General features: G+C 62.0%; 184 protein-coding genes and 1 pseudogene (2 of these 185 only partly in view). 108 read left to right on the forward strand and 77 right to left on the reverse strand.

Going from position 1 to position 230,686, the window contains the following annotated elements; translation table 11 throughout:
• The 3 genes in view from M0D65_RS08820 to imuA are tightly spaced (at most 6 nt apart) and all read right to left on the reverse strand, a layout consistent with a single transcriptional unit that may run on beyond the window.
• Positions 1 to 2,209 carry the 5' portion of an error-prone DNA polymerase gene (locus M0D65_RS08820; protein ID WP_266252310.1) on the reverse strand. The gene continues 941 nt to the left of window position 1, outside the view, so only the first 2,209 of its 3,150 coding nucleotides appear in the window; the start codon lies at positions 2,207 to 2,209; its stop codon lies beyond the left edge, outside the window.
• Between the two features lie 6 nt (positions 2,210 to 2,215).
• Entirely contained in the window at positions 2,216 to 3,691 is a 1,476-nt protein-coding gene (locus M0D65_RS08825) for a DNA polymerase Y family protein (protein ID WP_266252311.1), read from the reverse strand.
• A complete protein-coding gene (gene imuA / locus M0D65_RS08830) occupies positions 3,621 to 4,361 on the reverse strand; it encodes a translesion DNA synthesis-associated protein ImuA (RefSeq protein WP_266252312.1) in 741 nt (246 codons plus the stop codon). The genes M0D65_RS08825 and imuA overlap by 71 nt, the downstream gene beginning before the upstream one ends.
• 131 nt (positions 4,362 to 4,492) lie before the next feature.
• On the opposite strand from imuA, the gene M0D65_RS08835 reads away from it, so the two are divergent.
• Both M0D65_RS08835 and M0D65_RS08840 read left to right on the forward strand, forming a co-directional pair.
• Complete coding sequence (locus M0D65_RS08835) at positions 4,493 to 4,813, forward strand: hypothetical protein (protein ID WP_266252313.1); 321 nt, start codon at positions 4,493 to 4,495, stop codon at positions 4,811 to 4,813.
• A 10-nt stretch (positions 4,814 to 4,823) separates the two neighbouring features.
• Positions 4,824 to 5,207 carry a hypothetical protein gene (locus tag M0D65_RS08840; protein WP_266252314.1) on the forward strand — a complete coding sequence of 128 codons (384 nt, stop codon included), beginning with the start codon at positions 4,824 to 4,826 and terminating at the stop codon, positions 5,205 to 5,207.
• Positions 5,208 to 5,244: 37 nt separating this feature from the next.
• Here the strand turns inward: M0D65_RS08840 and M0D65_RS08845 are convergent, their stop codons facing one another.
• The 3 genes from M0D65_RS08845 to M0D65_RS08855 form a co-directional block, all read right to left on the reverse strand.
• On the reverse strand, positions 5,245 to 6,594 hold the full coding sequence (locus M0D65_RS08845; protein ID WP_266252315.1) for a carotenoid oxygenase family protein: 1,350 nt from the start codon (positions 6,592 to 6,594) through the stop codon (positions 5,245 to 5,247).
• A gap of 200 nt (positions 6,595 to 6,794) precedes the next feature.
• On the reverse strand, positions 6,795 to 7,460 hold the full coding sequence (locus M0D65_RS08850; RefSeq protein ID WP_266252316.1) for a glutathione S-transferase family protein: 666 nt from the start codon (positions 7,458 to 7,460) through the stop codon (positions 6,795 to 6,797).
• 288 nt (positions 7,461 to 7,748) lie between these two features.
• On the reverse strand, positions 7,749 to 8,261 hold the full coding sequence (locus M0D65_RS08855; protein ID WP_266252317.1) for an Lrp/AsnC family transcriptional regulator: 513 nt from the start codon (positions 8,259 to 8,261) through the stop codon (positions 7,749 to 7,751).
• 120 nt (positions 8,262 to 8,381) lie between these two features.
• Here M0D65_RS08855 and M0D65_RS08860 point away from each other — a divergent pair, with 120 nt between their 5' ends.
• The 3 genes from M0D65_RS08860 to M0D65_RS08870 all read left to right on the forward strand — a co-directional run bounded on the left by M0D65_RS08860 (position 8,382) and on the right by M0D65_RS08870 (position 11,856).
• Positions 8,382 to 9,416, forward strand: coding sequence for a histone deacetylase family protein (locus M0D65_RS08860; protein ID WP_266252318.1), 1,035 nt, complete (start codon positions 8,382 to 8,384; stop codon positions 9,414 to 9,416).
• Positions 9,417 to 9,486: 70 nt separating this feature from the next.
• The gene (locus M0D65_RS08865; RefSeq protein ID WP_301718254.1) at positions 9,487 to 10,653 is read left to right on the forward strand and encodes an ornithine cyclodeaminase; all 1,167 of its coding nucleotides are present in this window, start codon (positions 9,487 to 9,489) and stop codon (positions 10,651 to 10,653) included.
• Between the two features lie 57 nt (positions 10,654 to 10,710).
• A complete protein-coding gene (locus M0D65_RS08870) occupies positions 10,711 to 11,856 on the forward strand; it encodes a branched-chain amino acid ABC transporter substrate-binding protein (RefSeq protein WP_266252319.1) in 1,146 nt (381 codons plus the stop codon).
• Positions 11,857 to 11,949: 93 nt separating this feature from the next.
• Here M0D65_RS08870 and M0D65_RS08875 read toward each other — a convergent pair whose 3' ends face one another.
• The 6 genes from M0D65_RS08875 to M0D65_RS08900 all read right to left on the reverse strand — a co-directional run bounded on the left by M0D65_RS08875 (position 11,950) and on the right by M0D65_RS08900 (position 17,655).
• Entirely contained in the window at positions 11,950 to 12,360 is a 411-nt protein-coding gene (locus M0D65_RS08875) for a DUF4440 domain-containing protein (protein WP_266252320.1), read from the reverse strand.
• A 166-nt stretch (positions 12,361 to 12,526) separates the two neighbouring features.
• The gene (gene cysS / locus M0D65_RS08880; protein WP_266252321.1) at positions 12,527 to 13,900 is read right to left on the reverse strand and encodes a cysteine--tRNA ligase; all 1,374 of its coding nucleotides are present in this window, start codon (positions 13,898 to 13,900) and stop codon (positions 12,527 to 12,529) included.
• A 258-nt stretch (positions 13,901 to 14,158) separates the two neighbouring features.
• On the reverse strand, positions 14,159 to 16,270 hold the full coding sequence (locus M0D65_RS08885) for a phosphocholine-specific phospholipase C (RefSeq protein ID WP_266252322.1): 2,112 nt from the start codon (positions 16,268 to 16,270) through the stop codon (positions 14,159 to 14,161).
• Between the two features lie 40 nt (positions 16,271 to 16,310).
• The gene (locus M0D65_RS08890; protein WP_170275731.1) at positions 16,311 to 16,481 is read right to left on the reverse strand and encodes a hypothetical protein; all 171 of its coding nucleotides are present in this window, start codon (positions 16,479 to 16,481) and stop codon (positions 16,311 to 16,313) included.
• A 153-nt stretch (positions 16,482 to 16,634) separates the two neighbouring features.
• A complete protein-coding gene (locus M0D65_RS08895) occupies positions 16,635 to 17,117 on the reverse strand; it encodes an ASCH domain-containing protein (RefSeq protein WP_266252323.1) in 483 nt (160 codons plus the stop codon).
• Between the two features lie 127 nt (positions 17,118 to 17,244).
• Positions 17,245 to 17,655, reverse strand: a complete 411-nt coding sequence (locus tag M0D65_RS08900; RefSeq protein WP_266252324.1) for a cupin domain-containing protein — start codon at positions 17,653 to 17,655, stop codon at positions 17,245 to 17,247.
• 386 nt (positions 17,656 to 18,041) lie between these two features.
• On the opposite strand from M0D65_RS08900, the gene M0D65_RS08905 reads away from it, so the two are divergent.
• Positions 18,042 to 19,067 carry a sulfonate ABC transporter substrate-binding protein gene (locus M0D65_RS08905; protein WP_266252325.1) on the forward strand — a complete coding sequence of 342 codons (1,026 nt, stop codon included), beginning with the start codon at positions 18,042 to 18,044 and terminating at the stop codon, positions 19,065 to 19,067.
• 57 nt (positions 19,068 to 19,124) lie between these two features.
• On the opposite strand, the gene M0D65_RS08910 is transcribed toward M0D65_RS08905, so the two are convergent.
• The 4 genes from M0D65_RS08910 to M0D65_RS08925 are packed head-to-tail and all read right to left on the reverse strand — an operon-like array spanning position 19,125 to position 22,921.
• On the reverse strand, positions 19,125 to 19,985 hold the full coding sequence (locus M0D65_RS08910) for an ABC transporter ATP-binding protein (RefSeq protein WP_266252326.1): 861 nt from the start codon (positions 19,983 to 19,985) through the stop codon (positions 19,125 to 19,127).
• Between the two features lie 42 nt (positions 19,986 to 20,027).
• A complete protein-coding gene (locus tag M0D65_RS08915; RefSeq protein WP_266252327.1) occupies positions 20,028 to 20,927 on the reverse strand; it encodes an ABC transporter permease in 900 nt (299 codons plus the stop codon).
• A gap of 35 nt (positions 20,928 to 20,962) precedes the next feature.
• Entirely contained in the window at positions 20,963 to 21,817 is an 855-nt protein-coding gene (locus M0D65_RS08920; protein ID WP_266252328.1) for an ABC transporter permease, read from the reverse strand.
• Between the two features lie 36 nt (positions 21,818 to 21,853).
• Positions 21,854 to 22,921, reverse strand: coding sequence for an ABC transporter substrate-binding protein (locus M0D65_RS08925; protein WP_266252329.1), 1,068 nt, complete (start codon positions 22,919 to 22,921; stop codon positions 21,854 to 21,856).
• A 359-nt stretch (positions 22,922 to 23,280) separates the two neighbouring features.
• On the opposite strand from M0D65_RS08925, the gene M0D65_RS08930 reads away from it, so the two are divergent.
• Complete coding sequence (locus tag M0D65_RS08930; RefSeq protein WP_266252330.1) at positions 23,281 to 23,955, forward strand: sensor histidine kinase; 675 nt, start codon at positions 23,281 to 23,283, stop codon at positions 23,953 to 23,955.
• Here M0D65_RS08930 and M0D65_RS08935 read toward each other — a convergent pair.
• Positions 23,952 to 24,995 (reverse strand): aromatic ring-hydroxylating dioxygenase subunit alpha, encoded by a 1,044-nt coding sequence (locus M0D65_RS08935; RefSeq protein WP_266252331.1) that lies wholly within the window; start codon positions 24,993 to 24,995, stop codon positions 23,952 to 23,954. The genes M0D65_RS08930 and M0D65_RS08935 overlap by 4 nt on opposite strands.
• A 135-nt stretch (positions 24,996 to 25,130) precedes the next feature.
• Between M0D65_RS08935 and M0D65_RS08940 the strand changes: the two genes are divergently transcribed.
• Positions 25,131 to 26,108 carry a LysR family transcriptional regulator gene (locus tag M0D65_RS08940; RefSeq protein WP_266252332.1) on the forward strand — a complete coding sequence of 326 codons (978 nt, stop codon included), beginning with the start codon at positions 25,131 to 25,133 and terminating at the stop codon, positions 26,106 to 26,108.
• On the opposite strand, the gene M0D65_RS08945 is transcribed toward M0D65_RS08940, so the two are convergent.
• Genes M0D65_RS08945 through pyk form a run of 3 tightly spaced genes read right to left on the reverse strand, consistent with a single transcriptional unit; the run spans position 26,092 to position 29,192 of the window.
• On the reverse strand, positions 26,092 to 27,054 hold the full coding sequence (locus M0D65_RS08945) for an AEC family transporter (RefSeq protein ID WP_266252333.1): 963 nt from the start codon (positions 27,052 to 27,054) through the stop codon (positions 26,092 to 26,094). The two genes, M0D65_RS08940 and M0D65_RS08945, sit on opposite strands and share 17 nt — an antisense overlap.
• Positions 27,020 to 27,754, reverse strand: coding sequence for a TSUP family transporter (locus tag M0D65_RS08950; protein WP_266252334.1), 735 nt, complete (start codon positions 27,752 to 27,754; stop codon positions 27,020 to 27,022). Before M0D65_RS08950 ends, M0D65_RS08945 begins: the two co-directional genes overlap by 35 nt.
• Position 27,755: 1 nt before the next feature.
• Positions 27,756 to 29,192, reverse strand: coding sequence for a pyruvate kinase (pyk, locus tag M0D65_RS08955; protein WP_266252335.1), 1,437 nt, complete (start codon positions 29,190 to 29,192; stop codon positions 27,756 to 27,758).
• Between the two features lie 272 nt (positions 29,193 to 29,464).
• Here pyk and M0D65_RS08960 point away from each other — a divergent pair, with 272 nt between their 5' ends.
• A complete protein-coding gene (locus tag M0D65_RS08960) occupies positions 29,465 to 30,760 on the forward strand; it encodes a sugar efflux transporter (protein WP_266252336.1) in 1,296 nt (431 codons plus the stop codon).
• Positions 30,761 to 30,779: 19 nt separating this feature from the next.
• Here M0D65_RS08960 and M0D65_RS08965 read toward each other — a convergent pair whose 3' ends face one another.
• Positions 30,780 to 31,679, reverse strand: coding sequence for a LysR substrate-binding domain-containing protein (locus M0D65_RS08965; RefSeq protein WP_266252337.1), 900 nt, complete (start codon positions 31,677 to 31,679; stop codon positions 30,780 to 30,782).
• A gap of 152 nt (positions 31,680 to 31,831) precedes the next feature.
• On the opposite strand from M0D65_RS08965, the gene argH reads away from it, so the two are divergent.
• The 8 genes from argH (at position 31,832) to M0D65_RS09005 (ending at position 40,081) form a co-directional block, all read left to right on the forward strand.
• Positions 31,832 to 33,259, forward strand: a complete 1,428-nt coding sequence (gene argH / locus M0D65_RS08970) for an argininosuccinate lyase (protein WP_266252338.1) — start codon at positions 31,832 to 31,834, stop codon at positions 33,257 to 33,259.
• Positions 33,226 to 34,167 carry an amino acid ABC transporter permease gene (locus tag M0D65_RS08975; protein ID WP_266252339.1) on the forward strand — a complete coding sequence of 314 codons (942 nt, stop codon included), beginning with the start codon at positions 33,226 to 33,228 and terminating at the stop codon, positions 34,165 to 34,167. The genes argH and M0D65_RS08975 overlap by 34 nt, the downstream gene beginning before the upstream one ends.
• Positions 34,168 to 34,219: 52 nt before the next feature.
• Entirely contained in the window at positions 34,220 to 34,984 is a 765-nt protein-coding gene (locus tag M0D65_RS08980; protein WP_266252340.1) for an amino acid ABC transporter ATP-binding protein, read from the forward strand.
• Between the two features lie 75 nt (positions 34,985 to 35,059).
• On the forward strand, positions 35,060 to 35,914 hold the full coding sequence (locus M0D65_RS08985; RefSeq protein ID WP_266252341.1) for an ABC transporter substrate-binding protein: 855 nt from the start codon (positions 35,060 to 35,062) through the stop codon (positions 35,912 to 35,914).
• A complete protein-coding gene (locus M0D65_RS08990; protein ID WP_266252342.1) occupies positions 35,901 to 36,851 on the forward strand; it encodes a polysaccharide deacetylase in 951 nt (316 codons plus the stop codon). Before M0D65_RS08985 ends, M0D65_RS08990 begins: the two co-directional genes overlap by 14 nt.
• Positions 36,848 to 37,777, forward strand: a complete 930-nt coding sequence (locus M0D65_RS08995) for a polysaccharide deacetylase (protein ID WP_266252343.1) — start codon at positions 36,848 to 36,850, stop codon at positions 37,775 to 37,777. Before M0D65_RS08990 ends, M0D65_RS08995 begins: the two co-directional genes overlap by 4 nt.
• The gene (locus M0D65_RS09000) at positions 37,774 to 39,177 is read left to right on the forward strand and encodes an MmgE/PrpD family protein (RefSeq protein WP_266252344.1); all 1,404 of its coding nucleotides are present in this window, start codon (positions 37,774 to 37,776) and stop codon (positions 39,175 to 39,177) included. The genes M0D65_RS08995 and M0D65_RS09000 overlap by 4 nt, the downstream gene beginning before the upstream one ends.
• A gap of 49 nt (positions 39,178 to 39,226) precedes the next feature.
• Entirely contained in the window at positions 39,227 to 40,081 is an 855-nt protein-coding gene (locus M0D65_RS09005; RefSeq protein WP_266252345.1) for an ABC transporter substrate-binding protein, read from the forward strand.
• A 21-nt stretch (positions 40,082 to 40,102) separates the two neighbouring features.
• Here M0D65_RS09005 and M0D65_RS09010 read toward each other — a convergent pair whose 3' ends face one another.
• Positions 40,103 to 41,170 carry an LLM class flavin-dependent oxidoreductase gene (locus tag M0D65_RS09010; protein WP_266252346.1) on the reverse strand — a complete coding sequence of 356 codons (1,068 nt, stop codon included), beginning with the start codon at positions 41,168 to 41,170 and terminating at the stop codon, positions 40,103 to 40,105.
• A gap of 186 nt (positions 41,171 to 41,356) precedes the next feature.
• On the opposite strand from M0D65_RS09010, the gene M0D65_RS09015 reads away from it, so the two are divergent.
• Positions 41,357 to 42,313 (forward strand): aliphatic sulfonate ABC transporter substrate-binding protein, encoded by a 957-nt coding sequence (locus tag M0D65_RS09015; RefSeq protein ID WP_266252347.1) that lies wholly within the window; start codon positions 41,357 to 41,359, stop codon positions 42,311 to 42,313.
• Between the two features lie 55 nt (positions 42,314 to 42,368).
• Here M0D65_RS09015 and M0D65_RS09020 read toward each other — a convergent pair whose 3' ends face one another.
• Positions 42,369 to 43,310 (reverse strand): AraC family transcriptional regulator, encoded by a 942-nt coding sequence (locus tag M0D65_RS09020; protein WP_266252348.1) that lies wholly within the window; start codon positions 43,308 to 43,310, stop codon positions 42,369 to 42,371.
• A gap of 126 nt (positions 43,311 to 43,436) precedes the next feature.
• Here M0D65_RS09020 and M0D65_RS09025 point away from each other — a divergent pair, with 126 nt between their 5' ends.
• Entirely contained in the window at positions 43,437 to 44,318 is an 882-nt protein-coding gene (locus M0D65_RS09025) for an SDR family oxidoreductase (RefSeq protein WP_266252349.1), read from the forward strand.
• A 27-nt stretch (positions 44,319 to 44,345) separates the two neighbouring features.
• Here the strand turns inward: M0D65_RS09025 and M0D65_RS33095 are convergent, their stop codons facing one another.
• Positions 44,346 to 44,702, reverse strand: a complete 357-nt coding sequence (locus M0D65_RS33095; RefSeq protein ID WP_367619326.1) for a MerR family transcriptional regulator — start codon at positions 44,700 to 44,702, stop codon at positions 44,346 to 44,348.
• A gap of 67 nt (positions 44,703 to 44,769) precedes the next feature.
• Between M0D65_RS33095 and M0D65_RS09030 the strand changes: the two genes are divergently transcribed.
• Complete coding sequence (locus tag M0D65_RS09030) at positions 44,770 to 45,465, forward strand: alpha/beta fold hydrolase (RefSeq protein ID WP_266252350.1); 696 nt, start codon at positions 44,770 to 44,772, stop codon at positions 45,463 to 45,465.
• Between the two features lie 65 nt (positions 45,466 to 45,530).
• On the opposite strand, the gene M0D65_RS09035 is transcribed toward M0D65_RS09030, so the two are convergent.
• Positions 45,531 to 46,424 (reverse strand): AraC family transcriptional regulator, encoded by an 894-nt coding sequence (locus M0D65_RS09035; RefSeq protein WP_266252351.1) that lies wholly within the window; start codon positions 46,422 to 46,424, stop codon positions 45,531 to 45,533.
• Between the two features lie 180 nt (positions 46,425 to 46,604).
• Here M0D65_RS09035 and M0D65_RS09040 point away from each other — a divergent pair, with 180 nt between their 5' ends.
• Both M0D65_RS09040 and M0D65_RS09045 read left to right on the forward strand, forming a co-directional pair.
• Positions 46,605 to 47,504 carry an SDR family NAD(P)-dependent oxidoreductase gene (locus M0D65_RS09040; RefSeq protein ID WP_266252352.1) on the forward strand — a complete coding sequence of 300 codons (900 nt, stop codon included), beginning with the start codon at positions 46,605 to 46,607 and terminating at the stop codon, positions 47,502 to 47,504.
• Positions 47,501 to 48,184: a hypothetical protein gene (locus M0D65_RS09045; protein ID WP_266252353.1), complete on the forward strand. Its 684-nt coding sequence runs from the start codon at positions 47,501 to 47,503 to the stop codon at positions 48,182 to 48,184. Before M0D65_RS09040 ends, M0D65_RS09045 begins: the two co-directional genes overlap by 4 nt.
• Positions 48,185 to 48,203: 19 nt before the next feature.
• Here M0D65_RS09045 and groL read toward each other — a convergent pair whose 3' ends face one another.
• Both groL and M0D65_RS09055 read right to left on the reverse strand, forming a co-directional pair.
• Positions 48,204 to 49,844 carry a chaperonin GroEL gene (groL, locus tag M0D65_RS09050; protein ID WP_266252354.1) on the reverse strand — a complete coding sequence of 547 codons (1,641 nt, stop codon included), beginning with the start codon at positions 49,842 to 49,844 and terminating at the stop codon, positions 48,204 to 48,206.
• Positions 49,845 to 49,876: 32 nt separating this feature from the next.
• Positions 49,877 to 50,170 carry a co-chaperone GroES gene (locus tag M0D65_RS09055; RefSeq protein WP_091006676.1) on the reverse strand — a complete coding sequence of 98 codons (294 nt, stop codon included), beginning with the start codon at positions 50,168 to 50,170 and terminating at the stop codon, positions 49,877 to 49,879.
• 282 nt (positions 50,171 to 50,452) lie between these two features.
• Between M0D65_RS09055 and M0D65_RS09060 the strand changes: the two genes are divergently transcribed.
• The 6 genes from M0D65_RS09060 (at position 50,453) to M0D65_RS09085 (ending at position 57,192) form a co-directional block, all read left to right on the forward strand.
• On the forward strand, positions 50,453 to 51,781 hold the full coding sequence (locus M0D65_RS09060; protein WP_266252355.1) for an LLM class flavin-dependent oxidoreductase: 1,329 nt from the start codon (positions 50,453 to 50,455) through the stop codon (positions 51,779 to 51,781).
• A 128-nt stretch (positions 51,782 to 51,909) separates the two neighbouring features.
• Entirely contained in the window at positions 51,910 to 52,884 is a 975-nt protein-coding gene (locus tag M0D65_RS09065) for a TauD/TfdA family dioxygenase (RefSeq protein ID WP_266252356.1), read from the forward strand.
• Between the two features lie 14 nt (positions 52,885 to 52,898).
• Positions 52,899 to 53,735, forward strand: coding sequence for a VOC family protein (locus tag M0D65_RS09070; protein WP_266252357.1), 837 nt, complete (start codon positions 52,899 to 52,901; stop codon positions 53,733 to 53,735).
• A gap of 142 nt (positions 53,736 to 53,877) precedes the next feature.
• Positions 53,878 to 55,170 (forward strand): acyl-CoA dehydrogenase family protein, encoded by a 1,293-nt coding sequence (locus M0D65_RS09075; protein WP_266252517.1) that lies wholly within the window; start codon positions 53,878 to 53,880, stop codon positions 55,168 to 55,170.
• A gap of 55 nt (positions 55,171 to 55,225) precedes the next feature.
• Positions 55,226 to 56,863, forward strand: coding sequence for an FAD-binding protein (locus M0D65_RS09080; RefSeq protein ID WP_266252358.1), 1,638 nt, complete (start codon positions 55,226 to 55,228; stop codon positions 56,861 to 56,863).
• Positions 56,860 to 57,192, forward strand: a complete 333-nt coding sequence (locus M0D65_RS09085; RefSeq protein ID WP_091006665.1) for a 4Fe-4S binding protein — start codon at positions 56,860 to 56,862, stop codon at positions 57,190 to 57,192. Before M0D65_RS09080 ends, M0D65_RS09085 begins: the two co-directional genes overlap by 4 nt.
• Before the next feature lie 49 nt (positions 57,193 to 57,241).
• On the opposite strand, the gene M0D65_RS09090 is transcribed toward M0D65_RS09085, so the two are convergent.
• From M0D65_RS09090 to M0D65_RS09105, 4 genes are read right to left on the reverse strand one after another with little or no spacing between them, the layout of a single operon-like run.
• A complete protein-coding gene (locus tag M0D65_RS09090) occupies positions 57,242 to 57,829 on the reverse strand; it encodes a peroxidase-related enzyme (RefSeq protein ID WP_266252359.1) in 588 nt (195 codons plus the stop codon).
• On the reverse strand, positions 57,826 to 58,365 hold the full coding sequence (locus M0D65_RS09095; RefSeq protein WP_266252360.1) for a CMD domain-containing protein: 540 nt from the start codon (positions 58,363 to 58,365) through the stop codon (positions 57,826 to 57,828). The genes M0D65_RS09090 and M0D65_RS09095 overlap by 4 nt, the downstream gene beginning before the upstream one ends.
• Positions 58,366 to 58,396: 31 nt before the next feature.
• Complete coding sequence (locus M0D65_RS09100; RefSeq protein WP_266252361.1) at positions 58,397 to 59,875, reverse strand: NAD(P)-binding domain-containing protein; 1,479 nt, start codon at positions 59,873 to 59,875, stop codon at positions 58,397 to 58,399.
• Positions 59,872 to 60,903, reverse strand: a complete 1,032-nt coding sequence (locus M0D65_RS09105) for a LysR family transcriptional regulator (RefSeq protein WP_266252362.1) — start codon at positions 60,901 to 60,903, stop codon at positions 59,872 to 59,874. The genes M0D65_RS09100 and M0D65_RS09105 overlap by 4 nt, the downstream gene beginning before the upstream one ends.
• 349 nt (positions 60,904 to 61,252) lie before the next feature.
• Here M0D65_RS09105 and M0D65_RS09110 point away from each other — a divergent pair, with 349 nt between their 5' ends.
• From M0D65_RS09110 to M0D65_RS09125, 4 genes are read left to right on the forward strand one after another with little or no spacing between them, the layout of a single operon-like run.
• Positions 61,253 to 62,470 (forward strand): ABC transporter substrate-binding protein, encoded by a 1,218-nt coding sequence (locus tag M0D65_RS09110; protein ID WP_266252363.1) that lies wholly within the window; start codon positions 61,253 to 61,255, stop codon positions 62,468 to 62,470.
• Between the two features lie 30 nt (positions 62,471 to 62,500).
• Complete coding sequence (locus M0D65_RS09115; protein WP_266252364.1) at positions 62,501 to 64,312, forward strand: ABC transporter permease; 1,812 nt, start codon at positions 62,501 to 62,503, stop codon at positions 64,310 to 64,312.
• Positions 64,309 to 65,169 carry an ABC transporter ATP-binding protein gene (locus M0D65_RS09120; protein WP_266252365.1) on the forward strand — a complete coding sequence of 287 codons (861 nt, stop codon included), beginning with the start codon at positions 64,309 to 64,311 and terminating at the stop codon, positions 65,167 to 65,169. The genes M0D65_RS09115 and M0D65_RS09120 overlap by 4 nt, the downstream gene beginning before the upstream one ends.
• Before the next feature lie 49 nt (positions 65,170 to 65,218).
• Positions 65,219 to 65,953: an ABC transporter ATP-binding protein gene (locus M0D65_RS09125; RefSeq protein ID WP_091006653.1), complete on the forward strand. Its 735-nt coding sequence runs from the start codon at positions 65,219 to 65,221 to the stop codon at positions 65,951 to 65,953.
• A 30-nt stretch (positions 65,954 to 65,983) separates the two neighbouring features.
• Here the strand turns inward: M0D65_RS09125 and M0D65_RS09130 are convergent, their stop codons facing one another.
• Genes M0D65_RS09130 through M0D65_RS09140 form a run of 3 tightly spaced genes read right to left on the reverse strand, consistent with a single transcriptional unit; the run spans position 65,984 to position 68,290 of the window.
• The gene (locus M0D65_RS09130; protein ID WP_266252366.1) at positions 65,984 to 66,778 is read right to left on the reverse strand and encodes an amino acid ABC transporter permease; all 795 of its coding nucleotides are present in this window, start codon (positions 66,776 to 66,778) and stop codon (positions 65,984 to 65,986) included.
• Positions 66,768 to 67,517 (reverse strand): amino acid ABC transporter permease, encoded by a 750-nt coding sequence (locus M0D65_RS09135; RefSeq protein ID WP_266252367.1) that lies wholly within the window; start codon positions 67,515 to 67,517, stop codon positions 66,768 to 66,770. The genes M0D65_RS09130 and M0D65_RS09135 overlap by 11 nt, the downstream gene beginning before the upstream one ends.
• Positions 67,514 to 68,290 carry a transporter substrate-binding domain-containing protein gene (locus M0D65_RS09140; RefSeq protein WP_266252368.1) on the reverse strand — a complete coding sequence of 259 codons (777 nt, stop codon included), beginning with the start codon at positions 68,288 to 68,290 and terminating at the stop codon, positions 67,514 to 67,516. The genes M0D65_RS09135 and M0D65_RS09140 overlap by 4 nt, the downstream gene beginning before the upstream one ends.
• Before the next feature lie 441 nt (positions 68,291 to 68,731).
• Here M0D65_RS09140 and M0D65_RS09145 point away from each other — a divergent pair, with 441 nt between their 5' ends.
• Genes M0D65_RS09145 through M0D65_RS09160 form a run of 4 tightly spaced genes read left to right on the forward strand, consistent with a single transcriptional unit; the run spans position 68,732 to position 73,342 of the window.
• Entirely contained in the window at positions 68,732 to 69,643 is a 912-nt protein-coding gene (locus tag M0D65_RS09145; protein ID WP_266252369.1) for an amino acid ABC transporter ATP-binding protein, read from the forward strand.
• Between the two features lie 41 nt (positions 69,644 to 69,684).
• Positions 69,685 to 70,317 (forward strand): cysteine dioxygenase family protein, encoded by a 633-nt coding sequence (locus M0D65_RS09150; RefSeq protein WP_266252370.1) that lies wholly within the window; start codon positions 69,685 to 69,687, stop codon positions 70,315 to 70,317.
• Complete coding sequence (gene metC / locus M0D65_RS09155; protein ID WP_266252371.1) at positions 70,317 to 71,501, forward strand: cystathionine beta-lyase; 1,185 nt, start codon at positions 70,317 to 70,319, stop codon at positions 71,499 to 71,501. The genes M0D65_RS09150 and metC overlap by 1 nt, the downstream gene beginning before the upstream one ends.
• 56 nt (positions 71,502 to 71,557) lie before the next feature.
• Positions 71,558 to 73,342, forward strand: a complete 1,785-nt coding sequence (locus tag M0D65_RS09160) for a rhodanese-like domain-containing protein (protein ID WP_266252372.1) — start codon at positions 71,558 to 71,560, stop codon at positions 73,340 to 73,342.
• Between the two features lie 205 nt (positions 73,343 to 73,547).
• Here the strand turns inward: M0D65_RS09160 and M0D65_RS09165 are convergent, their stop codons facing one another.
• A complete protein-coding gene (locus M0D65_RS09165; RefSeq protein WP_266252373.1) occupies positions 73,548 to 74,177 on the reverse strand; it encodes a hypothetical protein in 630 nt (209 codons plus the stop codon).
• A gap of 109 nt (positions 74,178 to 74,286) precedes the next feature.
• Complete coding sequence (locus M0D65_RS09170) at positions 74,287 to 74,862, reverse strand: hypothetical protein (RefSeq protein ID WP_266252374.1); 576 nt, start codon at positions 74,860 to 74,862, stop codon at positions 74,287 to 74,289.
• Between the two features lie 146 nt (positions 74,863 to 75,008).
• Between M0D65_RS09170 and M0D65_RS09175 the strand changes: the two are divergent.
• A pseudogene (locus M0D65_RS09175) lies at positions 75,009 to 75,155 on the forward strand (shikimate kinase); the annotation flags it as partial.
• Here M0D65_RS09175 and M0D65_RS09180 read toward each other — a convergent pair.
• Positions 75,118 to 75,726: a LysE family translocator gene (locus M0D65_RS09180; protein WP_266252375.1), complete on the reverse strand. Its 609-nt coding sequence runs from the start codon at positions 75,724 to 75,726 to the stop codon at positions 75,118 to 75,120. The pseudogene M0D65_RS09175 and the gene M0D65_RS09180 overlap by 38 nt on opposite strands.
• A gap of 134 nt (positions 75,727 to 75,860) precedes the next feature.
• Here M0D65_RS09180 and M0D65_RS09185 point away from each other — a divergent pair, with 134 nt between their 5' ends.
• Entirely contained in the window at positions 75,861 to 76,763 is a 903-nt protein-coding gene (locus M0D65_RS09185; RefSeq protein WP_266252376.1) for a transcriptional regulator GcvA, read from the forward strand.
• Position 76,764: 1 nt separating this feature from the next.
• Here M0D65_RS09185 and M0D65_RS09190 read toward each other — a convergent pair whose 3' ends face one another.
• A complete protein-coding gene (locus M0D65_RS09190) occupies positions 76,765 to 77,262 on the reverse strand; it encodes a VOC family protein (protein WP_266252377.1) in 498 nt (165 codons plus the stop codon).
• 678 nt (positions 77,263 to 77,940) lie between these two features.
• On the opposite strand from M0D65_RS09190, the gene M0D65_RS09195 reads away from it, so the two are divergent.
• Positions 77,941 to 80,118 carry a M1 family metallopeptidase gene (locus M0D65_RS09195; RefSeq protein ID WP_266252378.1) on the forward strand — a complete coding sequence of 726 codons (2,178 nt, stop codon included), beginning with the start codon at positions 77,941 to 77,943 and terminating at the stop codon, positions 80,116 to 80,118.
• A 97-nt stretch (positions 80,119 to 80,215) separates the two neighbouring features.
• Here M0D65_RS09195 and M0D65_RS09200 read toward each other — a convergent pair whose 3' ends face one another.
• On the reverse strand, positions 80,216 to 80,725 hold the full coding sequence (locus M0D65_RS09200; RefSeq protein WP_266252379.1) for an Lrp/AsnC family transcriptional regulator: 510 nt from the start codon (positions 80,723 to 80,725) through the stop codon (positions 80,216 to 80,218).
• 188 nt (positions 80,726 to 80,913) lie between these two features.
• Between M0D65_RS09200 and M0D65_RS09205 the strand changes: the two genes are divergently transcribed.
• A complete protein-coding gene (locus tag M0D65_RS09205; RefSeq protein ID WP_266252380.1) occupies positions 80,914 to 81,930 on the forward strand; it encodes a 1-aminocyclopropane-1-carboxylate deaminase in 1,017 nt (338 codons plus the stop codon).
• 84 nt (positions 81,931 to 82,014) lie between these two features.
• Here the strand turns inward: M0D65_RS09205 and M0D65_RS09210 are convergent, their stop codons facing one another.
• Genes M0D65_RS09210 through M0D65_RS09220 form a run of 3 tightly spaced genes read right to left on the reverse strand, consistent with a single transcriptional unit; the run spans position 82,015 to position 84,555 of the window.
• A complete protein-coding gene (locus M0D65_RS09210; RefSeq protein WP_266252381.1) occupies positions 82,015 to 82,452 on the reverse strand; it encodes a hypothetical protein in 438 nt (145 codons plus the stop codon).
• Complete coding sequence (locus tag M0D65_RS09215; RefSeq protein WP_266252382.1) at positions 82,449 to 83,042, reverse strand: DUF4166 domain-containing protein; 594 nt, start codon at positions 83,040 to 83,042, stop codon at positions 82,449 to 82,451. The genes M0D65_RS09210 and M0D65_RS09215 overlap by 4 nt, the downstream gene beginning before the upstream one ends.
• A complete protein-coding gene (locus M0D65_RS09220) occupies positions 83,029 to 84,555 on the reverse strand; it encodes a TIGR01777 family oxidoreductase (protein ID WP_266252383.1) in 1,527 nt (508 codons plus the stop codon). Before M0D65_RS09220 ends, M0D65_RS09215 begins: the two co-directional genes overlap by 14 nt.
• Positions 84,556 to 84,782: 227 nt before the next feature.
• On the opposite strand from M0D65_RS09220, the gene M0D65_RS09225 reads away from it, so the two are divergent.
• From M0D65_RS09225 to M0D65_RS09235, 3 genes are all read left to right on the forward strand, one after another.
• Positions 84,783 to 85,037, forward strand: a complete 255-nt coding sequence (locus tag M0D65_RS09225; protein ID WP_266252384.1) for a helix-turn-helix domain-containing protein — start codon at positions 84,783 to 84,785, stop codon at positions 85,035 to 85,037.
• Between the two features lie 2 nt (positions 85,038 to 85,039).
• Positions 85,040 to 86,374 carry a type II toxin-antitoxin system HipA family toxin gene (locus M0D65_RS09230; protein ID WP_266252385.1) on the forward strand — a complete coding sequence of 445 codons (1,335 nt, stop codon included), beginning with the start codon at positions 85,040 to 85,042 and terminating at the stop codon, positions 86,372 to 86,374.
• Between the two features lie 129 nt (positions 86,375 to 86,503).
• Positions 86,504 to 87,235 carry a ProQ/FinO family protein gene (locus tag M0D65_RS09235; protein ID WP_266252386.1) on the forward strand — a complete coding sequence of 244 codons (732 nt, stop codon included), beginning with the start codon at positions 86,504 to 86,506 and terminating at the stop codon, positions 87,233 to 87,235.
• A gap of 132 nt (positions 87,236 to 87,367) precedes the next feature.
• Here the strand turns inward: M0D65_RS09235 and M0D65_RS09240 are convergent, their stop codons facing one another.
• The 8 genes from M0D65_RS09240 to M0D65_RS09275 all read right to left on the reverse strand — a co-directional run bounded on the left by M0D65_RS09240 (position 87,368) and on the right by M0D65_RS09275 (position 96,285).
• Positions 87,368 to 88,105 carry an SDR family oxidoreductase gene (locus tag M0D65_RS09240; protein ID WP_266252387.1) on the reverse strand — a complete coding sequence of 246 codons (738 nt, stop codon included), beginning with the start codon at positions 88,103 to 88,105 and terminating at the stop codon, positions 87,368 to 87,370.
• A complete protein-coding gene (locus tag M0D65_RS09245) occupies positions 88,102 to 88,518 on the reverse strand; it encodes a VOC family protein (RefSeq protein WP_266252388.1) in 417 nt (138 codons plus the stop codon). The genes M0D65_RS09240 and M0D65_RS09245 overlap by 4 nt, the downstream gene beginning before the upstream one ends.
• Before the next feature lie 296 nt (positions 88,519 to 88,814).
• Positions 88,815 to 89,471: a TetR/AcrR family transcriptional regulator gene (locus M0D65_RS09250; RefSeq protein WP_266252389.1), complete on the reverse strand. Its 657-nt coding sequence runs from the start codon at positions 89,469 to 89,471 to the stop codon at positions 88,815 to 88,817.
• Positions 89,472 to 89,613: 142 nt separating this feature from the next.
• On the reverse strand, positions 89,614 to 90,624 hold the full coding sequence (locus M0D65_RS09255; protein WP_266252390.1) for an AraC family transcriptional regulator: 1,011 nt from the start codon (positions 90,622 to 90,624) through the stop codon (positions 89,614 to 89,616).
• Positions 90,625 to 90,739: 115 nt separating this feature from the next.
• Complete coding sequence (locus M0D65_RS09260; RefSeq protein ID WP_266252391.1) at positions 90,740 to 91,924, reverse strand: porin; 1,185 nt, start codon at positions 91,922 to 91,924, stop codon at positions 90,740 to 90,742.
• A gap of 510 nt (positions 91,925 to 92,434) precedes the next feature.
• Entirely contained in the window at positions 92,435 to 93,625 is a 1,191-nt protein-coding gene (locus M0D65_RS09265) for an MFS transporter (RefSeq protein WP_266252392.1), read from the reverse strand.
• Positions 93,626 to 93,689: 64 nt separating this feature from the next.
• Positions 93,690 to 95,021, reverse strand: coding sequence for a D-arabinono-1,4-lactone oxidase (locus M0D65_RS09270; protein WP_266252393.1), 1,332 nt, complete (start codon positions 95,019 to 95,021; stop codon positions 93,690 to 93,692).
• A gap of 37 nt (positions 95,022 to 95,058) precedes the next feature.
• Positions 95,059 to 96,285 carry an amino acid deaminase/aldolase gene (locus M0D65_RS09275; RefSeq protein WP_266252394.1) on the reverse strand — a complete coding sequence of 409 codons (1,227 nt, stop codon included), beginning with the start codon at positions 96,283 to 96,285 and terminating at the stop codon, positions 95,059 to 95,061.
• A gap of 443 nt (positions 96,286 to 96,728) precedes the next feature.
• On the opposite strand from M0D65_RS09275, the gene M0D65_RS09280 reads away from it, so the two are divergent.
• The 9 genes from M0D65_RS09280 (at position 96,729) to M0D65_RS09320 (ending at position 120,584) form a co-directional block, all read left to right on the forward strand.
• Positions 96,729 to 97,847, forward strand: coding sequence for an iron-containing redox enzyme family protein (locus M0D65_RS09280; RefSeq protein WP_266252395.1), 1,119 nt, complete (start codon positions 96,729 to 96,731; stop codon positions 97,845 to 97,847).
• 402 nt (positions 97,848 to 98,249) lie between these two features.
• Positions 98,250 to 98,888, forward strand: a complete 639-nt coding sequence (locus tag M0D65_RS09285) for a TetR/AcrR family transcriptional regulator (RefSeq protein WP_266252396.1) — start codon at positions 98,250 to 98,252, stop codon at positions 98,886 to 98,888.
• 180 nt (positions 98,889 to 99,068) lie between these two features.
• Positions 99,069 to 99,305, forward strand: a complete 237-nt coding sequence (locus tag M0D65_RS09290; RefSeq protein ID WP_091006601.1) for a hypothetical protein — start codon at positions 99,069 to 99,071, stop codon at positions 99,303 to 99,305.
• A gap of 12 nt (positions 99,306 to 99,317) precedes the next feature.
• Positions 99,318 to 99,752 carry a type II secretion system minor pseudopilin GspI gene (gspI, locus tag M0D65_RS09295; RefSeq protein ID WP_266252397.1) on the forward strand — a complete coding sequence of 145 codons (435 nt, stop codon included), beginning with the start codon at positions 99,318 to 99,320 and terminating at the stop codon, positions 99,750 to 99,752.
• A complete protein-coding gene (locus tag M0D65_RS09300) occupies positions 99,736 to 100,398 on the forward strand; it encodes a type II secretion system protein J (RefSeq protein WP_266252398.1) in 663 nt (220 codons plus the stop codon). The genes gspI and M0D65_RS09300 overlap by 17 nt, the downstream gene beginning before the upstream one ends.
• Positions 100,399 to 100,630: 232 nt before the next feature.
• Positions 100,631 to 102,853 carry a tetratricopeptide repeat protein gene (locus M0D65_RS09305; RefSeq protein WP_266252399.1) on the forward strand — a complete coding sequence of 741 codons (2,223 nt, stop codon included), beginning with the start codon at positions 100,631 to 100,633 and terminating at the stop codon, positions 102,851 to 102,853.
• 54 nt (positions 102,854 to 102,907) lie between these two features.
• Complete coding sequence (locus tag M0D65_RS09310) at positions 102,908 to 105,160, forward strand: tetratricopeptide repeat protein (RefSeq protein ID WP_266252400.1); 2,253 nt, start codon at positions 102,908 to 102,910, stop codon at positions 105,158 to 105,160.
• The gene (locus tag M0D65_RS09315) at positions 105,157 to 107,445 is read left to right on the forward strand and encodes a tetratricopeptide repeat protein (protein ID WP_308076645.1); all 2,289 of its coding nucleotides are present in this window, start codon (positions 105,157 to 105,159) and stop codon (positions 107,443 to 107,445) included. Before M0D65_RS09310 ends, M0D65_RS09315 begins: the two co-directional genes overlap by 4 nt.
• 347 nt (positions 107,446 to 107,792) lie before the next feature.
• Positions 107,793 to 120,584, forward strand: a complete 12,792-nt coding sequence (locus tag M0D65_RS09320; RefSeq protein ID WP_266252519.1) for a filamentous haemagglutinin family protein — start codon at positions 107,793 to 107,795, stop codon at positions 120,582 to 120,584.
• A gap of 69 nt (positions 120,585 to 120,653) precedes the next feature.
• Here the strand turns inward: M0D65_RS09320 and M0D65_RS09325 are convergent, their stop codons facing one another.
• Positions 120,654 to 121,112 (reverse strand): hypothetical protein, encoded by a 459-nt coding sequence (locus M0D65_RS09325; protein WP_266252401.1) that lies wholly within the window; start codon positions 121,110 to 121,112, stop codon positions 120,654 to 120,656.
• 39 nt (positions 121,113 to 121,151) lie between these two features.
• Between M0D65_RS09325 and M0D65_RS09330 the strand changes: the two genes are divergently transcribed.
• Positions 121,152 to 121,316, forward strand: coding sequence for a hypothetical protein (locus M0D65_RS09330; RefSeq protein ID WP_266252402.1), 165 nt, complete (start codon positions 121,152 to 121,154; stop codon positions 121,314 to 121,316).
• 125 nt (positions 121,317 to 121,441) lie between these two features.
• Here M0D65_RS09330 and M0D65_RS09335 read toward each other — a convergent pair whose 3' ends face one another.
• Together M0D65_RS09335 and M0D65_RS09340 are read right to left on the reverse strand one after the other, a co-directional pair.
• Positions 121,442 to 122,785, reverse strand: a complete 1,344-nt coding sequence (locus M0D65_RS09335) for a substrate-binding domain-containing protein (protein ID WP_266252403.1) — start codon at positions 122,783 to 122,785, stop codon at positions 121,442 to 121,444.
• Between the two features lie 634 nt (positions 122,786 to 123,419).
• Positions 123,420 to 124,751, reverse strand: a complete 1,332-nt coding sequence (locus tag M0D65_RS09340) for a substrate-binding domain-containing protein (protein WP_266252404.1) — start codon at positions 124,749 to 124,751, stop codon at positions 123,420 to 123,422.
• 609 nt (positions 124,752 to 125,360) lie between these two features.
• Here M0D65_RS09340 and gspF point away from each other — a divergent pair.
• The 6 genes from gspF to M0D65_RS09370 all read left to right on the forward strand — a co-directional run bounded on the left by gspF (position 125,361) and on the right by M0D65_RS09370 (position 130,231).
• Positions 125,361 to 126,578, forward strand: a complete 1,218-nt coding sequence (gene gspF / locus M0D65_RS09345) for a type II secretion system inner membrane protein GspF (RefSeq protein ID WP_266252405.1) — start codon at positions 125,361 to 125,363, stop codon at positions 126,576 to 126,578.
• Positions 126,578 to 127,075, forward strand: a complete 498-nt coding sequence (gene gspH / locus M0D65_RS09350) for a type II secretion system minor pseudopilin GspH (RefSeq protein WP_266252406.1) — start codon at positions 126,578 to 126,580, stop codon at positions 127,073 to 127,075. Before gspF ends, gspH begins: the two co-directional genes overlap by 1 nt.
• 179 nt (positions 127,076 to 127,254) lie before the next feature.
• The gene (locus tag M0D65_RS09355) at positions 127,255 to 127,989 is read left to right on the forward strand and encodes a secretin and TonB N-terminal domain-containing protein (protein WP_266252407.1); all 735 of its coding nucleotides are present in this window, start codon (positions 127,255 to 127,257) and stop codon (positions 127,987 to 127,989) included.
• Between the two features lie 6 nt (positions 127,990 to 127,995).
• The gene (locus M0D65_RS09360) at positions 127,996 to 128,544 is read left to right on the forward strand and encodes an RNA polymerase sigma factor (RefSeq protein ID WP_096723982.1); all 549 of its coding nucleotides are present in this window, start codon (positions 127,996 to 127,998) and stop codon (positions 128,542 to 128,544) included.
• A gap of 7 nt (positions 128,545 to 128,551) precedes the next feature.
• Positions 128,552 to 129,559 (forward strand): FecR domain-containing protein, encoded by a 1,008-nt coding sequence (locus tag M0D65_RS09365; RefSeq protein WP_266252408.1) that lies wholly within the window; start codon positions 128,552 to 128,554, stop codon positions 129,557 to 129,559.
• A gap of 309 nt (positions 129,560 to 129,868) precedes the next feature.
• Positions 129,869 to 130,231 (forward strand): DUF4880 domain-containing protein, encoded by a 363-nt coding sequence (locus M0D65_RS09370; protein WP_266252409.1) that lies wholly within the window; start codon positions 129,869 to 129,871, stop codon positions 130,229 to 130,231.
• Between the two features lie 185 nt (positions 130,232 to 130,416).
• On the opposite strand, the gene M0D65_RS09375 is transcribed toward M0D65_RS09370, so the two are convergent.
• Positions 130,417 to 131,241 (reverse strand): hypothetical protein, encoded by an 825-nt coding sequence (locus M0D65_RS09375; RefSeq protein ID WP_266252410.1) that lies wholly within the window; start codon positions 131,239 to 131,241, stop codon positions 130,417 to 130,419.
• A 1,325-nt stretch (positions 131,242 to 132,566) separates the two neighbouring features.
• Here M0D65_RS09375 and M0D65_RS33100 point away from each other — a divergent pair.
• The gene (locus M0D65_RS33100) at positions 132,567 to 132,635 is read left to right on the forward strand and encodes a hypothetical protein (RefSeq protein WP_367619327.1); all 69 of its coding nucleotides are present in this window, start codon (positions 132,567 to 132,569) and stop codon (positions 132,633 to 132,635) included.
• 479 nt (positions 132,636 to 133,114) lie between these two features.
• Here M0D65_RS33100 and gspK read toward each other — a convergent pair whose 3' ends face one another.
• Entirely contained in the window at positions 133,115 to 134,131 is a 1,017-nt protein-coding gene (gene gspK / locus M0D65_RS09385) for a type II secretion system minor pseudopilin GspK (RefSeq protein ID WP_266252412.1), read from the reverse strand.
• Positions 134,132 to 134,164: 33 nt separating this feature from the next.
• Complete coding sequence (locus M0D65_RS09390; protein WP_266252413.1) at positions 134,165 to 134,737, reverse strand: hypothetical protein; 573 nt, start codon at positions 134,735 to 134,737, stop codon at positions 134,165 to 134,167.
• Between the two features lie 718 nt (positions 134,738 to 135,455).
• Between M0D65_RS09390 and M0D65_RS09395 the strand changes: the two genes are divergently transcribed.
• From M0D65_RS09395 to M0D65_RS09460, 14 genes are all read left to right on the forward strand, one after another.
• Entirely contained in the window at positions 135,456 to 137,117 is a 1,662-nt protein-coding gene (locus tag M0D65_RS09395) for a ShlB/FhaC/HecB family hemolysin secretion/activation protein (protein ID WP_266252414.1), read from the forward strand.
• 89 nt (positions 137,118 to 137,206) lie between these two features.
• On the forward strand, positions 137,207 to 139,021 hold the full coding sequence (locus M0D65_RS09400) for a DUF2341 domain-containing protein (protein WP_266252415.1): 1,815 nt from the start codon (positions 137,207 to 137,209) through the stop codon (positions 139,019 to 139,021).
• 19 nt (positions 139,022 to 139,040) lie between these two features.
• Positions 139,041 to 139,463: a biopolymer transporter ExbD gene (locus M0D65_RS09405; RefSeq protein WP_096723962.1), complete on the forward strand. Its 423-nt coding sequence runs from the start codon at positions 139,041 to 139,043 to the stop codon at positions 139,461 to 139,463.
• Between the two features lie 16 nt (positions 139,464 to 139,479).
• Positions 139,480 to 140,175 (forward strand): energy transducer TonB, encoded by a 696-nt coding sequence (locus M0D65_RS09410; protein WP_266252416.1) that lies wholly within the window; start codon positions 139,480 to 139,482, stop codon positions 140,173 to 140,175.
• Between the two features lie 117 nt (positions 140,176 to 140,292).
• A complete protein-coding gene (locus M0D65_RS09415) occupies positions 140,293 to 142,104 on the forward strand; it encodes a putative porin (protein ID WP_266252417.1) in 1,812 nt (603 codons plus the stop codon).
• A gap of 11 nt (positions 142,105 to 142,115) precedes the next feature.
• Entirely contained in the window at positions 142,116 to 142,802 is a 687-nt protein-coding gene (locus M0D65_RS09420; protein ID WP_266252418.1) for a hypothetical protein, read from the forward strand.
• A gap of 35 nt (positions 142,803 to 142,837) precedes the next feature.
• The gene (locus M0D65_RS09425; RefSeq protein ID WP_266252419.1) at positions 142,838 to 143,422 is read left to right on the forward strand and encodes a YbjN domain-containing protein; all 585 of its coding nucleotides are present in this window, start codon (positions 142,838 to 142,840) and stop codon (positions 143,420 to 143,422) included.
• A gap of 97 nt (positions 143,423 to 143,519) precedes the next feature.
• Entirely contained in the window at positions 143,520 to 144,398 is an 879-nt protein-coding gene (locus tag M0D65_RS09430; protein WP_266252420.1) for a peptidylprolyl isomerase, read from the forward strand.
• A 17-nt stretch (positions 144,399 to 144,415) separates the two neighbouring features.
• The gene (locus tag M0D65_RS09435) at positions 144,416 to 145,219 is read left to right on the forward strand and encodes a hypothetical protein (protein ID WP_266252421.1); all 804 of its coding nucleotides are present in this window, start codon (positions 144,416 to 144,418) and stop codon (positions 145,217 to 145,219) included.
• Positions 145,220 to 145,281: 62 nt separating this feature from the next.
• A complete protein-coding gene (locus tag M0D65_RS09440) occupies positions 145,282 to 145,674 on the forward strand; it encodes a hypothetical protein (protein ID WP_266252422.1) in 393 nt (130 codons plus the stop codon).
• A gap of 84 nt (positions 145,675 to 145,758) precedes the next feature.
• Positions 145,759 to 147,186: a Do family serine endopeptidase gene (locus tag M0D65_RS09445; RefSeq protein WP_266252423.1), complete on the forward strand. Its 1,428-nt coding sequence runs from the start codon at positions 145,759 to 145,761 to the stop codon at positions 147,184 to 147,186.
• 81 nt (positions 147,187 to 147,267) lie between these two features.
• On the forward strand, positions 147,268 to 147,762 hold the full coding sequence (locus tag M0D65_RS09450; RefSeq protein WP_308076648.1) for a YbaB/EbfC family DNA-binding protein: 495 nt from the start codon (positions 147,268 to 147,270) through the stop codon (positions 147,760 to 147,762).
• A gap of 62 nt (positions 147,763 to 147,824) precedes the next feature.
• Positions 147,825 to 148,151, forward strand: coding sequence for a hypothetical protein (locus M0D65_RS09455; RefSeq protein ID WP_266252424.1), 327 nt, complete (start codon positions 147,825 to 147,827; stop codon positions 148,149 to 148,151).
• A 289-nt stretch (positions 148,152 to 148,440) separates the two neighbouring features.
• On the forward strand, positions 148,441 to 149,022 hold the full coding sequence (locus M0D65_RS09460; RefSeq protein ID WP_308076649.1) for a hypothetical protein: 582 nt from the start codon (positions 148,441 to 148,443) through the stop codon (positions 149,020 to 149,022).
• Between the two features lie 147 nt (positions 149,023 to 149,169).
• Here M0D65_RS09460 and M0D65_RS09465 read toward each other — a convergent pair whose 3' ends face one another.
• Positions 149,170 to 150,123 carry a LysR substrate-binding domain-containing protein gene (locus M0D65_RS09465; protein ID WP_091006550.1) on the reverse strand — a complete coding sequence of 318 codons (954 nt, stop codon included), beginning with the start codon at positions 150,121 to 150,123 and terminating at the stop codon, positions 149,170 to 149,172.
• 427 nt (positions 150,124 to 150,550) lie between these two features.
• Between M0D65_RS09465 and ansP the strand changes: the two genes are divergently transcribed.
• The 10 genes from ansP (at position 150,551) to M0D65_RS09515 (ending at position 162,705) form a co-directional block, all read left to right on the forward strand.
• On the forward strand, positions 150,551 to 152,008 hold the full coding sequence (gene ansP, locus M0D65_RS09470; RefSeq protein WP_091006549.1) for an L-asparagine permease: 1,458 nt from the start codon (positions 150,551 to 150,553) through the stop codon (positions 152,006 to 152,008).
• 56 nt (positions 152,009 to 152,064) lie between these two features.
• Positions 152,065 to 153,483, forward strand: coding sequence for a circularly permuted type 2 ATP-grasp protein (locus tag M0D65_RS09475; RefSeq protein ID WP_266252425.1), 1,419 nt, complete (start codon positions 152,065 to 152,067; stop codon positions 153,481 to 153,483).
• A 91-nt stretch (positions 153,484 to 153,574) separates the two neighbouring features.
• Positions 153,575 to 154,516: an alpha-E domain-containing protein gene (locus M0D65_RS09480; protein ID WP_266252426.1), complete on the forward strand. Its 942-nt coding sequence runs from the start codon at positions 153,575 to 153,577 to the stop codon at positions 154,514 to 154,516.
• A gap of 8 nt (positions 154,517 to 154,524) precedes the next feature.
• Positions 154,525 to 155,355, forward strand: a complete 831-nt coding sequence (locus M0D65_RS09485) for a transglutaminase family protein (RefSeq protein ID WP_266252427.1) — start codon at positions 154,525 to 154,527, stop codon at positions 155,353 to 155,355.
• Between the two features lie 146 nt (positions 155,356 to 155,501).
• Positions 155,502 to 155,744 carry a hypothetical protein gene (locus M0D65_RS09490; RefSeq protein ID WP_091006542.1) on the forward strand — a complete coding sequence of 81 codons (243 nt, stop codon included), beginning with the start codon at positions 155,502 to 155,504 and terminating at the stop codon, positions 155,742 to 155,744.
• Positions 155,745 to 156,409: 665 nt separating this feature from the next.
• A complete protein-coding gene (locus tag M0D65_RS09495) occupies positions 156,410 to 158,239 on the forward strand; it encodes a peptidase S10 (RefSeq protein WP_266252428.1) in 1,830 nt (609 codons plus the stop codon).
• Positions 158,240 to 158,301: 62 nt separating this feature from the next.
• Positions 158,302 to 158,706 carry a 2-oxoglutarate dehydrogenase gene (locus M0D65_RS09500; RefSeq protein ID WP_245811293.1) on the forward strand — a complete coding sequence of 135 codons (405 nt, stop codon included), beginning with the start codon at positions 158,302 to 158,304 and terminating at the stop codon, positions 158,704 to 158,706.
• Between the two features lie 816 nt (positions 158,707 to 159,522).
• Positions 159,523 to 161,337 carry a peptidase S10 gene (locus M0D65_RS09505; RefSeq protein ID WP_266252429.1) on the forward strand — a complete coding sequence of 605 codons (1,815 nt, stop codon included), beginning with the start codon at positions 159,523 to 159,525 and terminating at the stop codon, positions 161,335 to 161,337.
• A gap of 45 nt (positions 161,338 to 161,382) precedes the next feature.
• Positions 161,383 to 161,787, forward strand: a complete 405-nt coding sequence (locus M0D65_RS09510) for a 2-oxoglutarate dehydrogenase (protein WP_266252430.1) — start codon at positions 161,383 to 161,385, stop codon at positions 161,785 to 161,787.
• A 153-nt stretch (positions 161,788 to 161,940) separates the two neighbouring features.
• Positions 161,941 to 162,705, forward strand: coding sequence for an IclR family transcriptional regulator (locus M0D65_RS09515; protein ID WP_091008701.1), 765 nt, complete (start codon positions 161,941 to 161,943; stop codon positions 162,703 to 162,705).
• Here M0D65_RS09515 and M0D65_RS09520 read toward each other — a convergent pair.
• The 4 genes from M0D65_RS09520 to M0D65_RS09535 all read right to left on the reverse strand — a co-directional run bounded on the left by M0D65_RS09520 (position 162,693) and on the right by M0D65_RS09535 (position 167,005).
• Complete coding sequence (locus M0D65_RS09520) at positions 162,693 to 163,517, reverse strand: citryl-CoA lyase (RefSeq protein ID WP_266252431.1); 825 nt, start codon at positions 163,515 to 163,517, stop codon at positions 162,693 to 162,695. The two genes, M0D65_RS09515 and M0D65_RS09520, sit on opposite strands and share 13 nt — an antisense overlap.
• A gap of 2 nt (positions 163,518 to 163,519) precedes the next feature.
• On the reverse strand, positions 163,520 to 164,719 hold the full coding sequence (locus M0D65_RS09525) for a CaiB/BaiF CoA-transferase family protein (RefSeq protein WP_266252432.1): 1,200 nt from the start codon (positions 164,717 to 164,719) through the stop codon (positions 163,520 to 163,522).
• Between the two features lie 46 nt (positions 164,720 to 164,765).
• Complete coding sequence (locus tag M0D65_RS09530; protein ID WP_266252433.1) at positions 164,766 to 166,199, reverse strand: MFS transporter; 1,434 nt, start codon at positions 166,197 to 166,199, stop codon at positions 164,766 to 164,768.
• 119 nt (positions 166,200 to 166,318) lie between these two features.
• On the reverse strand, positions 166,319 to 167,005 hold the full coding sequence (locus M0D65_RS09535; protein WP_266252434.1) for a response regulator transcription factor: 687 nt from the start codon (positions 167,003 to 167,005) through the stop codon (positions 166,319 to 166,321).
• A 365-nt stretch (positions 167,006 to 167,370) separates the two neighbouring features.
• Here M0D65_RS09535 and M0D65_RS09540 point away from each other — a divergent pair, with 365 nt between their 5' ends.
• Positions 167,371 to 167,676: a hypothetical protein gene (locus M0D65_RS09540; protein WP_266252435.1), complete on the forward strand. Its 306-nt coding sequence runs from the start codon at positions 167,371 to 167,373 to the stop codon at positions 167,674 to 167,676.
• A gap of 43 nt (positions 167,677 to 167,719) precedes the next feature.
• On the opposite strand, the gene M0D65_RS09545 is transcribed toward M0D65_RS09540, so the two are convergent.
• The 7 genes from M0D65_RS09545 to M0D65_RS09575 all read right to left on the reverse strand — a co-directional run bounded on the left by M0D65_RS09545 (position 167,720) and on the right by M0D65_RS09575 (position 176,921).
• The gene (locus tag M0D65_RS09545; protein ID WP_266252436.1) at positions 167,720 to 168,919 is read right to left on the reverse strand and encodes an HlyD family efflux transporter periplasmic adaptor subunit; all 1,200 of its coding nucleotides are present in this window, start codon (positions 168,917 to 168,919) and stop codon (positions 167,720 to 167,722) included.
• On the reverse strand, positions 168,912 to 170,420 hold the full coding sequence (locus M0D65_RS09550) for an efflux transporter outer membrane subunit (RefSeq protein WP_266252437.1): 1,509 nt from the start codon (positions 170,418 to 170,420) through the stop codon (positions 168,912 to 168,914). Before M0D65_RS09550 ends, M0D65_RS09545 begins: the two co-directional genes overlap by 8 nt.
• Positions 170,417 to 171,466, reverse strand: coding sequence for a glycosyltransferase family 2 protein (locus M0D65_RS09555; protein WP_266252438.1), 1,050 nt, complete (start codon positions 171,464 to 171,466; stop codon positions 170,417 to 170,419). Before M0D65_RS09555 ends, M0D65_RS09550 begins: the two co-directional genes overlap by 4 nt.
• 4 nt (positions 171,467 to 171,470) lie before the next feature.
• Entirely contained in the window at positions 171,471 to 173,063 is a 1,593-nt protein-coding gene (locus tag M0D65_RS09560; protein ID WP_266252439.1) for a DHA2 family efflux MFS transporter permease subunit, read from the reverse strand.
• Entirely contained in the window at positions 173,060 to 174,337 is a 1,278-nt protein-coding gene (locus M0D65_RS09565) for a glycosyltransferase (RefSeq protein ID WP_266252440.1), read from the reverse strand. Before M0D65_RS09565 ends, M0D65_RS09560 begins: the two co-directional genes overlap by 4 nt.
• Positions 174,338 to 174,470: 133 nt before the next feature.
• Positions 174,471 to 175,385, reverse strand: coding sequence for an alpha/beta fold hydrolase (locus M0D65_RS09570; protein ID WP_091008692.1), 915 nt, complete (start codon positions 175,383 to 175,385; stop codon positions 174,471 to 174,473).
• A gap of 1,005 nt (positions 175,386 to 176,390) precedes the next feature.
• The gene (locus M0D65_RS09575) at positions 176,391 to 176,921 is read right to left on the reverse strand and encodes a hypothetical protein (RefSeq protein WP_266252441.1); all 531 of its coding nucleotides are present in this window, start codon (positions 176,919 to 176,921) and stop codon (positions 176,391 to 176,393) included.
• 286 nt (positions 176,922 to 177,207) lie between these two features.
• Between M0D65_RS09575 and M0D65_RS09580 the strand changes: the two genes are divergently transcribed.
• From M0D65_RS09580 to M0D65_RS09595, 4 genes are read left to right on the forward strand one after another with little or no spacing between them, the layout of a single operon-like run.
• Positions 177,208 to 178,617: a glutamine synthetase family protein gene (locus tag M0D65_RS09580; RefSeq protein WP_266252442.1), complete on the forward strand. Its 1,410-nt coding sequence runs from the start codon at positions 177,208 to 177,210 to the stop codon at positions 178,615 to 178,617.
• A 13-nt stretch (positions 178,618 to 178,630) separates the two neighbouring features.
• The gene (locus tag M0D65_RS09585) at positions 178,631 to 180,022 is read left to right on the forward strand and encodes an aldehyde dehydrogenase family protein (protein ID WP_266252443.1); all 1,392 of its coding nucleotides are present in this window, start codon (positions 178,631 to 178,633) and stop codon (positions 180,020 to 180,022) included.
• Positions 180,023 to 180,055: 33 nt separating this feature from the next.
• Positions 180,056 to 181,219, forward strand: coding sequence for an iron-containing alcohol dehydrogenase (locus M0D65_RS09590; protein ID WP_266252444.1), 1,164 nt, complete (start codon positions 180,056 to 180,058; stop codon positions 181,217 to 181,219).
• Between the two features lie 27 nt (positions 181,220 to 181,246).
• Complete coding sequence (locus M0D65_RS09595) at positions 181,247 to 182,740, forward strand: M81 family metallopeptidase (protein ID WP_266252445.1); 1,494 nt, start codon at positions 181,247 to 181,249, stop codon at positions 182,738 to 182,740.
• Between the two features lie 3 nt (positions 182,741 to 182,743).
• Here the strand turns inward: M0D65_RS09595 and M0D65_RS09600 are convergent, their stop codons facing one another.
• Positions 182,744 to 183,118 (reverse strand): nuclear transport factor 2 family protein, encoded by a 375-nt coding sequence (locus M0D65_RS09600; protein ID WP_266252446.1) that lies wholly within the window; start codon positions 183,116 to 183,118, stop codon positions 182,744 to 182,746.
• An 87-nt stretch (positions 183,119 to 183,205) separates the two neighbouring features.
• Here M0D65_RS09600 and M0D65_RS09605 point away from each other — a divergent pair, with 87 nt between their 5' ends.
• Positions 183,206 to 183,913, forward strand: a complete 708-nt coding sequence (locus tag M0D65_RS09605) for a helix-turn-helix transcriptional regulator (protein ID WP_266252447.1) — start codon at positions 183,206 to 183,208, stop codon at positions 183,911 to 183,913.
• A gap of 37 nt (positions 183,914 to 183,950) precedes the next feature.
• Here M0D65_RS09605 and M0D65_RS09610 read toward each other — a convergent pair whose 3' ends face one another.
• Positions 183,951 to 185,285, reverse strand: coding sequence for a diguanylate cyclase (locus M0D65_RS09610; RefSeq protein ID WP_266252448.1), 1,335 nt, complete (start codon positions 185,283 to 185,285; stop codon positions 183,951 to 183,953).
• A 279-nt stretch (positions 185,286 to 185,564) separates the two neighbouring features.
• The gene (locus M0D65_RS09615; protein ID WP_266252449.1) at positions 185,565 to 186,536 is read right to left on the reverse strand and encodes a LysR family transcriptional regulator; all 972 of its coding nucleotides are present in this window, start codon (positions 186,534 to 186,536) and stop codon (positions 185,565 to 185,567) included.
• A 341-nt stretch (positions 186,537 to 186,877) separates the two neighbouring features.
• Between M0D65_RS09615 and M0D65_RS09620 the strand changes: the two genes are divergently transcribed.
• The 10 genes from M0D65_RS09620 (at position 186,878) to M0D65_RS09665 (ending at position 198,588) form a co-directional block, all read left to right on the forward strand.
• Complete coding sequence (locus M0D65_RS09620; protein WP_266252450.1) at positions 186,878 to 187,765, forward strand: oxaloacetate decarboxylase; 888 nt, start codon at positions 186,878 to 186,880, stop codon at positions 187,763 to 187,765.
• A gap of 78 nt (positions 187,766 to 187,843) precedes the next feature.
• Positions 187,844 to 188,746 (forward strand): amidohydrolase, encoded by a 903-nt coding sequence (locus M0D65_RS09625; RefSeq protein WP_266252451.1) that lies wholly within the window; start codon positions 187,844 to 187,846, stop codon positions 188,744 to 188,746.
• A gap of 324 nt (positions 188,747 to 189,070) precedes the next feature.
• Positions 189,071 to 189,616 (forward strand): spore coat U domain-containing protein, encoded by a 546-nt coding sequence (locus tag M0D65_RS09630; protein WP_266252452.1) that lies wholly within the window; start codon positions 189,071 to 189,073, stop codon positions 189,614 to 189,616.
• Positions 189,617 to 189,668: 52 nt separating this feature from the next.
• Positions 189,669 to 190,232: a spore coat protein U domain-containing protein gene (locus M0D65_RS09635; protein ID WP_266252453.1), complete on the forward strand. Its 564-nt coding sequence runs from the start codon at positions 189,669 to 189,671 to the stop codon at positions 190,230 to 190,232.
• A gap of 76 nt (positions 190,233 to 190,308) precedes the next feature.
• Positions 190,309 to 190,800: a spore coat U domain-containing protein gene (locus M0D65_RS09640; RefSeq protein WP_308076654.1), complete on the forward strand. Its 492-nt coding sequence runs from the start codon at positions 190,309 to 190,311 to the stop codon at positions 190,798 to 190,800.
• A gap of 99 nt (positions 190,801 to 190,899) precedes the next feature.
• Complete coding sequence (locus tag M0D65_RS09645; protein WP_266252522.1) at positions 190,900 to 191,661, forward strand: molecular chaperone; 762 nt, start codon at positions 190,900 to 190,902, stop codon at positions 191,659 to 191,661.
• Positions 191,662 to 191,704: 43 nt separating this feature from the next.
• Complete coding sequence (locus M0D65_RS09650; protein ID WP_308076653.1) at positions 191,705 to 194,110, forward strand: fimbria/pilus outer membrane usher protein; 2,406 nt, start codon at positions 191,705 to 191,707, stop codon at positions 194,108 to 194,110.
• A gap of 11 nt (positions 194,111 to 194,121) precedes the next feature.
• Positions 194,122 to 195,114 carry a spore coat U domain-containing protein gene (locus M0D65_RS09655; protein ID WP_266252455.1) on the forward strand — a complete coding sequence of 331 codons (993 nt, stop codon included), beginning with the start codon at positions 194,122 to 194,124 and terminating at the stop codon, positions 195,112 to 195,114.
• 180 nt (positions 195,115 to 195,294) lie between these two features.
• Positions 195,295 to 197,253 (forward strand): SPFH domain-containing protein, encoded by a 1,959-nt coding sequence (locus M0D65_RS09660; protein ID WP_266252456.1) that lies wholly within the window; start codon positions 195,295 to 195,297, stop codon positions 197,251 to 197,253.
• A gap of 48 nt (positions 197,254 to 197,301) precedes the next feature.
• The gene (locus M0D65_RS09665; RefSeq protein WP_266252457.1) at positions 197,302 to 198,588 is read left to right on the forward strand and encodes a tetratricopeptide repeat protein; all 1,287 of its coding nucleotides are present in this window, start codon (positions 197,302 to 197,304) and stop codon (positions 198,586 to 198,588) included.
• Positions 198,589 to 198,642: 54 nt separating this feature from the next.
• Here M0D65_RS09665 and M0D65_RS09670 read toward each other — a convergent pair whose 3' ends face one another.
• Positions 198,643 to 199,893, reverse strand: a complete 1,251-nt coding sequence (locus tag M0D65_RS09670) for an MFS transporter (RefSeq protein ID WP_266252458.1) — start codon at positions 199,891 to 199,893, stop codon at positions 198,643 to 198,645.
• Positions 199,894 to 200,473: 580 nt separating this feature from the next.
• On the opposite strand from M0D65_RS09670, the gene M0D65_RS09675 reads away from it, so the two are divergent.
• The 6 genes from M0D65_RS09675 (at position 200,474) to M0D65_RS09700 (ending at position 223,016) form a co-directional block, all read left to right on the forward strand.
• The gene (locus M0D65_RS09675; RefSeq protein ID WP_266252459.1) at positions 200,474 to 201,046 is read left to right on the forward strand and encodes a VOC family protein; all 573 of its coding nucleotides are present in this window, start codon (positions 200,474 to 200,476) and stop codon (positions 201,044 to 201,046) included.
• A 101-nt stretch (positions 201,047 to 201,147) separates the two neighbouring features.
• Positions 201,148 to 202,443, forward strand: a complete 1,296-nt coding sequence (locus M0D65_RS09680) for a PLP-dependent aminotransferase family protein (protein WP_266252460.1) — start codon at positions 201,148 to 201,150, stop codon at positions 202,441 to 202,443.
• Positions 202,444 to 202,529: 86 nt separating this feature from the next.
• Complete coding sequence (locus M0D65_RS09685; RefSeq protein WP_266252461.1) at positions 202,530 to 203,126, forward strand: aminodeoxychorismate/anthranilate synthase component II; 597 nt, start codon at positions 202,530 to 202,532, stop codon at positions 203,124 to 203,126.
• 43 nt (positions 203,127 to 203,169) lie between these two features.
• Complete coding sequence (gene pabB, locus M0D65_RS09690) at positions 203,170 to 204,735, forward strand: aminodeoxychorismate synthase component I (RefSeq protein ID WP_266252462.1); 1,566 nt, start codon at positions 203,170 to 203,172, stop codon at positions 204,733 to 204,735.
• Between the two features lie 103 nt (positions 204,736 to 204,838).
• Positions 204,839 to 221,815 (forward strand): non-ribosomal peptide synthetase, encoded by a 16,977-nt coding sequence (locus M0D65_RS09695; protein ID WP_266252463.1) that lies wholly within the window; start codon positions 204,839 to 204,841, stop codon positions 221,813 to 221,815.
• Positions 221,808 to 223,016: a cupin-like domain-containing protein gene (locus M0D65_RS09700; protein ID WP_266252464.1), complete on the forward strand. Its 1,209-nt coding sequence runs from the start codon at positions 221,808 to 221,810 to the stop codon at positions 223,014 to 223,016. Before M0D65_RS09695 ends, M0D65_RS09700 begins: the two co-directional genes overlap by 8 nt.
• Positions 223,017 to 223,023: 7 nt before the next feature.
• On the opposite strand, the gene M0D65_RS09705 is transcribed toward M0D65_RS09700, so the two are convergent.
• Together M0D65_RS09705 and M0D65_RS09710 are read right to left on the reverse strand one after the other, a co-directional pair.
• Positions 223,024 to 223,323, reverse strand: coding sequence for a VF_A0006 family four-cysteine protein (locus M0D65_RS09705; RefSeq protein WP_266252465.1), 300 nt, complete (start codon positions 223,321 to 223,323; stop codon positions 223,024 to 223,026).
• A 71-nt stretch (positions 223,324 to 223,394) separates the two neighbouring features.
• A complete protein-coding gene (locus M0D65_RS09710) occupies positions 223,395 to 224,858 on the reverse strand; it encodes an alpha/beta fold hydrolase (RefSeq protein ID WP_266252466.1) in 1,464 nt (487 codons plus the stop codon).
• Between the two features lie 105 nt (positions 224,859 to 224,963).
• Here M0D65_RS09710 and M0D65_RS09715 point away from each other — a divergent pair, with 105 nt between their 5' ends.
• The gene (locus M0D65_RS09715; RefSeq protein ID WP_266252467.1) at positions 224,964 to 225,920 is read left to right on the forward strand and encodes a LysR family transcriptional regulator; all 957 of its coding nucleotides are present in this window, start codon (positions 224,964 to 224,966) and stop codon (positions 225,918 to 225,920) included.
• Here the strand turns inward: M0D65_RS09715 and M0D65_RS09720 are convergent.
• Positions 225,892 to 226,884, reverse strand: coding sequence for a hypothetical protein (locus M0D65_RS09720; protein ID WP_266252468.1), 993 nt, complete (start codon positions 226,882 to 226,884; stop codon positions 225,892 to 225,894). The two genes, M0D65_RS09715 and M0D65_RS09720, sit on opposite strands and share 29 nt — an antisense overlap.
• A gap of 83 nt (positions 226,885 to 226,967) precedes the next feature.
• The gene (locus tag M0D65_RS09725) at positions 226,968 to 227,186 is read right to left on the reverse strand and encodes a hypothetical protein (protein ID WP_091006474.1); all 219 of its coding nucleotides are present in this window, start codon (positions 227,184 to 227,186) and stop codon (positions 226,968 to 226,970) included.
• A gap of 489 nt (positions 227,187 to 227,675) precedes the next feature.
• On the opposite strand from M0D65_RS09725, the gene M0D65_RS09730 reads away from it, so the two are divergent.
• Positions 227,676 to 229,496, forward strand: coding sequence for a protease pro-enzyme activation domain-containing protein (locus M0D65_RS09730; protein WP_266252469.1), 1,821 nt, complete (start codon positions 227,676 to 227,678; stop codon positions 229,494 to 229,496).
• Positions 229,497 to 229,597: 101 nt separating this feature from the next.
• Here M0D65_RS09730 and M0D65_RS09735 read toward each other — a convergent pair whose 3' ends face one another.
• On the reverse strand, positions 229,598 to 230,686 hold the 3' portion of the coding sequence (locus M0D65_RS09735) for an efflux transporter outer membrane subunit (RefSeq protein WP_091008687.1). It continues 381 nt past the right edge of the window; the window shows 1,089 of its 1,470 coding nt (coding positions 382-1,470); its start codon lies off the right edge, out of view — the gene reads right to left on this strand; it ends in the stop codon at positions 229,598 to 229,600.

Below are 230,686 nucleotides of genomic sequence, written 5' to 3' on the forward strand. Positions count from 1 at the left end.
CGTATTCGCCGAAGCCCTTGATCTGCTCGAAAATCGCATCGGCGAACGTCCGTTCGTAGCCGCGCGCGAGCATGCCGGTGACGATGCGGTCGTAATACTTCTGCAAATTGCCCTTGCGTTTCCACGCGGCCATCGCGCGACGTAGTTCGTCGGCTTCGCCTGGCGTGAAGCCTGCGGCGATGACCGCGACCTGCATCACCTGTTCCTGGAAGATCGGTATGCCCAGCGTGCGTTCCAGTGCGACCTTCAGGGCCTCGCTCGGGTAGTTGACCGTGTCGATCTTCTGGCGCCGTCGCAGATATGGATGCACCGCACCGCCCTGGATCGGCCCAGGCCGCACGATCGCCACTTCGATCACGAGGTCGTAGTACGTGCGCGGCTTCAGTCGCGGCAGCATCGACATCTGCGCGCGCGATTCGATCTGGAACACACCCATCGTGTCGGCCTTGCAGATCATGTCGAAGGTCGGATCGTCGCCGTCGGGGATGTCGCGCATCTGGACGCGTTCGCCGCGCTGCTCGGAGACGAAATCGAGCGCGCGCCGGATCACCGACAGCATGCCGAGCGCCAGCACGTCGACTTTCAGCAAGCCCAGTGCTTCGAGATCGTCCTTGTCCCACTGGATCACGCTGCGCTCGGCCATCGCGGCGTTCTCGACCGGTACGAGCCGCGTGAGCTTGCCGCGGCTGATCACGAAGCCGCCCGAATGCTGCGACAGATGGCGCGGAAACCCCACCAGTTGGGCAGCAAGCGAGGCCCACGACTGAATGATCGGCGCGCTTGGATCGAGCCCGGACTCTTCGAAGCGCTTCAGCAGCTCGGTGCCGCTATCGAACCAGTGATGCGTCTTCGCGACCGCATCGACGATCTGCGGATCGACGCCAAGCGCCTTGCCGGTTTCGCGCAGCGCACCCCGCGGACGGTAGGTCGACACGGCCGCCGCGATGGCCGCGCGGTCGCGGCCGTATTTGTTGTAGATGTACTGGATGACTTCTTCGCGCCGCTGGTGCTCGAAGTCGACGTCGATGTCGGGCGGCTCGCCGCGCTCCTTGCTGATGAAACGCTCGAACAGCATGCTGCTGCGGTTCGGATCGACCTCGGTGATGCCAAGGCAGAAGCAGACCAGCGAGTTCGCCGCGGAGCCGCGCCCTTGGCACAAGATGTTCTGGCTGCGCGCATACAGGACGATGTCGTACACGGTGATGAAGAACGGTTCGTACTCGAGACTGGCGATCAGTTCGAGTTCGTATTCGAGCTTCTCCTGCACGTCGTAGGGGATGCCCGACGGGAAGCGCGCGTGCGCGCCGACATAGGTTTCTTGCCTTAGCCATGAGGTCGGCGTGAAACCGTCGGGGATCAGTTCGTCCGGATATTCGTAGCGCACCTCGCGGAGCGAGAACGTACAGTGCGCCATGACGGCAAGCGTCTGTTCGAGTGCGGCCTCGGGGTACAGCAGCGCGAGGCGCAGACGCGCGCGCAGATGCTGTTCGGCATTCGGCGCGAGATCGTAGCCGCATTCGTGCACCGGGCGCCCCACGCGGATCGCCGTCATGGTGTCCTGCAACGGCTTGCGCGAACGCACGTGCATCACGACATGACCGAGTGCCACGACCGGCACGCCATGCTGTTGCGAAACATATTCGAGCGCGCCGCGATGGATGTCGTCCATGGCGCGCTGATGCAGGATCAGTCCGCACCAGGCACGACCCGGGAACGTCTCGTCGAGCCACTCGATCTGTGCATCCAGCCGCTCTTCCTGCGCCGGAAATTCCGGTACGAGGATGGCGAGGCAATCGGGCATGCCGCGCAGGTGACCGTACTGCGGGTCAGGGCGCGACAGGTCTTGTGGCGTCAGCCGGTATTGGCCCTTCGGTGCGCGGGTGCGCGCGAGCGTGATCAGCTCGGACAGGTTGCCGTAGCCCTCGCGGTTCTGCGCGAGCAGGATCAGCCCGAATGCCGGCGAACCGTCGGCATGAACGAGCCGGAAATACGAACCGATGACGAGCGGCAACTTCGCGGTTTCTGCGGCGACGTGTGCGCGCACGGCACCGGCCAGCGAGCATTCGTCGGTGATGGCGAGTCCTGCGTAGCCGAGTTGCACGGCGCGTGCCACGAGTTCATCGGCATGCGATGCGCCGTGCAGGAACGAGAAATTCGACAGGCAGAACAGCTCGGCATAGGCCGGCAGGGGGCGGACAACTGGATTCATCGCATGTCATCCGAAGAGTCCGTGCAGGAACCAGTGCGGATCGTTTTCGTCGCGGCTGCTGATGAGTTCGCGATAGATCCAGTAGCACGACTGGTCGTCGGCCTGGGCGACGAAGTAGTCGCGCTTGACGAGTTGCTCGTCGAACCAGCCGGCCTCGATGCGCTCGCCGGTCGAGGCCATTTTCAGCGGCGAGCCGTAGAACGGCCGATTGTTGCGCATCAGCAGTTGCACTGGCGTTTCGAGCAGCCATGTGGGGCGGGGTAGCCCGGCGGGTAACGGCATGGGCTGACCTGCTTGACCCGACTGGCCAAGCGGCACCCAGCGGTTGGCGACTTCCGGCCGATGATCGGCACCCGGCATGGGGCGCAGCACGTTCTCGTTGCCGAGGCGCGCCGCCAGCAGCTCGACGAGCCGCGCATGATCTTCCGCCGAACCACCCGGTTCCTGGAAGAGCGTGCCCGAAGGCGGTTCGGCGGCCTGGACCTGGGCAGCGTCGAGCCGCAACGCGATGACCGGCGCCTCGAGTGTGAGGCGCGCGAGCCGTTCGCGGAGCAGACGGAGCAGATGGTCTTCGCGCCATGCCGGCTCGCCGAGCGCGATTTCGATGACAGTAGGGGCAATGGCGAGCCGGCCGCGCTCGTGTTCCAGCAGCAACTGCACGCCGGTCACCGCCAGTTGCTTCGCGCACAGCCAGCCGCATAGCTGCACGACCAGCCGATGCGCGGCAAAGAGCGCGCCTTCGGTATGTTCGAGACGATCCGGCAATTCGATGCGGGCAGAAAAGGTGGGCGGCAAGTCGAGCCAGTCGAACAGTTCGGGGGCGGTACCGAATGCGCGATCGAGCGAATCGAGCAGGTGCTCGCCGCAGCGGCGTTGCAGGCCCGCGCGCGGCAGCCGCCGCACGTCGGCAATCGTTTCGCAGCCAAGGCCGGCAAACCAGTCGACGAACGGTCGCACTTCGATGACCGACCATAGCGGCACGGTGGCGAGGTGCCGTTCGAGCGAGCGCATTTTCAGCAGGCGGCGGTTGCCGCGCTTCGCGAGCAGCCACGCACCCTGGCCGGTCGGCGCGAGACTCACGCGCGCGCTGAAGCCGAGCGTGGTCAGCAACGCCTTCGCTGCGCGGCACAGATTCAACACGCCGCCAAAGAGCCGCAGGCTGGCGCTGATATCGACGATGACCGTGGCTTCTTCGACCAGCGCGACCTCCGGCGAGAACTGCATCAGCGTGACCGCGACGGCGCGCTGCGCGTCGAGTTCGCGCGCCACGTCGCGCTCGAACATCTCGACGCCGGGCGCGAGCGTGAGCACGCCGCCGCGCTTCATGCCGGGACGGATACCGGCCGCGCGGGCCGTGCGGCTGGCGACCAGTACCCGGTCCTGCTCCAGTACCGCGCAGCCGTGCGCCGGCTCAGGCAGCCACTTCGGCCTGAAGACCTCGAGCTGCAACCGGGGCAAGTGGACGGCGAGCAGTACGCGCATGGCGGGAAAACAGTACCGGTGTGGGTTGAAGGGGAAGCGACAGAGGTTCGGTGCGCAACGGACCTCGTCGCTTGACGATGTCGACGCTCAGGCCGTCGCCGCAAGCGCGCAGGGCCAGTCGCAGCAACGCGGGCGAAGCGTCTTTCGCGGCCGCCAGCGGCCGGATCATCACGAAGAGCGTGTCCGACGACTGCGCAGCGAGATGCAGCCGCCGTAACGACGACGTCTGCACGTGCTGCCCCCAGAACAGCAGCGCGCCGCAACTGCCGGCGCGCAGGATCTGTTCGGCGGCCCAGAGCGCGTCGACGGTTTTCGCCGCTTTGACCAGCATCAGCCGGCTGAGCGGCACGCCGATATAGTCGAGCCCGGGGCCGTTCGGAACGTGCGGCGGCCGGACCAGCGCGATGGGGCGTTTGTTGCCGATGCCGCTGATGCCGCCGGTCGCACCGAGCGCCGGCGCCAGCAACCGCATTTCGCCGACGCCCGCCTGCTGGACCAGCAGGTCGATGAGTGCGCCGACCGGCCAGCCGCCGCCGGGTAGTTCCGCGGAGAGCGCGGCGTAGCCGGTGTCGAGCGTGCGCGCATGGTGGCGCGCGAGCTGCGACGCCCGCCAGAGCGACGGATGCAGGTCTTCCGGATGAGACGCGAACGCGGAGGGAGAAGAAGGCATCGGCTGATTGCAAAAATCACTGTATATATGTACAGTATCCTACACCGAAAACCGGAACGGCAAACTGCTACTTTCCGGCACTCATCCAGGTCAGCAGGAATTGAACGACACAAGGTAATGGAGAGCGAATCATGTATGTCCGCACTATTGCGCTGACCACGCTACTCTTCGGCGCGGCCTCGGTCGTCCATGCGGAGACCTACATCGAAATCTGGAATCCGCCGGAGGCGCGTGCGCATCCGCCTGTGCCGCGTGTTTCTCGCAGTACGCGGTCGCATGCCGGTGTGTCGGTGCCGCGTCTGGCCAAACGGGTGACCGAGCCCACGCTGCCCGGCGAGTCCGCGCCGACGTCCGCGCAGGCGTTGGCGCAGTCGCCGAAGAAGCGCGGTGTGCCTGCCATCCCCATGCTGCCCCGCAAGATCGGCCCGGACGGCCGTGTCCTGCAGGTCTGAGCGAGTGCCCGTGACTCCGGATGCAAATGAACCCGGCAAGCTACCGTCTGCCGCTGAACTCAGCGCCCATTCCACAGCAGCCTTGCTGTGCTATCTGGCCGTGAGCGAACTGGCGGCAGTCGTACTTCACGACACACCATCAACGGATGCGCAACTGGTCGAATCCGCGCGCATCTGGCTCGCGCGCCACGCGCTCGATGCGGGCTGGCTCGAACGGGTGACGTTTGCCCGCAAGGCACGTCGCATCGCGAAGCGCTTCGTCGTCGGGCAGACATGGTCCGCCGCACAGTTGCAGCCGTCGAACCTGTTCCTCGATGCGACCACCATGAATCCGGCAGACCCGGTCGTGGCGCAGGTCTGGCGCGCATGCACCGACGCCGATGCTGTGAACTGACTGTGCTTCGTCACTACCGAAGGACGGCGAAATTCGTTCAACTGGGTGCAGCGACCTGGTAATCATTGGGTAACCAGGCCCCATGAAATCCAGCGGGAATTCGCCTGGGCAGATGTACCGTTGCGATCGGAGCGTTGTCTATATTCTTGCCGTCGAGAATGACCAGATCACTGGTATCCGTTGCCTGGCGATAGACACATACGAGCAGCCAGCCATCGTCTTCGACAGAGGCGCCGGGGCGCGCCACGAAGACCGGTTCGCTGTTCTGGTCACCTTCGGGAACGCTATATCGCTGTAGTGAACCGGACTCGAGATCATAGCGAACGACACCGCGAAATTCGGTATTGGTCGGTTGTTCCGCGGCATAGAAAAATCGATAGGGACGGCCGGTTCGTCCTTCGTTGATGCGAGGCAGTTCGATATGGATATCCGCGATTTGTCTTTCCGCCACGGTTCCGTTGTCGAGGTCGATGACGTAGCGCCACGGAATGCCCAATGGAGCGGTCTCGAATGTTGACCCTCCATCAGCGAGACGAAAATATCGGGGATATCGAATCGCATCCAGCACAACGGTCGCCTCGTCGGCGTCGTACGCATTCAGCACGTGCTGGATAAAGCACGGCGCTATGTCAAACCAGCGCAGCTCGCCGCCATGGCGAGGCATGATCCCGAGCCTCGCCTGATGGTCGTCGCGCCAACGCAATGGCATTCGATATCCTCTCGACAGCATCGAGAAGTCGTACCCGACATTAAGATCAAGAAAGATACTGCGGGTAGCAGTGATTGCCATGTCGTGCATCATCGAGGGCGACGACATCTCAATCTCGATGTCGACACCCGGCATACCGCTCGCGTCCGTCACGGCATAGCGCAAAAACGGCTTCTTCCAGTCAGCGCGAAAGCTCATCAGTTCACCCGTTTCCGGGTCGATTTTCGGATGGGCCGTCATGCCGTTTGCCAGCCCAGGATGACAACGGGTTGCGCCGAATGTTTCGAGTTCGGCTGTCATGGCAAGTGGAGGGCCGCCCTCAGACAATGCCAGTATTTCGCCCGCGTGGAAGAGCACATTCACGTTCGGATTCGTATCGAGCAGGGTCGGTGAGGCATCGGGGTTATATACGTCAGCCCACCGTTTTGTACGAGCCCAGCGATTCCTGTAACCCGTTGCGTGGCCGTCGTGCAACGAGATGGCATGCAGCATGGCATCTTCGGGCCACCAGTCCAGCACGTCGTTTCCCTTGAAGCGGCCACGCAGAGGGTTGGGTCCGTTGCGTAGCAGTACACCGTTGAGATCCTGCGGAATCGCTCCTGTGACGGGAAGATCGATAAGGTCGACTTCATCGGGCACGGCCGCTCCGGCGCCGGAATTCAAGTCGAGTGTGGTCATGTTGGTAGTCCTTCTATCCGGGCGTCGTAGGGCACACATCGTCACCAGCGCCAAAAGCGGGCGCGATTGCGTGATCGCACATGTCCTCGGGCCAGGCAGCGATGAGTTAATTTATACCCGGGTGAAAACATTGTCAATTAAATCCGGGTATAAATATGGGCGACCACCACGAATCCGGCAGATTGTGCAGAGCCGCTACATCAGCCGGTCGGCAGCTGGGCGTTGAAAACCGCCAGTTGAGCGGCGAAAGCGCGCTGGTACGCGGGGCGCGCCTCGCCGCGGGCGACATAGGCGGAGAGTGTCGGAAATTCGTCCAGCAGGCCCGATGGTTTCAACCGGAGTAGCACAGCGATCATCATCAGGTCGCCCACGCTGAACGCGCCATCGAGCCAGTCGGTATTACCAAGGCGATCGGACAGCTCGCCTAGCCGGCCGCGGATGCGATCGATGACCATCGCCAGGCGCTCCCCTTGCCACGGCTTGTCGCGTTCCAGGAACTTGACGGTCTGGAGATCGAGGATCGGCGGCTCAACCGTGTTGAGCGCTGCAAACATCCATGTGATCGCGCGGGCCCGGGCATGGGCGTCGTCGGGTAGCAGACCGGTATGAGACTGCGCGATATGGAACACGATCGCGCCCGACTCGAACAGCGCAAGCTCGCCTTCCTCATAGGTCGGGATTTGCCCAAAGGGATGAATCGCTCGATGCGCGGGTTCCTTCATTGCGCTGAAGGACACCAGACGAACCTCGTAAGACTGGCCCGCTTCTTCAAGCGCCCAGCGAACCCGCATGTCACGCGCGAGTCCCTTGCCGCGATCGGGCGACCGTTCAAAGGCGGTGATAACGGGGAGCAGTGGCGGGGGCATGCTGACTTCTCCTTTGTTTGATGTCTCGTCAGGTGCCGGATATACAACCCGGCGCATACCTGGTCGACGTTCGAGATCGGGCTAAATCGACATCTCTTGGCTACTTTTTATCGAGGAGCGGTTTCTAATCAAACTAGATCGCCTCATTGGCAGCGCTTCAGCGGATCGTCGATGTAAATCAACGTTTTCAGATGGGTCCAACTCAATTCTCTCCGCACTGCGGAGAGAATCTGTCGTCAAAAACCTGTCACTTTCTTCATTGGTGGCACCTGGATCGGCACCCGCTCCCTACCGTCGCCTCTCCACCTGCTCCAGATCCTCCGGCACCGGAATATGACTCGTCAACTTCACCTCGCGCAGCGCGAGACTCGACTGGATCGACGCCACACCAGGTTGCTTGCGCAACACACGCTCGATGAAATCGCCGTAGCTATCGAGATCGCTGGCCAGCACCTGCAGCAGATAATCGGCGTCGCCGGTGACCTTGTGGCACGACAGCACCTCCGGCAGTTTCGCGACCGCTTTCTCGAAGCGGTCCGGTGCATTGTCGCCATGCGACAGAAAGCGCACGAACACGAACGCGAGCACGTCGAACCCGAGCTGGCGCCGATCCAGATTCGCCTGGTAGTCGCGAATCACGCCTTCGTCTTCGAGACGCTTTCGTCTTCTCCAGCACGGCGTCACGCTCAACGCGAGACGCTCGCTCAACGCGGTGTTCGACAGCCCGCCGTCCTCCTGCAATAAACGCAGCATTGCGCGGTCGGTTGCGTCGAGTTCGGGTTTAGGGCGATTCGTTCTCATATATTCAATTTGATAGTTTGTTTGTGCGGGAAGTGTAGGTTTCAGTAGATCGAAAAGCAAATTAAATGCCCCGCGAGGCCGATACACTGTTCGCTGAACTCTGTATGGACCCAACCCGTCATGCTTACTGTATTCAGCGAGTCTCATCGTTTGCACTACGGCATCGAGCTGAAAGATGGCCTGATCGCCCGATCCTTCGAAAACCCGCAGCGCGCCGACACCGTGGTCGCACGCGTGCGCGTAGCCGGACTCGGCGAGGTGATCGGCGAGACGCACTACGACCGCTCGCACTACGTCGGCGCGCACAGCGACCGCTACGTGCATTTTCTCGAAACGGCGTGGGCCGAATGGTCCGCAACGGGCCGCAAGCACGATGCGCTGCCACTCGTATGGCCGGTGCGTACGTTGCGCGACGATATCGAGCCTTCGTTTATCGACGGCAAGCTCGGTTACTACGCCATGGACGCCGGTTCGCCTATCGGCGCGCATACATGGGAAGCCGTGTGCAGTAGCGCAAACGTCGCGCTGACCGGCGCCGATGTCGTACTGGCCGGCGCACGCGCGGCGTTTGCATTGTGCAGGCCACCAGGACATCACGCGGCGCGCGAATACATGGGAGGCTACTGCTACCTGAACAACGCAGCGATCGCGGCGCAACGCTGCCTCGCCCACGGCGCGCGACGGGTCGCCGTACTCGACGTCGATTTTCATCACGGCAACGGCACGCAGGACATTTTCTACGAACGCGCCGATGCGCTGTTCGTCTCGCTACACGGCGATCCGCGTGTGTCGTTTCCGTATTTCTCGGGTTTCGCCGATGAAGAAGGTCGCGGCGCCGGGCTCGGTTTCAACGCCAACTATCCGCTGCCCGAAGGGACCGACTGGCCGCGCTACAGCCATGCACTCGGCGATGCGGGCAAGCGCTTGACGGCCTATGCGCCGGACGTGCTGGTCGTGTCGCTCGGCGTCGATACGTTCGAAGGCGATCCGATCAGCCACTTCGCGCTGACAAGCAGCGACTTCATTCGCCTTGGCGAAGCGATCGCGCGTCTCGGCCTGCCGACGCTGTTCGTGATGGAAGGCGGCTATATGGTCGACGAGATCGGCACGAATGCCGTGAACGTGCTGCTGGGATTCGAAGGCCGCGCCGCGTGACGGTGCGTTCATCGTTGCGCTCGACTGCAGAGCGCGACCGTTTTTATCAAATCAATAGAGGAACGTGATCATGACTCGATATATCGATGTCAACCATGTCGCCCAACTCGTGAATGAAGTGGGTGTCGGCAAAGTCATCGCATCGATGGCGTCTTACATCGAACAGGACTACCGGCGCTGGGACACGTTTGAAAAAACGGCGCGCATTGCGAGCCATTCGCCGGACGGCGTCATCGAATTGATGCCGACCGCCGATGCGAAGCTGTACGCGTTCAAGTACGTCAACGGTCATCCGAAGAACACGCGTGTCGATATGCTCACCGTGATGGCGTTCGGTGTGCTCGCGGATGTTGACAACGGTTATCCGCTGCTGTTCAGCGAGATGACGCTTACCACTGCGATCCGTACGGCGGCGACTTCCGCGCTGGTCGCGCGGCATCTGGCGCGCAGCGAGGCACGCTCAATGGCGTTGATCGGCAATGGCGCGCAAAGCGAATTCCAGGCGATCGCGTTTCACACGATGCTCGGTATCGATGAGATCCGCGCCTACGATACCGACCCCGCGGCCACCGACAAGCTGATCCGCAATCTCGCGCCGTTTCGCGGCTTGCGCGTGGTACGTGCGCAAACCGCCGCCGAGGCGGTGCGCGGTGCCGATATCGTGACGACCGTCACCGCCGACAAGACCAACGCAACCATCCTGACGCCCGACATGATCGAGCCCGGTATGCACATCAATGCGGTGGGCGGCGACTGCCCGGGCAAGACGGAGTTGCATCCCGATGTGCTGCGTGCGGCGCGCGTGATCGTCGAGTTCGAACCGCAGACACGCATCGAGGGCGACATCCAGCAACTGCCGCACGACCACCCGGTCATCGAGTTTCATCGTGTGCTGTCGCATGCGGAGAAAGGGCGCGAATTCGATGGGCAAGTCACGGTGTTCGACTCGGTCGGCTTTGCGCTGGAGGACTTCTCGGCACTGCGTTATCTGAACGACGTCACGCAGGAACGCAGCATCGGCGCATTGCTCGATCTGATTCCGGAGCCGGCGGATCCGAAGGATCTGTTTCGCGTGCTCGCGTCGGGCGCGGTGCAAACCGAAGCACAAACGCAGGCACGCTTGCCGCAGTCGTTGCGTGAATCTACTGGCGAACTAAAAGGCGAACTAAAGAGCGACCCAAGGCTCGCACTGCAAAGCGATTCGACGCATGCACGCGCGGCAATGTCAGCGCTCTGATCCAGCGTCAATACAAACGCGCCGCCCATCGGCGCTCAAGATATGGAGGAGACAACCATGAAGGGCAGTTCCAGCCACCGCACATTGGCACTGACGATCGTCGCCGTAGCCTGCACGCAGGCAGTCGCAGCGCACGCCGATCAGGTCGTAAAGATCGGCCACTCCGCACCGTTGACCGGCGCGATCGCGCATCTCGGCAAGGACAGCGAGAACGGCGCGCGGCTCGCGGTCGAGGAGATCAACGCGAAAGGCCTCGTGATCGGCGGTCAGCGCGTCACGTTACAACTGGATTCACAGGACGACGCGGGAGACCCACGCGCCGCGACGCAGGCCGCGCAGAAGCTCGTCGACGACAAGGTAGTCGGCGTGGTCGGTCATCTGAATTCGGGCACGTCGATCCCCGCGTCGCGCATCTACAGGGACGCGGGCATCGTGCAGATTTCCCAGGCCGCGACCAATCCCGCGTACACGCAGCAGGGCTTCAGGACCACCTACCGTGTAGTCGCCACCGACGCGCAGCAAGGCCCCGCGCTCGCCACTTACGCGGCGCAGTCGCTACATGTGAAGACGGTCGCGATCGTCGACGACGCGACCGCCTACGGCCAGGGCCTCGCCAACGAATTCGAGAAGACCGCGAAATCGCTCGGCATCCGGGTCGTCTCGCACGACGCGACCAACGACAAAGCCATCGATTTCCGCGCCATCGTCACGAGGATCAAGGGCGAAAACCCCGACGCGATCATGTACGGCGGCATGGATGCGACCGGCGGCCCGTTCGCGAAGCAGGCGCGGCAACTCGGTGTGCGCGCCCGGGTGCTGGCCGGCGACGGCGTGTGTTCCGGCGATCTGCCGAATCTCGCCGGCACGGCGGCGGACAACGTGGTGTGCTCGGAAGCGGGCATGGCGCTCGACAGAATGCCGGGCGGCACGGCGTTCGCAGCCCGCTACCAGAACCGTTTTCATCAGCCGTTGCAGGTGTATGCGCCGTTTGCGTACGACGCGGTGTTCATCATCGTCGACGCGATGCAGCGCGCGCAGTCCACCGATCCGGCGAAAACGCTCGCGGCCATGCCTGCAACCCACTATCGCGGGGTGATCGGCGAGACGAGCTTCGATGCGAAGGGCGATCTGCAGCATGGCGCAATTTCGCTGTACACGTACAAGGACGGCAAGAAGCAACTGCTCGACGTCGTCAAGTTGTGAGCGATCAGTACGCAACCTCAGCCGGAACACGATACCCGTGCGGCGCTCGTCGGGTCGGGGTACCTGTCGTGCTTCCTTAGGCCGTGCGGGACCTTAGGTGCGAGGACCGAGCGGATCGGCGTGGCGATGAACGAGTTTCCACGCGCCGTCTTCCAGACGAAAGAGTTCGGTCACGCGCAGATTCATATCCATCGGCGTTGCCAGATTGCCTATCGTCACGCGGGCCTTCTGAATGCCCACCCAGTAGGCGGAAGTACTGTCGACGTGAACCTGGAGCGTTTCGAGTTCGCTATCGCCACGCCTGAAAGGTGCAGCCTGCTTGCGAAAGACTTCGGCGATGGCCCCGGCCTGCTGTTCGACCGTGCCGGTAGGGCCGAAGAATGTCACCGGTACGCGAGTCGCAATCAACTGCGTGACCGGTCCCGCATTACCGTTTACGAAAGACTGGCCCGCGGCTTCTCGGTCCTTGAAGAACTGCTGGAAATCGGTGTTAGCGTTTGCCATTCGTTGCTCCATGAAGTGATGGGAATGCATTCCCGGACGATCGGCGCGCATCCATGCGGGCGTTCTGTCTCACTCATTAGACGTGGCGGCCCCTGCTGTTGTGACAGACCATCGACCGGTGCTTCAACACCGGATCGTTTTGCGGTTGGGAGGCTTGATGACGGCTTCAGCGCGGACTGAGTTGCTGCCCATCCGCACTGTCCTGGATCTGCCAGCCCATCGCCTGCAACACGTCGCGCAAGCGGTCGGCCTCCGCCCAGTTCCGCTCGGCGCGGGCGTTCTCGCGTTGGATGACAAGCTCCGCGACGTCTGCGGGAATATCGAAACTGCCTGCCCGCCATGCGGCGAGCTTCAACCCAAGTACCGTATCGAAACGATCGACTGTTGCGCGACGCGTTTCGACCGGTAGTTCGCTCCTGACCAGTTCCCACAGCACCGCCAGCGCGCGCGGCAGATTCAGATCCTGGTTGACCTCGGCGTCGAAGCGAGCGACGAAGTCTTCGTCCGCGGTGCCACCCGAGGGCCAGCTCGCATAGGCTTTGCGTAACCGATCGAGCGCGGCCTGTGCGCCCTCGAGCGCCTCCTGCGTGAACCGCAGCGTGCTCCGATAGTGTGCTGTCAGGCACAGATAACGGTAGGCCAGTGGATCGAAACCGCGCTCGACCAGCGTCTCGATGCGCAGAAAGTCGCCGCTCGACTTCGACATCTTCGCGGCGTCCAGCATCAGAAAGTGACCATGCATCCAGAAGTTCGCGAGCCGCGTGCCGTGGCACGCCTGTGTCTGCGCGATCTCGTTGCTGTGATGCACGGCGATATGATCTTCGCCGCCGCAATGAATATCGAACCACGGGCCGAGATACTTCGCCGACATCGCCGAGCATTCGATATGCCAGCCAGGAAAGCCGCGCCCCCATGGGCTGTCCCATTCCATTTGCCGGGTGGAATCGGCGGGACTGAATTTCCATAGCGCGAAGTCGGTGATGCTGCGCTTTTCGCCGAGTGCGACGCGCTTGCCCGCTTGCAGACCGTCACGGTCGAGGCGCGCCAGAAAGCCGTAGTCGTCCTGCTTGCTGGTGTCGAAGTAGATGCCGTCGGTGGTGCGATACGTGTAGCCGTTCGCTTCGAGTGTGGCAATGAAGGCGATCTGCTCGGCGATATGGTCGGTCGCGCGGCACCACAGGGTCGGCTCCAGCAGGTTGAGCGCGTGCCAGTCGGCGATAAAGGCCGCGGTATAGCGCTCCGCGATGTCCCATGCCGATTGTCCGGTGCGACGACTGCCTTTTTCCATCTTGTCTTCGCCTTCGTCCGCATCCGAAGTGAGATGTCCGACGTCGGTGATATTGACGACGTGCCGCGCGTTATAGCCGTTCAGCGCCAAGGTACGACGCAGCACGTCCTCGAACACATACGTGCGCAGATTGCCGATATGCGCGTGGTCGTAGACCGTGGGTCCGCAGCAGTACAGGCCGACATGATCGGGCTGTAGCGGCGTAAAAGGGCGCACGGTGCGCGACCAGGTGTCGTATAGGGCAAGAGGCATCGAGATGCTCCGTATGGCAAGGCGGCTTTAAAAACACAAAGGCCACCGGTTTTTCAACGGGTGGCCTTGGGGAAGCGGATGTGATGCGAAGCGACGCGCTAGACGCGAACTCCCCCAGGCAGGCAGCAACAGCATGCGAGTGCATGGGTGGGGCTGGAATGGGAGAGGGCGCGGGTAAGCATGGGAAGCATGCTAACGCGCGCTTTTCGCCAGGTCAACGAAAGCGGGCCCACGAAGCGGGCCCAAAAAGCATCGGACTTAAATCGCCGTCGTCACCGGCGCAGTCGCAGCCGGATCGGTGATGCTGACCTTGCCCGTTTCGACGTGCCCCGCGATACGGCGCAACCAGTTCGCGTTTCCTGCGACCGTCAGTTGCAGGTCGTACCACTGGTTGCTGCACGACAGGTCCCAGTGCGCCTCGATGCTCTTGCCGGCCGGTACGTTCAGCGTGCGCGGCGGCTGGCCGTAGGCGAGATCGGTGGCGGTGATGGTCAACGCGGTGGCCCCGGCGTTGGCGAGCGTCAGATAGACGTGGCCATTCGCGACGTCGTAGCAGGTCACGACATCGGGCTTTGCCGCTGCATCCGCACTGGCGGAACCCGCGAAGCGCCGGAAATAACCGTTCGGACCGTAGACGTTCACGAGGTAGTTGCCCTTCGCATCGAGGGCCCAAGCATCGCTCAACTGCTTGCCCGCTTCCACCGTGTAGCGACGCGGCATTGCAGTCGGGTCGCCGGTGTACACCCAGAAATGCGCACCTTGCTTACCGGTGTTGGCAAACGTCAATGTGTATCCCTGCGCCTGCAACTGGCCATTCACATGCAGTTCGTAGGGCAGCGCGCGTGCGGGTCGCGTGCCGGGTTCCTGTGCCGTCACGACCTGCTGCGCCGTGCTGGCGGGCGCGGCCTGCGCGGTGGGACGCGCGCACTGCTGGTCGGACTGGGCGATATACGACTGGGTACTCGGCAGCGTCGGTACGGCGGGGTCCGATTTCGAGAAATCGAGCGCCGAGGTCAGATCGCCGCAGATCGCGCGGCGCCACGGCGAGATGTTGGTTTCCGTCACGCCGAAACGCTTCTCGATGAATTGCAGCACCGACGTGTGATCGAACACCTGCGAGCAGACGAAGCCGCCCTTCGACCACGGCGACACCACCGTCATCGGTACGCGAGGACCTAAACCGTAGGGCAGGTTATCGGCGGTGTAGGTAGTTTGTGTTGCGGTGACGACGTCGTGGCGTTCGAGCGAAATATCGACGGTGCTCAAGCCCGAGCCCGGCAGCGTCGGCGCCTGCGGCGGCACCATATGATCGAACAGGCCGTCGTTCTCGTCGTACATGATGAACAGAACAGTCTTGCTCCACACATCGGGGTTCGACGTCAGCGCATCGAGAATCGTCGAGATGTAGTTGGCGCCGTAAAGTGGCGTGAACTTCGGATGTTCCGAATAGGCCGCCGGCGGCAGCAGCCACGACACCTGCGGCAGAGCATTGGCTTCGACGTCGGCCTTCAGTTGCGTGAGCGTGCGTGTGCTCATGCCGCGGTTTTGCAGCGACGAACCGGCCGGCGCGTTCACGAAATTCTGGAAACAGGCCAGCATGTTCGTGCCGTAGTTGCCTGTGAAATTATCGAAGCCCGTGCCTTGCTGGTAGATCTGCCACGAGATACCGGCCGTTTCCAGCCGCTCGGGGTAGGTGGTCCAGCTGAAGGGTGCCAGCTTGATGCTGTCGAACTGGTTGTCGATGTAGTCGGTGTTGTCGAGCAGCGGGCCGCCACCGGTTGCCTTCGGATCGACCATACCGGTCATCAGGTACATACGGTTCGGGTGAGTATTGCCCGGGATCGAACAGAAATAGTGATCGCAAACCGTGAACGCATCGGCGAGCGCGTAGTGGAACGGAATGTCCGCACGCACGTGGTAGCCCATCGTCATGTTCGTTTTCTGCACGGCCCATTTGTCGCCGCGACCGCCGTCTATCGCACCGTGGGTCGTGCTCCATGTATGAGGCAACCCGCCGATACATTGCGCGTTGACGCCCGGATTCGTCGTGTCGTAGCGAAACGGCGCGATCACTTTGGTCTGGTCTTCCTGGCGCGGCTGGAACCATACGGGCTGGCCGTTCGGCAGCGTGACGGGGAAGCGGTCGTTATAGCCGCGCACGCCGCTCAGGTGACCGAGATAGTGGTCGAACGAGCGGTTCTCCTGCATGAAGACGACGATGTGCTCGACGTCCTGAATCGTGCCCGTGACCGAATTCGGCTCGATGGCGAGCGCCTTGCGGATCGACTCGGGAAACAGTGCGGAGGCGACGGTCGCGCCGGCTACGCCGGCTGACAGCTTCAAAAAATCGCGACGGGATTTGGGGTTCATGCGGAAGTTCATGCGCGGGGTTCCAGGCTGGATTCGATCGTCAGGATGCGGGCGGGACAAAGCCCGGCGGACAGCTCATCTTGGTATTGGCGAGTGTGGTGTTGCCACATGCTGCCTTGGGCGGGTCGATGTCCGCACCGCACGCACCGATGAGCGTCGTCGCGCCCAACAGGCCGATCAGTGCCAAAAGCCGAAATACCGGCATCTGCATGAATTGCTCCGGGAAAGATCAGGAGATAACGGAAATAGGGGGACGCTCAAGCATCCGCTGAAGCCGCGCCGGGGCGCAAGCTAGCCGCGAAGATAGTTTCAATTTATTACAGGAAGGTGTCTTGAAAGCTAACCGTCACCGGAATCAAGGCAATCAGGGCACATCGGCGATTACCGGCGGCCAGACGATCTCGAAGCGTTCGAACACCGTATCGATCTGATCGTGCATGTCGAAGCCGTCCTCGGCGGCCTGGGCGCCGAAGAATGCGCGGTGCGCGTCGAGCCAGAAGGCGCGGCTGCGGTCGCCTTCGCCTTCGTCCCATGCGAAGCGGTCGTCGACGGTGATGAGCGGCTTCACGGTGACCTCGGTGGTGCGCCAGATCGCGCGAGGCACACCGTCGCCGTCGACGAGCACCACGTAGTCGCCAGGCTTCGGCAGTGTGTCGGGGGCCTGCGCGTAGTAGCGTGCGAGCGATGCGGTCGCCCGCTTGGTCCCGGCGACAACGAGTTCGGCCAGCTCGTTTGCCATCTCCGGGCTGTCGCCGAAACCGACCACTTCATAGTTAGCCGGGCCGATTCCGGCGTGCGATGCATAGGCACGCCAGAATGCGTCGGATTGCGGCGTTTTGCTGGCCATTGGCGTTCACCTTTGGTGGCGGTTGAAGAACCTGTATGTGCTTCATCAGCGACGCCCCCCAGAGAGGGGGCGCACAAAAGCATACACACAACCGCATGCATCGGCCTCCATGCGCCAAAGTCCCGCCTTATTCCGGTACCGACTGCACCAACGGCTTGTCCTTCTCGACAATGAAGGTCGCAACAATCGTCGATTTCTCAGGGCCGTTTTGTACGCTATGTGGCGTAAGCGGCGGAGTCTGATAGCCGTCACCGGCTTTCACAACGAGGTCCGGCTCGCCCTGTATCGACAGTGTGATGCTGCCCGTGGCGATATAGCTGGATTCAACGCCCGAATGCATATGCCGCGCGACGCGCTGTCCTGGCGAGAGATCTTCCGAAACAAGGATGCAGGCGTACTTGTCGCCGGGGTACTCCGTTTTCGCGAGAAACCTGAGGGGGTATTTCGGCGCATCCTGCGCATCGGCGTTGCCTTGAAACAAAGCTAGACCCACCGCGGCGCCAAGCGCGCCGGATACGAAACCGCGTCTATTCAGCATGGTTGTGCTCCTTCAGTCTGGATAACAGGCATGACGATGACGATCACATGCCATGAGTAAAGCGGTGCACTGCCTGATCCAAACCTTAGGCGCGTTCGAAGTCGCTGCGAGGGGATTCTTGTCGGGCTGTGTATCCCTCAGGAAGATAGATACATGCCGATACAAATTTCCGTATGCGAGCCGTCAGCGATTCCGCGATGCCACGCATTGCCGCGTGCGCAAATTCCCGCAGACGGAATCGATAGCACAAAAAACTCGAAGCAGCGCATTGACCCGCGCGGATCGGTCCACGCATGATGCATAGCCGCTGTGCGGAAAGCGCATCGGCATATCGATGCATTGACGCATCGGCAGACACGCAGACGGACACGAAGAGACTCACGCATATGACATCGAAGAAAGACATCAACGCCGCCACGCACGACGGCGCACGTCGCACACTGTTGAAAGCCGCAGGCGCGGCTACGCTGGCCGCCGCGCGTGGCACGACGCTGTTGGGCGGCGCCGCGGCATTTGCGGCGAGCGAGGCGGCCCACGCGCAAGGCAATGGCAAGACGCTGCGCATCGGCTATCAGAAGTACGGCAACTTCATCGTGCTGAAGGCGCGCGGCACGCTCGAAAAGCGTCTCGCTGCCCAGGGCGTCGCGGTGCAGTGGCTGGAATTCCCGGGCGGACCGCAACTGCTCGAAGGTTTGAACGCGGGCGCGGTCGATGTCGGCACAGTCGGCGAGACACCGCCGATCTTCGCCCAGGCCGGTGGCGTCGACCTCGTCTACGTGGGCAGCGAGCCGCCGGCGCCGAAGGGCGAAGCGATCATCGTGCCGGCCGACTCGCCGATCAAGACGGTCGCCGATCTGCGCGGCAAGAAGGTTGCGCTGAACCGCGGTTCGAATGTTCACTATCTGCTGGTCAAGGCGCTGCAGAGCGCCCAGGTCGACTACAAGGAAATCGTACCGGCCTATCTCGCGCCCGCCGATGCACGCGCGGCATTCGTGCAGCGCGGCGTCGATGCATGGGTGATCTGGGACCCGTATTACGCGGCGGCCCAGCGTCAGACAGGTGCGCGCGTGATCGTGGACGGCGAGGGTCTCGTGCGCAACACGCAGTATTACGTCGCGAGCCGCAAGTTTGCCGCTGCGCAACCGCAACTGGTCCACGCGCTACTCGATGAAACCGCGAAGGTCGACGAGTGGGCACGCGATCATATTCCGGAGGTTGCCGCGCAGTTGTCGCCGCTTACCGGTCTCGATACCGCGACGCTCGAAGTCGCGCTTAAACGCGCGGGTTACGGCGTACAGCCGATCGACAGTGCGACGCTTGCGTATCAACAGCAGATAGCAGATGCGTTCACGAACCTGAAGCTGATTCCGCGCAAGATCGAGGTTGTTGATGCTCGGTGGCAGACGGCGTGAGGGTGGTGTTGCCGATGTGACCGTGTAGTGTTGGCGACGTGTCGGCTGCGAACAGCATTACCGGGCAAGCCGCCATGCGGTGACCGGCTGTTGCGCCGGCCGCGTCGGCAGTCCACCGTGCGGCGGCTCGCTATGCTCTGCCGGAGCGACACCAGGTTCCACAAAATCCGCCAGCACCGCATCGCGCAAACGAATGAAGCGCGGATCGCTGCGCTCGCGCGGGCGCGGCAGTGCGACGTCGACGATACGTTCGATGCGACCCGGGCGCGGCGCCATCGTGACGACGCGATCGCCCAGATAGAGCGCTTCATCGACGTCGTGCGTAACGAGAATCATCGTGATGCGTTCGTGTTCCCAGATGCGCTGCAGCTCGTTCTGCAGGCGTCCGCGAGTAAGCGCATCGAGCGCGCCGAATGGTTCGTCGAGCAACAGCACGCGAGGCCGGTTCACGAGTCCCCGGGCAATCGCGACGCGCTGCGCCATGCCGCCCGACAGCTCATGCGGATACGCGTTCTCAAAACCGTTCAATCCGACGAGCGCGATGTGCTCAGCGACGGCATCGCGCCTTTCTTTCGCCGACAGCGGTGCGTTGCGCAACGCTGCGTGAATGTTCTGCGACGCCGTGAGCCATGGAAACAACCGATGGTCCTGAAACACGATCCCGCGCTCTAACGACGTGTCGCGCACCGGCTCGCCGGCCACGCGAATCGCGCCGCGATAGTCGGCATCGAGCCCCGCGATAAGACGCAGCAGCGTCGACTTGCCGCAGCCGCTCGCACCGACCACGCTGACGAATTCGCCAGGCTGCACGTGCAGCGTAATGTCGTCGAGCACGGCGAGCGGCGCACCGCGCTGCGCGTAGTGTTTGCTGACGTGAACGATGTCGATGCCGTCGGAGGAGATAGCTGCGGTAGTCATGAACGGTCCTGTGCGAGTGAAGTGGTCTTCAGGCAAAACAACTCAGGCGGATACCGCATTGGGCCGGCGCGCAAACACCGCCCGCTCGATTGCACGAGCAAGCGCATTCAGCGCCCAGCCCGTCAAACCGACGACGATGATCCCGAACAGCACCAGGTCCATCCGGAACTGCTCGCTGCCGTCGATCAGCGTATTACCGATGCCGCGGCCCGCCACCAGTAGATATTCGGCGCCCAGCGTCGCGAGCCAGGAGTAAATCAACGCGAGATAGATGCCGGTGAAAATCGACGGCAGTGCGGCGGGCAGGATCACATGGCGGATCAGTTGCAGGCGCGAATAGCGGAACGCGCGCGCGACTTCGATATACGCGCGCGGCACGGAGTGAATGCCGTCACAGGTATGCGCAGCAACCGGCAGCAGCGCGGCGAGCGACAGAAACACGACCTTCGCGGCATCGCCGAGACCGAACCAGACGGAGATCAACGGAATCCACGCGAACAGCGAGATCTGCTTGAACGTGTCGAAGCTCGGCGCGATTAACCGCGTCGCGATACGCGACAGTCCAAGCGCACTGCCCAGCAACAACCCGGCAATGCTGCCGATCGCAAACCCGCTAGCCTCGCGTGCGAGCGATGCCGACAACGCGCGCACCAGCGCTCCGCTGACGATCTGCTCCCATGCGGTATGCGCTACATCGGTGGGACTGACCAGCAGGCCGCTCTTCACCAGATGCGCCGCGCTCACCGCCCACCACAGCGCAAAGACCACGAGCGGCAAGACGAGGCCCCGCCAGTCGATGCGGCGCGATAGCGCCTTGCCAGGTTTTCCGTCGGCGGCTGACAGCGCGTCCTGCTCGACGGCGTCGCAGCCGCAAGGCGGCGGCCCCTTGCGCCGGTTATGACGGCCCAGGCGAAGTTGCGCGGGAATTCGGTTCGACGCCATCGTGTGCTCCTTCTACGCAGGCGGTTATACGAGTGTTATTCGCGAAACGCGGACGGTTGCCCACGTCGTAGACGCGCTTCGAGCGCATCGAGCAGCCGGTTCATGGCGAGGCCGATAGCGCCGACCACGACGACCGATGCCATCACGAGATCGAGTTGAAACAGCTGCCGGCCGTAGACGATCAGATAGCCGAGCCCCTCGGACGAAGCGACGAGCTCGACCACGACGAGCGCGAGCCACGCCTTGGTAAACGCAAGCCGGATGCCGGTAGCGAGCGTCGGCACGGCCGCGGGCAGCACCAGATAAACGATGCGTTGCCAGCGGTTGTATTTGAAGACTCGCGCGACCTCGTCGAGCGTGGCAGGTGTTTGCCGGAAACCTTGCAGCGTACTGAGCGTGACCGGCACCAGTGCGGCGTGCGCGATCAGGATGTACTTGAGCGGCTCGCCGACGCCGACGAGCAACAGCAGAAACGGCAACCAGCCCAGCACCGGAATCTGCACGATCGCATTGAAGGAGGGCAGCACGTACGCTTCGAGCGTGCGCGACAGTCCGAGCGCGGCGCCGATCGCGAAGCCCACCAGCGTGCCCGCGCCGAAGCCGAGCAACACACGTTGCAGGCTGATCAACGTATTGCTGACGAGGTCGCCGCTGCGTGCGAGTTCGATAAAGGTGTCGTAGACGCGTTCGGGCGGCGGCAGGATCTGCGGGGCGATCCAGCCGCGCTCGCAACCGATGCTCCACAGCGCGAACAACGCCGCCGGCAGCAACCACGGCGCGAGATGCCATGCCAGTGTGCGCAGCACGTGGCGCGCGCGGCGACCCGACGAAGCGGCGCTGACAACGGTATCGCCAGGGGCTGCGTGCAGCGGAATTGCGGTATCGCTCATCGTCGCGCTCCGTCGGATGGGGACGAGGGTGGTCGCTCAGGCGAGCGGTTTGCCCGCTGCGTCGTAGGGCGTCCAGTAATGCTCGAGTTTCAGCGTGCGCAGCGCGTTATCGAGGTAACGCGGCTCGAACCAGCTGTCGACTTCGACCGGTTGACGAATCAGCTTGAGCTGCAACGCCGCTTGCGCGACGGCCTTGTAGCGCCCGACGATAAACGGATCGATCAACGGCGAGTTGCGCTCCTTCAAGGTCCGGTTCGCGAACTCCGCTTTCCACGACGCAACGCCTACGCCGCTCTTCGCCCACTGCTGGAATAGCGCCTCGCGATTCGCCTCGTCCGACGACCATTGCGCGCCTTTGACAAACGCATTCACCACGCGCTGGACGATCTCCGGATGTGCATGCTCGAAGTCTTCGGTGACGAGCAGATGCGATTGCCGCGTGAACTGCGGGCCATCGGTCTGCGATTCGTAGATGATCTTCGCGAGCCCCTGGTCGCGCAGCTTGTACAGGTGGTAGTCGTTGACCGACGCATCGATACCCTTCGAAGCCAGCGCCGCGAGCGAGCTGGCCGTGTCGAGATTGAGCACGCGCAGATCGCGTTCGTCGAGATGGTTCGCGGCCAGTACATTGTCGGCGACGAGCTGCAGGTTGGTGCCGCGAAAGATCGATACGCGGCGGCCTTTGAGGTCCTTGATCGAATGGATGTCGGAGTCGGGCGGCACGGCGATCTTGATGCCGACGCGCACGCCCGATTCGAGCAGGATGCGCGTCTTCAAACCGTTGGCACGCGCGAGTACCGCGGGCAGATCGCCTTGAAAGGCGAAGTCGAGCGATTTATTGGCGATTGCTTCGTTGACGGCGGGACCGGCGCCCTTGAAGAACAGCCATTCGACCTTGATGCCGTCGGCGGCGAATTCCTTTTCCAGTAGTTGCTGCTGTTGTACGGTCGCCGCGGGCGAACCGCCGAAGGTCGGTGGATCGCCGGTGCCTTGATCGGCGACGCCGATGCGGATCGTCGCCGGCTTGTCGGCGTGGGCGTTGACCGCGGCGATGGACAGCGTCGACAGCACGAGCAGCAGTTTCAGGAAGCGGGGATAGCGCATGAGGTTCGAGTGAAAGTGCAGGGCAAGAGATAGGGGCACGCACAAGCCCCGTATAACCGAGGTAGCGTGAGACTTGCTGCGCGAAGGACTTGCGTCGAACGGGAACAAACATTCTTGTCGACGGTACGGGGCAGGACAAGAAAGTATTTGAGCTATGCATATCGTCGGTGGCGTATTCGCTTGTCGTCGTGGCGAAGAGGGGAGTTGCGTTCCGTTGTGGTGACGGAATCGATGTGCGGACAGCAGTGTGCCTCTCATCGATCAGGTACAGAAGTACCAGACGATCTAGTCCTGGGCGATCTGGCTGGGGTTGTCGCGCGGCGCTACATTGCACTCACTCCAGTTGCCCCGACACTGCCATGAAACAAAGTCCATCCACAGACGAAAACATCCCGGCTCACGCGGGCGCCGAATCCACTGCGCCGAACGACGACGCCACACTGCACGTACTGCAGATGCGCGAAGTGCATCATCGGGTGCGCAACAGCCTGAACCTGATCTCGTGCACGTTGCAATTGCAGGCACGGCAATCGGACAGCGAGGAAGTGCGCCGCGCACTGTCGATCGCGGTCGAGCGGATCGACAGCCTCGCGCGTATTCACGGGCATCTATATGGGCACGACCAGCAACGTACCCGCGACGCCTTCCCATACCTGGAAAATCTCGTGCGCGATCTGCACGACGCACTGCTGTCGCCACTCGACGCCCGCCGTATCGAACTGCTACCGAGCGAGCGTTTCACGGTAAGCGACGACGAGATGATGTCGCTCGGATCGATCGTCACCGAACTCGTGACGAACGCGATCAAGTACGGCACCGGCGATATTGCGGTTGGTGTGCAGCGGACGCCGGCATACGTGAGCATCGTCGTCGAGAACGAAGGCCGCGGTTTTCCATCCACCTTCAATCGCGCGACCGATGCCGGCTTCGGGCTGCGACTCGTGAACCATCTGTGCACGCGTTCGGGCGGCGAGATGGCGATCGAGCCGTCGCCGACGTCGGGCCGGGTCGTGGCGCGGATTGGGGTGCGTTAAACAGTGCTTTGAGCATGGTTCTCACGCTCCGCGTCGAGATACCGTTCGACGATGCGGCGAAACTGCACGAGTGCCGAGTCCATGGCGAAGGCCATCATCGTGAACGAGGGATCGCGTGCGAGATTGCGCTGCTGCGCAGTGATGATCGCGCGGTCCTCATCGAATGCTTCGACGATCGACTCGTGAATCGCGCGTGTCACTTCGGGTCGATCGATCGCGAAGTTATGCGGATGCCCGAAGAAGTAGTGCGTCGACGTAGCGGTTTCCGGTGTCAGCGCCTGGCAGCCGCGAAACTCGGCGGCGTCGATCCGCCGGCCGTCGAGTGCTCCTGTGCCGACCGGGGCCATGCCCGAGTCCATCCGCAGGATGCCCGGAATGGTGAAATCGTAGATATTCCAGCGGTCGACCTTGCCCGACCATGCCTTCACCGCAGCGGCGAATGGCGGCACATCGGTGTCCATGGTCCAGCGCGTCACGCGTACACCGTTGTCGAGCCGCTCGACCGACGGCCGGATCTTCGCGTAGCTTTCCGGACCGCCGAGCGTGGTCGGATGCACGAACGGCAGATGCGAGAAATCGAGCAGGTTGTCGCAGATCAGCAGGTAGTTCACGTCGTAGTGAATGTAGCCGGGCAGGCTGCGCCAGTCGGGGTCGTCGAGCCAGTGCGTGTCGGGAATCGCGTCTGGGTCGGCGAGCGCCGCGTCGCCCATCCAGATCCATATCCATCGATGCCGCTCGACCACCGCGAAGCTGCGCACCCGCGCTTGAGCCGGCACGCGGTCCTGGGCCGGCGCCTCGATGCAAGCACCGCTGCAGTCGAATTTCAGACCGTGGTACAGGCAGCGCACGTCGTCGCCTTCGCGCCGGCCGAGCGACAGCGGGGCGCCGCGGTGACAACAGCGGTCCTCAAGCGCGACCACCGTGCTGTCGGCGCTGCGATACATCAGGACCGGAATGCCGGTAATCGTGCGCGCGAAGAAACCGTCCGCGTCGATCTCGTGTGACCACGCGGCCACGTACCACGTGTTTTGAATAAACATCGTGCTGTCTCCAGTCATGTTGTCGATTGCATTGCCACATTGCCGCCGCGCCCGACTGCGGGGGCGCTTGACCGCACGATAGGTTCGCCACCATCATGCGTCAACACAATGGCCGTAATGACTGGAATGCACGCCATGCATATTCGTGATCTCGATCTGAACCTGCTGCTGGTGTTCGATGCGCTGCTGCGAGAGCGCAGCGTGACGCGGGCGGCGGTGGAGGTCGGTTTGTCGCAGGGAGCGATGAGCCATGCGCTGAACCGGCTGCGCGCGTTCTTCGAAGACCCGTTATTCGTCAAGACGCCCACGGGCATGACGCCGACGCCGAAGGCGGCGCTGCTCGGCCCGTCGATCGTCGGCATGATGACGACGCTGCGCGAGGATGTCGTGTCGCAGGCGCAGTTTCATCCGGCCACTGCGAGGCGCAGTTTCACGTTATGCATGACGGACATGGGCGAACTGGTGTTCCTGCCGCCGCTGATCCGTCAGTTGCGCCGGGAGGCGCCTGACTGCACGCTGCGCAGCCTTCAGGTCCCGTTCGGACAGATCGCCGGTACGCTCGCGACCGGCGAGGCCGATCTCGCGCTCGGTTCGTTCCGCGCGGCGCCCGACGAACTGTTCCAGCAGCAACTCTTCATGCATTCGTTCGTGACGATGGTGAGCGTGCGCAACACGGCGGTCGGCAAAACGATCACGCGCGAGCAGTTCGAAACGATGCGCCATATCGTCGTGATGCTCGAAGGTCCGGCCGGCGCGGCCTACGACAATGCCTTCGACGAATACGGCATTCGCCGCAACGTCTACCTGTCGACGCCACACTTTCTCGTCGTCCCGCTCTTGATCGACCAGCATCCCGATCTGATCGCCACGGTGCCGCTCGAACTCGGCAATGTGTTCGCGAAGCTCGGCACGGTGCGCATCCTGCCGACGCCGGTTGTGTTGCCGCCGTTCGGCTTGCGGCAGCACTGGCATCCGCGGTTTCATGATGACGGGGCGAACATCTGGTTGCGGCAGATGATCAAGCGGACCTTCGAGCATTACCCGGATTTGCCGGACGAGAATCCGCCCGAATCGCCCCCACGCCGGCGAACGCGGCTTACCGGTGTGAAATGAACAGCACAAGCGGCATGGTGATTGCCGCCAGCGCGGTCTGGACAGTAATGATCCCGGCAGACAAACGATGGTCCCCGCCCAACAGCTTCGCCATGATGTAGGCCGACGGAGTGCATGGCAGCGAGTTGAACAAGACGATTGTCGTCAACGCTGGACCTTGAATTCCGAGCGCCAGACCGATCCAGAGCGTGAGCAGCGGGACGAGCAATAGCTTGATGAACGACGACTGCAAAACAGGCCCCCGTGCCTCTTTTGCCGCTTTCATATCGAGTCCAGCACCTACGGCAAGGAGCCCCAGCGGCAATGACGCCGCTCCGAGAATCGCAAGCAGATTGGAAAGCGTACCCGGCAGTGAAAGACCGCTCACATTGAAAAGCGCGCCGAGCAGCACGGCCATGATGACGGGGTTCTTCAGCAAGGCGCTCACGATTTGCCGACTGGTTGGGGTACCGCCACTCCCGTAATGCATCAGGATGATGATCGATGCGACGTTAAGCAAAGGGATGGCGACTGCGATGCTGATCGACGTCAACGTTAGACCGACACTGCCATACATCGCCGCGGCCGCGGCGACGCCGACGTAAGTGTTCGGCCGCAGGGCACCTTGAATGACCGACGAAAAAACCGCGCCCGATTGCCTGCTCCAGATACGCCATGCGTACAGCACCAGCGCACCGGTTCCGACTGCGCCAAGAATCGCGATGGCAATCGGACGAACGGGAAACTGGGCCAGGTTCGCTTTGGCTACCTGAACGAACATCAACGCCGGGAACATGTAGTAGTAGTTCAGCGTTTCGCATGGCAGCCAGAACTCGTCGGCTAGCATGCGGCGCTGGCGAAGCACGAAGCCCATCAATATCAGGGCAAATATCGGAACGAGCGCTGTAAAGACACTTTGCATGGGCGCTCCGTTAGATGAATGTCCTGGCCAGCACCACCGCGCCATAGGCACCGATGAACGTCGTCATGGCACGTTCGTACAACGAGGCGCCGGCACGCTTGAATAGCAGATTGCCAACCGAGAAATAGGCGACTAGCGCAATCGGTGCGATTGCGAAACCCTCCCAACTCAATGCGGACCGGCGCAGGGCCGCGAGCGTGCACAACTGGATTGCGCCAAACAGCAAGTAGTAGCGAGCGATGGCTACACGTACCTGGCCTTTCTCGCTGTACCCACTCGACGCATAGACGGCAAGCAGGGCGCCGCCCATGTTGGTTAGCCCGTGTATGACTCCCATCACACCGACGTACGCGCGACCTTGTCTCTGTACGAACGCTTGCAACCGCGTTTGCAGGGTAGGGGAGTACCGGATGATTGCGGCGCTCAACATCGTGAGGCCAATCAGAATGTCGACCCGCGCCTTGAGATTCGTATACATCAGTATCGCCAGAGACACGATGACGACAAGCGCACAGATCTTCATATTGACCCTTTCGCGGGCCGGTAGCGGCAGATCACGTCCCGACCACACCTGAACCGAGGAAATGGCCATCGACGACGGAAGCAGAAGACCTAGCACTGCCGTGAAGTCGAATCCGAGCAGTAGCAGCGTTGGCGTGCCGAACACGAGGATGCCCATTCCAAAGATGGATTGAACGACGGCCAGCAAGACGACGATTAGCGAAAGCAGATAGACGTCGTGCATGCTACGCAGCCTCCAGGCTCTCGGCCAGCGGCCAGGCCTGCTGTTCGGCAAGCTGGCCCACCCGCACGGTCTGAAGAAAACTGAGCGAGGCGTCGGCGTCGTTGTTGGTTGCCAGTACCACGAGCACAACGTCGTCTGGCGTGACATGAGCAGACGCCCACAATGCTTCGAGTGCCAGGGTGCCTGCGCTGTCGGAAGCAATATCCACCTGCGGCAAGTAAACACCGACCGTACCGGGCAACAGGTTCCACGCGCGCACGAGCGCCGCGTCGTTGCCAACGGCGATGATGGGCTGCTGAATCTGTGCCATGGAGACGAGCCGCGCGGCGTAGCCGGTTCGCGACAGCACCACGATCTTCGAAATCGGGAGGGTCCGCGCCAGTGCCTGTGTCGCGGCTCGCAGGTCGTTATGAGCAGCGGCTGCATTCGCGAGTGCCGGGGCCGAGGCATGTCTATGGATCTCGGCGAGCGTAACGATGCTACGCAGACGCGCCACGGCTTCCACTGGAAATCTGCCGACGGCCGTCTCCCCGGAGAGCATCACTGCGGATGCACCGTCGATCACCGAATTCGTCACGTCGCTGATCTCTGCCTTGGTCGGCAACGGGCTTTCGATCATGCTGTGGAGCAGTTCCGTCGCGACGATTACCGGTTTTCCATACTGCTGGGCAGCGGCAATGATCCGTTTTTGATAGATCGATACATGGTCGATGCTGGTTTCAACCGAAAGATCGCCACGGTCGATCATGATGACGTCGGTTGCCCTCGCAATCTCGTCGAGATGATCGAGTCCGCCCTGGTTTTCGACTTTGGCGACGATTTGAGGTGTGGCAGCACCAATGAGGCTCCGAATCGCTTCCACGTGCTGCGCTGACTCGACAAAACTGATGCCGACAAAATCCACGCCGGCTTGCCTTGCGAAGGCGATCATTTCCCGATCGCGTGGCGTTACCAGTTCCTGGCCCAGGTCAATTTCCGGAACGTTGATTCCCTTGCGGCTCTTGAGTGTTCCTGCCGTCTCGGCGACAACCCGAACGTCTTTACCGCTCACGTTCTCGACCACAAACGACAGCGTGCCATCGTCTGCATAGATGCGTACGCCCGCACGGAGTCTCGAGTGGAACTGGTCATAGTTCACCGGTACCTTCTCGCTGCCGTCATGAGACAGGTCGGTCGTGAGGATCAAATGATCGCCCACGTTGAATGAAGGTTCCTCGCGCAGTTGAATCGTCCGGATCTTGCGTCCGGGTATATCCAGAAGAATCGGGAGTCCGGGAAGCGTGTCGCGGATAAGGGCGATGGTCGCCTTGTGCCAGTCCAGGTTGTTATGCGATCCGTTTAACCGCGCGACAGTCATGCCGGCAGCGTGTAGCGCCAAAAGGGTTGAAGCGTTGTCAGAGGCCGGCCCGATGGTCGCCACGATAGTTGTTTTAGCCATTTTTCTTCTGTCGATAGTTGGTCTTCCGGAAATGTGACAGAAATATGTCATTACCAGAAATAATAAAAACTCCGTTGTTAAGATTGAGAATGAATAAAGCGCAGATAAGAGGCGCGATCTGCAGCAATGTCAGATCGCGCCTGAGCGCGTGTCGGCGTAACGCGAGCCGCCCCGAATCGCCCCCATCCTCCCGACGAAAGGCTTAACATCTGCGGTTTGGCCGCGCCGCGCTCCGTTGCGCGGCGTGCGCACGGTTCTCACATCCGCCCCCGATGAACTCCCGATTCGCCGATCTCACGCGCATCCCGTCTTTTGTGCCGCTCGCGGGCGCCACCCTGATGCTCGGGGTCGCGATGTCCTTCACCGCACCGTACCTGTCGCTGTTCAGCGTCGAGCACGCCGGCATGACGCCGCTGCGGCTCGGCCTCTTCATGACGCTGATTGCGGCGAGCGGCGTTGCGGCAAGTGCGTGGGCGGGCAAATGGTCGGACCGCCACGGGCACCACCGCGCGTTGCTGCTCGCCGCACTGATCGCGGCGGCGCTCGGTTTCCTCTCGCTGTGCTTCGTGCGCGACTACCGCGCGCTGCTCGTGATCGGCGTGGCGTTTCTCGGCGCGGGCGGCTCGGCGATGTCGATGGTGTTTTCGTTTGGCCGGGCGGCGCTGCAGGTCCGCGACGAGGCCGAGCGCACGTTCGCGACGGCGACGCTGCGCACGGTGCTGTCGGTGGCGTGGGTGTTCGGGCCGTCGGTGGGCGCACTGGTGCTGGCCGCCGCGGATTTTTACGGACTCTTTCTATTCGCGGCAGCGTGCTTTGCCGGCTGCGCGGTAATCGTCTGGCGCATGCCCGAGGCATCCGGCGGCGCGTTGCACAGCACGCCGGCACACGTAGCCGGCGATCCGGCGACGTTGCTCGAGGTGACCACCGTCACCGAGCCGGAGCCGCCGGTCAAACCCGACTTCGTCCACCCAGTCGCGTCGTCGCGGGTGATCTGGCGCACGGTGATCGCGCTGACGCTGATCGGGCTTGCAGCCAACGCGACGATGATCGTGTTGCCGCTGTATGTCGTCCACGGCCTCGCCGGCGCGCGCATCGACGTATCGATCATGCTCGGTCTCGGTGCATTCCTTGAAATCCCGATGATGCTTGCGCTCGGCGCGCGCGGCGCCACGCTGAACAAGCTGCGCTGGCTCGCCGCTTGTGCGGCGGTGCATGTCGTGTACTTCATCGCGCTGGCAGCGGCGGGCTCGATTCCGATCCTGATCCCGATGCAGGCGTTGAACGCGTTCGTCGTCGCGGTTACCTCGTGCCTTGGGATGACCTACGTGCAGGACCTGATGCCGCGCTCGCCAGGCCAGGCGACTGCGCTTTTCTTCAACTCGTCGCGGGTCGGTTCGATCTTGTCAGGGGTGCTGTCGGGATTGCTGGTGGCCGGGCTTGGCTATCGCGGGACGTTCCTCGTCTGCGGTTTGCTGGCCGCGGGAGCGTTCATCCTGTTCGCCGATCCGCCGTGGCGGCGCATGTGGCAGGCCGTGCAGGACTGGCTGCGTTCCCGCGAGCTGTATTGACTCGACCGACCGGCCCGCGTCAATCGTGCGTCTGCGCCTGCAGCCACACCAAAAGCGGCTTGAGCTTCTCGCGATACTCATTGCGCGGCGGATGCACGAGGTAATAGCCCGCGCCCGTTTCCAGCACACGCTGGAACGGCCTGACGAGCGCACCGCTCGCAAGACTCTCCTGCAGCAGATTCAGGTCGCCGAGTGCGACACCTAACCCACGCACTGCCGCGTTGAACGCGAGGTCGAGTGTGTCGAACACCTGCTCGCGGTAAGTGTGCGCGGCCAGTTCGCCGCTTTCCTTTTGCAGCCATAACATCCAGCCACGCCGGCCGAAGCTCGAATGCAGCAGCGTGTGCTGTTTCAGATCCGCCGGCTCGGCGAGCGGCGGCATACCTGACGTGCCCTCGGCCATCTGCGGCGAGCACACGGGCGTAAGACGCTCGCGCATCAGCGGTGTGGCTTCGAGCCCGTCCCAGCGGCCGGTGCCGAACAGGATCGCGGCGTCGAGCGTGCCTTCGCCGAAGTTGGTCGGCAGGAACCATGCGGTGTCGATATTGAGCTGGGTGCCCGGCGCTTCTGCATAGAAGTCGGGCAGGCGCGGCAGCAGCCAGCGTGCGGCCAGCGTCGGCGTAACGCGCAGCGTCACGGTCTGGCCGCCCATGCTCGGGATGTGCATCGAGCGGCGCGCGGTAGCGAGCAGTTCTTCGACGATCGGCACGAGCCGCTGGCATTCGACCGTCGGCACCACCATCCGCGTATGGCGCACGAACAGCGCGCAGCCGAAATACTCCTCGATCTGCTGGATATGCCGGCTCACGGCGCTCTGGCTCAGAAACAGTTGCTGCGCGGCAGCCGTGAAGTTGCCGCACCGAGCGACGACCAGCAGCGTCTGCAGCACATTGAACGGCGGGTAGCGTTCGATCTTCATTTATGCAAGTTGTGCATGGGAACCATGAGATTTTACCGTTTGTCCCGTAAAAATTGGCGTTCATAAAATCGCCTCAACCTTGCCCGGCGGCGCTTCAAGTCTGCTCAGGTACCCGCTCAGGCATCCGCTCAATCCATCCACGGAGTTTTCGCATGACCCAGCACACCGACCGGCTATGGGGCGGACGTTTCAAGACCGGCCCGGCGCCTGCGCTGACCGCGCTGTCGCGCTCGGACCCGAGCTTCTTCCGTCTCGCGCCATACGATCTCGCTGGTTCACGCGCCCATGCGCAAGAGCTGCGACGAGCGGAAATCCTGAGCGCCGCCGAGCTGCAGCAGCTACTCGACGAAATGGACCGGCTCGACGCGCAGTTCCGCGCCGGCGAGATCGGCCCATCGCTGCAGGACGAGGACGTGCATACGTTTCTCGAGCGTGAACTGACGCAGCGGCTCGGCGCAACCGGCGGCAAACTGCGCGCCGGGCGCTCGCGCAACGACCAGGCGGCGAACGATCTGCGGCTCTTTCTGCGCGACAAGGCGCGTACGCTGACGCAGGCTGTCATCGATCTGCAGAATGCATTAATCGAGCAGGCGAATGCGCACATCGGCAGCGTGTCCGCGGGCTTTACGCACTTGCAGCCGGCGCAGCCGGTCGTGTTTGCGCACCATCTGCTGGCGCATGCGCAGTCGATCTATCGCGACATCGATCGTCTGCTCGACTGGGATCGCCGCAGCGCGCGTTCGCCGCTCGGCGCCGCCGCGCTGGCGGGATCGGCGATTTGCCGGCGGCCGGAGCTGTCGGCGGTGGAACTCGGTTATGACGGTCCGTGCGAGAACTCGATCGATGCCGTGGCGTCGCGCGATCACGTCGCCGAATTCGTGTTCGTGACGAGCATGCTGGCAGTGAACCTGTCGCGGCTTTCCGAAGAAGTGATTCTGTGGACCTCGCGGCAGTTCGGCTGGGTCGTGCTCGACGACGGCTACGCGACCGGCAGCTCGATCATGCCGCAGAAGAAAAACTCCGACATCGCGGAATTGACGCGCGGCAAGGCCGGCCGGCTGATCGGCAATCTGAGCGGCCTGCTGGCGACGCTCAAGTCGCTGCCGCTCGCGTACAACCGCGATCTCGCCGAAGACAAGATTGCCGCGTTCGATTGCATCGACACACTCGAACTCGTGCTGCCCGCGATGGCCGGCATGATCCGCACGATGCGCGTGAACGTCGACGAAATGCGTCGTCAGGCGCCGCTCGGCTTCACGCTCGCCACTGAAGTCGCGGACTGGCTCGCGCTGCGTGGCGTGCCGTTCAGCGAAGCGCATGAGATCACCGGTGCGCTGGTGCGCGTGTGCGAAGAGCAGGGGATCGAGTTGTCGGAGGTGTCGGTGGCGACGCTTGCGCAAGTCGACGCGCGGCTCGAACCGGCCGTGCTTGAGCATGTCACGCTCGATGCCGCGGTGGCGGCGCGCAGCGGTTACGGCGGCACCGCGCCCGCGCGCGTTCGCGAACAGATCGAGCGTTTGCAAGGCTCGCTGGCCGCGCAGCTTGCGTGGGCCACTTCGTATGGGGGACCGGCATGTTGAGTGCATCGAGAGACGGGCAACCGGGTCTGCTCGCCACCGGCGGTGCCTCAGATGAAGCAAACGCCGCGCACGAGTTCACCGACATCTCGCAACTGGTCCACGTGCGTCGGCGGCACTGGGGGCGTTATCTGTCGTCGGTGATCATCGTTGCAATCATCGGCTACGTGGTCGTTGCGTTCGCGCATGGACAGATCGAGTGGAGCTACGTCGCGCGCTTTCTCACTGCGCGCTCGATCCTGACCGGCCTCGCGAACACCGTCGTGATGACGATCCTCGCGATGGCGCTTGGCATTGTGCTCGGTGTGATTACCGCGGTCATGCGGCTGTCCGCCAATCCGGTCGTGCAAACGGTCGCGCGTGGTTATGTGTGGCTGTTTCGCGGCACGCCGGTGATCCTGCAACTGCTGCTGTGGTTCAACCTCGCGCTGGTGTTTCCGACGCTCGGCATTCCGGGGCTGTTCGAGTTTCGCACTGTCGATGTGATGACGCCGTTTCTCGCCGCGTTGCTCGGCCTCGGTATCAACCAGGGTGCGTATACGTCGGAGGTGGTACGCGCGGGCATGCTGTCCGTCGACACCGGCCAGTACGAGGCCGCGAAGTCGATCGGCATGCCGCGGCTGCAGGCGTTGCGCCGCGTGATCCTGCCGCAGGCGATGCGCGTGATCGTACCGCCGATCGGCAACGAACTGGTCGGCATGGTCAAGCTGACATCGCTCGCGAGCGTGATCCAGTACGCGGAAATGTTGCACAACGCGCAGAACATCTACTACGCGAATGCGCGCGTGATGGAGCTGCTGATCGTTGCGGCCATCTGGTATCTGGCCGTCGTGACGGTGCTGTCGTTGCTACAGACGCAGGTGGAGCGGCGTTATGCGCGCGGCGCAGGCCGCAAGTCGGGGCGCCAGTGAATCGCTCAATCATGCCGGCGAAATACGCGGACCCCGCGGGGAGCAAGACAACATGAATCCAATCGTTCGCGCTGTCGACGTACGCAAGTCCTACGGCGACTTCAAGGCGCTGCAAGGCATCACGCTCGATGTAGCGAAAGGCGAGGTGCTGTGCGTGATCGGGCCGTCGGGCTCGGGCAAGAGCACGTTCCTGCGCTGCATCAACCAGCTCGAAGCGATCAACGACGGCGCGCTGTGGGTCAACGGCGAACTGGTCGGCTACCGGCGCGTCGGCGACCGGCTTTATCCATTGTCGGAAAAGCAGATGGCGCGGCAACGGCTCGCGACCGGCATGGTGTTTCAGCGCTTCAATCTGTTTCCGCACAAGACGGCGCTGGAAAACGTGATCGAAGGGCCGGTGCAGGTGCTCAAGCGACGTCGCGCGGAAGCTGTCGAAGAAGCGCGTGCGCTACTCGAGCGCGTGGGACTCGGCCACAAATGCGATGCGTTTCCGGTCGAACTGTCGGGCGGCCAGCAGCAGCGCGTGGCGATTGCGCGTGCGCTGGCGATGCATCCGCAGTTGATGCTGTTCGACGAACCGACGTCCGCGCTCGATCCGGAACTGGTCGGCGAAGTGCTCGCCGTGATGCGCGATCTCGCGCAAAGCGGCATGACGATGATCGTCGTCACGCACGAACTCGGTTTTGCACGCGAAGTGGCGAGTCGCGTGGCGTTTATGGACCAGGGGCAGGTGGTCGAAAGCGGTCCGCCGGACCAGGTGCTGTCGCATCCGCAACACCGCCGTACGCAGGACTTCGTGTCGGCCGTGCTGTCCTGAGTACTGACTGTCGAACCACATAACCAATCTCACGCCGTGCCGCGCACGGCCAACCCTTACTTCAAGCGAGTGTTCATGAACGCATTCTTTCGTTTGCGCGGGCGGGTCACGCTCGCTGTTGCGCTCGTAGCCGCAGCAACGACGTTGTGCGCGCTGCCGGCAGCGCAGGCCGGAACCGTACCGTCGATCGGCAAGAGCACGCTGATCGCGGCCATCGTCCCCAACTATCCGCCGTTCGAATACAAGGACCCGGCCACCGACAAACTGATGGGCTTCGACGTCGATCTCGGCGAAGCGCTTGCGGCGAAGCTCGGTGTGACGTTGCAATGGCAGGAGACCGGTTTCGAACAGATGATGAGCGCGCTCACGACGCATCGCGTCGACATCATCCTGTCGGGCATGACCGATCTGCCGGCGCGCCGTAGCGCTGTCGATTTCCTCGACTACATCACAACGGGCCCGCAGTTTTATACGCTCAAGACACGCGCCGGTGAGTTTCCGGACATGAGCGCGCTGTGCGGCAAGACGGTCGGCTCGAGCCGTCGCACATCGTTCCCCAGCGACACGGCGAACTGGAGCAACGCGAACTGCGTGAAAGCCGGTAAAAAGCCGATCAACGTGGTCGGCACCGATGGATCGTCCGATGCGCGCATGCAGTTGCGCCAGGCGCGACTCGACGCGGCAGTGCAGGGCGGCGAAACGCTGCCGTACCAGAACTCGGTCGAACAGAACGCGTATGCGCCGATCGGTAAGCCGTTCCTGTCGCAGTACACGGGCATCGGCATTGCGAAGAGCAACGCGGCGATTACCGCAGGCCTGACGGCGGCTCTGAACCAGCTGATCGCGGACGGCACCTATCAGAAGCTGCTCGCGAAGTGGAGTCTGCAGGATCATGCGGTGCAGAAGGCGGTGCTCAATGCCGATAACTGACCGGCCGCTGCGCGCACGCACCGGCGCGCGCACGGAAACCGCTAACGACACACGTACTGCGCCGCGCTGGCCGCACGGACACCGCTCGTGTGTCGCGCTTGCCTTCGATCTCGACGGTCCGACCGGCGATGCGATGCTCGACGGTTCGATCTGGCGTAACCCGTCTTACTTCACGCTCGGCAGTTATGGACCGTGGCGCGCGTTGCGGCGCCTGCTCGATATGCTGCGAGAACGTGCCGTGCCTGCGACCTTCTTCGTTCCCGCCTGGGTCGTCGAGAACTGGCCGCAGCAATGTGCGGCGATCGTCGAAGGTGGTCACGAGATTGCGTATCACGGCTATCGGCATGAAGCGTTCTGGACGCTCGATAGCGATGGCCAGCGCGCGGTGATGCAGCGTTCAGCGGAAGTGTTCGAACGGCATCTGGGCATTCGCCCGGTAGGTTTTCGCACGCCTTCCGGCGACTGGGGACCGGACACGATCCGCGTGCTCGCCGAAGCCGGCGTGCGCTATTCGAGTTCGATGCGTGGCGACGACCGGCCGTACCTGATGCACGCGGAAGGTATCGCCGAGCCGATGGTCGAGATTCCGGGCCGCTGGGAACTGGACGATTACGCGTCGCTCGCGTATCACCGCAACCCCGATTTCCCCGCGAGCCTCGACCGCATCGCGAGTTACGACACGACGTTCGATAACTGGCGGCGCGAGTTCGACGGTTCGCATCGCGACGGGCTGTGTTTGACGACGCTGTTTCATCCGAAGGTGTCGGGCAAGCCTGGGCGCATCCCGTTGCTCGAACGGTTGATCGATCATATGCGCGAGCAGGACGGGGTGTGGTTCGCCGCGTGCCGCGATGTCGCGCAATGGTGGCGCGATACGTATGTGGCCAACCCGGTGATCAACCCGGTGGCGACCCAGACGCAGGAATTTCGTCGATGAACAACCCGAATGGAAGCAAAACGATCTGGCCGCAGCGCGCACGCTGCGCGGTCGTCGTCACGGTCGATTTCAACGACGATCTCGGCATCCTGACGCAGGAGCCGCGCATCGCGGGTCGCGAGAAATCGCTGTCGGTGTGGCGCTACGGAGCGAAGCGCGGCGTAGACCGCGTGCTCGACGCACTTGACGAAGCCGGCGTGCGTTCGAGCTGGTTCGTGCCCGGGCAAGTCGTGAAGACGCATGCCGGGCTCGTCAGCGAGATCGCTGCATGCGGTCACGAACTGAGTACCTCCGGCGATCGTTGCGAAAACTTCGATACGCTGACACTCAACGAGCAGCGGCGTGTTTTTTTCGCGGGACAGGATGCGCTTGCGACGCTAACCGGCCGGCGTGCGCAAGGGTTCCGCTCGTTCTACGGCAACTGGGCACCCGGTTTCGCGGACTTCATCCGCGACGAGGGTGTGACGTGGTCGTCGTCGTGGCGCGGCGACGATCTGCCGTATTTCCATCCGACAGAACTCCCCGCACAGACTGACACACCGCGTACCGCAGCACCGCTCGTCGAACTACCGTTGCACTATGAACTCGAAGACGAGCCGTACTTCGCGTACAACCTGTCGCCGGCAGTGCCGGTCGGACAGCCGCGCATCCCGTCGTACCGCGAGGTGCTGTCCAACTTGAAGCAGGATTTCACTGCATTCCATCGCTTTGGCTTGTGTTTCGTGTTGCGCTTGCATCCGGAGATCATCGGTACTGCGGGGCGCATCGACGTGCTGCGTGAACTGCTCGCCGAGATGCGTACGCACAGCGACGTGTGGTTTGCCACCGGCGCCGAAGTCGCGGAGTGGTGGCGCGCGACGGTTGCACGCAACGAGCCTGGACATCCCGTCGACGTGTTCGAGCAATACCGGCAGGCGGTCGCATGAGCGCGCGCGACCGGTCCTTGTCGGAACAACTGGCGGGCTTCGTCGCTGGCTTGCCCGATGATGCGATTCCCGAGCCCGTCGTCGGGCGTGCGAAGCGGCATATTCTCGATACGCTCGGTGCGGCGCTGGCGGGTTCGGCCGCGCTCGAAGCACGCAGCGCCCGCGCGATCATGCAACCGATGCAAGCAACTGGTTCCGGTGCCGCGGGCGCGTGGGGCACCGAACTCGCGTTCGGTCCTCGCGATGCGGCGTTCGTCAACGGCGTTGCTGCGCATGCGCTCGAACTCGACGATTCGGGCGGCTGCGATCACTCAGGGGCAGTGGTGCTGCCCGCCGCGTTTGCCGCGCTTGCGTGTAGCGAGCGGCCCGTGTCGGGACGCGCGTTTATCGCCGCGGTCGTGCTCGGCTACGACGTCGGGCGCCGCGTGCTCGAAGCGTGCGGAGGCTACTCGCCGCACAACGGCCGCGGCTGGCATTCGACGATGACCTGCGGCGTGTTCGGTGCGGCCGCCGCGTCCGCACGCCTGCTGGGACTCGACGCCGCGCAGACGGCCGCGGCGCTCGGTCACGCGGGCAGTTTCGCAGGCGGCCTGTGGGGCTTCATTCACGACGCGTCGCAGACCAAGCGGATGCATACGGGGCGCGCAGCCGAGGGCGGTCTGCTGGCCGCACTGCTGGCACGCGAGGGCGTGAGTGGACCTAGCCAGGTCTTCGCGGACGTCTGGGGCGGCTTCTTCAACGCATTCGCAGCCGAAACGCAAGAGCCGGCTGCGCTGCTCGCCGATCTCGGCACGCACTGGAAGCTGATGCGCTGCTCGATCAAGCCGCATGCGTCGTGCCGCAGCGCGCACGCAGCAGTCGATGCAATGCTCGAACTACTGGGCCACCGCGCGTGCGATCTCGACCGGCTGGAAGGCGTGCATGTGCGGCTCAGCGCGTTCGTCGAGCGGATGTGCGGCGGCCGCGATCTGCATCCGCTTGCGTCCGCGCAGATGAGCCTGCCATATGCGCTTGCCGCCGCGCTGGTGTACGGTCACGCGGGGCTCGATGCGTATGCCGACGCGCAGCGTCGCGACCCGCGCATTGGCGTTGCGATGTCGCGCATCGTGCTCGAAGTCGATCCAGCGATGTCCGATCTCGACGAACCGTTCGTCACACTGTCGATGCGCGATGCCGAGCCGCGCTCACTGCAAGTACCGGTGCCGCTCGGCGATCCACGCAATCCGCTAGCGGATGACGCGTTGCTCGCAAAGTACCGCTCGCTTGCCGGTGTCGTGCTCGACGAAGCACCGCTTGCCGCACTGGCCGATGCGGTGCTCGGTCTTGAACGGATCGCAGACGTACGTACGTTATTGCGCTGGCTTGCGGGTCACGCCGACGCGCGCACAGCGTTGCAGTGAAATGTACAAACACGCCTCACAGACTCTTCAAAACAAAAGGACGTCATCGATGAATCTCACTCCGCTACGCGCTGCCTCCGGCTTGCTGGTGCTTTTCCTGTCGACGCTGTGCAGCGTCAGTGCCTTGCACGCGCAGACGCTGCCCGATGCGATCGCGAAATCGAAAACGATCAAGGTCGCGGTCAATTCGATTTATCCACCGATGGAATACAAGGACCCGGACAGCGGCGAGCTGACCGGTTTCGACATCGATCTCGGCAACGCGATCGCTAAGGAACTGGGTGTGAAGCTCGAATGGCAGGAATCGGCATTCGAGCAGTTGCTGCCGTCGCTGACAACCGGGCGCGTCGACATGATTCTGAGCGGCATGAGCGATCTGCCGAAGCGCCGTGACAGCGTCGATTTTCTCGACTACGTGAATTCGGGCGCGCAGTTCTACATCCTGGCATCGCGCGCGGGCGAGATCCGCAGCGCCACCGATCTATGCGGCAAGTCGGTCGGTACGAGCCGCAGCACATCGTTCCCCGCCGATACCGCCGACTGGAGCGCGCAACACTGCGTCGCCGCCGGCAAACCGGCGATCACCGTGGTCGGCACCGAAGACACATCGTCGGCGCGCATGCAGCTCAAGCAGACACGGATCGCGGCGGGTGTGCAGGGCAGCGAAACGTTGCCGTACGCGATGAAGCTCGAACCGAACACCTACAAGCCGATCGGCGAGCCGTTCGCGACGTCGCCCGAAGGCATTGCGTTTGCGAAGTCGAATCCGAAGCTGCGTGATGCGGTGCTCGCCGCGTTGAACCGGCTGGTCGCGAACGGCACGTATCGCACGATCGTTGCGAAGTGGGGGCTGCAGTCGAGCGCCGTGGCGAAGATCGGCGTGAATGGGGTAACGCCGCAGTAGGTACGCGCGCAGCGTCGTGAGTTAAATCGTCGCGTGTTCAAGTGCCCGCACGCGTGGGATCACTTCTTCGGCAAAGCGCTGCATGTCGGCTTCGAACGGCTGGAACTGCAGCATGAAGAGTTCAATGCCCGCGCGACGAAACACTACGATCCGTTCGGCGACCGTATCGTAGCTGCCGACCAGTCCAGCCGCGGTGCCGCCGTTCGAACCGACTCGCGGCGTTTGCGCGAAGGTCTGGAACATCACGGCCTTCGGGTCGATGTTCTGCTTTTGCTGCGCGCGCAGTGGGGCATCTTTTGCCGCGAGGGCGAACAGATGCGCGAGATGATCGGCAGCAAGCGCGTCCGATTCGCGTGCGATTGCGAATGCCGACAGCCCGAAGCGTAACGGCGGTGCACCTTCAGGACGCGGCCGGCGCGACACGTCGGCAATCAAGGCGGTAACGTCGTCGAGTGGCTGACCGTTGATAAACCACACGTCGCCGGCATCGGCGACGAGCGCGCGTGCCGGCTCCGATTCACCGCCCACATAGATGCGTGGCCGGGCGCGAAACGGATCGGCGGGGCGTAGCTGGTAATCGTCGATATGAAAGTGTTCGCCGGCAAACGACGTACGTTCGCCGCGCAGCAGCTTATCGACCACCGTGATCCATTCGCGTCCATATGCATAGCGCGCATCGTGCTCGGCGAAACCGATGCCCGCGCGCTCCAGTTCCGGGCGATTCCACGCGTTGACGAGATTCAGCGCAAAGCGCCCACCGCTGATATGTTCGATCTGCTGCGCCATCTTCGCGAGCACGACCGGGTGGTACAGGTACGGCTTGATCGCTGCGATGATCTCGATGCGCGACGTCAGCGCAGCGAGTGCCGCCGATGCGGTCCACGCTTCGAGTTGATCGAGATTCGGGTCGTGCGGATTGATGGTGTGCTGTGCGACGAGCACCGAGTCGTAGCCGAGGCGTTCCGCATCGAGTACCAGCGCACGATTGCGTGCCCACGATGCGTCATACGGTTCGTCGGGGTCTTGCAGCGCCGCGCGGCTGCCGTGTACGAGCGCCCAGATGCCGAAGCGGGCGGGGAAGGTCGACATGAAAGAAAACGCTCCACATAAAGCCGGCAAACATGATGCCTGTCCTGGCGTGCGAACGTTCCAACTTCTGCCGCTATCGATCGATTAAATCGGCATTTGATGCATCGGACATTCTTTATATAGTGGTCGGTTCTTTCGTCAACCGGAACTCGACCGATGCGCGCTTTTTTCACCCGACTTCCTCGCTTGCTAACTGCCACGGTTACGCTGCTTGTCACCGGCGTACTGGCGAGCGCGCTATGCCTACCCAGCGCAGCGAGTGCGCGCGAAACCGTGTCGATCAGTTACCAGCGTTCGTCGACGCTGTTCATTCTGCTCAAACGCACCGGCGAACTTGAGAAGAAACTTGGCGCGCTGGGCTACGACGTGAGCTGGCATGAGTTTTCGACGGGGCTGCTGCAATCGCTGAATGCGGGCAGCGTCGATCTGCATGCGGACGTCGCCGATGCGTTCGCGTTGTTCACACAGGCGGCGAACGCGCCGCTGACGTATTACGCCGAGGAAACATCGGCACCATCCGCGCAGGCGATCATCGTGCCGCCCGATTCGGCAATCCGTACGGTTTCCGATCTGAAAGGAAAGCGCGTCGCGGTATCGAAGGGTTCGGGCTGCAATTTCCTGCTGCTGGCCGCGCTCGCGAAGGCGGGGCTGACGATCAACGACATCCAGGTCCGATACCTCGAAGCGCCCGATGCGCTTGCCGCGTTTCGCGGCGGCAATGTCGATGCGTGGGTGATCTGGGACCCGTTCCTCGCGGCACAGCAGCGTGAAGCGCATGTGCGTGTGGTCGCGGACGGTTCCGATGGGCTCGCGCAATACAACCGCTTCTACACGGCGACGACTTCGTTTGCGGAACGACATCCTGATGTGCTGCGTGCGGTGTTCGATGAACTGAAGGAGAAGGGGCAGTGGGTCAAGGCGCATCCACAGGAAGCGGCGCAGATTCTCGCGCCGCTGTGGGGCAATCTGCCCGCGCCGACCGTCGAGCTGGCGAACAGCCGGCGCAGCTATGCAATCGTGCCGGTGCAGCGCGATCAGCTTGGAGAACAGCAGCGAATCGCGGATACGTATCGTGCAGCGGGGTTGATTCCGGCGACGTTGAAGGCGACTGATATTCGAATCTGGACGCCGCCGGGACGGTGATGGTTATCGTGACATTCCGGGCAGTCAGGATTCGCGTTCAACTCACCATTCTGTTTTATGCGGCACGCCGATCCGGCGGCGTGTCGGCGGTCACGCTTTGCCGACTGTGCTGCCTCGGTGAACAGCCTATGACGCGTTTGAAAGCCTTGCCGAACGCGCTTTCGGACTCGTAGCCCAGCGATGTGGCAATACGGGGAATCGAGTCGCCTGAATTTTTCAGCCGATCGCATGCCAACAGCATTCGCCAACGCGTCAGGTACTCCATCGGGGATGATCCAACCGTCTCCTTGAAGCGCATTGCAAAGGTCGAGCGTGACATGCCTATGCGCACGGCCAGCGCCTGTAACGTCCACGGATGCCCTGGGTCATCGTGCATGCAGGCGAGGGCTGCGCCCAGATGTTTATCCGCCAGTGCGAAGAGCCAACCAACGCCTGCGTTCGCCCTGTCGTTCAGGTGCAGGCGCAATGCTTGAACCAGCATCATGAAGGCGAGTTGCTGTGCGATCAAAGATCCGCCCGGCTGCGGATCGCGTATCTCCTGGGCCATGCGCTCCAGCGACCAACGCATCGCCGCTTTGTCTGAGTCTTTGCGGATATGCACGATGGGGGGCAGTGAGCCCAACAGCATCTTGGCGTGGTCACCGCTGAGCAGAAAATAGCCGCCGACGAGATAACAACCTTCTTCTTCGCTGCTGGAGACGCTGGTACCCGATCCCTCTGCTACCAGTGGCAGACTGAAGTCGACAGGTTTTATCGACAGGTCGGTGGCAAGACAGAAAGGCGGCCCAGGTGGCAACAAGTAGCAGTCGCCCGCGGTGAGAAGCACCGGATCGCTAACGCCATTCACTGATAACCAGCACTGACCCGAGACCACGGCATAGCATTTGATGCCGTCATGTTGCTGCCACTGAATCGCCGAGTTGCGGTTGATTCCAAGGCCGCCCGATACAACGCTCCTGGGTTTCAGCAAAGACAACAAGTCTGAGAGTGGATCCATACAGTTCCTGGACGATTGATCCAAAAATACGGACTATACGACATTGTTCGTATCGCGAGCACCGCCTAAATTAGGTATCGCTGGACTGCGACTGCAGCCCTGAATCTACTTAAAGGCGAATTCATCATGCGTATTTTTGTAACGGGCGCCACGGGTTTTATTGGTGCAACCATTGTTCACGAGCTTATCAACGCCGGCCATCAGGTGCTTGGACTGACGCGGTCAGAGGCGGGTGTCCAGTCACTTACCTCCGTTGGAGCGGAAGTGCACCGCGGCGATATTGTCGACCTCGACAGCCTGCGCCGCGGGGCAAGTTCGGCTGACGGTGTCATCCACACGGCCTTCAATCACGACTTTTCGAAGATGCTGGCGAACTGTGAAGCAGACCGGCAGGCCGTCGAGGCAATGGGGTCCGCGCTGCACGGATCGGACCGCCCGTTGATCATTACCTCTGTTGCCGCACTGGGCACGTCCGCGTACGGCAAGCCCGCGACTGAAGACAACTTCAATCCCGATCAACCGAATCCCCGCAAGGTGTCGGAATCGACCGTTGATGCACTAGCACAGCAAGGCGTCAGGGTATCGGTCGTGCGTCTTCCGCAAGTCCACAATCCCGTCAAGCTGGGGCTCATCAGCTACCTGATTAAACTGGCGGGAGAAAAAGGCGTGTCCGCCTATGTCGACGACGGGCTTAACCGCTGGGCTGCTGTGCATCTCTCGGACGCGGCGCGTCTATACCTTCTGGCGTTAGAGAAACGCGCGACGGGCATCCGATACCATGCCGTTGCCGAAGAAGGCGTACCACTGCGGACGATTGCCGAAGTCATCGGTCGCAATCTGAATGTTCCGGTAACGAGCATTGCCGCCCCGGATGCACCCGCACACTTCGGCTGGCTCAGTGCATTCGTCGGCGCCGACATGTCCGCTTCCAGCACGCTTACGCAGGAACGACTGGCATGGCAACCAACAGGGCCAGGACTGATCGCCGATCTTGAACAGGTGCGCTAGGTAATAGATGCCTGGGACCGTGTCCGCTTACGCTACCGGTGAGTAGGTTCGTAACTCCGTGGCCAGCGCCGTGAGCTCGGTTCTTTGATTCTCTATCTGAGCCGCTTGCGCTTCCAGGGCACGAAGCTTCGATTCGACGATCGACAACAGTCTGGCCTTTCGACCTTCGTCGTGCGGGGACGAGAGATGCGACTCCACCTCGGCTAGCGAAAAACCAAGACGGCGAGCCCGGTCGATGAACAGCAAGATCTCCATCGCCCGCGCGTCATATTCTCGATATCCGTTCAACGACCGCCCGGGCGGTGGAAGCAGTCCGCGAGCCTCGTAAAAGCGAATTCGAGTCGCGCTGATCCTGGTTTGCGATGCAAGTAGCCCGATGCGCATGAGCTTGACCTTCAAGTAGGTGGAAGGTGCAGCATCCTTATTCTTCGACTCAGGATGCACCGATCCAATGGAAACACTTTTGATGATACCGGGCCTCTGCAGCGATGCCGCCGTCTGGCGTCGAACAATTGCTGCGCTGGACGGGAAGATCGACTGTCTGGTTGGCGATACGCTCAGCGACGTAACGCTTGAGGGCATGGCGCGTCGCGTTCTAGCCCAGGCTCCGGATCGCTTTGCTCTGGCGGGTTTGTCGATGGGGGGGATGGTGGCGCTGGAGATCATGAGAATCGCCGCCCGACGCGTTACACACCTGGCGTTGATCGACACCAGCGCACGGCCTGACAGTTTTGGGCGAGGGGTCTATCGTCGTCTCGCCAACCTGTACGTCGGCATGAGCAACGACTTTCAGCGTACGGCCGAGCGTAGCCTCAGATCGCTCGTGCATCCGTCAACCCCCGAAGACGTGCGCGACGAACTGGTTGGAATGAGTGTCCGGGTTGGCCCGCAAGCTTACGTACGGCAAAATCTGGCCGTTATTGCCCGCTCCGATTTGCGGCCGGTCCTGTCAACGATCGACATTCCGACCATCGTGGTGGTTGGCCAGGAAGACCGGGTCACGCCGGTCCATCTGTCCCATGAGATTCAGAGTCTCGTGCCGGAATCGAAACTGCATGTCATTCCTGATTGCGGGCATCTGCCGCCAATCGAGAAACCACACGAAGTGGCTGCCTTGCTATCGGCGTTCATTGCGCCAGGACACTAGGAAACCGCTTCAGAAAACGGATTGAGTACGTTGCAAGTTGCGCCAGCACGTTCCCGCGACATCTGCTACGCCAGGGCCGCCTGTAAATCGGCGATGTCGCGTTTTGGCGGAGTTCCGAACATCCGCGCGTACTCGCGACTGAACTGGGAAACGCTCTCATACCCCACTCGATAAGCGGAGCCCGTTACGCTGGCTCCGTCCTCCACCATCAGGCGGCGTGCCTCGAGCAGACGCAACTGCTTTTGATACTGGATTGGAGTCAAGGACGTGAGTAGCTTGAAGTGTTGGTAAAAAGACGAGGGACTCATCCGAACCGTACTGGCAAGTTGCTCGATGCGGACAGGACGGGCGATGTCGCTGCGCAGAAGCCCGATCGCTTCGGCAATGCGTTGCATGCGGCCGTTAGGGGAGACGAGCTTGCATATTTCATCGGCACTGTCGCCGGTCAGCAGCCAATAGGAGACTTCCCGCATGATCGCAGGGAACAGGATCGGTGCAGCCTGGGGTCTCCCAAGCATCTGGATCATCCGGCCAATGCAGTCCGCCAGTGGCCCGTCGACATTCATCGAGAAGACGCCCATGCGGGCATTTTCATTCGGTTTGGGAGGCGGGGAGAGTTGTGCGATTACCTCCCGCAATATGCCGAGATCAAGCTGCAGGACGATGCCCAGATAGGGCTCGCGCACGCTCGCGCGCGTCACTCTACCGATGCCAGGTAGTTCCATGCTGACTACGAGCGCTTGCATCTCGCCGTAGTCGAACAGTTTGTCGCCGAACAATACCTGTTTCGCCCCCTGCACAGTGATGCAGAGCGCGGGCTTGTACATCACATGGTATGGCAGCCTCTCGCACGTCGAACGCATCAGAAACAATCCTTCGATCGGAGTGACGAGAACGCCGTCGTCCCCGCCGTTGCCGTCCATGTATTGATTCAGAGCAGCTATCAGGGTCGGTGACATGCGAGGCCTCCAGGGCGGAGTTCATGGTGGTCTGTAGCGCGAGGGCAATCTTAGCGCTAAATCTCAAAGCAGAAATTGAGTTTGGAGGATTGGGCAAAATATTTGCGGATTCCGGCATGCGAGCCTCAGTCACTTCAGCCCATACTTTCTGGCATGGACAACGCACTTACAAGGCAACCATTGAAGACCATCGTGATGACCGGCGGTACGTCGGGTCTGGGCAAAGTGGCCGCGCGACAGATCGCCGGGACCCCGGGCACGCATCTTGTGCTTGGAGCCCGTCGTGGGAGCCAATCGACAATCGAGACGCTACCGCTAGACCTCACCCGCCTCGCCAGTGTCCGCGAGTTTGCTCAGAGTGTCATTCAGGCGCTTGGGGATAGATCGATCAACGGGCTGGTGCTGAATGCAGGGACTCAGTTTCCGAATATCGACCAGCGGACGGAGGATGGCTTTGAGACCACGTTCGCCGTCAACCATCTGGCGCATTACCTGTTACTCCAGTTGCTCGTGCCCAGGCTCGCTCAAGGTGCCATAGTCGTTATTACCACCAGCGATACACACGATCCGAAGATGAATCCAATGGCACCGAAGGAACTCGATCCGGAGTTGCTGGCCTATCCTCAAGCTCAGCGCCGTTCGACGGGATTCTCGGCGGGATTTCGCGCCTACGCGGCATCGAAGCTCTGCGATCTGCTCATGGCTCGCGGGTTAGCTATATCCGACGAGGCGCAGGCGAAGCGCTTCACTGTTGTTGCCTATAACCCAGGTCTTACCGTCGGGACATCGCTATTTCGGGCGTGGCCTCTCTGGGCCCGAGTGGCAATGGGTACCGTTGGTCTGATCCGGCCGATGGCGCGTCTTGCAACCGTGGACCAGGCCGGTCAAAACCTTGCAGACCTGGCACTCGGGCGGATAACGCCGCCCGCTGGACGCCTGTATGCCTCGCTTGTCAAACGCCAGCTCACGTGGCCTGATCCATCGGAGCTTGCGCGCCAGGATGACGTGATGAACGGCCTTTGGCACGACAGCGCACGCATGGTTGGTCTATCAAGTGCGGCCAGACCGGCCTTCAAATGAGTGGCAACCTGGCAGGATATTTCTTGATCGCAGCGCTGACCGGTCTCGTGATCGGACTGGCGGGCTGCAGTTCAGCCGCAGTTGGCAGCAATCCTTCGCTTACGACAGCACAACGTGATCAGGCACAGCGGGAAGCTTCGCGCCCACTTGTTGGGTCGGGCAAGTCTTACGAGACCGTGATCGTCGACTTCGATCTTCCCGTCCCGTTTGACCAATTCTCCAGATGGTTTGCGGAGAACGGTGCCTCGAGAATATCCGTGTTCATGATGGGTACTTCGTCTCTTTTTCCCCTTCCTTCTCTTCGTTCTTCATCCTCGCCGGAGCCTGGAGCGGTGTACAGCGATGCGCTGATCGGCACGTGGAAAAGCGTTGGCGACCGTCGACGGGTCGTTTTCGCTGACGGTAGTAGCGCCCTCGAGGAAATTACAGTCGATCAGTTGCCACAGCGTTTCCAGTTTGAGGTGTGGAATATCACGAACGACACCGGTCGATACATCACATACGCGCTTTCGGAGTTTCGTTTCTCAGGAAGCGACCGCGGCACGCACATTCGTTGGGAATATTCGTTCAGTCCGAAGGGGTTGCCCGACGGCTGGTTCATTTCACGATTCGTTCACGAGGACTTTCGGCAGTTCATGAAAGCGACGTTGACCGGGCTAGCACCAGAGCGACGGCACTAGCCCGGTTCTTTGCTTCAGTCTAGTAGTCGAAGCCCGGACCCCCCGCACCAGGACCACCCGGCGCCGCCGCAGCCGCGCTATCTTTCGGCGCCTCATACACAGTGGCATCGGTTGTCAGCAACAGGCTCGCAATCGATGCCGCGTTTTGCAACGCCGTGCGCGTGACCTTGGTCGGATCGAGCACACCCGATTCCACCAGATCGCCGTACTCGCCGGTTGCCGCGTTGTAGCCGAAATTACCGCTGCCTTCCGCGACCTTCGCGACGACGACGCTCGCTTCCTCGCCCGCATTCGTGACGATCTGCCGCAGCGGTTCTTCGAGCGCACGACGCACGATGTTGATACCCGCATCCTGGTCCCGGTTCGCGCCAGTCAACCCCGCGATTGCCTGCTTGACGCGAATCAAGGCAACACCGCCGCCCGCCACGATGCCTTCCTCGACAGCCGCACGTGTCGCATGCAACGCATCGTCGACGCGATCCTTCTTTTCTTTCACTTCGATTTCGGTGGCGCCGCCCACCTTGATCACAGCGACACCGCCGGCCAGTTTCGCGACACGTTCCTGCAGTTTCTCGCGGTCGTAGTCGGAGGTCGCTTCGTTGATCTGCACGCGGATCTGCTTCACGCGCGCTTCGATGCTCGCTTTGTCGCCGGCACCGTCGATCACGATCGTGTTTTCCTTGGCGACTTCGATGCGCTTCGCCTGACCCAGTTCGGCCAGCGTCGCCTTTTCGAGCGTGAGGCCGGTTTCTTCGGCGATCACCTGGCCGCCGGTCAGGATCGCGATGTCTTCGAGCAGCGCTTTACGACGGTCGCCGAAACCCGGTGCTTTCACGGCGACCGTCTTCAGGATGCCGCGAATATTGTTCACGACGAGCGTTGCGAGCGCTTCGCCTTCGACGTCTTCCGCGATGATCAGGAGCGGCCGTCCCGCTTTCGCGACCTGTTCGAGCACCGGCAGCAGGTCGCGGATGTTCGAAATCTTCTTGTCGTGCAGCAGGATGTACGGTGTGTCGAGCACCGCGACCTGGCGGTCCTGGTTGTTGATGAAATACGGCGACAGGTAGCCGCGATCGAACTGCAACCCTTCGACCACATCGAGTTCGTCGGCGAGCGTCTTGCCGTCTTCGACGGTGATCACGCCTTCCTTGCCGACGCGGTCGATCGCTTCGGCGATGCGCTGGCCGATCGATTCCTCGCCGTTCGCCGAGATCGTCGCGACCTGGGCGATTTCCTTGCTGGTGGTGGTCGGCTTGCTGATCTTCTTCAGCTCTTCGATGCCCGCGGCGACGGCCTTGTCGATGCCGCGCTTCAGATCGAGTGGATTCAGCCCGGCCGCGACGTACTTCTGGCCTTCACGGACGATCGCCTGCGCGAGCACCGTTGCCGTCGTCGTGCCGTCGCCGGCGGTGTCGCTGGTCTTCGACGCAACTTCCTTCACCAGTTGCGCGCCGATGTTCTGCAGGCGGTCCGCCAGCTCGATCTCCTTCGCTACCGATACACCGTCCTTCGTCACGACCGGCGCACCGAAGCTGCGTTCGATCACGACGTTGCGACCCTTCGGCCCGAGCGTGACTTTCACTGCATTCGCGAGCAGATTCACACCTTCGACGAGCTTGGTGCGCGCGTTGTCGCTGAAAACGATTTCCTTGGCTGCCATGTTCCGATTCCTTTGTGTATGAGGCGAAGCGATCAGCGCGCGTTCACGACGGCAACGATGTCGTCTTCGCGCAGCACCAGCAGTTCGTTGCCGTCGACCTTGACGGCCTGGCCCGCGTACTTGCCGAACAGCACGCGCTCGCCGACTTTCAGATCGGGCTCGATGCGTTTGCCGTCGTTGTCGCGCTTGCCCGGGCCGACTGCGAGGACTTCGCCCTGGTCGGGTTTTTCTGCGGCGCTGTCGGGAATCACGATGCCCGACGCGGTTTTGGTTTCCTGATCGAGGCGCTTGACGATCACGCGATCGTGTAACGGACGTAGGCTCATCTGCTTTCCTGTATCGATGAATTGGCACTCTTCACTGGCGAGTGCTGACCGAAGCCCGAGTATAGAAACGTGCCGTCGTGTACTCCAATAACGGATTCGCACAACCTTATCGGTGTACGGCATTTGCACGCGGTTCTGTCATGGCGGACGGCGGCATGCCTTGGCTGCGTCGTGTAAAAACCCTTCTGCCATGCGGGTCCTGCCAGTTTTTTGCGTCTGGCGTATGGTGAGCGTTCCGTTTGATCGCCGAATCGAACTTGTCCAACATCGTGATCCCACATCATGACCCGCTCCCGTCAATTGCATCTCGGCGCGTTCATGCGCCCCGTCAGTCTTCATACCGGCGCATGGCGCTTTCCGGGCGCCGCGCCCGATGCGAACTTCAACTTCGCGCTGATCAAACGTTTCGCGCAGCGGCTCGAAGCCGCGCGCTTCGACGCGTTCTTCATGGCCGATCACCTCGCGGTGCTCAACATGCCGATCGATACGTTAAAGCGCAGTCATACGGTTACGTCGTTCGAGCCGATGACGCTGCTGTCCGCGCTCGCCGCAGTCACCGAGCGCCTCGGCCTGATCGCGACGTCGTCAACGACGTTCGACGAGCCGTATCACGTGGCGCGGCGTTTCGCGTCGCTCGATCATCTGAGTGGCGGCCGTGCCGGCTGGAATCTCGTGACGACGTCGAACCCGGAGGCCGCGCGTAACTTCGGTCTCGACGAACACGTCGAGCACGGTGAGCGCTACCACCGGGCGCGCGAGTTCTACGACGTCGTGACCGGCCTGTGGGACAGTTGGGCCGACAATGCTTTTGTGCGCGACGTCGAGCGCGGTGTCTATTTCGAGCCGGAGAAACTGCACGTGCTCGATCACAAGGGCGAGCATCTGTCGGTGCGCGGCCCGCTGAACATTGCGCGGCCGGTGCAGGGCTGGCCGGTCGTCGTGCAGGCGGGGTCGTCGGAGGCAGGGAGGCAACTGGCCGCCGAAACCGCCGACGCAGTTTTCACCGCGCAACCGAATCTCGCCGAGGGCAAGCGCTTCTATGCCGATGTGAAGGCGCGCCTCGAACCACTCGGCCGTGCGCGCGACCATCTGAAGATCCTGCCGGGCGCGTTCGTGGTGGTCGGTTCGTCGCTCGACGAAGCACAGCACAAGCGCGCCGAGCTCGACCGCTATGTGCACTACGACAGCGGCATTGCGTCGCTGTCGATCGCGCTCGGTCACGACGTATCGCATCTCGACCCGGACGGTCCGTTGCCTGAGATTCCAGAGAGCAACGCGAGCCGCAGTGCGCGCCAGCGCGTGGTCGACTGGGCACGCGAAGAAGGACTGACGGTGCGCCAGCTCGCGCAACGGATCGGCGGTTATTCGGGGCTGGAGATGATCGGTACGCCGGTATCGATTGCGGATCAGATGGAGCAGTGGCTGGTGGAAGAGGGCTCGGATGGCTTCAATGTGATGTTTCCGTTCCTGCCTGGCGGTCTCGACGATTTCGTCGATCAGGTGGTGCCCGAACTACAGCGGCGCGGCATTTTCCGTCGCGAGTATGAAGGCTCGACGTTGCGCGAACATCTCGGGCTGCCGCGACCGGCGAACCGCTTTTTCGCGGCGTAACGTCATGCGTCGGCGCGGAATCGATAGCAGAAAAAACTCGAAGCCGGACGTTGACCGGTGCGTTCGGTGCCACGCATGATGCAACACCCGCCGTACGCGTGAAACACCCCATTCTTCAGGAGCATCCGATGAACGCCGTGGTCTCTCCGCCGTCTTCCGCATCTGAATCTACCTTGCAATCGCAGTCGATCGAGGTCTCGCCACTGTCCGCGCATATCGGCGCGGAAATTCACGGCGTCGACCTGACGAAACCGCTGTCCCCGCAGCAGATCGCGGAGATCCGCGCTGCACTGCTCGCGTGGCGCGTCGTGTTCTTTCGCGAGCAGTTTCTGACTCACGAGCAGCACGTTGCGTTCTCCGCGCAATTCGGCGAGCTGACGGTGGGCCACCCGGTGTTCGGGCACGTCGAAGGACATCCGGCCATTTACTCGATCTCGAAGTTCCGCAAGGCGACGCGTTTCGAAGGTCCGGCGCTGCAGCGTCCGTGGACAGGCTGGCATACCGACGTCACCGCCGCGATCAACCCACCATATGCGTCGATCCTGCGCGGCGTGACGATTCCGCCGTATGGCGGCGATACGCAATGGACCAACCTCGTCGCTGCTTACAGCAAGCTGTCGGCGCCGTTGCGCGCGTTTGTGGACGGGTTGCGCGGCGTGCATCGCTTCGCGCCGCCCAGCGGTGCGCAAGGCACGGACGCGTTCAATGCCGCGGTCGAACAGAACACACTCGTCACCGAGCATCCGCTCGTGCGCGTGCACCCCGAAACCGGCGAGCGTGCGCTATACGTGAGCCCGGGTTTTCTGAAGCAGATCGTCGGCCTTACGCCGCGCGAAAACCAGGCGTTGCTCGAACTGCTGTGGGAACACGTCACGCGCCCTGAATTTACGGTGCGCTTCAAATGGGAAGCGGGTAGCGTCGCGTTCTGGGACAACCGCACCACGGCGCATCTGGCGCCGACCGATATCTTCGACCTCGAGTTCGATCGCCAGCTGTACCGCACGACGCTGGTCGGCGACGTGCCGGTCGGTCCGGACGGATCGCGTTCGGTCGCATTGCAGGGCACGCCGGTCGGCGCAGCCGCTGCTGTCGCGTTGAATTAAACGGAGCCCGCAGGATGACGCAATCTGCATTAACGGTGGACCATCTGGTGATTCGCGTTCGCGACCTCGACGCAACCGTCGACGATCTGGGCGCACTCGGCTTCACCGTACAGCGCGGGGGTACGCACGCCGACGGCGTCACGCACAACGCGCTGATCGGTTTCGCGGACGGCAGCTATATCGAACTGATCGCCTTCCTGCGGCCCGCGCCGCAACGGCGCTGGTGGACGATCGGCGAACAGCACGGCGACGGCTTCGTCGATTTCGCGCTCTTGCCTGGGCCTGGCAGCGTCGCCGCGGCAATCGAAGGGGCGCGCGTGCGCGGACTGTCCTACGACGGCCCGCAGGACGGCGGCCGCATGCGGCCCGATGGCGAGCGGCTTGCATGGCAGACCGGCCGGCCCTCTACCGCCGATCTGCCGTTCCTGTGCGGCGATATCACGCCGCGCCGGTTGCGCGTGCCGGAAGGCGAGGTACGGCATCACGCGAATGGCGTACGCGGTATCGCGAGTCTCGCGGTCGCGGTGCGCGATCTCGATGTGAGCACGCGGCGCTACGCCGCGCTGCTTGGTATCGACACCCCCGTGTTATCCGCCCCACTGGCGGGCTTTGGCGCACGGGCCACGACGTTCCGTGTCGGCGCGACTGCGCTCGTGCTGTTCGAGGCGGCCGCGAGCGCGTCGTCGGACAGCGCGCTGCGGCGCCAGCTCGATACGCGCGGCGAAGGGCTCTTCGGTATTGCACTCGATGTCGGCCACGACGGCGACGCACGCGTGTTCGATGCGAACCGTACCCACGGTGCGCATATCGAAACCATCCGCACGTTCAAGTCGGGTGGAGGTCGCGCCTAGAGGGACATCATCGCGCGACGGCGCTGGGCTCCGCATGCCGGCCGTCGCGCACATTCACACATATCGTTATCGGCTTTTCTTGGTTGCGTGCGACGGTAGGCGAAATCTATTCTGGCTCGTTGCAGACCTACCGGAGCACATGATGACGACGATCCCCGCCCCGTTTCCGGGCACAGAAAGGGACCCGCAAGCCGCACCCAACGACGCAGAACTCGACGCCCGCTTTGCGCCGGTCTTCGCGCGTATCGCCGAGGGCAACATCGAACGCGAACAGCGCCGCGAACTGGCCTACGAGCCTGTGCGCTGGCTCAAGGAAGCGGGCTTCACCGCGCTGCGCGTGCCGCACCGCTACGGCGGTTTCGGTGCGACGCTGCCGCAGTTTTTCCGGTTACTGACCCGGCTCGGCGAAGCGGATTCGAACCTGCCGCAAATCCTGCGCGTGCATTTCGGCTTTATCGAAGGTCGCCTTGAAAGCGAGGACGAAACGCTGCGCGAGCGCTGGTTCAAGTCGATCGTTGCGGGCGAAACGATCGGTGCGGCGATTTCCGAGCGCACCGGCGCGACGCACAACTCGGTCACGCTCGCGCGCAACGCGAACGGCGACGGTTGGACGCTGAACGGCGAGAAGTACTACAGCACCGGTACGCTGTACGCGGACTGGATCGATGTGGCGTCGCACGATGGTGATGACGACGTGCGCGTGCTGGTGCGCGGCGACGCGCCGGGCGTGACGCGCATCGACGATTGGGACGGTTTCGGTCAGCGGCTGACGGCCAGCGGCACGACGCGCTTCGAGAACGTTCATGTGAGCGACGAGCAGATTCTCGTGCGCTACCGTGGCTCGGAGCCGCGCCGCAATACGTCGCTCACTGCGTTCTATCAGACCGTGCATCTCGCGACGCTCGCGGGTATCGCGCGCGCGGTACTGCGCGACGGCGTTGAATTCGTGCGTGGCCGCACGCGGACCTTTGGTGTGCCGGGCCGTTCGAGCCCGCGCGACAACCCGCTCGTGCATCGCGTGGTGGGTCGGCTGGCGAGCCTCGTGTATTCCGCGGAAAGTCTGGTCGGCTCGGTGTCGGGCGCGCTCGAAAAAGCGTGGCAGGAACGACTGGCCGGCCGCGCGACCACCGACACCTACATCGCACTCGATATCGAAGCGTACCAGGCGCAGCAGATCGTGATCGAGCAAGTGCTCGAAGCGGCGACGCTGGTGTTCGAAGTGGGCGGCGCGTCGGCGACGAGCGAGGCACGGCGGCTCGATCGTCACTGGCGCAATGCGCGCGTGATCGCGTCGCACAATCCGGCGATCCAGCGCGAAAGCGCAGTGGGCAATTTCCATCTGAACGGCACGCCGCCGGGCGAGCGTTTCAGTCTGGCGCATACGTCGGCGGAGCTAACCGGTACGCCGGAGCCTGTTGCCGCGGCACTCGATTGATCGACGGTGTAGCACGCGACCAACCCTTCACCTCGCACCAGGACAGGAGCGCCGCATGAGCGGACAGACAGCGTACGCAAATACCGCCAGGAACGTCACGTCGACGACGCACGATGTCGATGTGCTGGTGCTCGGTGGCGGCCCAGCCGGCACGTGGGCGGCGGTCGGTGCGGCGGCGCGCGGCGCAACCGTGCTGCTGGCGGACAAGGGGTTTTGCGGTACCTCGGGTGCTACGGCGCCCGCCGGTACCGCGGTCTGGTACGTGCCGCCGGACGGCGAGGCACGCGAGCGCGCGAAGGCGAGTCGTTTCGCACTCGGTGGCGAGCTGGCGGATCAGACCTGGATGGATCGCGTGCTCGAGCAGACGTGGCGCAATTCGCAGCAGCTTGCCGAGTGGGGCTACCCGTTTCCCGCCGATGCCGATGGCGAACCGCGTCTCACATCGCTACAAGGCCCGGAATACATGCGCCTGATGCGGCGTCGTGTGAAAGAGGCGGGCGCTCGCATAATCGATCACAGTCCCGCGCTCGAACTGCTCGTCGACGAACGCGGTGCAGTGTCCGGTGCCGCGGGCGTGAACCGCCAGACCGGCGATGCATGGATTGCGCGTGCCCAGGCGGTAGTGATTGCGACCGGCGGCTGCGCGTTTCTCAGCAAGGCGCTCGGCTGCAACGTGCTGACCGGTGACGGCCAACTGATGGCCGCCGAAGCGGGCGCGCAACTCTCGGGCATGGAGTTTTCGAATGCCTATGGGCTTGGCCCGGCGTTTTCGTCGGTGACGAAGTCGTTGTTCTATACGTGGGCGACGTTCTACTACGAGGACGGCACGCCGATCAAAGGCGCGGGCTCGGCACGCGGCCGCGGAGTGATTGCGAAGACGCTACAGACCCAGCCCGTGTACGCATGTCTCGATCGCGCCGATGCGCAGATTCGCGCGTGGATGCGCACCGCGCAACCGAATTTCTTCGTGCCGTTCGACCGGCTCGGTATCGACCCGTTCACGCAGCGCTTTCCGGTGACGCTGCGGCTCGAAGGGACGGTGCGTGGCACCGGCGGGTTGCATCTGGTCGACGAGACGTGTGCGACTTCGGTGGAAGGATTGTATGCGGCCGGCGATGCGGCGACGCGCGAGCTGATCTGCGGTGGGTTCACGGGAGGGGGTAGTCACAACGCCGCGTGGGCGATGTCATCGGGACTTTGGGCAGGTGCGGGTGCTGCCGGTTACGCGCGCGATGCGGGCCCCGCGGCGCGACATCGTACGCTGCGGCATGCAGGCGGCGTAGGGCTGCACGATGGCGGCGACGTCACGCCGGTGGATAGCGCCGACCTGATCCAGGCCGTGCAGGCCGAAGTGTTTCCCTACGAGCGCAACTGGGCGCGGCGCGGCGATCTGCTCGACGATTCGCTGGGGCGGCTCGATGCGTTGTGGCAGCGTGTGCGTCGCGCGGCCCCGGCAAAGAACGCAAGCGATGCGGTCCGCACACGCGAGGCCACAGCGATGCTCGCGACCGCGCGCTGGATGTATCGCAGCGCGCAACGGCGTACCGAAACGCGCGGCATGCATCGACGCCAGGAACATGCGGCGCTCGATCCGCAACAGCATCACCGGTTGCTGAGCGGCGGGCTCGACGAAGTATGGGTCGAACGGCTTGCGCTGCCACCGTCTGTCGCGCACGCAGGAGTCGCCGCATGATCGAGATCGTCGACGAAGCACGCTGCACGGGCTGCAATATCTGCGTGCGCGCGTGTCCGACCAATGTGTTCGAAGCGGTGGCGGGTGGCGTGCCGCGCATTGCGCGACAGGACGACTGCCAGACCTGCTTCATGTGCGAGCTGTATTGCCCCGAAGACGCGCTGTTCGTCGCGCCGCAGGCCGAAGGGCTGGCGGCATCCGATGTGCTCGATGCACAAGCCACCCGTGCGCTGATGGGCGGCTATCGTCGCTCGATCGGTTGGGGGCGTGGTCGCGAATCGACCGCGGCACTCGACGCCACGTTCGAACTGCTCGTGCGGGCGCATTGAGCGGGGTGTTTTCTGTAAAACCCAACGCGCCCGATATCATCCTGTCCGCTCAAGTCTCCAGCGGAAACACCGGCTCGCCAAGCGTCAGCATCAACCGGTTCGCCCACGCGAAGATCGCGATCGAATGCGTGAGGTCGAGCACTTCCTCGTGTGTCAGCCCGACCGCTTCGAGTGTCGCGATCGAAGCGGCATCGATCGATTCGGGGCGCTCGGTGAGCTCGATCGCATAACGCACGATTGCTTGTTCGCGTGGCGATGTGCCTGCGGTGGCGGGATCGTCGAATACCTGCTCGATTGCATCGGTACGCTTCGCGAGCTGGCTAAAGCGTTGTGCATGCACCGACGCGCAATACACACAACCGTTGACGCGCGACACGACCGTGCTCGCCAGTTCGCGCTCGGCGCGCGGCAGGCCACCGGGGCCGTACATGATCGCGTTGAACACGCCCGAGCGCTGGCGAAGGATCTCCGGTTGCTGGACGAGCAGCAGGTAGTAGTCGGAGGTCTTCGCCTGCGGATGGCTTTCTTCGAGTACGGCGAGCTGTTCCGGTGTCGCGCTGTCGAGCTTCACTGTGTCGAGCCATGCACGCCAGCCGAGCGTCGCGAACGTGAACGATGGTTGCGTTTGCGCGCTCATGCGACCCCCCTGTCGGTGCGAGCCTGCAACGCACGGGTTGCTGCGACGACGCGCAATTGATACGAAACGAAGGCGACCAGTTGCGATAGTGCGACGATGGCGGGCGTCGTCAGACCGGCTTCCTGAAGCGTGCGCAAACCGCTCGCGTGTGCTGTGACGGGCGCGAGTGTTAGCAACCGTGCGTGATCGAGAATCGCGGCGAGGCGGCGCGACAGTGTGCCGTGCGTGCCGGCTGTGACGGCAGCAAGTTCGTTCGAAGGTGCGTCAGTCTCGACGAGGCGTTGCCGGTAAGTTTCCGCAACCGTGTGCGCATTCGCGAGATGCGCCGAGTACCACGCGGCGTACAGCCGCTCGTGCAGCGTTAGCGCAGTCAACGATGGATCGAACAGCGCGGCTTCGCTCAGTTGCGTGTGTAACGCGACCTTGGCGCGCGCATGGCGCAGCGCAGCGACCGCGCTTCCAGCGGCGAGACCGGCCAGCCGGTCGATGGTGTCTTGCGGCGATGCAGGTGAGGCGGTATCGATAGGGGCGCTCATGCGGGCTCCAGGGAAAAAGACTGCGTGCGGATCAGACTGCACCAGCGGATTCGTTGCGCGGCGCGGCGGCATCGTGCCACTCGTCGCCCTGCAGTTCCGCGGTGGAGAAGGCGAGCATCGCGTCGTAGTGGCGGTCACGGTCGTCGTCGAACAGCCGGCTCGCGATGCCGCGTGCGAGACGCTGCGCACCGTCGCTGATCGCGGGGATGTCGCCGGACAGCTTGCCGTGACTGAGGCTCGCCGCGTGGTTGAAGCAGTGAATGCGCGCGAGCGCGGGGCATGCGCCCGGCTCGCGCTCCTGGAACACGAACGCGGGGCCGAGGTCGGGCGACTCGGCTAACTCTGCGATATAGGCGTCCGGTGGCAGGTCAAAACGGTCCTTCCAGCGCCGCACGTGTTTTGCAAACGACGCGAATTCGGGCCGCGCGGACAGGTCCGAATGAAAGCCCGTCGCGAAGATCAGGAAGTCGATCGTATGACTACCGCGCGGCGTGACCACGTGTACGCCGTCCGCGTGTTCGGCAAGCGAGACGAGCGGGCTGCCCGAGTGAAAGCGCGCGGTGTCGTGGCGCGATACGCGCAACACGCTATCGCGCGGCGGCGGTGTTTGCGACGTGAGCGCGTAGTGCATGAAGCGCCACTTCGTCGCGTCGTCGAGATCGGCGAAACCGTGCACGAGCCCTGGACTACCGATGCCGGTCAGCTTGTTGATGCGCGGAATGTCCGCGCGGCGAATGAACATGTCGACGCTCGCGGCACCTGCTTCGAGCGCGGTGCCCGCATTGTCGAATGCGGACGCACCCGCGCCGACTACGCCGACGCGCAAGCCGCGCAGCGCCGCGAAATCGATAGCTGCGGACGAATGCGCCCAGCGGTGCTGCGGAATCTGCTGGGCAATCTCCGGCACGAACGGGCCACCGAGTCCATCGCGACCGGTGGCGAGCACCACGTGTCGCGCGATGAGCGTTTCGTAGGTCGCGTGTGGGTCGGCTGCATCGCCACTGCGCAACTCCAGCGCAAGCAAACCGTCGTCGCGCGGACGCAGCGCGACCACCGCGGTCTCGTTGCGCACGGGCAGATCGAGCACCTGCCGGTACCAGCGCAGATACTCCATCCATTGCGGGCGCGGAATCTTGTACAACGCGTCCCATGCAGCGCGACCGAACTGCGCTTCGTACCATGCGCGAAACGTCAACGCGGGCAGACGCAACGCCGGCCCGGTGAGCTGCTTCGGCGAGCGCAGCGTTTCCATTCGCGCATAGGTGACCCACGGCCCTTCCTGGCCGGCCGGCGCGCGGTCGATCACGAGATGGTTGTGCATGCCGAGCCAGCGCAGTTCCGCCGAGGCCGCGAGCCCGGCCATACCACCGCCGATAATCGCGACGTCGAGCACGCGTGTGCCGTCCGCGAACCGCGGCGGCACCCAGGCGGGCGGCGGCAGTTCGAGCCAGGCGAGGTCTTCGCGTAGACGCGCTTCGAGTGCGGCAAGCGGTGTGGCAAGCGCGCTCATGTGGCGGCCCCGCGGGACGTGGGATGTTTGCGACGGTCGCGGCTGCGAGGGTTGTCATGCGTGCTACGCGTACCCGAGGCCATGTGCCGCTCCGGTTGCAGCAGCGCATCGTGTGCGGATGCATCGTGCAGCACCACGCCATCGAGCAGTTCGCGAGTGCTTGTCGCGAGCGCGGCGAGCAACGCGTCGACGGGCGGCCGGCGCAGTTTGCCGGCCGGTGTCACAACGCCGAAGCAGAACGGAATCGTCGCATCGAGTGGCCGTGCGACCACCCCGTCGAGCGCGAGCGCAAGACCGCTCGCCGGATCGACGATCGCGACGCCCACACCCGCACGAGCCGCTGCCACTGCGTTCAGCGATGCGTTGGTTTCGAGGAATATGTTGGCGGTGATTTTCTCGGCGGCGAAAGCGGCATCGATCCGGTGACGCAACCGGTGCCGGTTCGCGACCGTGACGATGCGTCGGTCCGCGAGATCGCGCAACGCCACAGACGGCTGCGCGGCGAGCGGATCGCCGTTGCGCAATACCACGACGCACGGCGCCTCAGCGATCCAGTGGACATCGAGGCCCGCATGCGCCATCGGCAGTGTGACGAGGCCGATGTCGGCGGTACGCATCAGCACTTCGCTGACAACATGCTCGGCAGACTGGCTGCGCAACTGGAATTGCGGCGCCTGCGCGAGCGGCGGCACCGCGGCGATCGCGTGCGGCACGATGGCCGCGGCGAGCGCCGGCGTGGCCGCGATGCGCACCGGGTCCGCGGCATCCGCGCCGATTGCGCGGGCCCGCTCTTCGATCGCCTTCAGTCCGACCAGCGAACGCTCGACCTCGTCGTACAGCAGAAACGCACGATGCGTCGGCGTGACACGCGGCCCGTTGCGGTCGAACAGCGCATAGCCGAGATCGGCCTCCAGTTCCTGGATCTGCCGCGTGACCGCCGGTTGCGAACGCGCGAGCAGACGGCCGGCGCCGGTGATGCTGCCGGCGGACATGACGGCCGAAAACGCCTCGAGGTGATGCAGCTCCATAACCCGTCCTGGTTATTCGATTTTCGAATTGTAGGTTGCCATGAATAGCAGATTCATATAATGATTTTCGATATCGACAGCGGAAATCATGCAAAGTGGATGGGACGGGAAGCGGTTTGGAGCGTATCGGGAAGCTGCGGGATGCTCCGTATGGAAGTGGAGATTGTATGTAAATCAACAGGTTACGGTGACTTCGCGCGGAGCTGGGGACGGATCGGGCGATACCAGGCCAGCACGGTGTCAGGCGACTGCGGCAGCGAGCTATATGGATATATGCAAATGTTCGTTGGCCGGTCCGTTTTCACCGTGATTTGATGGCCTCACTTTTTTGAGCATGGGCGAGGACAGCATGAACAGACGGACAGGCGAACCTACATCCACGCTGCGCGGCGCATGGCGGCGGCTAGTGCGTGCGGCACCTGTCGCGCTCACCGCATGGAGTCTCGCGATCGCTGCGACACCGGCGCCGGCAGCCGCGGCAGGCGTTTCTGGCGATCCTTATCTGGTCGGCGTGAGCGGTCCGCTGACCGGCCAGGACGCGCAATACGGCGAGCAATGGAAGCGCGGCTTCGACCTCGCGCTCGAACAGATCAACGGTAGCGGCGGCATCAAGGGCCGGCCGCTCGCCTACGACTTCGAAGACAGCCGCAGCGACCCGCGCCAGGCCGTGGCGATCGCGCAGAAGTTCGTCGGCGATCCGCGCATCCTTCTGGAACTCGGCGACTTTTCGAGCGCGACATCGATGGCCGCTTCGCCGATCTATCAGCGCGGTCAGCTCGTCCAGTTCGGTTTCACGAACTCGCATCCCGACTTCACGAAGGGCGGCGACTATATGTGGAGCACGGCATTGAGCCAGGCGGAAGAGCAACCGATCCTTGCTCGCTACGCAGCGAAGGAACTCGGCTTCAAGCGCATTGCGGTGCTGTACCTGAACACCGACTGGGGCCGCACGAGCAAGGACATCTTCGCGAAAGCCGCGACCGCGGATGGCGCGCAGGTCGTCGCCGCCGAAGGCTATCAGCCGACCGACAAGGACTTCCGCGCAACGCTCGTGCGCATCGGCGCGTCGAAGCCGGATTCGCTGGTGCTGATCTCGTACTACGCGGACGGCGCGCAGATCGTGCGTCAGGCGCGCGCTTCGGGACTCACGCAACCCATCGCGGCGGTGGGCTCGGTGTATTCGCCGAAGTTCATCGAACTCGGCGGTCAGGCGGTGGACGGCGTCTTCACCGAATCGAACTTTTTCCCAGGCGACACACACCCGGAGGTGCAAGCCTTCGTGCAGCACTATCGCGCGAAGTATCACGCCGAGCCCGACACGTTTGCCGCGCGCTCCTACGACGCGATGATTCTCGCCGCCGAAACGCTGCGCCGCTACGGCACGACGCGCGAGGCGGTGCACGGCGGCTTCGCGCAGATCCACGACGTGCCAAGCGTGATTTTCGGCACCATGCGCTTCGATTCGCAAACGCGTCGCGTGGCCGGTGCACGCTCTGTTTACCTGGTCGTGAAGAACGGTCAGTTCGCGCTGTGGGACGGTGCGAAGCCCCAGCTCGCCGCGCGCTGAACGCGGTCCCGACACAACGGATGAATGGCGATGGCAGCATGGCTTGAATACACGATCAACGGGCTGATTGTCGGCAACATCTATGCGTTGCTCGCGGTCGGACTCGCGCTGATTTTCGGCGTCTCGCATCTGATCAATTTCGCGCATGGCTCGGTGTATATGGTCGGCGGTTTTATCGGCTGGCTGTGTCTCACGCGGCTTGGACTGCCGTTGCCGCTGGCGTTGGCCGCGGTGATCGCGGGTTGTGCGCTGCTCGGCATCGCTATCGAGCGCATCGGTCTGCGCCCGCTGCAAGGGGCCGCGCGCATTGCACCGCTGCTGGCGACGATCGGTATCAGCTTCGTGCTCGACCAGTGTGCGCAACTGATCTTCGGCGCCGACCCGCGCCCGGTGCCGGCGCCGCTACCGGACTGGCATCTGCATATGGGCGGTGCGACGCTTGGCGCGCTCGATCTGTTGATCGCCGGCATCGGTCTCGCCGCGGCTGCCGTACTGTACGTGTTCCTGCGCTTCACGCGGCTTGGTTGGGCCGTACGCGCAACCGCTCAGGACCGCGATGCCGCACAGCAGATGGGCGTCAACGTGAACGGCGTGAATCAGGCAGTGTTTGCGATTGCGTGTGCGCTGGGTGGCGTGAGCGGCTTGCTCGTCGGCATGTACTACAACAGCATTGATCCGTCGATGGGTTTTCAGGCGACGCTAAAGGGCGTCGTCGCGCTTCTGATCGGCGGCCTTGGGAACGTGCCAGGCGCGATTGCGGGCAGCCTGCTGCTGGGGCTTGTCGAGAGTTACGGCGTGGCAATCTTCGGCACCAGTTATCGCGATCTGTTTGCGTTCGTGCTGCTGCTCGTGTTTCTTGCCTGGCGACCGAACGGACTTTTCAGCAACAGCCGCCGCATGCCGTCGGAACCGATGACCGGTACGTTCCTGGCGGCGGCACGTGCGGTGCGTGTGCCGCCGCTGGCAGTCGCGGCGCTCGTTGCTGTTGCGGCCGTGTTGCCGTTCGTCGCGGCGTCGTCCTATCTGTTGCAGACGCTGACCAATGCGTGGCTCTACGCGATGCTTGCGCTGAGTCTCACGCTGGTGGCGGGTACCGTCGGGCAGATTTCGCTGGGACATGCTGCGCTGCTCGTGATCGGCGCGTATGCGTCGGCGTTGCTCTCGACGGACTTCGGCTGGTCGCCGGCCGTGACGATTCCATGCGCCGGGTTGATCACGGCCGCGCTCGGCACGTTGCTCGTCTTTCCGGCGTTCCGGTTGCGCGGACACTACGTATCGATTGCGACGCTCGGCATCGGCGAAGTGGTGAGCCTCGTGATCCTGAACTGGGAGAGCCTGACGCGCGGGCCACTTGGCATCACCGGTATCGGGCCGCTGCCGATCGTGACGAGCGCACGTGCCATCTACTGGTTCACGCTTGCGGTGCTGGTTGTCCTCGGCCTGCTACAGGTGCGGCTGTTGCGCTCGCACCTGGGCCGCACGTTGCGTGCGATCCGCGAGGACGAAGTGGCGGCGCGGGCGCACGGCATCCGGCCGAACCGCTATAAGGCGATGGCGTTTGCGTTTGGCGGTGTCGCGGCGGGGATCAGCGGTGGCATCTCGGCGCATTTGTACAGCTATATCAACCATCAGACGTTCGATTCGCAGGTGTCGATCCTCGCCCTGACGATGGTGATACTCGGTGGCCTTGGCAACGTGCTTGGCGGTGTGGTCGGTGCGCTTGCACTGATCGGCTTGCCCGAGCTGTTCCGCTGGGCGGCCGATTACCGGATGTTGATCTACGGGCTCGTGCTGTTGCTGCTGGTGCGTTTCAGGCCACAGGGCCTGCTTGGAACCGTATGACGACGACTGCGATGACCTCCATGCTTCTCGAAGTGCGTGACATCACGCGTCGTTTTGGCGGGCTCACCGCGGTCGACGCCGTGAGTCTCGCGATTGCGCCCGGCGAACTGGTCAGCGTGATTGGACCGAACGGCGCAGGCAAGTCGACGCTGTTCAATCTGATCACGGGCCTCGATACGCCGGACGCAGGGCACGTGACGTTCGACGGACGCGACATTACCGGCACGCGTCCCGAGCGGCTTGCCGCGCTCGGAGTCGCACGAACGTTTCAGCACGGGCGCGTATTCGGCAACCTGAGCGTGCTCGACAACGTGCTGGTCGGCGCGCATGCGCGACTGCACGCGACGCGGCCCGGCTGGCCCGTGTTCGGCGCAGTGCGCGAAGTGCTGTCCGCACTCGTGGGGTCTCCTGCGTTGCGTCGTGAGGACACAGCGCTGCGGGCCGAGGCGCGCGAGATCATCGCCGGTTTCGGTGAGCGGTTGTTGCCGCGCATCGATCATCCGACGCACAGCCTGTCGTATGCGAACCGCCGACGTGTAGAGATTGCCCGTGCACTGGCATTGCACCCACGCATCCTGTTGCTCGACGAACCGACCGCCGGCATGAACGAAACCGAGACCGCCGAAATGCTGGTGCTGATCCAGCAGCTAAAAGCGCGCGGACTGACGATCCTGCTGATCGAACACAAGCTCGACCTCGTGATGCGCCTGTCGGATCGCGTGATCGTGCTCGACAACGGCACGAAGATCGCCGAGGGATTGCCGCGCGACGTGCGCAATCATCCGCGCGTGATTGAAGCCTATCTTGGTCATCGTAACGTTGGCGGGGCGCAGGCCGTTGCTGCGACGGCGGCGTGAGTGTCGTCGTTTTGTCTCTAGTCACTCGCCGTATATTTGCACGTACATCATGAGCGATCCGCTGCTGAAACTGGAACACATCGAGACGTTCTACGGTCCGGTTCAGGTCCATTTCGACGTGAATGTCGAGGTCGGTCGCGGGCAGATTGTTAGCCTGCTCGGCGGCAATGCGAGCGGCAAATCGACGACGATGAAGATCATCCTTGGGCTGCATCGTCCGCGTAAGGGCGACGTGTGGTTCGAAGGGGAACGCGTGACCGCGCTGCCGACGCCGCAGCTCGTGCGTCGTGGCATCGGCTCGGTGCCCGAGGCGCGGCGGCTGTTCGGCGACATGACGGTGCGTGAGAACGTGTTGATGGGTGCGTACACGCGACGCGACCGTGCGGCTATCGCGGATGACTACGAACGCGTGCTCGATCTGTTTCCTCGCGTGCGAGAGCGGCTCGCGCAGCAGGCGGGCACGTTATCGGGTGGGGAGCAGCAGATGCTCGCCATGGCGCGCGCGCTGATGGGGCGCCCGAAGCTGATCTGCATGGATGAGCCGACCATGGGCCTGTCGCCGCTCTATGTCGAGAAGGTGCTCGAGCTGATTCAGACGATCAACCGCGATGGGGTGACGTTTTTTATGGTCGAACAGAACGCTAGTCTTGCGCTTGAGATCGCGCATTACGGCTATGTGTTGCAGACCGGACGTGTGGTACTCGAAGGAGCCGCCGACGTGCTGCTCGGCGACGAGCGGATTCGCGATGCGTATCTGGGTGGTGAGCCGGCGGCGTTGTCTTGAATGACACGCAAGGTGCAACGCGCCTTGCTCTTACACAACGAACCGCCGCTCCAGCCACCGCGTCGCCCGCGAAACCGGATAACACCACGCAAAAAATATCGCGAGCGTTGCGACATAAGTGAGCACCGTGAAACTCGACCGCGCAACGGTACTGCTCGCAATCTGTGCCGTATCGAGCAGATCATGAATACCGACCAGCGATGAAAGCGCCGTACCCATCGTGATGATCGCGTAGACGTTCATCCACGGTGGCAGCATGCGGCGCACGCATTGCGGTACGACGACGAGCCGCAAAATCTGCGCACGCGACAGCGCAAGCGATTCCGCCGCATCCCATTGCGTCGTCGGAATCGACGCAACCGCACCGCGGAAAACTTCGGCGACGTTCGCGCTTGCCGGCAATGCGAGCGCCAGCGTCACCTTGAGCCAGTCGGGAAACGGCACCGTATGGCCGAACAATGAGAATTCGAACGGAAACACATAGGTCGTGAAGTAGATCAGCACGAGCCACGGTGCGTTGCGAAACGCCTGCACCCATAAGCGCGCAAGCCGGCCCGTCAACCCGCGCGTCAGCGCGAGCGCGCCGACTGCAAAGCCAACCACCGAACCGATCGCGATCGCCCCAAGACTGATCGCGACGTTCATCGCGAAGCCGCGCGCGAGCGCGGGCGCCCATTCGACCAGATGCACCAGCGTCTCATTGCGCCAGCCACCGTGTGCCAGTTCGATTTCCAGCGCGATGCCCAGTGCCGCCAGCACAGCGAACACGATGGGGGCTACCCCATAGCGTCCTGGCGCACCGATGAGAGGCGTTCTAGTTGCCATAGCCAGGCACCCACAAGCGGCGTTCGAGCCAGCGTCCCGCGCGGCTTACGAGCCACGTCAGCGCGCCGAAGAACAACAAGATCACGATCATCAACGCAAGCACGTTGTCGCGCTGTGTCCAGATCATGATCGATTGATACGTGATGTCGCCGACCGCGATAGCGGAAGCGAGTGACGATGCCTTGACGAGTTCCACCATGTTGTTGACGAGTGCGGGCAACGCGGTACGGATGGCGAGCGGAAGCTCGACGCGACGCAGTCTCACCCAGCGGCTCAATCCCAACGATTCGGCGCCTTCTAGCGTCTGCGCAGGTACCGCATCGAAACCGGCACGCAGCGCTTCCGCATGAAACGCGCCCTTGTGCAGCGACAGCACGAAAACGACCCAGAAAAACGGCTTGAACGGATTGTCGAGATGCTGTTGATGCAGCCATTGCGACAGCAACATGTTCAGCACGAGGAACGCGCAGTAAAGCTGCACGATGGTCGGCGTATTGCGTGCGAGTTCGACGAATGCGCGTGTCGTGCCGGCTACCGCGCTATTACGTGCCCGCAGCAGGAGCAACAACGCGAACCCGGCAACGACACTGCCCGCGAGTGTCGACACGACGATCTCAAGGCTCGTCAGCATGCCGGTCAGGAACGGCGTGCGATCGTAGGCGTCGAGCAGGAAGCGATAGTCGAGACCGACTCGTGCGAGCGCATCGAGCGCGGTGCTGATCGCGTTCGTCGAGCTCATTGGACAGTCGGTAACTGCCGGTGCCATTCGGCAAGCGCAGGCGAGGGCGGAGTCAGACCGTTCTTCGCCTCGTCCTCGATCAGCCAGCCGCTGCGATGCCAGTCCTTCACGATCGCATCGAGCTTCGCGACCGTATCCTTTTCACCCTTGCGTACCCAGATCACCGAAGGCGCGGGTTCGAGTTCGGGTTGCAGCGTCCGGTAATCGCGCCATTCGGGATCGCGCTGTTGCAACGGATAAAGCAGCGGTGCGGCGTCGTGCACGGCAGCGACGCAACTACCGCCGCGCAGTGCGAGCAGCGATTGCGATGAGCCCTGGAACGCGCGCGGGACGGCGCCGTAGCGCTCGACGAGCGGCCGGATATAGCTGCTGCCCTGGGAGATGCAAACGGGCTTGCCGCGCAGATCTTCCCAACGTTCGATACCGCTCGTCTTCAAGGTGATGGCAGTGCCACCGACGCGGTAGTAGGGCGTCGGCACGTAGTCGAGCAGTTCGCCGCGCTGCGCGTTGTATTCCATGTTCGCGATCAGGATATCGACCTTGCCTTGCTGCAGGAACTGCACTCGGGTGGATGGCTGCACGGAAACCAGTGTGACCTTCACACCGAGCCGGCGACCGATATCGTTGGCGAGATCGACGTTGACGCCGCGCGGCTGCTGCGTCTGCGGATCGAGCGAACCGAACGGACTACCGCCGATCAGTACGCCAACGGCGATCTCGTGGCGCGAGGCGATCCGGTCGAGCGTCGCATCGGCGTGTGCGACACCGGACATAAAGAGCGCGGCCGACGCGAATATTGCGGCGCGGTACAGAAGACGGAGAACGTTGGTGCAACGGGAGAGCGGATGAGTCATGGCAAATGTTGTATCGATTGATGCGCAGTCTCGCACTTTAGGCAAAGCGCGCAGCACCGCAAACCAAGCGAATCTGCTAAGCAAAGCAGCGCGACGAAGGAGCGTCGCGATCCGCTGCTGCAATGCACGGTCCGACGCGCGGATAGCAGATCGTTGCATAACGTTCCGACGATTCGTTGGTTACGTTGCGACGTGTGGGTTTCTAGAATGGGCTGTTCGCTTGATTCGTCGCGGCTTACGTTCGAGCGGTACTCATTCACGTAGTCAGCCATTCTGGAACACACGTCTGATGAAACTGCTTTTTTCTCCGCGCGACACACGGTCGTTTCGCTTGCTGTGCTTCCTGCTACGGGTGAGCGCATGAGTCGCGCGGCGCTCGATGTATCGAACGTGCTCGGTGTAGATGGGCTCATTGCGCGCGAAGCGCTGGGTACTGCGCGTCATAACGTGCATGAGTTTCAGGCTGCAACCGCGCCCATTCCGGACGTAGCACCTTCGAACGCGCTCCTCTTGCTGCGCAATGTGCATCTCTCGTACGGCGAAACGCCGGTGCTGAACGGCATCGATCTGTCGGTGCGGCGCGGTCACGCGGTGTCGATCATCGGGCCGTCGGGATCGGGTAAATCGACGATCCTGCGTTGTATCAATGGGCTGTTGACGCCGCAGTACGGCGACATCTACGTCGACGGTATCGACGTTCGCGCGCAAACCACCGACGCGCAGAAGATCGCGCTACGCAAGCGGATCGGCTTCGTGTTCCAGCAATACAACCTGTTTCCACACCTGAACGTACTCGACAACCTGACGCTGGCACCGACCAGTGTGCTCGGTCGTAGTCGCGCCGAGGCCGAGCACGATGCCCATGAGTTGCTCGCGAAAGTGCGGCTCGCCGACAAGGCGCGTGCCTATCCCGGCGCGCTGTCCGGCGGCCAGCAGCAGCGTGTCGCGATTGCGCGCGCGCTGGCCATGCGGCCCGACCTGATCCTGTTTGACGAAGTGACCTCGGCGCTCGATCCGGAGACGGTCGGCGAAGTGCTCAACGTGATCGGCGAACTGGCGGACGAAGGGCAGACCTGCGTACTCGTCACGCACGAAATGCGCTTTGCCGAAGACGTCAGCGACGAAGTGTTTTTCACGGAAGGCGGTGTGATCCTCGAACACGGGCCCGCACGCGAGGTGTTCAGCGATCCCGCGAACGAACGCACGCGGCTCTTCCTGCAACGCGCGCGCGGCGAAGACCGGCATAGCGTGCGGCGTCGCGCGGCGGGTTGAAGTTCCGGCCGCTATTCGACTACTCACTCATTTGAATTCCCATGTCCACCACCGATACCTCCACCTCCACCGATATCGCCGAAGCCCGCCGTGACGCAGTGACCGAACTGCTCGCGCAAGCGCGCCGCATTGTCGACGGACTCGGCGTGACGCGAGCCGCGCTCGATGCGATCAGCGACCGTCTGCTCGAACTCGCGACGCGCGCCGATCTGTTTCCCGCCGCCGATTTCCCGCCTCCCGCTGGCGACAGTGGCAATACCTCGACGCGCTATCGTCTGAATCCCGGCGAGGACGGTTTTGCGCTGTATCTGAACTCGCTGCTGCCAGGCAAAACGACGATTCCGCACAACCACGATACGTGGGCCGTGATCGCGGCAATCGACGGCGCCGAGCTGAATCGTCTCTATCGTCGCACCGACGACCGCACCGACCCCGAACGCGCGACGCTCGAACTCGATCGCGAACTGGTCGTGCGTCCCGGTGTGCCGGTGGCATTTCTGCCCGACGACATTCACAGCATCCACGTCGAAGGCACGACACCGACGCTGCATTTCCACCTGTACGGCCGGCCGCTCGAAACATTGACGGGGCGTCTCGGATTCGAACCGGACACGGGCCGTGTGGTGCGTTACAACGCGACGCATATGCAGCGTTCGACGCAGGCGGTCGGCTGATGACAGCACAACCGGACCGCATCGAAACACGGCTGTTGCATGCGGGTTCACCGCCGTTCGAGAACGGTCTCGCACCGGTGAACGTGCCGGTGGTTAGAACCAGTACGGTACGTTTCGAGCGTCACGCAGATCGCGAAGGTGCTGCCCAGCGTCGCCGCGATGGCGAGCCCGTTGCCACGTACGGTCGTCACGGCATGTCGACGCATCGCGCGCTCGAAGCGGCGCTCGCGGAACTGGAACAGGCAAACGAAGTGCTGCTCGCACCGTCCGGTCTCGCAGCGATCTCGCTTGTGTTTCTTGCGCTGCTGTCGCCCGGTGACCACGTGCTGGTGCAGGACAGCGTATACGGGCCGGTACGCGAGAAGATCGAACCGCTGCTGTCGCGTCTGCAGGTGTCGTTCGATTACTTCGATGCATCGCAGGGGCCGCCGCTCGCGCAACTGCGCGACAACACGCGGCTCATCTATGTGGAGTCGCCGGGATCGTATCTCTACCAGGTCGTCGATCTGCCGGCGCTCGCGCGTTTCGCGCACGAACGCGGCGTGCTGCTCGCAGCCGACAACACCTGGAGCGCGGGACTGCTGCATCGACCGCTGACGCTCGGTGCCGATGTGTCGATCCAGGCAACGACGAAATACGCAGGCGGTCATTCCGATCTGATGCAGGGCGCCGTGGCGACACACGACGCTGCGCTTGCGCGGCGACTGCGCGATACGCACGATGCCCTTGGTTTAAGCGTCAGTGCCGACGATGCATACCTCGCGCTGCGCGGCATCCGCACGCTGTCGGTGCGTCTTGCGCAGCATGCGCGCAATGCGCTTGCGGTGGCCGGCTATCTGGCCGCAGAGCCGGCCGTCGCGCGCGTGTTTCATCCAGCATGGTCCGGCGACCCTGGGCACGCGTTATGGCAGCGCGATTTCAGTGGCTCGAACGGCCTTGTGTCGTTTGCGCTGCGCGGCGACCGGGCGCAGGCCGTCGCATTCGTCGACGCGCTGCGGCTGTTCTCGATCGGCGCATCGTGGGGCGGCTACGAAAGCCTCGCGCTGATCGCCCAGGTGTCGCGTTTGCGCGAACAGCACTACTGGCGCGGTGTGGAACCGGTTGTTCGACTGCACATCGGCCTCGAATCGTCCGACGATCTGATCGCCGACCTCGCTCAGGCATTCCGTCGCGCGCTGCGCTAATGCGGCACGACGTCTCTTCTTTCGATCCTGTTTGATCCTCCCTTTCAACGCACGACATGACCACCGAAATCTCTACCGCAACGACTGGCGTTGACTTCAGAACCATTTCCGCGGGGACGGCACGTGCGTGGCTGAACGACACGGCCGAAGTTGCGTTCTTCGATGTGCGCGAAGCCGGACAGTTCGGCGAAGCGCATCCGTTCTTCGCGGTGCCGCTGCCGTATAGCCGGCTTGAGCTCGATGCGCCGCGTCTCGCGCCGCGGCGCACGGTGCGTGTGGTGCTGATTGACGGTGGTGAGCCTGACGCGCTCGCTGAGCGCGCCGCGCGACGACTCGTGGCGCTCGGCTATACGAATGTGTCGGTGGTCGAGGGCGGTACCGCCGGCTGGCAAGCTGCGGGCTATACGCTGTTCAAAGGCATCAACGTGCCTTCGAAAACCTTCGGCGAACTGGTCGAGCATGCGTATGCGACGCCGCATCTGTCGGCGGATGAGCTCGCGCGCTGGCAGCGCGAAGGGCGAGCGTTCGCGTTGCTCGACGGCCGCACGCTCGAAGAGCATACGAAGATGACGATCCCTGGTGCGCTCAGTTGCCCGAACGGCGAACTGCCGCTGCGCATCGATGCCTTCGTGAACGATGTGACAACGCCGATCGTGATTCATTGCGCGGGGCGCACACGCAGCATCATCGGTGCAGAGGTGCTGCGCAGTTTCGGCGTGACGAATCCGGTCATCGCACTCGAAAACGGTACCCAGGGCTGGGCGCTGGCAGGCCATGCGCTGGAGCACGGCAGCGTGCGACACGAGGTCGTGACGAACCCGGTGCACGCATCGGCGGTGGCACGTGAACGCGCCGCTGCGTTGGCGCGGCGCTTTGCGATTCCCGCGCTCGACGTGCGCACGGCGCAGGCATGGCTCGACGATCCGACGCGCACGACCTACGCAATCGATGTACGTACCGCGAAGGAGTTCGCGCATGACGGTCTGCGCGGTACGGTCCATGCACCAGGTGGTCAGCTCCTGCAAGCTACCGATCAGACCATCGGCGTACGCGGCGCACGCGTGCTGCTGATCGAACACGACGGCGTACGCGCCCAGGTGATCGCGACATGGTTGTGGCAACTCGGTATCGATGCCGCGTTGATCGATTCGCGCGATGCCGCCGTGCTGAACTTCGGCGCTGAGGACGGCGCGCACGTTGCGTCGGTGCCGAAACTCGAATCGCTGGACGGTGACGCTTTGCGCCGCCTCGTTGCAGACGATGGAAAACCGCCGCTCTATCTGCTGGATTTACGCAGCAGCGCTGCGTATCGTCGCGAGCACGCGGCGGGCGCGCACTGGACCATTCGGCCGCGGCTGCCGCAAATGCTCGCCTCGATCGGTGCAAATGCACACGATACGCTCCTGTTGTTCGCCGACACACCCGCAGTGGCGGAACTCGCCGCGCTAGACCTGAGAGAAGCGGGGTACACGGTGCTTGCCGTGGCGGCGGATGGCATCGATGCGTGGCGCGATGCGGGGCTGCCGCTCGAAGCGTCGCCGGATCGTCCGGCCGACGACGCGCGGATCGACTATCTGTTCTTCGTGCACGATCGGCACGAGGGCAATCTCGATGCGGCGCGTGCGTATCTCGCGTGGGAAACCGGCCTGATTGCGCAGTGTGCGCCGGATGAACTCGCGGCGTTCCGGATCGACCCGCGCGCGGGCGAGAAGACAAGTGCACCGAACCCATCGAACGTGGCGCGCCCGTCGTGGCCGGGCGGTGGAGCAGGGACACGCGATTCGCGCGTCGGCGATTCCGCTACGCGGCCGGTTTTGCGTGAGCGTTTGCGGATTCCGTGATTCGCGTCGCGGTATACGACACGACCCCACCGTTTTCCCCATTCATTAGATACCGACATCATGACGGGGTCCGCTGCTTTCAATCCTGCATCTGATCCCGGCGCCGCCGCGCGCGACACGCTGCGTTTGCTGGACGCCGCGCCGGACGACCGGGTGTCGGCTCGTGCGGGTGCGGACCACAGCCCGCAAGAGTGCAAGCCCGCTACTAAAGATCCGGATTCTGTTGCGTCGCACACGCCCGCAACGACGCCGCAATAGCAGGCTGTTTGATCTTGTCGAAGGTATCGGCCATCTGCGCCTGCGCAACCGGATCGCCTTCGCGAGCAGCGCGCCAGCGCAACGACTCGATCATATTGAGCGTGCCGTCGCTGGGTGTTTCGCCATCGTAGCCCGACGTGGCCTGCAGTATGTCGGCGAGCTTGTTGTATCCAGCCGGCACATGATGCACGAGCAGCCACGCGACAATCGGCGCCGCGCCTTCCCAGTTTTCATCCTCGAGCGAGTTGTTCACGAGTCGCGCCGCCGCCCGCCAGTAACCGAGCGAGGCTGCTTTCGCGTAGGCCTTATCCGCATCGGGGCCGCGAGTCCCGGGCGCGGCGTTAAACGCGGCAACCGCGGCTGGGGAAGGTGGAGGAATTTGCAGCCTGGTGCAGCTAAATGCTTTCGGCGCATTTTCCGGCAGGTTGGCCCAGTGTTCCTGGTCCTTTAACGCACGATCGAGCGTTGGTTTGACGTCGCTCTCTTTCAACGTCGCAAATACCCAGTCGGTGCGGATGTGCTGGTTCTTCTGCCAGTCGCTTTCGTCGGCACGGGCGTTCTGCGTAGCTACAAACATCGGTACCACAGCGAAGCAGCAGATCAGGCAACTAATCCATGATCTGGTCGCGGGTGTTTTCGTGGACATTTTTCGATCACCGATGTGAGTGGTTAGAGATATGGAAGGACTAAAGACATGGTTCTCCCTCAAACTGCGGAAAAACCTGCCCCTCTTCGTTGTGCGTGGCCACCGCGTATGCGGTGAAACGTTCCTTGCTGTCGAGCATCATCGCAAGAATGGTTTTTTGCTTTGTCACGTTGGAATCGCCGAAAACTTCGATGCCACACTGAATGGCGCGAACGACCTCCGAAGTGGCTTTTCGGGCACCGTCTACTGTGCCGCCATTGACTAATAGTGCCCCGTACGCGGCGGCGAATTGAATCATTGCGGCATGCTGCCGAGGTTCTGGATAGGTCTTGTCGATATATTCGTCGATGTCGTCGCGAACAGAATTTTTGTTTGAATCCGGCCCGATCAACTGAGTCGAATTGCTGTCGGGAGAGGTACTTACTCTGAGATATCCGGACTTGTTCGATGTATGCGCAGGCTGAAAGTTGTTGGCGATCTGTGTTGCGAACTGGTTTTCGTTTTTCTTAGACCAGTGTGAATCATGGCTAGCCGAAACCACGCCGGTAAGGTAAATGGCAGCTCCGATTGATACGATCCCGATGCTGCACGCAACCCGAATGGTCTTTATCTGCACATCGCACCCCGGTGATTTTTATTTTTGTCTATTGATCGACGCAATTCTTCCGAGGAAATGTAGTTCACTGGAAAGTAGAGTGTCAAGTCTGTTTTGGAAGGGTGATTGCGGATAATCGATCTGGCTGAAACGCCAGAAAAGCGACTGTCGGAGCCATTCTTGCAAGCCGGTTGAACTGGCGTTTTGTCGATATGGACCCGTGCTTTTTATCATCGCTGGGAAACATCGCCGATTTCATCGAGCGCAGTTCCAGCTTCACCCAAACGCGACATACCCCGCGACCAGAATCATAGAAACACCAAACACCCACCCCTGAATCTGCAGCGCACGCGCCGATCTGAACCGGCGAAGAATCAACTGACCGCCGTATATCCACGGAAAGTGGCACACAACACACACCAAAAGAAACGCCACTGTAAATTGACCGACCTGCGTCAGAAGCGATTTCGCGGGATCCAGAAATTGCGAAAACATGACAAGAATCATCGAATGAATCTTGGGATTGAGCATGACGGATAGAAAGCCGTCCTTGGTGTGCAAGCGCGAACTGTCCGTATCGTCACCGTCGTCAGATTTAACGGTAGAACGAAAAAATCCCCACGCGAGATACAGCAGATAAGCGGTGCCAGCCCACTTTAGCGCTACCTGTATCTCCGGGTGACCATGCAACGCATTACCCAGCCCCATTCCATAAACCACACACAGCACGACATTTGCGATCTCGAAGCCAACCCAGAACGGCAACGAGCCGGCCACACCGTAGCGGCCACCGGTAGTCGCAAGAACGGTGTTACCAGGGCCCGGACTCACGACCATCGGCACGGTATAACCAAGAAACAGAATCCAGATGCTCCATGCAATCATCGATCGGCCTCGTATCAGTCAGCACCCGGAAAATGCGGCTCCGCCCGGTGAATGCACGATTAGAGGCGCCTTTCGCGTTGATCACAAACGGGTTATCTTCATGCTCTCGATAAGCCAAAGTAATCGACCGATCCATGCGACGCCTGCCGCCACTCGGTGCGCTGCGCGCCTTCGAGGCGGCGGCCAAGCACCTGAGCTTCACCCGTGCCGCTGCCGAACTGTGCGTGACGCAGGCGGCTATCAGTCATCAAATCCGTCAACTGGAGGACTGGTTGGGCGTCCCTCTGTTCGAGCGTCGAGGGCATGCGTTGAAGCTCACGACAAAGGGCGAGGCCTATCTTCCGGAACTGGCCGGCGCGCTCGATCGCATCGCGGCGGCCACGCTGCGTGTCATGGAGCCGGACAGGCGACCGTTACACATCACGGTGCTGCCGTCGTTTGCTTCGCGATGGCTGGTCCCGCGTCTCGAAGGATTTCGCGCGTTACACCCGGATATCGACGTGCGCGTCGATAGCTCGGCGGATGTCTGGGCGTTTGCCAGCGAGCGCTTCGATCTCGGCATTCGTTCGGGACTCGGGAAATGGACGGGCCTGAAGGCCGACCTGATCGCCCACGAAACACTGAGCCCGGTTTGCTCGCCAACGCTTGCCGATGGGCCGCCACCCATTCGCGTTCCCGCCGATCTGCGTCACGCGCGTTTGCTGCACGACACACCGCGACAAGGATGGCGACGCTGGTGTGAAGCAGCAGCGATAGAGGGACTGGATGTGAGTACCGGCCCGTCGTTCAACGATGCGAGTCTCTCGTTGCAAGCGGCAGCGGACGGCCAGGGCGTCGCGCTAGGCCGCCTCGTGCTGGCGGCCGACGATCTGCGCAAAGGCCGGCTCGTACAACCATTCGACATCGCGATCCCCAACGACTATAGCTACTGGCTCGTCTATCAGGCCGCGGCGCTAGATCGCCCTGGCGTCGCGGCTTTCCGGACCTGGTTGCTGTCGGAAGCAAAGCGGCTGAACGAGCCGGCATCGATCGGTTAGCTCATCGCCCAACCGGCTCAACCACCGCGTGATTCAAGGCCGCGTTGATATCGTGTTCCCATTCGGAACGCGGATGCTCATAGACCAGTTCGATCTCGTTGCCGTCCCAATCGTGCAAATGCGCGCTATGCGTCGCGCCGCGCACCACGTGGCGAAACGGAACAACGCCGCGGCTAACAAGGAATTCAATCTGTCGCTTCCACGATTCGCGCGAGGGGTATGTGATCGCGAAGTGATGCAGAACCTGCGGGCGAAGCGGAACGTCGGGCAGTGAGGGCGCCTCGATCAAACCGACGTCGTGATGGCGTAGCTTGCCTTCCGACACACCGCTGTAAAACCGCATGCGACCAGAAGGCTTGCCGTCAGGTGCGGTTTTTTGCCACGAGCCGGTGCAGCAAAAGCCGAGGTAGTTGGTCCAGAAGTCGTGAGCACGATCGAGATCGCGAACGTTCAGGACGAGGTGATTGAGGCCACTGGGGGTTTCAGGCCGAAGCGTCATAAACATCTCCACGTAGGGAGCGCTTTGGCTGCGGCATGGATGCCATCCAACGTCGAGCCAAAGCGCAAGGCGCGAAGGCCGGGACACGATGACCGGGCATTCGCTGTTGCGCGTTGATTGACGTTGAACGCTTACGGTTACCGTCGAACGGTAACAGCTTCGTTTATATCACGGCTGTTCGATTGTCGCCAGGTCCGGTTTTTTGCCATGCCTCGTGAAAATAGCCGGCGTTAATCCGGTTAATCGACATGGCGACGATTAATTGCTGTGGCAAGACATGTCAAGCTACTAATTCTCAACAATTCTTTTCAACTTCCTTCCGCAGTGGAAATTTCTTGAAAGCAAGTTGACAACGTATCGTTTGCCAAATTAATCTTGCTCCCATCGCCGACCGTTCAACCTTTCTGGATTCCGCTCCTGGAGCGGGCTCCGACCGTTCGAACCGGCCGCGATCGTCACGAAGGCCAGGCCACGATAAAACGGCTCCCTTCAATATGAATTTCTAACCAGGAAATGCACATGCGAGAAATCAGCTAATTGCGCTGAGGGTAACGCACGTCTGTTTGTCGAGAACTACAGGTTACTCGCGTGGGAGACTATTTGCTGTGCCAAAAGTGAATAAATAAATACCAGTTAATAACCGCACATTTTCCAGTCATTTGTCGGTCGAGGATCAAGATGCGTATAAATTTCCGATTGCAGATACAGTGCCTGGCGGTAGCCGGGATACTGGCGTTGAACGGCTGCGGTGGTTCAGACACCTCCCCGTCGCTCTCGAACAAGGCGCAAGCCGGTGTGCCCGGGCCCGCGTCCGGCGCTGCCGCCGTGCCGCCGGCCGCGCCGGCCGTGGCCAATCCGTCCATCAGCAAGACCGTGTCGCCGGTCGAGTTGCCGGACACCGTGACGCCGCTCAACTACAAGCTGTGGTTCCGCCCGAACCCGGCGCTGTCTTCGTTCGACGGCCGCGCGGATGTCGAGATCAAGGTGCTCAAGCCGGTCAATGCGATCGTGATCGCGGGGCACCGCATCAAGTTCGTCAACGGCAAGATCACGCTGCAACCGGGCAACGTGGATCTGATCGCGACGCCGCAGGACGATGGCGACCACTACCAGTTGCGACCGGTCAGTGGACAGATCGCGGCCGGTACGTACTCGCTGCATATGGAGTGGTCCGGGATCATCAACTTCAAAACCTACGACGACCCGGTGAAGAAGACCGGCGGTAGTTGCGGCGACGATCACTATCCAGGTTGCTCGGCGGCCGAAGGCGTGTTCCGCGTCGATCTGAAATCGACCGACGGCACCACGAGCGGCGCAATACTCACGCAAGGCGAAACCGACCTCGCGCGGCAATGGTTCCCCGGCTGGGACGAACCTGCGTTCCGTCCGACCTACGAGGTCAGCGCGGAAGTGCCGCAGAACTGGCGCGTGGTATCGAACGCGGCGGAACTGCCGGCGGTGAACGTCGACAGCGGTTACAAGCTCGTGTCGTTCGAGAAGACCCCGCCGATGCCGTCGTACCTGCTGTTCTTCGGCGGCGGCCAGTTCGACGTGCTCGAGGATGATTTCACGAGCCCGCTGCCCGACGGCAAGGGTCTGCATCTGCGCTTCTTCACGCCGCCCGGCATGAAGGACTGGGCGAAACCCGCGATGACGGAAACCAAGCAGGCGCTCGACTACTACTATCGCTACACGGGCATTCCGCTGCCGCTCAAGAAGTTCGACACGATCGCTGCGAACGATGCGTTCAAGGCGCAGAAGGATCTGAACTTCGGCGGTATGGAGAACTGGGGGGCGATTCTCGAGTTCGCCGACGACATTCTTCCGCCGCCGGGCACGCCGATGTCCGGCTACGGCCTGGTTGTGTTGACGCATGAAGCATCGCATCAGTGGTTCGGCGATCTCGTCACGCTCGACTGGTGGGATGACGTGTGGCTCAACGAGTCGTTTGCGACGTTCTTCGAAACCAAGACGAAGATCCGCTTCTTCCCGGACCGCTTCAACTGGGTCAGCGAAGTGCAGGACAAGTACGACGTGATCTCCGCGGATCTGAGTTCGTCGGCGTTCCCGGTGCAACCGAACTTCAATGCGTGGGCATCGAACGACTTCGTGTTGAATGCGAGTACGTTCACGTATAGCAAGGGCGGTCATGTACTGAAGATGCTCGAGAACTACCTCGGCGAAGATGTGCTGCGAAAGGGGCTGCAACAGTACCTGGCGGATTATCAACTGGGTAACGGTACGCCGAAGCGCCTGTGGGACGAGCTGTCGGGTGCAAGCGGTCAGCAGATGGGTCCGATCGGCGACAGTTTCGTGCGGCAAACCGGTGTCCCGCTGGTGTCGCTCGACACGCAATGCGACCTGACGAAGAACCAGACCGTCGTGACGTTGAAGCAGTCGCCGTATCCGAACCAGAATCAGTATCCGGGTACGCAGTGGACCGTTCCGCTGACGCTCGCTTACGGCAACGGCCTCACGAACCGCAAGACGATCGCGCTGAAGGACACGCAGATGCAGGTGCGGCTCGACGGTTGTTCCGCAGTGCTGGCCGATCCGAGCGGGCTCGACTACTACGTGACGAACTACGGCGACAACGCATGGAGCCAGTTGATGACCCAGGGCAGCGCATTGCAGGACCCGGTGTTGTTGACCAACCTGCAGATGGAAGCCGCGCTGCTCGTGAAGTCGGGTCTTGCCGCACCGTCGCGGGCGACGAGTATCGGCTCAATCAATCCGGCGGCGCTTGCCGTGATGCGTCAGCAGTTCAAGCCGGTGCAGCACGTAGAAGTGCCGTCGCAACAACGTCCGATGATCCGCTTCCAGGGGCAGTTCAAGCTGCGTCAGAAGACGGAATGAACGCTACGCCCGCATGACGCGATGCGGGCTGCGAGTTGAACGCGGGGCCGGGACCGGTGCGATGCACTGGCTTCGGTCCCGCTTCGTTTTGTGCGGATTAGAGCGGAATTTCCGTCGTCGACAGAATTTCCTTCAACACCATGAAGCTGCGGATCTGCCGCACGCCAGGCAGATATAGCAGTTGTTCCGCGTGCAACCGGTTGAAGCTGTCGCTGTCACGCGTGCGCACCAGCATGAAGTAATCGAATTCGCCGGTTACGACGTGGCACTCCATGCACCCCACGACCTTGCGCGCCGCTTTCTCGAACGCGGCAAACGACTCCGGCGTCGAGCGGTCGAGCACGAAGCCGATCACGACCAGCATTCCCGCACCGAGTCCCTCCGGATCGAGCAGCGCGACGACCCGCCGTATCAAGCCAGCTTCCTTCAGCCGTTCGACGCGCCGCAGGCATGCGGGCGCGCTCAGCTTGACGCGCGCGGCGAGGTTCACGTTCGAGATCGATGCGTCCTGCTGCAACTGCTTGAGGATGGCACGGTCGATGCGGTCGAGCGCCGGCTGGGCTTGAGCTGCGCGTTCGGGAAGGCGACGAAATTTTGTTGCGCACATGATGGCCTTTGAAAAATTTTAGAAACTATCCCGACTGATGAGTACCGAAAAAATCGGTATGGCACATTAAATTCGCAAGCTCATTTTGCCAGCAATTTCCTACCATGTATCGATCGCGGCGACACCTGCGCCACACGCGTGCGCTTGATCATCCCGTCCCGCGCCCATCGACGACCCCGAGGCTTCCCATGAACCTGAAACGCTTCTCCCGCTATCCGCTGACTTTCGGTCCGACGCCGATCCAGCCGCTGCACCGGCTATCCGAACATCTGGGCGGCAAAGTACAGCTCTATGCGAAGCGCGAGGATTGCAACAGCGGCCTCGCGTTCGGCGGCAACAAGACGCGCAAGCTCGAATACCTGATTCCTGAAGCATTGGCGCAGGGATGCGACACGCTGGTGTCGATAGGCGGCATTCAGTCGAACCAGACCCGTCAGGTCGCGGCAGTCGCTGCGCATCTCGGCATGAAATGCGTGCTCGTGCAGGAGAACTGGGTCAACTATTCGGACGCGGTGTACGACCGGGTCGGCAATATCCAGATGTCGCGCATCATGGGTGCCGACGTGCGGCTCGTGCCGGACGGCTTCGACATCGGGTTTCGCAAGAGCTGGGAAGAGGCGCTGCAGAGCGTGCGCGATGCGGGCGGCAAGCCGTATGCGATTCCCGCCGGTTGCTCGGATCATCCGCTGGGCGGTCTCGGCTTCGTCGGTTTTGCCGAAGAGGTGCGGCAGCAGGAGGCGGAACTGGGGTTCCGTTTCGACTATATCGTCGTGTGCTCGGTGACGGGCAGCACGCAGGCCGGCATGGTGGTCGGCTTTGCCGCGGATGGACGCGCGGACCGCGTGATCGGTATCGACGCCTCCGCGAAACCCGAGCAGACGCGCGAGCAGATTCTGCGTATCGCGCGCAACACCGCGGAACAGGTCGATCTGGGTCGCGACATCGTGGCGCAGGATGTGGTGCTTGACGTTCGTTACGGCGGCCCTGAGTACGGTTTGCCAAATGAAGGGACGCTCGAGGCGATCCGGCTTTGCGCACGCTTCGAAGGCGTATTGACCGATCCCGTCTACGAAGGAAAGTCGATGCACGGAATGATCGACAAGGTGCGCCGAGGCGAATTTCCGGAGGGATCGAAGGTGCTGTATGCGCATCTTGGCGGCGTGCCGGCATTGAGCGCGTATAGCTTTATTTTCCGCGACGGTTAAGGTTAAGCAGCGCTAGCCGGTTGCGGATTGAACGCTTCGGTTCATCACACGATGGCCGAAGCGCAGCGGCTTCGGCTGCCAGTATCACGTTGCTACTGGTTGTGCGTTCGTCCACTTGTCGCGATGCTTCAGCGCGAACAGCGTCATCGCCCAGAATGGAACCCACCACGCGAGGTCGCTGAATGCCACGAACCAGCCGCTTCTCCATTCGAACACGCCCGTCAGTGCGCCATAGAAGAACCCCGCGGGGCCCAGCGTCTTGCCGACGAGGCCCACGACGACCAGCGGCCAGTAACGCAACAGATCCTGCGCGGCGATCCAGTAAGCGAGCGCATAGACACCAACCATCATGCCGATGCAGCGGACGATTGCGTCCGGAGTGGCCGGCATCGCGAGCCAGTTGAAGATCTGTGCGGGCCATAGGCTGAGCGCGACTGCATAGGCGAGGTTGTAGAGCGCGGCGAGCCGCAGCGCTACGGTCATCCATGCTGGAGCCGTGTAACGGCGTAGCGGATCGTTCACGATGAATACTCCGGAGAAAGATCGCGTTCGTCGATCGCGAGTATGCCGTCGTAACGCAGCAGATAGCCGAGGTGGGCAACCCGGATGCGGACATCGCAGCGAAAGCGTTCGCCGTCGATGGCGCGTTCGGTGGCGAAAACACGCAAGCCCGGCAACGGCATGCCGGCCAGCGTAACGCGACGACTGACCTGACGTATCCGCCCAGACGCATCGAGTGAGGTTTCCAGATGCAGTACCAGCAGCCCCATGCGCTCTATCACGAGCGAGGTGCGGGCGTTGCCCAGCCGGCTGACAAGCCGCTTGCCACCGATGTTGCGCTGCCAGCGCTCGCTGCCAGCTTGCGGCGTAATCGCGACTTCGCAGGGCGCCGCGTCCGAACGGCGTGGCAGCACCGAAAAGCGCAATAACGTACGCAGCCAGGGCGACGCACTCCAGCGAACCCGCAGCGTTCCCTTCAGACGAACACCGGACGCGCAATGCACGCGTTGCAAAACCGGCGGCATGCGGGCGAAGGCGGGCCCCAGGATCGCCTCGTACAGGCCGGACGAATCGTGGGTTTGTTGGGCGAGCGCGAGGTTAGTGGCGTTCATGATGTCCCTTCGGTTGACCAAGCAGATCTTCGAGTGCGAGTTGCAGCGTCGGAAAACGGAAGACGTAGCCTTCCTTCTGCAAGCGGGCCGGTACTGCGCGCAGGCCGTCGAGCAGCAGCGTCGCCTGTTCGCCGAGCATGACGCGCAACGGCCAGGCGGGTGTCGGCAACCACGTGGGCCGACGCAGGAGGCGTGCGGCGGCGCGCACCAGGCTGACCTGAGTTGGTGTTTCCGGCGCCACCAGGTTGTAGATTGCAACCGGCTCGGCAGTTTCCGCTTCGGCGTTCCTGCACAGCCACGCGATAACACCGAGGACATCGTCGAGATGAATCCAGCTTTGTGCCTGGCGGCCGCTGCCCATCGGACCGCCGATGCCGAGCCGCACCGGAATCAGCATCGAAGGCAAGGCGCCGCGATAGCCGTACACCACGCCGAGACGCAGGATCGCGAGCGGAATGCCGAGTGCCTTGACCGCTTGCGCTTCGCGTTCCCACTCGCAGCACAGTTGCGAGGTGAACACTGGTTGCGGAAGGCTCGTTTCAGTGCGCGCACTCAGGTCGTCGTCGGACTGCGTGCCGTAGTACCCGACAGCAGAACCGTTGATCAGCAAGCGCGGCCGATGCGTAGCCAGCGCGAGCCATGCCGTCAGCGCGCGGGTGGTACCGGTGCGGCTCTCCATCAGGCCGCGCTTGCGTGCCGCGCTCCAGCGCGGCCCGAGGATGGGAGCGCCTGCCAGGTTGATCACGACGTCGAAGCGGGTGGCCGCGTCGAGTTCGGCGAGCGAGCCGACGCAGGCCACCCGGCCGTCGAATTGCAGCGCTGCGTGACGCGGTTTGCGCGCCCAGATCGTGACGCGATGTCCATCTGCGAGTAGTGCGCGGACCAGCGCCTCGCCGATGAAGCCGGTTGCGCCGGTCAGCAGGAACGATTGAGCGCGGCGGTCCGCTGGCGTGCCGGCGAAATCGAAGTGCGGCGTGGCGTCGGCGCGCGCATGACGAGCCGCAAGCGCACGGCTTGCCAGCGCATCGCGAAGCGCGGAGATCCACACGCCGACAGCGAGCACACTGAGCGCCCAGCTGCGCCATCCGTGCACGTCGGGGTGCAAGCCCGAAGGTAGATGCCACCAGATCTGCGAGTGCCAGGCCAGCAGACCGAAGATCACCCCGCCGTTAATGGCGAGCAGCGTATGTGTGACGCGCTCGCTGGCGGGCAGGCTGCGGGTTTCGTCTTCGACGACAAAGTCGCGCAGCGTCAGCAGTATTTCGATCGCGACGAGGCTCCAGAGCGCAATCAGCCACAGACCACCCCAGACAAACCAGGCAAGGCCGATGAACAGCACACCGTAGAGGGCGGCGCGAATTGCATGCAGGCGCAATTCCGGCGCCGCACCGCGCTGCTGCGGTAATGCGCAGCGCAATTCGTGGTGCCAGACGGTGTCGAATGCGCCCATCAAACCCTGCACGACGAGCAGGGTGAGCACGAGGCTATGAAGGGGGCTGCCGGTTGGACTCATCGCGCGCATCCTTGTTGTTTGTTCACAATTGGTATTTTATTTATTCAGATATTTCTGTCAAGACAGAAATATCTGAATACAGCTATGGCAATTGCAAACCGCGTTGCATACTGAACCCGGAGAAAATATTCCTCAAACGAATATTCGCGAATTATTCTCCAAACGAATATTTGTATTTTATTCCTGTTAAGAATATAGTGCGAATATTCGTTAGCGGAATATCGACCATGAAACTCATTGTCAGCACGCCGGCGCAACTGGGCGAAATTCTTTCGTCAGCAAGAAAGACGCTAGGGCTTACCCAGGCCGAAGCGGCGTCGCGGGTCGGCATCGGGCAACCGCGGCTCTCGCTGCTCGAAACGACCAGTACGGCCACGATTACGCTGAACCAGATGCTCGCGTTGACGGCACTCTACGACCTCGAGCTGTGCGTGCAATCGAAAGACGAGGGCAGCGCCGGTAGCGCCCAGGCGCAGTGGTGATCATGGGTCGCAAATCCCGCTCACGAGCACTATCGATCTGGGCCAACGGCCAGCATGTCGGCACGTGGCGTATCCCGACGCGTGGCGACATGGAACTGCACTACGAAGCCGCGTGGAAGGTTTCCGCCGAGGGGCGGCCGCTTTCGCTGTCGTTGCCGTTCGGTCTCGGCGACACGCCGCTCAAGGGCGACCGCGTGCGCAACTATTTCGACAATCTGTTGCCCGACAGCCAGGCGATCCGCCGCCGGCTCGCCGCACGTTTCAAAACCGAAACCGTCGAGGCCTTCGACCTGTTGCAGGCAATCGGTCGCGATTGCGTCGGGGCGGTGCAATTGCTGGACGAAGACCAGGCACCGGAGAATGTCGAGCGCATCGAAGGCACACCGCTGTCGGACGCGGACATCGCTCGCCTGCTCGATGAAACGACCGGCCCGGCCATCGGTGCGGGGGACGACGACGATTTTCGCATCTCGATCGCCGGCGCCCAGGAAAAGACCGCGCTCCTGTTTCACAAGGGGCGGTGGATGCGCCCGCATGGCGCGACACCCACGACGCATATCCTCAAGCTGCCACTCGGTCTGGTTGGCAACAAGCGGGCCGATCTGAGTACGTCGGTTGAAAACGAGTGGTTGTGTCTGGCAATTTTGCGCGCTTACGGACTGCCTGTGCCGGACAGCGAGATTCTGCGGTTCGGTGCGCACAAGGTGCTGTCGGTGACACGCTTCGACCGCATCCTGCATCCGCGCAGGCAGCGTCTGCTGCGGCTGCCGCAGGAGGATTTCTGTCAGGTGCTCGGTATCGCACCGCACCTGAAGTACGAAGCGGACGGCGGCCCCGGTATGCGTGACATCGCCGCCATCTTGCGCCAGTCGACTGAAGCACGCACCGACATCGAGACCTTGCTCGCCGCGCAGATTCTGTTCTGGATGCTCGCGGCGCCGGACGGTCACGCGAAGAATTTCAGCCTGCATCTGCTGCCCGGCGGCCGCTTCCGGATGACGCCGCTCTACGATGTGATGTCGATCTGGCCCGTGGAAGGCAGCGGCGCGAACCAGTGGTCCTGGCATAAGGCGAAGCTCGCGATGGCTGTCGCGGGCAAGAACCGGCATTACCTGATGCGCAACGTGATGCGCCGCCATTTCAACGCAATGGCGCCGCTTTGCTACTACGGCCCGAACGCGGAGCCGGTCATCGAGCGTTTGCTCGAAGCGACGCCGGCGGTGATTGAAAGCGTCGCGTCAGCGCTGCCTGAAAGCTTTCCGCGGAGAGTAGCGGACCGTATTCTCGGTGGTCTGCAGGAGTCGGCTAAACGGCTCGCCGGGATGCCCGAAGTTTGAGCGGATCATGCGTGTCGGCGGGTGGCGTATCGATGCCGGTGCGTACCGGTTCCCACCGCCTATTGCGTATCGCACGGAGTAGCCGGCGTCGCGAGTACAATTGAGGCTTTTATAGATTGGCAGGGCGTTATGGGCTTTGAACAACTGGCCGCGCTGAAGGCGCAACTGACGAAACAGGCGGCGCAAAAGTCGGCAGAAAAGTCAGCGCAGAAGGCGGCACAACGGTCGGCGAAGCCGTCGTCCAAGCCGTCCGACAAACGGGCAACTGAGCGGGCAGCCGAACGGACAGCCGAACGAACAACTGAGCAGTCAACCCGGCCGTCGGCTAAACCGTCTTCCGAACCGTCAACCCGGCCGTCGGCGAAACCGCCGCGCGCACCGCGCCCGGCGCCGGCTGCGAAGTCCAAACCGGTCGATCCGGTGGTACTGACGTTCGCCCGTTTGCAGAAGCGTTTCCCGCTCGCGTTCCCGAAGAACCCCGCGCCGAAGGTGCCGCTGAAGGTCGGTATTTTCGAGGATCTGCTGGCGCACGCGCAGGAGTTGTCGGTCGACGAAACAGGTCTGCGCGACGCACTCCGGACGTGGTGCCGCGGCAGCCGCTACTGGGCATGCATGGTCGAAGGCACGATGCGGGTGGATCTCGAAGGCAAGGAAGCCGGGCAGGTCACGCGCTCCGATGCAGTGCGCGCGCTGGCCCTGAAGAACGGGCGCGCCGCGAGACCGGCGCGCAAGGATCCTAAAGACGCAGCCGATAGTAAAGAAGCCGCTCAAGACGTCAATCAAGAGGCCGCTAAAGAAACTGAAGCGGCCAGCGGCAAGTCCGAAACTGCCGAAACCAGCGAATCGCAAACGGGCACCTGACCACGCCTGCTGGACCACGATAGTGCATATTCTTTTTGCATCGGCCGGTGACCATCATTCCAGTTTTGTCGAGAACGGATGTTGGGCCGGCCGCTTCGTGCAATACCCGCTCATCGCAGCCGGCCTTCGCATCTAGTTGCGCCCGCCATTCGCCTTCACGACCTGCCCATTGACCCAACCGCTCCCTGCGCTCGCCAGGAACGAGACGATCTGGGCGATATCGTCGGGCTGGCCCAGACGGCCGAGCGGAATATCCGCAATCGCGCGCCGGATCACTTCTTCGGTTCGACCGGTTAGAAACAGCTCTGTCGCGACCGGCCCCGGTGCGACTGCATTCACGGTGACGCCGCGGGCGCCGAGTTCTTTGGCGAGCACGTGGGTCATTGCTTCCACGGCGGCCTTGGTCGCCGCATAAACGGCCACATTGGGCAGGTACGCACCGATGATGCTCGTCGACATATTGACGATGCGGCCACCGTTGCGCACGCGTTTTGCGCCTTCGCGCATGCCGTTGAAACTCCCCGTGAGATTGACCGCAATCTGATGCTGGAAGTCTTCGTCGCTGACTTCGGCTAGCGGCGAGACCTTGCTGATGCCGGCGTTGTTGACGAGCACGTCCACGGGCCCGAACTCGTTTTCCGCCACGTCGAAGAGGGTGCGCATCGCCGCGGCATCGGATACGTCGGCGTGGACTGCGATCGCTGCTCCACCGGCCGACCGGATCGACGCGACGACCTCGTCAGCCTCCGCCGAACTTGTTGCGTAGTTGACGATGGTCGCAAAGCCATCCGCGGCGAGCCGCCTCGCGATCGCGGCACCGATGCCTCTGGATGCACCCGTCACGATAGCGGTGCGAATAGCCTGATTCATTGTGTTTCTTCCTGAAAGAGCTTCTGCCACTTGTCCTGCTGCATGTCTTCACGCGTGTTGATCTCGATCAGCACGCCACCCGGTGCGCGACAAAAAAATCGCGAGCCGCGTGTGTTGTTGAAGACCGCCGTTTCCATCTGCACCCCGTCCTCGAGGAATTCCTGATAGAGCGTCTGGACGTTTTCCAGTGTGTCGACTTCGAGGCCGAAGTGGAAGTTGTGCGGCCAGACCGGTGCTTCCTTGTCTTCGACCTGTTCGAGCACGATGTCGAAGCCGTTACGCTTGAGCAGGCAGTGCTGACCGGCCGCGACGATCTCGCAGCCGAGGTATTGTTCGAAGAACGCAGCGGTTTCGGCTGCATTTGCGGTGGGAAAACTCAGGTGATTGAGTCTCGCCTGTTGACGAAGATTCATGGTGGACCTCACAAGATGTCGGTTACTGTGCAGGCGTGCTCGCCGGTTCTTTTCTATCCGGGGATGCTTTCCAGGCGCTGCACCATGACGTGAATTCTGCGAGTAATTGCTCGATTTTTAAACTCGCTTTAGGCGTGTCGATTCGATCGGCGCGAGAGCCAATGCTGGTGCCGGTTTGCGGGGAGCGTTCGGTGCGAAAACGAATACTTACTCGCTTTTTTAGATCGCGAGAAAGTGGTGCGGCATTGAGGTTCCGTACCGCGCGAGTTGAAATCGAACGATGTGAGACCAAACGGCTAGCGGGATCGCTTGGGCCGCGCCCGCGAGGATTCAACCGGCGGCGCATCGACGATACCGAGGTAGCCAGACAGAGCGCGGCCCACACGATGTTCCAGCGGGCCACGACGCACCTCGCCGCGCTCTCCCGCCGCATCGGTGAGGGCGCGCAGTATGGCGAGCACATCGTCCGTTGCGATCTCAAGGTTGTCTTGCGGCGGCATATCGCTACGGGAAAGAATCTCCCGCATCAGCTCATGAAAAGCCGCCTGGGAAGCCGCCAGTTCTTTCGCAATGGCAGGACGACCTTCCTCGAAATCGAGCGCGCGGGCGAGTGCCGGACGACGTAGCTGCTGGCGCACCGATACGGATATCAGGTATTCCAGTGCCGTTTGTCCCGTCGGCTGATCGAGCGCATCTTCGGCCTCGGCGAAGAACGCTGTCTGCGCCTGCTGACTGAGCGCGACGATCAGCGCATCCTTGTTCGGGAAGTATTGATAGAGCGTGCCGACGCTCACGCCCGCGCGTTGCGCGACCAGATTGGTATTGAGCCCCTCCATGCCGCGAATTTCCAGAATACTGGCCGCGGCCTCCAGAATCGCGTTGACGGTGTTTTCCGCACGCGATTGCTGCGGTACCTTGCGCGGTTTCAGCGAGGGGCGTCTTTTCGTCGTCAAGGCTTCGTCCGTTTAAAAGCGAGCAATAGCTCTGATTCTACAAGCTTTGGGACGATGGAATTGGCCGGCCGACAATAACCGGGATAACGGCGCAATGCAGTGAGGCCGGTTCGTCTGCCACGCGCGAACCGCCGTTAGCTGCTTAACGCGATTCCCGCGGACCGTGACCGGTCCATCGCTTGAACGCACGCCGGAAGTTGTGCGAATCGCTAAAGCCGACCTCGTAGGCGATTTCCTCGATCGACAGCCGCGGCGTACTCAACAACGCCAGCGCACGCGCATGACGAATGTTGTCCAGCACGGCCTGATACGACACGCCGCTCTCGGCCAGCCGGCGCCGTAACGTGCGATCGCTCATGCACAGTTGCGCCGCGACCTGGCCAAGTGTTGGCGGATTGCGCAGATCGCGCCGCACGATGCGTTCGATCGATTCGATAAATTCAGCGCCGGTGTCTTCCTGCGATACCGTCATCTGCAGCACTTCGAGTGCCTGGCGGTTGCTGAGCGGATCGTAGGTTGCAAGCGGCCGTGCGAGCCACGATACATCGCAGACCACGGCGTTGCGCTTTTGCCCGAACAGTACCGGGCATTTGAAAAACTGCTCGTACTTCTCCGCATAAGCGGGCCGCGGATAGCTCAACTCGACCGAATTGAACCGGAAGTCCTCGCCGACCAGCGCTTGAGCAACCTTGGGGAAACTACCGAACGCCTCTTCGACCAGAAACATTTCGATGTCGGGTTCGTGGAAGCGGCTGATGGCGTAGAGCGTGAGGCTGTTTTCATTCTGTTCGACATCGAAATCGAGCAGTGCCCCCGTGTAGTTCTGCATCTTCATGCCGAGCATGATGGCATCGCCGAACGTCGGGGAGGTGAGCATCGCATAGCCGACCAGCCCGATCGATGCGATGGTTTCAGCGGTGCCGATGCGCAGCCCGAGGCCCTGTTCTGGAGACAGCTCGATTGCGCGGCGGATCATTGCGCTTGCCTGCCGGAACGACAGGCGACAGTCCGGGTTAGACAGGTCCGCGACTTCGAACCCGAGCCCCATGCACAGGCGCGTCGGGTCGATGCCGAGATCCTCGCTCATACCCGCGATGAACCGCAACATGTAGACCTGCAGGTTGGCAATCGTATATTGGCCGGTCGCGTCCATCGTCGCTTTATACCTTCTTTTTTCCCGCTGCGCGACACCTGCGGTCTTGTGCGTCCGGCGGCACTGCCGTTCCTGCGGTGAGCCAGAATTCATGTTGCGGCGCCCGCAGGCCGGATCAGAAGTAATGACGCAAGCCAGCCATCACGCCAAGCTGTGTGCTGCTGACCGTCGGCGACTGGCCGTTCACCCCGACAAACTGCGCACCGATCATGCCGCCGCGATACATCGAGTAATCGGCTTCCGCGTACAGCATGGTGCGCTTGGACAGCGTGTAGCCCCCCACGACCTGGTACTGATGCGCCCAACCGTTGTAGTCGGAGGTGTAGCCAGTCTGCTTGGTCCACCAGCCGTTCACCGCGACGGTCACCGCCGGTGTGAAGCGGTAGGTGAGGCCCGCAAGAATCATCTTGCGCTTGTCGAAGCCGCCCGGGATGTTGGGATCGACGACCTGCGCCGGCGAAATGATCCCGAGGGCGGCCAGGTCGATCGAGTTAAACGGGCCGTTGCCGAAATTCGTGAAGGCGTTGTCGCGCGCGTTCTCGATGTAGCCCGCGTTGACGGTGAAATTGCCGAGGGTGTACGAACCGCCGCCGGTATAGATATCGAACTTGGCGTTTGTGATGTCGTCGCGGCTACGCAGGAAAGAGGCGGAGGCCTTGAACGGACCTTTTTCCGGTGCGTACGCGATCGAGGCGCCGAGCTGACTGCCCTGGCCACCGCCGCCCGCCTGGCCACCGGGCGCATATTGCGCGAGGAAGATCACGCTGCCGAGCTGCGCGCCGTACTGGATCATGTTGCTCGTGCGGCCGGCGGCGAGCATCGTCTGCTCAGGTTTGAACAGATTGGAGTAGGGATCCTGAGGGCCTAACCACAGGTTCGAACCGTAAGCGATCGTCGTGCCTTCAAACGCCACGTTGTATTGCCGACCGAGCGAAAGCTGACCGAGTGTGGGCGACAGCAGCGCCACATACGAAATCTGGAAGAAGTTCACCGAACCTGCCGGCGTGATGCCGCCGCTGCTCGGATCGAAATGGCTTTCCAGATCGAATGACGCCTGCATGCCGCCGCCGAGATCCTCCTGGCCTTTCAAGCCCCAGTAGCTTTCCGTGAGGCCGCCGCCGGTGGTCGTCGAAAACTGCTTGCCGGTCGAAACGGGTGCACCGTCCGGGCCGTAAGTGACACCGTGGGTCTGGTAGCGCAGCCCGGCGTCGACAACGCCATAGAGTGTGATACTGCTTTGCGCCCAGGCTGCACTACAGCACAGCGGAAGAGCCATACACAACAAGGTCTGCTTTTTCATTTGACGATCGTCTCCCTGGTTATTGACTACATGGCGGACCGGCTGGTCGTGCCACCTGCAAGGGCACGTCGACGCGACCAGGGCACTGCGTTTTCCGCGTATTTCGTGGAGCTTCTTTTCTAGCGACTGTTTCTGCGACCTGCTGCGCGCGATTCTTATGCGCAGCGCATTAATCACGGCAACGCGCAGTGTCGAATCAGGCCATATCGATCTTGTTCGAGTGGCCACACACTCAACGGCGCCATTCTCCTCAACCAGAATTTAAGGAGTCAAATTTCAATGCGCCGGGGCTAAAGCGGCCATTCGCATGGTTCATTCCGGCCATCGTGTGTCCGCGAACCCGAAACCGTCACACATCGTGCAGCGTCAATGTGTTGCATTAGATTGCACCACGGCCGCTAGCGGTGTGAGTGTGGTTTTCACGCACATCGCTTGCATTTAAGCGCCTTCGATGATTAGCGAAGGCGCACCGTGCCGAAGATCGCGCAAAGCGAACTGCCAGTTGCGCGATCAGGAGAGCTGATGTCCGCCGGTTTGCAGGTTGTGCGCAGTTGCACCGCGCAACGCAAGCCAGACGAACGGCACCGCGGCCGCCACGCCGATGCACAACACATACGCGAAGTGCATGCCGCCGTACTGCGTGAACAGGTCGCCCGCCACCGCAGTACCGACGCCGCCGCCGATAAACGTGACCACGACGGTCCGCGCAACCAGCGAACCATCCGGGTCGACTTCGGACAGCAACCCGGTCAGGAACGGAATGATCGCGAAGAACGCGCAGTTCAATGCCAGCTGGCTCAGGAAGTAGGACTTGTTGCCGGTCGAACCGAAGAACCAGATCAGCGAGCCGATCATCACTATCTGCGCCACGAAGATGATGACCAGCCGATGTTTGCGGCTTGATCGTTGCGACGGGATCACCGCACCGGCGAAACCGAGCAGCGACGACAGCGAGAGCAGGATGCCGACAGTCCATGTCGACAGACCCGCATGCGAACCGACGATTCCGGCAACCGCCCATTGCGACGCCTGCACGCCATAGATCAGCACCGTGACGGCCCAGATGGTCAGCACGAGTTTGAGCGGCAACTTGTTGCGCGAACGCGCTTGCGTCACATGCCGCGCAAATTCACCGATACCGTGAATGGCGGGCGCCATCACGATGCACACGCCGACCAGCAGCATGAACACGCCTTGCCCGAGCCACTCGGAAGGCAGGTACGAAATCACGACGAGAATGCCGCCGTTGATGATCCCCGCGATGACGTTTATCTGCCCCCACAGCCGGTCCGCCGAGGCGCGCTGCGAGATGCCCGACGCGACGACGACGAACAGCACGCCTTCGAAGATGCCGGTCACACCGCGCACGATACCGATCAGCAGCACGGTCGGTGCGACGATGCTGAGCGCCTGTCCCACGATCGTGCCGAGCACGCCCGCGATCGTGAAGAACCCCGCGGCACGCGAAATCCAGCGCGGCAGCAAGGCGCAACTCAGTGCTACGCCGAGAATCTCGACGCCCGCTACCTGGGTTGCAATGCCTTCCGAGAGATGAAACCGCAGCATGACCGCTGCCACGAGAAACGGTGTGAGGATCATCCCGTTCGTGGCGATCGCGTAGGCGAGCGACAGGCGGGTCACCGAGCTTTTAGGCAACTCGGCACGGAGTGCCGGGGGAGCAATGGAGACTGTCGAGTTCATCGAGTCATCCTTGTTGTCGAAGTCAAAGGGTCGCGTGGGCGACGACAGGTTTTATTTCAAGGCATCAATTCCGATAGCTTTCCGCAAGCTGCTGCGGCACGCTCACGCGTGACAGACCGAACAGGTCGCGCAAATATGGCGTGAGAAACCGTCCCTGCGGATCCATGCGTTCACGCAACGCGAGAAAGTCATCCCAGCGGGGATAAAGCTTCGAAAAATTCTGTGCAGTCAGCGCGTGCACCTTGCCCCAATGCGGCCGTCCGCCATGATTCATGCAGATCGCCTGTACACCCGCAAAATACGCTTCATAGGGCATGCCGACATACTGGTGTACGGAGATGCGCACGCTGTCGCGACCGTAGTCGGGGCTTAGCCAGATATCGTCGCCGCGCACCCAGCGGTACTCGAGCGGAAACATCAACGGGAACGATTTGCGTGCGATGAACGCTTTAATCTCGCGCAATGCATCGGCGCCGCGATGCGCGGGTACCGACCATTCCATTTCGTTAAAGCGTATGCGCCGCACGGTGGACAAAGACGAATGGCTCGGGTCGACCTGCTGCCCCGGTGAGATCAGCGATGCGCACAAGCGGCTGATCGACGGACACAGCGAGGGTACCGTCTTGCCCAGTCCGCACAGCAGACCGAACGCAGTGTTCTCGAGCAGTTCCTCGTTGATGTAGCGCTTCCAGTGCATCTGATCGACGGGTTCGTCCGTGACGTTCCACGCTTTCGTCATCACCGTGTCGGTGTGCGGCAACCAGTAGAGTTCGAACGAACGGTTATTCGCGATCAGTGAGTCGGTTTGCGCGAGACATTCCTCGAGGTCCATCTTCGCGCGCTGCAATTTGAGCTTGAACGACGGCACCAGATTCAGATCGATCTCGGTGAGCACACCGAGCACACCGAGTCCGATCCGGCCACCTTCGAACAGGTCCGCGTTTTCCTCGGGCGACGCGACGACTTCGTCGCCGTCAGGGGTCGTGAAGCGAAGCGCTGCGATCTGCGTCGAGAGATTGCCGAGCGTGATGCCGGTGCCATGTGTTCCGGTGCTCGTTGCGCCGGCGATCGACTGCACATTGATGTCGCCGAGATTCTCCATCGCGAAGCCATGCTCCGCGAGCGCCGCGCCGAGCGTGTAGAGCCGCGTGCCGGCATGCACACGCGCGACGCGGCGCGTTGCGTCGACGTGAATCAGACCCTGCAGATTGTCGAGCGACAGGATCACACCATCGGTCTGCGCCAGCGGCGAAAACGAATGTCCGGCTCCGACCACGCGTACCGGTGCCTGCGAACCGGCCGCACCGCGCAGCACGTCGACCAGTTCGTCCCGCGATCCAGGTGTCTTGACCGTTGCCTTCGGGCTGCTTACGTACCCCGACCAGTTACGCCACATAATCCCCCGCCTCCTTTTATTGCGTCCGGAATTCCGCTCAGAAAAAACATTTGCCGTCGCCGCGATACGTCGTGACCTGGTCGACGACGCGCCCGCCGGTGATCAGCAGAAGCTCGTTAAAGCGTTCGCATAGTTCGCCGGCTTTGGCGTGACGGAACAGCATCGGCTCGCCGATCTTCAGCGCAACCGAAGCGGGATGCCGCAACGGTGTCTGGACCTCGCCGGCGCCTTCGTTGTCGATCAGCGTGCAACCGGCGGGCAACCACGGTTGCGGCAGACGGTTCTTGCCGATCGGACCGGACGCGATATAGCCGCCGCCTGAGCAGGTGAAGATGCCGTCTTTGGGCAGGCGCGTGACGGGCAGCGCGAAACCTGCCGACGGCAACGCCTGGAACGACGCGTAGTGATCGAATAACGCTGGGGTGTAGAGTCCCGAGCCCGCGGCGACCTCGGTGACCGACGGATCGCTTTTGGTGCTTTCGACGCTGCCGGTGCCACCGCCGTTGACGAAGCGCAGCGGATGCCCCGCGGCTGCGAGCGCCTGCACGACGTTGCGGCGCCGCGTATTGGTTTCGTCGATCGAGCGCCGCTTGAGCGAGCGCACGATCGCGTTCTTGAGTCCCTGTCCCGGCACCACGTCCATCAACCCGGCGATCTGCCCTTCGTAGCCCATCAGCCCTTCGAGCCGCACGCCGGGACAGGCCGCGATGCCGTTTGCGAGAGCGACCGCGGTGGCGACGTCGTGGACCGGCGATCGATAGACACCGAAGTAGATGCCCGGAAACGTGGACGACATGTCGAGATCGATCGATAGCGGGATGACGACGCCTTCGGCACGCGCCAGCGCATCGATCTGCTCGACCTGCGCCATGCTGTCGACCATCAATGTGATCGAGCGCCCGTTGCGCAACTGCGCGGCGACGGCGCGCAGATCCTCGCGCTCCACCGACGGGTACGCGACGACGAGGTCGTCGAGCCCCTGGCTCGCGAGCCACGCCGCTTCCGCCGGCGAGTAGCACAGCAGACCGCGGATGAAATTGCCGGTAGCGAGCGCCAGGCGAATCATCGCTACTGAACGAACGGACTTGGTGACGAGACGGATCGGCATGCCGGCCGCGCGGACCCGCAGCCGTTCGAGGTTGATCCGGAAGTGATCGAGGTCGATGAATGCGGCCGGCAACCGCTGTCCCGCGAGCGCGTCGCGGTAGTACGGGTAGTCGTGCTCCGGAAGTTCGGCAGGGCGGGAAACGGCAGCGCCGGTCATGGAAGGTCTCGGTAGTTTTGGGTTGCGTCGGTTGTGCAGGGAGACCGGTCGCGCGCGCATGGCAGTCGCGAATACGGTCTGCTACTGGGAGACGAGAATAGCGGCGGCCCTGTGCGCGACCAAGGGTGAACGCGGCCGTTAGATGGGTCTGATCCGGCCATGAAACGGCAGGGTTGACCCTAGGTAGCACCGCCCACATGGCCGCAAATGCCGCCCGGAAATCGCCCGTAACCGACGTGTCGGGGCGTGCGCGGCCAATATATTATTGGCGGGTTTTCAGGTCGGAGAAGATGTCGGTGGCGCTGTCGTGCACGCTGCCGTTCACACAATAAACCGGGCGAACGGCTGGCCACATCAGCACGTTCCGACATGCAGACGAAATGCACCATCCATACAATCTGCGCGCACGGCTGCAGACAATACATCTAGAAACGGGGTACCCGATGAGCAGTATTCAAACCTGGGCGGAGCATGCGACCGAGTCGCCGCGCCGCGATCTGTCGCATCCGTCTACCGCCGCCGGCCAGCGTGCGGATAGACCCGCCGCGGGGGCGGTAACCACCATGCTGGGTGTGCTGATCGACGATCGCGAACTCGAGGCGCGCTTCGATGCATGCGCATGGGAATTCGATGCGTTGTCGCAACAACTCGACGAAGCACTCGATGCCGCGTTCACGCGAGGCGAACACGCGGCACGCGCCGATGTGCACGCGGTGCTCTTCGCCTTGTATGAACTGCACGTTGCGCCCGCGGCGAGCGAGCGCTGCGCGAATCAGTTCAACCCGTATCTGATCCGGCTGCGCAACGCGATCGAACGACGCTGGTTCGCGAGCGAACTGCAACGCACGGCGCCGCTCGATGCGGCCGCGCGTTCGCCGGAAGGGCTCGTCGAGGCGATTCGCGCGGTGTCGGCGGGGCATCGCGCGTCGCATCATCCGTTGTTCGATTTTCTCGAGCACGATGCGACGCGTGCGCAAATCGCGGCATTTTTTCGCAGCGACAGCGCGCTCAATGTCCGCTTCTTCGATCTGATCGTGCTGGCGCTGCTCGGTTCGGACCCATCGGTGCGCGGCGAACTGGCGCAGAACTTCTGGGACGAAGCGGGCAAGGGCGACACGCGACGCAGTCACGTCACGCTGTTTCGCAATCTGCTGCTCACAGCAGGCATCGAGCATGCCGCCGACGACCACGCGTCGTCGCTCGAATGGCAGGGGCTGGCCGGTTACAACGTGTTCATGATGACGGGCCTGAACCGCAGCCACGGTTTCCGTTCGCTTGGCGTGATGGCCGTTACGGAACTGCTCGACCCGTCGCAGTATGAAAAGCTCACGCGAGGTTGCCGACGCATCGGTCTCGGCACCGATGGCGAACTAGACTACTACGACGAACACGTAAGCATCGATGTGGTGCATGCGGAAGGTTGGCTGGCGAATGTGATCGTGCCGCTTGCGCGCAGCTTTCCGGCGAAGATGGACGACATCTATATGGGCGCGCAGTGGCGGCTGAACACCTGTGCCGACTACTACGACCGGCTACACGCGAAGCTTTTGAAAATGGTTTGAAAGCTTTCTTTGGCTGCAGTGAAAAGGCCGCCCGAACCATGCGTCGCGCGCTATTTCGGGCAGTTTTTCCGACTACAGCAGAGGTTGGTTGTAGCCGTAAGCGTTCCGTAAATCATTGTCAAAAATAATTCAATGAAATACTGCGTGGACCCCATCGCGTACGTAAATCCTTCTGTATAGAATGCGCCGACACCTGGGGTTCGGGTCGTGCAAACGGCCAGTGCGCCTGTGTGGCGACCGTTGCGGGGTCAACGGTGAGTAAGATGTTGAATCAGGCACCCCGCGTGCCGGATATCGTTCAGGCGGCGGTGCGAGCATGGGTGAGAGGTGCATTCGCCGCGCGATGAAATCGATACCAGTCCACGGGCTTGCAATATTGCGTCTTCCTAGTCTCGAATCACAATGCCAATTACGCAGAAAACCGAAGCCGATAAACGGCACAAGCGGCACAAACGGCAAGTACTCATCGATACAGCCACATCGCTGTTTTCGCAGAACGGCTATCGCGCGGTCGGCATCGACCGGATCATCGCGGAGTCGGGCGTCGCGAAGATGACGCTCTATAACCACTTCCCGTCGAAATCCGAACTTGTACTCGAGGTGCTGCGGCAGCGCGAGGAAAGCGCAGCCGTATCGCTGCGCGAATTCGTCGATCGCTATGTCGTGCCGCTCGAACGTCTGAAGGCGATTTTTCTGTGGCATGAGGCGTGGTTCAGCGAGCAGACCTTCTGCGGCTGCATGTTCATCAACGCTGCTTCCGAGTTTCCCGATCGGACCGATGCAATCCATTGCGCGTCCGCCTCGCAGAAGCGGCAGGTTACGGCGCTGCTCGGCACACTGCTCGGCGAGATGTTCGCTCACGACGTGGCAGCCCGGCTTGCGGAGCAGTTTCTGATCTTGATCGACGGTGCGACTGTAACGGCGCAGATCTCGGGGCGGCCGGACTCGGCGATGCTGGCTTGGGATATCGCGCGGCAACTGATTGCGGGCGCGACAGCACAGGCACCAGTGGACACACCGACGGGCGACGCCACCGCGTAAGTGCGAACGCGGATTGCCGCTAGCGTTACTTATGGCTTCCTGAACGATTGCCGCAGACGGGCGCTGCCACGACTCGCCAGCGCTGCCACCGGACAAATGTTCCGTACCATCCGACATGTGGCTGCAACAGGCGCCGGGTAGTCTCGCCCGACATCCACCGGTTTCTGTGCGGAAGACCAGATGAACATTCAGTCAACTGAGCCGACCGTGACAGTAACGGTCGAAGAACTGGAGCGCGATCCAGAAGGCGTCCTGGGGCAGGCTGCACAGACCGTGGTAGCCATTTGCACGCAAGGCGAACCGGTTGCCGTGCTCGTGTCGTTCGACGTATGGAACATGTATGTCCGGCAACTGGAGATGCATGGCATCGATCTGCAGGATGGCAGACGGGTCGTGAAACGCGCGCTGCCCCATTGAGCGGTGCGCACAATGCACGTTCAACAGCGGGGTGCCCCGACCCTGCAGACCGGTTTCGGACGGCGGCTTACGCGTCGTGCGTCACGCGGTTTCACCTTGATCGAAGTACTGATCGCGCTCGCGATCGTTGCCATCGCGCTGGGCGCCGTGCTGCGCGCGATCGGCTCACTTGCCTCGGATACCGAAAGTGCGCGTGCGCGGTTACTCGCGCTCTGGAGCGCCGACAATGCGCTCAGCGATGTGCGCATTTCTTCCGGCTGGCCGCCGGTCGGGCGCAGCATGTTCGCTTGCCCACAGGGGCAATACCAGTTTGTTTGCCGACAGATCGTCACGGCGCTCGGCAGTCCGCTCGTGCGTCAGGTGGCGGTGAGCGTTTATCCGTCGGCCTCCAGCAGTACGGTGCTCGCCGAAGTCGTCACGGTGGTGCAGGATGAAGCACGGCACTGAACCGCGCCGGCCGGAGCGCACGCGCGGCTTTACGCTGATCGAGATGCTGGTCGCGATCGCGCTGCTTGCCGTGATCGCGTTGCTGTCCTGGCGTGGGCTCGATGCGACCATTCGCGGTCGTGACGACATCGTGACAGCGCTCGGTCAGACGCGGCTGATCGGTCGGTGTTTTTCTCAACTGCAGTACGACCTGCTGAATCTGGTGACGGCCGACGAGGTTTTCGGGCCGCCGCTGCGTATGCGGCCCAACGAACTGGTGCTGGTCAGACACCTGGGCGTGGGCGGCGGGCCGACGGAGGTGCAGGTCGTGCGCTATCAGCTCAAAGGGCGCCAGCTTGTGCGTAGCGCTTCGCAGCCGCTCGGCTCGCTTGCCGAACTCGAGGATGCGCTGCGTCACATGGACCAGTTCGCGAGCGTGGTGGTGAGTAATAGCGCGCGTTCGATGCAGCTGGCAGTGTGGATTTCGCCCGGCGGCTGGACTTCGAATCAGTCCGAAGTCGAAGCCACTTATGCCGGCTTTCTCGCACAGCACGGGGTAAGCAGTATCACTTCGCTCGGGATGCCACTGCCGCGCGGGGTCCGCTTTGCCGTCACGATGGGAACCCCACCCGCCGAATTCGTCCGCACGATTCCGATCGGGCAGTAGTCGCCGGCGCGCCTGTTTGGCACACGCCGCGACGCGCGAATCGACGTAATCGCGACGTAAGCACAGCGTAATCTACATGCGGACTGCATATTCAAAATAAATGGTCCGTAACTTCCGTCACACGCCTGTTATCGCTCGTTCGCTACTCTGACCCCCGGGAGCAGACCGTTGCACGACATCGGTTCAGGCGATCCGATGGTGCCCGGTGCCGCAATACGACGAGGGAGCGAACATGGAGGTCGAGTACCCGCAGGACGCCAGCGCAGGGGCGACTGTTACCGCTGCGGCGGTCAGGCAGCGGTCGGCGGCGAAGCTCTCGCGTGCAAGGGACTGGCATGGAGCAGGGCGTTTCGACGATGCCGCGCGCGAATACGAGGCGGTGCTGGCCGATGAGCCGGAGCACGCGCAGGCCTTGCATCTTTATGGGGTGCTGCAGTATCAGCGCGGCGCGACGACCGAAGCGGAATCGTTTCTGCGCAGGTCGATTTCAGTCGAACCCCATCCGCGCGCGCATTCGGATCTCGGCGCGATCCTTGCCGACAGCGGCCGGACCGATGAGGCGCTGATGCAGTTCAACGCCGCGTTGCGCATCGATTCGCGTGACGTGCAGACGCTGGTTCGGCAGGGCAATACGTTGCTGGGTTTGCGTCGCTATGGGCCGGCGCTTGAAGTGTTCGACCGGGCGCTCGCCGTGTCGCCGCTGGTTCTCGATGCGCTCTGCAATCGCGGTAGCGCGTTACGTGCGCTCGGCCGGCTTCAGGAAGCGGTCGATACCTACGAGCGCGCACTGATGGTCGATCCGCGCTCGTTCGAATCGTGGTTCAACCGCGGGCTGGTTCTGCGCGATTTGCAACGGCCGCTCGAAGCACTGCAATGTTTCGAACGGGCCATCGAGATCAAACCTGGCATTGCGGCGATGCTGTCGGCGCGCGGTCAAACACTGGTCGACCTTGGGCGGCTTGGCGAAGCGCTCACTGCATTCAACGAGACGATCGCGATTCAGCCTGACATGGTTGAAGCGATCTATAACAGCGCCGTGGCGCTGGAACGGCTGGGTCGCGTGGAAGAAGCGATTGGGCGCTGCGAGCGGGTGCTTGCGCTGGAACCGCAGCATGCGCTGGCGCTTGCTTGCCGGGGTAACGCGTTGTTGCAGTTGAAGCGTTATGAAGCGGCGTTGTCGAGCTATGAGCTTGCGCTTGCAATCAAACCCGATGCATCCGAATTCCTCTGCAATCAAGGCACCGCACTGCGCTATCTGAGACGCTATGAACAAGCGCTCGCCAGCTACGACGCAGCGCTTGCACAAAATCCCCGCTTTGCGGAAGCGTGGACCAACCGCAGCAGCGTATTGCAGGACCTGCATCGCTACGACGAAGCGATGACGTCGCTGGACCGCGCGATGGAAATCAGACCAGAACACGCGACGAACTGGTTCAACCGCGGCAACGTGTACTACGAACTGGGTCGCACGGACGCGGCGCTTGCCGCCTACGATCGCGCGACCGAACTCGATGCCGATTACGCGGATGTTCATTTCGCACGCGGGTCCCTGTACCTGCTGCAGGGCGATTTCGCGAAGGGATGGGCGGAATACGAATGGCGTTTGCGCGACCCGTCGCTGGCACGGCACTACCGCCCGTTTGTGCAACCGTTGTGGCGCGGTAGCGAGTCGCTCGATGGCAAAACGATCCTGATTCATGCGGAGCAGGGCTTCGGCGACACGTTGCAGTTCTGTCGTTACGCGCCGCAGCTTGCCGCGCTGGGCGCACAGGTGGTGCTCGAAGTGCCGCCGTCGCTGCGTACGTTGATGGCGTCGCTGCGGGGGCCGACGCAGGTACTCGCGAGAGGCGAACCGTTACCTGCATTCGACTACCAATGCCCGTTGCTCAGCCTGCCGTTTGCGCTGCATACGGAGCTGGCCAGCATTCCGCAGCAGACGCCTTATCTCCACGCAGATCCGCAACGTGTCCGGGAATGGGCCGAACGGCTCGGCGACAAGCGACGTCCGCGTGTCGGGATCGCGTGGTCCGGCAATCCCGAACATCGCAACGATCACAACCGGTCGATCGATCCCACATTGCTCGCACCGCTGCTTGAGCTCGGTATCGAGTGGATCAGTTTGCAGAAGGTGGTGCGGGAGCAGGACGAAGCGTTCCTTGGCGATGCACGTATCCATCGTTTCGACGATGAACTCGGTGACTTCGCGGACACGGCTGCGCTGATGCAGTCGCTCGATCTGGTGATTGCAGTCGATACGGCGGTCGCGCATCTGGCCGGTGCGCTCGGCCGCCCCGTGTGGGTCCTGCTGCCGAATCCGCCCGAATGGCGCTGGCTGCTCGAGCGGGACGACAGCCCGTGGTATCCCGGCGCGCGGCTGTTCCGCCAGTCTGTGCAGGGAGATTGGACTAGCGTCGTCGAAGCGGTACGGGCGGATCTTGGCCTGCTCGGCCGTTAGGTCGTTAGAGGCCATCAGGTTGGATATCGTCGTCGAACAACAGAGGGCTACAGAATGACTTTTAACGGGGAAGAGGCGACGCTCGCGAAACAGCCGGTTGCAACGCGGCCGCCTGGTGTCCCGAAGCCCGATCCCGCGCAGCTCGATCGGTTGTTGTTGAGGGCGCGTAATGCGCATCAGGAAGGTGCGCTTGGGAAAGCGGAGCAGGCGTATGGCGAATTGCTTGCGCTAGATCCTGAACATGCCGACGCGTTGCATCTGCTTGGGGCGATCCGTTTTCAGCAAGGTCGGCTCGAGGACGCGGAAGCGTTGATGCGTCGGTCGATCGAGCGACGTCCTGCTGCGCTTGCGCTTGCGAATCATGCGGCGGTGCTCGCGAGTCTTGGGCGTCTTGATGAAGCGCTCGGGCGCCTTGATGAAGCGCTCGCGATTAATCCGACGCATCTGCGTGCGCTTTTTCAGCGTGGCGGCTTGCTCGCGCAGTTCGGACGTCACGATGAGGCGCTGGCTTCGTATGACCGGGTGCTTGAGATCAATCCTGGTGCCGTCGAGGCGCTTCTGAAACGCAGCGAGACGTTGCGTGCACTTTCGCGCTTCGATGAAGCGCTGGTTTGTTGCAACCGTTTGCTTGCACTGACTGGACGCACGTTCGAAGGATCGAAGGAACGTGGGCTGGTGTTGCGCGCACTCGAACGCTATCGCGAAGCCGCGGACAGTTACAGCCATGCGCTGACCGCTGTGCCCGGCAGCGTCGAAGTGATGTTTCTGCGTGGTGTGACGTTTCTCGATCTCGGCGAGCCGGAACCTGCGCTTGCCGATTTCAACATGGCGATTGCTGCGAGTCCTGGTTTCATCGATGCGATCTATAACAGTTCGATCGCGCTTGAACAGCTTGAGCGGCACGAGGAAGCGATTGGGCGTTGCGATCGGGTGCTTGCGATTGAGCCGAAGCATGCGAAGGCGCTGGCGAACCGTGGGAATGCGTCGCGTAATCTCGGTCGCAATGGCGATGCGGCGATGAGCTATGCGAGCTCGCTGGAGGTGGAGCCGGACAGCACGGGCGTGCTCTGCAATTACGCCAGCGCGTTGATGTACATCAAGCGCTACGGCGATTCACAGCAGGCCTGCGAGCGTGCCATCGCGCTCGATCCCGATTTCCTGCCCGCATGGTTTGCGCGCGGTCGACTGTTTCTCGAGACGCATCGCTACGACGAGTCGCTTGAGGATTTCGCGAAGGTGATAGCCACCACACCGCGCGACAAGCTCGCACATTTTCATCGCGGCAACTCGCTGCGTGCGCTGCGCCGTCACGAGGAAGCGAACGACGCGTACGCACAGGCTATCGAGATCGATCCCGATTACGCGGAAGCGCACTGCATGCGTTCGTTCCTGTGCCTGTCGCTCGGTGACTTCGAGGCGGGATGGAGTGAGTACGAATGGCGCTGGCGCGACAAACAACTCGATCCGAGCCGGCGCGAATTTGCGCAGCCGCGGTGGACGCATGGTATGTCGCTGGAAGGCAAGACGCTGCTGTTGTATGCAGAGCAGGGGCTTGGTGACACGCTGCAGTTCTGTCGCTATGCGCCGCTTGCGAAGGCACTCGGTGCGAAAGTGATACTCGAAGTGCCGAGCGATCTGATGGGGTTGCTTGCGACACTCGACGGTGTCGATGCGCTCGTCGTGCGCGGTGGCCCGCTGCCGCCGTTCGATCTGCATTGCCCGCTGCTGAGCCTGCCGCTCGAATTCCGTACCGACTTCGCGACGATCCCCTCGAATGTGCCGTATGTGCGGGCTGACGCTGCGACTGTCGAGCGCTGGCGCGAACGGCTCGGGCCTTCACAGCGGCCGCGTGTCGGGCTCGTGTGGTCGGGCAACGCGCTGCATCTGAACGACCGCAACCGGTCGATGGCGTTGACCGAACTGTTGCCGCTGCTCGACGACGCGTTCGAATGGGTGAGTCTGCAGAAAGTGGTGCGCGACGAGGATCAGTCTGCGCTTGCGGCAAGTTCGATTCGCGACATCAGCGCACAGATTGGCGACTTCGCCGACACAGCCGCGCTTATCGAACTGATGGATTACGTGGTGAGCGTCGATACGTCGGTTGCCCACTTGGCCGGCGCGTTGGGTCGGCCGCTTGCTGTGTTGTTGCCGCATACACCCGATTTTCGCTGGTTGCTCGAGCGTGACGATAGCCCGTGGTATCCGAACGCTCGGCTGTTTCGGCAGAACGAGGCTGGCAAGTGGGCGCCGGTCATTGAGCGGCTGAAGGCGGAGATGCCGGTGCTCGTAAACGGAGAAGCGCAATGAGCGATCCGCTGGTACGCACCCAGGCCAACGCGCAATCCCAATCGCAACCGACCGCGTTCCCCTTCGCACCTGGCCCGAGCGGCGGCGCGATGCGAGCGGCCGTCGACGATGCGCTGCGCAATGCCCGCACACGGCTCGAACAGAACGACCTCGTGAGCGCACGGCGTCTCTACGAAGGCGTGCTCACGATGGCGCCCGACAACATTGAAGCGCTGCATCTGTGTGGGCTCGTTTGCCTGCGCCAGGGCGATGCAGTGCGCGCGGAACCGCTGATCGCGCGCTCGATGCATCTCGGGCTACGTCAGCCATGGAATTTCGCGAACCACGCGGCGGCACTCGTTGGCGTGGGCCGGCATCATGACGCGCTTGCAGTGACCGACGCAGCGCTAAAGCTCGACGCCGTGCATCCCGCGGTCAACGCCGCGCGCGGCGACGCGCTGCTTGGGCTTGAACGGTTCGACGAGGCAATCGCCGCATACGACGCCGCGTTACAACGTGCGCCTGGTCAACCGGCAGCGTGGAGCCACCGCGGCGCTGCACTGCGCTCGCTTGGCCGTCCCGCCGATGCATTGATCAGCCTCGACCGCGCACTGAAGATCGACTCGAACGATCCCGCTACCCACATCGAACGCGGTCACACACTGCGTGCGCTCGAGCGGCGTGACGAGGCATTGCATCACTACCAGCTCGCTACCGTCGTATGCGGAAAGACGCCAGCATTGCTGCACGATTCAGGCGTCGTGTTGACTGAAATGGGCCGCGCCACCGAAGCGCTCGCCGTGCTCGACGAAGGTCTCAAACTCGCGCCTCACGACAAAAAACTGCTCTACGCAAGCTGCGTAGCACTCGATCAACTTCATCTGCGCGAAGAACTGCTGCAACGCGCCGACCGGTTGCTCGCACTCGATCGCAATAGCACAGCCGCATGGGTCGCGCGAGGCAATGCATTGCTCGGACTGGATCGCCACGCGGAAGCGGCGCAAGCCTACAGCGAAGCGCTGACGCACACCCCCGAGCACGTCGATGCTTCGCGCAACTGCGCGGCCGCATTGCGCTCGCTCGGCCGCTTCGAAGAGGCGCTCGAACATTACGAGCACGCACTTTCAGTTGCAGGTGTGAATCCCGAGTTGCTGTACAACCGCGCGGTTACGCTTCAGCAACTCGGACGCTATGACGAGGCGTTAGCGAGTCACGCCGAAGCTGCGCGCTCGCCGGCAGAAACCGCGCACGGCATCTACACACGCGCGGTCGCGCTGCAGCAACTGGGCGAGCACGAGGCCGCGTTGGTCGACTACGAGCGTGCTTGCGAGCGCGATCCACATCATGGCGCGGCACGTCGCTCGGAAGCGTACTGCCGGCTGTTGATGGGCGACTTCGAGAAGGGCTGGAAGCAGCACGAAGCGCGCTGGAACGCCACCGATGTACTGCTGAATCGCCGTCACGCCGATCGCCCGTTGTGGCTCGGCGCAGAGCCCGTAGCCGGCAAGACCGTGCTGCTCCACGCAGAGCAGGGTTACGGCGACACGCTGCAGTTTTGCCGCTACGCGAGCCTAGTGCAAGCGCAAGGTGCGACAGTGATTCTCGAAGTACCCGCGGGGCTTGCGCCACTGCTCGGTTCGTTGCATGGCGTGAGCCGGATCGTCAGCGAAGCGGATTCGACGCCAGCTTTCGATCTGCAATGTCCGTTGATGAGCCTGCCGCTTGCCTTTCGTACGACGCTCGACACGGTGCCGGCGGAAACGCCGTATCTACTTGCGGATGCAGAGCGGCGCGAAATATGGGTGCAGCGTGTAGAAGCTATTGCAGAGCCGCGACGGCTGAAAGTCGGGCTCGCATGGTCGGGCAATCCGCGGCACAACAACGACGAGAACCGCTCGCTGCCGTTTGCCGCGCTGGCGCCGTTGCTCGCACTTGATGCGACGTTTGTGTGTCTGCAGCCGCAGGTGCGGGAGCGCGATCGGGAGGCGCTAGCTGCGAGCGGGGTGGTGAGCTTCGGCGACGCGCTCGCCGATTTCGCGGACACCGCCGCGCTCGTCGAGACGCTCGATCTGGTGATTTCGGTGGACACGTCAGTGGTGCATCTAGCCGGCGCGACCGGCCGGCCAGTGTGGGTGCTGCTACCGCGTGCGCCGGACTGGCGCTGGCTGCTCGAGCGTGAAGACAGCCCGTGGTATCCCGGTGCGCGATTGTTCCGGCAGACACGACCGGGCGACTGGCCGGACGTGATCGGGCGAGTGCGAGACGCGTTGATCGACACGGCGCAGACGCACGGGTATCCCGCATGAACCAGTGGATTCTGTCAAAAAAGATACGGACCTTTTCGGGCGGCGGGAATGGTCCGTAGCACCCGCCATCGCACTGCCATCGGCGGTGCGTATTTTCTTCTGATTCAGATAGGCCGTCACAGATCGCACCGGCGGCCGGTAATCGGGAATCAGGGAAATCGCGGGTAAGCAGTATTCGCGGCTCCGCGTGAGCGCCATGTCAGGCGCGAACGGCGGGGCCGCCAACTTCTAAGGCTTCGGGGTGGAGAATGGCAGCACGCGCGCGCGCAGTACGACAACAAGATCCCCATGGTTCGCAGTCTGTCCTGAGATCGGACCTGCGGCCGTTGTGCCGCGCGGTTGCCTGGATACTCGCGGTGGGGTTTACGGCACAGGCGCACGCGGCCGGGATCGTGAATCTCGGGCAGGCTACGGCGCGTAGCATTTCGGGCGGCGCAGGTGGTGCCGGCGTTGGTGTGCCGAACCTCGGTGTTTCGCCGCAGCAGGCGCTGCAGGCTAGTCAGCCGTCGATTCGTAATCTGGGTACTGCGGCGCAGGCGATTGCCTCGCAGATTGCCGCGCAACAGAGTGCTGCGGCCGCAGCTGCGGCGACGGCGTCAAATGTGCCGAACGGGTTAACGCCGGGTGGGTTGCAGGTGGCACCGGGGATTACGTTTGAGAATCAGGGCGGTAACCTGGTGAGTCAGAACACAGACCCTACCAAGCCGCTGCTGTGGATCAACGCATATGGGCCTACGCAGACCGTCGCGAGCAACGGCCATGTCAATGTGAACGTTCAACAGACCGCCCAGAACGCGGTGCTGACATGGCAGACGATGAACGTCGGCCGGCAGACGACGCTCAACTTCGACCAGTCGGCCGGTACGCAAACCAACGGTGCGAATAACTGGGCCGTGCTCAACCGCATCAACGATCCGAGCGGCAGGCCCAGCCAGATTCTCGGCAACATGACGGCGCAAGGCGCAGTCTATGTGATCAACCGCAACGGGATTCTGTTCGGCGCGGGCTCGCAGATCAACGTGCATTCGCTGGTGGCGTCGTCGCTCAGTCTGCTGGATATGAATAACGAGCCGGGACCGCAGAGCGCAGCCGGTATTGCTACCAGCAACCAGTTGTTTTTGAATGTGCTGCCAGGGGCGTCGGGGGGGCTCGCTAATCCAGAGGCGGGGAGTTCGAACAACATACCGTCGGCGCCTAATGTGCCGAATGAGATCCTGGGTCTCGGTGCCCAAGCCAAACCACTAGGTCCGTATCAGGCACCCGGCGATATCACGATCCAACCGGGCGCGTCGATTACCACTCACACGAACGGTAACGCCAGCGACGGTGGCTTTGTGATGGTCGCGGCACCCAACGTGACCAACGGCGGCAGCATTACTGCCACGGCCGGTCAGGTTGTGCTGGCTGCGGGTGTCGGCGTGAGTGTCACACCGAATAAAGGTGCGACGAACAATCCGCAGGTGCTGTTGCCCGAACTGAGCGGACAGGTTATCAGCGTACAGAATGGTTCGAACGTCGACATTACCCCTGCGGGTACGCTGACCAATACCGGTATTGTCCAGGCCGCACGCGGCACGGTGAACCTGTTGGGCAGTCGCGTGGAGCAGAACGGCGTGGTGGGCGTGACGACGAGCGTCAATGCGCCGGGCACCATCAATATCTCGACTGTCGACGAGTACGACTCGAATAATCCGCTGCAGCAGACCTACCCAGGTTTCACGACCGTGGTAGGGAACGGACCAGGTGTTGCGATCAATGCGCACCGTGCCGGTCTCCTGACCTTCGGACCCGGCTCCGTGACCGCCGTGATGCCCGACGACGACGGCCAGACGGCGACTTCGACACCGGGAACGGTTTTCACACCCGGTGGCATCACGATGACGGCGGCCTCCGTCTGGTTCCAGGGCGGGTCGCTTATCGAGGCGCCGGGCTCGACTGTGTCCGTTAACGCGTTGACACAGTCGTTGGCCGGCTATACGACCCCCGTAGGACAGACTGCGGTGCCCGGGCGCATCTACGTGGACGATGGGGCGATCATCGATGTGTCCGGCATCGCGAACACCGAACTGCCTATCGCGCAAACGCTGGTTACGATTCCGCTCATCGGTCAGAACGAGCTTGCCGATTCGCCGCTGCTGCGCAGCGGCTTTTTATTCGGCCTGAAGAACGTCGTGGTCGACAGTACGCTCACCGGTACGAACAGCAACGGTTTGCAGTGGGTCGGCAGCCCGATCCTGAACCTGTCGGGATACGTGAGCCTGATTCCGCGCACGGTCGACCAGCTACTGGTCAATGGCGGCACGATCATACTGTCTGGCAACGAGGTGATGACCGCTAGCGGTTCGACGATGAACCTCAATGGCGGATACGTCCATTACGACGGCGGGATGGTCAACACGACGCGTCTCGTCGATGCGAATGGCGCGATCGTGCCGATCGGTCAGGCGAGCCCATACGACACGTATGTCGGGGTTGCGGGCGAGTTCGTAGAGAACCATCCGCGCTGGCAAGTCACGAAGACCTGGTACAACCCACTCACGACAGGCGGTGTTTACGAGCCGGATTACATCGTTGGCGGCAACGCGGGGACGCTGGATCTGTACGCGACGCAGTCGCTGGTGCTCGACGGCACCATTACGGCCGAGGCGTTTGGTGGTTCGAAGCAGACGCAGGGCAATAGTCTGCCGACGGGCGGGACCTTCAACCTGGGTTCCGATCCGAAGCTGGCAGCCGGGACGCTGATCAACCTGACACAAAATAGCCCTGCCGGTGCGCCATCGGGCGAATTCAATCTGGTGGTCCTGCAGGACACCGCGCCGCAACTAGACGATCTGGCGCCGGGCTTTTCGATCGACACCTCACTCAATACGACCGCGCTGAATGCGCTACCGGCGACCGATCCGGACAACATACTCGCCACGATGGTGGTGCCGGTCGATACGCTTAACTCGGGTGGCTTCGCGACGCTCAACGTCACCGGCGACAAATCGCTCAGCAAGGGTTTCGTCGTCGCGGAGGGCACGAAGCTGAACTTGCAACCTGGCGGCTCCGTGACGCTTTCTGCTGCTTTTGGCAATAGCAGCACGACGATTGCCGGCGAACTGGCGATTCCGTCGGGCAAGGTGACGATTTCGAGCGGTAGCAACATCACTGTCACGCCGACCGGGCAGATCAATGTTGCCGGCCAGTGGGTGAATAACGACGTGGACGCCGCACCGGGCACGACACCGGGCAACAGCCAGTACGTCAACGGCGGCAGTATCAGCCTGGCCGCTGGCGGGCACCTGGATCTGCAGACAGGTAGCGTGCTCGACGTGTCGAGCGGTGGCGAAATGCAGCCGAACGGTCAGTTGCTGATGAGTAACGGCATCCCCGTCGGCAAGGGCGGTAGCGTGTCGCTCCTGACGTCCGACAACTACCTTCGCCAACTGCCATCCGATCCGTTTCTGTCGATGAATGGCACGATCAGGAGTTTCGGCTTCTCGGGAGGTGGCACGCTGACGCTGGGTGCGGCGGGGTTCCAGATCGGTGGGGACGCGGTTTCGGCGCCTGTGTGGGACGTGGTGCTACCGGCTGATTTTTTTGCGCAGCAGGGCTTCGGCAACTATGTGCTCAACGCACTATATGACTCCACTGTCGCGCCCGGTACAACCGTCTCGCTCACGCAGCAGAACCTGATCCCGAATGCGGTTTCGTTGCAACAGGCGGCGAGCGGTGCAGACTTGACAACAGCCGGCCTGACCAGTGTCGGCACGTTGGATGCATATCACCGGCAGCCCACCGGACTGGCGATGACGGGGGGCGGGTATCTGAACATTGTTAACACCTTCAATGACGCGGGCGTATCACCACCGACGAGCATAGCGACACCGCCGAACGACGGCGCCGTCGGAACAGTCAGCGTCGGGCAGGGAGCGTCGATTGTGGCGGACGCAGGCGCGAGCATCGGCCTCGGTTCACCGGTACAGGTGACGGTACTGGGCTCGCTCATTGCGCCGGGCGGCTCGATCATGCTGAGCGCGGAGGGGGCAACCGGTGCCCGCTACACCGTCCCAGGCCAGGTCACGATTAACGCCGGCTATACCAGTTCGAGCAAGTCCGTATGGCTCGGTCCGAATGCGGTGCTCGATGTTTCCGGTATCGCACTGACCAATCCGCTCGCCGCACCGGTCAAAAGCGGATCGACAACTTTTATACCCGATACCGGTAAGGTGCTGCGGGGCGGATCGGTGACAATCGCCGACGACGCCGGGTATATCGTTGCCCAGGCGGGTTCGAAGATCAACGTGTCTGGTGCGTCGACAAGCTTCGATCAGGCACAGGCCAACGGTACGTATGCGTCGCAGCCCGTATGGAGCGACGCGGGCTCCATTACGCTGGCTGCCTCTAGTGGATTGTTCTTCGACGGCACCCTGAGCGCCCAGCCCGGGGCAAGTGGTGCGCAAGGAGGCACGCTGACCCTGCTTCCGGTGAGCGGCGCGACGTCGCCATTCCTGCCTGATGGAACGCAGCTTCCTTATTCTTTACCGGGCGCAACGTCGATCGTACTGCAGCAGAGTGGAAACTTCGTGCCGGCGGGACTTGCTCCTGGGCAGAGCATTCTGGCGGCGGCTGGGGTATATAACACCGTTCCCAAGATATCCCAAGACGTCCTCCAACCGACCGGCGTGCTCCAGTTTGCGGCGGACCGCCTGACCGGTTCCGGTATCGGAACGCTGGTGCTGGGCGACAGTACATCGCTTACGCCTGTGCCGGTCGCCTTTGCGGGCGACGTCAACGTCGTGGTGTCGAAGGCAGTGCAGATCTACGCAAACCAGATCGTCGCACTCAGCAGCGGTGAGCTTCAGTCGTTGACGAAAGGCGAAGGCAGCAAGGGCAATTACTCGATTCCGACAATCAGCACACTGATGAGCCGTGAAGCGCCGTCGCAGACTAGCGGGCAGTCTGCTCCGCCGCCCATTACGATCGGCTCGACGGTAACCATCGATGCACCGTATGTGGCAGTCGTCGCACCCACGCAGACCGATGTGGCAAAGCTTGGCACCGTTGCCGCGGCGTCGGACGCGACACTGAACGTGAACGCATCGTTCATCGACCTCGAGAACCAGATCCAGATAAACAACTTCGAGCAAACGAATTTCACGAGTAGCGGCGATATCCGCCTGAGTTCAACCAGTCCCGGCAGCAGCGCCATCGCGCTGCAGTCCGGCGAGCTTTACACGCCAGGCAACCTGACGTTCCGGGCCGCAGACCTGTATCCGTCGACTGGCAGCACGTTCATCCTCTCCGCAGTTGGTCCGACAGACCCGACCACGGGAAATCCGACGCCGACCACGATCACGTTCGCTTCGAACGGGACATCCGGCGTGCCGCTGTCGGCGGGCGGGACGCTGCTCGTCGATGCATCGACTATCACGCAAGGCGGTACGGTGCGTGCACCGTCGGGCACACTGGTGTTCGGTGTCGGTGATCCAGGCAATGCCGCTACGCAGACACAGTTCAATGGGCTACCGCTCGTCGCGACCAGTTCGGTAACGTTCGCTGACGGCAGCGTCACGTCGGTATCGAACGGCAATACCATCATTCCGTATGGCACGACGGTCGACGGTGTCGAGTGGCAGTTCAACCCGGTGGCGGGTACTACGCTTCCCGACGTAACCGCGCCGCCGTCGAAGTACATCGGCGTGAACGGCAGCAGCGTTGCACTCAACAAGGGCGCGACGATCGACCTGTCCGGAGGCGGCGATCTGCAGGCGGCCGAGTGGGTACCGGGCACCGGGGGCACGCGCGATGTGCTGTCGCAGTACAACGTGAGCTACGCAAGCAATGCGGCAGGTGTGGCGGTACCGGTGAACGTGGGTGCGACGAACGTCTATGCGATCCTGCCGGGCGCGCAGTCGCCGGTCGCGGCGTACGACCCGATGTTTGCGCAGACGCTGCAACCGTCGAACAGCGCGAACGCCACGGTCGGTACGCAGACCACGAGTCTCGGCATCGGCCAGGCTGGCACCGGCGGTGCGATTGGGCAGTCGGTGTATCTGTCGGGCGTGCCGGGGCTGGCTGCAGGCTACTACACGCTGCTGCCTGGGAAGTACGCAACATTGCCCGACGCATATCGCGTGACGGTATCGGGCACGACGGGCACCACGGCTCCGGGCGCGACTCAGGTGCTAGCCGACGGTACGGTAGTGACTTCGGGCTACTTTGCGAATGCGCTCACGGGTAGCCGCAGTGCGACACCAACACTGTTCAACGTGCAGTCGTCGAAAGTCTGGCAACAGTATTCGACCTACACGCTGACCAGTGCCAACAGCTTCTTCCCGGCACTCGCAGCGACTAGCGGCAACGTGGCGCCACCATTACCGGTAGACGGCGGGCAACTCGTGCTCGCGGCGACGAAGGCACTGACGCTCGGCGCAACGCTGAACACGACGGCAGGCGCAGGCGGCGCACCGGCCGAGGTCGATATCGCGTCGCAGGACATCCAGATTACCGGTAACGGCAGCGCGGCGCTGCCTGGTTATCTGCAGATTGGTGCGAGCGATCTCGATTCGCTGAACGCAGGCAGCTTGTTGATCGGTGGCACACGCACGGCAACGACTAGCGGCATCACGATTGCCCCGATTGCCGACAGCGTGGTGGTATCCAACAACGCGAGCAGCGCACTGACCGGACCTGAAATCCTGCTGGTGACGAAAACGGTTCAGGGCAACACAGACCCGAACGCGACCAACGGCCTGCAAGTCGATTCTGGCGCAACGATCACGGCAAGCGGCAGCTACCCGGCGGCAAAGGACGAGCCTATCGCGATAGCGGGAGACGGCGCACTGTTGCGCGTATCGAACGGCGCGATGATGACAGTGACTCGTACCGGCACAAGCGGTACCGGGTTGCTTACTGTGGGTGCCGGCGCAACGCTGACAGGCGGCCAGGCGTTGACGCTCGATTCGTCGGGCAACCTGACGGTGGACCCGACGGCGGTGCTGTCTGCGAAGGCCATTACGGTGGATGGCTCAGCGATCACCTTCACTGGCGACACGGGCGCGGCGGCAGTGAATCTGCCGGGTTTCGTGCTCGATGCCGCGGGGGTTGCGCAACTGGCGAGCGCGCAACAGGTCATCCTGCGCAGCGCGGGCGCGATCAACTTTATCGGCAATGTAAATGCGACGTTCGGTAACAGCGTCGATCTGAGCGCGGGCACATTTGCAAGTAGCGGCGGCACTGCGGTGCTCAACGCGCAACAGATCGCGTTCACGAACGAGACCGGTGCGACGTCAGCAACCACAACGCCTGGCACAGGCACGTTGACGGTCAATGGCAAGGAAATCGACTTTGGCACAGGCAACAAGAATCTGAGCGGGTTCGGCTCGGTGACGATGAATGCGACGGGTGGCATCGTCGGGCAGAACACCGGCACGTTCGACTTCGGTGCGCTGCCGGTTACGCTCAACGCACCGCTGTACCTCGCCGATACGAGTTCGGCATCAACGGTGAAGACAACGGGTCTGCTAAGCTTGAACAACGTAGCAGGCACGGCGCTCGCCCGCTCGCCGGTGGGCGGGGCGTGGAGCTTTATCGGCGGCACGATTGCCGATAACGGTGCGACGATTGACGCGCCGGCCGGCAACGTGAGCATGGAAGCGACGACCGGGAATCTGACGATCGGCAGTGGGGCGACGGTGAGTTCGGTGGGTGTTTCGAAGCAGTTCTTCGACACGACGCAGTACGCACCGGCTGGTGCGATCACGTTGACTGCGGATGCAGGTTCGGTCGACGTGCAGGCGGGCTCGACACTGAATTTTTCGGGCGCATCCGGTGGCGGAGCAGCGGGTAGCCTGACGCTGTCAGCGCCGCAACAAGTGGTGAACCTGAACGGCGCACTCAAGGGCGGAGCGGCGAGCGGCAATGCGGGTGGCTCGTTCTCGCTCAATACCGGCGGCGCGGCGAATCTGGATAGCCTCGCGCAGACGCTTGCGTCGAGTGGCGTGAACCAGTCGGTCACCGTGCATACGAAGTCGGGCAATCTGACGCTGTCGCCGGGTAATACGTTGACGGCACAGACAGTGTCGCTGACAGCCGATGGCGGTGCGGGCAACGCATCGGACACGGCCAACGGCAACGTCAACATTCTGGGCATCGTCGACGCGTCGGGCGCAGCAGGCGGCGAGATCGATCTGTATGGTCGCAGCGGCGTGGACGTAGAAGGCAAACTACTCGCAAGAGCGACGAATACGAGCCAACGGGGCGGCAAGGTCGACATCGGGACAAGCGCGGTTTTCGACCCGAGCGCGCCCGGTAGTTCGTATAACGCCACGTATGGTTACGAAAATGTCGGCATAGAGAACTCAGGCAAGATTCTGTTGGGGGGGAGTGCGACGATCGACGTGTCGGGCGGTACAACGGGCGGACCGCTGGACGGTACTGTAAATTTCCGGGCGCCACTGCTGAAGGACGGAACCGTCAACGTGATGTTGACTCCTCCGACGAAGACGGAGGACGGCATAAAAGGTTCACGTGCGACCACGGTCGAAGCGTATGCAGTCTGGAGCACGACCGACGCGACGAGCGGTGCACAGCACTTCGACGCGTCTATCGATCCGGCGGGCTGGTATGACGACAGCGGCCATCTGCTTGCTGGGACCTTTACGGTTCCTGGTACCACATCGACGAAATTTACCTACACGCCAAATGGGGCTGCTGACGGTGGCGGGACATTGACGAACACCACCACCGGTGTTTCCGCAGCAGTGACGGAGAGCCAGCTCAAGAACGGGATCTCCGCCGATGGTTTCGCGGGGCTGACCGGCGACTATTTCGCCGCGACTACGCCCAATGCAGACCACACTGCGTTCTACGGATACCTTGCGTCGGTGACCACGACAGACAGCAACGGAAACACCACGACGGTTACACCACCCGGAACCCTGATGGGATTCGTGCAAAAAGGCGTGAGCAGCGTTGCAAATCAGTTCGTCGGCGCACAGGTAGCGAACTTGAATGTCGTACCGGGGATCGAGCTCGACAATCCGTCCATGTCGATCAACAGCGGCAATATCTCCGTGCTGTCGAACTGGAATCTCGGTGCTGGATCGGCGAACAATAGTGGAACGATCACGCCAGATTTTCGCTATCAGAACACGATAGCTCCCACACTGACGTTCCGTGCGGCGAACAACTTCGTCGCGTACGCGAGCATTACAGACGGGTTTTTCCAGAATCAGGTTGCGACGATTCTAGGGGCGACGGGCACCGGCGCGGCCACGGGGACGTATGCAGCGGCCGAGCAGCAGTTCGAACAACTCGTTGCGCTCGACGATCCCACGCAGATTACCCTGATTCTTACCAACAACAACACGACTACACTAGCGTCGCTCGATCCGGACTCGGTGTTGAGTGCCCCGCTGAAAGGCCAGGTTGCAGGCTACTACACGGCGTATGCTTCTTATGCTGGCGCGTGGCAACAGGATGTAGAGAGCTGGAAATCTCCGTCCAGACTCGGGCTCCTTCTGCCTCCAACGCCGTCGGTCAAACCTGCGCCCGATGCGTCGGACGTTGCGTCGTACCCCACGTACTCCGCTTATCTCAGCGCCTATTCGACCTACATTTTCGGCTATAACCTGGCAACGGTGACGCTATTCGGCACGCCGACGCCAATAACGCCTCCTGCGGCTCCGCTACCCACCAATGACGCTGAAAAAGCCGCCAAAGAGGCGGCCGCTTACTTGTCCGAGTACGCCAGCTACATCTCCGCGTACCAGCAGACGTATCTGGGAAAGCTTGGTGTGAAAAGTGCACGCGCACCGAGAAACTCAGTCAACCTCTCCTACGCACCGATCGTGCCGGTTTCGATACCGGACACAGGCACGGTCAACATCGGCACACTACCGGGTAATGCCGCAGCCAATGTCGCGACTGCGAACAACCCCTTACCCATCGCTTATGCGGCACTACTGGGGGGGCAGAGTTCGTCATACCGTATCGTGTCCGGCGCGGACCTTGACAGTGCCAATCCGTTGGCACTCGAGCCGGTTGCGACCTTCAGCAATACCGATGCGGCTTCAGGCCCCGCGGGCAGCGTTACGCTCAGTGGTCACACCTCGTATATCGACTCCAACGGACAGACCCTCGTTCAGCCTGTGACGATCCGTACGGGCACAGGGTCCATCGATGTCGCCTCGGCCGTTGACATCTCGCTGTACGACAAAAGCATCGACAGCAGTGCGACGGATGCGATCGTACCAGGCGTCATCTATGCCGGTGGTGCACCGACGCAAAGTCTGGGACTGGCTACCGCGATTGTGAGCGGCGGATCGGGGCACACCGATATACTTGTTACGCCGAGCGTCAATCCGGATTCGGCGGGTGACGTGACAGTGCAGGCACAGAGAGACATCACAGGTCTCGAATACACGACGGACACCACTGGGGCTCAGACCGGTCAGGTGGGAGCCAATACAAGCCAGTTCTGGTGGCAGTGGATGGAGATCACGGCGACGCCGACTATCAACAACGGAAATTCGTTTGTGCCGTTGAGCCGTTCGTCGATCGACTTTGGGGCGTTCGACCAGGGAATCATGAGCGTTGGCGGCAACGTGTCGATCAGCGCTGGCGCCAAAATTTCCGATCTGGCGGCCTCGTTGCCGACTACGTGGTACCTGGACGGTAACGGCAAACCGGTAACAGTGGGCGGCGGCAACCTGACTGTGCGGGCAGGCGGCGATATCCTGAGCGGCGACTACTTCGTTGCGAGGGGAACTGGAACGATTACGGCAGGTGGCCAGATCGGCTCGGACTTCAGTGTGCCATCGCCGCAGGTGGGACCACCGGTCGTGGTCGCTACGTTGCTGGCGACGCAGGACGGCGTGCTGAATGTCAATGCGCGTCAGGGTGCAAACATTGGTGGCGTGTTCGATCCGTCGTATGTGCAAAGTAACCCGCTGTTACTTGTCTACCACCAGTATGCTGATGGGCAAGGGTATTCGCAGACATCCGCAGTGAACGTTTCATCGACGACCGGCGAAGTGGTGCTCGGGTCGCTAGGCGCGATCAGCCTGATCGGTGGGGGCGCTACCGGCACAACGCCGGGGACCGGCGATCTTTCGTTTATCTTGCCCGCAACGGTCAATGTGACGGCGTTCACGGGCGGGATCAGCATAGACGCCAGTGGCGAACTCTATCCTTCGGCATCCGGTAACCTGAACCTGATCGCGGGTCAATCGATCGATTTCTCGAGTCTCAACGGACTCGCCAACAGCACGGGGTCAGGCAGCGGCGCACTGCCGGTATTCGGAATGCTCGATGAGGATCCTTCGGCAATGCCGTCGCCGACCAGTCCCCAAGCCGGTGTTCCCCTTGCTACTGAGAAAACTTTGGCCGCCCATGACGCGAGCGCGCTACATGCCGACGACACGACGCCAGTACGCATTTACAGCCTGAACGGCAGCATCACTAACGGGATCCTGGAGGCGGGTGGTGGTCGTGCAGGTCTCTACAAAGATTATGTAACCCTTGCTATCGACAAGCCGGCGTTGATTCAAGCAGGACAGGACATCGTCAATCTGGCATTCCAGGGACAGAATCTACGCCAGTCGGACATTACGCGTATCGTGGCGGGGCGCGATATCTACGACGCCACGTTTGATACCGCTACCGGCACCGAAGTCGTCACGCCCGCACTGATCCTTGGCGGTCCCGGTACCTTCGATATCGAGGCTGGCAGGAACATCGGTCCGCTGACAACCGCTGCTCAGGCCAGCGGTGCTCCATCGGGTATAGACGCAGTCGGTAACGCGAATAATCCCAACCTGCCGCACGAGAGTGCGGACATCAATGTGCTGTTCGGCGTGGGGCCCGGTGTCGACGTCGCGGCGTTTGTCTCGACGTACGTCGATCCCGCTAGTTCGGTTACCGGTGTGCCGAGTGCGACGAACGCACTGATCACATTCATGCAGCAGTACGAGGCCGGCCAGACGGTCGACACGGGCCTTACCAACAGTCAGCCGACCGTCCAGCCGCTCACGGCGGCCGACGCATGGTCGAAGTTCAAGGCGTTGCCACAATATGTGCAGCAGCTCTTTGCGGAACAGGTGTTGTTCAGCGTATTGACGCAGGTCGGCGAGGACTACAACAACCAGGCCAGCAAGTACTACCAGCAATATGCTCGCGGGTACGACGCAATCAACACACTGTTCCCTGCTTCGCTCGGCTACACGGCGAACAACCTGAGCGGGGGTAGCAATGGCGCGAACAAACCGGTCAGCACCGGCAACCTCGACATGCGCAGCACGACGATTCAGACGCAGCAGGGCGGCAACATCTCGATTCTCGGGCCGGGTGGCGAAGCACTCGTGGGTAGCACCACAGCGCCGCCGCAGGTTGTGGACAACACCGGCAAGGTTATAGCCGGCCCCAGTTCGATGGGTATCCTGACGCTCGAGCAGGGCAACATCAACATCTTTACCGACCAGAGCGTGCAGCTCGCACAGAGCCGGATCTTTACCGAACAGGGCGGCAACCTGACGATCTGGAGTTCAAACGGTGACATCAACGCAGGGAAGGGTGCCAAGACGTCCGCCGATACGCCGGCACCGCAGTACGTGTGCGATGCAAACCACTACTGCACAGTGGATGCGCGAGGGGAAGTGACAGGTGCTGGCATCGCGACACTGCAGTCGGTGCCGGGTACACCGCCGGGTAACGCGAATCTGATAGCACCGCGCGGCACCGTGGATGCAGGCGACGCCGGCATTCGCGTATCGGGCAACCTCAATGTGGCCGCGTTGCATGTGGCGAACGTCGACAACATTCAGGTCCAGGGCGCGTCGACAGGCATACCAGTGGTGCAGGCAGTGAACACCGGCGCGTTGACAGCGGCGAGTTCGGCGGCGTCGGCAGCGAGCCAGATGGCACAGGACATCGTGAAGAACAGCGCATCGGGCGTCGGACAGCGGCGGTGGACGATCTCCGTGCAGGTAGAGGGTTTTGGTGACTCGAACGACGACAACGCAAAGAAACGCAAGCGTGAGCAGGTTGGCTACGATTCGTCCAGTGCGGTGTCCATCCTGGGTTTCGGTCAGGTTGCGCCGAACCGGCAAGCCGTTTTGAGCAGCAGCGAGCGTGAGCGGCTGGGTAAGATCTGATCAAAAAACCGCGACCTGATCCTGCGGGTCGCGGCGATATAGATGTGCGTCGCCAATGATCGAGGGAGATCAGCGGCCAGCGAAGCCACCCGCAACACCACAGAGTTGCGAATCATCGATGTCGAGGGCGTCATTGCTCGTGTTGCTCAGGAAGTTCTCGACGATCGCCGTCTGGAAGCTCGATGAAACGGTGTTGAAGCCGTTGCCCCGTACGATTGATGCGAAGCTGGCGTTTGTATAGTGGTCGGTCAGGAAATCCAAAACGGCCTTTGAAACATCCGGGTTGGCATAGCATTGGCTGAGGATGATCTGACTCGTCCCCGAAACAGGGTAACCGGACGCAGGATTGGCGAGGCTCGTATAAGCAGCGCCAGAGACCGGCACCCACTGGGTCGGATCGGCAACGGCAGTCGCGGTGGACGGCGGAGCGATCGAGCCCAGCGCGGTCGTCGCGTTCCCTGCCGTCGGCGCGTAGTACGTGCTGTTCTTCGAGTTACACGGATGGAAGAACGACGGCGTGTTGCTCACGAACGCGTTCTGGCCAGCGCCGGAGTCAACCGAGTAATAGTGAACGTTGCTTCGCTGGTGCCGAACAGACCGATTTCGGTGGTCGTGCTGCTGATGTTGCCGAGCATCGGTGCAACGATCGACGAACCGCCGCCTTGCACGAGAGGCCCTGCGGCCGTCGCAGCCGATGCGCCGATAGTCGAGATGGTGAGAGCCAGGACCTGACAGATTTAGCGCTTGCTGGATTTCATTAGAATTTCCTTGAATGAAAACAGTCGCTCAAAAAAAACCGCGCCCCGATCTTCCGGGGCGCGGCGATACAGATTTGTGCTGTCTGCGGTTGAGACAGATTAACGGCCGGGGTAGAGGTTCGCAGTACCGCAGAGTTGCGAGTCGCCGATATCGAGCGAGTTGCCGCTCGTGTTGCTCAGGAAGTTCGCGACGATTGCCGTCTGGAAGTTCGACGGGACGGTGTTGAAGCCGTTGCCCTGCACGATCGATGCAAAGCTGGCGCTCGTGTAGTGGTCGGTCAGGAAGTCGACCACGGCCTTCGAAACAGCTGAGCTGGCGTAGCACTGGCTGACGATGATCTGGCTCGTACCCGAAACCGGGTAGCCGGATGCCGGGTTGGCGAGGCTCGCGTAAGCCGTGCCGGAGACTGGTACCCACTGGGTCGGATCGGCAGCAGCAGCAGCGGTCGACGGCGGAGCGATCGAGCCAAGCGCAGTCGTCGCGTTTGCCGCCGTCGGCGCGTAGTACGTGCTGTTCTTCGAGTTAAACAGGCTGGCTACAGCAAGCGCCGGCGATGCAGTCGAGCTCGACGGTGCGAGGAACGTGTTCGCATAGTCCGGGCTCAGGTAGGCAGCAGCGGCCGGGGCACCTGACGAGCTTTGCAGCGCGAGCAGAGCCGTGCGGACACCACCACTACCCGTTGCGCCCACGAAGTTTGACGGCACGCCCGACGGGAATGCGGTCGTGTTGGCGAACGTCAGTGAATCGACGAACGTGACACCGGTGGCTGTGTTCGTCGAGTTGCAGACGTTTGTATTTGCCAGATGGCGCGTCAGGAGTTCGCTCGTGCCGCTGCTGTCAGCGCGGTAGACCACCGTAATCGGCTTGCTAGTCGTGCTGTAGGCAGAGCCGGTTTCGGGATTGATGACGGCATTCCAATCCTTGATCTTGCCGGAGAAGATGCCGCACAGATCATTGTCATTCAGCGAGATGCTGTGGGCCTGGCCCGGGGTCGTTTGCGGCGTGGCCGTGCTGGTGACAGCCGGCGCGTTGATCAGCGGAATCGTGATTGCCGTGACGATGTACGGAATCTCGATCACCGGACCGTCGGTGGTGCCGAGAGTGCTGTTGTTATAGTTCGTGACCTGTGCTGTGGTCAGCGCAGCATCGCTGTTCGCGAAGTCGACCGTGCCCGTGACGCCCGTACCGAAGAACGACGGTGCGTTGCTCAGGAATGCATTCTGACCGGCGCCCGAGCCGACCGAGTAGTACGTGAACGTTGCTTCGCTGGTGCCGAACAGGCCGATTTCGGTGGACGTGCTGCTGATGTTGCCGAGCGTCGGTGCGACGAGCGACGAACCGCCGCCTTGCACGAGGGGACCGGCAGCCATCGCGGCCGATGCGCTGATGCTCGAAATGGCGAGAGCCAGGACCTGGCAGATCTTGCGCTTGCTGGATTTCATTAGAATGTCCTTAAACGAAGATAAAAGGGAAATCTGTTACCTGTAGCTGCGACCGGATGCTGGTTTGGCCGCCGGATTACTTTAGGTGAGAATTGGAAAGAAATTATGAAGTTTTCGTATCGAATGCTACGGAACATTTTTTGTGATTTGATTTAAGTTCGTGCACTGAAACGATGATCGATGTACGAAAACGATATCGGTGTGAATTGAGGGCGGCGCGTCAACCTGCGCTGGAGCGCCGCGCCAGTACCGACAGTGGAAAGGTCGCCATCGGGAAGCGTCGCGCCTGGTACGATCCGACCTCCATTTGTGCGGCAATTTGATGGCAAATGCTACGAACCATTTCTGTCATATGCCAAAAACATTACCGCCCCGCAGCCGGCTTGCTTACTCCCAATAGCCAGGATTGAATGAACAACACCGGGTGAATACCATCGGCGAAGATCTTTATATCTGAATATTCACGTGGTCGAATGAAAAATGCACGAATTGAATTCGCAGGCCGCCTGAAGAAATATCGCAGAACTTCTGATATGCAATGGATGCTGAAGCCTTGGGGGAGACGGCTCGAAGCCGCGACCCGAACTTCCGGGCCGCAGCGATACCTACGTGCGTTGTTTACGATCGCGACAAATTAACGGCCGCTGTACACAGGACCACAGAGTTGCGAATCACCGATGTCGAGAAGATTGCCGCTCGTGTTGCTCAGGAAGTTCGCGACGATTGCCGTCTGGAAGTTCGACGGGACGGTGTTGAAGCCATTGCCATGCACGATCGACGCGAAGCTGGCGCTCGTGTAGTGGTCGGTCAGGAAGTCGACAATAGGCTTCGAAACGGTCGAACTCTTGTAGCACTGGCTGACGATGATCTGGCTCGTACCCGAAACCGGGTAGCCGGAGGCTGGGTTGGCGAGGTTTGTGTAAGCCGTGCCGGAGACCGGTACCCACTGGGTCGGATCAGCGGCGGCAGTCGCGGTGGACGGCGGAGCGATCGAGCCCAGCGCGGTCGTCGCGTTGGCTGCCGTCGGCGCGTAGTACGTGCTGTTCCTCGAGTTAAACAGGCTGGCCACAGCAAGCGCTGGCGATGCAGTCGAGCTTGACGGTGCGAGGAACGTGTTCGCATAGTCCGGGCTCAGGTAGGCAGCAGCGGCTGGGGCGCCTGACGAGCTTTGCAGCGTGAGCAGAGCCGTGCGGACCCCGCTGCTACCCGTTGCACCGACGAAGTTTGACGGCACGCCCGACGGGAACGCGGTCGTGTTGGCGAACGTCAGTGAATCGACGAACGTGACGCCAGTGGCCGTGTTCGCCGTCGTGCAGACCGCGTGCAGATGGCGCGTCAGGAGTTCGCTCGTGCCACTGCTGTCAGCCCGATAGACGACGGTAATCGATTTGGGCGTCGTGGTGTACACAGAGCCGGTTTGGGGGTTGATGACAGCGTCCCAGTTCGTGATCTTGCCCGAGAAGATCCCGCACAGGTCATTGTCATTCAGCGAAATGCTGTGCGTCTGGCCCGGCGTCGTTTGCGGCGTGGTCGTACTCGTGACAGCCGGCGCGTTGATTACCGGAATCGTGATCGCCGTGACGATGTACGGAATCTCGATCACCGGACCGTCGGCGGCGCCGAGAGCGCTGTTGTTATAGTTCGTGACTTGTGCCGTCGTAAGTGCAGCATCGCTGTTCGCGAAGTCGACCGTACCCGTGACGGTTGTACCGAAGAACGACGGCGCATTGCTGAGGAACGCGTTCTGGCCGGCGCCGGAGCCGACCGAGAAGTACGTGAATGACGCTTCGCTGGTACCGAACAGGCCGATTTCGGTGCCTGTCTTGCCGATGGCGCCAATCGTCGGTGCAACGAGCGACGAACCGCCACCTTGCACGTTTGGACCTGCAGCCATCGCGGCCGACGCCCCAATACTCGAAATAGTAAGAGCCAGAACCTGACAGATCTTGCGCTTGCTGGATTTCATGTGAATGTCCTTAAACGAAGATAAATGGGAATTCTGTTGCCTGTAGCGCGGCGGCCGGATACCTGGCCAACCGCTGAATTACTCTAGGTGAGATTTGGAAAGGGATTATGAATTTTTAATAGCAATGAATCGGAACATTTTGGCACTTCGATTTTAATCAGTGTCCAGTGGCGGTAATCGTTGCGGGTTGATAAATTTCAAAATGAAAGAAAGACAAACCCTGTATGGACAAGCGCCGCCACCAGCAAGGAAAGTAGCTGGAATTCGACGTGTGCGTAATTTTCAGAACTTCACTCCAGAGTCAATTTGATGGCAAATGTTACGGACCATTTCTATCGAGCTGTGATAATCGCAATCATTCTTGAATTAACCAGCCCATTCTCAAGAGGTGGATCGATCGATTAGAAAATCGCGAATATAGATATGTAGATGTTTAAACATGCAACCGTTGCATCTGATTGAATAAAGCAACCACAATTTTCAATTTACTGAACACCCACAAAAAATGTTACTCAACATCCGTCACAATTCTGATCCACTTCGCTGCTTAGTCTTGCCCCACCGCTAGAACACTAAAACCCAAGTGACCCACGTGACGGGAGGCTAAAGATGTCGGCGTTTCGCTACGAAGCAGTCAACCCCACGGGCAAGATGCTAAGAGGCGTGCTCGAGGCCGACAGCGCGCGCGCTGGTCGCGGCCAGTTGCGCGCGCAAGGATTGACACCGATCGTCGTCGAGCTAGCCGCATCGCGCCTGCACGGCGAGCGCAGCCAGCGTCTCGCACTCGGCAAGAAACTCTCGCAGCGTGAGCAGGCTATCGTCACGCGACAACTCGCAAGCCTGCTGATCGCAGGCCTACCGCTCGACGAAGCGCTTTCAGTGCTGAGCGACCAGGCCGAGCGCGACTACATCCGCGAGCTGATGGCCTCGATTCGAGCGGAAGTAGTAGGCGGCCATTCGTTCGCGAACGCACTGGCGCAACATCCACGCGATTTCCCCGACATCTACCGTGCGCTCGTCGCAGCGGGCGAGCACACCGGCAAGCTCGGTCTCGTGCTGTCGCGGCTCGCCGACTACATCGAGCAGAGCAACGCGCTGAGACAAAAAATCCTGCTCGCGTTCACCTATCCTGCGGTCGTCACGATGATCGCGTTCGGCATCGTCACGTTCCTGCTCAGCTACGTGGTGCCACAGGTGGCGAACGTGTTCACGAGCACCAAGCAGCAACTACCGCTCCTCACAGTGATGATGCTTGCGCTGTCAGGTTTCGTGCGGCACTGGTGGTGGGCAGCGCTCGCAGGTGCCGCGATGACAGCATGGATGGTGCGCAAGATACTGTCACAACCACGCCCGCGACTCGCATTCGACCAGTGGCTGCTCACTGCACCGCTCGCAGGCAAGATCGTCCGCGGCTACAACACAGTGCGCTTTGCAAGCACCCTCGGCATCCTGACAGCAGCAGGCGTACCGATCCTGCGCGCACTACAGGCCGCAGGCGAAACGCTAAGCAACCGCGCAATGAGCGGCAACATCGACGATGCAATCGTACGAGTCCGCGAAGGCACCTCGCTCTCCCGCGCGCTAGGCCATACGAAAACGTTCCCACCGGTACTCGTACACCTGATCCGTTCAGGCGAAGCAACCGGCGACGTCACGACGATGCTCGACCGCGCCTCCGACGGCGAATCACGCGAACTCGAGCGCCGCACGATGTTCCTCACGAGCCTGCTAGAGCCGCTGCTCATCCTCGCAATGGGCGGCGTAGTCCTCGTAATCGTGCTAGCAGTGATGATGCCGATCATCGAACTCAACAGCATGGTCCAGTGATGCAAAGCCCGACGCCCAAAAGCGCGAGGACCCGGCGCAACCAGCAATCCGGCTTCACGCTACTGGAAATGATGGTCGTGCTCCTGATCGTGGGCATGCTCATCGCCGTGGTCACGCTGATGCCGTCGAGAAACCGCCGCACCGATCTCACTGAAGAAGCACAACGCCTGGCAAGCCTGCTTGAATCGGCCGGCGACGAAGCCCAGGTCCGCTCGGCACCGGTTTCCTGGCAACCGATGGGCGGCGGTTACCGTTTCGCCCAGCGCGCCGAAGACGGCAAATGGCAACCGATGACCGACGACCTCTTTAAGCCACATCGCTGGGGCGCGGAGGTAACGGCCGTATCGATCCGCTACACGGACGGCGCAGCGGTCTCACGCGTGGTGCTCGGCACGGAGAGCATGGAGGTACCGGTCACGATTGCATTGTCGTCGGGCACAACGCGGGTGCTTGTAGTCGGCACAGGCATCGGTAATTTCATCGTACGAACGCCATAACACAGCGCAAGCACCAGCAGCATCTACCGTTTTTTAAAGCACCTCCTCGCCTCTACGTCACTAGGCTGTCACAGTCTTTTCCTATTGTTGGACGTTCGCTTCTGACTGGCGCCATTTCACCGGGGCGGCGCCATCCGGCAGGGCGTAGCCTCGCAGCCTCACTATCCGACGATTGACTCATGAGACGTTCATGGACGCCGAACGGCGTCCTGGCGCTAATCGCATGCCTGTTGTTTACCGTCTTGACCACACGCTGCGCCGAAGCACAGGAAGGGGAGCGGGACAGTCATCCGTCCGCGGTGCATTTCGATCTGCCCGCTCAACCTCTGGCTCAGGCATTGCAGGCTTTCGCGCATCTGACGGAACTGGTTGTGCTCGCACCTGCTCCGCTGCTGGAAGGGCGTACGAGTGCAGCGGTGAGCGGCGACTTCACGCCGCGCGATGCACTGGAACAGATGCTGGTGAGCACGGGACTGCACGCGGAATTCATGGGTCCGGACGAGGCGATCATCGCGATGCAGCCGGCCGAACCGGCAGCACCAGTCGCCGACAACGCGGCGGCGAGCGCCGTGCAACCGGACGACGGGATCGGTGCGAACGAGGAACAAAGGAATTACGCGGGACTGCTGCAGACGCGTCTAACCGATGCGTTGTGCGCGCAGCCAGCGGCTGTGCCGGGCAACTATCGGCTCATTGCACAGCTACGTATTGACAACAGGGGGGCGGTGGTGGCGGTCAATATGGTGGCATCGAGTGGCCTTGCGTCTCGCGACGCTGTAATCGTGCGTGCCATGCGCGCGCTGAAACTCGATTCGGCGCCGCCGCGCGATTTGCCGCAGCCCGTGACGATCTGGCTGCGTCCGGTGGATGGCCGCGTGCATATCCGTTGTCCACAAACCGGCGCGGGGAACTAGCCGGTCATGTCCGATACCAGTCGTTCCCAGCTCAGGCATATCCTGGCGTCGCGCTACACATACCTGGTCAGGCGGCTCGAACGCGTGACCGGGTCGAAGGACGGTGCCGCCGACGCGCTGCACGAAACATGGCTGCGTCTGGAAAGCGCGAACGTTTCCACGCAGGTGGCGAACGCCGACGCGTATATTCTCGGCATGGCGAACAACGTAGCCATCGATCAGCATCGCCGCGAGCGGCGTCATACGCACGAGGACGATGCGGACCCGCAGTTCGAACAGCACGACGAACTGGCCGACCCCGAACGCATCGTGGCCGCACGACGCAAGGTGGACGATCTGAAGGAAGTGTTGCGTGGCCTGACGCCGCGACGTCGGGCGATTCTGCTTGCCGCGCGCGTGGATGGACAGTTGAACCGCGAGATCGCCGAGCGTTTCGGTATTTCGCTGCGTCTCGTGGAAAGCGAGCTCAGTGCTGCGATGAAGTATTGTCTGCAGCGTATGCAGGACCCGGGCGAATCGCTCCCGGATTCGAGAAGCGGACCACGCAAATTTTGAGCATCTGATGATGAGGAAAGCCGAGGTCGATTCTGCAGCCAGCCGCGCGCTCGATGAAGGGAGCGCGTGGCTGTTGCGCTTGCGCTCGGAAAAGAACGTAAGCCCTGCGGATGCCGCGGCCTTCCAGCAATGGTGTGCCGACCATCCGCAGGCAGCGGGGTTGCTGCGCGATACATGGGGTGCGTTGGGCACCGCCGCCGCGGAAGTGGCGCGGGAAGAGCGCGCGGCCGGCACCGCGTGGACAGGCGAGCCAGACCGGACCGTCGCGATCCGCACTGGCCGGCGTGCATTCGTCGGTTTCGCTGTGGCAGCGGGCGCATCGTGGCTCGCGCTTCGTCCGCCGATGAATCTGTGGCCAGCGGTGACCGATCTCTCGTCGGACTACCGGACCGGCACCGGCGAGCAGCGTCGTGTGACATTGTCTGAGCGCGTGACGGTCGAGATGAACACGCAGACGCGACTGGACGTTCTGCCCGTGAGCACCGCCACACGCGGCGTGGAACTGCTGGCCGGCGAAGCGGAAATCAACGCGGTCGCACCGTCGCCGACGCGAGCCGAACCCGCGCGGCTCGTCACCGTCGTCGCGGGACCAGGCCGCATGCAGGCGCAGGTCGCACGCTTTAACGTGCGGCGTACGGGCGACGAAGTTTGTGTCACCTGCATTTCGGGTTCGGTTGCGCTCGATCATCCGCGCGGACGTGTGATGCTCGCCGCCGACGAGCAGGTGGTCTACGACGATCGCGCGGTACGGCCTGTGTCGCGCGTCGATCCCGGCGCTGTGATTGCGTGGCGTCGCGGTGTGCTCGTGTTCAACGGCGTGCCGGTTTCCGAGGTCGTCGACGAGATTAATCGCTACCGGTCGGGGAAGGTCATCCTTCGAAACGCCGCGCTTGGCGAGAATCGTTTGCAGGCGCAGTTCCCGATCACGCGGCTCGACGATGTGATCGACATGCTCGGCCGGCTCTACGGTGCGCATGTGACGAAGTTGCCCGGAAAGATTGTCTTGCTGAGCTAACTCGCTTTCAATGGCGGTGACGCTGGCGTTATACCAGCCGCATACTCATCGCCTTACCCATCGGCGATTTCAGCCGATCCGGGCTACGGCAAAGATTTCATCGATCACAGCACTTGCCGCTGCTGCGTCGTTATATCTGCGGGTTACGCCCGTTCCATACGACTTGTATACGAGAGCCGACGATGTTGTCGCTACGATATGCGGCCGGCATAAGCCACGTTCGCAGATGTGCACGGCAATGCACAGCATGGCGACGTCGTGGATTCGCTACGGGATGCGAGGGCGTCCGTTGCTCCAGACGGAGGCGTAATGACGACGAAAGCTTCACGGCCTGGGCCGGCCTGCTTCGACGCGCAGTCGACCGTCGAGGACATCCGCGCGGAAACACGCGAGGAGATTCGCGAGAGCGCCATCCGCTGGCTGCTCTGGCTGCGTTCAGGTAACGCAGGCGAAGCCGACTTCAAGGCGTTTCGGAAATGGCGAACACAAAACGCGGAGCATGCGCGGGCGGCACACGAAGTTGCGTGGGTCTGGCGCATGCTCGGGTTGCTCGCTCGCAAGGAGCGCAACGCGCGTGACGATAGATCCTCCCGCACGTATTCACATCCACCCGCCGACGAAAAACCACGTGTATGTTCGCGCTCGCCACGCGAGGGCCGGGTGCGCTCGTAGTGAACGGTCGACGCACGGCCCGCACCGCCCGGGCAAGCGACGTACCGACTCTTCGAAACAAACATCGAAAGAAAATATGCGGGTTAAGCGTGGTCGCTACGACCTAGTTTATGTGAGACGAATTTGCGTGGCGTCGCTTGTAGGCCGGATCGTACGCGGTGTCCGGCACTTTTAAGCCGGCGCTATCAGGAGCGGGATTCCGTCCGGGCGCTCGCGCGGGCAGCGTTCCAGGTCGCGTCAAGCGGATCGTCGGTACTGTGGTAGGGCTCGAGCAGAAACGGAAAACGCTCGACGAACGATGCGGTTTTTCGCAAGGCAACGATATGGTTGACCGTCCATTGCAGCAAATCGCTTCCTTGCCGGATCTGCTCCGCGCTCCAGCTGGGCATCGTGGCAAACAGTTCGGCAAAGCTGCTCCAGCGCGACGCACGGTCATTGCTCGCGGGCTTGAGATAGGTGTTCATGCAGATGTCGTCGCTATCGGTCATGACGCCGACGAACAATCCATTCAGGCCCGGCACACCAACCTGTTGCCATTTCTCGGCAAGCGCGAGCGGGCGCATCACGCGGGCCAGCACGAATGCCACGCTGGTTTCGTGTCCGATCTCATCAACCGACATCACGCCATTGCGTTGCATGCATCGCGCGACGGCATGCGGTTTGATCACGCTGCACGCAAAGCTGCGCAATACGAGTTCCGGCACGGTGACCTGCAACTGGAATTCGCGCAGTCCGTGTTCGGCGCTCATCGTCGAAAAGTTTACAAACAAACCTTCGATCTGACCGAGCACACCCACATAGGGATCGATGCCGAGCCGCGCGAGCTTGGGCGCGACCTGACGCTCGAGCAGCCGCAGCAGATTGCGCCGGTTGCGGGTGCCGGTGAAGTTGTCGAGACACGTCGTGATGATCGCGCTGACTTCTCCGCGACGCTCTTCAGAAAACATCCGGGGGGACCGGTTCAGGTCGAACCTGGCGCGGCCGTGGGCCACGCGTGCATCTACGAACATGCAGGGTCCTCAATGGGCTCGAACTGGCTGGGGCGAGGATAGCACGCAGCAAAATGAACAGCGTGAAGACATAAAGGCGAGGACGGGTGACGTACAGGCAAAACACAGGCGGGGCAGGGATAGTCGCGGCGATTCTGCCGCAAAGCGGCGTAACCTGGGGGATCCGTGGAAACGCTTTGCCAAACAGCGACGAGGCAATCACGTGATACGCACAATTATGGAACGATTTGTCGAGCATAGCCCGATGGCAGTCATGGCCAGGCTCGTCATGCAATGCGGGCTGCACGCGGAGTGGCTGGACGATTCGTTTGAAAGAGGCGAGGAACAGGACTGCGAGGCGACGCGCGAGCAGCTGTTCTCGATGACGGCCAAAGCGATGGTTGCGATCGCAACGCCTGGGCAGCGGACGCATCATTTGCCCGCAGGCACATCCACCGAGTTCGGCGCGCTCGTCACGTCGCTGCACGACAGGATGAGCCGTCTTCAGAGTAGATGGAGCAGGGGGCTCGTTAAGGAGAGCGCCGCTTTGCTGGTGCCCGCCGCCTTGCCGCGCGCGGAGCAGTCGCCGGCGACGGTGGCCGGTTACCGGCTCAGGGTGCTGGATGGCCGCCGGATGCCATTGGGCATGCAGTGCACGCCCGGGCCTGAGGGTTGCACGCATGTCGTGACGGGCAACGATGCCGGACGCGATGTAACGCCGCAGCCGCGCATGCTGCCCGTCTACGATCCGGATCTCGGCATGATCGTCGATCTCGTGCCTTGTGAGCGCGGCCATATTCATGAGCGCGCGTTCCTCGGGGCGTATCTGGAGTCGCTGCAACCGGGCGATCTGTGGATCGTCGACGGCCGCTTCAATACGAACGCGATACTTTCCGGCTGGCCGCGTCGCGGTAGCGCGTTCATCGTGCAGGAACATGGGTGCGCAGCTGCGTACCGTGAACTCGACGCACTGCGCGAAACGGGGCAGCTCGACGATGCGCCCGTGTTCGAGCAGACCGTTGGCATCGACGATGGGTGCGGTGCGTCGCTGGTTTTCCGGCGGATCGAATGGCGTCGTAACGGCGCCGCTACCGCTAACGATGCGGACGCAACCATCCGCATTCTGACGAACGTACCGGCTTCGCATCTCGACGCGCTGCAGATCGTCCGTTTGTCGTGCCGGCGCTGGAGCGATTCGTTGCCACTACCGATGGATGCGCTGTTCGACTGCGCGATGGCTGCCGCCGTACCGCCGCGTGCAATGCCGCTAGCGAGCAGCATCGTCGCCGTGGCGTACAACGTGCTCAGCGTGATGCTTGACGCGGTGCGAAGCACGCTCGGGCTGGATGCCCACGATCTCGAAGGACTGCCGTTACATATCGCCACCGGCATCGAAGCGGCCTACGGCGGCATGATGATCGCGCTGCCGCCCGAGAACTGGCGGCGCTACGATCAACTGCCTGCAGCGGAACTGGGTCAGATCGTGCGGCGTCTCGCCGTGCACATCGACCCGCGCAGCGAGCGCAGAAGACGGCAGGAAAACAAGCTGTCGGCGAAATCGCAGGCAAGGTTGCGCGCAGGCACTGTCGAGCGGCTTCTGCATGGCGACATGGAACTCGACGCGTTGGGTCCGTTCCGGCTGCCCACCATCGCGATGGCAACGCGCGATTTCAGCAGCAATCCGTCCAAGGCGTTGCGGCATGCCGGCGAAGCGCTGGTGATGGTCACGAAATATAACCGGCCAATCGGGTTGCTCGTCTCGATCGACAACTGGAACCGTCTGCTCGGTGAAGTGCGTGAATCGAGTCTCGACCGGCTGTCGCTCGACTATGCGGCGTTTGCGCAGATGACGGGGCCTGCCGCGTTCAGCGAGCCTTCGCTGAACTAAACGGGTCTAGTCGACGAGCCGGTGGGCCCAGATAACGGCTGTCCAGCTGTAGTTGCCGATACCGTAGCGCGCGATCAACGTGTCGATACGAACGTTGATCCGCGCAGAGTGAATGCGGCAGTGAACGATGAAATATCCGCTGTTCACTCCGACTATCGATCCATCGGGGAGTGCCGCGCTCCCCTCGCCTGGCACAAGCGCTTCGGCAATATCGCCGGTGCTGACGAAGTAGGCCGTGTTGCGGCGCTCGACGAGTCTGCGTGCCTGGCTGTCCGATAGCGTTGGAATCGCGGCCATCAGAACCGGTGCTGCTGCGGTATTCGCGTTGACCGTGGTGAAGTCGGGCAGGATCGTGACGAACGGCGTGAGCGTTTCTATCGTATGTGCGTCGTAGCCCGGCACGCGGGCGAGATCGACGGTTGAAACGAGTTGCAGCGGCCAGTCGCCTGCGCTGTTCGACTCGCGCAGGGAGCTCAAGATGTAATCGGCGGTTTGCTTCGCGAGCGCCGGGTCGATCGACAGCACCCCAAGCAACCTGCGATAGGCAAGCAGACCGTCGCTATTGACCTGCCAGGGCTTGCCAGGCGCAATGCGCGACACGAGGTTCATCAGATTGAACTTCATCTGTGCGTCTTCTACCTCGCCGGAGATCTTCGCGCGCGACAGTTCCGCGTTGACCGCGGTCGCGGCGGGAGGCATGAAGTCGGCCAGTTGTACCTCGGTTGCCGGGGCCGACCACGGTTGTCCGTTGTACGTCACGTTCGAGGTAATCGTTTGCGCGCGCAATACTGCGCGCGCCCATTCCACGGCCGCTCGTTCGGCCCACATCGTTTCGACGGCGAGGCGCTGGTTTTCCACGTCGCGCGTGGCAACCTGCTGACGCCACATCACGCTCGCGGCAAGCACGGCGGCGAGCGCAACGATCAGGAGAACGGCCACGATGGCGATACCGCGCTCGCGCCGCGCCGCTGCCGTCCTTGTCGTCGTCCTTCCTGCCGTGCGGCGGGATGTGCCCTCGTGCATTTAACGGATCCCGCGGGAATGAAGTGATTGATCTCAGGCTTCGAAGGCGAGCCATGCGTGCAGGATGCTGGCATGCGCAGATGACGATATGCCGACACCCGCAATGAGACCGGCCGCCCACAATGCGATGACTGTCGACGGCGTGCCGTGCGTCCCGACCGCCAGCGGACCGACCAGGCCGGTGATCGCGTTGGTCGCCCAGAGCACGAGCGTGAACAGCGCGCAGCACATCGGCATGCTGACGGCAAAGTAATAGAGCGTGACGTCGCGTCGGCTGGTGAAGCGCGCGCGGTGATGGCGCTGATTCGTGAGCAGGATCGCCAGCCCGTTGGCGAGCGGCACGATCGCCATGGTGGCGGGCCAGAACCACGGTTGATCGCTGTGCGGGTTGATTGTCAGCAGGATGCCGATTGCCCAGAACGGTGGCGCGAGTAGCGTCAGCGTGATCCAGGACAGCAGGTGCCAGCGCAGCCATGGCGTGCGCCAGTACAGCGGTGCCGGCACATGATTGCTGGTGGAACTGTCGCGCGGCAAGCGGCCTGACGTCGTGGGTACGGCGCTCAACCTTCCCGCAATTCGTCGCAACAGCATCGTAATGATCAACATAGGCCTGCTCTCCGTCTGCTTTGTCCGTGTACTTACTATTAAGACGTTTAGACGACGCGTATGCCGCACGATCGAATTTGAGTATTGGCGCGGCAGTTGGTCGTACGGATAGCGTGCACTGTTTTTCCCGAGGTATGCCTCGCGACGGAGTCATGCAAGCGTCACATTTCATTTCTACGATACGTCGTCAGGTTTTGTAATGGGTGCCATCGCGTGTCATCAGGCGCCGTCGAGGCCTGCCGCAGTCGCACATCGTTTTTCCCCATCTATCTTCCCGCCCAGAGTTGCCTGCTTCCCGGAGGTCGGCACGGAATCATTCTCGCTTTGCGCTTTCGCGGTAGCCGATCGACTCGTGCGATGCCCGGCATTTCGCGGAATCGTTCTGTCAGCAAAACCAGGTATCGAACGCGTTTAAAAATATGCGGGTTATGCGGATTCGATTCGTCCTTAACGATAAGAGCCTTGATAGCGGATTCGACGAGCCGCGAAAACAAGATGTGGGACGCTGACCGATTCAGTTTTTGACGTGTGGGTGTTGTGTCATCGACTGACTGCAGCGAATAGCGGCGCTAGTGATCTTGATGAACCTCATCGCCACCTTCTTGTTGAGGATGGCGAATTATATGTCACTGGTCTGTAACGAAATTGTGTTAACGGGGCGGCGTCGTTGGGCGTTCCCGTGGCAGCAATGATCTGGATCAGAAAAGGGGAGTGGCGCATGCCGCCAAGAGCAGACGGGGAACCACACGAACACAGGCGCCCTGCGAGGCACCAGTGTCTAGCAGGTGTGGTGCTGATTAGCGGGTTGAGTCTTACGGTTGGCGTTCGTGCGCAGCAGGCTGCCGATGCGGCGCCGGCTGCACAGCAGGCATCGAATGTGCCGAGAACGTTCGATCTGAATGAATTCATCGTGCGCGGCAACACGAAGTTGCAAAGTGTCGACATCGAAAAGGCCGTGTATCCGTTTGAAGGACCGGGCAAGACGATCGACGACGTGAACGCGGCACGCGATGCACTGCAGAAGACGTATCAGGACAAAGGCTATCAGTCGGTCGTAGTGGAGCTTCCTCAGCAACAGGTCAAGGATGGGGTGATCGTGCTACAGGTCGTCGAGGCGAAGGTGGGGCGGCTGCGCGTGGAAGGCGCGAAGTACAACTCGCCGCAAAACATCCGCGACGCGGTGCCGGCGCTCGCCGAAGGCAATGTGCCTGACTTTACCCAGGCGCAGCAGCAGCTCACGGATCTGAACCGCTCGGCCGATCGCCAGGTAATCCCTGTGCTGAAGCCCGGCGCGTTGCCGCAAACCGTCGACGTCGACCTGAAGGTCGACGATCACAGCCCGTTGCACGGCACGCTCGACATGAACAACGACAACAGTCCGGGCACTTCATCGCTACGGACTAGTGCAACGCTCAGCTACTCGAATCTCTGGCAACTCGGGCATGTTCTTTCGGGAACCTATCTGATCGCGCCTCAGCATCCCAACGATGCGCGCGTGTACTCGTTCTCATATCTGGCACCGCTGAAAGACTCGCACTGGAGCTTTCTCGCCACTGTTATTCACTCGGACAGCAATGTCGCGTCGCTCGGTAACGTGAGTGTGCTCGGTAAGGGCACGACCTACGGGTTCACGGCGATCTACACGTTGCCGGGCTCCGACACTTATGCACAGTCGGTCAGCGTCGAGATCGACCGCAAGCACTACGACGAAGTCGACTCGTTGCCGGGGTCGACCTCGAGCGCACCGCTGACTTACGTGCCCGTGACGATTTCGTACAACTCGCAGCTGAGCCTGAAAAACTCGCAGACCGCTTTCTCGGCGTCGCTCACGACGACGATTCGCGGTATCGGCAGCGACGGCGCGGCGTGGGACAACAAGCGCTACAACGCGACGCCGGACTTCGTGTACGGCAAGTTCGACATCAATCACACGCAGCTCTTCAACCACGACATCCAGGCCAACGCGCATGTAAGCGCGCAGCTCGCGAGTGCGCCGCTGGTGTCGAGCGAACAGTTCGCCGCGGGTGGCATGAACAGCGTACGCGGCTACATGCAGGCCGAGGACACGGCAGACAGTGGCGTGATCGGTTCGCTCGAACTGCGCAGCCCGTCGCTGACGAAGTACCTCGGCGGTGCGGTGGGAAGCCAGATCAACGAGTGGCGCTTCCACGCATTTATCGATGCGGCGCATCTGTGGCTGCTGAGCCCGCTGCCTGAACAGACCTCGAGCTTCAACCTGTTGAGCGTCGGCGTGGGTACGCGCTTGCAGCTACTCAAGTACGCGAGCGCGGATTTCGAAGCGGGCTGGCCGCTGAAAGCGGGCGTCTACACGAAGCAATACAGCCCGCGTTTCGATTTCTATGTCCGGCTGGGCTTCTGATACGCGATGGCGCCGATGACCTTGAACGATTTTCAAATCTGTTGTGCCGGCGCCCGGAGCACGGGCCGGCTTATTCCGGGGAGTGGATTGTGAAGCGAGCGTTATTTCTCTTTCTGTCGGTCGTAACGGTGCTGCTGGGTTGCGTGCCGGGCGTCGCCAATGCATGGTGGCAAAACGACTGGTCGTACCGCAAGGCCATCACGATCGACACGAGCCCGAAGGGGGCGAACCTCGCGGAATCCGCCGGTCGCGTTCCGCTGCTGATCCGTCTGCACTCGGGCAATTTCCAGTTCGACGGGCTCGAGGATAACGGTGCGGATATCCGCTTCGTCGCCACCGACGATAAAACGCCGCTGAACTATCACATCGAGCAATACGACGCGGTGCTCGGTGTGGCGCTGATCTGGGTGGATGTGCCGCAGATGCCTGCGGGCGCCACCGAGAACATCTGGATGTACTACGGCAACAAGAAGGCGCCCGACGGTGGCAAGGCCGCCGAAACATTCGATCCGGACTACACGCTCGTGTATCACTTCGATGGCGCAGCAGGTACACCGGCGAAAGACGTGACCGCGTACGGCAATAACGCGCAGAACGCGTCGGCGAAGACCGTCGAGGACGGCATCATCGGCAAGGCGGCGAAATTCGACGGCACTACACCGCTGAACCTGCCGGCCAGTCCGTCGCTCGCCGTGAGCGCAGGTGGCAGCTTCACGTTCAGTGCATGGGTGAAGCCCGCGGCGCTGGCACCGAACACGCTCATCTACGGTCGCCGCGATGGCGCGAATGCGCTGCTGATCGGGCTCGATAGCGGTGCGCCGTTTGCCGAGATCGATGGTGTGCCCGGTAGCACGGCGCCCGTGCGCACGCCGGCTGCGCAGCCGGTGCCGGCAAACCAGTGGACATACCTCGCAGTGACGGCCGATGGAAAGAACCTGACGGTCTATGCGAACGGCAAGCAGGTCGCTCAGGTTGCGGCAACGTTGCCCGCGCTGACCAGCGCCGCCACGGTGGCCGGCGACGCAGCGGGCTCGACGGCAGGCTTTGCGGGCTTCAACGGCACGCTCGATGAACTACGCCTGTCAAAAGTAGCGCGCTCCGCCGCACTGATTTCACTCGACTCGTTCTCCCAGGGTTCGGAATCGAAGCTCGTGAATTACGGCGCCGACGAAAAGCAGTCCGGTTTCGGCTTTGGCTACTTCGGCGTGATCGTCAAGTCGGTGACGGTCGATGCGTGGGTGGTCATCGGCATCCTGCTGGCGATGGCGGCGATCTCGTGGGTCGTGATGTGGAACAAGGCCTCGTACGTCGGCACCGTCGACAAGGCGAATAACTACTTCGTGCAGCGTTTCCGTGAAGTAGCGGGCCGGCACCTGGTGGGACTTGCCCATGTCGACGAGAAGAGCAATGAAGGTCGACGCCTGTACCAGTCGTCGCTGTATCGGCTGTACAAGGCGGGCGTTCATGAAATTCACAGCCGGGTAGACGGCAACGGACGCACCGTCATTACGACGGAATCGATCGAAGCGATCCGCGCATCGATGGATGCGACGCTCGTGCGCGAAAACCAGCGTCTGTCGAAATCGATGGTGCTGCTGACCATCGCGATTTCCGGCGGCCCGTTCCTCGGTCTGCTCGGCACCGTGGTCGGCGTGATGATCACGTTCGCCGCGATTGCCGCCGCGGGCGACGTCAACGTCAACGCTATCGCGCCGGGTATCGCGGCCGCGTTGCTGGCAACGGTGACCGGTCTGTTCGTCGCGATCCCCGCGCTCTTTGGCTACAACTATCTGTTGATCCGCAACAAGAACGTGACCGCGAACATGCAGGTGTTCGTCGATGAATTCGTCACGCGTCTCGCAGAAGCCCATCGTAGCCCCGATCACGCACTGGCTGGCGACTGACCACACGGAGAGCTTCACCATGCAGGTTCAGGACGACGACAAGCCGTATGACGACATCAACATCACACCGATGCTCGATCTCGCGTATGTGCTGCTGATCATCTTCATCATCATGACGACCGCGTCGGTGCAGGGCATCAAGGTGGACCTGCCCAAGGCAAGTTCGGCAGCGAGTCTCGCGAAGCCGAAGACCAAGGCGATCACGGTCTCCGATTCGGGGCAGATTTTCCTCGACGCGTACCCCGTGACGATGGACGAACTCGAAAACCGCTTGCGCACCGAGAAGGCGACGAATCCGGAATTCCCGATCGTGCTCAAGGGCGATTCGACCGTGGCGTACCAGAAGGTCATGGACGTACTCGACCTGTTGCGTCGACTCGATCTGTCGCAGGTGGGACTCGTGACCGGCAAGGCGCAGGCCGGGTCGGGTGCGGGCGGCTAGGGGACACGCGATGGAAATGACCTACCCCGACGGCGGTCCCGGCGACGGCCCTGGCCGCTTCATCAAGCCGGTAGTGATCGCACTGATCGTGATCAGCTTAGGGGCGCTTGTCTGGCACTTCGCCAGCGACACCGCAGGGGTAAAGCGCGCCGAAGCGCCGCAGGTGACCACCGTCATCCCGCTGCCGCCACCGCCGCCTCCTCCGCCGCCGAAGCAGAAGCCGCCGCCCGAAAAGATCGATGAGGTGAAGACACCGGTGGACAAGCCGACGGTCGCACCTAAGCCGTCCGAGACACCGAAGCCGTCGGACAACCAGCCGAAGCAGATGACGATGAACACGTCTGCGCAGGCCGGTACGGACAACTTCGGTATCGGTGCGGGCGATGGGTCCGGCATGGCGGGTAGCGGCGGTGGAGGCAAGTTCGGCAACGCGAGCTACGCGCAATACATGGTGTACACGCTGCAGCGCGCGATCGAGCAGGACAAGGGCGTGCAGGACGTCGGCGGAACACGCTTCGCGGGCAACCTGAATCTATGGATGGAGCCTTCGGGCCGCATTACGCGGGTGACGGTCGCGCAATCGACCGGCGACCCAAAGATCGATGCAGCCGTGATCGCCGCGGTCGAAGCACTCGGCCAGGTGGACGAACCACCGCCACCCGCGACGACTTACCCGGTGCTCGTGAAGTTGCTCGGGCGCAAGCCGGGTTGAAACGACATCGACACAGAACAGATCCACGAATTTCGAACCCAGGGGCAGTCCCGATGACAACGGGACAGTGCCGGTAAAAAAACAGCGGTTATGCGGAGAATCAGAATGATTGGCAAGATGAGCTTTCGGGGTGAGGGTACGCGCGGTGGAGGTAAGCACTTTCGCCGCTCGCGCATCAGCGTAGCGGTCTTCACACTCGGCATGGGATGCGCCGCCGTTGCGCATGCACAGTCGCTGGAAACGCAGGCGGGGAATGCGAAGGCTGCGCCGACCGAGAGCGTGGTGATCAACCTGATCAATCTGCTCGTCAAGCGCGGGGTGCTGACACAGGCCAATGCCAACGATCTGATCAGCGAGGCAAAGAGCGAGGCGGCGCAGGCGAAGTCGGCGAACGTAGCCGCTGCTTCGGCCACACGTGGCGGCGTAGCGGTAGTGAATGGGCCGACCCAGCCGGGCGACGTAGCCGTGCCGTACGTGCCGCAGATCGTGCGCGACCAGATCCGCGATCAGGTCAAGCAGGAAGTCGTCGCGCAGGCGAAGGCCGAAAACTGGGCGCAACCGAATACGTTCCCGGACTGGGTGTCGCGCATCAAGCTCGACGGCGATCTGCGTGTGCGTGACGAGTACCACTTCTACGGCAGCGGCAACGCGAACAACATCACGAACTTCGCCGCAATCAATCAGGCCGGCGGATTCGATATCAACGGAAACACGAACAACACGCAGTTTCCGACGCAGAACACGACCCAGAACCGCAACAACCTCGAACGCTATCGCGCGCGCTTCGGCTTGACGGCAACGCTGACCGACGATCTGAGCGCGGGCATCCAGCTCGCCACCGGCAACGATAACGCACCGGTCACGACGACTGCCTACGCGGGTAACAACTTCGGCAAGCAGAACATCTGGTTGAACAAGGCATTCTTCGCGTACAAGCCGACGAGCTGGCTCAACGTCGTAGCGGGTCGCTTCGACAATCCGTTCTTCACGTCCGACCTGCTGTTCTCGAACGATCTCGAGATGGACGGTCTCGCGTTCACCTTCAGCCACGATCTGCCCGCGAATCACGACGTCCGCCTGTTCGGCACCTTGGGTATCTTCCCGATCCAGTACTCGGCCAATGGCTTCCCGAACAACAGCACCGACAAGGTCGGTACCGATACGCGCTGGATGTTCGGCGGCCAGTTCGGCGCGGAGTGGAAGATCAACGAGCAGAACCGGTTGAAGGGTGCAGTCGCCTACTACGACTTCCAGAACATGCGCGGTACGCTGTCCTCGCCATGCGCGATCTATCTCGGCGCGACGAGCTGCGGCACCGACAACGAGGCCTGGGTGCCGGCCGACATGTTCGGCGGCAATACGCTGATTGCACTGCGCAACATCGTGCAGAACCCGAATCTCGCACCGGGCCTGACACCCGAGTCGCAGCTGTTTGGTCTCGCGTACAACTACCGCTTGCTCGATATCAAGGCGCAGTGGGATACGGTGCTGGCCGACCGGGTGAAGGTGCGGCTCGATGGCGAGTTCGTGCGCAACCTTGCGTACAACACGAACAAGGCGTTCAGCGCAGCGTCGCTGCCGGTCAACAACTACGACTCGACCTCGGCGAATGTGAACCAGGGCGACTATCGCAGCGGGCCGAACGGCTTCCTTGCGAAGGTCACGATCGGCGAGCCGGATCCGTCGAGCAAGGGGCAGTGGAACTTCACGATTGCGTACAAGTACCTGCAACCGGACGCGACGCTCGATGCATTCAACGACCCCGACTTCCACCTGGGCGGCACCAATGCGCGCGGTTATATTCTCGGCGCATCGTATGCGGTTGCACGCGATACGTGGCTCTCGGCACGCTACCTGAGCGCGAAGGAAGTGTACGGACCGCCGGTATCGATCGACGTGCTGCAGCTTGAACTGAACGCACGCTTCTGATGAGGCCATCGATGAAGACACGTCATCTCATCGTCGTATCGACTGGCCTGCTGTGCGGGTTGCTCGGTGCGGCAGGGCCGGCTTCGGCACAGAGCATCGAGGAAAAACTGCGCGCCGCGTTGCGCACGACCACCGAGCAGTTGCGGCAGATCGAGGACACGCAGGCGCAGTTGCAAGCGGACAAGGCGAGCGCCGAGCAGCAACGCGACAAGGCGCTCGCGGATCTGAAGCAGGCGCAGTCGCAGTTGGCGGCGACGCAGGGCAAGTCGAGCGGCGAAGCAGCGGCCCAGAGCGCGCTGTCCGCCGAGAAGGCGAGCCACGCGCAGGACACGCAGCAGCTCGCGAAATACAAGACCTCTTACGAAGAGTTGCTGGCGGTGTCGCGCACGCGCGATGCGGAGCGCACTCAGGCGCAAACCGACCTGAAGACGCGTGACACACAACTGCAAACGTGTCAGGCCAAGAATAGCCAGTTGTATCAGGTCGGGCACGATATTCTGAATGCATACGAACACGTGGGATTCGGCACTTTGCTCTCATCGCGGGAACCGTTCGCACAAAGTGCACGTGTGAAGTACGATGACATCGCGCAGCGCTACGGCGACCAGCTGTATGACGGCAGGTTCGACCCGGCGGCACGGCCGGCCACCGCAGCTTCGGCTACCGGTGCGGCGAGCACGTCGGCGGCGCAGAAGTGACCTTCATCGAGTACACCACCGAAACGGAGACCATGATGAGCAACGAAGCAATCCATTCCAACGGCATCGAAGCCGGCACGAGCAACGCGGGTCTTGCTGCAGTCGACTCCGTGTTCGACGCGATCAGTGCCGAACAACTCGCGGAAATTTTCAAGGCATCGGGTTATCGCGTCACAGCCGCTGAACAGAATGGCGTAGTGCAATTGATGAGTGCTAGCCAGGGCGTCGGTTTCGTCGTGCGCTTTGGCAATGTGGCAACACCGGGCACGGTTCAGACGGCAGGCGACGCGCCGGTCTACCTGGACTACACGCTCAGTTGCGCGCTGCAGGTGCAGGGCGATCTGCCGGCGGATCTGGTACCGAGCTGGAATCGTACGAAGCGCTTTGCCCGTCTCGCAGCTCACGCGCAGTTCCTCGTGCTCGAGCTGGACGTGGTGGTCGCGGGTGGCGTTGCCACAGCACACCTTCGTTCGATGATCGAGCTGTGGGACCGCTTGCTGCAGGAATTCCTGCTGCATCTACGTAACCGTCCGGCGATGGCAGCTGCCGATGCAGCAGCAGCCGACACCGGCAGTGAAGGTGCATTTCAGGTGCACAACGCGGGAACGACGACGCAATAACGCAGGCTCGCGGGACTGGCTCGCAGGAGCCGATCTGCGTGTGCGGATGAGCGGTGCCTGCGAGTACAGCCTGTGAATGCAAACGATGGGGGCAAGGGTGAAGAAGCTGGCAAGTGTAGTGAGTGGTTTGATGCTGATTCTGCCGGTTGCCGGGCATGCTCAAGGCGATGTGATCGCGAGCACGGCGCAGGCATCGGTTACGCAAACGGACATCGATACGCTGATCAAGTCGTTGAATGCAGACAGTCGCACGCGGCTCGCAGCCGACCCTGCTGCCTTGGACCAGATAGTGCGTTTGACGCTGGCGCAGAAGACAGCGCTTGCCGAAGCGAAGTCAAAAGGTTGGGACAAGCAGCCGCAGGTACAGGCCGCCATCGATCAGGCGCAGCGCGACATCGTCATGCGCAGCTATCTGGGGTCGGTCAGTGCGCCGCCCGCGGGCTATCCGTCGGATGACGAGATTCAGAGCGCATACGACCAGAATCACAACGCGTTCGCGACACCGCGGGCGCTGCGTCTCGCACAGATCTATATCGCCGTGCCTGCCAATGCCGATGCGGCGACGCTCGAAAAAGCCCGCAAGCAGGCCGAAGATCTGGCGAGCCAGGCGCGCAGCGGCGACTTTGCCGCGCTCGCAAAAGCGAATTCTCAGGACCAGGGTAGCGCGGCGAATGGTGGCGATATGGGCTTTGTGCCCGAAACGGTGCTGCTGCCCGCGATTCGCCAGGCCGCGGATGCGCTCAAGCCCGGCCAGATCTCGGCGCCGCTGCGCACGCCGACCGGGTTCCATGTGGTGAAGCTCATCGATACGCGTGCCGCCGGCCTGCGGCCACTCGCAGATGTGAAGGAACAGATTCGCGCGACGCTGCGCGAACAGCGCACGCAGCAAAACGCGCAAGCCTATCTGGCGAAGCTCAGCGCAGCGGCGCCGATCAACGAGGATGCGCTCAAGAAGGCGCTCGCTGCCGCGCAGTAAGCGCAAGGAGAGCGGTTATGGAACACACCGCGCGTGCAGTCAACGGACGACAGGTGGAGCGTCCCGCGGTCGAACCCGTTGTCGTCAAGCCCGAACGCGAACCGATGATCGATGCGCGGCCGTGGCTCGTCGCAGATGGCGTGGCGCGGCCGTCGCTGTCGCGCTGCCCGCTTTGTCTGGGCGAAGTCGTGCCGGTACTCGGGATACCCGAGTTCGTACGTCACAGGAGCGCGCTTCACGATGCGCGCTGTGTGCTGACAACCCGGACGTATCAGCCGGATGAACTGGTCGTCAGAAAGGCCTACGACGTCGCAGTGGGATTCGCGCACCGGATGCGTTTCGTCCGGCGCTGGGAGTTTCACTATGCAGCCGTGCAGCAGCTTTGTCCGTCGTTCACGATGAAGCGCTTTGCAACGGTGCTGGCGTACGCGGATGTGCTGAATCTGTGGTCGTACCCGAACCTGCGCGAAGAAGATCTGGCGAGCGTACTGCTCGTGCTTACGGGGTTCATGCGGTTAGCGGATTCGACGGGTAAGGGCGCGCCCGAGTCGGTCGGCTGGGTGCGGTTCTGGTTCGATGCGAGCGTGCGCGACGTGGGCGATCTGTGGAGCGCGCGCACAAGTGCGCCCGGGCTCTTTCGCATCGAGTACCGGGAGCCGGAGAGCACGCCATTTCCGACGGGCGCGGATGTGCTCGGCGGGATGCGGGTCGATACGCTGCAGATGCCGTGGGCGGAACGCGTGGCTGGGCCAGCGCCTGAATTGCATGCGGCTGACCGGGCGGCGTTTGGACGCTTTGTCGCGCGGTCGCACAGGAATTGAGAGTCGTGGGGTGCTGCGAGCACAGCGACGTTGTGAAGCGATGTTGTGAAGCGAGGGGCGAAATGCTATTCAGGCAGGCCGTAATGTTGGGGCTGGTGAGCGTCATACAGGTGTGCCTGGCGGGCACTTCATATGCGCAAGGCAGCAACGCAACGGCACCCGACATTGCCGCACCGAATGCGTCGTCGGGCACGAAGCCGGTGTGCATCGACGCCGAAGTCGATGGGCAACGGGCGCTGTCGTACGGCTGTCTGAGCGCGCAGCTTGCGCCGAAGGCTGCGCCTGCCGCGACAGGTGTGGCCGCTTCCCAGTCGGCCGCCGAGGCGCTCGCGAACGGCCCGTCGAACCGTGTGGGCACATTCAACCTGTCCGCCGAGCGGAACCGGTTTGGTTCGAACTGGGGCAAATCTGTCACGCCGCAACGGCCGCCGCCGTCGGTTGCTGTGCCGCCTTGACGAGTGGATCGCACGACGACGAGGGAATACGTGGTGGCCAGGATCGAACGGACAGGACAGATGCGAGTGGCACGAACGGCACGAATGGCACGAACCGCACAGGCGAAACTCAAGCGGGCGCTACGAATGATCGCGGCATGCTGTGCGTTGACGTTGACCAATGTCGGCATGCTCGCATCGGCGGCGGCCCAGGATGCAGCTGCTGTGCCGACACAAGCCGCGCCTGCACCGGTCATGCCTAACTTCGCGATGCTCGTCAAACGCTATGGCCCGGCGGTGGTGAACATCAGCGTGACGCGCGAAGTACCGCAGATGGGTATCCAGTTGCCGCCTGGCATCGCGCCGGGCAACCCGCTCGCGCCATTTCTTGCCCGTCGTGTGATCGGCAATCGCGAGGAAGTGAACCTCGGCTCCGGCTTTATCGTGAGCGCGGACGGCGTCATCCTGACGAATCGTCACGTGGTGGGAGACGCCAGCACCGTCGACGTGAAACTGACCGACAAGCGCGAATTCAAGGGCAAGGTGATCGGTAGCGATGCGTTGTCGGACGTTGCGGTGATCCGCATCGATGCGCAGAACCTGCCGGCGGTGGTAGCGGGTAATCCAGCCCGTACCGAAGTGGGCGACTGGGTGATGGCGATCGGCTCGCCGTATGGATTCGCGAACACGGTGACGCAGGGCATCGTCAGCGCGAAAGCGCGATCGTTGCCGGGGGCCGCGTACATCCCGTTCATCCAGACCGATGTGCCGATCAATCCGGGCAATTCGGGCGGTCCGCTCTTCGATCTGAACGGTCGCGTGATCGCCATCAACTCGATGATCTACTCGAAGACCGGGGGCTATCAGGGGCTGGCCTTCGCGATTCCGATCGATGTGGCGCTGGACGTCAAGGATCAACTGCTGCGCACCGGCAAGGTGAGTCGCGGGCAGCTCGGTGTGGCGGTGCAGGAGGTGAGCCAGGCGCTCGCGCGCTCGTTCGGGCTCGCGAAACCGGACGGTGCGTTGATCAGCGCGGTGGCGGCAGGCGGCGCCGGTGCGCAGGCGGGCTTGCAGGCCGGCGACGTGGTGCTGGCGGTCAACGGCAGCGATATCGCCGATTCCGTCGATCTGCTCAGTACGGTGGCGAAGATCAAACCGGGCAGGCAGGCGGACTTGCTGGTGTGGCGCTCGGGGCAGTCGAACCATATCAGGGTGACGGTCGGCGCGCTCGACAGTGCGCCGGACACACCGACAAACGCGCAGACGCCGGCGCGGCTAGGCCTGTCTCTCCGGCCGCTGGCACCTGCGGAACAGCAGAAGCTCGGTGTCGACCACGGTCTGCTGATCGAGCAGGTTAGCGGCCGGGCCGCGAACGTGGGCTTGCGCACAGGCGATGTGGTGCTGTCGGTCAACGAGACGCCGGTGGTGACGATCGAAGGGCTCATCAGTGAGATTAACGATGCGCACGATCAGGTCGCGCTGCTGGTTCAGCGCGGAACAGCACGGCTCTATGTGCCGATCGATCTGGGGTGAGCGGCTGAGTCGTTCGGCGCTCAATAACATCGCGCGATATCGCGTGGCATCGCGTGATATCGCAACAGCAAAGGCAGGCGCATGAACGCAAGAGGGCGAAGTAACCCGAGCAGTCGACGTACCCGGCGTAACCGTGGCAACTGGTTCGGCATGCTGATCGCGCTGCTGACGATGACCGGAAGTATGTCCGCCTCGTCGCAAACGCTGAACGTGCCGCAACCATGGATCGACTATGCGCATCAGGTAGGGCGCCAGTTCCAGGCGTCGCTGGAAACGGATAACGAAGCCGCTGACCAGCTGCATCGGTTTCTCGAAGACAGAGTATTGAACGCGAAAGGCGACACGCCGCCGCCGGCCATCGTGGTCCGCGCGTGGATCGGGGCAGACGGTGCGGTGACGCGGGTCGAGTTCGATACGCTGGGCGACGCGAAAGCAGACGCAACCTTGCGACAGATGCTGACTGCTCACCCGATCGCCGAACCGCCACCCGCCGACATGCGCCAACCGCTACGCGTACGGCTACAAATGACCGCAACCGCCGAGCCAACCTCAGGCGCGGCGGCGACCGCGCCATGAGCGGCAGGTAAGGCATTTTCCAGAACGACGCAGCGAAACTGACCGACAACGGGGGAGTGGCAATGAGACGCGTGATGTGGAAACCGGTGCAATTTGCCGGAGCGTTGGGCGGCATTCTGCTGATCCTGGTGGCGTGTGCCCCTGTTGGCAATAGCGGTCTTCCGACGACGCCGCCACCCCAGCAGGTGAACGTGGGCTGCATGCTCGATACGTCACGAGACGATGAGCCGTGCATCGAGGCGGCGCGGCGTGCTTGCGCCGGCAATGCCCGGCTGCGTACCGTCAACTCCAGAATGGCGATTCCTGTCACCCAGGGCGTCGACCAGCATCCCGCGCCGCTTTACCAGTACTCGGTGACTTACACCTGCGACGCGGCGGCGCCCGGCTGAGGCCCGTCTGACGCCCGTCTGGCAAGGCTCCGCGGGTTTCCGGATCGAGCGTTCAAACGTCCGCCGATCCGCCCCATGACGTGCTCGCCGCAGCCCCGAATTGCCGGCGATACCCGGCCAAGCACATCGGTAGACACCCTGATAACGCCAGGCGCCTGAATCCGGGCTAAAATCCGCTCGGATCGAGCCACCAGCCCACGTACTGCGGTATTGCGCCGGCCTGTGAGGTTCCGTCATTGTTCTTAAACGATATATACTGTTTATATTGTTTATCGATCAGGAGGTAGTGATGAGTGAACCCCGCACCGCTGGTGCTGCAAAAAAAGCTGTTCGTCGACCGGCATCTACCCGGGGGCGCGCGGCAGCGGGCGCCAAACGGGCTACTGCGCAGGCCACCGAAGTCGTGAAGAAGACGCCGCGCGCAGCCACTCCGGCAAAAACGGCCAAGGTTGCGAAAACTGCGAAGGTCGCGAAAACCGCCAAGGTCGTGAAAGCGGTGAAAACCACCAAGCCGGTCGCCAAACCCGTGAAAGCGGTCAAGGAAACCAAGGCCGTGAAAACGACCAAGGCAGTCAAGGTAGCGAAGCCGAAGACCGTTGCGCCGGAAGCAGTGGCACCTGCCAGCGTCGAGGCAAAGACAAAGCGCGTGAAGAAGGAAAAAGTCGTCCGCGACAGCTTCACGATGCCGAAATCCGATTACGAAAAAATCGCCGCACTGAAGCAGAAATGCGTCGAGGAAGGCGTGGCGGTGAAGAAAAGCGAACTGCTGCGAGCCGGTCTTGCGCTGCTCGAATCCGTGCCGACCAAGCGTCTGCTCGAGACGATCGCCGCAGTCGAAACGGTCAAGACGGGACGCCCGTCGAAGTCGTAAGCACGACCGTTATCGCGTGATTGCCGCGCAGGCAATCGACCGTGACGGCACATCGGTGTCGTCACGGTGTCGTCGTTGCACGCCGCTACGTGGCGGCGCTCATCTTCAAACGCGTCGTTAAGCGCATCGTCAATATATCCCCGCCGTTCATCGCTCGACCAGAACCTCGGGGATCGCCTCGACCGCCGGCTCGATCGACTGATTGCTGATATACGCCCACAGTTGCTCGGCCGCAGCGCCACGCTGCTTGACCGGCCGATACAGGCGAATCTCCAGCTCGGTTGCCCATGCGTCCGGCCCGGCATGAACCAGCGTGCCCTCGCTCAACTCCTTCGCAATACAGCTTTCGGGCAGCCAGCCGATCCCATGTCCCGCCACCACCATACCTTTCAACGCCTCCGACATATGCGTTTCGAAGCAGCGATATAGCGCGTACGGTTCGGCGGCATTCATCAGCAGCATCTCGACGACGTTACCGAGAAACGCCCCCGACGAATAAGCCAGCAACGGCAACGGCCGGCCGCTTTTGCCAGGCAGTTCGAACAGCGGCCTGCCATCGCTGCCTGCCGCCGACACCGGCAAGATCCGCTCGACCCCGAGCGTCATAAACGGAAAGTGATTGGGATCGAGCGCGATCGGCAGTTGCGGGTGGTGGTAGCCGATCAGCAGATCGCAATCGCCGGCCACGAGATGCTGCACACCCTCCGGCACATTGACCGCCTGCACGCGCGCCATGATGTTGCCGAACTCGTTGGTCAGGCGTTTCAGCCAGTCGGGAAACAGCGTGAACACCAACGTGTGGGCGACCGCAAAGTGCACCACATGATCGTTTTCGGCGAACTGTTCATAACCGCCGACAAGACTGCGCGCCGCATGCATGCTGCGCAGAATGTCCGCCGCGAGGCTGCGGAACATACGTCCGGCCGGCGTCAACGTGACAGGGTTAACGCTACGGTCGACCAGCTTCGTCCCCATCCATGTTTCGAGCGCCACGATTCGCCTGCTGAAAGCGGACTGGGTCAAATGCCGGCTGCGGGCCGCGCGCGAAAAACTCTTCATCTCCGAGAGGCTGAGAAAGTCTTCCAACCACTTTGCTTCCATATTGCTCACTTGTATTGGATCAATCGACTTCCGGCACGCGCGTCCGGCCAGCGACGCACGATGCCGGCGACACAGCCTGGCAGTCTTGCGCTACGCAATACGAATAATTCGCCCTGTCCGATGCGTTTTTCGCGAAGGGTTAGTCGAAATATGCATGGGCATTGCCTCGATAAATTGGGCTACATACCTTTTGGCTGCATACCCTTGTCATGCGAAGCGGTAGCCCGGCAAGAAGCCTGGCGGTCCATCAACCATCGTCATACACCTCCTATGGTTGATCGCGAGCTTGTCCGTACGCGATTGCGTACGCGTCTTACGGTATCTCCCCTCGGTTTTTGAAGTCAAGCAAAGTCAAGCGCCCCTGTGAAAGGATGGAATCGATATGACTGCCCTCGATACACAAGCCCCCCCGGCGCCCGCCGCCCCGATGGATACGAAAACCTGGCTCGAATCGCATGAGGCCGGTTATCACAAGACGTTGGGTAATCGTCAGGTCCAGATGATCGCCATCGGCGGCGCTATCGGGACCGGGCTCTTTCTCGGCGCCGGCGCGCGTCTACAGGTGGCCGGCCCGTCGCTCGCCATCGTCTATCTCGTGTGCGGCCTGTTCTCGTTCCTGATCCTGCGCGCGCTCGGCGAACTCGTGATGCACCGGCCCAGCAGCGGCAGTTTCGTGTCGTACGCACGCGAATTCCTCGGCGAAAAGGCCTCGTACGTCGCGGGCTGGATGTACTTCCTGAACTGGGCGATGACCGGCATCGTCGACATCACCGCGGTCGCGCTGTACATGCACTACTGGGGTGCGTTCGGCGGGGTGCCGCAATGGGTGTTCGCGTTGATCGCGCTGTGCATCGTCGCGGCGATGAACCTGATCGGCGTGAAATGGTTCGCCGAAATGGAGTTCTGGTTTGCGCTGATCAAGGTCGCGGCGATCTCGCTGTTTCTGGTGATCGGCACAGTCATCCTGGGCACCGGCATCCATGTGGGCGGCAACACGACCGGCGTGCACCTGATCAGCCAGAATGGTGGCCTGTTCCCGCACGGCCTGTTGCCTGCGCTGGTGCTGGTGCAGGGCGTGGTCTTCGCGTTCGCCGGAGTCGAACTGGTCGGCACGGCCGCGGGCGAATGCAAGGACGCGCGCAAGGTGCTGCCGCGGGCGATCAACAGCGTGATATGGCGTATTGCGCTGTTCTATGTGGGAGCGGTGGTACTGCTGGTTTGCCTGCTGCCGTGGAGCGCGTACAAGGCGGGGCAGAGTCCGTTCGTCACGTTCTTCGCTGCGCTTGGCGTGCCGGGCGTGGGTTCGGTGATGAACATCGTGGTGTTGTCGGCGGCGCTGTCGAGCCTGAACTCGGGGCTATATTCGACCGGCCGGGTACTGCGCGCGCTGTCGATGGGCGGTTCCGCGCCGAACTTCCTTTCCCGCATGAGTTCGCAATCGGTGCCGTATGCTGGCATTCTGGTGACCGTGGCGATTTACGTCATCGGCGTCGTGCTGAATTATTTTGTTCCGTCGAGCGTGTTCGAAATCGTGCTTAATATCGCGTCGCTCGGTATTCTGAGCACCTGGGGCTTTATCGTGGTTTGCCAGATGAAGTTCCGTGGCGCGGTGGCGCGCGGTGAAGCCGAACCGGTTAGTTTCAGGATGCCCGGTGCGCCGGTAACATCGTGGTTGACGCTCGCGTTTCTGCTCGGCGTGCTGGTGCTGATGGCTTTCGATTACCCGAACGGCACGTGGACCGTGGCGTCGATTCCGGTGGTCGCGGTGCTGCTGGTGGCCGGCTGGTACGGCGTACGTCGCCGCGCAGGCACGATGCTGAGGCCGACCATCCCGTCGGTGGTGCTGACGCAGAGCGTGCTCGAGGACCCGCCGCCGCATCAGTAACCCCCGTTGAACCTGTGTGCTGTACCCGTTTGCTGTACCCACTACGGAGAACCGAAGTGAAGCCATTCGACGAGATGCTGACGTCCGGCGATGCAGTGCGTGCGCCCTATGAGCTGCTCAAGCAATGGCTCGATACGCAGGACCCGGCGAACCTGGCGCAGAAAGCTACCGACGCCGAAGGCGTGTTCCGCAAGACCGGCATTACGTTCGCGGTGTACGGCGAAGAAGAAGCGGCCGAGCGGCTGATCCCGTTCGACATCATTCCGCGCATCATTTCCGCGCGCGAGTGGGAGCGCCTGTCGCAGGGCATCGAGCAACGCGTGATGGCGCTCAATGCGTTTCTCGACGATATCTATCATCGCCAGGAGATCGTGCGGGCGGGGCGCATTCCGCGCGAGCTGATCACGCAGAACGAAGCGTTTCTGCCCGAGATGATCGGCTTCCGGCCGCCGGGGAATGTCTATACGCACGTCATCGGCGTCGATATCGTGCGCACGGCGGAAAACCAGTTCTATGTGCTCGAAGACAACGCGCGCACGCCGTCCGGCGTGTCCTACATGCTGGAAAACCGCGAAACGATGATGCAGCTGTTTCCGGAGCTGTTTCAGCAGGTCAAGGTGCGGCCAGTCGAGGTTTATCCGCAGTTGCTGCGCGAGTCGCTGGCGGCGGTGTGCCCGCCGGGCGGCAACGCGTCGAATCCGACCATCGCGGTGCTGACGCCGGGCATCCACAATTCCGCGTACTACGAGCATGCGTTTCTGGCCGACCAGATGGGCGTGCATCTGGTCGAGGGCAGTGACTTGCAGGTGGTCGACGGGCGCGTGGCGATGCGTACCACCGAAGGTTTCCGCGCGATCGACGTACTGTATCGCCGGCTCGACGATGCGTACCTCGACCCGATGACTTTCCGCCACGACTCGGTGCTCGGCGTGGCCGGCATCATGGATGTCTACCGCGCGGGCAACATCACGATCGCGAATGCGCCCGGCACCGGCATCGCCGACGACAAGGCGATCTATTCGTACATGCCGGAAATCGTCGAGTTCTACACAGGCCGCCAGTCGATCCTCGAAAACGTGCCGACCTGGCGCTGCTCGGAGCCGGACAGTCTGAAATACGTGCTCGCCCATCTCGACGAACTGGTCGTGAAGGAAGTGCATGGGTCCGGCGGCTACGGCATGCTGGTCGGGCCGGCTGCCTCGAAGCAGGAATGCGAGGACTTTGCACTCAAATTGAAGGCGCGTCCGCACAGCTACATCGCGCAACCCACACTCGCGCTGTCCACCACGCCGATCCTGACTGCGCAAGGTCTCGCACCGCGTCACGTGGATCTGCGGCCGTTCGTGCTGATGTCGGACCGCATTCGCATCACGCCGGGTGGGTTGACGCGGGTGGCATTGAAGGAAGGCTCGCTGGTGGTCAATTCGAGTCAGGGCGGTGGCACGAAGGATACGTGGGTGCTGGCGGCCGACTGAGCCGCACCCAACACCCACGACGAAGATTCGCAAAGACCCGGCCATCTACACGCCGGGACCGTGCAAAACAGCAACGGGAGTTTGACAGAACATGCTTCTTGGTCGCACTGCAAGCGGGCTCTACTGGATGCACCGCTATATCGAACGCGCGGAGAACATCGCACGCGTCGTCGATGCCGGGTTGCGCATGGCACTGACCAGAGCATCCGACGCGCCGGCGACGTGGTTGTCCGTGGTGGTGACGTCCGGCACGGAAGAGGGGTTCCGCAAGAAACACGACGTCTGCACGGCCGACACCGTGTCCGACTATCTGCTGCGCGACCCCGACAATCCGTCGAGCGTGCTGTCGAGCATCGAAGCCGCGCGCTCGAATGCCCGCATGGTGCGCACGGCGCTGACCCGCGAAGCGTGGGAGAGCATCAACGAAGCGTGGATGGTGATCCGCCGCGTGCTGGCGCAGCCGATACGGGCCAGCGAACTGCCGGTCGTGCTGGTTCAGATCAAGCGCGAAGCGGCGCTGATTCGCGGCACCTTTCACGGCACGATGCTGCGCAACGAAATTTTCGATTTCTCGCGCATCGGCACCTTCATCGAACGCGCAGACAACACGGCGCGGATTCTCGACGTCAAGTATCACCTGTTGCTGCCGGCCATTTCCTACGTCGGCACGACGCTCGACAACTACCAGTGGGAGTCGATCCTGCGTTCCGTCGATGCGCATCGCTCCTACCGCTGGGTCTACGACGTGCAGTACAAGCCGGTGAACATCGCGGACTACCTGATCCTCAACGGGCGCATGCCGCGCTCGCTGAACTTCTGCTACGTGAACATCGTCGAGAACCTGGGGTATCTGGCGCGCGACTACGGCGTGACCCATCCGTGTCAGCAGACGGCCAGTACGACGCTGGCGACGCTGCGGGACAACACGGTCAAGCGGATCTTCGCGGGCGGCCTGCACGAGTTTCTGACCGGCTTCATCGCTCAGAACAACCGTCTCGGTTTTGAAATCGCCGAAACCTACAACTTCGATTGAGTCCGGCCATGCGCATCGCCATTCGCCACACTTCGCGTTACGAGTATGACCAGCCGGTGCCGTACGCCTTGCAGCGGCTGCGGCTGCGTCCGCAGACGGGAGCCGGGCAGACGGTCGTCGACTGGCGCGTCACCGTCGACAATATCGAGCCGACGGTGACCTACACCGACGGCCTCGGCAACCGCGTCGATTTCGTGCGGCACAAACGCAATATGAGCGAGATCGTCATCGTTGCCGCGGGCACCGTCATCACCGAAGACCGCGCCGGTGTGCTCGGCATGCTCGACGGGATCGCTCCGCCGTGGATCTTCGAACGCGAGACACCGCTCACCCGCGCCGGCGAATCCATCAAGGCGCTGGCCGAACCTTTACGCTCGGAAACGGCGCAACTGCAGGTTCTGCACGCTCTGATGGGTACCGTTCACGAGCGGATCGCCTACCGGCCAGGCACGACCGAAGTCAAAACCGATGCCGAAACGGCATTGCTGGCCGGACAGGGTGTCTGCCAGGACCATGCGCACGTCTTTATCGCCGTCGCGCGGCAGCTGCGCATGCCTGCTCGCTACGTGTCCGGTTATCTGCTGATGGACGGTGTCGACGAGCAGGCGGCGAGCCATGCGTGGGCGGAGGCTTATATCGACGGGCTCGGCTGGGTCGGCTTCGATGCCGCCAACAACCGCTGTCCCGATGATCACTACGTGCGCATCGCCACGGGCTTCGATTACGGCGATGCGATGCCGGTGTCAGGCATCCGCACGGGGCAGAGTAACGAGGCGCTGACCGTCGAGATCACGGTCCTGCCGGCGCAAGGGCAAAGCCAGAGTCAGAGTCAGGGGTAGTGCGCGGAAGGCGCCCAGGGCGTCTGGCGTGCGGCGGCTTCCGGCATAAACCGGATGCCGCCGCGTTTCAATCATGTGCCTGCCCGGCTACAATTCTCCTCGACAGACGCCCGCCAGTCCCGGCGACCCTCGACAATGGAGATTCCATGCAATTCACCATCGGCCAGTTCGACACGCTTCATGCCAGATACCAATCGTATTTCTGCATGCTGCAACCGGGCCCGAGCCGGACGACGTCGGTGAGCGGTATCGAATGGAAGTGGTCGATTTTTCACGACGTCAACGGCACGCCGGACATGAGAGGTGCGGTCGCACAAGGCCGTGCCGATACCGCCGCGCTCGCACAGGATGCGATTAATGCGTGGCTCAGGGATCATCCGTCGGCATAGGCGCTAACCGGACAGCTTGCTTTATTCGATACGATAATTCGTGTAAATAATTCCGGTTAATGAGTTGAAAATAAAAATTCGGTATTTTATGGATGCTTGAACAGCTTCAATGGCCGGAGTCGTTACTGAAATCCAGATTTGAGTTTTATTGAGAATATCGATTTTTCAAATAAATAATGAAAATGAAAGAAAATTTTCGGTAAGTTGAAAGAATTCTGAGCGCAGCCTGCCTCCTCAAGGGCCATGGCGTTACGTTTCTCAAAACGAAAGATTCTGGAAATTTGTTCACATAAAGCTCACCAATAGCAGGGCAGTTCGATTTTCTTTCGAAAACCAGACACTGCCCAATCTGCATATATTGGTTACTCTTTTAATGCCCGCATATTCCTTGACAAGGTCTTGGGGCACCGCCTATTTTTGCTGTGTCGCCGATTTTCGATGTTGCTACTCCGGAAATCAGGACGTGGCTATAAGCATAATTCCAGCCAGCAGTTAGCAATACTCAGCGCATGTCATAGTCAGTTTTAATTCAGGCTCTTAAAAGAAGTTGAATCCCAACCGTCGTGTGCCCCGAGTGCAGCGCGAGTTGTCGGAGTTCCTGCGCGTCTCGCCGGCGCAAGCGGCCTTTGTGAAGCGGTATTGAAACCCACCCACCAAGGATAGAGATGAAGCCAGACAGGAGCTGTACCGGCAACAGCTACGGCCGCCACGGCCGGTTAGCCGGGCTAGGTGCCCTGACGCTAGGGCTCATGGTTCTCGCAGGATGCGGCGGAGGAGACAGCGGTTCATCCACCAGCGCAGCGAACCTCAAACAGGCTGCCAACGCACAGGCCAGCCCGGCACAGGACGCGAAAAGCGCGGCGGTCAATCAACCGTATGTCGATCCGGTGGCCTATTCGATGAATGCCGGCGACGGGCTCACCGCGTCGCAGGTCAGCGAAAAAGCCGCGATCATGCACTACCAGTGGAAGTCGGGCGGCACCACGGTCAACTACACGACCACCACGGGCCACCTGACCGCGATGGATTCGAAGGGCAATCCCGAAGCATCGATGTCCTATGTCGCGTACACCGCGCCGGGCACGAACGGCGCACCGCGACCCGTTACGTTCGTCTACAACGGCGGCCCGGGTTCGTCGTCGATCTGGTTGCGTCTCGGTTCGTTTGCACCGACGCGTGTCGCGACGCCCGATCCGCTGTTCGGCAACAACTGGCCGAACTACCCGCTCGTCGATAACAAGGAAAGCCTGATCGATACGACGGACCTGGTCTTCATCGACCCACCGGGCACCGGACTCTCCGAAGCGGTCCTGCCGAACACGAACAGCGTGTACTGGGGCAGCGACCCGGACGTCAACATCATGCGCGACTTCATCGAGCGCTATGTGGCCGTCAATAATCGCAGCAAGTCGCCGTTGTATCTGTACGGAGAGTCGTACGGCACGCCGCGTACCGACATGCTGGCGCTCGCACTCGAATCGGCCGGCGTACACCTGACAGGGATCACGTTGCAGTCCGCGATCCTGAATTACTTCGCGGATGCGACGGAGGCCGTGGCGATCACGCAGTCGACGGAAGGCCTGCTGCTCGAGACGGATACCGTGGCGGGCTATCTGCCCGGGTATGCGGAGGTCGCGGCGTACTACAACCAGGCTTCGCCGGCGCCGATCAACCAGGGCTTGTACGCGCTGCAGATGGAGCTGTTCGCTACGCTCGCGTACAACCAGTTCCAGCAGTATTCGCAAGCGTGGGTGCTGAGCCAGCTGGGTATACCGGACGCACTGGGTACACCGGTCTTCCCCAGCAATGCGACGCTTCAGTCGTGGACGTGGCCAACGAGCCTGACGCTGCAGGCGCTGCAAGGCTACTTCAACGCGAATCCGTACTCGGCCAGCCTGCTGCCGGGGACGACAATCGGCCGGTATGACGGACGCGTGTCGTTGCCGAATTCGGATCCGCGGCTGCAGAGCGACGGCGATCCGTCGGACATCCTGATCTCGCAGCCATTCACGAACGCACTCGCGACGCAGTTGCCGGACTATCTCGGCTACACCGCGCCGAATGCGACCTACGTGCCGTTGAACGACAACATCATCGGGGTGTGGGACTTCACCCACGATGGTCAGCCGATGCCCGATACGATCCCCGATCTGCTCGGTGCGCTGCAGCTCAATCCGCGGCTCGCGGTGTTCTCGGAAAACGGCTACCACGATCTGGCGACGCCGTTCTTCAGCACCGAGAAGCAACTGGCGCGACTCCAGACCGTACCGGGCCTGAATCCGAAGATACAGGTCGGCTTCTTCCAGGGCGGACACATGATCTATCTGGATGACGTGGCTCGTCCGCAGATGAAGAGCGATCTCAAGACGTTCTACGCGAACCGGCGGATTCCGACTGCGCTGACGTTGCGCGAACTGCCGCCACCGTGGCAGGACGAGAACGCCGCGAGCGTGCCGACCGGTAGCATTCCGACCACCACGGCGGCAGCGCCCTGATCGATGACGGGATACTCCTTCTTACAGGGAACTCTCTGTTCACCTATTCAATGCGAGTGATCATGTCTCTAACCAATCTATTGCGGCGTATTTCCCCGTTGATCGTACTCGGCGCGGCGATGAGCAGCGCCCATGCACTGCCGCCTCAAGCGGTGGCGCCTGTGACGCTGCCGCATGGCAGTCGAGGTGTCGACGGTCCGTTCTTTCCGCAGAATCGTGTGGCGGCGGTGTTGCCGTCCACTGGTACGACGCTGCAGCAGCAGGCGCAGCAGCGCGTCGAAGCTCGGCTCGGCGCTAACACCGTGCTCAGCAACGGCGCATCGGTGACGAAGGCGCAGGCGCAAAGCAGCGGTCTGGGTTACGTCTCCAAACACTTCGATGAAATCGACAGTGCCCATACCGGGCGCGTGTCGATGAGCGATGTGCGGACGTATATCCAGAAGCAACAACAGCTACAGCAGCAGTAAGGGCCTCGGGCCCATTTATGGGCAGGCCATCGAACGAAACCGGGGTGTCCGCGTGGCACTCCGGTTTTGTTGAGGGTTGTAAAAATGACAGCGGTTTGATTTTCTGCGGACTCGCTCGTTTTAATGCTGTGTTCTGCAGTTCAATCTGAATGTATCCCGGCGGGTTTCTCGGTTTCAGTGCAGGTTGGTGCATTTATTGTGTGTCGGTGACATTATTCAGTCCAACAGGAAAGATAACTCGCGCTACCTTATATATTACGTAGTCGAGAGGATGCGCATTCTCATGGAGCCTTATTAGCTAATCCGATTAACGGGAAAATAACAGAGCCAAGTCGAAACTTTCAGAAAGCCAACATTAGTGCCGTATCAAACCACGCCAGCGCTAAGGATGAGGGTTTTCACTCCTCCGACAGGGAAATTTTGGTGAGTTTTTTTATGCTAGCTTCGCGATACGTCTGAGCAACAGGATTTTTTTCAAAGTTCATGAGGCACCCGGCACTGCCTTGGTGATTATTTTTTTACGTCCTCATAATCCTTGACAGAGCCTCTGCGGACCACTTATTTTTGCGATGCCGCCGATATGTTCATATCGGCTAAATGGAAATGAAGGCAGCGGAGTGCGCACCACTTTAGCTGTCCGGTTGCATTGTTAAATACGTAGAAGAAATATCTTTAAATCTGGATCTGCAAAAGAAATTTAATCCCGACCGCTGCAGGCCCGCGAGTGTCGCGCGGGTTACCCGCGCCCCGATGCATCACGCCCCGGCTGCGGCGGCCTTTGTGAAACGGTAGCGAAACCCACCACCAAGGATTGAGATGAAACCAGACAGAAGCTGTACTGGCAGCGAGCCTCGCCAGCAGGGCCGGTTCGCCGCACTAGGTGCGATTGCGATCGGCGTCATGGTCCTCGCGGGATGCGGCGGAAGCGATGGCGGTTCGTCATCGAGCGGCGCGGCGAGCCTGAAGCAGACTGCCAACGCGCAGGCCAGCCCGCCGACGGGCAACCAGCCTTACGTCGACCCGGTCGCCTATTCGATGAACGCCGGCGACGGTCTCGCTGCATCGCAGGTGGCCGAAAAAGCGGCCGTGATGAACTACACGTGGACCTCCGGCAGCACCACGGTCAACTACACGACGACCACGGGCCATCTGACCGCGGCGGATTCGAAGGGCAACCCCGAAGCGTCGATGTCGTACGTCGCGTACACCGCGCCGAGCTCGAACGGCGCACCGCGACCCGTTACGTTCATCTACAACGGCGGCCCGGGTTCGTCGTCGATCTGGTTGCGTCTCGGTTCGTTTGCGCCGACGCGTGTCGCGACGCCCGACCCGCTGTTCGGCAACAACTGGCCGAACTACCCGATCGTCAACAACACCGAAAGCCTGATCGACACGACCGACCTGGTCTTCATCGACCCACCGGGAACAGGCCTCTCCGAAGCCGTGCTGCCGAACACGAACCAGACGTTCTGGGGTTCCGATCCGGACGTCAACGTGATCCGCGACTTCATCGAGCGCTATATCGCGGTCAACAGTCGCAGCAAGTCGCCGCTGTATCTGTACGGGGAATCGTACGGCACGCCGCGTACCGATATGCTGGCGCTCGCGCTCGAATCGGCTGGCGTGCATCTGACGGGGATCACGTTGCAGTCCGCGATCCTGAATTATTTCGCGGATGCGACAGAGGCCGTGGCGATCACGAATTCGCAGGCGGGTCTGCAACTCGCGACCGATACCGTGGAAGGTTACCTGCCCGGTTTCGCGGAGGTGGCGGCGTACTACAACCTGGTATCGCCAGCACCGGCCAGTCAGGCCGCTCTGGCGGCGCAGGTCGAGCAGTTCGGTACGGGACAGTACAACCACTTCGGGCAGTACGCGGCGACGTGGGCATTGAGCCAGGACGGCGCTCCTGGGTTCTTTGGTACGCCGGTGTACCCGGCAGCCCGAACGCTGCAGTCGTGGGTCATTCCGTCGAGCCTGACGCTGCAGGCGCTGCAAGGCTTCTTCAACTCGAGTCCGCTCGAAACCGCCCTGATCCCGGGTACGACGATCGGTGGGTATGACGGACGCGTGTCGTTGCCGAACTCGGACCCGCGGCTGCAGAGCGACGGCGACCCGTCGGACATCCTGCTCACGCAGCCGTTCGTCAACGCACTCGCGACGCAGTTGCCGAACTACCTCGGCTACACGGCACCGAACTCGGCGTACGTGCCGCTGAACGACAACATCATCAATGTGTGGGATTTCTCGCACGATGGTCAGCCGATGCCGGACACGATCCCCGATCTGCTGGGCGCACTGCAGCTGAACCCGCGGCTCGAGGTGTTTTCGGAAAACGGTTACCACGACCTGGTGACGCCGTTCTTCAATACCGAGAAGCAACTGGCGCGGCTCCAGACAGTGGTCGGTCTCAATCCGAACCTGCAGGTCAGCTTCTTCCAGGGTGGCCACATGATTTATCTGGACGACGTGGCGCGCCCGCAGATGAAAGCGGATCTCGCGCTCTTCTATGGCGCGAGAGCGATCCCCGGTGCACTGACGCTGACGACACTGCCGCTGGCATGGCGTGACGAGGCTGCGCCCGGAACGCCGACCGGCAGCACGGCGACCGCCACGGCAACGGCCCCCTGAGCGATGGACGGGAACGCTCTGTTCACCTATTCAATGCGAGTGATCATGTCTCCAATCAAATTGATGCGACGTATTTCCCCGTTGATCGTACTCGGCGCCGCGATGAGCAGCGCCCATGCTCTGCCGCCCCAAGCGGTGGCGCCTGTGACGCTGCCGCATGGCAGCCGGGGTGTCGACGGTCCGTTCTTTCCGCAGAACCGTGTGGCGGCGGTGTTGCCGTCCACCGGTACGACGTTGCAGCAGCAGGCGCAGCAGCGCGTCGAAGCTCGGCTCGGCGCTAACACCGTGCTCAGCAACGGCGCCTCGGTGACGAAGGCGCAGGCGCAAAGCAGCGGTCTGGGTTACGTCTCCAAACACTTCGATGAAATCGACAGTGCCCATACCGGGCGCGTGTCGATGAGCGATGTGCGGACGTATATCCAGAAGCAACAGCAGTTGCAGCAACAATAGCGGACAGGCCGACGCGGGTTCTCGAAGCGCACCCGGCTGCGACCGGGTTGCGTACGAGGTAAGCGAAACCGGGGTGTCGGCATGACACTCCGGTTTTGTCATGTCTGCCGCATCGCGTAAAATTTGCGCTTCGACTCGACGATCCGACTGTTCATGCCCATGCCCCAGGACAAGCCCGGCCCGAAGGAAAGCGAAGGCGTCGCGGTGCTCGACCGGGCCTGCTCGATCCTGTTCGCATTCGGTCCCGACGATGCACCGCTCACGCTCGCCGAACTGGCGGCGCGTACCGGCCTCTACAAAAGCACGCTGCTGCGTCTTGCCGGCTCGCTGATCCAGCATCGGTTGCTGCTGCGTCTCGACGACGGTCGCTATCAGCTCGGGCCCGCTACGTTCATGCTGGGCGCGCTGTACCAGCGCAGTCTGAAGCTCGGCGATATTCTCGTGCCGCTGATGCAGGAGCTTGCGCAGGCGAGCGGCGAGAGCGTGTCGTTCTATGTGCGCGACGAGGCGGTGCGGGTGTGTCTGCATCGCGTCGACTCCACGCATGCGGTGCGTTTTCATGTGCGCGAAGGCGATGTGCTGCCGCTGGAAACCGGTTCGGGCGGGCGTGCGTTGCTTGCATTCGGTGGAGCGGTGGGTGAGCCGTACGAACAGATTCGGGAAGATTTTTACTGCGTATCGGTGGGCGAGCGCGATCGCGAAACAGCCGGCATGTCGGCGCCGGTGTTCGGCGTACGCGATGCGCTGCGCGGTGTGCTCACGCTCGCAGGACCCGCTTCGCGGATCGACAGCGCGTTTATCGAGAGCAACCTCGGTGCGCTGTTCGACTGCGCCTCGCGCGCCACCGATGCGCTCGGCGGCGATTCGCGCGGGCTGCGCACTGCGTGGCGCCGCGTGCTCGATCGTCAGTCCAGGTGACGCTCGGGCTGCCCGGTATAGCGATAGGCCATCTGGCGCGGCATCGGCCCTTTGTTGCGCTCGTTGCGCGCGCGTTGTTCCCATGCGTGCGCGAGAATGCCGACCGCCCGCGACAGACAGAACACGCCACGCGCGAGTTCCGGCGCAAAGCCGAGTTCCGCGTAAATCACCGCGGTAGCGCCGTCGATATTCATCGGCACCGGCTTGTTCTTGCGCCGCTGCAATAGCGTTTCGATGCCGCGTGCTATCGCTGCATATTCCCCGGACACCGTGCCGTTTGCCACCGCCGCATCGACGAGAGCAAGCAGTTTCACGGCGCGCGGGTCGACGGGATGAAAGCGATGTCCGAAACCCGGTAGATATTTGCCGTGAGCGGCGATGAAGGCATCGACGGCCTGTTCGACTGCAGTGTCGAGTGCTACACCCTGCGCGATACGGTCGCGTACCGTCTCATAGAGTTCAACTGCCTGCTGGCCAGCGCCACCGTGCACGTCGTCGAGTGCGTTGATCGCAGAGGCCATCGCACCGTTCAGCGGCAAACCGCAACTCGTGGCCATCCGCGAGATCGCGATCGACGGCGCGTGCGGTCCATGATCGACCGATGCCACGAGCGCGGCTTCAAAGAGTTGCGCCTTCGGCGCGTCGGGCAACTCGCCGCGCAGCATCAACCAGATCATCTGCGGAAAACTGATCGCGCCGATCAACTCCTGGATCGGGAAGCCGCGCACATTGATCGAGCCCGGATGGATGTCGATGATCGACGTGCTCCAGTAGTCGGCGGCGAGTGCGGCCGTGTCGAGCGGTTGGGTCATGGTCAGATCACTCCTTCGGCATGCAGCGCATCGATTTGCGATTCGTCGTAGCCGAGCGCGCTCAAATGGGTTTTTGTATGCGCGGAAAGTACCGGCGCCGCAGTGGAGGGCGCAGCATCCGCATCGGAGAGACGGAACCCCGCGCGTGTGACGCGCTGGGTCGTGCCGCCTCGCTCGTCGGGCAGTTCGCGCACGAAATGGCGCGACGCCAGATGCGGATGCGCGAGAATTTCCGGCACCGACAGCACGCGCCCCGCGGGCACGCCGGCCGCGATCAGTTTCGTTTCCCAGTTTGCCGCGCTGTCGGCGGCAAGCGCGGCTTCGAGTTCCGCCTTAAGCGCCGCGCGGTTCACCTTGCGGGCGTTGCGTTCGGAGAAGCGTGCGTCGCCGGGCAGGTCGGCGCGCCCAAGCAGGGCACACAGACTGAGGAACTGTTTCGTTTCGTTGGCCGCGATGTTGAGCAGGCCGTCGCCGGTCTTGAACGTACCCGATGGCGCCGCGGTGAAATTCTCGTTGCCCATTGGCGTCGGGACGACTCCGGCGTTCAGGTAGTTCGACACGACCCAGCCCATCGTCGCGAGCGTCGCTTCGAGCATCGATACGTCGAGCATCCGGCCGCGACCACTCGCGCGCGCTTCGACGAGCGCGCCGCAGATGGCAAGCGCCGCTGTCAGACCGCCGACCGTATCGGACACCGGATAGCCGACGCGTAGCGGCGCGCTGTCGGCGTCGCCGGTGACGCTCATCACGCCGGCGATTCCTTGAATGATCTGGTCGTAGGCAGGCCGCGCCGACAACTCGCCGTCCTGTCCGAAGCCGGAGATCGCGCAATAAACCAGCCGCGGATTCACTTCACTGAGCGCCGCATGATCGAGCCCAAGCCGCGCCATCACACCGGGCCGGAAATTTTCCACCAGCACGTCGGCGGTTTTCACGAGATCGAGCAGGATCGCCTTGCCGCGCGGATCTTTCAGATTCAGCGTCACCGACTGCTTGCCTGCATTCACCGCGACAAACGACGTGCCCATATTGCGCGCCGACGCATCCTTGTCGGCGCCGAGCCGCCGCGCGAGATCGCCGCCGTCCGGATGCTCGATCTTGATGACTTCGGCGCCGAGCAGCGCCAACTGATACGCACAGAACGGGCCGGCCAGGACATTCGATAGATCGAGTACCCGGATGCCGGTCAACGGAAGCGTCATGTCACACCTTGTAGTTCAATTGCGGAGTGTCTGCGGGTTCCGCAGGTCAATGCGAGATTTCGTCGAGGCTCAACTGATTGGTGCGCGGCCCGAACAGCCCGATCGATACCATTACCATCACCATCGACGCGCTGATCAACGCAAACACGCCGGTCGTTTCGAAGTGGCGCAGCGCGAACGCGATCATGAAGCCGGAGAACATCGCGGAGAGCCGCGACATCGAATAGACGAAGCCGACCGCGCGGGCCCGGATGCGCGTCGGGAACAGTTCGGTCTGGTACGCGTGGTAACCGACCGACAGCAGCGTGCCCGACAACGTGATCAGTACACCGAGCACCATCAGCATGGCGGGCGAGGTCTGCGTGGCGAACAGACTGCCGAACACAGCGATGCCGAGCGCCGACAGCACGATCAAGGTCTTGCGTTCGATGCGATCGGCGATCGCCATGCCGAGTAGCGGGCCGAACGGGTTCGAGATCGCGATCACGAACGAGTACAGCAGGCTGTGCGTGATCGTCACGCCCTTCGCGACGAGCAGGGTGGGCACCCACGACGCAAAACCGTAGAAGCCGATCGCCTGGAACAGGTTGAAGACGAGCATCGTGATTGCGCGGCGGCGATAGGGCGGTTGCCAGATCTCGCGAAACGACGCTTTAGTGGTGGCCGGTTCGACGGCTGCGACGGGCGGTGGCAGCGGCTTGCCGTATTGCGCGGCGACCCTCGCTTCGATCACGTCGAGCACCGCCGACGCTTCCGCCGTGCGGCCCTGTTGCGCGAGCCAGCGCGGGCTTTCCGGCAGACGCCGGCGAATCGCCCAGACGACGATCGCGCCGAGCGCCCCTATGATCACGACCCAGCGCCAGCCGTCGAGACCGAAGGGCGCCTGCGGCACCAGCCACCACGCGAGAAACGCCACAGACGGCACCGCGCTGTACTGCACCAGATGCACGAACGCAAACGCGCGGCCGCGCAGATGCTTCGGCATCAACTCGCTGACGTAGGTATCGATCGTGACCAGTTCGACGCCGACACCGATACCGGCGATCAAACGCCACAGGTTGATCATCGGTGCGGTGGTCTGGAACGCCATGATTAACGTGGCGATCGAGTACCACAGCAGCGACACCGTGAAGATGTTCTTGCGGCCGAAGCGGTCCGCTGTGCCGGCCACGACGAACGTGCCGATAAAGAGCCCCGCAAACGAGGCCGCGACGAACGCGCCGAGCCCCGAGAAACCAAAGAACGATGCGGTCGTCGTCGCATAGAGGCCGCTCTTGACGAGCCCGGGGCCGACATACGCTGTGAAGAACAGGTCGTAGAACTCGAACCAGCCGCCGATCGACAGCAGGAACACGAGCATCCAGACGGTCCGGGTTGCGGGCAGGCGGTCGATGCGCGCATTGATCCCGGGCCCGCTCGCGGCGTTGCCGGGTTGCAGCGTTGACGATGGATCGGGCGCGTCGAACGGCAGGCTTGCCATAGAAATCCTCCGGGTCTCGTTTATCGAACATCGTTCTGTCTAATAGAACGATGTTCTGTTTGTAGATCGTGCGAGATTAGAGAGGAACATCGACAGCGGGAATTGGGGTTTCGCCTGAGTCAGTCGTCTTCGTCGAGCCGGTAACCGTGCGTGTAGATCGTGCGCAGGCGCAGGCCATTCTCTGGATCGGCGAAGAGCTTCTGACGAATCCGGTAGATATGGGTATCGATGGTTCTCGACGTGCTGTCGATCTCGCGTCCCCACGCGAGTTTCGCGAGCAGATCGCGAGATATGACCCGGCCGGTGTTGCGCAGCAGGAACGCGGCGACGTCGAATTCCCTGCCGGTCAGCTCGATCCGTTTGCCGTGCAGCGAGATGCAACGGTGACCCGAGTCGAGGATGTAATTGCCGACGCACAGGACATCCGCGGATTTGATGCTTCGCTGGTGACGACGTAAGAGCGCTTCGACCCGGGCTGTCAGTTCATCGAGGCGAAATGGCTTGGCGATGTAGTCGTCGGCCCCGGCGCGCAGGGCGCGCACGATGTCGACTTCGAGGACGCGGCTGGTCAGAAACAGCACCACCGGCCGATCCCCCAGGTTCACACGCACCCATTGCAACAACTCGAAGCCATCGATGCCGGGCAATTGCCAGTCGATGATGATGAGATCCGCAAGATGCGTTTTTAGAAACGCTACGGCTTTCTGACCGTCGTTCACGTGATGGACCGGACCTTCGAGCGAACGCAGCGCTCGCATCGCCGCTTCGGCATGAGCCGGATCATCTTCAACTAATAAGATGTGCATGATGTTGATCGAATATTTTTGTGGTGTGCACGAAACTCCGGCGATCGACACAGTGAGTTCCGAACAGAACATGTGGGTATATCGTCGCCTCCCCATCGCAGTGAGTAACATGAGTTCACACTAACTTCTTATTGGATTTGTCACGTTTTGTGAATCGTGAATCGTATACGTTTAGTTATCTTGAATTAGTAACTTGATGTGGCTTATCTGTAGAAAATTTTGAGCCGCTCACTCAGATTTATTCGGAGATAGTGGGTGGATGAAATCAGGACACCAGGCGGGTGCGCGATAATTTTTCGCGATTTCGTCTTGATCTGGAGCGCGACCGGGCTGAAAGTGAAAAGCCATCGGAGGAGTGCAACATCATGCGGAAAATAACCAGGCGCCCCGTTAGCGGTACGGCGATCTCCCTGACGCTATGTATTGCCGCCGCAATCTGGTCGACATCGGCGGATGCGGTTTCATTCGATTACAAACGTGCCGCCACACCGGTCGAGCAGGCCATCTGCGCCGATTCTGCGCTGGGCGATGTCGACAGCCAGCTTGCTGAGATCTATAAGGACACGCAGGTCGCGTTGCCGGACGCTCAGGCGTCCGAGATTGCACGCATTATCGTGTGGACCTGGGCCAACGAGAGACTAGGGTTTCCTGGGGATGCGGACGGTGAATGACGGCGATGGGGTCGTCGCGTCGTGACCTCTGCTTGTTGCCCGCTTATTGCCCATTGAGCACCGCACTGACCGCCGCATCCGCCTGCTGCATCGCTGCGTCGTCGACCACCGGCGAGCTGCCCGCGCGCGGTCGCGCTGCCGCGCTCGCGATGTTGCCGTTGCGATCGTGGGTATCGATCGACACATTCATCGACACGCCGAGCGGCAACGGATGCACCGCCGTTTCGGCCGGATCGAGCGAGATCGTCACCGGCAGCCGCTGAACCACCTTGATCCAGTTGCCGGCTGCGTTTTGCGGCGGCAGCATCGAGAACACGCTACCGGTGCCCGGCGCGAGCCCGTCGACCCGTCCATGAAAGACCACGTCCGACCCGTACAGATCGGCGGTCATCTCCACCGGTTGACCGATGCGTACGTGGCGGATCTGCGCTTCCTTGAAATTGGCCTCGATCCACAATTGCGAGGGCGGCACGACTGCCATCAGTTGCGCGCCCGACGCAACGGGCTGGCCGATCTGCACCGAGCGCTGCGTGACGCAGCCGGCGACCGGTGCCGCGATCGTCGTGTGTGCGAGGTTCACATAGGCGAGCCGGAACTGCTGCGCAGCGTCGGCGACGGCCGGGCTGGCTTCGGCGCCCGGCGCGGCGCTGCCCTGATTATTTCCACCACCCGCCAATGCACGCCCCGCAGCCAGCTGGTTTTGCGCAGCGGCAAGATTGGCCTGTGCCAGCGACACATTGGCCTGAGCCTTCGCAAACTCCTCGCCCGACACGATATCCGCCGGCGCATTCGAGCGCGCCTTCAGCGCCTGCTTCGCAAGATCGAGATCGACCGTGCGCGCGCGCACCGCATCCTCGTTCATCGCATTCGTGAACCCGCTCTGACGGTTTTGCCGCACGGCCTGCACGAGATTGGCTCTCGCACGCTCGAGCGCAATCTGCGCGTCGGTTGGGTCGAGCCGGACGAGCGTCTGTCCGGCCTTCACGCATTCGGTGTCGATCACCGCGACGTCGCGCACGACGCCTGGCGCACGTGCGGCAATCCGCACGATATTGCCCGTCACGTACGCGTTGTCGGTGCTCTCGGTATAGCGCGCCCAGACTAGCCAGTCGATGCCGGCGGCGAGCGCCGCAAGCAGCACGAAGGCCCCGAGCACCGCGAACATCACGTTGCGTCGGCGGACCTTGCGCGGGTCGCGGACCACTGGAACAACGTCCGCTTCGACCAGATTGTCTCTATGCATTCCCGTGATTCTCTTTGATGTCGTAGTCGAAGCCGCCGCCCAGTGCGCGGATCAAGGCGATTTTCGCGTCACGCCGTTGCGCGCGCAAGGAAACGAGCTGAATCTGGTCGTCGGCGAGCGAGATCCGCGCCGACAGCAGCGTTTCTTCGGGCAGGAGACCGCGCTTGTGCCGCTCGTCGGAGATCCAGACGATGCGGTTGCGCGCGGCGACCACCTGCTCCTGCTCGGCGATCTGCGCGTCGGCGCCGCGCAGCGTGGCGATTGAACGCGCGACCTCGCCGAGTGCCGTATTCAACGCCTGATTGTAGAGCGCGATCATCGTATCGGCGTTCGCCTGTTCGCCATGCAGCTGCGCCCGCAGACGAGGCCGTTCGAAGATCGGCAGCGACACGGCCGGCCCGATCGCGAACAGGGCCGACGAACTGGAAAACAGCGAACCGATATTGAGCGTCGACAGGCCGGCCGTGGCAAGCAGGTCGATGTTCGGATAGAACTGCGCGCGGGCGGCGTCGATCCGGCCTTCTGCCGAATCGACGCGCAACCGCGCCGCCACGATATCGGGTCGCCGGCCGAGCAGTTGCAGCGGCAGGTTCGCGGGTAACGGCAGCACCGTTTCGCTGGAGGTTGCCAGCTTCGGCCGCGCCAGCGCGAGGCCGCGTTCCGGACCGTTGCCGGTCAGTATGCCGATCTGCAGACGGGTTTGCGTGATCGTGTCTTCGGCCTGTTGTAGCTGCAAACCGAGTTTGACGAGACGAATATGTGCGTCCTGCGCGTCGTAGCCCGTGTCGAGACCGCGCTTCATGCGCGTTTGCATGATCGTGTCGCGGCGCTGTTCGTCCTGCTGCTTCTGCGCGACGAGGTCGCGCAGCGCGTAGTCGGCATCGAGCTGGCCGTATAGCGTGACGACGGAGGTGACGAGCGACAGACGTGCCTGCTGCGCGTCGACCCGCGAGGCATCGCGTGCCGAGACGAGCGAGCGTGTCGCCGCGCGATTGCGGCCCCACAGGTCCAGATCGTAGTGCGCCACGCCCGTCACGCTCGCCGGTGAAACCCACGGGTCGGTGAACAGGTTGATCGGGACGCTGTTGCCGGCGATATCCACGTTGGTGGCGCCGTCGACCTTCGGCAGGCGAGCCTTGAGCGCCGATGCCGTCGCCGTCGCCGAGAGTCCCGAGGTCGAGCCGAACGTCTCGAGCTGAGCCTGAGCGCTGGCGACCCGCGAATTCGCAACATCGATGTCGGGGCTGTTCGCAACCGTTTCGTTGACGAGCGCGACCAGTTGCGGGTCGCCGAGTGCGGCGATCCAGTCCGCCGACGGCCACGCCTGCGCAGTCGGTGTCACGGTGCCGAGCGTTTTCGCGAGCGCGTCTGGAGCCGGCGCGCGCATTGTCACCGCATGGCGCGCGGTGCCGTCGTCGACGCACGCGGTGAGCATGAGTGCAAGCACGATCGATGCGAGCGCCGTGCATGCAACGGGTAGGTTCGGGGCGCGCAGTTTCATCGGCGGGACCGTCCGAAGCGGGCGGCAAGACGCGGTCGCGCCTGGTCGAGCGGACCGAGCCGCCCGCGCATACCGTCGACGATGCCGCAACCGATGCCCAGCAGTTTCGTCAGCTTGTCCTGCTCGAACAATGCAACCTGCACGACCTGCCACAGCGTAATCAGATTCGGCACGATGGCGACCGGAAACGAGCGCAGGTATTGCCGGCACAGATACATCGCGTTGCGCGCCATGTAGTAGCGGCGAAACGCGGGATGGTTCATCGACGTGACTTGCCAGAACGCGAACCGATGCGTACGTTTTTCGCCGATCCGGTGGCGCAGCACGAGGTTCGGATCGAGATAGAACGGCACGCCGCGCTTCAAGGCGCGCAATGAATACTCGGTGTCGACGTGATCGATGAAGAGCGCCTCGGTGAACGCGCCGAGCTGTTCGTACGCGAGCCGCGAGATCACAGCGCCCGACGACAGCAGAAACGAACAGCGTTGCAGCGGACCGTCGGCCTGCACGTCGAGCGTGCGGACCGTAAAGCCATTGCTGTACATCTGCGGCAGAAAGCGCTCGGCGTTCTCGTCGTAGATTTGCGGTCCGATCGCAAATGGCTGCGTGCCGAGCCGCGCGCACGATGCCTGCATGATCGCGAAGAAATCGTCGCTGGCGCGCGAGTCCTGATCGAATAGCGCGACCGCCGTCGCCCCCTGGGCGAAGAGTCGCGCAAGCCCGCGGTTATACGCGCCGGCGATGCCGCCACGGTTCGCGTTGTGCAGATAGTCGATGCCGACGCTGTTCAGCATCACGGGAATTTCGGGGCGCGCGTCCGGAGAATTGTCTACCGCGAGCAGCGACGCGCAATGCGCGCGCAGCCCGGCAACGTGTAGCAGTTGCTGATCGGTCGGGCGGTACAGCACGACGAGTGCGCCGAGCGTGCTCGCATCGACGTCATGATCGAGCGATGGTGTAGCCACCTGGGTATCCGTATGACTGGAGCGCCGTTGCATGGGGCTGCCGGTCAATGTGTCCTGGTACGGGATCGGAGTGAGCTTCATGTGGTCAGTGTCCCGCATTGACGCCCGACACGCGCGCGGGTCTGGTCAGCCACATCGTCGCGGCGAGCCCGACACAGACGATGCTGGCCATATAGAAGAGGTCGTTGGTCGCCATCATGTAGGACTGTTGCTGGACGACTTCGCGGATCACCGGCAGCGGCCCGGTAGCGAGGCCCGCGTCGTGGACGGACTGCACAAACAGACTGGTCCCATCGGAAGCTTGCGTGACCGACTGGCGCAGCGTGCCGTAGTGAAACGCGGCGCGACTGTCCCACCAGGTGATGCTCAGCGCCGTGCCGAACGCAGCCGACACCGTGCGCAAAAAATTCGACAGACCCGATGCGGCAGCGAGCTTGTGATCGGGCACACGCGAGACGATCGCTGCGGTCAGCGGAATGAAGAAACAGGGTAGCCCGATGCCCTGGATCAGCCGCGGTGTGACGATTTGCCAGAACGACATCGTCAGCGTGAAGTGCGCGTTCCACCACAGCACGGCGGCGAAGACGAGAAAGCCGAACGTCGTGACCATGCGTGCGTCGAGCTTCTTGAGGTAGATGCCGATCAGCAGCGAGAACACGAACGCCAGAATGCCGAGCGGCGCCGACGCCATGCCCGCCTGCATCGCGGTGTAGCCCATCACCGTTTGCAGCCAGAGCGGAAAGATCACGCCGATCACCGAGAACGCCATCATGCCGAGCGAGGTGATCGCGACGCCGAACGTAAAGGTCCGGTCGCGAAACAGCGAGAGGTCGATGACCGGCTGCGACTCGGCGGATTCCCAGATCAGCAGCGCCGACAGCGACAACGCGGCGACGACCGCGAGCGTGACGATCAGCGACGAATCGAACCAGCTGTATTCGCGACCCAGATCGAGCACGGCCTGCAACGACCCGACACCGACTACGAGCAGCACGATGCCCGGCACGTCGATGCGCGGCCGGCGTGTCGGCGCGCGCTCGCGTCGCAGCAGCGACACGCACACGACGAACGCGAAGATACCGATGGGCAGGTTGATGAAGAAGATCCATGGCCATGAGAAACGATCGATGATCCATCCGCCGAACACCGGCCCGAGGATCGGGGCGAGCAGTACCGTCATCGCCCACAGGGCGAGCGCGAACACCCGCTTTTGCGGCGGGAACGCGCGCAGCAGAATGGTTTGCGACAGCGGCACCATCGGCCCCGAACTGAGGCCCTGCAGCGAGCGGAAAAACACCAGCAGTTCGAGGTTCGGCGCAACCGCGCACATGATCGACGTCAGGGTGAACAGCAGCACCGAGACGATGAAGAGCCGCGCCTCGCCGACCCGCGCCGACAGCCAGCCAGTGAGCGGCACCGCGATGGCCGCCGACACCGAATACGAACTGATCACCCAGGTCGCCTGCGAATTCGCGACACCCAGGCTGCCTGCTATCGACGGCACCGCGACGTTGGTCACCGTCGAGTCGAGCATCTCGATGAAGGTTGCGAGCGACAGCGCGAACGTCAATAGCGCGAGTCGTGCGCCACGCAACAAAGGTGGTGCGCCGCCGTTGCCGGCGGGTGAAAGTGAACCTGGACCCGGGCCCGGTACGGAGTCCTGCAACGCGCCCGTCATGCAAACGATTCCAGCTCCGCCACAGCGGGCACGGACGGCACGAAACGTTCGATGTACTGCGCGGCGGCGATACACGCATTCGGCTCGGCAACGATGTGCTGCCGGGCCGTTGCGCACTGGGCGGCAACGCCGGAATCGCGCGTCACGTGGCGCAGCGCCGTGGCAATCGCGCGCCCGTTCGCAGGCCCGTCGATCCGCACGCCACAACCGGTCTTCTCGATGCGCGCTGCGTTATCGAACTGGTCGTGGGCAAACGGTGTGACGACCTGTGGGATGCCGCTCGCGAAGGCGAGCGCAGCGGTACCGATGCCGCCGTGATGAACGATGGCCGCGCAACGTGGCAGCAGCGTATGCATCGGCACGAACGGCCGCACGCGCACGTCCGGCATGGCCGCGAGTGACGCCGGCTTGCTGCGCGTGAGCAAGATGGCGCGCGCGCCGGTCAGCCGTAGTGTTTCTTCGACGGCGCCGAAGTAGGCGGCTTCGTCGATCAAGGTCGAGCCGGCAGTGAACACGACCGGCGGCGCACCGGATGAAAGAAAGTCGGCGAGATCGTCGTCGAGCGGCGTAGCGGTGGACTCGGCCGGCAAAGGAAAACCGCACAGAAAGCGGTTTGAAGGCCAGTCAGGTTGGGGCTTCGCGAACCAGTCGGGAAACAGGCACAGCACGCCGTCCGGCGAATGCAGCCATTTGCCGAGTATCCGTCGTGCCGGTGCCAGGCCGATCTCGTTGCGTACACCGTTCAGTGCCGGTCCGAGCGCCGGGTCGAGCACGGCTTTCTCGATCAGTCGCATCGATGCGATCCGCACCTGCAGCGGCAACCACATCGGCACGGTGAAGCGCTTGTGGGTAGGCGGCGCGTGCCCGGACAGCAACGTTGAAGGCGATACCTGCACGGACACATACGGCGTGCCGTGCACCTCCTGAACGATGCGTGCGGCGAAGGCCCAGAGCGAACCGAGCATCACGGTGTCGTCGGTGAGCAGCGACGAGAGCGCGTCGACATGCGGACGGATGGACGGCGCGATGACTTTCCAGAGCACGCGAAACGACGTGCGCGGATTCCACAGCGCCGGATTTTCGAGCGCTTCTTCGTATTCCCGCGCGGTGCCGATCGGCACGAACGCGAAACCCTCGGCCTCGACGAGCGGGGCGAACGGCGGATGCGTGCAGAAGACGACCCGGTGCCCGCGCTGCATGAGCGTGCGGCCGATCGCGAGGAACGGATGAACGTCGCCGGCGGAGCCGATGGCCGTAATAACGATCTGTGCCATGAGTGCGCTCAGTACAGGTCCGGCATGCGCGCCCGGACGGTCTGCGAAGTTCCCGGCAACGGCACGCGAGTGCGGTACGCGACCGGGGCCGGCTGTGCGATCGCGCTGATTGCAGAGCGCGCGAAAGCCACGCTCACGCTCCGTACGAGGTGTTCAGTTCGAGTGGCGCAAACGTTTGCTCTTGCGCTGCGGCGGCAACGAGGACAGGAGCTGCGGTCTGAACCGGCTCGCCGTAAAAGCCGAGAATCTCGTCGCGCACGGCGGCGGCCTGTGAGCGGCCTTCCAGGTCGAGGAAGTGCCCTGCGTCGGGGATCGCAGCGAATTGCGCGCCTTTGACGTAGGTCGAGATCTGCCGGATATCGCGGGCGGTCGTATGTTCGTCGAGCATGCCGTTGATGAACTTCACCTGGCAGCGGATGTTCGACATCTGCGGCAGGTAGACGTCCGGCTGCAACGCGAGAATCTGGTCGACGTGGAACGCGACCTGATCCTGTTCTTCCTTCGGCAGGCTGGTCAGATAGCGGTAGTTGAGCAGCTTCACGATGCGCGGCAGATTACGCCCGACCGTATCGTTGAGCAGATGCGCGGCCGCCTTGTTTTCACCGCGCGACAGCAGGTCGCGCGCGGTGGTGATGTAGCGGACCATCGCGTCGTTCAGGTACGGCGAAAAGGAACAGATCGCCGCGCGGCGAATGCTGCTCGCGCCGCGCGAAAGTGCCAGCAGTGCCGCCAGCCCGCCCCACGAGACCGAACAGAGATAGCCCGGCTTGTAGCGGTGAATCAGCTCGAGCAGGATGTCGACCTCGTCATCCTTGCTGAGCAGAAACGAACGCTTGTTATGTTGCCGGGACTGACCGGCATACGGCAGGTCGAAGCACAGAACGTTGTGATGCGCGCTCATGTACTTGATGGTCTGCCCGAACGACGCAGTTGTCGCCAGTGCACCGTTGATCAGGATCACGCTGTCGCGATCGGCATGGAAGATATGCCGCTCGACGTGCACGTGGAAAGAATTCGCGAGGCGAACGGCTACTTTTTCGACAGGCATGTCCATCTCCACATTCCGGAAGACAAAACGATTCACCGTCACGCCAGAACGCGCGACCTCGAGCGGCGACATCGGGGAAAGCAATGCGCACCGCATTTAAAAGCTGAACTAATCAGTTGCATTGTGCAGTGCAATGCTGTTGGTGTGAATATAGTCTGGCGAAATGGGTAAACGCAAGATAAAAGTAAATAAAATCCGTCCAGACATGGGTATTCGTTGGGAAATTAAACAAGATGCATAAATTTAATCAAAGTGACTCGATGGCCCATGTCCAGCACTAATGCAGGGCGCCTGGCCGCGACAGGAAGGTGCATTCGTTGTGCGCAGGCGCTGTGTTTACGCCACAGTTTTTGCCTGGCCTGAGTGGCGTTCATGTCCATGTAACGTGATCGTGAGTGGGCTGTTGCGGCGTGTAGGCGGCCGGCGAGTGAACTGGGCAAACTGCGGAGAACCGCACCGGCTATAGCTAATATGCTAAGCCGCGCAACTCATATGCGCGCGATGACATGTTTGTCGGAACTGCGCCGGGCGCATTCGGGCGACCGCCGTTTCTCGACGCGTGTAGATGAGCGGGCACACCGCGAGCGGCGCTTGCAGTGGGCGGTCTTCTGTTCGTCGCCGACAGGCGAGGGGCTGTCGGCGAGGGCTTCGAGGGCGCGGCGGGCGTTTGAATTTACCGATCGAACCATTTTTAAAATGAATGGGAATTTGTGGTGAATTATGGTTTTTTATTCAATTGAATTTGCATAAATTTATCTCGATGTATTATCGTAGATATAACGATTTTACGAATTTATATTGCACCTTGTGCGAGTCTCCCGCATGCGCCGCGACGGTGCCTGTCGCACAGTGTTCGGGCACGGACCGGGGCGAAGGTGTCGAGCGAAGGTATCCCGGGTACTGGGCCGTTACGAGCCAGGTAAACCGCTCTACCGGTCGTGGCCCAGCGTCAGGCAAATGAAGGGGACCACGACAGCCAGGTGCATGACGAGACGCTTACCCTGCTCATTCCTGCGTTTCGGAACGGGCGCGGGGCCATGCTTTCGTGGCCCAGCTCATGATGAAAAACGCGAGGATCAGGCCGATCAGCGTGCCGAGACCCGTTGCCCGACCGTCGACGTAAAACAGTACCGACACCGCAGCCAGCCCGATCGACGCGACGCCGAGCCAGAGCGCGGGTAGCGGGCTGCGTGCCGTGAGCGTCGCTTCGCTTTGGATCTCGACACCGGGTCCCGTCACACCGGGGAGCGTCTGACCGGGTAGAGGATAAGGATCGGCGGTGGATACGGTGCCCGTGCGCCGCCGCGTACGGCCGCTCGCCTTCGCACCGGGCAGCGCCAGCAGCATCGAGATCACCATCGCGAACAGCGCCCAGCTGAACCCCACCAGGATCATGAGCGGAGTCGACGGCCTGTCTTGATGCCGGAAGATCGAGATCGCGGCGCCCAGCAGCCCCACACCGATCACCGAAAACATGATGCCGACCGCCAGAAAGGCGAAGGGGATGCGTTTTGGCCCAGTCTGGCTGTTTGCCATGTCTCCCTCCTGTAGGGTGGAAAGCGTATTGTCGCGAGGGTTGCGGCCGCTGCGGGACGAGCCGATATTTTCCCTGAATGGGCGTGGCGCGAGGTCTTTCGGCCAGGGGATAAAGGGTTCGGCGGAGGCTCAAAGCGGCGGCGGACTACGAGTATTACGCAATGCGATCCTCTCCATAACCGATACTGATTGTTGTTGAAGCGGATATGGCCCGTTTCTACGATGAGCGCTCGCCGGCCATGCAGCACCCACATTCGACAAGAAAGACACTATCCGGAGACTGTTCATGAATCAGCACGCCAATGAGCACGCGAGGCCCGAACGGGCGATCAAAACGGCGGAGGACGCCATTCGCCTGGTGGAAGCGAGCCGTCTGACGCATATCAAGGTCGGCATGTCGGATATCGACGGTGTTCTGCGCGGCAAGTATCTGCGCAAGGACAAGTTTGTCGGTGCGTTGAAGGCCGGCTTCGGCTTCTGCAACGTCGTGCTGGGCTGGGATCTGGACGACCAGATGTACGACAACACGCGCTACACCGGCTGGCATACGGCTTATCCGGACGCGATGGTGCGCATCGTGCCCGAGAGTTGCCGGCGTCTGCCGCTCGAGCCCGGCGACGGCGAAGACATGCTGTTCTTCCTCGCGGAATTCACCGGCGACGCCGAACCGGTGTGTCCGCGCAGGCTGTTGCATCGTGTGCTCAAGCGTGCCGCGGACATGGGCTTCGACGCGTTCGCCGCCCTCGAATACGAATTCTTCATGTTCGAGGAAACGCCGCACTCGATCCGCGAGAAGAACTACCGCAACCTGAAGACCTGGACGCCGGGCAACTTCGGTTACTCGGTGTTGCGCAGCACGGTCGAAGGTGATTTCTACCGGCAGTTGCTCGATATGTGCGAGCAGATGGACATGGCGATCGAAGGGCTGCACACCGAAACCGGCCCGGGCGTTCTCGAAGCCGCGATCGCCGTCGATAACGCCGCCGATGCGGCCGACAAGGCCATGCTGTTCAAAACCTTTACGAAGGCACTCGCACAGAAGAACCAGCTCATGGCCACCTTCATGGCGAAGTGGTCGCACGAATACCCGGGGCAAAGCGGTCATATCCATTTGTCGCTACGCGACGCGCGCACCGGTGAGTCGGTGTTCCACGACGCCAGCCGTCCCCACAACATGAGCGTGCGGCAGGGCGCGTTCATGGCGGGCGTGCAGCGCTATCTGCCCGAATTCATGGCGATGTACGCGCAGACGGTGAACAGCTATTCGCGACTCGTGCCAGGCTACTGGGCGCCGCTCGATGCAACCTGGGGCGTTGAGAACCGGACCACCGCGTTGCGGTTGATCCCGGGCTCGGAGAAATCGCAGCGCATCGAAGTGCGCATCGGTTCCGCCGATGCCAATCCCTACATCGCGCTGGCCGCCGCACTGGGTGCCGGCCTGTACGGCATCGAGCAGGCGCTCGAGCCCGACACGATCGTCACGGGCAACGCGTATACACAAACTTTTCCCGATCATCTGAAGCTGCCATGCACGCTGTGGGAATCGGCGCAGCGGCTGCGCCAGTCGCAGGCGGCGCAGACTTTGTTCGGCGCAGCGTTCGTCGAACATTTCGCGGCCACCCGCGAATGGGAAGATCGTCAATTCCGTAGGCACGTGACCGATTGGGAACTGGCCCGCTACTTCGAAATCATCTGAAGCGACTCTACTCATGAAACAGGAACTGATAACCCTTAGCCCGATCGACGGCAGCGAATACGTGCGTCGTCCGTATGCGAGCGAGTCGCAGATCGCGCAGACACTGCAGCGCGCGCAGTCCGCACAGAAGGCGTGGCGCGACGTACCGTTGAAGGAACGGATGGCGGTGATCGGCAGCGCGGTCGAGCACTTCGTCGCGAACAAGGCCGCGATTGCCGAAGCAATCACGCGGCAGATGGGACGGCCGTTGCGGTATACGCCCGGTGAAGTGGACGGTTTCGCGGCCCGTGCGCGGCACATGATCGCAATTGCCGAGGAATCGCTGAAGCCAGTGCAGGTCGCACCGCAAGATGGCTTTACGCGCTTTATTGCACGCGACCCGGTCGGCGTGGTGCTGACGATCGCACCATGGAACTACCCGCTGCTGACAGCGGTGAACAGCATCGTGCCGGCGCTGCTGGCGGGCAATACGGTGATTCTCAAGCACTCGGACCAGACACCGCTATGCGCCGAACTGATCTATCAGGCGTTCGTCGCGGCCGGTGTGCCCGAAGGAGTGTTCCAGTATCTGCATCTCGATCATGAGCGCGTACAACGGCTGATTCGCGCGGACGAGATCGGCTTCGTCGCCTTTACCGGTTCGGTGCGTGGCGGCCGCTCGGTCGAGGAAGCATCGGCGGGGCGCTTTATCGGCGTCGGGCTGGAACTGGGTGGCAACGATCCGGCCTATGTGCGCGCCGATGCGCAACTCGATCACGCGGTGGAGACGTTGGTGGACGGCGCGTTCTTCAACTCGGGGCAGTCGTGCTGCGGCATTCAACGCATCTATGTCGCGCAGGCGCTGTACGACGATTTCGTCGAGCGCGCGGTTGCGCTGACGAAGCAGTACGTGCTCGGCAATCCGCTCGATGCGGACACCACGCTCGGCCCGGTGGTGCGCACGGCCGCAGCCGACGAGGTTCGTACGATCGTCGGCGACGCGCTGGCGAAAGGCGCACGCAATCTGATCGACGAAGCGCAATTCGGCTTGTCGCGAGCCGGAACGCCGTATGTGGCGCCGGGTGTGTTCGTCGATGTGAATCACGGCATGAAACTGATGAACGACGAATGCTTCGGGCCGGTGGTCGGCATCATGCCGGTGTCGGGCGACGAGCACGCGATCGAACTGATGAACGATAGCCCTTACGGTTTGACCGCCGCCGTTTTCACCACCGATGAAGACGCGGCGCTGTCGATCGGTCGCCGTGTGGAAACCGGCACCTTCTTTATGAACCGCTGTGACTACCTCGACCCGGCGCTCGCGTGGACCGGTGTGAAGCAAACCGGGCGCGGCGCGACGCTGTCGGCGATCGGTTACGAGCATCTGACGCGGCCGAAGTCGTTTCATCTGAAAACACGTATTTAAAGCGCCACTCTGAGCGCCATCGAAGGAATCCCCATGTCACTTCCGTCAGCAAACTGGAATTACCCGACCGCGGTCAAGGTCGGCGCGGGCCGTGTCCGCGAACTGTCGCAATGGTGCAAGAGCCTCGGCATGCGCAAGCCGCTGCTGATCACCGACCCGGGGCTCGCATCGCTGCCGCTCATCAACGACGTACTGCAACAGTGCCGCGCCGATGGCCTCGAAAGCGGGCTGTTTCACCAGATCAAGGGCAATCCGACCGGCAAGAACGTCGAAGACGGCGTCGCGGCCTATAAGGCCGGTGGCCACGACGGCGTGATCGCATTCGGTGGCGGTTCGGCACTCGATGCGGCGAAGGCCGTCGCGCTGATGGTCGGCCAGGACCGTCCGTTGTGGGACTTCGAAGACATCGGCGACAACTATCTGCGTGTGAACGTGGCGGGCATGGCCCCGGTGGTCGCGGTGCCGACGACGGCCGGGACCGGCTCGGAAGTTGGCCGCGCCTCGGTGATCACCGACGACAGCGCACACGTGAAGCGCATCATCTTTCACGCGCGCATGTTGCCGGCGATCGTCATTCTCGATCCTGAGCTAACGGTCGGTCTGCCGGCCAAGCTAACGGCCGCGACCGGCATGGATGCGCTGTCGCACAACCTCGAAGCATATTGCTCGCCGTTCTATCACCCGATGGCGGCGGGCATTGCCGTCGAAGGTATCCGGCTCATCAAGCAGTTCCTGCCGCGCGCGGTCAGGGACGGTCACGATCTCGACGCGCGTTTGCAGATGCTGGTCGCCTCGAGCATGGGCGCGACGGCGTTTCAACGCGGACTCGGTGGGATGCATGCGCTCGCGCATCCGCTGGGTGCGTTGTACGACGCGCATCACGGCCTGCTCAACGCGATCCTGATGCCTTACGTGCTCAAAGCCAACGAGTCCGTCATCGCCGAACGCATCGAATTGCTTGCACGCTACCTTGAACTTGCTTCGCCGTCGTTCGGCACGTTTCTCGACTGGGTACTGTCGATGCGCGACACGCTCGAGATTCCGCACACGTTGCAGGAAATCGGCATCGACGCCGGCCAGGCAGCGAAGGTCGGTGCAATGGCGGTAGCCGACGGCTCGTCCGGCACCAATCCGATCCAGTTCACCGCCGACGAGTACAGCGAGATTTTCGTCGCGGCGGTGAACGGGTCGTTGTGATATCGCTAGCGCTTATCGGGAGATCGTGTGGCAAGGATCGGGATCGCGGGCTTCTTGCACGAGACGAATACCTTCGCGTCGAGTTGCGCACGCTTTAGCACGTTCGTCGAAGCCGACGCCTGGCCAGGATTGCTGGTCGGCGCCGAGATGTTCGACGCGGTGGCGGGCGTGAACCTGGCGATCGATGGTTTCATCGAGGCGGCGCGGCGCGTTCATGAACTAGTCCCGTTGCTGTGGGCCTCCGCGAACCCGTGCGGCGTCGTAACCGACGACGCGTTCGAAGCGATCGCCTTCATGCTCGACCGGATGATCCGCGATGCCGGACCGCTCGATGCGCTCTTTCTCGATCTGCATGGCGCGATGGTGACCGAGCATCTGCAGGACGGCGAGGGCGAACTGCTGCGGCGCTTGCGCGAACGTGTGGGCGATGCAATGCCAATCGTCGCCGCACTCGACTTTCACGCGAACATCACGCCGACGATGATCGAGCACGCGAGTGGCTTCGTCGCGTATCGCACCTATCCGCATGTCGACATGGCGCGGACCGGGCGACGTGCATGTGCGCTGCTCGACCGGCTGCTTCAGGGCGACGTGCTCAGCAAGCGCTATCGTCAGTTGCCGTTTCTGATTCCGATGCCATGGCAAAGCACGTTGAGTGAACCCATGCGCGGCCTGGTCGCGCTGAGCGAATCGCTCGAGTCGGAGCGCGTTGCGACGATCGATTTCGTGCCAGGTTTCCCGCTCGCCGATATCTACTACAGCGGTCCGAGTGTGATTGCGTATGGCAGCGATCCGGTTGCGCTCGATATTGCGGTTGAGCAACTGACCGAAGCGGTGCTTGCGAGTCAGGCGGCGTTCGGCGGACGTCTGCATGCGCCTGCCGTAGCCGTCGAACATGCGCTTGCGCACACGCAGCGGGCCGATACGGGACGTGTGATCCTCGCCGACACGCACGACAATCCAGGCGGCGGCGGTGCGGGCAATACCACCGATCTGCTGCACGAATTACTACGGCAAAACGCGCAGCACGTGTGCGCCGGTGTAGTGTGCGATGCAGTGTTCGCCGAGGCGGCGACACGGGCGGGTATCGGGGCGGTTATCGATGTGTCGTTAGGCGGTTCGAGCAGTAGTTCAAGCGCGGAAGCCGGCGCACCACCGTTGCAAGGACCGTTCGAGGTGCTAGGGCTCGGCAACGGTCGTTTTATCGGCACCGGGCCGTTCTATCTGGGCTGCCAGATGGACCTCGGGCCAATGGTGCGTGTGCGTTGCGGCGGCCCGCAAGGTATCGATATCGTGGTGTCGAGCCGTAAACAGCAGGCCGCCGATCAGGCGATGTTCCGCCACGTCGGCGCGAATCCTGCTGATTACCGCATCCTCGTGCTGAAAAGCTCGGTGCATTTTCGCGCGGATTTTGCCGCGCTCGCCGACGAGATCCTGATGGTGGCCGCTTCCGGCGTCAACATCGCGGACCTGCGGCAGTTGCGCTATGAGAAGTTGCGGCCCGGTGTCGTCTTGCTGTGAGTTCTACATCGCGACTGTCTCGGCGTGGTGAAAGATCTTTGCCACGATCATCCACTTCCCATCGAACTTCAGCAGGTTGAGGTTATCGATAAAGATCTTCTCGAAGATCCGCACACGCACCTGTGCGAACGCCATCTCCGGCGACAACACACTGATCTGCAGGACGGAATCGATACGAGGCTGCGACACGCTCTTAGGCGGCTTGCGCACTGCGATTTCCGCACGATACTGGGCGAACGGGCGCAGGCTGAATTTGCCGTCTTGCATTCCGAACAGTGAACTGGTCGGATGGAAAATCTGATCGAATTTTTCCAGATCGCACTCGTACATGACGTCGAAGTAAATCTGCAGGGCTTGATGGATGCTGGGGATTTCCATGTTGTTCTCCGTTTGGGGCAATCACTGATCAATCGCGATGATAGTATCGGGGCGGAGTTCACCGGACGTTTCATCGGAGGATGAAATATGGACGATACGCCAGACATTCCCCGTATAGCTGGCCTGCTGGCTGACACGGCGCGTACCAGGATCATGTGGGCGTTGATCGACGGATCGACACGCCCCGCGGGTGAGTTAGCGTACGCAGCCAATATTTCGGCGCAATCGGCCAGTGCTCACCTGACCAAACTGGTTGGAGGCGGGTTGCTCGCAACCGAGGCGCAGGGCCGACATCGTTATTTCCGCATCGCGAATGCAGAAGTGGCCTGCATGATCGAGAGCATGGCCGCGCTCAGTATGGATATCGCGCCGCACATGCCGCATTGTTCGCCACCGCCCCGCGCGATGCCCGAAGCGTTCATGCATGCCCGGACCTGCTACGACCATCTGGCAGGCGAGATGGCTGTGAACCTGCTTACATCGATGTTGAAAGCGCGTTGGTTAAGGCGCAAAGGGCCGGAGATCGTTGTCACGCGCTCGGGTGAGCAGCAGTTGCGGGCGTTCGGCATCGATCTGGAGTCGGCGCGTGGGGAGCGTCGCGTGTTTGCCCGGCCTTGTGCCGATCTTACCCAACGCAGTCCGCATCTGGGCGGGGCGCTTGGTGCAGCGATGCTCGATCTTTATGTCAATGAAGGCTGGGTCTTGCGCTCTCCGCGATCGCGTATCGTCAGCATCACGCCCAAAGGCAACGCGATGTTCTCGAAGATTCTCGAAGTCGGATCTGCAGAGACCTGAGATCGGCCTTGGGGTGCCTTTGAGGCGAACGACCCGGCTAAGATAGTCCTGTATCGAAGACGTCATCCTCTACATATGCTTCGATCCGATTTCGTCCCTTCTCTTTTGCCGCATAGAGCGCACGATCCGCTGCTTGCAGCAGGTACCCGGCAGTATCGCCTTGCGGTGAATCAAATGTTGCGATTCCAATGCTGATGGAGGCGTAGCGTCCCGTTGACGTCCGATTCTCGATTCGCAACTGGTTGACAGATTCCTGCATGCTGCGCGCCACGATGTTTGCGCCAAGGCGATCTGTATCGGGAAGAATCGCGGCAAATTCCTCGCCTCCATAGCGTGCGAGCAGATCGGTGCGGCGTGGAAGCGCTGCGCGCAATGCCTGAGCAAACTCCGCGAGACAACGATCGCCCGCTTGATGCCCATAGCGATCGTTCAAAGCCTTGAAATGGTCGATGTCGATCATTAACAGCGACAACGCACGGTTCGCACGCACCGCACGAAGCCACTCTGTTTCGAGCGTCCGGTCAAAGGCACGGCGGTTTGCCAACCCGGTCAACGCATCGGTCAGCGAGAGCGCCTCGAGTCTGTCGCGCGCTTGCTGTAAGTCCCTCTGAGCCGTCTCGTAGTTTCGCTGAAGAACCGTGGCCCGGAGTCCATACAATACGAAGACCGCAACCAGCACACCTGCGCCGAAGTCGAAGTAGTGTCGCGCAATCTGGATGCTCATAAGCAGCAGTGCGGTGGTAAAGATCACTGGGCTCGCAATATTCAGAAAGTCAGCGAAATTATTCGGGAATTGCGCTTTTGCGGTGTCGGCTCTCTCGCGTGGCAAATGCCAGACAAGGATGCAAAAAAACAGATTGGGCACCACGCCCAGCAACTCGTAGTACGAGGCGTAGGGCAGCTGGCCAGCCATCCTGTTGTGCAACGCGATCAGCACTGTGTCGACAAACATGTACCAGCAGAACAGGCGATAAAATCGCCTTTCGTCCTCGGTGGTCGCGGCGAACAGCCGCAACACGAGTATCGCGCACATGGCGACGTCGACGTTATTGTAGAAATCGATCAACGCGTCGCCAGAGACAGGGTGACGCGCCATATACGTAAATGGGACGACGTCGAATAGCGTCACGAATACGAGGTAGGCGATGATAACGGCCTGAATGGAGTCTATCCAGAGGAAGGAACGCAAATACGGCTTGCCGCTTGGATGCGACAGGAGAATGACAGTTGGCACATAGTCCAGAATCATCAGAAAGTCGGTGTAGTCAACCTGCAATGGGGTTGGCTGACCTGCTGAGAGACTACTAAGGTAAATCCAGCCGCGCAGCACGAGTGCTATCGCGCCCATCAGGACGCTGATCGCGAGCAGCACCCAGTGCCGCTGGAGAGAGACTGCGCGCTGCGCCCTCCAGCAGCACAACGTGAGGACTATAAGGTCTGTTGCGACCAGAAAGAGAAACGTTACTGTCCAACCTCTCATGACATCGTTCCGCGCGGCCATGAGGCCAAGTGCTTCCAGACCGACGAGGCCAGGCGCAAGGAGAACGGAGTATCGAGGCCTGAACGGTTGACGCAACATAAGCGTTATCCAATCTGCGAATACCTGAGATCGGCTCGCGTTCGGAAATCAGGCAGGCGTATGGCGTCGACGTCAGCCCAGCACGATCGACGGCAACAGCCACGGCACATTCGCTTCGATGATCGGCAGGAAACTGGTTTTGAGCAACTGCATGCTGTCTTCAGCCAGTTGCTGCGGCAAGAGCCCCAGGTCGTCGACGCGCGCGACCATCGTCAGTTCCCGGAAGAATTCCTCGCCCGGAATCGGGAACAGGCGAAACGCCTGCGAAAATTTCTTGTCCTCGGTCAACCCCGATTGCAGCAGACACAGCGGCGTCGTGATGGTCCAGCCGGCATTCGCCATGATCAGCGACATGATCGCAAACGTGTTGTCGAGTTGCAGACGCAATGGCGGCTGAATGCCCCATTTCTCCAGTTGCGTTTCGATACTGCGGCCGATCACGGTCGTGTTGCTGTAGCGAATGAAATCGCCGCCCACGAGCAGGTTGCGCAGCGAATGGACCGATCCCTTGAAGTTGCTCGGCAGCACCAGGACGAACGGCTCGCGCAGAATGCGCTGGCGGTACAGCAATGGGCTTTTCTCGACCGGATCGTCGGACACGATGATATCGACGCGTCGCGACAGCAACGCGTCGGCGTGCTGGTGCGACTGCCCGGTCACCATCGACCAGTTCGTCGTGCGCGCCCGGATCGCCGCGAGTAGCCCGGCACCGATACTGGTTGCCAGCGAATCGACAAGCGCAATACGAATGTGCTTGATCGGTTCGCCGCGCGGCTTGCAGAACTCCTGGCTCAGATCTCTCGCTTCGCCGAGCAACGTGCGTGCACGGTTATAAAACTGGCGTCCGCCTGGCGTGAGCATCGGCGGGCGCTGCGAGCGGTCGAGCAGTTGCAGGTTGAGTGCCTGCTCGAGGTTCGACAGCGTTTGGGAAACGGACGACTGCGTGATACCGAGTCGCTGCCCGGCCGCGGTCATGCCGCCGGATTCGACGACCACCACGAAGACCTCGAGCGCCTTCAGATCGAAATGGATGCCGCTTTGCATGGGTTGATCGGGTTGCAGTGGGTAAAGACAGCGTTTTTAGGCGCGATCAGTGTAGACGAAACATCTCGCTCGTTCGCCCCGGGCGTTTCCCGATGGGCAAACTTCCATAACTTCCCCATATGAATAAGTATCTTAACCATAGTAGATGTTTATCCTGTTCGTTCATAATATCGGCACACAGCGCTCGGTCTGATCCATGCGCAACCCGATACCAGGCCGACACCAACCCGCACTGGAGACGATTCACGAGCCTTCGCGTACGCTGACGTACCGCCAGGCTGTATCCGCGCTTCCTGCCGGAGCGGCTTCCCCTTTCCCGTGTCAACCGATGAGTCACTGATATGTCCGATACCACCGCTGTCCGTCGCGCGGCGTTTCGCCGCAAGGTTGCTGCCCGCGAGGCACTGCTCGTCGCGGGTGCGTTCAACGCGCTGAGTGCGCGGATCATCGCCGATCTCGGTTTCGAGGCCATTTATCTGACCGGCGCCGGCGTGACCAACATGTCGCTCGGTCTGCCCGACCTGGGCTTTGTGGGCTTGCGCGAGATCGCCGAGCACACTGCGTGGGTGCGCGATGCGGTGTCGCTGCCGATCATCGTCGATGCCGATACGGGGTTCGGCAACGCATTGAACGTACGACATACGGTGCGTACGCTCGAACGATCCGGTGCCGATGCGATCCAGTTCGAAGACCAGGTGATGCCGAAGAAATGCGGACATTTCTCAGGGAAAGAGGTGGTCTCGACGGGAGAAATGCTCGGCAAGATTCGCGCGGCGGTCGATGCACGCACCGATGAGAATCTGCAGATCGTCGCGCGTACCGATGCAGCCGCGGTGCACGGCATCGAGGCCGCGATCGAACGCGCGCATCGTTTCGTCGAGGCCGGCGCCGACATTCTCTTTATCGAAGCGACGGAAACGCTGGCCGACATCGAACGTTTGCCGGGGTTATTCGATACGCCGCAACTGATCAACATCGTGATTGGCGGAAAGACTCCGACGCTGTCTCGCGATGTGTTGCAGCAGCTGGGTTATGGCGTGGTGCTGTATGCAAACGCCGCATTGCAGGGCGCGGTGAAAGGCATGCAGAACGCGCTGACGACGCTGCGCGACAACGGACAACTGAACGAAGATCCCGCACTGGTTGCGCCGTTTGGCGAACGTCAACGGCTGGTCGACAAGCCTGCGTTCGACCGGCTCGACGCGCTTTATGCGGACAAGGGCGAGTAACGGGGCACCAGGAAGACGCGAATCATGCGTGCCGGCGGTGTGGTGAACTACGCCGCCTCATAAAAAACGGAGACAACGATGGTTTCAAGGCGGTCGTTCAACGGCGCGCTGGCCGGTCTGGCTGCGTCGCAAATACTGGCGGGATGTGCATCGACGACGGGCGGCGAGGCGCGCCGCATCACGGGTATCGATACGCACGCTCATGTGTTCCTGAAGAATCTGCCACTGGTTGCGGGCCACCGTTATTCGATCAGCTACGATGCGCCGCTCGAGCGCTACCTCGCATTGCTCGATGCACACCGGATGTCGAACGGCGTGCTCATTCAACCCAGCTTTCTCGGCACTGATAACACCTATCTGCTGGCCGCGCTCAAGCAGTATCCGCAGCGCCTGCGCGGCATCGTCGTGCTCGATCCCGCCACCGATGTCGAGCGGATCGCCGAATGGTCGCGAGCGGGCGCGCGCGGGATTCGTCTGAACCTGATCGATCACCCCGATCCGGATTTCTCGACGCAGGCATGGCGCACGTTGTTTCCGCGGTTGCGCGAAGAGGGCTGGCAGATCGAGCTGCATGCGGAGGCACGGCGGCTACCGGCGTTATTGCCGTCGTTGCTCGCTGAAGGTATCGACATATCGATTGACCATTTCGGGCGTCCCGATCCAAAGCTCGGTGCCGCCGACCCCGGCTTCCGCTATCTGCTCACGACGGCGGGTAGCGGGCGCGTGTGGGTCAAGATTTCTGGCGCGTATCGCAACGACACGCCCGGGCGCTGGCAGGCAACCGGATTGCAACTGATACAACCGCTGCGCGAAGCCTTCGGGCCGCGTCGGTTGCTGTGGGGCAGCGACTGGCCACACGTCGGTTATGAGTCGTCGATTAATTACGACGTAGCGTATGCGTACATGGAACAGTTGCTACCCGATGCCGAAGAGCGGCGACAAGTGTTGGTCGACACACCCGCTGCGTTGTTCCGCTTCTAGCTGATCCCCGGTTCCAGCCGGGCCGCTCGTGATACTCACGAGCGGCCCGGTAAGCGTGCTACCGCTTGCCTTTATCTCATCCCTCTCATCCAAAGTTTGCCCAGCTTCCAGAGCATGGGCGACTCCCCGCATCGCGACGATTCAAAAATAAATCCGCGTAAGTGACATTTCTTCACATCGCCTGCAATTCGTTTACTTATACCTCAATAAGGTTTCCAAAAAATCGCACGGACATGTGCCCGAACTGCCGATGGTTGCGGGCTCATCGAACACCGTGTGGCGCTGCTATCCGACGATCGATCAACTTAAACAACAGGAAATGGCATGCGCAAACGAGTGATGCAGATGATTGGGGGAGTGGCGATCGCGTGGCCTTTCACTGCCATGCCGTCGGGCCAGATGGCGGGTGCGATGCAGGTGAGTCTTCAGGTCGACCGTGGTTGCGCAATCGCAGGCGTGGTCGGCAGCGCGAATTTCGGCCGGCTCGACTTTGGTGCACAAGGGCCACTCTGGTCCGACTATCTGACGGCTGATAGCAGGGCGACATCTAACGATACCGTGCAGATCATCTGTAGTCCGGAAGTCAGTGGTTTCAGGGTATCGGTCGACAGCGGTCGCAATGGCAACCAGTCGACCCGCTATCTCGTCAGGCGCGACGCGCTCGGCCACGCGGTCGGTCAGATTCCCTACAACGTCTACCGCGATGCGGCGCGCAGCGAGCCGTACGTACCGCTTCTGCCGCAGGCATTCGTCATCGACAGGCGTGGTCGCGGCGTGACGTTGCCGCTGTACGGCGTCGTCAACAGCCGCGACGAGGCGATACCCGCGGGGGACTATCAGGATTTACTCGGCATCACGCTCGACTGGTGAGGCAGGTAAGTACGGCAGGTCGTTTCTTTTAATACTCAAGAAGGAAGTAGCCATGAAAACTCACAGGAAAGTGTGGGCGGCTTTCGCCTGCGCGTCGCTCTGCGCAGGTGTGCACGCGCAGATCAATCCCAATCCCCTCACGGGCAGAATCAATTCGACGCTGGTGCTGGAGAGAGGATGCGCGATCGACTCGGGCCGCGGTTCGGTCGGTGAGGCCAACTGGGGCACGCTCGATTTCGGTACGCAGCCGAGTGGTTTCACCGGCTCGCTGAATGCCGCGACGGGTAGAGGGCCGAATTCCACTCAGGTGACCTGCTCGCCGGATATTACGTCCGTGAACGTAACGGTCGATGCGGGGCAGAACGGCGGCGCGGGAACGGGCATCGGCAACGGGTCGCGCGCACTCACGAACGGCACGAGCTTTGTCCCCTATGAGGTGTATGCGGACAACCTGAATTCACTGCCGTACCCGGTAGGCGGGGTACAGGCCGTCAGGGTTCCGACACCGGGCAACGCATTCCCGATACCCGTGTTCGGTGTGGCGAGCAAAACGAGTTCCTCGGCTCTTGCCGCGGGCACCTATATCGACGTGCTGGGCGTCACGCTCGGCTGGTAAGCACAAGCCGCTTTTAACCGGTTCCGTCCTGCGGCTGGCTTGCGAGCCGCAGGACGAGCCTTTGCTCGTGATCCTCATGAAAATCATTCGACGTGCGGCTTTTCTGCTGGGCATCGCTGTGCTGCCTGCCTCGGGTCACGCACAGACAACCCATAACTTGACGGTGAGCGCCGAGATCGTCCCGGGTTGCAGGGTGGCGGGTGGCGGTCCGCGTAATAACTTCGAGCTCGGCACGCTCAACTTCGGCGTCCATCCCGCAGTCTCAAGGGAGCTGGCAACAAGCACATTCGACTCTCGTGGAATCGCGTTCGTTTGTACGGGGCGCGCGACATTCACGATGCGGATCGACGGCGGAGCCAATCCGGATGCGCGCAACACGCAACGCAATCTGGCGAACGGCAGCGCACGAATCGCGTACCAGATTTTTGCCGACGCCGCTCGCACGCAGGCGATCGGGATAGGGCAGCCAGTAGAGTTCAAGCAGGTATTCGGTGCGGTGACGCTGCCTGGTGGCGCCGTGCCTGCAGGTACCTATACGGACACCCTGCAAATCACTTTGAGTTACTAAAACGATCGGGAATCCAGCATGATTTCACCTATAACGATAAGCGTTTCGTTGTGCCGCACGCGTGCGAGGCGCAGCGCGTGGCTAGCGCTCGCAACCGCAATCGCATCTTTCACCAGCCTGCACGTGTGTGCGGCGACGTCCGTCATGATCTGGCCGATCGATCCCGTTATCGAAAGCGATCAACGCGCAGCCGCGCTATGGCTGGAAAACCGCGACAACAAACCGGTCACGCTGCAGGTACGGGTGCTCGGCTGGCGCGAAGCAGACTTCAAGGATGTCTATGACGAGGACCAGGATCGCGTTGCCGGCAGTCCGCCGATGGCAACGGTACCGCCGGGCAAGCGTCAACTGATTCGTTTGACCCGTGTTGCCGACGTCGCACCCGGTACCGAGGAAGCCTATCGCGTGCTCATCGACGAAATTCCTCAGCCGGATGAGGACGTGTCCTCGCCATCCAACGTGGTGTCGCTTGGCGTGAAGTTCCAGATGCACTACTCGATACCGCTCTTCGTCTACGGCGACGGCTTATGGCGCAAGGAAGATTCCAGCAAGCGCCGCGATCCTGCCACGGCGGGGCGGCCGATACTGCACTGGCATGCTGCGAGTGAAGGCGGCAAGCGCTGGCTGGTGCTGTCGAACCACGGCCCGGTGCACGCGCGAATAACGCAGGTGGCTTTCGATGCAAACGGCTCACGTGCCGAATTCGCGGATGGCTTGCTTGGCTATGTGCTGCCCGGTGCGCAGATGCGTTGGGCGCTACCCGATACCGTCAAGCTTGAGACGAAGCCAAAGTTGATTGCGACGGTCAACGGCAAGACTGACGTCGAAATCGAGTCGGCTCCCGCCAGTACAAACCAATAAGCCTCACTACACAACCGACGACATGGCGACGGGAGCTATCCAGATGCGATACGACGACCAGCAAGCCCGATGGAAGCTACCCCGGTGTGCGGCGATATGGTCGATGAAAATGCTGTTTGCCGCAGCGGGTAGCGCACATGCGGCCGAATCGACGATGCCTGCAGGTCGCCACGAAGAAGCGCCTCTGTCTGCGAACAACCCGATAAAGAGCGGCACACTCTACCTGGAGCTCGTCGTCAATGAATTGCCGACCGGGCACGTGATACCGGTGCGTTATCGGGAGGGTGTTTACGAGGCGTACTCGCGCGATCTCGCGGCGGTGTCGGTTCGCACGGGTTCAGCGCCGGACGAACTGGTCGATCTGAGTCGCCTGGGCAGTGTCCAGATGGAGTACGACAGCATCGGGCAGCGTTTGAAGCTGACCGTACCGCCAGACTGGTTGCCGCAACAGTCGGTCGGCCAGGGCAGGCTGTACGATCGAACGCCCGCCGCGGTCAGCTTTGGCATGCTGTTCAACTACGACGTCTATGCCGCAGCGCCGACACTCGGCCCGAGCTCCGCCTCTGCATGGGTCGAGCAGCGGCTGTTCGACCGCTGGGGAACGGTCGTCAACAACGGTGTCTACCGACGCGATGCCGGCGCTGCTGGCGGTTCGACGAGCCATCGATATCTGCGCTACGACACCTTCTGGCGCTACTCGGATCAGGACCGCATGCTCTCTTATACGGCGGGCGACCTGATTACCGGCGCGCTGTCGTGGAGCAGCGCGGTCCGGCTAGGTGGTGTGTCGGTGGAACGCGACTTCACAGTGCGCCCCGATATCGTCACGTATCCGCTGCCGCAGTTCTCCGGACAAGCGGCTGTACCGACTGCCGTTGACCTGTTCATCAACGGTAGCAAGACGACCTCGGGCCAGGTCAATCCCGGGCCATTCACGCTGAACGACGTACCGTTCATCAACGGCGCCGGCGAAGCGAGTGTCGTCACGACCGATGCGCTCGGCCGCCAGGTCGCCACGACGGTGCAGTTTTACGTGGCCAATACGCTGTTGCAGAAGGGGCTGTCGGACTACTCGCTGGCCGTCGGCGCGGTACGTCGCGGTTACGGCATGCAGGCGTTCTCGTACGGCAAATTCGCCGCGTCGGGGACGGCACGCTACGGTCTGACCGACTATCTGACCGTGGATGGACATGCGGAAGGCGGCGAGCGATTTGCGCTTGGCGGGCTCGGCTTCGATCTCGGTGTCGGCTTGTTTGGCGTATTCAACGTCGCTGCGTCGCAAAGCCGCCTTGGCGGTTCGTCGGGCCAGCAGTACGCGCTCGGCTACAGCTACTCGTCGCAGCACTTCAGCGTAGCGCTGCAACGCGTCCTGCGCACAGCGGGCTACGGCGATCTGTCGGTCTACGATCTACCGTCGAACGTGACATACGGGCTCGTGCGCCAGAGCACCCAGGCGACCGGCGCACTGAATCTCGGTGCAATTGGCGGCACGCTCGGCGCCGGCTACTTCGATGTGCGTGGTGCCCATGGCTCGCGTACCCGGATCGTGAATCTGTCGCACTCGCGACCGATTCTCGGTTGGGCGACGTTGTACGCGTCGGTGAACCGGACGATCGGCAATCAGGGGATCGCCGCGCAGGCGCAATTGATCTTGCCACTTGGCAATAGAGGTACGGTTACCGCTGGCCTAGCACGCGATGAGAACCGCAGATGGAGCGAGCGTGTGCAATACAGCCGCAACGTACCGAGTGACGGCGGCTTCGGCTGGAATCTCGCCTACGCGGGAGGCGGTTCCCACTATCAGCAGGCAGACGCGACGTGGCGCAATCGCTACTTTCAGGCGCAAGGCGGCGTGTACGGTAGCCGTGCAGGCCAGTCGTATACGCGCTGGGCCGAGGTACAGGGTTCGGTTGTCATGATGGACGGCAGGGTGTTCCCGGCGAACCGGGTCGACGACGCATTCGTGCTCGTCAGTACGCAGGGCCAGAGAGACATCCCCGTGCGTTACGAGAATCAGCTCGTCGGCACGACCGATCGCTCGGGGCATCTGCTGGTGCCGTGGGCGCCGTCTTTCTACGCGGCGAAGTATGAGATCGATCCACTCGGCTTGCCGGGCAATATGCAGGTGCCTGTCGTCGAACGACGTGTCGCGGTGCGTAACCGTAGCGGCGCGCTTGTCACGTTTCCGGTTGAGAAGATCGTTTCCGCGCGAATCATGCTGGTTGACGGTACGGGCAAGCCATTGAAGGTGGGGGCACGTGTCGTGCATGAAGAGAGCAACCAGACCTCGGTAGTCGGGTGGAATGGCGAGACTTATTTTGCCAACCTGTCGGCGTTGAATCATCTGCGCATCACGACGGCGGATGGTCGCGAATGCCGCGCGGCGTTTCCGCTCGATAGGGATGCTGCTGAGATGAGCCGCGTGGGTCCGCTGGTTTGCAGCGAATGAGGGAGGGGGAGATGAATACGTTTAGTCGACGCTTGAAGTGCTGCGTCATTGCTGGAACTGCAGGCCTGTTTTTCTGCTTTGGGTCGCTTGATGCGCAGGCTCAGTGTTCTGTTAGTAGAACCCCCATCAGTGCTTCGTTCGGACAGGTGGCGTCCTTTGCAGTAAGAACTGTGCTGCAGTCCAGCTCGACGACGAATAGCGGTTTAAGCTGTCGCGGTGCGATTGTCGATCAGACCACCGAAACTGCGATCAATATGACCTCGTCATCTGAGAATAGTGGAAGTCTCAAGAACTCGGCGGGTGACACCATACCGTACCAAATTTATGCCGATGCGGATGCAGCAATTCCGATCAATCGCGGGAGAGTCAACTGGGCATCCGGACGATTGCGTAGCGCCCTCAATAATATTTTCGGCGGGTCATCTCGGTCACTTCCGTTATTTTTTCGAACCGTGCCGGGAGCAAATGTCACAGCTGGCACCTACACCGACACAATCATCCTCAATTGGGACTGGAATTATTGCAGATCGCATTCGGTATTGAGTTTGATAGGTCGTGTGCCTTGTTCGTCTCCAGAGGAAGGATCCGGAACATCTACCATCGCGTTGACACTAGTCGTAACCAACGACTGCGCGATCGCCGCGCGAGACATAAGCTTCGGAGCCGCACAGGACCCTGCCAGTTTTTCTCCGGTGACAGGTGGCATCGGTGTGACGTGCACGAAGGGCCTTACCTATACCGTGGGTATAGGCAGTGGCAGTTTCCCCGCTGCAAATGGCCGACGACAGATGGCGAGTAGTGGCGGCGGTCGCCTGCAATATGACATCTTCAGCGGCGGTGGCGCCACGGTCTGGGGGCGAGACACAAATCGTGTCAACAGCGTGAGCGCGGCAGATGGCTTATCAGCACAGCAGTTTCCATTTCGTGCGGCCATCTACGCGGATCAAGACACTCCTCCGGTCGGGACTTACACAGACTCGGTTGTAATTGATGTGCGTTACTAACGGACGTCACGATTCCGACACTAACCGCCATCCGCTTGCAACGACTACACCATGCCGTCGTTTTCGCAAGACTAAAACACATTGTAGAAGCACCCTTCCAGATTCAATCGCCGACCTACGCTGCGAAAATTCAAAGGAGTAAAATGCGCATGCGATAACTAGAACTTAAAGGCGATAAAAATGATCGAGTTTCCGCATGCAGTATGGCTCTGGAGCGCACTTGTCGTCGTTCTGGTGCTGGTAGTCCTGGGGATGATTTTTCGGGCGGCGGGCATTGTCCGCTACGTGCCCAACGACAGCATCGCTGTCATCGAAAAACTATGGAGTTCAAGCGGTTCGGTAAAGATCGGTCTGCTGGCGCTGCATGGGGAAGCAGGCTTTCAGCCCGATCTGCGACGCGGCGGGTTCCATTTCTTTGCACCGTTTCAGTATCGCGTGCATATCCGTCCGATGGTATCGGTTACGCAGGGCAAGATCGGTTATGTCTTCGCGCGCGACGGTGTCGATTTGCCCGCGAGCCAGACGCTTGCGAGCAATGGAACCGTCGACGACTTCCGCGATGTCCGCGGGTTCCTCGAACACGGTGGCCAGAAAGGTCCGCAACGTAAAGTGCTGCGCGAAGGTACGCACATTCTCAATCCCGCGCTGTTCGTCGTGATGACCGAAGAAGCGACGTATTCGCTGTCGCTCGATGCGCAGGAGAAGGGCTATTACGGCAAGATGCGCGATCTGCTCGATGAGCGCGCTGCATTCAAGCCGGTGGTCATCAAGGAAATGGCCGGCGCGCACGACTCCGACCAGCTTGCCATCGTTACGGTGCAGGACGGCCCCGGTCTGCAGAAAGACGAACTGCTCGCACCCGATGTCGGCGACGTGCACAACGCGTTTCAGGAGCCCGAGAAATTTCTCGCGGCCGGTGGCCGGCGTGGGCGTCAGGAGCGCAGCCTGGTCGAGGGCACGTATTACATCAACCGTCTCTTTGCGACTGTCGAGTTCATCAAGAAGACGGTGATCCCGGTCGGCTTTGTGGGTGTGGTCGTCTCGTACACAGGGCGCCGCGGCGAAGACCTGTCGGGCACCGAATACAGCCACGGCGAACTCGTCGAAAGCGGCTGCCGCGGTGTGTGGCGCGATCCGCTGATGCCGGGCAAGTATGCGTTCAATACCTACGCCGGCAAGATCGAACTGGTCCCGACCACGAACTTCGTGTTGATGTGGAAAGCGGGCGAAAGCGGATCGAGCTTCGATTCGAATCTGCGCGAGATCACGCTGATCACGAAGGATGCGTTCGAGCCGCAATTGCCGCTGTCGGTTGTGGTCCATATCGACTACCGCAAGGCGCCGATGGTCGTACAACGCTTCGGCAACGTCGAGCAACTCGTCGAGCAGACGCTCGACCCGATGGTGTCGTCGTATTTCAAGAACGTGTCGCAAACGCGGACCTTCATCGAGCTGATCCAGTCGCGCAGCGAGTTGCAAGGCAACGCATCGCACGATATGCGCGAGCGCTTCCAGGCCTATTCGCTGGAGTTCGAAGAAGTGCTGATCGGCACGCCGAAGCCGCAGGTGGGCGACACGCAGATCGAAAACATCATGGCGCAGTTGCGCGATCGGCAGATTGCGCGCGAACAGGTCGAGACGTTTGCGCAAAAGCAGATCGCCGCCGACAAGCAACGCGAGCTCAACGAAGCCGAGCAGCGTGCGGCCAAACAGAAGGAACTGACTGGATCGCTGGTCGATATTTCGATCAAGGAGAACCAGGGCGCGGCTAGCGTTAAAGCGGCTGAAAAGCGTCGCCAGGAAATCGAGGCGCTTGCGCAAGCCGAAAAATTCCGTCAGGAGATGGAAGGTTCAGGGCGTGCTTCCGCGGTGAAGGCGGTCGGCGAGGCCGAGGCGGCAGCGATCAAGGCGAAGTCCGAAGCACTCGAAGGCGAGGGCGCGGACAAGCAGCTGATGCAGACCGTGATGCTGCGGCTTGCCGAAGCGCTTGAAACATCAAAGGTGCCGCTCGTACCGCAAATTCAACTGGGCGGCGGCAACGACGGCAACGCACTGACTACGTTGATGTCCTTGATGAGTTCGTTGAAGGCCGGTGAACTGACGAAGTCGTTGACTCACAGCGGACCGGACAACGCGTGACAGAGCCACGCCTGCTCACAGGCGTGGCGATCGATTGCGAAATATCGAATGAAACCCAGGACACTCGCAGCCACAGGCAATGCCGACAACGCACTGGTGCAGGCGGCGCTCGCCGCTTACCACCAGGGCGACGTGAAGCAGGCGGAAGCGCTCTGCCGACGCGCGCTCGAACACGACGAGCGCAACGGCATTGCCCACAACAATCTGGCCAACCTGTTGCGGCAATCGGGCCGCCGCAGTGAAGCGAAGCTGCATTACGAACGCGCGCTCGCACAGATGCCCGCTTCGGCGGAAATTCGCAGCAATCTGGCCGGTGTGCTCGAAGATCTGCGCGAGTACGATACGGCCGAAACCGAGTATCGCCGGGCGCTTGCACTTCGCCCCGATTTCGCTGAAGCGCGCTTCGATCTCGGGCTGCTGTTGCTGTCCTCCGGACGCTACGCCGAAGGCTGGACGTGTTACGAGGCACGCGCGCAGGTCTTCGCCGAGCATGGCACCTTGCCGTTTCCGCAATGGAGCGGCGAGGACCTGACCGGCAAGAGCCTGTTGCTGCTGCCGGAACAGGGTTACGGCGACACGATCCAGTTCGCGCGTTATGCGCCGCTTTTGAAGGCACGCGGTGTCAAGACACTGTCGATGTTGTGCAAGCCGGAAATCGCGCCACTACTGCGGACCATCGCGGGTATCGATGAGTTCGTGACAGACCCTGCGACGCTGCGTATGCACGACTACTGGGATTCGATCATGAGCCTTGCTTGTCGATTCGATACGACACTCGAGACGATTCCCGCGAAGATTCCCTACGTCGGTGTATTCGCGAAGCGGCTCGAAACATGGCGCGAACGTCTGCCTGCCGATGGGGTGCGCGTAGGCCTCGTGTGGAAGGGCAATCCTGACCACGACAACGATGCCGAACGATCGCTGCGTCACTTCTCCGATCTGCTGCCGCTATGGTCGGTCGAGGGAGTCCGCTTTGTCAGCTTGCAGGTCGGCAAGGCGGAGGCAGAGACAGAGACGGACGGCGCCGATGCACAGCAACCAGTTCTCCGTCTTGGCAGAGAGATTCGCGATTTCGGCGACACCGCCGCAATCGTCGCGCAGCTCAATCTCGTGATCTGTGTCGATACCGCGGTCGCGCACGTTGCGGGCGCGTTAGGTGTCGCGTGCTGGTTGATGCTGCCGGGTGTGGGCACGGACTGGCGTTGGCACAGGAGCGGCAATCAGTCGGCCTGGTATCCCAAGGATATGTATCTGTTCCGGCAGGGACCAGGCGGATGGCCTGCGTTGATCGACCAGGTGAGAGCAGCGCTCGCCGATGTGATGAAGCGGGACTAGGCCGTCAACGTGTCGCATCTGCCGCCGGACAGGCAGGTAGAGGCGTCAGGTGCTTCAGGCAGCAACCTCAGCATCAGACTTCGTAATCCGCCACGCACACACCAGTACCACCGCCATCAACGCCGACGCGATAAAGAACGCAAGTCCTGGCGCAGGCAATATCGCACCAGGGCGAATCGACCACGCGAAGCTGAGCCCGAACAGAAGCGGCCCGAAGATCGACGCGAGTCCCTGCATTCCCTGAATGGCGCCTTGAAGCTGCCCTTGCTCGGCTGGCGAGAGGCGACGTGTCGCCAGCCCCTGGAGCGCGGGCATGAACAGGTTCATCAACGCATAGACCGGGATTGCGATCAGATAACCGGTTCCCGTCGTCGCAAGCCCGAAGCACGCGTAACCGATAGCGCCCGTGGCTGCACCGATCAGGATGGCACCGCGTTCGCCGACTCTCGCCACGACAGGCCCGACAAGCACCATCTGCACCGCCGAACTGAGCCCGCCGCTCACCATCATCACGAGGCCGATCGTGACGGGACTCCAGCCGTAACGATAGCCGCTGTAGAGAACGAAGATCGCCGGTCCGACCATCCACGCCAGTGAAAAGGTCAGCGAGAGCAGCGACAGGGCGAGCAGGTTCGCGCGCTCCTTGAGAAACAACAACGCACCGAATGGATTGGCCTTGCGCAGATCGAAGTGCGTTGCTCGCAGTGCGGGTGCGAGCGACTCCGGCAGCACGGTAAAACCATAGATCCAGTTGAGCGCAGTCAAGCCGCCCGCGACATAGAAAGGCAGCCGCAGATCGATGCCGGCGAGCAGACCGCCCAGCACAGGACCACCGAGAAACCCGAGACTCAAGGCCGAACCAATCCAGCCGAATGCGCGTGCCCGTTGCTCCGGCGGCGTCACGTCCGCGACGTAGGCATTCGCAGTCGAAAAGCTGGCAGCGGTCATTCCATTCAGTATGCGGCCGACAATCAGCCAGACCATGGTGGGTGCAAGCGCCATGATGAAAAAGTCTGCGGCGAGGCCGAACAGCGAGATCAGCAGCACGGGCCGTCGGCCGATGCGGTCGGAGAGTGCGCCGAGCGCCGGGCCGCAGATCAGTTGCATGACGCCCCACACCACGCCGATCAACGTGCTCCATTCGGTGGCGGCCGCAGTGTCGCCGCCGGCAAACGCCTTGATCAGGTTCGGCAGGACGGGGAGGACGATGCCGAACGAGACTGCGTTCATCAGCGCGGTGGCGAAGATAAAACCGAATGCTGCGCGGCGCCTTGCGGGCCCCGCGGTTTCTTCGAAGGTTGTCATGCAGGCAGGTCCGGAGAGCGACGAAGCACAGTATCGATGCCTTTATGGCTATCGACAAAATAAAACGATTTCACCCACAGGTGGGGAATTGTTTTATGCGATTTAATGGTTTCTTTCAAACTCAAGTCATTTACTTTCATTCGCATAACAATGCTGATTGAATATGTGTTGAAACAATCTTTATTTTTATCGAGTTGACAAGTTTGATCGCTCGGTGTGCAATTGCCCACCTGCGCGGCGGCTGCTTATTTTAGTGGAATTTTTATTCGACTCGTGGAATAAGACATGTCGCCGGAGTTATGCGTAATCGCGGTTTTCAGCCCGTGTGAGATTTTCAGTTGAGCCTTTATATAAAGGCTCAGCGCGCCGTTGTAAAAAATTTACCGAATCAAATGTAATTAAATCGCAAGGCGGTATTTTATTCGTCGCTCCCGAGTAACGGGAATACGGATTTGCGAATTGTCGTGCGGAAATACGAAGCTGTTTTTTGGCTGTCACATAGAGATGACTGCAAGTGTGATATGGGCTGCGGCCCGTCATTACATATGAGGAAATGCATTATTTTGTGGGGACGCTTCTCATGACTAGAGTCACGTCGGCACCATCGCTGGTTGCCGTCCAGACAGAGACAGGGATGGAGACAGATGCCGACGTCATGAGCCTGCCTCGATCCACCGCTGCTCCTTTCCAGCGTGTCGATCACATTGCGCTTGCGGTTCGCGACCTGGAAGAGGCCATCCACCTGTTCCGCGACGTGCTCGGTTTCGAACTGAAGAAACGCAGGCATATCAAGGGTGCGCGTACCGGCATGGTGGCTGCCGAACTCGAGATGAACGATATCCGTTTCGTGCTGTGCCAGGGCACGGAGCCGGAGTCGCAGGTCTCGCAACTGGTCGAGAACTTCGGCGTGGGGATCGCTCATGTGGCGATGCAGGTCGACGACGTCGACGAGGCGGTTCAAACGCTCGGGCAGCGCGGCCTTGCCTTCGATACCAACGTGATCCGCGGCGGTGGCCTGACGCAGGCGTTCTCGTCGCGTTGTGCCAATACCGGCATGAGTTTCGAGCTGATCCGCCGCGATGGTGAGGAAGGTTTCCTGGAGGACAACGTCCAGGAGTTGTTCGACCAGCTCGAGCAGTCCGGCAAGTATTAGATACCCGCAAAGATACCCGCGAAGATGCCCACGATACCAGGCACACCACGGCCGCGCCCGGCAGCCTCATCTCCTCTCTATTCAGGTCGCATCGAAACGCCATGTCCGCCACTGCACAACCCGACGTGATGAATTTCCTCAACGAGGTGTCGAGCCGGTTTCCGGCCGCGATCTCGCTGGCCGCGGGACGGCCGACTGAGCAGTTCTTCGACCGGCTTCATCCCGGCGCTTTGCTCGACGCGTTGACCCGCTACGAACAGCACGCGCTGCGTAGCGCGGACGCCGCCGCGGTCCGAACCCGTCTGCTGCAGTACGGCCGGACCGCGGGCATGATCGAGGAACAGATCGCCGCGCAACTGCGGATCGACCAGGACGTACCTGCTCAGGCGGATCGTTTGCTCGTCACCGCCGGTTGTCAGGAAGCGCTGGCCCTGTGTCTGCCCGCGCTGTGTCCCGATCCGACCGATGTGCTGCTGGTGTGCAATCCCACCTATATCGGCGCAACCGGCGTAGCGGCGGCCAACCGCATTGCGTTGCACGGGCTGCCGGAGGGCGATGTCGCGCAGGCCGTCGAACAGTCGGTGGCGCAATTGCAGCGCGAAGGCCGGCACGCGCGGGCGCTGTATCTGATTCCCGACTTCGACAATCCGACTGGTCGCGTGCTGGACGAAGCGCAACGGCGCGCCATTCTGGCCGTCTGCGCGCGGCATCGCATCGTGGTTCTCGAAGACAACGCGTATGGCCTCTTTCGTTACGACGGGGCTGCCGTACCGCCGATGGCGGCGCTCGACGAAGCCGGCAGCGTGATCTATCTGTCCACTTTCTCGAAGACCTTGAGCCCCGCGTTCCGGGTCGGCGCAGCGGTGCTGCCCGACACGCTGTTCGGCGATCGCGCCGCGCGTCACGCGCTGTGGGAGAACCTCGTGCAACGCAAGAGCTACGTGACGGTGAATACGAGCCCGCTCACGCAGGCGATCGTCGGCGGTCTGCTGCTTGCCGAAGGGGGCAGCCTGCGCAACTGGATTCAACCGATGGCCGGCTGGTACCGCACCAACCGCGACACGATGCTCGATGCGCTGCAATCGACGTTCGCACCGCTGTCGGACGCGATCGGCTGGAATCGACCGGCAGGCGGCTTTTTTCTGTCGATGGATCTGCCGTTCGAATTCGACGCGCAGGCGGTCACCGACTGTGCGACGCGTTACGGCGTGATCGTAATGCCGATGTCGTTCTTCGCGCTCGATGCGTCGCAGAACCGCCGCATCCGGCTCGCTTTCAGCGCGATGACGCCGCCGCAGATACGTGCGGGTGTAGCAGCGCTTGGCGGCTATGTCGCGCAACGGCTCGAACAGTGTTCGAAGTCCTCCGCGATGCATGCGGTTGCCGAAGCGCGCTAAAGCACCAACGCACTAACGCACCAACGCGCCACCGGTCGCAGCAGCGTTCTCACTTCCACAAACAGGTTTTCACGAATCGTTCAGCCATGTGCAAGACGCTCATCATCGATAACTTCGACTCCTTCACCTACAACATCTTCCAGAACATGGGCGAGGTGTGCGGAGAAGAGCCGACCGTGGTCCTCAATACTGCGGATTTCGACGCCGTCGATCTCGACCGCTACGACTGCATCATTGTCTCGCCTGGGCCGGGTACGCCAGCCTGCGCCGCCGATGTCGGAATCAGCGCGAAGGCGATTCACCAGACCCGGGTTCCGCTGCTCGGCGTGTGTCTGGGTCAGCAATGCATGGCTCATCTGCACGACATGGAAGTCGTGCATGCGCCCGAGCCGATGCACGGCCGGGTCAGTGTGATCCAGCACGACGGGCGCGGTGTGTTTCAGGGATTGCCGGCGGCGCTTTCGGTGGTCCGGTACCACTCGCTGGTGGTCAAAGAGGTCAAGGCGCCGTTCGAGCTGACCGCGTGGGACGACGACGGCGTGATCCACGGCATCAGGCACAGGACACGCCCGTTGCACGGTGTGCAGTTTCATCCGGAGTCGATATGTACCGAAGCGGGCAAGGATCTGTTCCGCAATTTTCGCGACCTTGCGATGGTGCATAGAAATCAGCGTGCAGCGTGATGACAGTCCGTTTCGGCGGCAGGAATTTGGAAAGGATCAGGCGATGAGCGTTTTTCAGGTCCAGTGCCGGGTACTGGAGGGTTGTCCCGATGCACTGGCGACATTCCGGCAGGTGTTTTCCCGTTCGAGCAGCAGGTTCCTGCTTGAAAGCAGCGTGATCATCGAGGGCTTTTCGCGCTTCTCGTTCATGGGCGATGCATACGGTCCTTCAGGTGAAAGCATCACCTACGACCTGCGCACGCAGCAGGCCACCGTCGAGCGCGACGGCAGAAGCGAAACGCTGCGCGTCTCGAGCCTGTTCGATCTGCTGAAGACAAACCTCGAGGCACGCAGGATCGAGGCACCGGCCGGTTTGCCGTTCGGTTTCGATCTCGGTTACGCGGGCGTGTTCGGCTACGAACTGAAGTGCGAAACGACCGGCGAGATGGCGTATCAGTCGAGCGCGAACGACGCCGCGTTCATTTTCGCCACCCGGCTCATCGCGCTCGATCATGTCGAACGCAAGACCTATCTGCTGTACCTGACGCAGGACGACGCGCAGCGCGAACAGGCCGCTGCGTGGTTCGACACGGTCGAGCGCGGCTTGCGGGCGCAGGCAGACACGCTGCGCTCGATCGATGTGCGCGAGATGGCGCCGGCAAGAAAGAAACTGTCGTTGCAGGAAGTCGAGGCATGGATCGCGCGTAACGCGCATCTGCGGCACGACCGGCCCACCTATATCGGGAAGATTCGCGAGGCGTTGACGGAAATCGTCAATGGTGAGAGCTACGAAATCTGCCTGACCAACATGATTTCGTTTCCGTTCGAGCGCTCGCCGTTCGATCTCTACTGTGCAATGCGCGAACTCTCGCCCGCGCCGCATGCAGCGTACTTCAGCATCGGCGATTTCGCGCTGGTCGGTTCGTCGCCGGAGCGCTTCCTGAGTGTCGATCGTCACGGTTGTGCGGAGGCGAAGCCGATCAAGGGCACGCGACCGCGTGGTCGTACACCGGACGAGGATGCTGCGTTGATCGAAGACCTGCGCGCGAGCGAAAAGGATCGCGCAGAAAACCTGATGATCGTCGACCTGTTGCGCAACGATCTCGGCCAGGTCTGCACGATCGGTTCGGTGCACGTACCGAAACTGTTCGACGTCGAAACGTATTCGCACGTGCATCAACTGGTGTCGACGATACGCGGCACGTTGAAACCTGGCGTATCGACGGTCGATTGCATTCGGGCCGCTTTCCCGGGCGGTTCGATGACCGGCGCACCGAAGAAACGCACGATGGAAATCATCGACCGGCTCGAAGAAGGACCGCGTGGCATCTACTCGGGTGCACTCGGCTGGTTCGGACTCTCGGGTGCCTGCGACTTCAACATCGTCATCCGCTCGGTGCTCATCGACAAAGGCCACGCGCAACTCGGCGTGGGCGGTGCGATCACCGCGCTGTCGGACCCGGTCGAGGAATTCGACGAGACGATCGTGAAAGCGCGCGGCGTGGTCGAAGCGATCGAACGGCTGGCGGCGGAGAAGTCTCACGCGCCGGACGCATCCGACAGGCGCGCGCATCGGGCCGACCCTGCCGCGCTGGCGATCCAGTCGCATGTGAGCGTGTCGACGGAATAACGAAGCGTCGGCGCGTCACACGCTGTCCACGAGATGAGTTTTTGCCATCCGGCCTGGTCGACTGCTTCAGTCCCGGGCCTGGTGGCGTCACGGAGATACCGCTTTGAACCAGACAGTCCTGTTGGGCGAGATTCATCCGCTCACTGCCGCGCAACGAGAGATCTGGCTAGATCAGTCCGTGCATGGAGAAAACGCGCCGATCTACAAGATCGGCGGGTACACACAGATCAACGGCCCGGTCGATCCAGTCCGCTTCGAGCGTGCGGTGAATCTGCTCGTGAAGAAGCACGACGCGTTGCGCATCGTGCTAGTGCCGGGCAACGGCGAAGAGGGTGTGCCGCACCAGGCGATCGCGAAGACGTTGAGCGTGCAGGTCCCGCTGCGCGATTTCTCTACCACCGACGACCCTGCCGCCGCAGCGCTCAATTGGGCACAGCAGCAACTGGCTATTCCGTTTTCGCTCAACGGCGAACCGCTTTTTCGCTTCGAACTGCTGAAGCTGAACGACACGCGCTTTTACTTCACGCTGAATTTCCATCACCTGATCGTCGACGGCTGGGCGATCGGGATGCTCGTCGATTCGCTCGGTTCGCTCTACAGCGCGCTGGCAGCGAACGAAGAGCCCGATATGTCCGCGCCGTCCTATACCGAGTTCATCGATCAGGACCGCGCGTTCCGCGATTCGCCGCAGTTCGAACGGCAGCGCGCATACTGGCTCGACAAATACCGCTCGGTGCCCGACCCGCTGTTCGCACCGCGTTATCGCGAGCGTTTTGGTACATCGGTTGCGCCGAGCGGACACTACGCATTGCGCCTGTCGCGCACGTTTTACGAGCGCATCGTCGGGCTCGCGCAGGGATGTGGCTCGACACCGTTTCACGTCATGCTTGGGCTGCTATATGTGTATTTTTCGCGGACGACGCAACGGGAAGATCTGGCGATCGGTCTGCCGATCCTGAACCGCTCGAATGCGCGGATGAAATCAACGGCAGGGCTGTTCGCGGGTGTGAGCCCCGTGCGGCTGCAGTTCGACAGCACACTACGTTTCGACGAACTGCTCAGGTCGCTCGGACAGGTGCTCAAGCAGGACTACCGGCATCAGCGGTTTCCCGTCAGTGAGCTGAACCGCGCGCTCGGATTGTGGCAATCGCAACGGGCGCAGGTGTTCGACATGACGGTGTCGTACGAGCGCGATGACTACGACCTGCGCTTCGGCGACGGCGTTGCGCAGATCAACATGTGCTCGAACGGCCACGAACAGTTGCCGTTGGCGTTGCATATCCGCGAAAACCGGTTCGACGAAAACGTGTGGGTGCATTTCATGTACAACCGCGCGTATTTCGAGCACGACGAAGTCACGGGCATTGGCCTGCGATTCGAGCATTTGCTGAAGCAGGTACTCGACGACGTGACTGTCCCTCTGGCCCGGTTTGTGCTGCCGACACCGGCTGAAGTCGACCAGATGTTGCAATGGAACGCAAACGGCACGACGTACGGGCGCGACGAGCCGATACATCGCCTGTTCGAAGCGCGGGTGCAGGAGACGCCCGACGCGATCGCGGTGGAGTACGAAGGACAGCGCCTGACGTACGCCGGGCTGAACGCGCGAGCCAACCGGCTCGCACACCGGTTGATCGCGCTGGGTGTGCAACCCGACGACCGGGTGGCGATCTGCGTTGAACGCGGCCTCGACATGATCGTGGGGTTGCTCGGCATCCTGAAGGCGGGCGCGGGATACGTCCCGCTGGACCCGGCATATCCGGTCGATCGGCTCGCCTACACGTTGCAGGACAGTGCGCCGCTCGCGGTGCTGGTGCAGGCGGAAACCCGGAGCGTGCTCGGTGAGCTGTCGATGCCGGTGATCGAACTGGGTGCGGGCGCGTCGACAGATCAGCCGGCACATAACCCGGTCGTAGCGGGTTTAAGCGCCCGGCATCTCGCGTACGTGATCTATACGTCGGGTTCGACGGGGCAACCCAAGGGCGTGATGATCGAGCACCGCAACGTGACGCGGTTGTTCGCCGCGACCGACGCCTGGTTTGGCTTCGGCGCTAAAGACGTGTGGGCGCTGTTCCATTCGTTTGCATTCGACTTCTCGGTATGGGAGATCTGGGGTGCGCTGCTGCATGGCGGTCGACTGGTCGTCGTGCCCAAACTGACGAGCCGCTCGCCGCACGAATGCTACGCGTTGCTGTGCACGACAGGCGTGACGGTGTTGAACCAGACTCCGGGGGCATTCCGCCAGTTGATCGCAGCACAGGCGGAAAGCGAAGGCACGCATCGGTTGCGGCACGTTATCTTCGGCGGGGAGGCACTCGAAGTCGGCATGCTCAGGCCGTGGTACGAGGACCCGCGCAACACGCACACGCAACTGGTCAATATGTACGGCATCACCGAGACGACGGTGCATGTCACATACTGGCCGTTGAACGGCGCGGTTGGCACGCCCTTGTGCATCGGACAGCCGATTCCCGATCTCTCGGCCTATGTCGTCGATGAATATCTGAACCCGATGCCTGTCGGCGTGCCGGGCGAGTTGTGCATCGGCGGTGCGGGTCTCGCACGCGGTTACCTGAATCGGCCCGAACTCACCGCGCAACGCTTCATTCAGAATCCGTTCGGCGAGCAGCGCGACGCGCGTCTCTATCGAACCGGCGATCTCGCGAGGTTTCTGCCTGACGGCAAGCTCGAGTATCTCGGACGAATCGACTCGCAGGTCAAGATTCGCGGTTTTCGAATCGAACTCGGCGAGATCGAAGCTGCACTGTCGGCATTGCCCGGTGTGCGTCAGGCGCTCGTACTGGCTCGCGAGGACGAGCCGGGCGAGAAGCAACTCGTGGCCTACCTCGTCTTCGACAGCGATCATGCGGAACCCGATGGCACCGCGCTGCGTGCCGGACTTGCGCGGACGTTGCCGGACTTCATGCTGCCGGCTCACTTCGTACCGATGGAGCGTTTCCCGTTGACCGCCAACGGGAAGGTCGACCAGAAGGCGCTGCCTCGTCCGGCGCAAACGGTGAATCAGCAGCAGTATGTCGCGCCGTGCATGGCTATCGAAGAGCGGCTGGCCGCCATCTGGGCGCAGGTGCTGCGACTGGACAGAGTGGGCGTGCACGACAATTTCTTCGCATCGGGCGGCGACTCGATCCGCGCGGTGTCGGTGCTATCGAAGGCAAAAGAGCAGGGGCTCGAATTTGCACTGGTCGATCTGTTTTCGCATCCGACCATCGCTGACCTGGCGCAGGCGCTGTCGCTCGACGAAACTACTACGGCCCCGCAAACATCGCTGCTGCAGCTGAGTCCCGCCGATGCGGCCAGGTTGCCCGCAAGCGTCGAAGAAGCCTATCCGCTGACTTCGCTGCAAACGGGGATGGTCTACCACAACCAGCACGCTGCCGAAGATGCCGCGCTGTATCACGATGTGTTCAGCTATCGCTTCGGCGTTCCGCAATGGAATGAAGCAAAGCTGCGTGCCGTGCTCGATGCGTTGGCCCGCAAGCATCCGGTGCTGCGTACGTCTTTCGACTTCCAGCGTTTCGACGAGCCGCTGCAACTGGTACACGCCGATGGCCATGTGCCGTTGACCGTCATCGATCTGTCGATGCATGACGACACGGAACAGGAGCGTCAGCTGGCAGCGTTTATAGAGGCAGAGCGGAAAACCACGTTTGCGCTGGACACCGCACCGTTGCTGCGCGTGTTCATCCATCTGCGCAGTGCCAGCGACATTCAATACACGTTGAGTTTTCATCACGCGATCCTCGACGGATGGAGTGTCGCCTCGCTCAATACCGAGCTGTTCCAGGCGTACCTGGCATTGCTGGCGAGTGAGCAGACAAGCCTGGTCCTGACGCCGCTCGCCCGCAGCCCGCGCGTTGCCGTCGAATCGGAGCGAAGTGCACTGGCCTCGCTGGAACACCGGGACTTCTGGCGCACCTACCTGGACGGCCACTCGTTCAGCGCGTTACCGCCTGGCGATGCTCCAGCCAGTCGGGCTGCCGCGCGACCCGATCTGCGCGTTGCCGTAGACGAAAAAGTTCGCGCGAGGCTAAGAGAACTGGCGAACAGGTTGGGCGTACCGATGCGCAGCGTGCTGCTGAGCGCCCATTTGCGGGTACTGTCCATGCTGGCCGGGAAAACCGACGTCACCACCGGTCTTGTTTCGAATGTCCGCCAGGAGCAGGCTGACGGCGAGAAGGTGCTGGGTCTGTTTCTCAACACGCTGCCTTTGCGTCAGACACTGGAGCCCGCCAGCTGGGCCAGTTTGATCCAGCAGACGTTCAGGACGGAACTGGCGGTGATCCAGTACCGGCATTACCCCTACTTTCAGCTGCAACTCGATAACGATCGTGCGCCGCTCTACGAAGTCGCGTTCAACTACGTCAACTTCCACGTGTACGAAACGCTGGAAAAAGATGCCGGTTTCGCAGCGCACGGCGGTAGTGGCTTCGAGGCAACGAACTTTGCACTTTCGGTGAATTTCGCCGATACGTCGAGCGAACTCCTGCTGGATATCAGGCTCGATGCGACACGTCTGTCGGCGACGCAGGGAGCGCGGATTCTCGGCTACTACGCCGCGGTTCTCGAAGCGATTGCCGCCGATGAACATGCCGATCACAGCCCGGGCGATTTCCTGTCCGACGCGGAGCGCGAGCAGGTACTGGTTGCGTGGAACGATACCGATGTGCCGTATCCGCGTGACGCGTGCATTCACGAGTTGTTCGAGGCACAGGTGGCCAGTCAACCCGATGCGGTTGCGCTGGTCGTCGAACAGCAGCACGTTAGTTATCGGGAACTCAACGAGCGCGCGAATCGTCTCGCACATCATCTTCGAACCCTGGGCATCGGGCCAGACACGCGGGTAGCGATCTGTGTGGAGCGCAGCATCGACATGATGGTGGCACTGCTTGCGGTGCTCAAGGCCGGGGGCGCATACGTGCCGCTCGATGCGGACTATCCCGAGGAGCGACTGAGCTTCATGCTGGAAGACGCGGCACCGTCGGCCGTGCTCACGCAGCAAGCCGTGCGTCAACGGCTGGGCGCGCTGCTGGACGCACAGGCGGGCGTGCCGGTACTTGAGCTCGACGGCCCATCCCGTCCGTGGGAACAGCAGCAGACGCACAATCTGCCTGCCACGCAGACAGAGCTGAAGCGCACGCATCTCGCTTACGTGATCTACACGTCGGGTTCCACCGGACGCCCCAAGGGTGTGATGAACGAACACGGCGCTGTGGTCAATCGTCTGCAATGGATGCAGCAGACCTACGGCCTCGCCGCCGACGATGTCGTGTTGCAGAAGACGCCGTTCAGCTTCGACGTCTCGGTGTGGGAGTTCTTCTGGCCGCTGCTTGCGGGCGCGCGGATCGTCATGGCGAGTCCGCAGGGACACAAAGACCCGGCGTATCTGAAGTCGTTGATTCAGGCACAACGCGTCACTACGCTGCATTTCGTACCGTCGATGCTGGAAGTGTTCCTGGCACAGGGCGACGCCGGGCAGTGCGAGAGTTTGAGGCGCGTGTTCTGTAGCGGCGAGGCGCTGTCCGGTGCGTTGATTCGCCGGTTCAAGACGCAACTCCGCGCGACGCCGTTGCTCAATCTTTACGGTCCGACGGAAGCCGCGGTCGACGTAACCGCCTGGACATGCGACGAACATGCACCGGTACCGTCGATCGGCAAACCAATCGCCAATACACGCGTCTACCTGCTGAACGGTGCGGGCCGACCCGTGCCGGTGGGCGTGGCGGGCGAGCTGCATATCGCAGGCGTTCAGGTCGCGCGCGGCTATCTGAACCGGCCCGAACTCACGGCGCAGAGATTCGTCGACGATCCGTTCAGCGACGTGCCGGGCGCGCGGATGTACAAGACCGGCGACCTGGCTCGCTATCTGCCGGATGGGAATATCGAGTACCTGGGGCGCAACGACGATCAGGTCAAGATTCGCGGATTCCGCATCGAACTCGGCGAGATCGAGGCGAGACTGGCGCAGCACGCGGCAGTCGGCGAGGCCGTGGTGATGGCGCGTGAAGACGGTGCAGGGGACCGGCGGCTCGTCGCGTACTACACGCTGGGCGCAGCATCGAGCCAGACCCGTGAGCCGATCGGCGTTGAGGAACTGCGCGCTCATCTGGCGGAGACGTTACCCGAATACATGGTGCCGGCGGCCTATGTTCACCTGGAACATCTGCCGCTTACGCCGAACGGCAAACTGAATCGCAAGGCTCTACCGGCACCGGATAGCGATGCGTATGTCCGGCGCGAGTACGAAGCGCCGCGAACCGGCATTGAACAGACACTTGCAGCGATCTGGTCGCAGGTCCTGAAGGTGGAGCGTATCGGCCGTCACGACAATTTCTTCGAACTGGGCGGCCACTCGCTGCTGATGGTGAGCCTGATCGAACGTATGCGGGCAACGGGGCTGCGTGCCGATATTCGCACGCTGTTCTCCGCGCCGACGCTGGCCGAACTTGCCGTGTATGCGGATGCGCCTGCCGAAGCGGACGCGCGAGCCACACATATCGAAGTCGAGATTCCGCCTAACCTGATTCCACAGGGAACGCGGCACATCACCCCCGCGTTGCTGAATCTCATTGCACTGAGGCAACACGAGATCGATGTGATCGTGGCCACCGTGCCGGGTGGTGCGGCCAACGTGCAGGACATCTATCCGCTCGCACCGCTGCAGGAAGGGATTCTGTATCACCATCGTTCGGCATCGCGAGGTGATCCGTACGTGTTACACGGACTGTTCGGTTTCGCTAGCCGTGCGCATCTGGATGGCTTCGCACGCGCGTTGCAGCGCGTGATCGAGCGGCACGACATCCTGCGTACGGCGATTGTGTGGGAAGGGCTCGACGAACCGGTGCAGGTGGTGTGGCGTGAAGCATCGCTGGGTCTCGACGAGATTGCGCTGAACCCCGACGATGGGGACATCGCGCAGCAGTTGCAGACGCGTTTCGACACGCGCGAAACCCGGCTGGACGTGCGCCAGGCACCGCTGATGAGGCTCGCCTATGCACAAGACTCGCAGCACGGTCGCTGGGTCGCGATGCTGCGGTTCCACCACATGGCGCTCGATCATGCGGCGCTTGGTGTCGTGCAGCAGGAAGTGCAAGCGTATCTGCAGAATGAAGCTGCGTCGTTGCCCGAGCCGATGCCTTATCGCGCGTACATTGCGCAGGCAATGCACGGCGCGCGGCGCAGTGCAGGACGTGAAGCTCAGGAAGCATTCTTCCGCGAGATGCTGCAGACGATCGACGAGCCGACCTTGCCGTTCGGTCGCGGCGAGGTGCAAGGCGATGGCGGCGATATCGCCGAGCGCAGCGAAACGCTTTCGGTGGAACTGGCCGGTCGTTTGCGTGCGCAGGCGCGGCAACTGGGCGTGAGTGCGGCGAGCCTGTGCCATCTTGCATGGGGGCGCGTGCTTTCGGTAGTGTCGGGACGCGAAGAGGTGGTGTTCGGCACCGTGCTGCTGGGCCGCTTCCAGGGGACGTCAGGCACAGACCGGGCATTGGGGCTCTTTATCAACACGTTGCCGTTGCGAGTCAGCGCAGGAGCGCAGGGGGTGCGAGCCGCGGTCAAGGAGACCGGCGCGCGACTGGCGGCGCTGCTCGAACACGAACATGCATCGCTTGCACTGGCGCAGCGTTGCAGCGGTGTGGCGGCGCCTGCGCCGCTCTTCAGCGCGCTGCTCAACTATCGCCATGGCGACGGACACGAGGCGCTGGTCGCGGGACAGCAGACGTGGCAGGGCATCGAGATGCTCGAATCGCATGAGCGGACCAACTATCCGCTCGTGCTGTCGGTGGACGATTTTGGTGTGGGCTTCGGGTTGACCGTACAGGCGTTGGCCGGGATCGACGCACAGCGCGTATGTGGCCATATGCGTACCGCGCTGGAAAGTCTGGTCGACGCGCTGGAAAACGCGCCGCAGACGTCGGTCCGTGCGTTGACGGTGCTGCCGCTGGATGAACGTCGACAGGTGCTCGAAACATTCAACGCGACGCAGACTGGCTCGCCGCAGGATCGCACGGTGCATGGGTCGTTCGAGGCGCAGGCGGCGCAGAACCCGCAAGCAGTCGCGCTCACGTACGAAGAGCGATCGTTGACGTATGGCGAATTGAACGTGTGGGCCAACCGCCTCGCGCATCGCCTGATCGCGCTGGGTGTGAAACCGGACGACCGGGTCGCGATCTGCGTGGAGCGCAGTCCGGAACTGATCGTCGGGTTGCTGGCGATCCTGAAGTCCGGTGCAGGCTACGTGCCGATGGACCCCGGCTATCCGGCCGGGCGGCTCGCCTACATGTTGAACGACAGCGCCCCCGCGGCAGTGCTGACGCGTGCGCGAACGGCGAGCCTTCTTGATGCAGGCGATGTCCCGCGAATCGACATCGATACGCACGATGCGCCTACGGCGGATGAAACCTCGACGCACAACCCGGACCTCGCCACACTCGACACGCGACACCTCGCGTACGTGATCTACACGTCGGGTTCAACGGGACAACCGAAGGGTGTGATGGTCGAGCATCGCAACCTCGGCAACCTGGTGGCGTGGCACAACCGTGCATTCGGCGTGCAACCGGGCAGCCGGTCGAGCGCGACGGCCGGTATCGCTTTCGACGGCAGCGCGTGGGAGATCTGGCCGGTGCTGTGCGGCGGCGGAACCGTGCTGTTGCCGCCGGCATCGACGGCCGGTGATCCGCAGTCCCTGCTGCGCTGGTGGCACGCGCAGAAGCTCGACGTCAGCTTCCTGATTACGCCACTGGCGGAGCTGGCCTATGCGAGCGGCTATGCGAACCCGGATGCGCACACGGTGCTGATCGGCGGAGACCGGCTGAAGCGCTGGCCCGATGCGATGCCCGAAGGGCAGTCGCTCGTCAACAATTACGGTCCGACGGAAAACACCGTGGTTGCCACATCCGGTCTGCTGCAACGGGGCGACGCCGTGCTGCACATCGGCCGGCCGATCGCAAACACGCGGCTCTACATTCTGGACGGCCAGGGGCAGCCGGTGCCGATCGGTGTGGCGGGCGAGATCCACATCGGCGGTGCACAGGTTGCGCGCGGCTATCTGAATCGTCCGGAGCTGACCGCGGAGCGCTTCGTGCACGATCCGTTCGCCGCCGATCCGTCGGCACGCATGTACCGCACCGGCGACCTGGGTCGCTGGCTCGTAGACGGCAATGTCGAATACCTGGGGCGCAACGACGATCAGGTGAAGATCCGCGGCTTCCGTATCGAGCTGGGCGAGATTGAAACACGGCTGTCGGAAGTGGCGGGCATACGCGAGGTAGCTGCTTTCGTACGTGAAGATGCCCCTGGCGACCAGAGGCTCGTTGCGTACTACACGAGCGCGGACGGTGCCGATGCAACGGATGCACTGCGCGCACACGCGTCGCAGTCGCTGCCGCGCCATATGGTGCCGTCCGCATACGTGGCGCTGCAGCAGATGCCGCTTACGCCGAACGGCAAGCTAGATCGCAAGGCGTTGCCTGCACCCGATGCGCACGCTTACGCGTCGCGCGACCATGAAGCGCCGCAAGGCGCAGCCGAACAGACGCTGGCGCACATCTGGCAGACGCTGCTGGGCGTCGAGCGCGTGAGCCGCCACGACAACTTCTTCGAACTCGGTGGGCACTCGCTGCTCGCAGTACGTCTTGTCGAGCAGATGCGCAGGGCCGGTCTGAACGCCGACGTCCAGGCGCTATTCAGTGCGCCGACGCTGGCCGATCTTGCCGCTGCGCTCGGCGAAACCGACGAGGTGACGGTACCGCCAAACCTGATCGCATCAGACGCGAGTCACATCGAACCGTCGATGCTGCCCCTCGTCGATCTGAGTCAGCCCGATATCGATGCGATTGTCGCGACCGTGTCGGGCGGCGCGGCCAACGTGCAGGACATCTATCCGCTGGCGCCGCTGCAGGAAGGGTTGCTGTATCACCATCTCGCACAAACGACCGGCGATGCGTACCTGCTGCGTACACGGCTCGCGTTCGACAGCCGCGCGACGCTGGAGCGCTTCGTCGACGCGCTACGGGCCGTCATCGCGCGGCACGACATTCTGCGTACCAGCGTGGCCTGGGAAGGCTTGAGCGAACCGGTGCAGGTGGTCTGGCGTGAAGCAACACTGCCGGTCGACGAAGTGGAACTGGCGGGCGACGAAGATGATGTCGCCGGGCAACTGCTGCAGCGTTTCGACCCGCGGCACTACCGGCTCGACATTCGCCAGGCGCCGCCGCTGGCCGTTCATTTCGCGCACGATGCGACGAACCGCCGGTGGGTGCTGATGCTGTTGTTCCATCACATCGCGCTCGATCATACGGGTGTCGATATCCTGCTGCAGGAAGTCGACGCGCATCTGAACGACACGTGGTCGACGCTGCAGACGCCGCCGCCGTTTCGCGACTATGTGGCGCATGCGCGCCTCGGTGGACGCGAGCAGAAGAGCGAGGCGTTCTTCCGCGCGATGCTGTCGGATGTCGACGAGCCGACACTGCCTTATGGTCTCGCCGGTTTCGACAGCGACAGCGATGAAATTGCAACGGCCAGTGTCACCGTCGACGATGCGTTGTCTACTCAGTTACGTGCACAGGCTCGCAGGTTGAACGTCAGCGTCGCGAGTCTGTTCCACCTTGCGTGGGGGCACGTGCTCGGCAAGCTGGCCGGTCGCGAAGACGTGGTGTTCGGCACGGTCCTGCTCGGTCGCTGGCAAGGTGTAGCGAACACCGGGCGTGCGATGGGGCTGTTCATCAACACACTGCCGATCCGGGTAGATATAGGCAGTGCGGGCGTGCAGGAAGCCGTGCTGCGCACACACCGTAGTGTCGCTGGCTTGCTGAGCCACGAACATGCGTCGCTGGCACTCGCCCAGCGATGCAGCGGCGTGGCGGCGCCCGCGCCGCTCTTTGGCGCGTTGCTGAATTACCGGCATAGCGCTGAGCCGAACCCCGTGGAAACGGGGCAGACGAAAGGCTGGCACGGTATCGAAGTACTCGACGGCGAGGAACGAACCAACTATCCGTGTGCGGTCAGTGTCGACGACCTCGGTCATGGGTTTCGCCTGACCACGCAGATCGTCGCGCGCTTCGATGCGCAGCGTATATGCGGCTATCTGCATCGCAGTCTTGTCAGTCTCGTGGCCGCACTCGAACGGGCGCCACATACGCGCATGCGCGAGCTTGCGTGGTTGCCGGATGCGGAGCGGAAGCAATTGCTGGACGACTGGAACGCCACCGGCACGGTATGTCCTTTCGATGAAGGTGTGCATACGCTGTTCGAAGCACAGGCGGCCCGCACGCCTGACGCAATTGCGGTTGTGGATGGCGACCGGTCGCTCAGTTATGCGGCGCTCGACACGCAGGCAAATCGTGCCGCGCGTCGCCTCGTGGAAGAGGGCACGGTGCCTGGCGACCGGGTGGCGATCCTGCTCGATCGCTCGATCGAACTGATCGTCGCGCAACTGGCCGTTCTGAAATGCGGCGCAGCCTACGTGCCGCTCGACCGCAACGCGCCAGCCGACCGGCAGGCGTTCATGCTGACCGACTGCGGCGCGCGGCGCGTGCTGACCATCAGCGATTTCGCAGTGCCCGACGGTACGCAGGGTACGCAGGCACGGCGCATCGATCTGGACACGGTGCTGCTGCACGCGAACGCACGCAACGACAACGTAACGGCACCGCAACTGCAACATGCAGGCGGCGATACGCCGGCCTACATCATGTACACCTCGGGTTCGACCGGGCAGCCGAAAGGCGTGATCGTCGCGCATCGAGGCATCAATCGTCTCGCGCTCAACAACGGCTACGCGGATTTCAACGCGCAGGACCGCATCGCGTTCACATCGAACCCGGCGTTCGACGCCAGCACGATGGAAGTGTGGGGTGCACTGCTGCACGGCGGCTGCCTCGTCGTGGTGTCGCATGCCGATCTGCTCGCGCCGGTACAACTGGCCGCGTTGCTGCAGAAAGAGCGCGTCAACATCCTGCATCTGGTCGCGGGACTGCTGAGTTCCTATGCGGATACCCTCGCGCCGGTTTTCGTGAAGCTGCGCTACCTGCTCACCGGCGGCGATGCAGCCGACGTTCGTGCCGTACAGCGGATCATGCAGAACAGCGCACCGCGGCATCTGGTGCATTGCTACGGTCCAACCGAATCGACCACGTTCGCGACGACATACGAATTGCGCGCAGATGCGAGCCCCGCCGACGTGCTGCCGATCGGCCGGCCGATTTCAAACACGCGTGTCTATCTGCTCGACGCGTATGGCGAACCGGTTCCGGTCGGCGTGCCTGGTGAACTCTACGTCGGCGGGGCCGGTGTCGCGCTCGGATATCTGAACCTCGATAGCTTGACGGCGCAGCGCTTTGTTGCAGACCCGTTCTCGTCGACGGAGAACGCGCGCATGTACCGGACCGGCGATCTCGCGCGTTATCTGCCCGATGGCAACATCCAGTATCTGGGTCGCAACGATGCGCAGGTCAAGATTCGTGGCTTCCGTGTCGAACCCGGCGAGATCGAGACGAAGCTGGCTCGCTACGGTCTGCGCGACGCCGTCGTGATCGCACGCGAAGACACACCCGGAGACAAGCGGCTCGTGGCGTACTACCTCGGCGAAGCGCAGGACGTCGATTCGATTCGCGCATATCTACGCGAGAGCCTGCCCGAATACATGGTGCCCGCCGCTTACGTGGCGCTTGCGCGGATGCCGCTCACGGCCAACGGCAAGCTCGATCGCAAGGCGTTACCGGTGCCCGACTTCGGCGCATACGGGCAACGCGAATACGAAGCGCCGCGGGGTGACGTCGAGCAGGCGCTCGCGCAGATCTGGTCACAACTGCTGGGTGTAGAGCGGGTCGGTCGCGGGGATAACTTCTTCGAACTGGGCGGCCATTCGTTGCTCGCAGTGCGGGTTATTGGCCGCTTGCGTCAACGGTTCGGCGATGCTGCAACGCTGCGTACGCTGTTCGAAACCCAGAGTCTTGCTGAATGTGCGGCCCGGTTAGGCAGCGGAGGAACTACGGCGAACGCCAGCCCGTTGCGCGTACCGATCGAACGCGCAGAACGCGGCGATACGTTCCCGCTGTCGTATGTGCAGGAGCGGCTGTGGCTGATCCAGCAACGCGACGGCGGTCGGGCTTACAACATGAACGGCGCGCTGGTACTGGACGGCACGTTGTCGCTGCCGGCGCTGCAGCGAGCGTTCGATTCGCTGGTGGCGCGGCACGAGCCGTTGCGCACGCGTTTCAATTTCGCCGCCGATGCCGATGTGCCGTCGCAATTCATCGATGCGCCGCTTCCGGTCGAGCTCCCGCTGCATGAGGTCGCGCCCGATGGTGTAGCCGCGGCGCTGGACGCTCACGCAACCGTCGAGTTCGATCTGCGGCGCGGCCCGCTGCTGCAGGTGCGCGTGTTACGGCTGACGCCGCAGCAGCACGTCGTGTCGATCGTGATGCATCACATCATCTCGGACGGCTGGTCGCTGGGGGTCTTCGTTCGCGATCTGCACGCCCTGTATATCGCGCATCTGCATGGGCTCGATGCCGCCTCGGCGCTTGCGCCGCTGGCGCTGCAATATGGCGATCACGCACACTGGCAGCGACAGCAGGACTTGCAGGAACACGTCGCTTACTGGACGGCTGCACTGGACGGCTATCGCGAGCCCGTCGACCTCGCTGTGCCCGGTACGCCCTCGGGTGCGGAGCACGGACCGCTTGCCATCGTGCGCAGACAGCTACCGGACAGCCTCGCGGCCGCGCTCGGGCAACTGAGCCAGCAACACGGTACGAGCCTGTTCACGATCTTCCTCGTCGCACTGAATGTGCTGTGTCACCGGCAGAGCGGTCGCGACGATCTGTGCATCGGCACAACGACAGCCGGGCGGGACGATCCGTTGCTCGAGCCGTTGATCGGCTTCTTCGTCAACATCCTGCCGTTGCGCATGAATCTCGCGGGTAACCCGAGTGCTGCGGAACTGCTCGATCAGGCGCGCCGGGTCCTGCTCGACGCGCTCGATCATCAGGCGCTGCCGTTCGAACAGATGATTGCCGCGCAGCCGGCGTTGCGCCAGGCCGACGGACGTTCGCCGGTGCCGATCATGCTCCGGCATCAGACCGTTCCACCGATCGACATGACCGCCTGGGGGGAGGGGCTGACGGTCGACCTCTGGCCCGAGAGCATCGCGCGTCCAGCCCAGTCGGATCTCGATCTGGAAGTTTTCGGCGACGCACACGGACTGGAGATCGTGGCGAATTTCGACAGCGCGCGTTTCGGCGAGCAGCAGATCGACCTGATGCTCGACGTCATGCAGGAGATACTCGTGCGTCTCGCCGGCGAACCGGAAGCACGGTTGACGGCGTTCCTCGAACCGACAGCGATCGAGCAGGCCCTGATCGCACGCGCTAACGATACCGCTCGCGTTTTCGAGGAAACCACGCTCGTGGAACGCTTCGCACGACAGCGGGCGCGGCAACCCGATGCGCTCGCCTGCCGCTTCGAAGACGAAACTGCAACGTATGCGGAGCTGGACCGGCGTAGCGATCTCATCGCGCATGTGCTTCGCCGTCGCGGCATCGAAGCGGGCATGCGGATCGCGCTGTATCACCCGCGTTCGATCGATTTTCTGGGCGCGATACTGGCCGCATTCAAGCTCGGTTGTCCGTATGTGCCGATCGATCCGTCTTACCCGGCGGCCTATGTGCGCCGCACGCTCGAAGACGCGCAACCGGCTGTGGTGATCAGCACGTCGGATCTTGCAGCATCGGTGGTAGCGGCAGGGGACGCGGGACCGGCAGTGCTGCGGCTCGATCTAGACCTCGAAGCGGAAAGAGAAGCACCGGCTCCGTTCGACGCAGTGCAATCGCGCCCCGAGGATCTCGCCTATATCGCCTACACGTCCGGCTCGACTGGCCAGCCCAAGGGCGTGCTGGTCGAGCACAGGCAGGTTTTGAACTGCCTGCACGCGCTGTGGGAGCGCACGCCGTTCGCCGCGGACGAGGTGGTCGGCCAGAAGACCTCGATGTCGTTCGTGCCTTCGATCAAGGAGATGCTGTCGGGTCTGCTGGCAGGCGTGCCGCAGGTAATCTTCGCCGACCTCGTCGTGAAGGACGCCCCCGTTTTTGCCGCGGCATTGCGCGAGCATAAGGTTACGCGTCTGAACCTCGTTCCTTCGCATCTCGCCGTGCTGCTCGATCACGCTGACGATCTCGGGTCGCTGCGTCACGTGACGACGGCCGGTGAACCGCTGCATCGACGCATCCGTCAGCGTTTCGCCGAACTGCTCCCGCACGCGAAGCTGCACAACAACTACGGTTGCAGCGAGTTGAACGACATCAGCTACTGCGAAGGCGCAGGACTGGACGGCCGCGAGGCGGTCGTGTCCGCTGGGCGTCCGATCGCCAATTGCCGTGTGCACGTGCTCGACGATGCGTTGCAACCGGTACCGGTCGGTACAGCCGGTGCTCTGTTCATCGAAGGCGCGAGTGTCGGGCCCGGTTACTGGAACCGGCCGGACCTCACGGCGGAGCGCTTCGTGCAGCATCCATCGGGGGTACGCCTGCTGCGCACTGGAGACATCGGGCAATGGCTGTCCGACGGTCAGTTGCTGCATCTCGGCCGCGAGGATTTCCAGATCAAGGTGCGCGGCCAGCGCGTCGAACTGGCAGCCGTCGAACTCGCGTTGACCGCGCATCCCGGCATTGCCAGGGCAGCGGCACTGGGTCGGGACCTGGGCACCGGAACGGTTCAACTGATCGCCTTTTACGTTCCGGCTCCGGATGCGCGACCCGATCGCAATGAGATCCATGCGTGGCTGTCGGAGCGCCTGCCCGGTCACATGGTGCCAGGCCGCTTCGTCGCACTGGATGCGTTACCGGCGTTGCCCAACGGCAAACTCGACCGGCTCGCGCTGGCAGCACTCGAACCGGGCGCCGACATTGTCGATGCGGCGACCTGGGAGGCACCGCAAGGCGCGCTCGAAACGACGATTGCGCAGATTTGGAGTCATGCGCTCGGCGTGGATCGAGTGGGGCGTCACGACAATTTCTTTGCGCTCGGCGGGCATTCGCTGATGGCGTCGCAGGTCGCAGTGCGGATCGGCGAGAAACTGGGCGTCAAGCTGACCGTGCGCAGCATCTTCGATACGCGCAGCGTGCATAAGCTCGCGCTGCTGGTCGAATCGGAGTTGCATCCCGAGACGTCACGAGACGTACGCACGCATAAACCTGCAGCGGAATTCGAAGCGTTCAATACCTCGGGCACACAGCGGCCACTGTTCCTCACGCATACCTTGCAAGGCTATTCGTGGTATTTCGAACATCTGGCCGGACATATCGACGCCTCCATTCCCGTCTACGGTCTGCCTCCCTTGCCACTGGAAATGCCACAACCGCGAACCCTGGAAGCGATAGCGGCCCGCTTCGTCAAGATCATCAAGTCGGTTCAACCGGTTGGACCGTACCGGATCGCCGGCTGGTCGTTTGGCGGACTGATCGCGTATGAAATTGCCACCCAGTTGATCGCGCAGCACGACGAGATCGAGTTCCTCGGCGTGTTCGACACGACGTTGCCTTACCGGACGGAAAACGTCGACGCACACTACGCGAGCCTGATCACGCTGTACTCGTTTGTCGTCAACAACTTCGAGAACTTCGATCCGCAAATACTCGATATCGAGGGCGCACAAGATCTGGACGCGCTGATCGAACGCATCGTGCAACAGATCGAACGCAGAAAACGCGAAGGCAATCCGCTGTGGCATCTTGCCTATGAATCGGCCGATGAGAACCGGCTCTTTCTCGAACGGCTGGTCGCACACGGAAATGCGATGAACGAGTGGCGGCCGAAGCCGATCGCGGTGAAAGCGCATGTCTATTCGGCACAGGACGCGAGCATCACGCCGCTGGAAGGATACACGGAACTACCGTTCGATCTCGGCTGGCAGGCGGTGCTCGATCCGGCGAACATCGCGGTCATCCCGATTCCGGGTAACCATGAAACCATCGTCAAGATGCATGCAGACGTGCTGGGCAAAAGCATCAGCGATACGTTGAGCACATCGAACCTGGAGGTCGCGGAGCATGGCTGACACGATCACCACGAACACGAGAGACACCATGATTGCACGTGTGACGCGCAGCGAATTTTCGGCTGATTTCTTCAAGCAAGGGCGGCCGGCCATCATTACGGATGCGCTGCATGACTGGCAGATTGCGGAGCGCTGGGCACCTGAATACATTGCCCGGATAGCGAAAGCGCGGCCCATTACGATGAGCACCTCGCGCGACGGGCAGTATCTGTTCGACCAGTCTTACGACAGCGCCAGATCGCATGCGTTCGAGCGGACCGAGGTCGAATTCGGCGCCGCCGCGCAACGCATGCTCGACGAGAATGCGGGCGATCACATCTACGTAATGCAGCAGTCGATACCCGATGTGCTGCCCGAACTGCTCGACAACGTTATCGTTCCCGAATGGATTGCATCGTCCCGGCCAGCCATTCACTTGTGGTTCGGTCGCAGGACGACCACCCAGTTGCACTTCGATTACTCGAACAATTTCTTTGCGCAACTCTACGGCAGCAAGCAGTTCATCATCTTCGATCCGCGCGAGAGCGAGCGTCTTTATCCCTATCACCATGAAACGGCGACCGCGCATCTGTCGCATGTCGATGCGCTGCAACCCGATCTTGCGCGCCACCCGGATTTCGCTGATGCGTCACCGCTGCGCTTCACGATCGATGCCGGCGAGCTGCTGTTTCTACCGGCGTTCTGGTGGCATCACGTGCAGGCCGCGGATGTCGCGGTGTCGGTGAATTTCTGGTGGTTCCCCGAGCTGCGGCAGATCCTCGATGCAGGCAATGCGGTACGCGCGCTGCCGAACTTCTACGAGATGGATCGCCTTGCCGGGTTCAAGCAGATGTTTTTGCAGCCAGCCGGGCTGGATTTTCTGACCGGAGCGCAGTTGTTTCTCAGTCACGGCAGAGTCTGGACAGCTTGCTTGCTGGCGCTGGCCGCGTTCGACGAAGCGGCCCGCAATCGCGACGAGCTTCGCACGATCGACAGACCGCACGGATGCCGGTTGAGCGCACTGGCCGCCGATCTGCAGCCGGTCTGCGCGGCACTGGCCGCGGGCGCAAACACGTCGCGTGCAGACCTGACGACAATCGACAGCGTGCCGACGCTTGCTGCGCAAGTGGCGGAGTTTTTTAGTGACGCAAAGATCGATCGCGTGAAGGTCGAAGCGTTGCTCGCGACGATGAAGCCGTCGGCGCAGGCTGTCGCGTTGTGAGCAGTCGTTACATCGGGTTCAGACTCCGGCAGGTCTGCCGGATCTGCTGCACCGAAAAGTTGTCTCTCACACCTGGCATGTTCTGCAAGATGCACTGATGAAAGCCGACTTCACGAGGTAGCAGCATGTTGCCGTTTTGATAGAGCGCCTGGCATGAGCTTTTGATCATGCTTGCCGCCGCGCTGCCCTGACTGTTGCGCAGGGATAGCAGCATGCACTGATCGTATTGAGGGTTGCCGCCGAACGCCAGGGCAGGCAGCGGTAAAACCAGGGCGGCAGAGAGAAGCCAGCGGGACGCGTTTCGCATAAACATGATTTACGAGTAACGGTAAATCATCGTATCACCTTAAAGCTCGTCATGCGCCGCTGGCTCGCCAGTTACAGCGGCGGTTTGACACCATTCTTCTCGACCAGCAGGCTGATCGCACTCGTTTGTCCGTGATCGCTGGGAGCCACAACTGCGAAAATGGCGGCGCCTGGTTTGAGGTCGTCGACAGTTGCAGGCGCGAACGTGACGACAGGCGCCTCTTTCGGCACCGAGACAGTGAGCGTGTTGCCGCCATAACTGAGGTTGAGATCACGCCCGTCGGGTTTCTCGACAACCGACGTGACGGTAGCACCCGTCATCGTGCTTCCCGGTGCCAGGTCCCAGTCGTAATGTCCTTCTCCAGTGCCGCGCCGCTCCTCCCGATACACCATCACCTCGAGCGCTTCGACGCCGTTTGCCTTCGCCGTTCCGGCCGCACCGACATAGCTACCAGGTTTGATGAGCGCCCGATCGAAGGGCTTGACCGCGGCGAATCGCGCCCAGCCAGGTAGCGTCAGCTGCACACGTGCGCCTTCACGGGTCAACACGGTGAGCTCACGGTCCCGAACCGTTTCGATCTGACCTCGAACATGCGTCGATGCAAAGAATGCGTTGATCTGCGCGGCGATATCGACATGGTCCTCTTCGAGTGCGAAGTGGCCGGTATCGTAGTAGTGGACCGAGGCATCGGGAACGAGCTGTTTCACGGCTTCGGCACCCGCCGGCAGGAAGATCGGATCGTTCTTGCCCCACACCACGAGCGTGCGCGGCTGGTACGTGCGCAAATATGCCTGCCACGCGGGAAATGCTGCGACGTTCTGCGGAACGTCGAGCTGCAGGTCGGTCATGATGCGGCGGCTGTCGGGGTTCGCTAGCGCGACTGCGTCGTTGGTCCACGCATCGGGGTTCAGTGCCGCGGCGTTGCGCGCGCCATGCTGATAGAGCAGCAACGCAGTCGCAAGCGATACATGGCTTTCGGCCAATGCACGCTTGGCCGGTGTGATCTCGCCCGAAATCGCTTCGTCGCGTTTACGTCGCGCGGGATCGACGCCGGCTTCGGAGACGATCGCGTTCTGGAAAATCAGTCCGGAGATCCACTCCGGATGATGCACGGCCATACGCATGCCGACCGGACCGCCAAAGTCGGTCATGTACACGATCAGATGCGGATCGCCGAGACTCGCGACAAACTTTTCGATCACTGCCGTGACGTTATCGAACGTCGGCGTGAAGCGGTCGGCGGGCGGTGCATCGCTATAACCCATGCCGGGATAGTCGGGCGCCACGACATGGAAGTTTTGCGCAATCAGCGGAATCAGATCCCTGAACTCGTGCGACGACGAGGGGAAACCGTGCAGCAGCAACAGAGTCGGCTTCGACTTGTCCCCGGCCTCGCGGTAGAAGATCTTGATGCCGTCAATGTTCGCGTACTGGTATGAGACGTCGTTGGCCGCCTGGACATCGCCTGCGGAGAAGCTGAGTACCGATGCCGCAAGCACGCCCGCGGCAAATCGTATGAGTTTAGAGATCGACACGAGAAATTTCCTTTGGTTGATGCGCAAACAATGCCTCGGAGCGTGGGATTTGTATAATTGATCTTCCACGCTGCATGTATTGATGCCATTCATGAGGCAGACGCGATGCGCTTCAACAAGCTCGATTTGAATCAGCTGGTGGTGCTGGACGCGCTACTCGACGAATGCAGCGTGACGAAAGCAGCGAAACGGCTATTTCTGAGCCAGTCCGCCACCAGTTGCGCCATGGCGCGTCTGCGCGAGTATTTCGAGGACGAGTTGCTGGTGCAGATCGGCAAGGCGATGGTGTTGACGCCTCGAGCCGAGAGCCTGAGACATCCGGTCCGCGAGGTGCTGCTGCAGATTCAGTCCATCACCAACGACAATCCCGCCTTCGACCCCGTCAGTTCAGACCGGAAGATCGTGGTGGAAACATCCGACTACGTGACGAGCGTATTTCTGGGCGAAGTCCTGCGGCGAGCCTCCATCGAAGCGCCGCGCATGACGTTCCGTGTGCGTACCGCGGCAACGCTCGGTGTCGTGCATCTGGAAAACGGCGAGATCGATCTGCTCATTACGCCGGACTTCCGCGCCGGGTCGACCCAGCCCGTTGAACTGTTATTCGAGGATTCGTGGTCGTGTGTTGTGTGCGCGGACAACGACCGGATTGGCGAGACGCTGACGTTGGCTGAATACCTCGACGCGGGTCACGTGATCATGGAGTGGGCAGGGGGCGCTATCGTCACCTCCGACAGCCGTGCAGCCGCAGCGTTGGGATACAACCGTCAAGCGGAGGTGACCGTGGAGACGTTCAACGTTGTCCCGCACTTTCTGATCGGCACGCGCCGGATCGCTACCTTGCAGACCCGTCTTGCATCGTTGCTACAGCGCTATTCGCCATCGCTGCGTGTGCTGCCTTGCCCGTATCCGATTCCGAAACTTGTCGAGGTGGTTCAGTACAACAAGTTCCAGGAGCGTGATCCAGCGTTGATGTGGTTCCGACAGTTGATGCGCGAAGTGGCGCAGGCAAGTTCGGTTCAGGTACCCGTCGCGCTCAGCGGTGCAGGCTCAGGTACTGCTTGAGGACATAGTCTTCTCCGGGCCCGTAGCTGTCGGTCAATGCGTGGCCAGGATACTTTTCCCATGACGAGAAAACCGCCCAGTCCGGAACGACGTGCAGGGTGTTCTCGATGTGCGTAAAGTTCCGGACCGCTGCGTCGAGCCACGCCTGGTTGTTCATCGACGCAGGCGGCGGTCCCGCGTTGTAGATAATGCCGAGCGGAAGATCGACGTCATGGGCAAAACTCGCTACCTCCTGCAAGGAGGATGGCCACCGCTGCACCCCCCAGTTGATATCGACGTCGGTGAATGCGAGCGGTTTGCCGACCTTCGCGTGGAATGCCGTCATCCAGTGGCGGTAGTCTTCTTTCCACGTCGGCTGGTCTGTGATGGACGGAAACGGCTCGGCCTCGCCGACGATCGCATCCGGAAATACCTTCAGATACTCGTTCAGGTCCTTCGCCACGCGTTCAGCCACGTTGTCGATCGACGAGCGACAGGCATTCTTCCCGCTGTAGTAATGCCCAAACCATAGCGGCTCGTCCATCGCGATATAGCCAACCTCCGCGCCAGCCCGTTTCAGTTTTGCTGCCAGCGTTGCCACCTGGTCGGTCGGAAAATAGCCTTCCACTCCGCCGCCGCAACCTGAAGCGTCGTAAGCCTGCGCCAGCATCTCGATGCCCAGCGCAACATGCTTCGCCTTCAGGCGCGCGACTACTTTCGCCAGATCCGCATCCGGTATCTTGACCAGCGCCTGCGTGAGGATACCGACGGTAGTGACGTGATCCATGTAGGCGGGCCATGTCCCGTCCGGCTGATAGAAGAGCGTGTCCCAGCTTTGATGACCCGCGGGCGATGAGATCGCGCCCATACTGAACCAGACTTTCGGCATCTGTCCGCCCGGTTCTGCCCTGGCGGCGGTGGCACAACACAGCACGAGCGCGATCGCACCAGACCTGCACAGCCTGCGGATAAGATGGCTCTTCATCGCGTCCCGGCTCCTTCGATGCAAAAAAACAGGCCAGCCGTTTTTGAGGCGGCTGGCCCGTGTACGCATCTAGCAAAAAACAATCAGGCTTGCGGCGCGGTGTCGTCAGTTGCGTTCGTCGCGTCCGTTGCCGGCGCTTCCTCTTTCTTGTCGAGAAGCGATTCCAGCTTGCCCGCTCCTTCGAAACCCGCAACCGCTGCAATGCCTTTGGTCAGTAGACCCGCATCCGGGTCGACTTTCTCTGCTGCCTCGACTGCTGCAACAGCACCGGCGATTTCGCCAACCGTGTCCAGGATTCCCATGGCACTCCCTCCCTGTGTTGAATGAAAAAGCATCATCTCACAACGCAGGGCATCGTGGCAGATGCCTCGTTTTTGTCAGCAAAATGGAAGCTAACGCGCTGCGCAAAACCGTCGTCAGCGAAGCGGGCATTGGATGACGAGCGCATGGTGCATTTTGCATATCTGCTTTTTTACAAAGAACATTCAATTTCCTGCATATTAAACTTCAATAAATTACAAATTCCATCAAAAAAAGTTTGACGCTCGTTTTTTATCTCCGATACTTCAGTTCATCAGAAATCGGACGAATCACCAGTAGAACGAATCAAAACTCAAACAGCATCTTTTCGTTTGTGTTTCCGTAACGCCTTCTTTCCTGACCGGGCCGGGCTGGCTTGAGACGGCCCGGTGTCTCATCGGGTTTCGTGGGGAACCGCCGTGCGTCATGCCGATGCATGGGGGCAAGTTGTCGTCTGTCACTTTGAATTGCTAACCGAGGGGTAATGTCAAATGAATCAGATTTCAGTCAAAACGAAACAACGCAACGCCCGATTAACGATGGCCATCGCCGTCGCCATGGCCGCGGCATTCGGCGCGGCCACCGCGCACGCAGCCGATGGCGGATGGACCGAAACGAAAACCAAAGGCTTCCTGCCGCTCGTGCAGCAACAGGCGGCCACCGCAGCCTCGACGGACGTCGCTTCGGCGGCGGCTAGCGCCGTGGATCTGGCGCCCGGCGAAACGATCGACGTGTTGCTCGGCTTGAACCTGCGCAACGAGACGCAACTCGACACGTTCCTGCGGGATCTGCACACACCGGGTTCGCCGCAATACCACCGCTTCGTCACGACGGAACAATTCGCCGCGCAGTACGCGCCGACCCAGCAGCAGGTCGATGCCGTCGTCGCGCATCTGCGTAAGGCCGGCTTCGTCAACATCGTCGTGGCGCCGAATCGTCTGCTGGTCTCGGCATCCGGTACGGCAGCCACGGTCAAAGCGGCGTTCCGCACGGGGCTTAAAGGCTTCAGCAAGAACGGCCGCCATGTCTACGCCAACACGGATGCCGCGCAGGTGCCGAACGCGCTGGGCAGCATCGTCGGTTCGGTGCTGGGGCTGCAGAACGTCGAGCTGATGCACACGGGTGCGAGCCAGCCTGAAGGGGACACGAGCAATCTGACGATCCCGTCGGGCGCTGCCGCGGTGCCGCACAATCCGACCGAGTTCTCGTCGATCTACGACGCGGGCACCACGCCGACGGCATCGCAAACCACGGTCGGGATTATTTCCGAAGGCAATCTGACGCAAACCGTCTCCGACCTCAACACGTTTGCCGCGAACAACGGACTCGGCACGATCAGCAGCTCGGTGGTGAAGACCGGTTCTTCCGGTAGCTCGTACACCGACACAAGCGGTACGGTCGAGTGGAATATGGACAGCCAGGCGATTGTCGGTGCGGCGGGCGGCAGCGTGCAGAAGGTCGTGTTCTACGATGCGCCGGCGATGACGCTGTCGGCGATCACGGCGGCCTACAACCGGGTCGTGACGGACAACGTGGCGAAGGTGATCAACGTGTCGCTCGGCGTATGCGAATCGTCCGCGCACAGCCAGGGCTCACAGGCGACCGACGATACGATCTTCAAGCAGGCCGTCGCGCAAGGTCAGACCTTCTCGGTGTCGGCCGGAGATCACGGCGCGTATGAGTGCGCAGGCGGTAGCCCGTCACGCTCGACCTACACGGTCAGCGAGCCGGCCACCTCGCCGTATGTGATTGCCGTCGGCGGCACGACAGTCTTCACGCAGGCGTCGAACACGGGGACCTACAACAGCGAGATCGTGTGGAACGATCCGAGCTGGCAGCCGGGCACCGTGTGGTCGACGGGTGGCGGTTTCAGTGCGTACGAGAGCGCACCGTCGTGGCAGTCGTCGAGCCTCACGGGATCGACCAAGCGTGGGCTGCCGGACGTCGGTTTTGACGCCGATTTGCGGACCGGTGCGATCCTCGTGGTATCCGGCCAGACGAGCGATACGCTCTGGGGTTCGGGCTATCTGAACAACGAAGGCGGCACGAGCCTTGCCGCGCCGATTTTCACGGGCATCTGGGCGCGACTCGAATCGGCGAACGGCAACAACCTCGGCTTCCCGGCCAGCAGCATCTATCAATATTTCCCCTCGAATGCGTCGGTGGTGAACGACGTAACGTCGGGCAATAACGGTAGCGGCGGATATGGCTACAACGCGAAAGCAGGGTGGGATGCGACGACGGGGTTCGGCAGTATCGATATTTCGAACCTGAATGCGTTCATCCAGAAAACGCCGGACTTCGCGCAGTGATGATTCGTATGCGGATCTGAGTGGTATGTAGACGGGCGGGCTGCGTCGGTGTGTATGGCGCAGGCCCGCCCGGTTCTATGACGAACCGCCCGTTGCACTCACTACTTCGCAGCCTGCTCGGAAGCCTGTTTCGGCGTCCCCGCGCACTGCGCATGCCGCGGATCGCACAACTGACCGGCAGACCAGCCGCCACCCAGATCGCCAAACAACGAAGCCGCATCGAGCAGACGCTGTTCCTGCACATTCAACGCAGTCTGCTGATCGCTCAACTGGGTGGCGAGCGCAGTCGCCACGGTGGTGTAGTCGACCGTACCCGCCTGGTATTCGTTGAACGCGATCTTCGAACCCTCGGTTGCATCGCGCACGGCGCTGTCCAGCGCGTCGGCCTGCTGCGCGAGAATGCGCAGGCCGGACAGGTCGTTCTCGACGTTGGCGAATGCGTTCAGCACGGTGCCGCGATAGCTGGCCACCGCTGCATCATAGGCGGCCTTCGCAGCGTCGACTTCCGCGTGGCGTTCGCCGCCGTCGAATAACGTCCCGGTCGCGTTTGCGCCAAGCGACCACACACGATTGGCCGCATGCAGCAAACCGGACAGCGGCGCCTGCGAAAACCCGTCCAGTGCGGACAGCGAAATGGTCGGATAGTAGGCCGCTACAGCCACGCCGATTGCGGCGTTCTGGGCCGCCATCGCACGTTCGGCAGCGGCGATATCGGGCCTGCGTTCGAGCAGTGTCGATGGCACGCCGACTGGAATGGTCGGCAGCGTCGGCAACGCCGTGCTATGCGGAATGTCCAGATCTTCCGGGTTCTTGCCGACCAGTACCGCAATCGCGTGCGCATACTGCGCACGCGCGACGCCGAGTGAAATCAGGCTCGCCTGCGCGCTTTCGAGTTGTTCGCGCGCCGTGATGAGGTTCGACGGTGGCACGGTACCGGCGTGATCCTGATCGGCGACGACGCGCAGGTATTGCTGGTACGCCTCGACGGTCTTCTGCAGCAGATCGATGTTCGCATCGCTGATGCGCAACTGGATGATGTCGCTCGCGAGCGAAATCTGTTCCGAGAGCGTCGCGTTGGCGAGCGTCGCTTCGTCGACCTGGGCGGTCGCCGCATTCTGCTCGATCGTACGGCGCACCTGGCCCCACAGATCGAGTGTCCAGCTCGCCGTGCCTTCGAGCGTGCCGGAATT

This window comes from Paraburkholderia sp. CHISQ3 (assembly GCF_030464945.1).
Taxonomy (GTDB): domain Bacteria; phylum Pseudomonadota; class Gammaproteobacteria; order Burkholderiales; family Burkholderiaceae; genus Paraburkholderia; species Paraburkholderia megapolitana.

Bases quoted from the DNA above. Each gene is read 5' to 3' on its own strand.
- M0D65_RS08825 (WP_266252311.1), bottom strand. From the start codon at position 3,691: ATGCGCGTACTGCTCGCCGTCCACTTGCCCCGGTTGCAGCTCGAGGTC.
- imuA (WP_266252312.1), bottom strand. From the start codon at position 4,361: ATGCCTTCTTCTCCCTCCGCGTTCGCGTCTCATCCGGAAGACCTGCAT.
- M0D65_RS08835 (WP_266252313.1), top strand. From the start codon at position 4,493: ATGTATGTCCGCACTATTGCGCTGACCACGCTACTCTTCGGCGCGGCC.
- M0D65_RS08845 (WP_266252315.1), bottom strand. From the start codon at position 6,594: ATGACCACACTCGACTTGAATTCCGGCGCCGGAGCGGCCGTGCCCGAT.
- M0D65_RS08850 (WP_266252316.1), bottom strand. From the start codon at position 7,460: ATGCCCCCGCCACTGCTCCCCGTTATCACCGCCTTTGAACGGTCGCCC.
- M0D65_RS08855 (WP_266252317.1), bottom strand. From the start codon at position 8,261: ATGAGAACGAATCGCCCTAAACCCGAACTCGACGCAACCGACCGCGCA.
- M0D65_RS08860 (WP_266252318.1), top strand. From the start codon at position 8,382: ATGCTTACTGTATTCAGCGAGTCTCATCGTTTGCACTACGGCATCGAG.
- M0D65_RS08865 (WP_301718254.1), top strand. From the start codon at position 9,487: ATGACTCGATATATCGATGTCAACCATGTCGCCCAACTCGTGAATGAA.
- M0D65_RS08870 (WP_266252319.1), top strand. From the start codon at position 10,711: ATGAAGGGCAGTTCCAGCCACCGCACATTGGCACTGACGATCGTCGCC.
- M0D65_RS08875 (WP_266252320.1), bottom strand. From the start codon at position 12,360: ATGGCAAACGCTAACACCGATTTCCAGCAGTTCTTCAAGGACCGAGAA.
- cysS (WP_266252321.1), bottom strand. From the start codon at position 13,900: ATGCCTCTTGCCCTATACGACACCTGGTCGCGCACCGTGCGCCCTTTT.
- M0D65_RS08885 (WP_266252322.1), bottom strand. From the start codon at position 16,270: ATGAACCCCAAATCCCGTCGCGATTTTTTGAAGCTGTCAGCCGGCGTA.
- M0D65_RS08890 (WP_170275731.1), bottom strand. From the start codon at position 16,481: ATGCAGATGCCGGTATTTCGGCTTTTGGCACTGATCGGCCTGTTGGGC.
- M0D65_RS08895 (WP_266252323.1), bottom strand. From the start codon at position 17,117: ATGGCCAGCAAAACGCCGCAATCCGACGCATTCTGGCGTGCCTATGCA.
- M0D65_RS08900 (WP_266252324.1), bottom strand. From the start codon at position 17,655: ATGCTGAATAGACGCGGTTTCGTATCCGGCGCGCTTGGCGCCGCGGTG.
- M0D65_RS08905 (WP_266252325.1), top strand. From the start codon at position 18,042: ATGACATCGAAGAAAGACATCAACGCCGCCACGCACGACGGCGCACGT.
- M0D65_RS08910 (WP_266252326.1), bottom strand. From the start codon at position 19,985: ATGACTACCGCAGCTATCTCCTCCGACGGCATCGACATCGTTCACGTC.
- M0D65_RS08915 (WP_266252327.1), bottom strand. From the start codon at position 20,927: ATGGCGTCGAACCGAATTCCCGCGCAACTTCGCCTGGGCCGTCATAAC.
- M0D65_RS08920 (WP_266252328.1), bottom strand. From the start codon at position 21,817: ATGAGCGATACCGCAATTCCGCTGCACGCAGCCCCTGGCGATACCGTT.
- M0D65_RS08925 (WP_266252329.1), bottom strand. From the start codon at position 22,921: ATGCGCTATCCCCGCTTCCTGAAACTGCTGCTCGTGCTGTCGACGCTG.
- M0D65_RS08930 (WP_266252330.1), top strand. From the start codon at position 23,281: ATGAAACAAAGTCCATCCACAGACGAAAACATCCCGGCTCACGCGGGC.
- M0D65_RS08935 (WP_266252331.1), bottom strand. From the start codon at position 24,995: ATGTTTATTCAAAACACGTGGTACGTGGCCGCGTGGTCACACGAGATC.
- M0D65_RS08940 (WP_266252332.1), top strand. From the start codon at position 25,131: ATGCATATTCGTGATCTCGATCTGAACCTGCTGCTGGTGTTCGATGCG.
- M0D65_RS08945 (WP_266252333.1), bottom strand. From the start codon at position 27,054: ATGGCGCGGTGGTGCTGGCCAGGACATTCATCTAACGGAGCGCCCATG.
- M0D65_RS08950 (WP_266252334.1), bottom strand. From the start codon at position 27,754: ATGCACGACGTCTATCTGCTTTCGCTAATCGTCGTCTTGCTGGCCGTC.
- pyk (WP_266252335.1), bottom strand. From the start codon at position 29,192: ATGGCTAAAACAACTATCGTGGCGACCATCGGGCCGGCCTCTGACAAC.
- M0D65_RS08960 (WP_266252336.1), top strand. From the start codon at position 29,465: ATGAACTCCCGATTCGCCGATCTCACGCGCATCCCGTCTTTTGTGCCG.
- M0D65_RS08965 (WP_266252337.1), bottom strand. From the start codon at position 31,679: ATGAAGATCGAACGCTACCCGCCGTTCAATGTGCTGCAGACGCTGCTG.
- argH (WP_266252338.1), top strand. From the start codon at position 31,832: ATGACCCAGCACACCGACCGGCTATGGGGCGGACGTTTCAAGACCGGC.
- M0D65_RS08980 (WP_266252340.1), top strand. From the start codon at position 34,220: ATGAATCCAATCGTTCGCGCTGTCGACGTACGCAAGTCCTACGGCGAC.
- M0D65_RS08985 (WP_266252341.1), top strand. From the start codon at position 35,060: ATGAACGCATTCTTTCGTTTGCGCGGGCGGGTCACGCTCGCTGTTGCG.
- M0D65_RS08990 (WP_266252342.1), top strand. From the start codon at position 35,901: ATGCCGATAACTGACCGGCCGCTGCGCGCACGCACCGGCGCGCGCACG.
- M0D65_RS08995 (WP_266252343.1), top strand. From the start codon at position 36,848: ATGAACAACCCGAATGGAAGCAAAACGATCTGGCCGCAGCGCGCACGC.
- M0D65_RS09000 (WP_266252344.1), top strand. From the start codon at position 37,774: ATGAGCGCGCGCGACCGGTCCTTGTCGGAACAACTGGCGGGCTTCGTC.
- M0D65_RS09005 (WP_266252345.1), top strand. From the start codon at position 39,227: ATGAATCTCACTCCGCTACGCGCTGCCTCCGGCTTGCTGGTGCTTTTC.
- M0D65_RS09010 (WP_266252346.1), bottom strand. From the start codon at position 41,170: ATGTCGACCTTCCCCGCCCGCTTCGGCATCTGGGCGCTCGTACACGGC.
- M0D65_RS09020 (WP_266252348.1), bottom strand. From the start codon at position 43,310: ATGGATCCACTCTCAGACTTGTTGTCTTTGCTGAAACCCAGGAGCGTT.
- M0D65_RS09025 (WP_266252349.1), top strand. From the start codon at position 43,437: ATGCGTATTTTTGTAACGGGCGCCACGGGTTTTATTGGTGCAACCATT.
- M0D65_RS33095 (WP_367619326.1), bottom strand. From the start codon at position 44,702: ATGCGCATCGGGCTACTTGCATCGCAAACCAGGATCAGCGCGACTCGA.
- M0D65_RS09030 (WP_266252350.1), top strand. From the start codon at position 44,770: ATGGAAACACTTTTGATGATACCGGGCCTCTGCAGCGATGCCGCCGTC.
- M0D65_RS09035 (WP_266252351.1), bottom strand. From the start codon at position 46,424: ATGTCACCGACCCTGATAGCTGCTCTGAATCAATACATGGACGGCAAC.
- M0D65_RS09045 (WP_266252353.1), top strand. From the start codon at position 47,501: ATGAGTGGCAACCTGGCAGGATATTTCTTGATCGCAGCGCTGACCGGT.
- groL (WP_266252354.1), bottom strand. From the start codon at position 49,844: ATGGCAGCCAAGGAAATCGTTTTCAGCGACAACGCGCGCACCAAGCTC.
- M0D65_RS09055 (WP_091006676.1), bottom strand. From the start codon at position 50,170: ATGAGCCTACGTCCGTTACACGATCGCGTGATCGTCAAGCGCCTCGAT.
- M0D65_RS09060 (WP_266252355.1), top strand. From the start codon at position 50,453: ATGACCCGCTCCCGTCAATTGCATCTCGGCGCGTTCATGCGCCCCGTC.
- M0D65_RS09065 (WP_266252356.1), top strand. From the start codon at position 51,910: ATGAACGCCGTGGTCTCTCCGCCGTCTTCCGCATCTGAATCTACCTTG.
- M0D65_RS09070 (WP_266252357.1), top strand. From the start codon at position 52,899: ATGACGCAATCTGCATTAACGGTGGACCATCTGGTGATTCGCGTTCGC.
- M0D65_RS09075 (WP_266252517.1), top strand. From the start codon at position 53,878: ATGACGACGATCCCCGCCCCGTTTCCGGGCACAGAAAGGGACCCGCAA.
- M0D65_RS09080 (WP_266252358.1), top strand. From the start codon at position 55,226: ATGAGCGGACAGACAGCGTACGCAAATACCGCCAGGAACGTCACGTCG.
- M0D65_RS09085 (WP_091006665.1), top strand. From the start codon at position 56,860: ATGATCGAGATCGTCGACGAAGCACGCTGCACGGGCTGCAATATCTGC.
- M0D65_RS09090 (WP_266252359.1), bottom strand. From the start codon at position 57,829: ATGAGCGCGCAAACGCAACCATCGTTCACGTTCGCGACGCTCGGCTGG.
- M0D65_RS09095 (WP_266252360.1), bottom strand. From the start codon at position 58,365: ATGAGCGCCCCTATCGATACCGCCTCACCTGCATCGCCGCAAGACACC.
- M0D65_RS09100 (WP_266252361.1), bottom strand. From the start codon at position 59,875: ATGAGCGCGCTTGCCACACCGCTTGCCGCACTCGAAGCGCGTCTACGC.
- M0D65_RS09105 (WP_266252362.1), bottom strand. From the start codon at position 60,903: ATGGAGCTGCATCACCTCGAGGCGTTTTCGGCCGTCATGTCCGCCGGC.
- M0D65_RS09110 (WP_266252363.1), top strand. From the start codon at position 61,253: ATGAACAGACGGACAGGCGAACCTACATCCACGCTGCGCGGCGCATGG.
- M0D65_RS09115 (WP_266252364.1), top strand. From the start codon at position 62,501: ATGGCAGCATGGCTTGAATACACGATCAACGGGCTGATTGTCGGCAAC.
- M0D65_RS09120 (WP_266252365.1), top strand. From the start codon at position 64,309: ATGACGACGACTGCGATGACCTCCATGCTTCTCGAAGTGCGTGACATC.
- M0D65_RS09125 (WP_091006653.1), top strand. From the start codon at position 65,219: ATGAGCGATCCGCTGCTGAAACTGGAACACATCGAGACGTTCTACGGT.
- M0D65_RS09130 (WP_266252366.1), bottom strand. From the start codon at position 66,778: ATGGCAACTAGAACGCCTCTCATCGGTGCGCCAGGACGCTATGGGGTA.
- M0D65_RS09135 (WP_266252367.1), bottom strand. From the start codon at position 67,517: ATGAGCTCGACGAACGCGATCAGCACCGCGCTCGATGCGCTCGCACGA.
- M0D65_RS09140 (WP_266252368.1), bottom strand. From the start codon at position 68,290: ATGTCCGGTGTCGCACACGCCGATGCGACGCTCGACCGGATCGCCTCG.
- M0D65_RS09145 (WP_266252369.1), top strand. From the start codon at position 68,732: ATGAGTCGCGCGGCGCTCGATGTATCGAACGTGCTCGGTGTAGATGGG.
- M0D65_RS09150 (WP_266252370.1), top strand. From the start codon at position 69,685: ATGTCCACCACCGATACCTCCACCTCCACCGATATCGCCGAAGCCCGC.
- metC (WP_266252371.1), top strand. From the start codon at position 70,317: ATGACAGCACAACCGGACCGCATCGAAACACGGCTGTTGCATGCGGGT.
- M0D65_RS09160 (WP_266252372.1), top strand. From the start codon at position 71,558: ATGACCACCGAAATCTCTACCGCAACGACTGGCGTTGACTTCAGAACC.
- M0D65_RS09165 (WP_266252373.1), bottom strand. From the start codon at position 74,177: ATGTTTGTAGCTACGCAGAACGCCCGTGCCGACGAAAGCGACTGGCAG.
- M0D65_RS09180 (WP_266252375.1), bottom strand. From the start codon at position 75,726: ATGATTGCATGGAGCATCTGGATTCTGTTTCTTGGTTATACCGTGCCG.
- M0D65_RS09185 (WP_266252376.1), top strand. From the start codon at position 75,861: ATGCGACGCCTGCCGCCACTCGGTGCGCTGCGCGCCTTCGAGGCGGCG.
- M0D65_RS09190 (WP_266252377.1), bottom strand. From the start codon at position 77,262: ATGACGCTTCGGCCTGAAACCCCCAGTGGCCTCAATCACCTCGTCCTG.
- M0D65_RS09195 (WP_266252378.1), top strand. From the start codon at position 77,941: ATGCGTATAAATTTCCGATTGCAGATACAGTGCCTGGCGGTAGCCGGG.
- M0D65_RS09200 (WP_266252379.1), bottom strand. From the start codon at position 80,725: ATGTGCGCAACAAAATTTCGTCGCCTTCCCGAACGCGCAGCTCAAGCC.
- M0D65_RS09205 (WP_266252380.1), top strand. From the start codon at position 80,914: ATGAACCTGAAACGCTTCTCCCGCTATCCGCTGACTTTCGGTCCGACG.
- M0D65_RS09215 (WP_266252382.1), bottom strand. From the start codon at position 83,042: ATGAACGCCACTAACCTCGCGCTCGCCCAACAAACCCACGATTCGTCC.
- M0D65_RS09220 (WP_266252383.1), bottom strand. From the start codon at position 84,555: ATGAGTCCAACCGGCAGCCCCCTTCATAGCCTCGTGCTCACCCTGCTC.
- M0D65_RS09225 (WP_266252384.1), top strand. From the start codon at position 84,783: ATGAAACTCATTGTCAGCACGCCGGCGCAACTGGGCGAAATTCTTTCG.
- M0D65_RS09230 (WP_266252385.1), top strand. From the start codon at position 85,040: ATGGGTCGCAAATCCCGCTCACGAGCACTATCGATCTGGGCCAACGGC.
- M0D65_RS09235 (WP_266252386.1), top strand. From the start codon at position 86,504: ATGGGCTTTGAACAACTGGCCGCGCTGAAGGCGCAACTGACGAAACAG.
- M0D65_RS09240 (WP_266252387.1), bottom strand. From the start codon at position 88,105: ATGAATCAGGCTATTCGCACCGCTATCGTGACGGGTGCATCCAGAGGC.
- M0D65_RS09245 (WP_266252388.1), bottom strand. From the start codon at position 88,518: ATGAATCTTCGTCAACAGGCGAGACTCAATCACCTGAGTTTTCCCACC.
- M0D65_RS09255 (WP_266252390.1), bottom strand. From the start codon at position 90,624: ATGGACGCGACCGGCCAATATACGATTGCCAACCTGCAGGTCTACATG.
- M0D65_RS09260 (WP_266252391.1), bottom strand. From the start codon at position 91,924: ATGAAAAAGCAGACCTTGTTGTGTATGGCTCTTCCGCTGTGCTGTAGT.
- M0D65_RS09265 (WP_266252392.1), bottom strand. From the start codon at position 93,625: ATGAACTCGACAGTCTCCATTGCTCCCCCGGCACTCCGTGCCGAGTTG.
- M0D65_RS09270 (WP_266252393.1), bottom strand. From the start codon at position 95,021: ATGTGGCGTAACTGGTCGGGGTACGTAAGCAGCCCGAAGGCAACGGTC.
- M0D65_RS09275 (WP_266252394.1), bottom strand. From the start codon at position 96,285: ATGACCGGCGCTGCCGTTTCCCGCCCTGCCGAACTTCCGGAGCACGAC.
- M0D65_RS09280 (WP_266252395.1), top strand. From the start codon at position 96,729: ATGAGCAGTATTCAAACCTGGGCGGAGCATGCGACCGAGTCGCCGCGC.
- M0D65_RS09285 (WP_266252396.1), top strand. From the start codon at position 98,250: ATGCCAATTACGCAGAAAACCGAAGCCGATAAACGGCACAAGCGGCAC.
- M0D65_RS09290 (WP_091006601.1), top strand. From the start codon at position 99,069: ATGAACATTCAGTCAACTGAGCCGACCGTGACAGTAACGGTCGAAGAA.
- gspI (WP_266252397.1), top strand. From the start codon at position 99,318: ATGCACGTTCAACAGCGGGGTGCCCCGACCCTGCAGACCGGTTTCGGA.
- M0D65_RS09300 (WP_266252398.1), top strand. From the start codon at position 99,736: ATGAAGCACGGCACTGAACCGCGCCGGCCGGAGCGCACGCGCGGCTTT.
- M0D65_RS09305 (WP_266252399.1), top strand. From the start codon at position 100,631: ATGGAGGTCGAGTACCCGCAGGACGCCAGCGCAGGGGCGACTGTTACC.
- M0D65_RS09310 (WP_266252400.1), top strand. From the start codon at position 102,908: ATGACTTTTAACGGGGAAGAGGCGACGCTCGCGAAACAGCCGGTTGCA.
- M0D65_RS09315 (WP_308076645.1), top strand. From the start codon at position 105,157: ATGAGCGATCCGCTGGTACGCACCCAGGCCAACGCGCAATCCCAATCG.
- M0D65_RS09335 (WP_266252403.1), bottom strand. From the start codon at position 122,785: ATGAAATCCAGCAAGCGCAAGATCTGCCAGGTCCTGGCTCTCGCCATT.
- M0D65_RS09340 (WP_266252404.1), bottom strand. From the start codon at position 124,751: ATGAAATCCAGCAAGCGCAAGATCTGTCAGGTTCTGGCTCTTACTATT.
- gspF (WP_266252405.1), top strand. From the start codon at position 125,361: ATGTCGGCGTTTCGCTACGAAGCAGTCAACCCCACGGGCAAGATGCTA.
- gspH (WP_266252406.1), top strand. From the start codon at position 126,578: ATGCAAAGCCCGACGCCCAAAAGCGCGAGGACCCGGCGCAACCAGCAA.
- M0D65_RS09355 (WP_266252407.1), top strand. From the start codon at position 127,255: ATGAGACGTTCATGGACGCCGAACGGCGTCCTGGCGCTAATCGCATGC.
- M0D65_RS09360 (WP_096723982.1), top strand. From the start codon at position 127,996: ATGTCCGATACCAGTCGTTCCCAGCTCAGGCATATCCTGGCGTCGCGC.
- M0D65_RS09365 (WP_266252408.1), top strand. From the start codon at position 128,552: ATGATGAGGAAAGCCGAGGTCGATTCTGCAGCCAGCCGCGCGCTCGAT.
- M0D65_RS09370 (WP_266252409.1), top strand. From the start codon at position 129,869: ATGACGACGAAAGCTTCACGGCCTGGGCCGGCCTGCTTCGACGCGCAG.
- M0D65_RS09375 (WP_266252410.1), bottom strand. From the start codon at position 131,241: ATGTTCGTAGATGCACGCGTGGCCCACGGCCGCGCCAGGTTCGACCTG.
- gspK (WP_266252412.1), bottom strand. From the start codon at position 134,131: ATGCACGAGGGCACATCCCGCCGCACGGCAGGAAGGACGACGACAAGG.
- M0D65_RS09390 (WP_266252413.1), bottom strand. From the start codon at position 134,737: ATGTTGATCATTACGATGCTGTTGCGACGAATTGCGGGAAGGTTGAGC.
- M0D65_RS09395 (WP_266252414.1), top strand. From the start codon at position 135,456: ATGCCGCCAAGAGCAGACGGGGAACCACACGAACACAGGCGCCCTGCG.
- M0D65_RS09405 (WP_096723962.1), top strand. From the start codon at position 139,041: ATGCAGGTTCAGGACGACGACAAGCCGTATGACGACATCAACATCACA.
- M0D65_RS09410 (WP_266252416.1), top strand. From the start codon at position 139,480: ATGACCTACCCCGACGGCGGTCCCGGCGACGGCCCTGGCCGCTTCATC.
- M0D65_RS09415 (WP_266252417.1), top strand. From the start codon at position 140,293: ATGAGCTTTCGGGGTGAGGGTACGCGCGGTGGAGGTAAGCACTTTCGC.
- M0D65_RS09420 (WP_266252418.1), top strand. From the start codon at position 142,116: ATGAAGACACGTCATCTCATCGTCGTATCGACTGGCCTGCTGTGCGGG.
- M0D65_RS09425 (WP_266252419.1), top strand. From the start codon at position 142,838: ATGAGCAACGAAGCAATCCATTCCAACGGCATCGAAGCCGGCACGAGC.
- M0D65_RS09435 (WP_266252421.1), top strand. From the start codon at position 144,416: ATGGAACACACCGCGCGTGCAGTCAACGGACGACAGGTGGAGCGTCCC.
- M0D65_RS09440 (WP_266252422.1), top strand. From the start codon at position 145,282: ATGCTATTCAGGCAGGCCGTAATGTTGGGGCTGGTGAGCGTCATACAG.
- M0D65_RS09445 (WP_266252423.1), top strand. From the start codon at position 145,759: ATGGCACGAACCGCACAGGCGAAACTCAAGCGGGCGCTACGAATGATC.
- M0D65_RS09450 (WP_308076648.1), top strand. From the start codon at position 147,268: ATGAACGCAAGAGGGCGAAGTAACCCGAGCAGTCGACGTACCCGGCGT.
- M0D65_RS09455 (WP_266252424.1), top strand. From the start codon at position 147,825: ATGAGACGCGTGATGTGGAAACCGGTGCAATTTGCCGGAGCGTTGGGC.
- M0D65_RS09460 (WP_308076649.1), top strand. From the start codon at position 148,441: ATGAGTGAACCCCGCACCGCTGGTGCTGCAAAAAAAGCTGTTCGTCGA.
- M0D65_RS09465 (WP_091006550.1), bottom strand. From the start codon at position 150,123: ATGGAAGCAAAGTGGTTGGAAGACTTTCTCAGCCTCTCGGAGATGAAG.
- ansP (WP_091006549.1), top strand. From the start codon at position 150,551: ATGGATACGAAAACCTGGCTCGAATCGCATGAGGCCGGTTATCACAAG.
- M0D65_RS09480 (WP_266252426.1), top strand. From the start codon at position 153,575: ATGCTTCTTGGTCGCACTGCAAGCGGGCTCTACTGGATGCACCGCTAT.
- M0D65_RS09485 (WP_266252427.1), top strand. From the start codon at position 154,525: ATGCGCATCGCCATTCGCCACACTTCGCGTTACGAGTATGACCAGCCG.
- M0D65_RS09490 (WP_091006542.1), top strand. From the start codon at position 155,502: ATGCAATTCACCATCGGCCAGTTCGACACGCTTCATGCCAGATACCAA.
- M0D65_RS09495 (WP_266252428.1), top strand. From the start codon at position 156,410: ATGAAGCCAGACAGGAGCTGTACCGGCAACAGCTACGGCCGCCACGGC.
- M0D65_RS09500 (WP_245811293.1), top strand. From the start codon at position 158,302: ATGTCTCTAACCAATCTATTGCGGCGTATTTCCCCGTTGATCGTACTC.
- M0D65_RS09505 (WP_266252429.1), top strand. From the start codon at position 159,523: ATGAAACCAGACAGAAGCTGTACTGGCAGCGAGCCTCGCCAGCAGGGC.
- M0D65_RS09510 (WP_266252430.1), top strand. From the start codon at position 161,383: ATGTCTCCAATCAAATTGATGCGACGTATTTCCCCGTTGATCGTACTC.
- M0D65_RS09515 (WP_091008701.1), top strand. From the start codon at position 161,941: ATGCCCATGCCCCAGGACAAGCCCGGCCCGAAGGAAAGCGAAGGCGTC.
- M0D65_RS09520 (WP_266252431.1), bottom strand. From the start codon at position 163,517: ATGACCCAACCGCTCGACACGGCCGCACTCGCCGCCGACTACTGGAGC.
- M0D65_RS09525 (WP_266252432.1), bottom strand. From the start codon at position 164,719: ATGACGCTTCCGTTGACCGGCATCCGGGTACTCGATCTATCGAATGTC.
- M0D65_RS09530 (WP_266252433.1), bottom strand. From the start codon at position 166,199: ATGGCAAGCCTGCCGTTCGACGCGCCCGATCCATCGTCAACGCTGCAA.
- M0D65_RS09535 (WP_266252434.1), bottom strand. From the start codon at position 167,005: ATGCACATCTTATTAGTTGAAGATGATCCGGCTCATGCCGAAGCGGCG.
- M0D65_RS09540 (WP_266252435.1), top strand. From the start codon at position 167,371: ATGCGGAAAATAACCAGGCGCCCCGTTAGCGGTACGGCGATCTCCCTG.
- M0D65_RS09545 (WP_266252436.1), bottom strand. From the start codon at position 168,919: ATGCATAGAGACAATCTGGTCGAAGCGGACGTTGTTCCAGTGGTCCGC.
- M0D65_RS09550 (WP_266252437.1), bottom strand. From the start codon at position 170,420: ATGAAACTGCGCGCCCCGAACCTACCCGTTGCATGCACGGCGCTCGCA.
- M0D65_RS09555 (WP_266252438.1), bottom strand. From the start codon at position 171,466: ATGAAGCTCACTCCGATCCCGTACCAGGACACATTGACCGGCAGCCCC.
- M0D65_RS09560 (WP_266252439.1), bottom strand. From the start codon at position 173,063: ATGACGGGCGCGTTGCAGGACTCCGTACCGGGCCCGGGTCCAGGTTCA.
- M0D65_RS09565 (WP_266252440.1), bottom strand. From the start codon at position 174,337: ATGGCACAGATCGTTATTACGGCCATCGGCTCCGCCGGCGACGTTCAT.
- M0D65_RS09570 (WP_091008692.1), bottom strand. From the start codon at position 175,385: ATGCCTGTCGAAAAAGTAGCCGTTCGCCTCGCGAATTCTTTCCACGTG.
- M0D65_RS09575 (WP_266252441.1), bottom strand. From the start codon at position 176,921: ATGGCAAACAGCCAGACTGGGCCAAAACGCATCCCCTTCGCCTTTCTG.
- M0D65_RS09580 (WP_266252442.1), top strand. From the start codon at position 177,208: ATGAATCAGCACGCCAATGAGCACGCGAGGCCCGAACGGGCGATCAAA.
- M0D65_RS09585 (WP_266252443.1), top strand. From the start codon at position 178,631: ATGAAACAGGAACTGATAACCCTTAGCCCGATCGACGGCAGCGAATAC.
- M0D65_RS09590 (WP_266252444.1), top strand. From the start codon at position 180,056: ATGTCACTTCCGTCAGCAAACTGGAATTACCCGACCGCGGTCAAGGTC.
- M0D65_RS09600 (WP_266252446.1), bottom strand. From the start codon at position 183,118: ATGGAAATCCCCAGCATCCATCAAGCCCTGCAGATTTACTTCGACGTC.
- M0D65_RS09605 (WP_266252447.1), top strand. From the start codon at position 183,206: ATGGACGATACGCCAGACATTCCCCGTATAGCTGGCCTGCTGGCTGAC.
- M0D65_RS09615 (WP_266252449.1), bottom strand. From the start codon at position 186,536: ATGCAAAGCGGCATCCATTTCGATCTGAAGGCGCTCGAGGTCTTCGTG.
- M0D65_RS09620 (WP_266252450.1), top strand. From the start codon at position 186,878: ATGTCCGATACCACCGCTGTCCGTCGCGCGGCGTTTCGCCGCAAGGTT.
- M0D65_RS09625 (WP_266252451.1), top strand. From the start codon at position 187,844: ATGGTTTCAAGGCGGTCGTTCAACGGCGCGCTGGCCGGTCTGGCTGCG.
- M0D65_RS09630 (WP_266252452.1), top strand. From the start codon at position 189,071: ATGCGCAAACGAGTGATGCAGATGATTGGGGGAGTGGCGATCGCGTGG.
- M0D65_RS09635 (WP_266252453.1), top strand. From the start codon at position 189,669: ATGAAAACTCACAGGAAAGTGTGGGCGGCTTTCGCCTGCGCGTCGCTC.
- M0D65_RS09640 (WP_308076654.1), top strand. From the start codon at position 190,309: ATGAAAATCATTCGACGTGCGGCTTTTCTGCTGGGCATCGCTGTGCTG.
- M0D65_RS09650 (WP_308076653.1), top strand. From the start codon at position 191,705: ATGCGATACGACGACCAGCAAGCCCGATGGAAGCTACCCCGGTGTGCG.
- M0D65_RS09655 (WP_266252455.1), top strand. From the start codon at position 194,122: ATGAATACGTTTAGTCGACGCTTGAAGTGCTGCGTCATTGCTGGAACT.
- M0D65_RS09660 (WP_266252456.1), top strand. From the start codon at position 195,295: ATGATCGAGTTTCCGCATGCAGTATGGCTCTGGAGCGCACTTGTCGTC.
- M0D65_RS09665 (WP_266252457.1), top strand. From the start codon at position 197,302: ATGAAACCCAGGACACTCGCAGCCACAGGCAATGCCGACAACGCACTG.
- M0D65_RS09670 (WP_266252458.1), bottom strand. From the start codon at position 199,893: ATGACAACCTTCGAAGAAACCGCGGGGCCCGCAAGGCGCCGCGCAGCA.
- M0D65_RS09675 (WP_266252459.1), top strand. From the start codon at position 200,474: ATGACTAGAGTCACGTCGGCACCATCGCTGGTTGCCGTCCAGACAGAG.
- M0D65_RS09680 (WP_266252460.1), top strand. From the start codon at position 201,148: ATGTCCGCCACTGCACAACCCGACGTGATGAATTTCCTCAACGAGGTG.
- M0D65_RS09685 (WP_266252461.1), top strand. From the start codon at position 202,530: ATGTGCAAGACGCTCATCATCGATAACTTCGACTCCTTCACCTACAAC.
- pabB (WP_266252462.1), top strand. From the start codon at position 203,170: ATGAGCGTTTTTCAGGTCCAGTGCCGGGTACTGGAGGGTTGTCCCGAT.
- M0D65_RS09700 (WP_266252464.1), top strand. From the start codon at position 221,808: ATGGCTGACACGATCACCACGAACACGAGAGACACCATGATTGCACGT.
- M0D65_RS09705 (WP_266252465.1), bottom strand. From the start codon at position 223,323: ATGCGAAACGCGTCCCGCTGGCTTCTCTCTGCCGCCCTGGTTTTACCG.
- M0D65_RS09715 (WP_266252467.1), top strand. From the start codon at position 224,964: ATGCGCTTCAACAAGCTCGATTTGAATCAGCTGGTGGTGCTGGACGCG.
- M0D65_RS09720 (WP_266252468.1), bottom strand. From the start codon at position 226,884: ATGAAGAGCCATCTTATCCGCAGGCTGTGCAGGTCTGGTGCGATCGCG.
- M0D65_RS09725 (WP_091006474.1), bottom strand. From the start codon at position 227,186: ATGGGAATCCTGGACACGGTTGGCGAAATCGCCGGTGCTGTTGCAGCA.
- M0D65_RS09730 (WP_266252469.1), top strand. From the start codon at position 227,676: ATGAATCAGATTTCAGTCAAAACGAAACAACGCAACGCCCGATTAACG.